Raw genomic sequence first — 230,686 nt, 5'->3', positions numbered from 1 at the left:
AGAACTGGCACCTCTGGATCAGCTGGACGAGTATGTACAGGACGCCCTCGACCTTATTGAATTTGCTAATGGTTCTGTAGAAACCAAATGGGGTAAACTACGCGCGACTATGGGGCATCCTGAACCGTTCCACCTGAAAATGATCGGTGTAGGAAACGAAAACTGGGGGCCGCAGTACATAGAACGGCTCGAAGTATTCAAAAAAGCCTTGAATGCAAAGTATCCGGAGATCGAGATTATTGCCAGTTCAGGTACCGATCCGGAAGGGGATCGTTTTGATTTTCTCAACGATAAGCTGAGAGCAATGCAGATCGATATCATTGACGAGCATTATTATCGACCACCATCGTGGTTTCTGTCCAGCGCGAGCCGCTACGATAATTATGACCGTAAAGGCCCAAAAATCTTTGCTGGCGAGTATGCTTCCCATACGACACGGCCCAATGGTCCTGGAAGAAGCACCTGGGAAGCTGCTTTGTCTGAGGCTGCGTTTATGACAGGGCTCGAACGGAATGCTGATGTGGTACAGATGGCCTCTTATGCACCACTATTTGGCCATGTGGACGGGTGGCAGTGGTCTCCTGATCTGATTTGGGTAGATAATTTACAGTCATATGGGACTCCAAGTTATCAGGTACAGAAATTATATTCTACCAATAAGGGATCAGATATTATTCCCGTCAGGCGGGATGGGCAGCCAGTGGCTGGGAAAGACAGCCTATATGCCTCGGCGGTATATGATAAAAACGCTGGCGAGCTGATCGTTAAAGTGGTCAATTATAATAGCAAGCCTATGCAGGTTAGTCTGTCCATCACTTCAAACAAGAAGATCGCAGATCGTGGCCAGAAAGTTACGTTAGTGAGCCACGATCTAAATAACAGCAACAGCATCGAAGATCCTTTGCGTATACAGCCTAAGCAGGAATCGATCATCCGGAAAGGCAAAAAGCTTACGGAAAGTTTCGCTCCCTATTCGTTGACGGTAATTAAACTTCCGGCGAAATAGTACTCGTTTAAGAGTTGTCTATGAATTTTAACAAAGTTGTAAGCGTAAAACGGCGTAGTTTTATGAATTTATAAAGCGGTTTTTGGTTATGAAGAAACGAATGGTTATCGCCGGGTTGCTACTGATTTTATTTTTCGGTTTGCGAGCTCAGGAACTTAAAGTCGCCGGTCCCGACGGGAGACTGGAGGTATATCTTTGGCTGGATAATGGTAAGCTTTATTACCGTGTTAATCAGGAAGGACAGGAAATGCTGGAGAAGTCACCCTTAGGACTGCGGGGGGAGGATGTGCATCTGAGCGATCATCTTCAAATGGTCGATTCGCACAGGCAAGCGCTAGATAAAAAGTATGAAGAACCAAAAATCAAGCGCCGTCAAGTGCACTATCAAGCCAATGAATTGCAGTGTACGTTTGAAAATGACATAAAACAACGACTTGTTGTAACATTTCGTGTTAGCAATAATGATATCGCTTTTCGCTATGGCATTCCACAGGTAGGCGAACCTGCGAATCTGAAGATCAAAGAGGAGCTGAGCGGTTTTAAGTTTCCCGGGCTGACGACGACCTTCTTGACACCGCAGGCTTCGCCCATGATCGGCTGGAAGAAGACAAAGCCGAGTTATGAGGAAGAGTATGTTCCTGATCAGACCATGGATGTACGCTCGAAATATGGACTGGGTTATACGTTTCCAGCGCTCTTTCGCATAGGCAACAGGGGCTGGGTTTTACTCTCGGAAACCGGAGCCAACAGCAGCTACTGCGCTTCAAAACTTGGGGAGTGTAGAGCGGGGCTGTATCAGATTGCTTTTCCTGAAAAAGGTGAAAACAATGGCATCGGCGACAGCGAGCCGACGGTGGCATTGCCCGCTCACACTCCGTGGCGAACCCTGACTGTGGGCAAGAGTTTAAAACCTATTGTAGAAACTACCGTGCCTTTTGACGTGGTAGAGCCACAATACGAGGCAAGTAAGGCCTATACTTTTGGACGGGCTACATGGAGCTGGCTGGAATGGCAGGATGAAAGCATCAATTTTGAGGATCAGAAAACTTTTATCGATCTTTCTGCAGCGATGGGGTATGAGTATGTTTTGATAGATAATTGGTGGGATACACGGATCGGTCATGCCAAAATCGAAGAGCTGGCTACCTATGGTCGCGGTAAAGGGGTTGGGCTTTGTCTCTGGTACAATTCGAATGGGTACTGGAATGATGCTCCACAGACGCCAAAAAATAAGATGAACAATAGTATTGCCCGCAAGAAAGAAATGGCTTGGATGCAATCGATTGGTATAAAAGGTATCAAGGTGGATTTTTTTGGCGGCGACAAGCAGGAAACATTGAAATTGTATGAGGATATCTTATCGGATGCCAATGACCACGGTATTACCGTCATCTTTCATGGCTGTACGCTTCCAAGAGGATGGGAACGTATGTACCCTAACTTTGTGGGTAGTGAGGCGGTATTGGCTTCTGAAAATCTGATCTTTACGCAGCATGCCAATGATACTGAGGCTTTCAATGCCTGTTTGCATCCTTTTATCCGCAATGCTGTAGCAGCAATGGACTTTGGTCCTGTACTGCTTAATAGAAGACATAGCCGTGGAAACAACGAAGGTACGACCCGCAAGACAACGGAATCATTTCAGCTCGCAACATCGGTCTTGTTCCAAACCCCTGTGCAGAACTTTGGTTTGACACCGAATAACCTGAAGGATATGCCTAAATACGTTATTGATTTTCTAAAACAGGTGCCGACAACATGGGATGAAACGGTATTTTTGGATGGTTATCCTGGTAAATATGTTGTTTTAGCCAGACGGAAACAAGATACCTGGTATATTGCGGGAATAAATGCAGAAACAAAACCAAAAGAAATTGAATTGCAGCTATCCATGCTCTCGGGGCAGTCGGTACAACTTATCAATGACGACGGAGCACGTAACCCCATACAAAGCTCCATAAAATTAAGAAAGGAAAATAAACTCAAATTAATATTACAACCCCATGGTGGCGTTGTATTGTATGGAAATTAGTCGCTTGTTATTTGTCGGAGATGAAAAGGTTGTGGGTGATCGTTGGACTTTTATGGCCGTGGATACTGGCAGTCTGTCAGACGAACCCGGCGCATTTTTTTTCAATACAGGACGGATTGACGAATCAACAGGTATTGGATATTGTACATGATGACGAGGGGTTTACGTGGATAGCGACGGAGTTGGGTCTAAATAGGTTTGCCGGCAAATCTTTTAAACCTTATTACGCCTCCGAACAGCAAAACGGCCTGTCCTTGAATAGCAATGAAATCAATACATTGCTCTACGATAATCGAAAATTATATATTGGTACGCGGTCTAATGGATTGAATGTATTTGATTTAGATAGTCATAAATTTTCTTACTACCTGCATGATCCCCATAATCCAAAGTCGATAGCGACCAATGATATTACAGCTATGATCAAAAGCCATGACGGAACGTTATGGTTAGCTACCTATCATCAGGGACTCCAGCACTTTGACCCTGTAAAAAAAGAATTTAGTTATTTCAATAAAAGCAGACTTCCGGAACTTCCTGAAAATAGTATTTGGTGTCTAGTTGAAGACAGGAGGAAGATGCTCTACATTGGACATGTCAATGAAGGGGTCTCAATTTTTGATCCGACGCGTCGTGCGGTATGCCGGTTGACGCAGGAAAACACGAAAGGTGTATTGCCTGACAATGAAGTAAAAGTACTCTATTGTGACCAGTGGAATAATATCTGGATTGGTACACGCAAAGGGCTGGCCGTCTTCCATCCGTCAACGGGTAAGCTTGTGCGCATTTCCCTGGGCGGAACAGCCAAGAACGGAGTGGAGCCTTTTGTGTATGCGATCAAAGAGTTTAACAACCGCATTTGGATTGGAGCAGAATCTTCACAACTTTTTATACTGGAGGCTGACTATTCATACAGCAAGCAGGTGGAAGGACTTAAACAGCAGCAGATGGTCGATCTCGGGAAGGGCAACAATGCGATGGTGCAGCATATTGCTCCGGACCGTTTTGGCAATATTTGGCTTGCTATGTATGGTGGAGGTGTTGGAGTGCTTAGTCATCTATCCACATTTTTTAGGTTTTTTCCCGCCGAAGCCTTGCGCTCCGGGCGTATGGCAACGGTAAGCGGTGTTTTTGAAACAGAAACGCAAACTGTCTATCTTACGACTGAGGGATCGGGTATTATTGAGATGGATAGGTATGGACAGCTACGTCGACAATTGACGAGTAGCAGCGGTATTCCCGATGACTTTATCTTAACGAGTTATAAGGACCGTAAACAACGTGTTTGGCTCGGTATGCGAAAAGGCGGTGTGGCTGTTGGTCATGCCGCAGTGGGGCGCTGGAGTGAGATCGCGCTTGGCGAGCAGGTGACCGAAGTCCGCGCTATATTTGAAGATCATCAAGGACTGATTTGGATTGCGGCTAATCAGGGAATATTTATCTATGATCCGGATGGTCGTAAGGTACAAAAGCTCCTGATCAATATACCGATGCTGGGGGACTATGCTCCCAGGGCAATTGTTGAAGATGCACATGGCAACATGTGGGTAGGAACGTACGGTCAAGGACTATATGTTTTTGATCGAAACAGAAAACTGATCCATAAGATGGACCGGAACAACGGGCTATCTAATAACACCATCAACCATCTGCTGCGGGACAGCAACAATAATATTTGGATAGCAACAAACCAAGGCATAGCGATGCAAAGTGCAGGTCGGAAAATAGGTGATTTGTCGTTGATGACATCAGCAGGACGTGATGCTTGGCTTTTTATCAATGCTCTGGCGGAAGACCTGCATGGCAACATCTGGTGTGCGACAAAATCCGGTATGTTACGTTATGTCCCTCAGGAGGAGCGTTTTTTACAATATGACGATTCCTTTGGATTACCATTAGGTGGTTTTATTAATGGGAGTGTGGGAAAGGACAGCCAAGGGCGTTTATTCTTTGGTATGCAGGAAGGTATTTGTTACTTTGATCCACAAAAAATTCCATTGGATCTTCCAAAATCGCCAATACGTATCAGTCGGCTAACTGTATTTCGGGCGGGTGAAGGGAATTCCCAATTGGACAAATACGTCTCCGGAGCGCAAGAGATCGCGCTTAATCATGATGAGAATAGTTTCCGCATTGAATTGGCGGTAATGGACTATGCCCTGAATGGTCTGGTGGAATTCGGTTATCAACTGCAGGGACTCAACAGTGATTGGATCTTTCTTGGAAATGAGACGACTTTAGATTTTCGTAATATTCCCTACGGTGAGCATGAATTGCTCATACGTACACGCATGAAAAATGGAGAATGGTCGCCCTCACCGCAGCGCTTACTTATTAAAATCGCAGCACCTGTATACTTAAGCTGGCCGGCTAAGGTTGCTTATGTGCTGGCAGCATTGCTGTTGTTGTACACGCTTGTTTTCTTTTATATGAAGAGAATGCATGCTGAGTCTGAACTTAGGCTTAAGGAGCGCCAGCATCGTCAGGATGAGCAGTTATACACCGAACGTATGAATTTCTATACTCATATCACACATGAACTGCGTACACCGCTCACATTGATCTTGGGGCCGCTTGAAGATCTTGCTCACGAACAAGAACTATCGGCCAATCATCGGAATCTGATTGGGACTGTACAAAAAAGTGCTAATAGACTCTTTAGCTTGGTCAGCCAGCTGCTGGAATTTAGAAAAATAGAATCCCAATATAAACCTTTGGTGCTTGAGGCTGGATCCTTGGCAGAGATGCTTAGCGATCTCGTGCATAAGTATCAAACATTAAATAACAAGTCAGCCTTATCCATATCAGCTGATCTCCCCAAGGTAGATACGCGCACGATGTTTGATGCCGAAATTGTGCAGCTTATCGTGGATAATTTGCTTTCAAATGCGTATAAGTATACGACCACGGGGCAGATCAAGCTGCGTCTACACTACGAGACATCAAATTTGACCAACTGGGCAGTATTGTCGGTAGAGGATACGGGCTGTGGAATTCCTGCGGGGGAATTTAACCGCATTTTCGATAAGTTCTATCAGATACCAAAGACTGGTGTCTATGGCACTGGGGTGGGCCTGGCGTTGGTGAAAGAGCTCGCGAGCATACACCATGGACAGGTCGAGGTTAAAAGCAAGGAAGGTGTGGGAACGCTGTTTGTGGTCCGCTTGATGGCAAATAAAATTGTGCCAAAGGAAACGGAACCAACACTGACGTCGCAACGTCCCTTAGTTCTATTGGTTGAAGACGACGTTGATTTGCGTGAATATTTAGGCAGCACTTTAGGTGGAAGCTATGAAGTCATACTGGCCGAAAACGGTACTGCTGGCTTCGCTATCGCGCAGACTAAGGTGCCAGACATCATCATAAGCGATGTGCTGATGCCCGATATGGATGGTTTTCTATTAGCAGAAAAATTGAAAAAAGACCGGGCAACAAGTCATATACCGCTTATTTTATTGACAGCCAAAGATACTGATTTTGACCGGCAGCGGGGGTATGATCTTGGGATAGATTCATACTTGGTAAAGCCTATCAGTCCGCAGCTGCTTGCTAAGCGTATTCGGAATTTGTTGCGGAGACAAAGAGAAAGCAATGATCTTATCCTAAAAAATATCGCCGTAGCTTCCAAGAAATCAGGAACGCAAGAAGATAAGAAGGATCGAGATGAATGGTGGCAAGAAAATGAATTTGTGCAGGAGTTTACAAAAATTGTAGAAATGCATATGCAGGACGAGGTACTCGATGCGGGGACACTGGCTGAAAAAATGAACATGAGTCAATCGACCCTTTACCGTAAATTGAAAGGAATCACAGGAAAGAATATCAATCAGCTGGTTCGCAAGATACGCATACGTAAAGCAGCTGAACTATTGAAGACGGGGAAATATAATGTGACAGAAGTATCCTTTATGGTCGGCATCAATAGTGCGATCTATTTTCGGCAATGTTTTAAAGAAGAATTTGGACAGCTGCCATCCGCTTATCAGCGGTCCGATTCGAAGTTGCGTATTTAGGTGCCCCAAAACCTTTAAAATAGCGTTTTTTGACCGAAAATTGTATGCTATTTGACGGATTTGTATACGTTACAATGTGATTAAATCGGCTAAGTTTGACTTATTAATCCAATTATAAATCTAGGTGGAGGTGGCGATGATGCGACCGAAATAAGCGATTGCACGTTATCCATCCTGTTGCCATTCTGGCTAGATTATAATATTTACTGTTTTAAATAAGTATTAAATTTATGAACAACCTAAAGATTGTTTCCCTTTACACTATGTTGAGTGCGATGCCAACGCTGTTGTATGCGCAGGAAAAGGTGACGGGGCAAGTGGTTAACAAAGCAAACGAGCCGATTATTGGCGCTAGTGTATTGATCGAAGGCGGTGGAAAGGGAACCTCAACAGACAAATCGGGGAAATTTGAGCTGAATGCGAATAAGGGGCTGCTTGTGGTCTCCTTTGTAGGATACAAAACCTACAAGGTGCCATTGAATGGAACAACTAATTTAAGAATCGAATTGGAAAGCGATGATCATATCCTGGAGGATGTTGTGGTCGTTGGCTATGGCACCCAGTCAAAACGGAATATCACGGGGGCTGTTAGCAACATAAAGTCTGACGACATCGTTCGGACATCCTCGACGACTACTGCTGGCGCGCTGGCGGGGAAAGTTCAGGGAGTATCTGTGAGAGCAAAGGATGCTCGCCCGGGGCGAGGAGCTGCTATTGAAATCCGGAACATGGGGAATCCCCTTTACGTCATTGATGGAGTTGCCTATGGCGGGCAGACAGGTACAGACTGGGTCGGTACGCAAAATGGCTCAGGAGCGGATATTTTTAACTCGTTGAATCTAGAAGATATTGAAAGCATTTCCATATTAAAGGACGCTGCTGCAGCCGTCTACGGTTTTAGGGCTTCCCGAGGGGTCGTACTGATTACAACTAAAAAGGGAGCTAAAGGAGAAAAAGCAAAAATTAATATCAATGGTTATCAAGGATGGCAAAACCTGACACGATTTCCAAAGATGGCAAACGCGGCACAGTATACCCGCGGATTAGTGGAGGCGGCGCAAAATAGTAATAATCCCGATCAAACACCACAGTCCGTCTATACACCGGAAGAACTTGCGAAATGGCAAGCCGGAACCGAGCCGGGGTATCAAAGCTATGATTATTATAGCATGGTGGTCCGCAAGAATATTCCTCAACGGTATATCAACGCAAATATTACAGGCGGAGGGCAGAAGTCAAACTATTTCCTCTCCGCTGGTCACTTGCAACAAGAGGCTATGATTAAAGATTTTAATTATAAACGAACCAACTTACAGGCTAATATGGAAGCGGAGGTATTGCCGGGACTGACAGTTGGATCTCAGATTTCCGGACGTCATGAAGGAACTCAGGATGTGGGTTTACCTGGAGGCGATGGTTATTTTTCTTCGATTTTAGCGATTATGAAGAATAGACCGACAGTAGGACCCTATGCGAATGACAATCCCAATTACCCAGCTCATACACACGACTTTGCGTATAACCCAGCCTTATTTGACCGGGATATTGCCGGTTATAAAGACAATTCGTACTTGGCGGGGAATGTTAACCTATTTGCTTCCTACAAAACGAAAATTGGTCTGTCGGCAAAAGGTACGGTCTCGTATAACTATACAAGCAATAAATTTGATGGTTTTCAATATACTTACGATGTATATCGTTATGAAAACGATATGTATAAGGCGACAGACGGCAGTGCGGCGGGATGGCGATACAATACCGCCAGAGATATTGTATCGCGATTTGCGCAGTTCCAGCTCGATTACAATAAGAAGATCGGTGATCATTCGTTGTCGGCAATGCTAGGGTATGAACGGTCAGATTGGGACCGTACGCTCAGGGTATTAAGTGCAAATCCCTCAAATAACTATATCCCGATAATAAAAATGGACGAACTGAACGGACTAACCGATGAATGGTCTTATGAGGCTCGTGCGGGCTATATTGGCCGTATAAACTATAACTACAAAGGAAAGTACTTACTGGAGTTATTGGGAAGATATGACGGCTCATATTTATATTATAAAGGTAAACAGTGGGGGCTATTTCCGGGGGCCAGTCTTGGCTGGAGAATATCGGATGAGTCTTTTTTTGCTTCATTAAAGAATGTGGTTAACGATTTGAAAATCAGGGCTTCAATAGGTCAGACGGGTCTGGAAGAAGGAGTAGACATGCATGGCTATTTGGCCGGCTATGATTGGGGTGCAGGCAACGCTATATTGGACGGAAAATTTGTAAACGGTTTGCGACCTCGTGGCATTCCGATACGAAACCTGTCGTGGGTAAAAAATACAAATTATAATATCGGTATTGATGTAACCATGTTTAACAGCAAGTTGACGATGACGGCAGACGCATTCAAAATCATACGGACCGGCGCACCAGCACCACGGTATGATGTGTTAATACCGGAAGAGGTGGGCTATTCCCTGCCGAATGAAAATTTAAATAAGAACGGGTATTTTGGCGCAGAAGGAATCATTACTTACACGGACAAAGTTGGGGAGCTGGACTATGTCGTCAGCGGCAACATCACCTTTTCCCGTTACAAAAGTCTGGAGACTTACAAACCGAGATTTGGGAATTCGTGGAACGAATATAGAAATTCTGCCGAAGACCGGTGGGGTGGCGTATGGTGGGGGTACCAGGTGGTCGGACGATTTGAGTCCATGGAACAGATACAAAACCATCCAATCAACAACGATGGAAATGGCAACCGTGACCAATTGCCGGGCGATTTGATCTATAAAGATGTCAACGGGGATGGGGTCATTAACGACATGGATCAACGGCCAATCGGATATCCTACGGGTTGGGCTCCCATGTTAACCTTCGGCGGGAAAATAGGGCTCAACTGGAAAGGTGCTGACCTGAACATTGATTTTGCGGGCGGGGCTATACAGTCGTGGTTTCAAGACTATGAATTGCGTAATGCTTTCCATGGAGGCGGCAACTCGCCGGCTTATCTCCTGGAGGACAGATGGCACCGAAAGGATCCTTACGATCCAAACAGTGAATGGATTCCCGGCTACTATCCGGCCATTCGAGAAGGCAATTCGGGCCCGAATGCGAAGAATAGCGATTTTTGGCTGACAAATGTCCGCTATCTGCGCGTCCGAAATTTGGAGTTGGGCTATAATCTTCCAAGACAGATCGTTCAAAAAATTAGTGCCGACAAAGTACGGATTTATGTGAATGCTTCCAATCTGTTTTCATTTGACAATGTACGGAAATTCCAGATTGATCCGGAGATTGAAGCTCCTGCGGCGGTAGTATATCCGCAACAGAAAGTAGTTATGGTCGGATTTAATATCACTTTTTAATGCAATGAACATGAAGAAAATATATATGGGAATGGCGTTGTTTGCGACGCTATTATTCAACAGCTGCAACCATGATGATTGGTTTGACCGCGATTCCAAAGCGCTGATTACGGATGATCAGTTGTGGAACGATCCGACTATGCTCACCTCTTTATTAGCTAATTATTATGACCGTCTGCCAACAATGCATGGTGTCTTTAATACGGGGGGAATGACTGAACTGGATGATGCGATGTGGTCGGGTCACAGGGATCAGAATTGGCGAAATGATTTTCAGTTTGGCGATGATTACGGGCGTTACTGGGATTACGGGTTTATCCGAGACATCAATCTTTCTTTGGAAAATATCGAAAAGTTAAGTGTACAGTTATCGGATTCCCAAAAGAAACAATATATTGCCGAACTGCGTTTTATTCGTGCGTTTGTTTATTTCGAACTGGTTAAGCGCATGGGGGGAGTACCCATTGTCACAACGCAGCTGATCTATGATTTCAGTGGCGACCCTACACCTTTGCAGGTTGCGCGTGCCAAAGAACACCAGGTGTACGATTTCATTTATAATGAACTTCAGGAGATCAAAAATGATCTGCAGGATAATCAAGCTAGTAAAACACGGGCAAATAAATATACCGTTTTGGCGCTGCAAAGCAGAGCAATGCTGTACGCGGCTTCTCTGGCAAAGTATAACAATTTGATGGCTACGCCGATCAGCACGCCTGGTGGGGAAGTTGGTATTCCTGCGGCCATGGCCATGGATTATTATACCAAATCTCTGGTGGCGTCTAAAGAAATCATTGCGGGGCCGTATTCGCTGTACAGTGAAAATCCGGACAAGGGCGCTAACTTTTACGATATGCTAAATAAGAAGACGGGGAATGAGGTGATCTTTGCTAAGGATTTTGCAGTTGGACTGAAGGTGCACCGCTTTGCCTATGATAACATTCTGAAGAGTATGACTGAAGACAATGAATCATCTTCAACGATTTCTCCTTCGCTTTCGTTAGTGGAGAGCTTCGATTATCTAGACGGCGCGAAAGGTGTTTTGCATGACCGCGATGCCAACGGTAACTATATTGCCTACCAAAATATCCAAGATATCTTTGCGAATAAAGATGCTCGTTTATATGGTACGGTTATTTATCCAGGAACATTGTTCCGTGGCAGGTCGGCAAGCATACAAGCTGGAGTTGCCATCTGGAACAATAATCGCTATCAACTGTATGTCGCTCCTCGTTTGGGGCAGCAGCTCGATGAAGAGCTGGGGAAACCATATGCCGGCGGTCTGTGGACAGGTTTCGATGGGCCGCAGATAGATGCGCAGGACGTGAGTAATACTGGCTTTTATATTCGAAAGTTTATAAGCGATGCTCCCGCAGCGAGCACACGAGGTACTTCTGCCGCAAATTGGTGGCCTTGGTTTCGGCTAGGAGAGGTCTATTTAAATGCTGCGGAAGCGGCCTTTGAGCTGGGTCAGTCGGATGCTGTCCAGTATATCAATGCCCTGCGAGTTAGAGCTGGATTCCCCGAAAATAGCATAACTTTATTAACCATGGATATCATCCGAAACGAACGTCGTGTAGAATTGGCCTATGAAGACCATCGTTTTTTTGACTTAAAAAGATGGCGTCTCGCTCATCTGGTCTGGAATGGCTCAGAAAATGATGATAATGCCGTTGTGAGAGGCTTATATGCCTATCGGATCGCCAGACCAGGCCATCCAGACAATGGAAAGTTCATTTTCGAACGGGTACGTCCTAACCGGTTTAGAAAGGCACGCTTTTTCCGCTTAGCAAATTATTATGCTTCGATCAAACAGTCGGCCATCGATGCCAATCCAAAGATTGTTAGAAATCCTTATCACTAATTTAAATGCGATGAAAATAAAAATTTTAAAAATATACGCTATCGTGTTCAGTCTAACGCTAACAGCTTGTGAATATGATAATTTTGAGACGCCCAAGTCTGTTTTGTCCGGCCAGATAACCCATGGGGGAGCGGCTGTTCAGATACGTAATAATGGACCTGAGCTGGAACTTTGGCAGGATGGATTTGCTCTTCGATCAAAAATTAGTGTGTATGCTGACCAGAACGGACATTTTTCAGCGGAACTTTTTGATGGCCGATATAAATTGACCCGGCTAAGTAATGCACCTTGGTTACAGCAGCCTACAGATACCATTCTTGTGGAGGTCAAAGGGAATACAACAATAAATGTACCCGTCACTCCATATTTTAGTGTGCCGAATGTGAGCGCGAGCTTTTCGGGCAATGCGGTAACTTGTGGTTTTGAGGTATCCAAAGTTTTGGAGTCGGCACAAGTGGACGACGTGAGACTATTTATCTCAACGACCACTATTGTGGACAACGTGAACAATGAGCAAAATGAGGGATTTAATCTTGCTAACTTAGCTTTTGGACAAAGCATGTCAATGACTGCTTCACTAAATGATCTACTGCTAAGAAAGGCTGCTAAATTAAATATTGACCAGCTTTTTGTGCGTATTGGCGTGCGTTCTAAATCTGCTGGAGAATACAACTTCAGTTCCGTTGAAAAAATTAAGATAAAATAGCAACTTACATAACAGGCCACGTTAGTGGCCCAATATAGATCTGAATGAAAAAAAATAAAATTATATCCTTTGTTACTTTATTGTTGCTGCATGTTTCGCACTATATATGTGCTCAGGTCTATCACAATGGACCGGTCGAAAAGGACTTTGCTGGCTATTTATTCGCTTACTTTAAGGGTAATGCTGTTCAAGATGAAGCTGTATGCTTTGCCATCAGTACTGATGGATACACGTATCGGGCGCTAAACGGCAATCGTCCGGTGCTGGATTCGAAGCTAATCAGCAAAACTGGTGGCGTGCGCGATCCACATGTATTGCGAGGTGTGGACGGCAGGACTTTTTATATGGTGCTGACTGACATGACTTCGTCTAAAGGATGGGACTCCAACCGTGGTATGGTCTTGTTGAAATCCCAAGATTTACTCCATTGGTCATATAGTAAAATCGATATCCAGCAACGATTTGCAGGGCAGGAATCGTTGAAGCGCGTATGGGCGCCCCAGACCATATTTGATGCTGAAGCTAAAAAATATCTGGTGTATTGGTCGATGAAACATGGAGATGGCCCAGATATTATTTACTATGCCTATGCCAATCCGGATTTTACAGATTTTGAGACCGAGCCACGGGTACTGTTTACCCCAAGAAATGGTCTGTCTTGCATTGATGGAGACATTATAGAAAAGAATGGTCTTTTTTATCTGTTCTACAAAACAGAAGGACATGGCAATGGGATTAAAGTGGCTATTACTGATGGCTTGACTTCGGGAAAGTGGGTAGAACAACCAGGATATAAACAACAGACCAAGGATGCTGTGGAAGGCTCTAGCGTATTCAAACGTAATCAATCTAGTCAATATGTCCTGATGTATGATGTTTACGGTAAGGGAAAATATCAGTTTTGTGTATCGGATGATCTGGATAGATTCAAGGTAATCGACCATGAGATCGATATGGATTTCCATCCACGTCATGGGACAATTATACCGATTACTAGACAGGAATTGGCGGTATTGACTGCGAACTGGGGTGTACCGCAGGATATTACTATTGGTTTAAAGAAGAATCCTGTTCTTAACGGGTTCTATGCGGATCCGGACGTGCTTTACTCCCACAAAACTAAAAAATACTATATCTATCCAACAAGTGATGGATTTGATGGCTGGGGAGGTTTCTATTTTAAAACCTTTTCATCCACGGATCTGGAAAACTGGAAGGATGAGGGCGTAATCCTTGATCTGAAAAAAGATGTTCCCTGGGGGCCCCGTAATGCATGGGCGCCTAGTATCGTTGAGAAAAAGAAAGGAAATGATTACAAATATTACTATTATTTCACGGCGGCGCAAAAAATAGGTGTTGCGGTAGCTGATCTGCCGACGGGGCCTTTCAAGGATTCGGGCAAACCATTAATTGATTTTAAGCCTGCTGGTGTGAAGGGAGGCCAAGAAATCGATCCGGCTGTCTTTCATGATCCGAAGTCTGGCAAAAGTTATTTATATTGGGGAAATGGCTATCTCGCTGTTGCGGAACTTGATCGAGATATGGTCTCCATCAAAAAGAATACGGTCAAAGTGTTGACGCCAGACAAGACATTTCGCGAAGGTGCATACGTTATCTATCGTAATGGGCTTTATTACTTCTTCTGGTCGGAGAATGACACCCGTAATGAAGACTATCGCGTGCGTTATGGAACCTCTACTTCACCTTATGGGCCAATAACAGTCCCCGAAAACAATCTGATCTTGCAAAAGGATATATCTAAAGGGATTTATGGTACGGGTCACAACTCGGTGTTGCAGGTTCCAGGCAAAGATGAGTGGTATATCGTATATCATCGGTTTAGTTATCCTGATGGAATAGGTATGGGAGATGCGGCGGGTTTTCATCGAGAAGTGTGTATAGACCGACTTTATTTTGATAAGCAGGGTAATATCTTGCCCGTTGAGCCGAGCAATTAATTTATTCTGGCCATTTTCTGTTGGAAGGGAAACCATTGAAATTGTCAGCTACACGGTCGTGGCAAGATAGCTGGACAAAATGGGGGCAGGCTTCGTCAGTCAGGTTAGATGGTTAGCTCCGGGAGTTATTCAGACCGGAGCATTCGTATTTCCAATATTTTGTGAGTAGGGGACTGCAAAGTCCCCTTAATTTTTACTTCGACTTGCGGCTGACCTGCAGCTTCTTTCGGAAGCTGGAGCCGAAAAACCTCAGGCTGTACATGGTCTGCCACGTTGCGGAGTGTTCCAACAAGTGTCCCATTGACAAGGATTTCAGTTGTGCGGGAGGTGTCGCCCAAGAATTTGACATACAGTACGGCATTATTTGTTTGTTTCATCCGATAACTGAACCAGCTTTTGGTTTCCCGCCAGCGGATATCGTCTATTAGACCGGCTTGACTATCTTCTTCACGGAAAAAATGGTCGGATTCAGGCTGCTGTTCGCCTACAGCGATTTTGTCTACGGTAATAGCCGTTAGCGCCAGACTTTCTCGTTCATCTGCTTCGATCTGTCTTTGCAATTCGTGTAATGTTGATTGGTTTGCCTGAGGCCAATACATTATGTAGCGGCAATCATGGATACCATAGAATGGTTCGAGTTCCATGGACAGTGAATCTTTTGAGCGGAATAGGCCGTTCAAGCGAAAGTGAAGTGGTTTAGAGGCTATAGGATCAACGAGCGTACTAATGGAGTCAGGACTGGCAACCAGAATAGGAATATCTCCTAATGGGATTTGTTTGCCGGACGCGATATGTCCCATTCGACTGTCGTCGGCTAGCAAACCTTTAAGGTCATCTGTACCCGAGCGGGCAGCCAGGACAATAGGTCCATATAATAGGCTATAGTAATTGCTACGGTCTGGCAGTTGTTCGGCATGGATGTTCATAGGAAGCTCCATGCGTACGTGGTCCCCGGGCTTCCAGGTGCGTTTTATCTTGAAATGGGAGGTGCCTGAGTCATCTAGCTGAATGGGTTTACCGTTAATAAAGATTTGCGGTAGGCCCGCTAGCCAGCTCGGTTTGCGTAGATTTAGTGTAAATGTACGTTTCTTTTTGGTATTTATCCTTATGGAGGTATATGCCGTGCTTGGAAAACTATTTTCCTGAATGATCTCCACGCCTTTATCCTTCCAATTTAATCGAGAGGGGATAAAAAGATTGACATAAAGTTCATCATGATGATGAGCATAAATCATTTCCCCGTATTTAGCATGGTTTTCCATACCAGACCCTACGCAACACCACATACTGGTATGAGGCTGTGAATAGACACGATAATGACCGGGACGGATTTGTGTAAAATAAACAAAACCGCCGTGCTGAGGATGCTGGGTAGACAAGATATGGTTATATAAGGCCCGCTCATAGAAGTCAAGGTATTTTGCCTGCTGATCAGTTCGGTAAAGCATTTTTGTTAAGCGCAGCATATTGTAGGTGTTGCAGGTTTCGGGGCCTTCGATGCTATAGACCATTTTGGAGAAATCATCCGTTGGATTAAAATGTTCACTTACGCTGTTTCCGCCAATGGAGATCGATCGATGTTCAGCAACATTATCCCAAAAATAACTTACGGCGTCAGACCATTGTTGGTCATGCGTAAGCTCCGCTATCCGGCTAAAGCCAAGTACTTTAGGTATCTGCGTATTGGCGTGAAGTCCGGTTAGTTTGTCCTGGTGGGATATCAGTGGCATTAGAATAGAATGATGACTGAATTTTCGGGCGAGCTCGAGATAATTCGGGTTCTGTGTGATTGCAGCGACGTCGGCAAATGTTTCATTGAGCCCGCCATGTTCGCTCCTTAGCATCTCCTGGATCTGTGTTTCAGATAGCTGCGAAACCAACCTAAGAGCCCAATCGGTCATGTCAATAAGCATATTTTTTGCCTTTTGATCACCAGTTAATAAATAAGCGTCGCGGAGACCAGCATAGGTCTTATGAATATTGTATAAAGGTACCCACTTTCCATTCAGATTAAAGCTTCCCGAGTGGATATTGCCCCGTTGGATCTCTTCCCAAATGAGTTTTCCGCCCGGTACTCCACCGATATACCCGTTACCATTGGCTTGTTGGCAGCGTTCCAGATTGGAGATCATATAATCGAGCCGGTCTTTCACGCGGGGATCACCAGTCGATGCATACATATAGGAAAGTGCAGAGAGATAATGGCCACCGATATGGCCGTCTAAGCCTGTGCTTTCCCAATTTGTATAGCTTTCTTTCCTATGTGGCAGGCCCGCCTCACGTAAAAAAGGTGTGAGAAGCCGATCGGCATCCATCGCTAGTAGATATTGAAGATCCAGTTGCTGAGCATGTTGAAAAGGACTAGGCAGTAATCTGACATCGTTTAAATCAAAATATTGTATCGGGCTGGAGATTTGGGCTGATAAATGCTGGCCGAGCGTTACTGTCAGAATGAGAGAGGAAAAGATGCTTTTTAACTTCATGGTGTACTGGAGCTTATAAGTTTCTTAGCAGGACCTGCCGATTGGTTGACGGCAGCTTTTATCACGTAAAGACTGCTAAATCAAAGATAAGATTTGCTTTAGTATTTTTAAATGTTTTTTTTACATTTATTATAAAAGCCTGTGGACTAGTTCCCAGAAAGGTTTTCATCTGTTAGATAAGTAGAAACCGTGCTTCTACGTGATCTTTCGCTGCGACTATTTTCTCCTTATCTGTAGCTTGACACCTATCGTTAAGCCGATATAATCATCAAAGTTCAGGTAGCTATTGGGAATCCCGCTAGCGAGGTAGAGGTCGCTACTATGAAAATCATAATATAATCTGATGCTCTCGAAATAAGAGGTTTGGCATTTGAGCCGGTAGATAAAGTCTTGCCCTACAAACAAATTAATCCGTAGTCTGGTGGAGAAACTATAATAACTGCTAGGATATTTATCAGGCTCTTTGTACCAGAATTGTTTACCCAGCGTAGTATTAAAATATACCCCTGTGCGTAGTGGATGGTATGCTGTCTGCTTGTTGACGGGTACCGACCATGGGGTGTAAGTCTGGCGCAGTGTCAGTGTCAGTTTGGCTCGGTCAGTGTCATATTTCGGAACATAGCCAATGAGAAAATCTGTAGACCACTGGTGTTTTTTTCCGTAATCCCAGCCCCATCCCAGAGAAAATAGACCTATAGATCCAGCGTATTGAATGATATAACTGGAGGGGATGAGACGGAAAGCGGTTCTTTTGAGTTCTCTGTTTCCCGTGGTATCGACCAACTTGTCGGACATTGTTTGCATGTCCTGGGCGAAACCTGTACTCGTTAATAATATAAATAAAGATACTAATTGAAGCGTTTTGCATTTAAAAGGAAACAAGCTCATGGGTGTAACTGTCTTTAGTGATCGTAAAAATTAAATACTGCCGCTTACCTATGTTGGGTGTCCCGTAGTAGGTAACCCCATCGTCAAAAATGTCTTCCTGTTGATAGCTGTGGTCATGACCATTGTTGCAATACAGCAAATTAGGGTATTGTTTTATGCTATGTTGGAACATGGGAGCAACATTGTTGTTAAACTGATCAGAGGTGGGACGGGCATGCATCAAAACGATTGTTTTGTCAAATCTTTCACTGTCCGTTAAACGTTCGCGTTCGATAAATGAAAAATCAGGGACGGGTGTGGAATAATCTGATTCAAGCGCATTGGTATTCAGACAAACGAATTTGATTCTGCCAGCGATAAAAGTGTAATTGGGAACGCCGAAAACCTTTTCAAATATTTCTTCACCATTGGCCAGACAATCGTGATTGCCCAGTAATACGACATAAGGCTGGTTGAGCTTTTCTAGGATATTGCGTTGCCAGAGAAATTCTTTGGTGAGTCCAAAGTCGGAGATATCACCGCCATGAATAATAAAGTCAATATCAGTTCGAGAGTTGACTATTTTTACAAAATCGTCAAGTTCGTTATACCATCGTTGCGAATCGCTAATAAAGGCATATCGTATAGTATCGCGCTGCGAATAATCGCGCTCGATTCTGATAATGTTCTGAATGTTGATGTTGGTTTTGCCATCAATTTTTCCCGAGTAAGGATGTATGTCAAACATGTTGCATCCGTGTAGCAGTAATGTGGTGCAAAATAGAGTCAGATAAATGGGTAGCGTTTTCATCGTTTATGATTTTATTGACTTTTTGAATATAAAAGTAAGTTTTAACAATAGAACCTCAAGTGCTACAGAATTTTTATTACGCTGGCGTGATATTGTCAAGTATAATATCTGTACGATCTGAATAACCTTTTTATGAATGATGGTAACGATTGCGTAAATTTTGTTTTATAGTACATATAAAAAATACTAAGTTTAACAATGCAACCGGTTGCTGTGTTCTGATACAGACAATTATCTGGGGTAGAGAATTAAGGGATATATAATTAACTCGCATAACCAAATTAATGACGAGACCTAAAAAGCATAATGTACACGATGGAGAACGTTCATTCAGCACTCATTTTGGTCAATTGGCCGTGGTCTCTCTTGTGGGGGACTGTTCATAAGCGATGATACTGGTGGCGGTTCTTCGACTGGGTTACTCAACGAGAAGGCGTTTGCGTAGAGCGATTTTATCACTATTAGATTGCAATAATAAACTATAATAAAGATATGATGCATATTTGGAAAGTTTCCGTTCTATTTAGTTATCTAGTGTTGGGGCATTTTACCTTAACATTTGGTCAGCATTATCAGTCTCAGGTCTGGCGGCCTGACCTTGGAAATGGAAAATTCAAGAATCCGGTAATCAATGCGGATTATTCCGACCCAGATGCCATACGGGTTGGGGAGGATTATTATATGATTGCATCAAGCTTCAATCACAGTCCGGGGCTTCCCATTTTACATTCCAAAGATATGGTGAACTGGACAATTATTGGGCATGCCCTGCAACGGCAGGTGCCGGAGGCTGTATTTAACAAAGTACAGCACGGCGGTGGGGTGTGGGCTCCGTCAATACGGTACCATGAGAACGAATTTTACATTTATTATCCGGATCCAGATTTCGGTATCTATCAAATAAAAACAAGGGATATCCGAGGTCCTTGGTCTGAACCAGTGCTGGTCTTTGAAGGAAAAGGGTTGATCGATCCTTGCCCATTTTGGGATGAAGATGGTAGAGCGTATCTGGCCTATGCTTATGCTGGGAGTCGTGCCGGACTAAAAAGCGTTATCGGCATTGCGCCAATGAATGCTGAAGGCACTAAAGTACTGAACCGAGGCACTATTGTCTACGACGGCCATGAATTGGATCCGACCATAGAGGGACCGAAAGTTTATAAACGTAATGGTTATTATTATTTATTTGCGCCGGCCGGCGGAGTCGCAACTGGTTGGCAACTCGTACTGCGGTCCAAAGATATATACGGCCCTTACGAGCGAAAGGTGGTCATGGAGCAAAATAATTCGACAGTCAATGGGCCCCATCAAGGGGCATGGGTAAACACACCGACAGGAGAAGATTGGTTTTTCCATTTTCAGGACAAGGAAGCTATGGGACGAGTGGTGCATCTGCAGCCGATGGTTTGGAAGGAAGACTGGCCCATAATCGGCGAGGACGAGGACGGCGATGGTGTAGGAACCCCAGTAATGATTTATAAGAAACCTCATGTCGGAAAGCAGCAGTTGCCTGTCGTCAATCCACAGGAATCTGACGAGTTTGATAGCCCTCAGCTTGGACTCCAGTGGCAATGGCAGGCTAATCCCGACGGAACATGGCTGATGCCTTCGCATAAAGGCAATCTTCGTCTCTACACACAGTTGCTGCCTAAAGATGGCAAGAATCTGATGGCGCTTCCCAATATCCTCACGCAAAAATTTCCGGCTGAGGACTTTACTGCAACAACGCGAGTAAGACTCCGGCCCAATGAAAAGGAGCTGGGAGAACGGGCGGGACTCGTGGTTGTTGGAGAAGACTACAGTCAGCTGTTTATACAAAAGAATAATGGTGTTTTTCGCCTTTATTATGGTAGTTGTTCCAAAGCCTACAACGGAAATTCAGAAAATGTGCGCGTTGTCACTACGGTACCGGATGACTTTGTATTTCTGCGTGTCCAGGTTAGAAAAGGTGAAATCTGCAATTGGTCCTATAGTATTGATGGTAAAAAATATATAGATATTGAAAAGGATTTTCGGGCTAGACCGGGAAAATGGATTGGTGCGACACTTGGACTATACGCTAGCCGTGACAAACAGATTAACGACAGTGGATATGCGGACTTCGACTGGTTTCGTATAGGTAAATGATGCCATTGTCACAAAAGGAAGAAGCGTAAATACGCTTAACGATTTATTATAGTAAAGGATGGATAAATGTTTTATATTAAACAAGCTGCTTAAGCTGTACTGGGTCTTTATACTAATATTGGCCGGAGGCCGGCTACATGCTACTGCGGCGACCGAAATTATTGTTGTCGATCAACAGGGGGGAGGGAATTTTACGACGATACAGGCTGCGATTAACTCGGTTCGTGCTTTTCGAGGCGAACATGCTGTACGGATATGGGTTAAAAATGGTATTTATCATGAAAAAGTCGTTATACCATCTTATTTAGAGAATATACAATTGATTGGAGAGGATGTTACCGGGACAAAGATTGTATACGACGACCATGCCGGGAAGATGGCAGACTGTCCTGATGAAACAGGCGAGATAAAGCGGGGAACGTTTAACAGTTACACACTTTTGGTGCGCGCTAATTCGGTATTGATTAAGAATATTACGATCGAAAATGCAGCTGGACCGGTCGGACAGGCTGTTGCGCTTCATCTGGAAGGCGATCGTATCGCAGTCGTAAATTGTCGTTTACTGGGCTATCAGGATACCTTGTATCTCGGAAAAAGTGGCGGAAAGAACTATTTTGCTAACTGTAGTATCTATGGTACTACCGATTTTATTTTCGGTCCCGGAACATCTTTTTTTTGTGATTGTAAGCTGTTTTCGTTGAGCAATTCCTATGTGACAGCGGCTTCCACGCCTGCTGGTGAACGCTACGGCTATGTATTTTATAAAAGCCAGTTTTTACCTGTAGACCAGTCGGTAATGAAGGTGTTCCTTGGCAGACCCTGGCGTCCTTATGCTAATACCGTTTTAGTCGACTGCTATTTGGGACCACATATTGTACCGGAGGGCTGGAATGAATGGCACGGTGACGAGTTATTCCCTCAAAAAGAAAAAACAGTTTTTTATGCTGAACTGGGGTCTAAAGGCGAGGGAGCAAAAGATCTTTCCAAACGGAAACGCTGGTCGCATCAACTAGGAGATGACAAACGTGAGTTTTATCGGCTTGAACAGGTTATGGGAGACTGGAACGTAAATAAAATGCTCCATGAAATGGGAGAATAAAACTTCTCATTTATAATAATCGTCAATTTGTATTTGCGCCAACAGTTGATATCGCATGTATGTTACCCTCAATAAGATGCGAAGAAAAAATAATTTAAACTTTTTATCTAGTAGCATTGTGTTATGTGTGGATGCTGAGGGATTAAGATAGGTTTAAATAATCGAGCGCATGAGTTTAACGAAATACCGTGAGAAACGGACAGCCGAAAAGACACCCGAGCCCTTTGGAGGAAAGGCAAGCGGAAAAGAACTCCGATTTGTAGTGCAGAAACATGATGCATCACACCTTCACTATGATTTTCGCCTTGAAATGGGTGGGGTACTCAAAAGCTGGGCTGTGCCCAAAGGTCCTTCTATGGATCCGGAAGTAAAGCGTCTGGCCATGATGGTAGAAGACCATCCTTATGACTACCGCAATTTTGAAGGAGTGATACCGAAAGGGCAATACGGGGGCGGTACCGTAATCGTTTGGGATGAGGGGACTTATGAAGCCGTCGGGATAGATACGGATGATGTTATCAAGATGGACAAAAACCTAAGACATCAGCTTTATTCGGGGAAGCTTAAAATTAGGCTTCATGGGCATAAGCTAAAGGGGGAATTTGCCCTAGTTAAGGCATACGGTCGGGGAGAGAATGGCTGGTTGCTGATGAAGCTGGAAGATGAATATGCGAGTAAACAAGACATTGTTAAAAAGGATAGATCGGTGATTTCAGGAAAAACGATCGCCCAGATGGAAAAGTCGCCTGACAAAGTCTATGGAAAAAATGCAGGTAAAAAAGGCACAACAGGCGCAAAGAAAAAAGAGGCTGGGAAAAAGGCCGCTACAGTGATTAGTGAACAGCTCGAAACAAAGCCGGCAACCAAAAAGAAGGAGCAAATAAATTTTGATAAACCTCTAAAAAATATGCCTACCCAAGGCTTTTATACTACCATTGAACCCATGTTGGCCACTTTGGTCGACAAACCTTTTGATGACGCGGATTGGGTGTATGAAGTTAAATGGGATGGTTATAGAGCTGTAGCCTTTATGAATAAGGGCGAGGTGGAACTGAAATCGCGAAATGATAAAAGCTTCAATGAGAAATTCTATCCGATCCCAGCGGAATTAAAGCAGATGAATTTAAATGCTGTCATCGATGGAGAAATCGTTGTGCTGAGCAAAAATGGGACTGCCAATTTTGCTGCGTTACAAAATTGGCGCAGTGAGGCAGACGGCGACCTGGTTTACTATGTATTTGATATCCTTTGGTATGAAGGTAAGGATTTAAAAGGTCTGCCCCTTGTCGAACGAAAGGCTATTCTGAAAGAAGTTCTGCCCGTAAGTGAGCAGATTATGTACAGTGAACATTTTGATACCTCGGGTATCGCGTTTCTCGAAGAAGCAAAAAAACTCGGATTGGAAGGAATTATGGCGAAGCGTAAAGACAGCTTATATCACGCCCACAATCGTTCGCATGATTGGCTGAAGATCAAAGCTAGCAAGCGGCAGGAGGTTGTTATCGGCGGCTATACATTAAATGACGGTAGCAGTAAATTGTTTAGCAGTCTATTGGTCGGTGTGTATAACGGAAAAGAACTTGTGTATACTGGAAAAGTCGGAACAGGATTCAACACGGCGGTACAAAAGCATATGATGGCGCTGTTTGAACCCTTGACCACTAATAAGTCGCCTTTTACGACAGAACCCGACGTTAATAAACCATCTCGCTTCCGTCCGGACCCGCCGCACGCAAGCGTGACCTGGCTACGTCCCGAACTGGTCTGTGAAGTGAGTTTTGCTGAAATTACCAACGATGGAGTTATGCGGCACCCGTCGTTTGATGGATTACGGGAAGATAAGAATGCGAAGAAAGTAGTTTTGGAGCATGAACAGCCTGTCCAACAGCTGGTGGAAGAAAGGAGCAATCAGTTCGTCAAATCACGTATGGACGGAAAACGTAAAACATTGCTGAACCCCACGGAAAAAACGCAGGTGAAAATAATAAATAAACAGGAGCTTAAGTTTACTAATCTGGATAAAATCTATTGGCCAACAGAAAAAATTAGAAAGCGGGATCTGATCAATTATTACTATCAGGCTGCACCATTTATCTTACCATACTTAAAAGGTAGGCCACAAAGTATGAATCGATTCCCTAATGGTATCGATGGCGAAGGTTTTTACTTTAAGGATGTGACGGATACTGCGCCGGACTGGGCAGAACTTTATTTATACCAGAGTGAATCCGACAATCGTGATAGGCATTATTTGGTCGGAAAAGATGAAGCTACCTTATTGTATATGGCTAACCTGGGCTGTATCGAGATGAATCCATGGAACAGTACGGTTAAAAAGCCAGATAATCCCACTTATTGTATTATAGATTTGGATCCCGACAAAAATTCCTTTGATCAGGTCATCGAAGCGGCTCAGGTCACTAAACAAATTTTAGACGACATGGGCATTCCAAGTTATTGCAAAACAAGTGGCTCTACTGGTCTTCACATCTATATCCCACTAGGGAATAAGTATTCTTACGAACAGTCTAAAGAGTTCGCTCGAATTGTTGTGACCCTTGTACACGCCGAACTGCCAGATTATACAAGTCTTGAGCGTACCGTGCGTGATCGCAAAGGCAAGATGTACTTGGACTTTCTGCAAAATAGGCCGCATGCAACTATTGCTTCCGTCTATTCCGTGCGCCCAAAGCCCGGAGCTACGGTGTCCATGCCTCTGCACTGGGACGAAGTGAAGAAAGGATTGAAAATTAGTGATTTCAATATTTTTAATGCAATAGAACGGATGAACAGCGAGGGGGATATTTTCAAACCGGTACTTGGAAAAGGAATTGATTTGAAAAAAATAGTCAGCAATTATGCGATAAAATAGCAAAACAGGATACTAATGTATACATTCTTATAACAAAATTAGATGCGGATGAAAAATCGAATTATTTATGTGAGCATGGGCTTGATCGTGATGCATCTCTGGATATCTTGTGGCGGCAAAAATACAACATCCAATGTGAAGGTGCCTGGCAATGAAAAGGGAGCGAAGGACAAAGCGCTGGAGGCGGGAGCAAATCTTCTACAGGATAAGAGCCCTTTAAAGTCATTTAATGTATATCTTGACGGATTTCATTTTTACAATGGTAATATGAACGCGCAAATGGAAGCGCATCATTACGTGCAGCAATTGAATAATGATATTTATCAGGCCATCATTTTTGACGGCAACGGCGAAGATGCCAAGCTGATGGGGGTAGAATATATAATCACCGACAAAATTTTTAGAACATTGCCCGAAGAGGAAAAGAAACTTTGGCATTCGCATCATTATGAGGTGAGTTCGGGTAGTCTTGTTGCCCCGGGCATACCGGATGACGTCGAGCACGAGTTAATGGAAAAGCTTATTCATACTTATGGTAAGACGATTCATACCTGGCATACAGACCAGGAGAATAGTTTGCCTGTAGGAGTTCCAATGATCATGATGGGCTTTACAAAAGATGGGCAAATTCATCAACAGCTGATTGCTGAAAGGGACAGGCGCTTTCAAATATCGACGATCAAAAAAAAGCAGCATAGGTCGGATATTCCTATGCCAGTAATAGACCCTTCTGCAAATGCCTGGGAAAAAGGTGATATTAGACAGTTTGTGCTAACCGATCGTCCAGATAGTGCATCGCACAAGCAGCAGCACAATATTCGATAAAAATGTGCACGCATGAAGTAAATAAACAGCGTTAAAATCGGGATATGACATTACAAATGTCTTTTAACGCTGTTTACCCAAATTACTTCATTAATAATGACAGAAGCTCACGTGCAGTATCTTCTGAGGATTGTGGGTTCTGCCCTGTAATCAGGCTCCCGTCTATGACCACATGGTTACTCCAGTCTGCACCCTTGCTATATCGGCCACCGAGTTTTTTCAACTCATCTTCGACTAGAAAAGGAACGACCTGGGTCAGTTGTACAGCTTCTTCTTCGGTATTCGAAAATCCGGTCACATTTTTATCTTTTACAAGAGGAACACCATGTGCATCTTTAACAAATCGAAATATTCCCGGTGCGTGACATACTGCTGCTACCGGCTTGCCATGCCGCCAAAATGCCTCAATAAGTGCAATAGAATCGCTGTCGTTTGCCAGATCCCATAGGGGACCGTGGCCACCGGGATAGAAAATAGCGTCATATTCATCTTCCTTAATCTGATTTAGAACAAGGGTGTGCTCCAATTTGAATTGAAGCTCTTTGTCTTCATCGAACCGCTTGGTGGCTTCGGTCTGAAATTCAGGTAACGCACTTTTTGGGTCGACTGGAGGTTTTCCTCCTTTCGGAGAGGCGAGCGTCAAATCGACTCCGGCCTCTGCCATAACATAATATGGGGCGGCGAATTCCTCTATCCAGAAGCCTGTCTTAGCCCCAGTATCTCCCAGTTGGTCATGCGAGGTCAGTACAATCAGTACTTTTAAATTTTGTTTTTTTCCCATCTTTAAATATTATATGTTCAAAATGACGATACAAAGTAGGGCATAATACCGAAGACCTTTGTGTGATATACATCACAATTTAATGACGGGCTTATTTTTGTGATGTAGATCACATCATTTAATGTTGTGAAGGCGGCTCAGGGTTTCTCTGGAGACACCCAAATAGGCTGCGATTAAATGCTTCGGAACAAGATTGTAAAGTAAGGGGTATTGATTCATGAGTTCCTCATAACGACTACGTGCGTCATTATTTAGTAGGGATAAAATTCTTTTTTGAAGACCGATATAACCTTTGTTGGAACGCCATCTAAAAAAGCTTTCTATTTCGTGGATTTCTTTGCAGGCTCTTTCTCTGTCTTCGCCCAAGAGACACAATGTATCGGAGTCACTGACGCAGTCCAGTGATAAGGTGGCCGCTGTACCGTTGTGAAGCGCATTGTAATCGGAAGCCCACCAAGTTGAAGTCGCAAATTGTAAGATGTGCATTTTAAGTTCGTTATTGACTATAAAGGTTTTAAGACAGCCGTTCAATACAAAATACTCGTTTTCCACAACATCACCGGGACTGATAATCAGTTGTTTTCTTTTAAAAGAAACAGGTTTAAATAACGAAAAGAAATAATCATATTGTTCGTCGCTCAGTTCAACGGTTTTGCTGACATGTTGTCGTAGGATTTCTTTAGACGTCATATATATACCCTTTCATTATCTGATTAAGTCAAAAATAGCGATTATTTTTCATGTCAAGCTATCATACATAATGTAGGAGGGAAAACTAGATGAACCGATTTAGCGATAAAAAAAATCATTTTTATTTTGTTTAGACAAATCTTTTTTCTAATTTAGTGTTGCCCATTCTAGGGCACTTTTCATAAAATAGGTTAATAATATGGCTAAAACACCCGGAGTACCCCATGCTTTCGGGTGTTTTTTTATGCCTGCTTCGATATCGATATTAAAAAAGATGGCAACATACCTGCGGATTGTAAATCGCATAAAACGCTTTGTAACAGGATAACGAACTTTATAAAATAGCTTCATACCTTTGATAGGTTTTATTACCGCTAGGTACTCATTCTTTGAATTTATGCAGATTATTAAAACATTAGTTATCTATTTACTTGCTTATACGATCACTTATTATGGTATTAAGTATTCCATGTCCGATCATGTGCTAATCACTAGATTAAATATGGCGATTTCGGGATTGACCGCATTATCTTTTACCGTGTTATTTGCCCTTGTTAGACTGAGGAATGCTAGTCAGGAATGAGAACATAGTACACCTGTATTAGGTTAGGCCTGTTAGGTTATTGGCCATGTATTTTATTGTTATTCTGATTTTTGTGAGGTCCTTTTGAAATTTTATATATATATTTGATTGAAACTGATACCATTTGTCCATAAGTCAATGAGATCATTTAATAAACGTTCGAAATGATGCATATTGTTAAATTATGAAATATATCGTTGTGCTGTTGCTCGGTTTATGCTTTTTGTCTAGTTGCGACAAGGAAGAAGCTGACTCCAAATTGGAAATTGAGAGCAGTACAACAGCTGCAAAGTATCATTTTATTGGCCGATCGGTAGGCTTTTCAGTCAGTCAGATGTATGTGGATAGTACTATGGGCGAGGATTTCTATTTAGGATCCGTATGGGGATTAAAAGATACGCTACCTAACTTGTCCTTGATCTCTCCAGAAAAATATCGTAAGGCTTTCAAAATAGCTGTTAAATCATCCAATTCTGTTCATAAGGCCGGTAAATTTGTTCCTAGCTTCACGAGGATGCGCGATTATGCACGTAAAAATCAGGATAGAGATGGGGTTTCGGTAACTTCATCAACAGGTTATTCTGTCGCAGATTTTTTTGATTATAGGGCCATTCGTTATTATCTAAACAATAGCGCTGATGTAAATACGGTTTTAAGACTTGTTAAGCATAATGACTCAACCACGATTAGAAGGAAGTATGGTTATTTAATGCATAATGAAAGCATTGCTTTTACATTAATGACTCAGTTTAATGAGTTTTCTGCTGCTTTTAGTAGAAAAGATGTCGGCCAGCGTGAAAGTTCGGATTTAAAACCGTATTATGTCAACTGTGTTAATTATGGTACCCATACCATCCTGATGGCTGAAAGCGACTATCCCCGTGCCGATTTTGAAGGGGCCTTGGATAAGCTGCAGACCGGTCAGCCATTAACACCAATAGATGTCGCTATATTAGAAGAGTCGGACTTGTTGATTTATTTGCGGGGCGGTGCAAAGGATAGCTATATTAAGCAAGCAAGTGGTCTGTTGGGTATAAAAACACTTATAACTGAATTTCACAAAGAACGTAAAGTTCAACAAAATAAATTTGACTTTCCAATAAGCTATTCGCTCAGGAGCTTAGCGGATTTTTCCCTTCTGAAGTTTTGGTATTCCTACGATTTTCTTGAACGTGTAGAAAAGGAATGATGGTCTCCCTTAGGATGTAGTATACGACTGCCGATTTGAAGGATCCTGCGTACAGCGGAGACAAATTGAAGAGAATTAATTTTTGGCATTAAATTAAACAATCGGTTGCGTTTCGGCGGAATTTGGTAGTCCCAATTATTCTGATTATTATCGTTTAACGGCTGATAAATTTTGGAGCCGATTAATCGCATTATTGTGAAAAAATATATAATACTATTTGTAACGTGCCTCTTTACGACATCATTTCTGTCAGCACAAACCACAACGTCTAAAGTACAGCTAAGTTTGTTAGGCACCAGAAGCTGGATACGGGTTGATATTGATGCGGATATGCGCGGGCTTTTGGGAAGCAAGATTTATTGCTCCGCCACCAATAAAAGGCCGACGGTGCCCAGCAGCCTGATAGAACAGGGGAGCAGACGATACTATATCGAGCAGGTCTTACCAGAGACCACCTATTATATATGGCTTGAGTCTGCTTCTGGTGAAACATTGGCTAGCGCGAAGACTTATACCACAAAAAATTGGGTATTAGACGATGCTGAACTCGCCGAGTTGCAACGAAATCCAAGTTCGGGAGCGGTGCCACCCTGAATGGAGATTTTTTGGCAGGATGAATTTAATGATCAGCTATTAAATCGCAATAAGTGGACAACCAATTATTTTTCATCCCTCAATTACCTAAATAAAGCATCAAAACAGGAAATGTTGGACGGTCAATTGCCGCAGCCTGCGTACACGATGGATGGCAGCGCTATTAACCTCTACATTAATGATACACTGCCCAAGCGGATTTTCGCCGAAGGAGGAAATCAAAAGATATCCTCTATTCAAACTTATGATTGGAGAACCAATGAAAACCTGTTAGATAATAGTAGGGGTGGTTACTTCGAAGTGAAGGTCAGGCGCAATCGTAGCGGTAACCCAAAAGGTACCAACACGGCTTTTTGGTTTGATTCTCCCGGACCTGATATCCGCTATTATCTTCAAAAGGGATCTGAAGTAGACGGTATTAAAGGGATAAGACCAAAAGGACAGCTTTTCGAAATTGACGTTTTTGAATATATCACCGCACAATTTGTTATACATGGTGATGTAGATGAGAAAGGTGTATTTCAACATAATCTGGCAACGCATATAGCCGAGGGATACGAACATGTTGGAAAATGGGTAACGCACGGAGTACTTTGGACCCCCACAAGCATAAAACACTACATCAATGGCGATCTGATTAAGGAATATGCCAATAAAAACAACATCTATTCGCCCAATCATTTTATGAATGTATTTTTAGGCGCTTATGGTTCGGAAGGGGGCGTGAATATGGAGGTCGATTATATCCGGGCTTACAGCTGGCCCCTAAAAAATGAAAATGAACTTCCTAACCCAGACTTCGAGGCGAAGGGCGGACTGCCACCTTGGGAAGGGGAGGCGCGGTTAGAAGTTGGTAGTGGAGAAGGAGGCAGCCATGCTGCGGCTCTTCCTGTAGGTAAACAAATAGAGCAGTATGTTTATTTGGATCCTCAGCAAGCTTATCTTCTGGAATATTGGGGTAAGAGCTCTTCTATTGAGTTAGAAATCGACGATGTAACACCAGTGAGCGGAGCACTTACTACTATCCGGCGTCAGCCACAACTTTTAAGTGGGAATGGCAGCCAACATCGTATAGCTTTTAATACGGGGACAGAAGTCGCAGCTAATAAGAAAATCGTGCGGATTTTGTTTAAAAATGTGGGGCAAGAAACGGCATACTTAGACAATATTACTATAGAGAAGAAGTAGAGCGATATGATTTCGCCATATTGCTAGCCGAAGTGAATTTGATTGCAGGAAAATTGTATTTAAATATTTTGATTCTTTTTTATTGTACCCGGCGAGATTCCAGCCATTCTCTTGATAAAATGATTAAAAACTGTTTGGTCCGTAAAACCTAACTCAAGCATAACATCTTTGACCGTTACGGAGGGTTGGCTTAGCAGCCTGATCGCTTCCTCCAGTATTCTGCTTTTTATAATATTGGTTGGTGTTATATGCTTATGTTTCCGTGTAAGCGAGGCAAGATGGCTTTGGGTAATGTTTAGTTTGTTTATATAGAATGCGATACTGTGCTCGGTTTTGTAATGGAGCTCCACAAGATCAATGAATTCGGCCAGCTTATCGGGATAAGCCAGCAGTTTCCTGTCACTCACTTTTTTTTCCAGAACACGACTAATTTCCTGCAGTGTGAGCCGTGCGCGGGAGCTGATGACGTCGAACATCGGACGGTCTTGATACAGTTCATTTCCTATATGTTTTAATTCATGATGAAGAATATCAAATTTGGGTTTTGTAAGTTCCTGTACAGGAAAGGTCCGGTACACTTGCATATTAAACCGCAATGCAAAACGAAGCATATCAAAGCTTCTCTTAGCAATTACAAGTTGACATACAATCGTATGATCCAAAATGCTGAAATGACTCAACTGACCAGGGAAAACAACGTGGATCTGATAGCCGCGCATGGGATATCGATGATGGTCTATATGGTGAGCGCCTCTTTTTGAATGTGACAGGGTAATCGTGAATTCGTCTCTCCGTGTGGTTTTTGTTCTATGGCGCCGCCCGCACCATTCGATGTAATGTACATTAATTTCTTCTGATAGCTTGTCACTTCTTCTTTTAGTGCCGGTTTCAAACATCTTTTTCGGGGTTTATTTGGTTGTTATGGGTTTCAAAAAAATCGAGAGTTTGTTTTGCCGCTGATCGTCTTCGTGATAAGCACCTTCCCCTGCAAGGATAGAGCTTTGAGCGAAGAGCCGCTTACCTGTTGTGCGGAAATTCCTGTATCCAACGAAAGGGATGGGTTAACAATTCAAATTGTTGCGGATCCTGTTTGATAAGCTTTATTTCTTCAACGCGGTCATCAAAAACTTTCCTTAACAGAATGTCACCATTCTGGTTGATTTTATAATCATATTGAAATTGATTTAATGTGATCTTTTTCTTCGGATGATCTATTATGACTGTCTGGTAAATCGGGGAATAATAGCTGTCGCGCACAAGAACATGATCGTTGTTAAATTCAAAGATGATCAGCCGCCAATCTTCTGGAATGGTACGGACAGCTTTTTGTAGGGGGGCAAAGCGGTAAATCCCATATAGCGGCGATCTACTAAAATATGTTGACATTGCTTGTCGCGTTTTATAAATACCTATTACCTGTAGTATCGTAAAAAGTGAAATAATGAATATCTTACAAATTTTTATTCCCTTTTTTCTCCAGTCCTCCTTAAGCGGTTGCCCAAGCTGAGTTAATTGCACAGGTTTACCCAAAATAAATAGTGTATATAGACTTTGCAAATAAGGTATTAATAAATATACCGAAAGTAAGAATAACGCAGTCGAGATCATCTTTACCGGAACGTCATAAAAATAATTGATTGCCATTATATTGATCGTACTCACTGTTGTTATAAGACAGCCTAGCACCATTGTTTTTCTGAAGAGAAGAAAAACTGACAAGATCTCGGCTACGCCAATAAGTATATTGTAACCTTTGGAGTAACCAATGAAGGTCCAGGCCAGGCCCATTGGAGAGAATTCACCCAAAGGCTGAATGAGTCTGGTTAAAGTCGGCGGAGGCATTTGCGCGTGCATCACCTTGATAACGCCGTAATTGATCAGCATAAAAGCAATATAATAACGTATCAGGACGGTTAACCAGTAATATAGTGTATTATAATGAGGGCGTTTCGAATCAGTGAGAGACCAGATAAGTGAAGCCGCCAAGGCAAAAGTAATCAATAGCAAAAGCGAAACCCAGGCATAGGATGTGTCACCACTTCCGTTCACAAATATGCTATAATCATATGTATACCCTAAGATCGTTTTTGCAAACCACGGTGTGACCAAATGCATTAAATCATTGAGCGGGGTATTGATATATCCGTAAAGCGGAAATGTTCCATTGTTAAATACGAAAATGAAAGAAGTAATAAAAATAAAGAGGAAACGGAAAACAGCTTTCCTAAATAAAGACCATGCTTCACTTTTATTTTCAGAAATACGAATCATAAGTTAAGTTTATTGGGGTAATATAATATTTATTTGTGTAATTATTTAGTTTTTGACACAAAATAATACTTAGCTAACGTAAAAATCTTGATGCTTTTTGTGCCGAAGTTTTTATCTTGCCCTAAATATGGATGCCATGGAAAAAATCAAAAACTACTTTAATTCACTTGTTAAAATGGAAGATAGCGACTGGGTGATCTTTTCTTCCAAACTGGAGAAAGTAGAATTTCCAAAAAAGTCATTGCTTTTGAAGATGGGTCATACGGAGAGGTATCTGTCTTTTATTGAGTATGGTATTGTACGATTCAATATTCCAAAGCTGGACCATGATTTTACGTTCGGTTTTGCATTTGAGAATTCCTTTGTGAGTGCCTATGATTCTTTTCTTACACAATCACCTTCGTTTTATAATGTCGAAGCCATTACGGATTGTGTACTATGGCGTATTTCCTTCGACGACCTCAATAGTGTTTACAAGTGCACACAAGTGGGAAACATCATTGGGCGAAAAGCAGCGGAAGACATCTTTCTGAAGAAAATGAAGCGCGAAGTGTCCTTACTTGAAGATACCGCGAAGACACGCTATCTTAATCTGCTGCGGGAACAGCCCCAGATGATCAAGCATATCCCCTTAAAATATCTAGCTTCTTATATAGGTGTGAGACCACAGTCGCTAAGCAGGATCAGAAAGGAAATTTATTAACAATTGTTCATTGACCTGCACTATCCGCATCTTTATTTTTGAAAAAAAAAGATGAAACCGTTCTATATTTTGATTATTGTTTTTATTTTCTCGAATTTGACAATATGGTTTTCCAAAGGGCATGGAGATCATGTGCTGGCTGGCAAAATTGCACTTAGTGTTATGCTATTGTTTACCGCCCTTGGACATTTCATATACACAACCGGTATGGAGTTGATGCTGCCTGACTTTGTTCCATTTAAACGTACGGTGGTCTATGTGACAGGAGTTTTCGAAGCATTGGCTGCTGTTGGTATATTTGTGTCAACATGTAGCCGTGAGACCGGTATAATGTTGATCCTATTTTTTATTGCCGTATTACCAGCTAATATTCGGGCGTGCTTTAGCCATCTGAATTATGAAACAGCGTCTTTCGATGGTGCTGGGCCCGCGTATCTGTGGTTTAGAATTCCTTTCCAGCTTCTCCTTATTTGCTGGACCTATTATGTAGCAATCCAGTAACAGGGAATTAACCATAAAATAGCAAAAAGTTATTAAATCAATGTTAAGTATTATTTAACAGTTTTTTATTTTTGCTAAACAAATGAAAAAAGCGATCAAAATGTTAGTGCTCGATATGGCGGGCACGACCGTCAACGAAAATAATATAGTTTATAAGACACTCCAAACAGCGATTAACATCGTTGGCCACTATCAGCTAAGTCTGGGCGATGTTCTGAAGCACGGCGCTGGAAAAGAGAAGTTACAGGCAATTCGGACGGTGCTCAAAAATTGTTTAGATGTTGATGATGATAAATTAGCTTTACAAATATTTGAAGTCTTTCGGAAAGAACTTAAAGTAGCTTATAAAGAACAAGAAATCTATCCGAATGCACATGCTGAACAACTTTTTGCAGCGCTAAAAGAAAGGGAACTAATCGGTGTACTCAATACCGGATATGATCGGCAGACAGCTGAGTTTCTTATGAAAAAATTGAACTGGAAAGTCGGAAGAGATGTCGACGCTTTGATTACGGCGACAGATGTCACCAAAGGCCGGCCTGAACCTGATATGATTGATCTTGCGCGAACGAAGTTTGGAATTAGTGATGCTGCTCAGGTAATTAAAATCGGCGACTCCATTATTGACATTGAGGAGGGTAGATGTGCAGGCTGTGCCCTAAGCATAGGAATTACCACAGGTGCTCATACTGCTGTTCAGTTGAAACAGGCACATGCGGATTACATCTTGGATGACCTGCTGGAAATTATATCGATTGTCGACACTGGCATTTTGCAACCTCTCGACATCCATAGCAAAACTTTTGATGGTAAAACCCAAGAAAATTGGATCCACAGCGAGAAGGCATAAGGACAGAAAAATACGGCACCAAATTATAATCAAATCCGATAGTAACAGGGGGATTACAGCGAGATAACAGGGGGTTAACAGGGGTATAACAGGGGTGTATCCCTGTTAACCCCCTGTTGGCCGGGTGTAAAAGTAGTTCGATATTGCGTTTAATTTAGAATTTAGTCCGAACTTGGTAATAAGTTGGATTCTACAATTATTGCATCTGTATTCCTTCCATCGCGTTCTGGCTTTTATTTTTCTTGAACATGTTCATGTCCATTTTGCCAAAGCGATAGGATAAGTTAAGCTTTATAAGCTGTGGGTTGGAAAGTCGGTAGTAAGTTTGCGAAAAACCTTCCCCCGAGGATACAATCGTATTGCCGCGCGTTCTAAATATATCGTTGACAGCCAGAGTCACTGAAGCGGCTTGATTCTTTAAGAAACTTTTTTTGATCGCAAAGTCAACTCCGTAAAAAGGTTTGATATATCCTTGCGAAGAACTTTGTGCTTGGTTCATGGGTGGACCGAAGGTCTGATTCTGTGTGACTGGCATGTTTGTTTTGCCCTGATATTCAAAAGCGAGCTGCAGGTTCCAATTTTTTTTGAGGTTAAAGGTGTTGTTTAGCTTTCCGAATACGGTCCACATACCATCAGCGGGAGTGGTGTCGTCAATGTCAATTTTGGAATTGTAAAAGTTTAAGTCAGCAGTCAGATCCCACCATTTTAGCATGTTATTGGTGTAGGTAAATTCCGCACCATAATTTTTGCTGGAGTTTGCATTGATATACGTATTGATAAAGTCCATTTTTCCGGTGATGGGATTGAGCTCCTGTGTTAGATAACGGGTGATGAGGTCGTTGGTATGCTTGTAGTAAAACGAAGTCAGGAAAGTGCCTTTACCCAGCGTGCGGCTATAAGACAATTCGGCGGAAGTAGTGAACTCGGGCACCAGATTAGCATTACCACGGGTAATATTGAGACTGTCTGTATAGTCGATGAAAGGAATAATCTGAAAGAAATTGGGACGGTTGACACGACGGGTTACACTCATCTGAATCTGATCCTTTTCAGAAACCTTCTTGCTCAGAAATAACGATGGAAAAAGACTCAGCGGATAGCGGTTGTGAAACTTCTCATTGGTGTTCAGCAGCTCACCATCGTATGTGGAACTTTCTGCTCGTAGTCCAATCTTATACGATACCCAATCTTTTAAATTTCCACCAAGCGAAGCATAAACTGCATACACGCTGTTTTTGCTGTCGTAATTGGCCGATGCGGCAGTAATGTTCTCGAATTCCTCTTTGCCGACAGCTTTGAGCGAGTTGTCATTGAGATTCTCAATGTCGTTAACCTGTGCACGGATTCCAGCTTCTAGTTTCATTCCGTTAGTAAAAGGTTTGACATAATCCGCCTGCACGGTCATAAATTTATTGTTGCCTGAACCGGTATTTTTTTGAATCTGCGTTCCTGTACTTTCGTGGCCGCTGTTTAAGTAGTCCGTTGTATAGGTACCATAAGATCTGTTGCTACCTCCAAAGTAATTAAAGTCCACGGTAAGTTCTTCACCCTCCGTTTTGAACTTTTGAATCAGCCCGGCTTGCAAGCCTCTGGGTTTAAAGCTACGTTCAGATTCTGAAATTCGATTACTCAATGAGCGTATATTTTGCGATTCAGTCTCTATGAATGTATTTTCATATGGACGGAATTTACCCTCTACCAGGATACCGGCAAGAGATACTGTGGTCTTGGGGCTAAAATCATAATCCACACCGAGTCTTCCAAAAGTAATGGTCCCTTTTGTCTTGCCTTTAATTTCCTGATCGACAGATGACGTAACATCATTAATGCTGCTTGAGCGATAGCTATCTCCTTCGGTATTGGTGCGCATCCGCATGTTCATCGCTGTAAGGGAGATGTTGAGTTTGTTTTGGCGGGCATTGAGACTTCCCATAAAGTTGGTTCCGCCAAAGCGATCTGCGCCAAGTGTCACCATTCCGTTATACCCCGTCTTTTTATTTTTCTTTAGTATAATGTTCAGGATCCCGGCCATACTGCCCGAAGCATCATATTTTGCCGATGGATTGGTAATGATTTCTATTTTGTCAATAATATCGGCGGGAATCTGGTCGGGTGTGAGCGTGGTGGGTTTCCCGTCGACGAAAATGGTGGGGGCCGCATTTCTGAGTTTAACGTTGCCGTCGATATCTACCTGCACGGATGGCATATTGCGTAGCACATCAATTGCTGTACCACCTGCGGCAACTATATTTTTTTCGACATTATATACCTTTTTATCAATATCCATCTCAAGTAATGCTTTGCGCCCGGTGACGGTCACCTCTTCTAGCTTACGATTGTCGTTTTCTAACACAATACTTCCAAGATCTTTTTCCGTTATGTTCTTTTCGGTACCAAATTCTACAGGAAGATCTACAGATGTATAACCAACAGAACTGATTTTTAATTTTAATTTATCGTTCACCGTTACATTTGTGAAACTAAATTTTCCATTTTCCGACGAACTTGTACTTTTTATCAATATCTCTCTTTCTTTGCCCGTTGACGGGTCTTGAGTTATTCGTAAAAGATTAATGGAGGCTTGGGCTATAGGTTTTCCAACGCTGTCTGTAACCTGGCCCGAAAGTTTCGCATCGGAAACTGAAAATCCCGTAGGTCGCGCCATCGGTGCTGTCTGCGCATAGGAGGATATCGCTGCTGTTGCTATTAAGAATGTTACTATGATTTTTTTCATGTTTTCGTTACTACGGCCATATACAGTATGGCACTTAACCGAAAGCAAATTTGAAAAGGATTTTTAAGCTATGCAATTATCTGTAGACTGAAACATAGAATGTGTAGACCAATGAAATCTGGTGGATCATCGGAGATAAGCAGTACTGTTCTGTAAAAGTTCGTCTATTGCTTTTATGTATTTTTTTCCGAGAGGCAGCACCGTCTCCGGTAAAAAAAGCTTGGAATGTGTACTGCGTTGTATTCTGTCTTTATTGACAATAAAAGAATTATGTACCCGGAGAAAGCTAGTCGCCGGAAGTATTTTTTCCATTCCCCGCAAGTTACTTCGTGTGAGAAGCGGTATGTTGCGATCTACCAGGTGGATTTTAACGTAATCTTTTAGCCCCTCGATATAGCTAATCTCACGGAGCAAAATTTTAGTTTTTTTGTATGCTACATTGACGATGATATGGTCGTTTTCATCGATACGCCTTGGACGCAGCGACAGGATATCTTCTACTTTCTGGATGGCAGTCGCAAGCCGTTCTTTTGAGATCGGCTTAAGGAGATAGTCGACAGCATTTAATTCAAACCCCTCTACGGCATACTGGTGATGAGCTGTAGTGAAGATGACGAGGGGCGGATTTGTAAGCTCGCGAACAAACTGTGTGCCCAGCTGTTCTGGCATCTGTATGTCCAAAAAAATGAGGTCGACGTGATGATCTTTGAGATATGGTAGGATCTCGGCTGCTGAATTGGCTTTATGAAGCACTTCGATTTGCGCAAAAGAAAGGAGATCATCTTCTAAAATATTGAGCGCAAATGGTTCATCGTCCAGTAGTATGCATTTAATTTTCATCCATTACTAATTTAAGTATTACTTCAAAATAGCCGTCTTCGGTCGTTATAAGTGAGAGGTCGTGCCGGTGTGGATAGAGCAAATGGAGCCGGCGTCTGACATTTGTTAAACCGATCCCCTCGTTGGTACGGGACTCTGTATGCCGCAGTATTTTATTACGTGATTTGAAACTGATCCCGTTCGCTGTTTCAAGGAACTGAAATTGTATCTGTGGGCTGTTTTTGCTGTCTACTCCATATTTGAACGCATTTTCGACAAAGTGTATAAACAAGAGGGGGGGAATCATCCTGTTCTTGACGGCATCATCGATCGTTAACTCTACATTCCCTTCGATCGGAAGCCGCAGCGTTTGAAGAGCGATAAAGTTGCGCATGTGTTCGATTTCTTTAAAAAGTTCAACCTTGGGGCCATCGACTTCATAAAGTATATAACGCAGTATTTCTGATAGTTTGATGATTGTGTTTTCGGAATCCGGCGATTTTTTGCGAATGAGCCAACGGATGTTATTGAGCGTGTTGAAGAGAAAATGCGGGCTGATCTGAAGTTTTAATATGGTGAGCTCGGCTGTAGTTTTTTCGAGTGCAATTTGCTTGTTCAACTCTTTTTGCCTCGCTTGTTCATCATACAAAAAAATCATGGAAGAGGTAATCATACATAACGAATAAATGATACCCGGACCTATAATAAGCCGTACAAATAGTATATTTTCCCTGACCAGATGGGCGAGTTCACCGTCGGGATTAAAATAAACGATTATGTAATTGAGCCCTACGTAAATAAAAAAACCTATTCCAATGGCGGCGGCAAAGGTTTTGCGGTGCCCGAAAAAAAACTTCGGAGCCACAAAGTAACAGAGCAGATAGAAATTTGTAGCCAAAAATAGGATATTCACGAGATGTGTTGCTGCTGCATAGATTTTGAAATCAGCGATCTTATCCGGCTGATAAAGATAAGTTATAAAGGGAAGCAATAGCAGGATGGTCCATATAACGACGTGTAGATAGAATTTTTTGAAGAACCTACTGATCATACTGCGCTTCTTTAAATTTACTTTCCGTGATTGATTCAATCAAAAATAGAAAAATATTTGTGATCATATCTATTTATAGCGTCTGAAGAATTGATTGTACGTTGAATATCAACTCTTCAAATTAGTTTTGTAATTTGCAAAGGTAAACTGACAGCAGGATAGGCAAGCTGTGTTGTTGCGATACAATGTCAAATAGGCAATGGATTGAAAGGTATGCTTATTTTGAATAGGTGGCATTCATCATCTCTGGTGAGTTTATTTGGATAAAATAGAAGAATGAGCATGTACTTTTTTAAAGCCAGATTAGATATTATAGGAATCAATCCGTTTGTATCGGTTCCGAATGATATATTGCATGCGCTATTTAACGATGCGGGAAGGAGCAAAGGAAGTATTCCGATAAAAGGGCAAGTGAATGGAAAAGACTATAAGCAGACTTTATTGCGATATCGGGGTGAATGGCGAATGTATATCAATATGGGCATGCTGCCAAGCTCTCCAAAGCGTATAGGTGAAATGCTCGAATTATCTGTCGCATTTGATCCGCAGGACCGAACTTTAGGCCCTCATCCTGCACTTGTGGAGGCTTTGTCAGAAAATGTACAGGCGAAAAATAATTTTGACAATTTATCACCTTCCGTAAGGAAAGAAATCATTCGCTATATAGGGCAATTAAAAACTGAGGAAAGCAGACGGAAAAATATAGAAAAAGCGATTGGATTTCTGTTAGGCAAAAACACTTTTGTTGGGCGCAAAAGACTAAATTAAAATGGCTACTGTAATATAAAATGAAAGATAACAATACGATAGTATGGGGAATCATTGGGTGCGGCGATGTGACTGAGAAAAAAAGTGGCCCGGCGTTTAGTAAGGTAGAGGGTAGCCATTTACTGGCAGTCATGCGTAGGAATGCTTCGTTGGCTGAGGATTATGCCCGGAGACATCAGATTGCCAACTGGTATGCAAACGTAGACGAGATGCTCGGTAATTCAGCATTGAATGCCATCTATATCGCTACTCCGCCATCGTCACATCTTGATTATGCATTATTGGCATTAAACTTAGGAAAGCATGTATACGTGGAAAAGCCTGTAACCTTAAATGCTCAAGAAGCGGTTTTATTATTGCAGGCGACGAAAAAATCAAAAGGTAAGCTGGTTGTGGCTCACTATCGAAGACAACTGCCCATGTTCCTTAAAATAAAAGAATGGCTGGATTCTGGAAAGATCGGAGCTGTGCAGACGGTACAGCTACGACTATGGCAGAGCCGCAACCACGAATTAGTATCCAAGGGGGCGGACAATTGGCGGACAGACCCCAAAATATCAGGAGGCGGATATTTTTTTGACCTTGCTCCACATCAATTGGATCTGATGCTTTATTTCTTTGGTCCTGCAATTTTCTATGAAGGCTTTAGTCTCGTTCACGATGCTCGGAATACCGTTGCTGATTATACATCAGGAACAATATTATTCGGGAACCAAGTGGTCTTTCAGGGCAGCTGGTGGTTCAATGCACCAGCAAATGATCATATGGACAGTTGCGAAATCTTAGGTACTTTGGGGAAAATCAGGTTTTCATTGTTTGGCGATTCCGTTTATGTCAGGTCCAATGGTCAGGAGGAAGAAATTGTATTTGATCATCCGGAACACATTCAATATCCTATGATTGCCAGTACGGTAGAATTTTTTAGGGGAAACAGGCCCAATCCCGCTTCTATCGAAGAGGCTGTTGAATTAATGAAAATTATGGACTGCTTTTCGAAAATAAGATAGTACGGAAGTAAGACGACGATAGACATAGTCAAGCTGTCCTAAACGCCTACAGGAGCACACACGAGCTTTTTTGTAGGCATTTAGGATGGCTTATCAGTGACGGGGCTCCTAGAGCTGCGACAACGCAAGGTTAATATGGGACAATTCGTCTGCTGTGAGATTTATCTCTATTGATTGTGCATTGGAAATAGCCTGTTCAGCGTTTCTGGCGCCTGCCAATACAGTTGTTATTGCAGGCTGTAAAGTGGTCCATTTTAACACTAACTGCGAAAGAGTTGCACCCTTATCTGCCGCGATTGGACTGATCGTGTCCAAAAAAGTTTTTACCTTGGCAAGATTAAACTGTTGGAAGTATGCGTTGCGGTGATCATTTGCTTTTAATTTACCATCTCCAAAATATTTGCCGGTCAATAATCCTCTTTCCATGGGGCTATAAACGATAATCCCTAAATTGTGCTGAAGTGCATAGGGGACAATATCTTTCTCCATATTTCGATTTAGCATGCTGTATGCCAGTTGATTGCTGGCTATGTTTAACGAATGCTGTGCCTCGGCGACCTGCTCTAAGCTATAATTACTTACTCCAGCTGCACGGATTTTCCCTTGTTGCAAAAGCAATTCTAACGCTTCCATTGTTTCGGAAATAGGCGTAGTAGTATCCGGCCAATGGATTTGTAAAAGGTCAATATAGTCTGTTTGTAATCTTTTCAGACTATTTTCCACTTCTTTCATGATGCTGGCTCTAGATGCATATTTGTAAACTGGAATGGTTTTCCCATCCTTTTCTGCATCGAAGAAAAACTCACCTTTTCCTTCATTAGTTCCATCCCAAACCAGACCAAATTTGGTTAGCAATTGAATCTGTGACCGATCATATCCTTTGATCGCCTGTCCGATCATCTCTTCACTCAGGCCGAAACCGTAAAAAGGGGCAGTATCTAAAGTAGTCACGCCGTGATCGATAGAGGCCCTGACTGAGGCGACTGAATCTTTCGCTTCATTGCCGCCCCACATAGTTCCCCCTATTGCAAATGCACCATAGGTTATGGTGGATAATTCTAAGTCTGTGTTTCCTAACTTTCTATATTCCATTTGTTTATTTAAATTGTTGTGTTTCTAAGATTGTTTAGTGCACGGAAGTCTGCCCCTACATTTCGTCCAAATCCCGGCAGACAAAGTTAAATCGATCTCAATTATAATTAAAATAAGTTAAATTGTATATATGTATAATATTAATTATATATTGAAGGAGGGAAGTCCCTCAAATTACCCGATCGGTCGAAGATTGTATTTGTGTATGAGGGGATAAACTATTAAATTTAAAAAGATATAGCGTTACGAGAAGAGGTGACTGATAGATGATTACGTAGCGTATCGACGAGTATGTAGCTATGCAGACAGTAGATCAATTTAAACCCGATGCAATCATTATAGGAACTGGTTTAGCAGGACTGACAGCGGCAATGGAAATAACTAATGCAGGCAAGAAAGTGCTCCTTTTGGATCAGGAGACCGAAAAAAATATTGGTGGCCAGGCGTATTGGTCCTTCGGTGGCCTTTTTTTAATCAATTCGTCTCAGCAGCGCCTAACGGGTATTAAAGACTCTTTTGATCTGGCGCATCAGGACTGGATGAGCACAGCATCGTTTGACCGGCCGGAAGATTATTGGCCGAGGCAGTGGGCTGAAGCTTATTTAAATTTCGCTGCTGCAGAGAAATATGATTACCTGGCTAAGCTTGGGATCAAACTAATGTTTATGGTTGGCTGGGCGGAACGTGGCGATGGAAGCGCGTCTGGCCATGGAAATTCAGTGCCGAGATTTCATGTAAGCTGGGGAACCGGTGTAGGGGTGGTGAAACCCTTCGTTGAAAAAGCCTATCAGGCTGAGCGCAAAGGCCTGCTGCTATTTAAATTCAGGCATCGGGTGACAAACCTGATCAGTCGCAATGGAGCTGTCAAAGGTGTATCTGGAGATATTTTGGCTGATGATGATCAAGAAAGAGGAGTCGCCACAAACAGAAATGTGATCTCATCGTTTTCGTTCTATGCTCCGCATATAGTGATCGCCTCAGGTGGAATTGGCGGAAATCATGAATTAGTAAGAGAAAACTGGCCCGCACGGCTCGGGATAGCGCCTTTGAAGATGATTTCCGGCGTACCCGCTTATGTCGATGGAAAAATGATCGGCGTCGCTGAGAAAATGGGTGCACATATGATTAACAGAGACCGGATGTGGCATTATACTGAAGGTGTGCAGAATTGGAACTCCATTTGGCCTGACCACGGTATACGCATTTTACCAGGCCCGTCTTCCATGTGGTTTGATGCTAAGGGAGACCGCCTCCCTGCTCCTTATCTACCGGGCTTCGATACTTTGGGGACGCTAAAATACCTGCAGCAAAATGGATCCAGCTATTCTTGGTTTATTCTAACTCAGAATATCCTAAAAAAGGAGTTTGCGTTATCCGGTTCGGAACAAAATCCCGATATTACCAATAAGGACTATTGGCTCTTTCTACAACGTCTGTTTGGCAGGAAAGCTACTGGCCCTGTGGAGAGTTTTAAAGAAAAAGGGGAGGATTTTGTTGTGGCCGATAGCCTAGAGGCTTTAGTAAAACAGATGAACCAGCTTACTGGTGATGGCATGCTGGATTATGAGCATATAAAATCCCAGATTGTGGCCCGGGACCGTGAATTGGATAATCCATTCTCCAAAGATTTTCAGGTTAATTATATTCGAAGTACACGGAAATATCTAGGAGATAGGTTGGCACGGGTTGCACAGCCTCATAAAATACTAGACCCAAGAAATGGACCGCTGATTGCTGTACGACTGCATATTTTAACACGGAAAACCTTGGGCGGGCTTAAAACGGATCTCGATAGCCGCGTATTGACGGCGCAGGATGAGGTCATTGAAGGCTTGTATGCAGCTGGTGAAGTTGCAGGTTTTGGCGGTGGTGGAATGCATGGATATCGTGCACTGGAAGGGACATTTCTCGGGGGCTGTATATTTTCCGGAATGAAAGCCGGCAGATATATTGGCGATCATTAAAACAACCTGCATATTCGCTATGGAGACTGCGGATTGGCAAAATACAAGGCGAATCTGTTTGGTATCCTCCGGTCGAGGATGTATAACATATAAATAATTTAATCAGCATAAACCAAATAAAACAATGAAAAGAAAAGATTTTATTCGAAGTGCCGGAATGTTGACTGCTTCAGTTCTTTTGTCTCCTGTTAACGGCATGGGATTACAGACCACAAACATTCGTGTGGGGCTGATTGGCGTCAATGGAATGGGCTGGGCCAATCTCAACGCCATCTTAAAGGTGCCGGGAGTGCAGTGTACTGCACTCTGTGATGTAGACGAAAATGTACTCAATAACAGGGTCGCTGAATTAAAAAAGCAAAATATTACCGTTAAAGCGTACATTGATTACAAAGAACTGTTACGGGCGTCCGATGTTGATGTCGTGATTATAGCGACTCCCGATCATTGGCATTGCTTGCAGATGGTCGACGCGGTAGCAGCTGGTAAAGATGTGTATGTGGAGAAGCCTATTGGAAATTCCATCCGCGAATGTGACATCATGGTGGCTGCAGCAAACAAATATAAGCGCGTCGTTCAGGTGGGGCAGTGGCAACGTAGCCAGCAGCATTTTAGAGATGCGATGGCCTTTGTACACAGTGGAAAATTAGGCAAGATTCGTCTGGTCAAAGCTTGGGCTTATCAAGGTTGGATGAAAAGCATTCCTGTGCAAGCGGATGCATCGGTACCAGCGGGTGTGCATTATGATAAATGGTTGGGCCCAGCACCAAAAAGACCTTTCAATCCAAATCGGTTTCATTTTAATTTTAGGTGGTATTGGGACTATGCCGGCGGCCTGATGACTGATTGGGGCGTCCATATGCTGGATTATGCTCTGATCGGTATGAAAGTATCGGATCCTATCTCCGTTATGGCTGCGGGCGGTAAGTTTGCCTATCCCGATGATGCTGCCGAAACCCCCGATAGCTTAACGACGGTGTATGAGTTTGATGGTTTTAATGTTCAGTGGGAACAAGCCACTGGAATAGATCTTGGCCCATACCAGAAAACACATGGCGTTGCATTTATTGGAAACAATGGCACTTTGGTTGTAAACCGGGAAGGTTGGGAGGTTATCCCAGAAAAAGGGAGAATGGATGCCGTTTCTTTCCAGGCTTCAATAGATAATGGATTAGAAAAACATATGGTCAACTTCGTAGAGGCTGTTCGGCAGAAATCCAGTGCGGGCTTACATGCGCCAATAGAAGCAGGCGCACATATAGCTGTATTTTCCCAAATGGGAAATATTGCCTACCGAAGCAAGAAGAAATTGTTCTGGGATAAAACTAACCGCAGATTCAATGATAGAGATGCCGACAGCTTTTTAACTAAGGCATATCAAAATGGATATCGTCTACCTACCATATGATGCAGTTTTTGTAGAAAAACATAAGTCTATGAGAGAGGTGCCGGATATGTTAGTAGCAGCTTAGCTGCTACTAACATATCCGGCTCGGTATTCTTTATAGGTGTGAGCTGCCGGTAGCAGCAGAAGGTTAAATCATCCAGTGGATCATTGCAAAATGAACTGGATTCGCTCAATACGATCTTTGTTGTCCAGAAAGCTGGTATAGGGGATCAGTGATTCGATTTCATCTTTGTCCATAGTTTCCAAATCATCAAATAAAGCTTCCGCAAAGTCATTACAAAAAGATGTACCAAAACTGTAATATTGTATCCTTGTCAAATCCTCGTAATTGATCTCCGTTGCGTTGAGATTGAATACTTCTTCTGGAATTTCATAATCGCCATCCGCAGCGTAACCTAAGTACTTGAACATCCGTTCTTTCCATACACGAAAGAGGATTTGATGTGAAACATGTTTGCCAAAATAGTCAAATATCTGCGTTAATAACGATGCCGCAAATTCCTTCTCAAAAACCCCTGTGATACTTTTTTCCAGCAATTCGGCATAAGCGATGAAAATACTACTGTTAAAGTGGTAACCGAAATAGGAGGTTAGCATTTGGGGAATTTGATCTTTAGGTTGGCTCCTTAATAGTTGTCTTGCAGTTAGCGAGGTTAGGTTGTGCTTGTGTTGATGTCCATGGTTATCAGGAATAAGGACAGTCTGTTCTTTTTCAAGAAGGGAGATAACAAATCTCCAGTCTTCTGGCTTATGGAGGATCCTGCAGTTCTGAGCCAGGTAACCGCCTCTTCTGGGATCAGGCTTTCTTTCGCCTATGATGGCTTCCCCCGGTTGAATGATATGTTCTGGAGGTTCTTTAAACCTTCGTATATGCACAAAGAGTTCCTCTCCGGAAGGTAGCGCTAGGGTACCAAACCCCTTGTTGTTGTCGAACCATTTGACAGCGCCGATAAACATGGCTGATGTTGAGTTTTGTTTCAATAGTGTAAAGATAGGGAATTAATCGGTTTTATTAAACACTGGTAGAGAATTATTTATGAGGAGGAGAAGAAAAGAGTTTCCTCCGGCATGAAATACAACGGTAATAGGATATACATCGCGGTGAATAACGATCTAAATGTACTGGCGATTGAGCCGGAAAAAAGTAGCATCGAGCTAGTAGTATGGGTAAAGGTCAGCTATAACTGTGATTTACCACGGAGGCAATAACTTGTTTTGTTGCTAGATTTGTGTCTATACTATCAAAACAGTATTTTTATGGTTTATATTGCTGGTTAATAAATGGGATCGCACATTATGCTGAATATGGAGGAGCTAAAGATTATTCTGGTAGAGGATGAACAGGACGTCGCTGATTTGATTATGCAGGGATTGGGCGAAGAGGGCTATAAAGTGATTCACTTAGAGCGCTCTGAAGGACTTGAGCAGCTTTTGGCGAAACAGGATGTAGCGCTTGTTCTTTTGGATATCCTTCTGCCGGGTACTAACGGTCTGGACATTTGCAAGCAGATCAGACAATGGGGATATACAGATTTACCTGTCATGATGCTTACCGCCCTCGGCACACCTGAAAATGTGGTCTTAGGTCTTGATAACGGGGCCGATGACTACCTTTCCAAACCTTTTAAACTCATTGAACTCAAAGCGCGTATACGTTCATTGATCCGCCGCCAGCAATCAATTGTACAAGCTTCACAGCGAGAACCGCAATTTTCAAAGGATATCTATCGCTATGGTTTTCTGACTATTGATGATTATAAAAAGGTGGCGTACTGCGAGGGAGAGGAGTTGAACCTAACGAGTACAGAGTATCGACTGCTCCTGCTTTTCATTCAGAACCCGAAAAAGGTGTTTGAAAGAAGTGAGCTACTGGACAAGATATGGGGAATTAATTTTGATATTGGCTCAAACGTAGTTGATGTGTATGTTAATTATCTGCGAAAAAAAATAGAGCGAGTGACAAGCAAAAAAGCCATACATACGGTTATCGGGATGGGATATGTCTTGAAAATTGAGGACTGAAAAGAGTTAAAATGCATAATTACAACAGAAAACTTATCTATCTGATTTCGATTCTGGTCGTGTATGTCAGCTGCTTTGTAGGGTTTATCTTCTATTCGATAACAAATTTTGCTTTTACGGATTTTTATAAGCGTCTTGACCTACGAAGGAATATTGCTGCCGAAAAGTTTCTCAATAGCCGTACAGCATCGCAAACGGATCAATGGAGCTTGGATTTTATCGAAAACTTAAATAACCAGCATGAATTTCTGGTTGAATTTGACGATCATGGAAATATCCTGAGGAGTCAGGGGTTCAATGCAGAACTATGGGATAAAATTAATAAAGCGGGGACATCAAATTTTAAAGCAGGCAAACAGTTTTATTCGACAAAGTACTTTTCTAAAGGCAACAAAAACTATATTGTAGGAGCTTCGGCAGAAAACTATTTCTATACGCACCATCTGGTGTACCTGCGTAATTTGCTTATTATCAGTTTGGTACTTGGTATACTTTTTATATTGGTTGTTTCAGTATTTATGAAGCGGTCCTTCTTAAAGCCTATACTCACCATGATGAAAGAAGTGCAGCAGATCGGTTCGGAGAATCTGTACAAACGTTTGGATGAAGAAAAGTATAAAGGGGAACTTCAGGATCTGGCCCTGACTTTCAACAGTATGCTGACACGCTTGGAGACGTCATTCGAAACCCAGAAAAACTTTATCAGTAATGCTTCACATGAACTGAATACTCCCCTGACATCTATTATTGGACAAGCGGATCTGGCACTTTCCAAAGAAAGGACAAAGGAAGAATACCAGCGGACCTTGTATAAGATTATCGAATCAGCGGAACATCTGGAGAAAAAAACTAAAGCACTGTTATTACTTGCCCGTACAGGATTTGTTAATAACGCCACGGCTTTTAAGCCTGTACGGATTGATCAGATCGTAATGGATGCTGAGCTGACGGTAAAAGCCATTAACGATAAATTCAGGATTGTGACAGATTTTAGTCTGCTTCCCGATGATAGTATGCGTTTGAAAGTGAACGGTAATGCGGTCTTACTCCAATTAGCCTTATCCAACATTATAAGTAATGCCTGCAAATATTCGTCTGACCGCACTGCTTATATCGCTTTGGGCGCTTTGGATAATAGCGTCTTTATTCTGATCAAGGACAAAGGAATCGGAATTCCTTCTGCGGAATTAGAGCATATCTATGACCCATACTTTAGAGCATCTAATACCAGTGGAATCGATGGTTATGGTATTGGACTCCCCTTGGCCCGGAATATTATTAAGCTCCACGGGGGCACACTGAAAGTTAATTCTACAGTGGGAGAAGGTACGGTAGTGGAAATAGAACTGCCAACTTATCTCCGATTTTAACGCCATTTTAATCTTTTATTGCTTTTTTAATCTCCATTTAATAAGTATCCTAGAATTCTAATCAAAAGCTAATTTTAGATTCATTCCGTTGCCATGCGGGTCCCTTAACTTTGTTCAAAAAGTAATTGGATATGGCAAAAGCAACAAGAGTCTTGATTCCCAGTGATTTTACGATTGATTCACTTTTTTTTGTGATTGAGAGCATTGAGCAGTCAAAAGCTGAGCAGCTTGATGTGATCTTAGTCTATGGCAACAGAAGCAGTACTTCCATTAGTGAATTATTAGGTATCACGTTGGAGGATCAGCTCCATGATCTACAGTCCGAAGATTTTTTAAAAGCCTGTCAGATGATCTGTCACCGGTATGAAAGCCGCAAGCTCACTATCTATGCGGATATTCTGGGGGCAGACAATCCCAATTACTTACAACATTATCTGAAAGGTGCCCGGATCGATGAAGTCAAAATTCCTGCGGATTATCAATTTGAAAAAAGAACGAGACATTTTTTTGATGTTGCACAGGCATTGTTGCACTTAAAAAGCAGAGCAAAGCATATTCCAATCGTTGAAAGAGCGGGCATCAGTAAAACGGGAAGCAATGTTTTAGCAGATTTATTTTTTAACAAGAAGTGGTATGTTAACTATTAAAAGAAGAATACTGGCGAGATTTAATTTTGTACTGTTAACGTTTTTGCTCTTGGGAGCAACGTCTATGGTCATGTTTTACGAAAATCCTGAACGCCTTTTAGAAGGTGAATGGGAAGAACAGGGATGGTACTTCGAGAAGGTCGAAAAGTCACCACTATTTCAAAAACAGGCGGTTATCCATGAGCGTATCAAAGATGCTGCAATCGCACATTTGCCACCATTGAAGGACGGCTTGTGGCATTTTGAAAAAATGGGCGAGAAAAATTTTATTGCGTATCACGAAGATAAGCAGTATAACTGGTTTCTAAAAGGGCGGGGCCATATTCTGGAACTTCGGAAAAACAACCAATTGGTGGAAAGCTTTGTCATCCAAAAACTTGATAAAGATCAACTGGTCTTACATCTGAATCTGGACATACAGACCAAAGGAATAGCACGGATCGTATTGAAGAAAGGAGGAAAGGAAAATTATGCTAAGAAAATATAGTAACCACAGAACGATTCAGGATAATATTAAGTTAGGTGCATTGACGGCATTTTCGGCCGGAATGGTCAACGTAGCTTCTGTCATTGTATTTTTTTCGTTTACTTCCAACGTAACAGGATATTATGCTGTTTTCGCGCAGGAAATGGCCAAGGGAAACTGGTATCAGGGAGCAGTGGTCTTGTTTTGGATTCTGCTATTTTTGATCGGAAGCATGCTTTCTAATTTGATTATCATCCATGGCAAGGGAAAGTTTTCTTCCTACTTGACCCATTCAATTCCCTTAATACTGGAAATCTTGAGTATATTATTTGTAGGAATATACCTTGATTTTTTTTACGAAGATTCCTTAAAAGAAACGGAGATTCTGGTAGGCTCCTTATTATTTGCTATGGGCTTGCAAAACGGACTAACCGCCAGTATATCCAATTCAGTCGTCAAGACAACACATCTCACAGGGCTAACTACCGATTTGGCTGTATTGATCTCCATGTTCACCAAAGAATCAAATCGAAGTAACAAGGCTCTGGTGGATAAATTCCACTTATTGCTCAGCATCGTAAGCGCATATCTGCTGGGCGGTCTGATAAGCGGTATTTCGTTTGCCTATCTGTCCAATAAGACATTTTATGTGGTGTGTGTCGTGCTTTTGATCATCGGTCTATACGATTATTATAAACTGTATTCGCTAAAAAAACAGTTCGTCAGACGCCATGAGCGTTTGCTTGCCACTTCATATAAATAAACCATTGTGGGACGAACTGTTCAATAAAGATGGGCCTTTCAATCCGAAAAGCGGAGCCGGGCTTTAGCTTTCGGAGAGCTTTTTATGTTATATCGTCAAAATTATAAGGAAAATCTTCATTCATAGTTTGTCTATAAGTGAGACAAAACTCCCTGAATTTGATTTGTGCCTGACTCTTTTGATTAGCATTGATAAGTGCTTTAATTTCAGCAAATAAAGCTTGTTCGTTTAAGGGGTCCAATAAAAATATCGTGTGTGCAATAGCCACGCTTCTTTTGTACTGGTGTTCGGCGGCAGTCTGTTGCAGCTCCGCTAATAAAATCGGTAATAAGCGCTGTTCCATTGCCGATTTTAGCATGTCGAATATGGGGTGATCCAGTCCCTGTAAGAACTTGCCCCGCTGTATAATCTGTATTAATTCGTTTGCATAGGTGCGGGTGAAGTCGGATGTTAGTCGAATGCAGTCCAAATAATCGCAATAGAATGGATCTGTATGCTCTATCCTGAACTTTCCCTGCTTGTACAGTAGTTCGATTCCCTCAAATTCTCCCAGGGCCTTCCTTAAATGATTTATTGTTACACCCCTTGAATTTTTTACTTTGTCCTCTGATTTATCAGGCCACATGTTTTGGCTAAAGGCCCGGGAGCTTATACCAGAAGGCTGTGATAGTATCAGGCAAAACGCCTGCTTTAGTTTTGTACTGAACAAATGAGAGACGTCTCTATTATTACGGTCAATAGCGCGGAATTCGCCAAATAGAAAGATTGCGTTTGCTAATTTGGGTTCATGGTCTATAGTCCCCGCAAAAGAGTCTATAGGATGTGTTGAAGGGATCATGGCTGCGCGCTGAAATTCTTCTGTTGAATCCACGATTAACGCCCGCTTCCGTTTTCGTAGAAAGTACATTGTAACACCAAAAGCACCACACAATATTAGAATGGCCAAAAGCGTGTTTAGACTTCGCGTTTTCGCAGGAAAACTGTTTAATTCGCTTAAGCTTATGGCAGGCATATTGAGCGAATATACCTTTAAGGTAGATTGTATATCGTCTTTTGACTCTTGTACCAATACTAAAAGCCTTCCCAGCTGCTGGTCATAATAAAGCTGCGCATGCGTACTTATTTTATCCGAGTAAATTGGAATCGAATCGCCTAGAACGTCAAAACGGCCATCTTTCATGTCAAAACAGTATAGTTGAATATTTGATTTGGTCAGATATTCCGGATAACATAATGCAAAGAAATGGTTGCTGTCCGGAAATACCAGGCCGCGTGCTGGCACAATGTGCTTGTCGTTCCACGGGAGATCCCATTTTTTTATGATTTTCTTGTTGTCTAGATCGATTTGGTAGAAATCATAGAGGTATTTTCGACCGACTATATGTTCACCCGATTCGTTTCCCATACCACCGAAAATATAAGCTGTCCGCTTATTTGAAGTTTGTCCAGCAGACAAGAAGTACCGCGGTAGAATTTTATCTCCCGACCAGTCATTGATAGTCTCCCATCTGCCCGAACCTAAATCGTATCGGTAGAACTGGCTACTGTAGGTCATATTGCCGTAGCCACCAAAGATATAGAACAGTTTGTTCTCTATGTCGTAAAATGTACCATGATGATTCAGCTCTGTTTTCAATAAATCATAGCTTTCTACCTTCCACTCAAAATGCGTTAAGTCCAAACTGGCTACGGTAGGCCCCTGATAACGTGCTGGATAAAAAAGTTCGTAGACATATAATTTATTCGTCGATGGATCTATAAAATGGTTTGCCAATACCAGCTTTACGGGACAAGGGTTGCCAAATGCAATTTTTCTCCTTTCGTTAGTTCTGACATTATAGATTTCAATAGAATCCTGATTGAAATAATAAATCTCTTTGGTACGTTGGTTATAGCTGGATCCGGCCTGAGAGAGCGATTTGCTGATAAATAGATTTTTCCATTTATACGAATCCACAATCAGCCAAGTTGGATTGACAACATAACCATAATTAGAACCATCCGCTGTATGGACAATATTGCCTTTGTTTTCCTTCAATGGAAATAGGTACGTATTACTTGAGGTGCCAATCGAAACATTCTTGATGGACATCTTAGGTACGTCGATCAGATAGTCGCTCTTCCCGAATATAACATGTGGACGGTAACTTTTCGGCAGACTGACCTTAGGAGACTGAAAAGTCTGGTTCTGAATTTTTAATTTGAATACTTGCTGCTGCAGATCAAATGTCAGTTGAATAGTAATCCATTCTTCACGAAACAAGAGCTGCTGATCGATTTTAGCAGTGATTAAACTGCTCTTACCTTCTTCATTCAGTCGAAAAATGCAATTTCCGGCTTCTTCGTCGTAGAACAAATTATAGATTGTATGACTGTCAGTATTCTTAACCCTGAAGATATTGCCTAAGGAATTGGAACCATAAATCGATAATTGAAACGAGAGTGTAAATTGTTGTTCGAAAGAGACGTCCTTTTTATCAAACATGTCATAGGAAGTACGCTTGTCTATCGGTTCATGGCCTCCCGTAAATTTAAGTCCCTGTGATAAGGAGCATATCGGGATGAAAAGCAAAACAACAAAATATAGTACACAGCAACGCATAACACAATGAAAAACTTATATCAATAATCGCTGACAAAGAAAATATGCCACAATGTAATCCTTGTCGATCAAGTCAAGTAACGGTTAGTATAATCCCTTATCAATCTTTCCAGGATTTAAAAGTATGCAAAAAAATGCGGTACGTAAAATAAAAGCTATGTTACAATTTTTGAATGTTGACGTCCCAACAGTTCTGTTTCAGTTTGTCCGACTTACGGGTTATCGTTTTATTTCTGTCTTTTAACCCTGTTTTAACCCTAAAATTAATCAGAAGATGCTACCTTGCGAAGGAATAGAGAGGCTCTTTGTTCTCCCTCTTCGACTAATTATAAATCGAAATCTTAAAATGAAAGTGTTTAAAAAGCTACAATTTTCGCTTGTTGCTTCCTTATCAATGATATTGGTGCAGCATAGTCATGCAGCGCCAGTCTGTCCTTTTCCACTTGTCAATACGAATACGGCACATCCGCTGGCGCAAGATCAGAACCTGATGCGTGCCATGGAGCTGGTGAATCGATCAGTAGATGTCTATTTTACGGCAGACGGGCACATTATGCATCGTTTTTATAATCCCGATACAAAGATGCGCACGGAGGAAAAAGCAAGTGTCTGGATGTATTCTGCCTCGATTGAAGCTGTAAATGCAATCCTCCGTGCTCTTCAATTACAAAAAGATCAGGGAAACGAGGTGCTATTCGACCAATATTATGATCAGTATGTCCAATTATTAGATAAACTACATGATCATGCAGCTTATTATTTAGGCACGTTCCGTCTAATTTCGTTCACACAGACACGAGATTGGACAGTATACGCGGTAGACCGCGCTGCACAAAAAGGAGCTGCAAATGTAACTGGAGTGTTAAACGTTTATGACGATCAGATGTGGCTCATCCGCGAGCTGATTGAAGCGTATCACTTGACAGGAAAAGAGGCGTATCTCAACGAAGCGGAATACCTTACTGCATATGTACTGGATGGTTGGGATTGTACACTAAATGATCAAGGTGCGGAAAATGGAGGCATTCCTTGGGGCCCCGGGTATGTGACCAAGCATGCCTGCAGCAATGGCCCAATGATTAGTCCACTGGTATGGCTGCACGAGATCTATAAAAACAAAACAGACCTTGTCGAGCACAATTACGTTGATGCGCATGATAGAAAGACACGCCATTCTAAAATGGTACCGAAAAGCTCTTTTTATTTGGATTTTGCTAAAAGGATTTATGCGTGGCAAAAAGAACATTTACTAAACGAAAATGGCGTGTACGACGATATGATGGGAGATTGCTATCCGGACTGTACAATTGCCTATGAAGTGGTCAACGGAAAGAAATATCGTAAAAATACGCAGCTGCGTAGAGCGGTCGGTACAGCATTCTCCTATAACAGCGGAACAATGATATCAGGAGCTGCGGATCTGTATCGTGCGACCAAATCCGAGGTTTACCTTGAAGACGGCAAAAGACTGGCTAATGCGAGTTTCCAGTACTTTGCTAAGCTGGGAAGCCAAATTCCGGGTCATTATACCTATGCGTCAGACGGATTTAACAATTGGTTTAACGTGGTGTTGCTGAAGGGATTTTTCCAGATCTATCCGTTGTATGGGCAAACCGGGAAGTTTATGGATTCTTTCCAGCAAAATCTGGACTACGGTTATCGCCATTTCTTACGTTCTGGATTTTTACCAGCTGATTTGCTTGGAGGCTGGTATGCGGATCAAAACAAGAATAATATCGAGGGCATGTTTATGTTCGCTTATGCGACACAGTATGCGCTATTGTCGCAATATCATACGGTAAATAGAAAATAACTCAAACAATTATAAATATGAAAAAGGATATAGGGAAAACAAGGCGGCGGCTTGGCTCCTTGCTGATGCTTGTGGCACTAGGTATGCCGTCTGTCGGATGGGCCCAACAGAAAAACATAAGCGGTAAAGTTCTCGACAGCAATAATAAACCGATCGCTGGTGTAACTGTTTCAGTCCAGAATGCTGGTACCCGTATTGAGACCACGACAGATGCGGATGGCAATTACCATATTGTGGTCCCGGAGGGTAAAACGATTCTATTTAAATCGATTGGCTTTAACGCAAAAGAAGAGCTTACGGCGGGCAAGACCACAATAAATGTGGTGTTACAAAGCGACGATACACAGTTAGAAACAGTTGTCGTTGTCGGTTACGGAACGCAGAGAAAGCAATCGTTGACCGGAGCAGTCGCATCGGTAAAGGGAACGGAAATGCGGCAGACAAAAAACGAGAATCCCCAGAATATGCTGGCCGGACGGGTGGCGGGAGTTCGCGTGTGGCAAAAAAGTGCAGAACCAGGTGCGTATAGTGCCAATTTCGACGTACGTGGATTAGGTGCACCTTTAGTAGTGATTGACGGGGTGCCACGTACTGCAGAGGATTTTCAGCGACTTAACCCTGCTGATATTGAGGATGTTTCGGTGCTTAAAGATGCATCGGCAGCGATTTATGGTGTCCGGTCGGCGAATGGTGTCGTTTTGGTAACGACAAAGAAGGGGAAAGAGGGGCGGACCAGCATTAGCTATAATGGGTCCTATACCTTTCAAAAGCCGTCCGGTATGCCGGTATTGGCGGATGCGATAAGCGCAATGACTATTTACAATGAAAGATCAATGAACAATATCAATGGTGGTAGCCTGATCTATACCGAAAAAGATTTTGAAGATTTCCGAAACGGTACACGGCGCTCTTCGGATTGGACTTCGTTGTTATTTTCCAAATACTCGCCCCAGACACAACATGACATTAGCATTTCTGGCGGAAGTAATAAAATTCAATATTATATCGGTGGTGGCTATTCTTACCAGCAGGGCTTTTTTAAATCGGGCGACCTGAACTATAATAAATACAACTTACGCTCGAATATTAATGCTGAATTGGCTAAAGGACTAAAATTAGAATTGAATCTCAGCGGTATGGCCGATCAGCAAAACAACCCATATACAAGTTCAGTGGATATCATACGCAATTATTGGAAGCAGGGAATGTTGTTTCCCGCGTATGCAGATCCGGAAAATACCTTGCTGAATTACGAAGGCCTCGATCTGGAACAAAATACACTTGCAATGTTCGACTCGGATATCTCGGGCTACCGGAAGTTTAAAAAGAAAACGTTGCAATCATCTGCTGCCCTGAATTATGACTTGAGCAACATATCGCCGGCTCTCGGGGGATTTTCTGCTAAGGCATTGATCAGTTATGATTATCGTACAGATAATAATGCGATGTTTAGGAAAGAATATTATCAGTACGCCTTTAACAAGAATACGGGCGGCTACGATCGTAAACTGTATAACCTAAGCAGTCCCAATCAGATGAAACGGGAGTTTTTCGATAAGCAGCAGATATTGGGGCAATTTATCTTAAACTATGACCGTACTTTCTCGGGGCAGCATAAGGTGTCGGGAGTCATTGGCTGGGAGACACAGAAGAATGACGGAGACAATTTCTATGGTTTAAAAAATCTCGCATTCGCCACCGACCTACTATCTGCAGGTGTAGAAAATGGACAGATGACCTCCATGTACAATGGAGTAACAGATTATTATGACGAGGCTAAATCTGCTTTGTTCGGAAGGGCAAATTATGATTTTGGTGGTCGTTACATAGCGGAATTTCAATTTCGGTATGACGGATCATCACGTTTTGCAAAAGGTCATCAATGGGGGTTCTTCCCATCGGCCTCAGTAGGTTGGCGGTTGTCCGAAGAACCGTTTTTCAAGTCCATTGAAGAGCTTTCTTTTGTCAATCAGCTAAAGTTCAGAGCAAGTTATGGTGTCCTCGGAGACGATCAGTTCCCTGATTGGGATTTTGGCTGGTTGCCTGGATACGTCTACCCAGCAACCGGCGACAACGCCGAGAACGGGTATAACAATCATTATGCACCGGGCTATATCTTTGGCGGAAAGTATATTACAGGCGTCAGCCGTAAACCCATTGCGAATACGGCTATCACATGGTATAAAGCAAAAACCTTTAATGTGGGAATGGATTTTGAAGGATGGAATGGCCTCTTTGGGTTTACCTTAGATTATTTTGAACGAACCCGGTCGGGCTTATTTCAACGGCGGACAAGCGAGCTGCCCACTGTGATCGGGGCAACCGCTCCTCTGGAAAATGCGAATAGCGACCGGCATATGGGTTTGGAACTAGAACTGAAACACCGCAATCGGATCAATGATTTCGCTTATAATATTCGTGCGATTGCTACAGTAACTAGAAATAAGTACCTGACAGCCGTACAGAATGGACCCTATAAAAACTCCTACGATCGCTGGCGTAATGACAATTTCAACAATAGATATCAAGGCATACAGTTTGGTTATGAATCTGCTGGAAGATTCGAAAGTTGGGAAGATATCTGGACTTATCCGATTTACAAAGAACGTGATGTTTTACCTGGAGATTACAAATATTTGGACTGGAATGGTGATGGAGAGATCAATGGACAGGATGAACATCCTTTCGCTTTTGATCAGACGCCTTGGCTCAACTATAGCATGAACATCGAGACTTCCTATAAGAATTTTGATATGAGTTTACTATTCCAAGGCTCCGCCCTTGGCTCTATGGAATACAAAGAACCGTTATATGCTATTTGGGGGTCAAACGGTGGAGGTACATTAGAGCAATATCTGGATCGCTGGCATCCTGTTGATCCTACTGCAGACCCTTATGATCCCGCAACGGAATGGGTGGAGGGGTATTATGCTTTTACAGGTCGGTATCCTAAATCAAACTCCGAGTTCAATCGCGTCAGTACAGCGTATTTACGGTTGAAGAGCGCCGAATTGGGATATACGTTTCCTAATCTAAGTGCCTCGTCTACTATGCGTTTACGCGTATACGCTAATGCATACAATTTATTCACGATAACAGGAGTGCGTTTTGTGGATCCGGAACATCCCGATGACGACTTAGGCCGTATGTATCCCTTGAATAAAACCTACTCACTTGGCGTATCGCTTACTTTTTAGGTGCAACAGGCAACACTGAAAAAAATTTTACGAGCATGAATCTGATGAACAGGGTGGATACGGATCGTTAGCGATTTCATGTCACAGCAGGTTCTCATCAGTCTAAAAAAATAACTAGATGAAAAAGATACTTATCATATTAGCATTAATGAGTGCAGCCGGCTTTACCGGATGTGCTGATCTGGATATTACACCAAAAAATGTGGTTACAGATCCAGATCTGTTTAATACAACCGATGGTATGGACATATATATGGCCCGAATGTACAGCTTAATGCCTTTTGAGGATTTCAAATATATGGCCCAATGGGGGATCGAATTTAATGGTTGGCTAGGTGCCTTGGGTATTGAAGGAACAGGAGAGGCGGTGACCCGTGATGGTATCAGCACCTCTTTTACAGGTGAACGGACAGCCTATTGGGGACGAGCATTTGAATTGCTCCGGGAGGCGAATTACCTAATCGAAAACATCCCCAACTATAAGGACAAGTTTTCTGAAGAACTGTACAACCACTATTTAGGCGAGGGATACTATGTTCGTGCTACCGTGTTTTATGCGATGGCGAGACGGTTTGGTGGTATACCGCTGGTCACTAAGGTTTTACAGTATCCAAATGCCGCGGACAATCTGGAGGTACCGCGTGCTTCGGAGGAAGAGACTTGGGATCAGATAGGGAAAGATTACGACGAGGCTATTAAGTTAATGATGCCCAAAAGCCCCAAAATGGGATATTCCAATAAATTCGTAGCGTTATCTTTCAAGTCCGAAGCCATGCTTTATGCGGGAAGTGTAGCCAAATACAATGAAACTGTCTCCGGCCGTTTGACTGGCCTTGGACGAAAGACTGGGGTGCGGGTTATCGGCTTTGATGCAAGTACTGCAAAAGGGGCTGCCCAAAGATATTTTTCAGAGGCTTATACGGCTGCCAGGCGGGTTATGACGGAGGGTAGTTACTCCTTATATAAAAAGAAATGGGTAGCGAACGATAGGGAAGCCCAGTACCAAAATATGGTGGAAATGTTCAGCGACTTGAGCAGTCCTGAAAACATCTACGTGAAAGAATATGTATATCCGACGCTAACACATAGTTTTGACGCATTCAGTTCGCCTTTCACATTTAGATCTCCACTTTCAGCGGGCACATGTCCTACTCTTGATTTTGTAGAGCTTTTTGATGGATTTGACAAGTATGCTGATGGAACAGTGAAAGTAACGACCGGGCAGAGCAATAGTGAGGGAGAATACATCCTCTATGACAAACCCATGGATTTCTTTAAAAATGCAGAGCCTCGGCTACGGGCTTATGTGATCTTTCCTGATGACATCTTTAAAGAGCGCAGGATGGATATACGAGCGGGTGTTTATACTGGTGCAGCTCCCGTTAAACCATTTTTTACAGACTATTCCTACGCCACAGCGGACACGCGGTATCAGCAATTGAATCTCTACTCGGGTTCACCTAAGACGTTGTATTTAAGTCCTAGAGACGGAAGCGGTCAGCAAAAAGTGGATTACAACGGACAACAAATGAATGCTGCTGGAAACGAAGGACCGTTTTTTGATAATGGCGAGGCGACTTTGACAGGTTTCTATGTTCGTAAATGGCTCAATACCAATCCTGCAAAAGAAGTGGGTGAGGGGAAGTCAGACCAACCTTTTATATTGATGCGTTATGCGGAGATATTGCTAAATGCTGCGGAAGCGGCGGTAGAACTGAAAATGCTAGGGGTTAGTCCCGCGGATGGCAGCGATTTGTTGCAGACCGCTACCGATGCTATCAATGAAATCCGTTCGCGTGCGGGGGCCGAGCTACTTACCGGGATAATTTCGGGCGATAACACAGGGCGAGATATTGTTAGGAAAGAACGTCGCAAGGAGCTTGCATTTGAGCACAAATCCAAATGGGACTTGAGGCGTTGGCGGGTATTGCATTTCGAAGGACGAGATGGATTCTGGGGCAAACAAAAGGATAAAAACCTGTATAGTAATACTGAAAATTTCAGATTCAGAGGACTTTATCCTTTCTTCTCTACCGCGACAGGAAAATATTTTTTTGATGCACGTTTCCAATGGGTAAGTACAAAGACATTTCGCTATACGCCTGTTGATTATTATTTTGAAATACCTGGCGGAGAAGTAGCGAAAAGTGCGGTTATTGATCAACAGCCTAACCGCTAGACAGCAATAACCACAAAATGTGGAGCATCGCAATATATGCAGCTCCTTATGAATGGATAAAGTGTGAACCTTTTAAGTATACAACTAATGAAAAAATATATTTTAGGCACGTTGGGCATAATAGGTATGTTAAGTTCGTGCAGTCTTTTTGAGGCGGATAATTATGAAGCTCCCTCCGTGACGTTAAAAGGAACGGTAGTGGATGCACAGACTGGCCAGCCCGTGTTGACAGACCAGGGAAGTGAAGGGATCAGGGTTCGTCTGACTGAACTGAGCTGGGGAAATAATGTCGAACACAACCCAGATTTTTACTGTATGCCTGACGGTACGTTCCAAAATACCAAGTTATTCAAGGGTAACTATAATATCACGGTAGATGGCCCTTTTATTCCATTGGTACGGACCGATATGGACGGAAAGGTGCTGTCAGATGATAGTAAGAACATGGAGCTGAATGGTTCCCATGAGATAAAAATGGAAGTTCATCCCTTCCTTAAAGTGGAATGGGTGGGTGAGCCTACTGTACAAGATGGAAAAGTAAAAGCGAAGGTTCGGGTTACCCGTGCAGTATCTGAGGCATTTTTCCGTGAAAAGATCGAACCCATGGGAAGTTATAATGACGATTTTTTAAATGTTACGGATATTCAGCTGTTCGTTAGTTATTCCTCCTCCGTGGGATATAGAGCACGTGACGAACGTTGGTCCAGCAAAATAGAATATAGTGGTGATAGTTTTGACGCCAAGCTGGGGCAGGTGATCGAGATAGAATCTACAGGTAAGATCCCTGCTGGCCGAACGGTCTTTGTTCGCGCGGCATCCCGTATTAACTACGATACACCCCGAGGGACGGGAACACGCCGATGGAATTATAACGAAGCAAAACGTGTAGATATACCTTAAACGCAAACGGGAGTATTGAAGGATGATAAAACAAATCAATATACTGACACTCTTGGTGCTGATCGCTGCAACTGCTTCAGCGCAGGAAAAGGATTCTGTAAAGACAACCTTTCAAAGTTCGCGTGAATGGAGGCCAACAATCGATAACCGCGCGGACGCGGTCATGATTTATGGAACAGGAGGCAATCCCTCAGATAAGTCCCGAAAGGTTCCTTTTGAGCAAAGGGTGAAATCTTGGCGCGACCGGGGATACATTACCCATTTTATGACCGGCATTGCCTGGGGCGAATATCAGGATTACTTTACCGGAAAATGGGATGGAAAAATGCACCTGGACGAGGGGCAGGTCGATGTAAAAGGCGATACTATCTGGCATGGTCACATGGTACCCTATATCGTACCTACCGATAATTACCTGAAATATATCAAAGAGATGCATATTAAAAGGGTCATCGATGCTGGGATTAACGCTATCTTTATGGAAGAACCCGAATTTTGGGCCCGGGCAGGCTACAGCGAGGCCTTCAAAAAAGAATGGAGGAAATTTTATGGGTTCGATTGGCGTCCACAGCATGAATCGCCTGAAAATACATACCTGTCTAATAAACTAAAGTATGCTTTATATTTAAATGCGCTCAAGGAGGTCTTTACTTATGCAAAAGCCTATGGAAAGACCAAAGGAATGGATGTAAAATGTTATGTGCCGACACATTCCTTGATCAATTATTCGCAATGGATGATTGTCAGTCCAGAGGCAAGCTTGGCTACCTTACCTTGTGTGGATGGTTATATCGCGCAGGTGTGGACAGGTACTTCGCGGGAGCCAAATTACTTTAATGGAATAGCCAGGGAACGAGTTTTTGAAACTGCATTTTTGGAGTATGGTGCGATGGAATCAATGACTGCGCCCACTGGCCGTAAAATGTTTTTCCTTACGGATCCAATTGAAGACTGGCCAAGGGATTGGGCAGATTATAAAAAAAACTATCAGGCGACCTTCACTGCGCAGCTGCTCTATCCGAATATTGCCAATTATGAAGTGATGCCCTGGCCCGAGCGGATCTATGAAGGTCTCTATAAAACCAGTCCCCATAGTGACCAAAAAGAGAAAATACCTAGACATTATTCAACGCAAATGCAGGTCATGATCAATAGCTTAACTAACATGCCAAAATCTGCCAATAAAGTGTCTGGCTCTACAGGAATAAGTGTATTGTTGGCCAACTCGCTGATGTTCCAGCGCTTTCCCTCCCATGCTGATTATGACGATCCGCAGTTAGCTAACTTTTATGGCCTTGCTCTTCCTCTGCTGAAGAATGGGGTTCCTGTGAATACCGTGCACCTGGAAAATATAGGGGTAAAGAATGCACTGGCTGAAACGAAAATTCTGCTAATGTCCTATTCAAATATGAAACCGCTGGCAGCAGAAGCACATCAGCATATTGCAGACTGGGTTAAAAATGGGGGCATCCTCTTATATTGCGGTACTGACAATGATCCATTTCAGTCGGTACAGGAATGGTGGAATACGAAGGGCAATCACTATCAACGCCCTTCTGATCACTTATTTGAAAAAATGGGGGTGTCTGCTATGCCAAAAGAGGGAACTTACCGTTATGGAAAAGGCACACTTCATATTTTACGTGCTGATCCCAAAGAATTTGTTGTCAAACCTAACAACAGTGGGCAATTACTCGATCTGGTAAAACAGCTTTATGACGTTCAGGGAAAATCCGAAAAATTGCAATTCAAAAACTATTTTACATTAACCCGTGGCGTGTATGATCTGATCGCTGTGTTGGATGAAAGCGTTAGCAGTAAGCCGTACGAGGTCAGAGGAAATTTAATAGACCTGTTTGACCCCAACCTGCCCATCATTACTTCAAAAAAGGTTCAACCCAACGAACAGTGCCTGTTTGTCAACATAGATCGGGTTGTAGATAAACAGAAACCACAGGTGCTAGCCTCGGCTAGTCGTATTTATAATGAAGTATGGAACAGCGGGCATTATGCTTTCTTAGCCAAAAGCCCAGCTAACACAACCAATATTTCACGTATATTGTTGCCGAGAAAACCAAAAAGCTTACTTGTCGACCACAAAGATGTTTTCGTTGAATCAGATTGGGATGCGAGGACAAATACTTATCTGCTGAGATTTGAGAACAATCCGGACGGGGTGCAGGTGGATATAAAATGGTGAATAACTTAGCGAATTACTTTATGTGAAGAGCCCATATCGTTTGTTGATATGGGCTCTCGCATCTGGGCTTACTTGGACTGTGCTTCCTGGAACTCAGTTGGGCTGAGGCCAAACTGTTTCTGGAAGTTCCGGGAGAAATGCGTTGCGGAACTATATCCCAGTAGATTGGATATCTCATAAACCTTATATTGCCGTAGGCTGAGTAGTTCGGCAGCCTTTCGTAAACGGGTCAGATTGATCAGTTCATTCGGCGACAAACTTGATACAATATTAATTTTCCGGTAAAGCGTGGGACGGCTCATACAAAGTATATCTGCCATTTTATCTACGTTAAATTGGGGATCATCCAAATGTTCCGTGATGATTTGGTCAATTTTTCGTAGAAAATCCTGATCTGGCTGATTTTGACCAATATGCTGTATCTGCGACATTGGATTTTTGATGAAAAACTCCTTCACTTTGATCCGGTTTTTTAATAAGCTCGCGATCTGAGCTCTCAAAAATGCAGGCGAAAAGGGTTTTTCGATATACGCATCGGCGCCAAACTCCAATCCCTGAATTTTTGACTCAATGCTATTTTTCGCAGTCAATAAAATGACTGGAATATGGGCATAAGCAATATCTTCCTTTATTTTTTTGCAGAGCTCGTAACCATCCATCTCGGGCATCATCACATCGCTAATGATCAGATCGAAATATTCAGACGACAATATGTTTAATGCTTCTTTTCCATTCGTGCTTGTCGTAATCTGGTAGTCTTCATTAAGATCATCGGCGATAAAATCAAGCAGTTCGGTATGGTCATCGACCAGTAATATATGGGATTTCGCATTCATAATCATGAGTTTGTATGGTGATTCAAAGGTAATGTCAAATTAAACACGTTCCATCCTAACTCGTCAGCATGATAAGATAGGGCGCCTTGGTGTTTCAATGTCAAAGACTTTGTCAGTGCCAGACCTAAGCCACTTCCATGAACGTTCCTATTTTGCTTTGAGCGGTTGAATGGTTCGAAAATTCTTTCCCTATCTTTCGGCGGAATTAGTGTACCGTCGTTTTTCACGGTTAATATAAGCATATTTTTCTGTTTATCAACCTTTAGATCGACTTCTATACATTTTGAGGAGTATTTTAGCGCATTATTGAAGAGGTTGTAGCAGATTTTGTCGAAAGCTTCAGCATCAATGTAGCCCATTATGGAGGGGGTAATGGAGGATTGTATGCTCTTTTCCTGGGCTTGGGCTGTGATGCTGAAGTTACTCAGAATATCCTGTACAATCTCACTGATGTTCTCGAGTTCAAAACGCAGTTTAAAGCCTTCGGCCTCAACCTTTCTGAAATCCAGCAGCTGATTGCTGAGGCTAATCAATTTATCGGTATTGTTTTGCATCGTGAGTAACAGTTTGTCGGTGACGGGATTATGTTCTACTTTGTCCATCAGCTTTTCCAATGGCGCTTTAATTAAGGTGAGCGGCGTACGTATCTCATGGGCTACGTCGGTATAAAAATTGATTTTTGATCGATATAGTTCTTGCTCCCGGTGATTTTGGACGGTTAGAAGATGCTGTCTATTACGCTGTTTAACCTTTTCGTTAAAATGATAGAAAACAAAGGCCACTAGTCCGAAGAAAATTAAGGCATAACAGATATATGCCGGCATACTGGCCCAGATCGGCGGCAGAATCACAATTTCAAGTCTGGCGAAAGTGGGTATTGTATTTCCATTGGGATCTTTGGCCTTAATGGTAAATATATACTTGCCGGGTGACAGTTTAGTGAAATACGCGCGCTGACCACTGTTGATGTCTACCCAATTTTCGTCAAGGCCTTCCATTTGATAACTATAATGTATAGAATGCGGAGCTTGATAATGCAGTGCGGCAAAATCTAGGCTGAATGACGACTCATCGTGTTTTAACTGGATTTTGTCTGTAAAGAGGATAGACTTTGACAAAATGTTACTATCTGTATCGAGACGTATCATTCTGTTGTTAACCTGTAGATTCGTGATATAGATGGGGATATCAGTGTTATAGTTAATGGCATTGAGCTTGTAGGGATCAAATCGAATCAGCCCGTTGATCGTTCCAAAATAAAAGTTTCCGGCATCATCGTTAAAAGATGAGTTATAGTTGAACTGAACTGTGGGAAGACCGGATTCGAGGTTAAAAATCCGCTTTTTGCCATGTAATATATTGTATCTTACTAACCCTTTTGATGTACTTACCCAAAGATTATTCTGACGATCTTCGAGAAACGCCAAGATGACGTTGCTGGGCATTCCCTCATTTATGCCAATTTTCTCGAAACCTTCGCCTTGGGGCAGCTTTTTTGCCATACCACCTTCTGTTGCCACCCAAATCTGATTTTTGGAATCTTCAAAGATACTATTGATACGGTTGTTGGGTAATGAGTGCTGATCTGCCGCATGGTGTCTGTAGTGTTTAAAATATCCGCTTCTTGGATGATAACAAATCAGCCCATCACGCCAGGTACCTAGCCAGATATTGCCTCGTTTGTCTTCCCAAATGGTCGTATAAAACATATATGCTGGTACATTCGATATCAGGTGAAATGTTTTCGTGTTAAGATCAAATCGATAAAATCCGCGTGTAGATGCCGCTAATATGTCTCCATTTCGGGTCTGTTGTATGAAGAAAAGAAAATTGCTTTGCAGATCCGATTTAACAGAGCTATTTCTATCAATATGATAGGTGACGCGCTTCGCCGTCGCATCGAAGATATCCAGACCATTGACAAAGGAGCCCACAAGCAGCTTATCCTGGATCGGAAGGATACCATGTATATTATTGTTGGCTAGGTTGCCTTTTTTTTCCGAATAGTTTTCGATATTGCCAGAAAGTGGGTCTAATTTAGACAATCCGCCATTTTCGGTACCGATCCATATATGACCCGAAGCGTCTTTTCTGATAATACGGACAACGGATCCCTTTAGGCGGCCCGGCTGCTCCCCCGGTAAAAATTTCTCGATGATGCTGTTATTTTTATGATAGTAGTTGATTCCACCAAAGTAGGTGCCTATCCAAATGCCCTGATCTTTATCTTGCAAAATATTATATACCGCATTATCAGAAATACCCCATGGATTTTCCCGTTCTTTTTGAATATTGATAAAGGTTTGGCTGTCAATTCGGTAAATAAAGAGGCCAGATTCAGTGGCAAACCAATATTCGTTCTCATTTGGTTGCAGGATATCCCGTACATATAGGAACTGGTGCACGTGATCAGGTCCCAAAATAGATTTCAGAATTCTGGATTTCAGATTGTATGTATAGACACCTGATTTAGAAGTGCCTATTAATAATTCTCCTTGCCGGTTTTCCGCAATTTTCTCAATACTAAACCAATCTTTCGCACCGTATTTTAGTTGGAAATCGAGCATCAAAAATGGCCGGCCGGACTTGTCTACTTGGAACATCTTGCCTTCAGGTGTACCAAAATATATGTTTCCATTTTTTGTGCAGCTGACCGATGTGATATAGAGATCTGATTGGGTAATCTGTTTGGTGATCTGTTTGATCAGATCGTGACAATAAAGCATACCATTGGAGATAAACCAGATTCTTTGTTTTTGATCAGTGATGATCACCGGTACGTCAGCGTTTTCAAACTCTTTGCTGAGCAATCTAAATTGTTCGTCTACCGGATTATAGCAATAAATACCCTGATCGGTGCCGACCCAGATATGTTTATTAAAGTCTTCTCTTAGCGAAATAATGTTGTTGCCGCCAAGGCTGTTTTTTTCGGTGGTCGAAGAATTAAAATGTCGGAAATTATGTCCGTCAAATCGGTTTAAGCCATCCTTTGTTCCAAACCACAAAAATCCATAGCTGTCCTGCATGCTACAGATCACTGCATTGTTGGATAGACCTTCGTTGATCTGATAATGGTTAAAATAATAGGGCTGGGCACAGACCAATTCCCCCACCAACAACAGAAAAAGAATAAACAGAGATTTTAGGTTTGCCATGATCATTCACATATTGATACAAAATAGCGTTAAAATGAAACAAATTAATCATATTAAAATTAAAATATTTAGCACTTTAGGCGATAGATTGTAATTGCTAAAATTATAAAAAATATAGATAAGAATATCGTTCTTATCTTAAACTAGGATTATAAACCCTATAAATCAAAACGAATGAACGGAATATCGGCATTGACTGCGGCAATGGCTCTAATAGTACTGGGGAGCTCCTGTCAGCAGTCTCGCAAATCAGAGAAAAATAAACCTGATTCTCAGATAAGTTATATGGACACCACTTCCTTTAAAGCGGTAGTCGATCAAAAAGTGTCCTATTTATACGAATTAAGTAACTCAACGGGTGCAAAAGCATACTTGACAAACTTTGGTGCTCGTTTGGTGGGTTTATGGGTTCCCGACCGGGAGGGCAACTTTGTTGACGTGGTTTTAGGCTTTTCTAAAGCCAGTAGTTACAATAACCCGAAAGAACCATTTTTCGGTACAATAGTTGGACCGTTCGGTAACCGCATAGCAAAAGGACAATTCATATTAGATGACCAAAGGTATAGACTGGCGGTCAATAATGGTCCGAATACGCTTCATGGTGGTTTTAAAGGAGTTCATTTTGCCAACTGGACTTTGAAGTCATCTAATAAATCGTCACTTACTTTTAGTTATACGTTGCCTGATCGGCACGAGGGATTTCCTGGCAATATCAATATGGAGGTTACCTATACCTTACATGATAATAATGAGTTAGAAATCACCTATCGGGCACAATCTGATCAAAAGACAGTCATCAATTTAACAAACCATGCGTATTTTAACCTGAATGGAGAAGGGAGCGGCACAATCTTAAATCATGAGCTTCAGCTATTTGCAGAGCAATATACTCCGGTGGATAGCACACTGATACCAACAGGTCAGCTGGCTACCGTAAAAGGGACACCATTTGATTTTACTGTAATGAAACGAATTGGAAAGGATATCGATGCTCGAGATCTGCAATTAGAATATGGCAAGGGATATGACCATAATTTTGTTTTGGCGCAGGAAAAAGAGGGTGATTGGTATAAAGCGGCGCGTGTGGTCGGTGATAAATCCGGTATTGTTATGGATATTCTCACTACTGAGCCGGGCATACAGTTTTACAGCGGTAATTTTATGAACGAACAGGTGCAGCTTAAAAACGGTGCAAAAGATTCCTTTAGAACAGCATTCTGTTTAGAACCTCAGCATTTCCCCGACTCGCCTAATCAGCCTAATTTTCCGACGACAGTCTTGTCGCCCGGAGCTATTTATCATACCAAATCCCTCTACCGTTTTTCGGTAAAATAATTCATATTTATAATGATTGGTTGAAAGCATCTCGCTGTGAAGTGATGTGCTTTCTCTTTTGTTTCCTTCTTAGCATAACAGACCTTGGTATCATTAATCACATTTGATACAAATAGGCAGTGTTTTGAGAAAAATAAATCCTTTTAAGTGTTAATTAAAACATAAATTTGACTAATCAGTTATAATACTAATCCATTGATAATGATAAAAAAAGTTGCCCTATTATCTTATTTGACCGGTCTTTGCCTATTCGCTTCGGCTCAGACGAGTATAGTGACTGAGGTCAGGCAGCTGCCGCTGGCAGGTACAAACTTAAATTATATAAACAACCGCTTTCCGCTAAAACAGAACGCTTTGCTGAAATTACCTGTCGGGAACATCGTTCCTCAGGGATGGCTGGGCAAGTACCTGGAATTGCAGAAAGATGGTCTGACTGGACATTTAGGTGAAATCAGTGCTTGGCTATCCAAAAAGAATAACGCTTGGTTGAGCACGGATGGCAAAGGTGACTACGGTTGGGAGGAGGTTCCGTATTGGTTGAAAGGTTATGCAAATTTAGGCTATATATTAAAGGATCCCGGTATTATTGCCGAGTCTAAAATATGGCTTGAAGCCGCAATCAGAAGCCAGCGACCCGATGGCTACTTTGGTCCATTGATTCTGCGAAACAATAAGCCTGATCTGTGGGGCAACATGATTATGCTTTGGTGCCTGCAGTCGTATTATGAATATAGCGGAGATCAACGCGTGCTTACTCTGATGACCAATTACTTTAAATGGCAGGCAAATTTACCAGACAGTTTTTTCTTGAAAGACTATTGGGAAAATAGTCGGGGCGGAGATAACCTGTTGTCCGTTTATTGGCTGTACAATCGGACTTCAGATAATGGTTGGTTACTGGAGCTTGCTGACAAAATTCATCGAAATACCGCGAATTGGCGACAGAAAAATGATTTACCCAATTGGCATAACGTCAATATCGCACAGTGTTTTAGAGAACCTGCTACTTATTATCTCAAGAGCCAGGCTGAGGAGGATTTAAAGGCAACTTATGATAATTTTCAATTTGTGCGACAAGTCTTTGGACAAGTACCGGGCGGGATGTTTGGTGCTGATGAAAACGCTCGTCCCGGTTATACCGATCCACGTCAAGGAGTTGAAACCTGCGGTATGGTGGAGCAGATGGCATCCAACGAAATTCTGTTGGGGATAACAGGAGATCCATTCTGGGCAGATCATGCTGAGGAAGTTGCTTTTAATACTTATCCCGCAGCAGTCACCGCTGACTTTAAAGCATTACGTTATATCACAAGTCCCAACATGAGTATCAGTGACAGCCATAACCACGCTCCTGGAATTGACAACAATGGGCCGTTCCTGATGATGAATCCGTTTAGTTCTCGGTGTTGCCAGCATAACCATAGCCAGGGCTGGCCCTATTACGCCGAGCATCTTTATATGGCCACCAATGATAATGGGCTTGCTGCTGTCTTATATGCGGCTTCTACTGCTGAAGCTAAAGTAGCCAATAACCAGAGAATAAAGGTGAAGCAGGTTACAGATTATCCCTTTGAGGAGGCACTCCATTTCGAAATGGATACCTATGGAAAGACAGTCAGTTTTCCATTCTATTTGCGGATACCAGCTTGGGCGACACAAGCACAGGTCAAGATCAATGGTAAATCCCAACGTATAAGTGCAGGTACAAAGTACATACGCATTGATCGGGCATGGCAGGACGGCGATCGAGTAGAGCTTTCGCTGCCTATGCACGTGGCTTTAAAAACCTGGACCGAAAACAAGAATGCGGTTAGTATCCAACGCGGACCGCTTACTTATGCGCTGAAAATTAAAGAAAACTATGTAAAAAAGGACAGTAAAGTTTCCGCAATTGGCGATTCGAAATGGCAGGAAACAGCTGATCCGGCAAAATGGCCCTCCTACGAAATTCTGCCTGCCAGCGACTGGAATTATGGTTTGCTTTCACAGCAGTTGAAAACTGTCGACCGGTTAAAAATCGTCAGACGTCCTTGGCCGAAGGACAACTTTCCCTTTAGCGCAGATGCGGTACCAATTTCAATTATGGTGAAGGCAAAACAAGTCGATGGCTGGAAGATTGATGAAAACGGATTGACGGGAGTATTGCCTGTGAGTCCTGTTGAAAGTACGGCTGCAGTGCAGGAAGTAGAACTTATCCCGATGGGGGCTGCTCGATTGCGTATCTCGGCTTTTCCAACTATTAAACAATAAATATATAAATAAAACAGCTTTTATGATGAAAAAAACCTTATTTTTTGCGAGCTTGATGGTAGCTGCTCAATTGAATTTTGCGCAAGATTGGAAACCAGTCAATACGCATATATTGACCCCTTGGGCAGAAAAAATAACACCCCGGCAGCCACATCCGGAATACCCAAGACCACAATTAATAAGATCCAACAACTGGCAAAACTTGAATGGATTATGGAAATACGCGGTGACCGGGGTGGATACAAAAGAGATCCCTGCTCAATGGGATGGTCAAATTTTAGTTCCTTTTGCCATAGAATCCGCGCTTTCAGGAGTCGGCAAGCAGGTTGGAAAAGATAAAGCACTATGGTACTACAATGTCATAACACTAGATAAATCTGTGAGCAAGAATAAGGTGTTGTTGCATTTCGGTGCCGTTGACTGGCAATGTGATGTATATGTCAATGGCCAACTGGTCGGGCGCCATGAAGGTGGTTTTGATCCATTTTCCATGGATATAACTCGTTTGCTTAAGAAAGGGGCGAAACAGGAAGTCGCCTTGCGCGTTTGGGACCCGACAGATGATGGCCCCCAGCCCAGAGGCAAGCAGGTAAATCATCCCAATGGAATTTGGTATACCCCAGTAACAGGTATATGGCAAACAGTATGGCTTGAAAGTGTACCACAGACCTATATTGTTAATACCAAACAGACGCCTAATTTGGATCAGGGAGTCTTAGCTTTCCAAGCAATAGTAGAAGGAAGCCAGGCCGGCGACGAAATCAAAGTGCGGGCGTTGGACGGAAGCCGGGTGATTAAAGAACAAACTGGCCAGCCCAATACGTTGTTTGACCTTGCTGTACCGAATTTGGAACCTTGGTCACCCAGCAATCCCAAGCTTTACGACTTAGAAATTCAGCTTCTTCGTAAAGGCAAAGTGATCGACCATGCGAAGAGCTATTTTGCAATGCGTAAAATAAGTATGGAAAAAGACCAGAACGGCATACAGCGACTGATGTTAAATAATCAGTTCAATTTCCAATACGGTCCCCTTGATCAGGGTTGGTGGCCCGATGGCTTGCATACTGCTCCGACCGACGAAGCGTTGAAGTTTGATATTATTAAGACAAAAGAAATGGGCTTTAATATGATCCGCAAACACATTAAAGTGGAGCCGGCACGCTGGTACCGATACTGCGATAGTATTGGTGTTCTGGTATGGCAGGACATGCCGAGCGGTGATTTAGGAGGTAATCATTGGGATATGCAACCCGGCAAAATATCGGGCGGTAATCGTGATAAAATACGCACTCAACAATCGGAAGGCTACTATCGAAAGGAATGGAAGAACATTATGGATGTGCTTCACAATTTTCCAAGTATTGTCATTTGGGTGCCTTTTAATGAAGCTTGGGGACAGTTTAAAACGAAAGAGATTACCGAATGGACGATCGCCAATGATCCTTCCCGTTTAGTAAACAGCGCCAGTGGAGGTAACTTTATGGAAACAGGCCATATCTTGGATATTCATAATTATCCAGATGCCGCCATGCCAGATCCTCGTTTGTTCGGATCCAAACAAGTATTAGCACTCGGTGAGTTTGGAGGTCTTGGGCTTCCAGTGGATGGACATACCTGGCAGCAAAAAGATAATTGGGGCTATCAGACTTTCAAGAATAAAACTGAGCTCTTGGAACGGTACAAGCATTTGATTCGCGACTTAACAAGACTTATTCCAATGGGGCTTTCGGCGGCAGTTTATACACAGACGACGGATGTTGAAGTCGAAACCAATGGACTAATGACTTATGACCGTAAAGTCGTCAAAATGCCTGAGGCTGAACTGAACGCTGTGCACCGGGCATTGTATACGGCTCCAATCAAATAGGCTACAGCATATCAACAGTATAATGAGTAATGATTTTGTATTTAATTAAAAACTAATGTTACGTTTGATAACAAAATATTGCATCGGCGCAGTTGTGTTACCGAGCCTGCTGAACTCCTGTGGGAGTTCAGCAGGCTCGGTTGCTCAGACGGTCCGTACCGGCAATTTATCGGTACAAAAAAAGATGTATTCCAATCCTGTCTTTGAACCAATACTTGCTGACCCCTCTGTCGTGCGAAGCCCCGAAGATAAACTCTTTTACGCTTATGGAACAGCGGATAACTGGGGGGACGGTAGAGGGCAGCGCCTCGTGTCCATTCTGCAGTCCAATGATCTTGTGCATTGGAACTGGATCGGTACAGCTTTTTCTGCTAAACCCAGTTGGAAAGCTGCAGGAGGAATCTGGGCGCCGGACGTGGTTGTGCTGAATGGAAAATACATCATGTATTATGCGTATTCGACCTGGGGCGATCCTAATCCCGGCATCGGGGTTGCGATAGCTGAAAATCCCCAAGGACCGTTTGTTGATCAGGGGAAACTATTCGATAGCAAAGAAATCGATGTACCCAACTCAATCGACCCGTATTTTTTCCGGGAAAATGGTCGTAATTATCTCTTCTGGGGAAGTTTTAGTGATGCCCCGACCCAAGGTACCTATGGCATCGAACTGGATGATAACGGTACCGCCATACCTGACTTAAGTAAGAAGTTTAAGGTTGCTGCGGGGGATTTCGAAGCAGTCGTGATTCATAAGCGGAACGGCTATTATTATTTTATAGGCTCAAAAGGCTCGTGCTGTGAGGGGGAGAAAAGCACTTATCATATCCTCGTTGGCAGATCTAAACATCTGCGGGGCCCCTACTTGGATCGCGAAGGCCGGGACCTGACTAAACGGGGGAGTGGCACGCTCTTGTTAAGGGGAAACGATCGCTTTGTGGGAACTGGACATAGCTCCCGGATTATTCGTGATGATCGCGGAAAGGACTGGATACTTTACCATGCTATGGATCCAAAACGGCCGCGGGTTCCTACGGGAGGTAACCGGCGTATGCTTCTACTGGATCAGGTTAATTGGCAACAGGGCTGGCCTGTTATCGAGGGAGCAACAAGTAGTGTAACGGAACAGCAAGCTCCTATATTTATCCCAGCACCAAAGTCATCATAAATGCTGCGTTATCCACTGACGAATCGTTTCAAAAATTTCTTGCTTGCAATCTTCATTCAGTATTTCATGGCGCATGCCTTTGTAGAGATTTACCGTAAGATCGGTTAGCCCCTGTGAACGTAATTGATTGGCCGTCTGTTCAACACCGGCACCGAAGTCACCAATAGGATCGTCCTGCCCGCTGATGAATAAGATAGGTAAGTTGCCGGGGACCTTCGCTGTGTTGTCAGGATCTGTTGCCCGTAGTGTCAGACTAAGCACCGTAAAAAAACCGTTGTTCGTAAATAGCCCGCCGCATAAGGGGTCTTTGAGAAAACGCAGCCTGTTTTCCGTATTGGCACTTAACCAATTGCTGCCATTTTGAGGGGGCTCATAGGTAAAGCGAGCATTATTCCGCATGCTAAAAAGCCGATTGATGATTCTGCTTCTTTTTTGCGGAGCAAGAATGTTTAACAGTGCCAATAATCCACGTAATAGGACAGCACCTTTGGGACGTTGTCCTGTACCTACGATTATTGCGCCCTGAAAATGGTCTCCTGCTTCCTGAAGAACACAACGGGCAACAAAGGAGCCCATCGAATGTCCGAGTATGAAATGTGGCCGGTTAACATAGCGGCTTTTTAAGAGCTTACTCATTGTCGCTGCATCACTGATAAGCTGTTGAACCGGTCGGCGGGCTTGAAAATAGCCCAGAGCATTCCTATCACCCGCTGTTTTTCCATGCCCCAGCTGATCGTAGGTCAACACTGCGACCCCACGTCCTGCGAGATATTGAGCTAACTCCTCATAACGCCCACTGTGTTCCTGCATACCATGAATAATCAACATGCTGCCTAGTATCCTTCCGTCAGCTGGCTCATAAATACGATTAAAAAGTGTATACGCTTTCTCGCCGCTAAGGGGAGCGATCTTTATCGGACTGGATACAACTGTAGTCATGATGATATTCTTTTTAGATATTAAGCAAACTACTGCAAATTTGTTTGATTTGCAAATCTGAGAAAATTTGCCATTTTCGCTGTTCGCTAATCCTTAATAGTCAGTTGAGAGTTGATCATTTTAAGTAAAACCTAGCCTGATGTGAGCCTGTAATAAAGTCAATGACGTACAGTTTGACCTGAATAATTTTTTTAGTGTGGAATTATTTTTTAGATTTGCAGTAATTTAGAATTAATTTAAATAAAGTAATAACTCAACGTTCATACGAATTATTCTCACGCTATGCATGTATGCTAAATGATAAGAAGCTTGAGGATAATCCATTGCGATAAAATATATTCTGATGAAAAAAACATTACTAGCAGCTTTACTTTTTGTGGCTTCATATGCCAATGCACAGACAAATTCATTGATGAATGGTGATTTTTGGAAAGGTAAGCCAACGTTGACCGATGTGCAGGATGAGATCAAAAAAGGAAATAGTCCTTCGCAGCCAAACGCAGCGTCTTTTGATCCGGTAACTATGGCCATACTAAATGGTGCAGCGACCGATGTTGTGAAATTTATGATTGAGCAAGACGGAAATAGTGTTTCAAAAAAGACACACCACAGCCGTAGCTATTTGCATTGGGCTGCTTCAAGTGGCAATGCCGAACTCGTTGACTATCTAATTGCAAAAGGATCGGACGTAAAGTATCAGGACAGTCATGGATATCCGATCGTCGCCTATGCAGCCTCTAGCGGTAATACCAACACGGCTATTTATGAATCGCTGTTCAAAGCAGGTATAGATCCGAAACAAAAATACGAGGGCGGGGCAACATTGATGATGCTTGCCGTTTCGGCCGACAAAGATCTTGCACTGACAGATTATTTTATACAGAAAGGGCTTTCTATCCACGATACGGACGAATATGGCCGCACTGTCGCGGATTATGCCGCAAAATTGGGTAACACGACGATCATAGAAAAACTTATCGCCCGGGGAGTAAAGCCGACCAGTCAGGCATTATTCTTTGCAACACAAGGCTCAAGACAAGTTTCGAATGGACTTGAAACCTACACCTATCTGGTCGAAGAGCTTAAACTTGATCCGAAGGTTATCAATAAAGACGGTGCGACGCTGTTGCACGCGTTGATGCGTAGACCTGATATGAAGGTAATCAACTACTTTGTGGACAGAGGTGTTGATGTGGCGAAGATTGATAATGAAGGTAATACCGCACTCATGTTGGCGGCAGGTGGCAAAGATCCGCAATTGGTAGAGCTGCTCCTTTCCAAAGCAAAAAATGTGAATGCAGTAAATGAAAAGGGAGAGTCGGCGTTGACCAAGGCTATTGAAAATGGTTCTGCCGCAATTGTCGCCCTACTGATAAACAATGGAGCGGACGTCAGACAGCTGGATAAAGATGGTAATAATCTGGCTTATCATTGGTTTAATTCCTATAAAGAAGCAGTCCAGAAGGGCCAGCAACAGGCATCCCGCCCAGCACAGGCGGACGACTTTACGAAAAAACTAACGCTGCTTCAATCCGCAGGCTTAGATGTTGCAGCGCCGCAAAAAAATGGCAGTACCCTGTACCATTTGGCGGTGGGTAAAGAAAATGCCCGAATGATACAGCTTGCTAAGGAACTTGGTGCCGATATCAATGCGCAGGATCAAGAGGGCGTTACTGCGCTGCATAAAGCAGCGTTGATCGCAAAAGATGATACTTTGTTGAAAACCTTGATATCTCTAGGGGCTAAAAAGGACCTAAAGACAGAATTTGATGAGACAGCTTATGACCTCGCAAAAGAAAATGAATTTTTGTCAAAAGGAAATGTACAACTCGACTTTTTAAAATAATAATATGAATTTTCCGTATGTTTCGCAGCTCCAGCCATGGACTGGAATTTCATACGGTTTTAAAAATATATATATATGAATACTACAATTAAAATCGCGCTGACCACATTCCTGTTTTCCATTGTCTCCGTAATCGCTTTTGCTCAGACAGGTAAATACAAATGTATGATACAGATGAACGCTTACCAAGGTGAGAAAGCTTACGTTATCATATCGTTGATTAATCCGAAAGGCGCATACGAAAAGACGCTCGCCGTGTTAGGCCCGGACAAACAGTGGTATAATACACTGAAAGAATGGTATAAATTTCAGAGCAAAACGAAAGAGAAATTGAATGCCGTCACCGGTGCTTCTGTGGGCGGGGGGGATCGTGCTATACGCACATTAGAAATCGATGAATCTAAATTTAACAAAGGCTATAAGCTCCGTTTTGAATCAGCTGTTGAAGAGCAAAATTATCATACGGCGGAGGTTGAAATCCCATTGACGAAATCGGCTATCACCGAAAAAGCAAGCGGTAAAGGCTATATTAGACTCGTCAAATTAAGCAAGATACAATAGGAGAAAATGCTGGTATCTGTATGGCGGTATGCCCATTTGGCTCTGGCAATTGTTTCTTCCGTATTTTTGCTACTTTTGGCCGTAACGGGAGTTATTCTGGCTGTTGATGCCGTAAATGAACAAAGATCGTCCTATAGGGCGGAAAATATCGACTCTCTTGATCTTTCGCAGACACTACCTAATTTGAGAAAGATCTACCCAGAGATTGTTGAACTTACAATAGATTACGGTCAATTTGTGAGTATTGACGCAGTTGATACGAAAGGCAGTTCTGTAAAGGGATATATAGACCCGAAAACCGGTAAATTTCTGGGCGAAAAAGACAATAAAAGTCAGTTTGTTCAGTGGGTTACCGCTTTACACCGTTCGCTATTTCTTAAAGTGACAGGGCGGGTCATCATCGGTGTGGTCTCTTTTCTTTTATTCCTGATTACTGTTTCTGGGCTTGTACTGATCGTGAAGCGCCAGCAAGGCGTTCGAAACTTTTTTGCAAAGATCAACCGTGATTTTTTTTCTCAATATTTTCATGTTGTTTCAGGCCGTTTATTTTTAATTCCGGTTTTTATCCTGGCCTTGACAGGAACATATTTATTCATGGTCCGTATCGGTCTTTTAGATAAAACAAATCAGACCGTCGAATACCAGGTCAAAACCGAACAGGCGGAAAGAGATATAGCGAACTTTTCGATCTTTAAGCGAACTAAGCTAAGTGACGTCGTTAAAGTCGAATTCCCTTTTATGGAAGATGATCCAGAGGAATACTATGTGCTCAAACTGAAGGACCGCGAGCTTACCATAAATCAGCTGAACGGATCTATCCATAAAGAGGTGACATACCCGTTTACTGCGTTGGCCGAACAAGTTTCCCTTGATCTGCATACTGGCCAGACAAATCGGATTTGGGCCATTATTCTGGGACTGGCATCGCTAAATATCCTGTTTTTTATCTATACCGGGTTTGTCATTACATTCAAGCGCACCCGTATTAAAATTAAAAATTGTTATTCTACCGGTGAGGCCGAAATCATTATTCTTGTCGGTACAGAAAATGGTAGTACATCATTTTTTGCCAATCAGATTCATAAACAGCTCCTTGCCGACGGACAGAAATCACTTTTGTTAGGTATGAATCAATACCAAACTTTTCCGAGAGCAAAGCATATTATTGTCTTTACCTCTACGTACGGTTTGGGGACCGCGCCTTCCAATGCATCTCAGTTTGGAAAAAAAATATGGACCTATTCCCAGCAGGCCGTCAATTTTTCGGTGCTTGGCTTTGGGTCAAAAGCTTATCCCGACTTCTGCGCTTATGCGCATGAAATAGATATATTGTTGGCGCAGCAGTCCTGGGCGAACCGTCTGATTCCTCTTCATACCGTTAATGATAAAAATGTGGACGAATTGATTTCATGGATACATCACTGGAGCGAAAAGACTGGTATCGCTATAGTCTCCACACCTGCGATTTATACCCCGAAAGTTGCCGGACTTAAGCGGTTTAGGGTTATCGAAAAATCCGTACTGTCAGCGAACAACAGCACATTTACCGTTTTATTAAAGCCGCAGGATAGGGTGCAGATCCAATCGGGAGATTTGCTGGCTATTTATCCCGCAAAGGATCAGCGTGAGCGCTTTTATTCCATTGGATATAAAAACGGGATGGTGCAGCTGGTTGTTAAGTTGTTCCCGGATGGGTTTGGTTCTAGCTTTCTTTATCAGCTCCAGCAGCATCAGCTGCTGGAAGCCCGTGTTCTCGTCAATCCCCGATTCCACTTTCCAAAGTCTGCTCCTGCTGTTGCCCTAATCGCGAATGGTACAGGTATTGCACCGTTTTTAGGTATGATCGCCGAAAACCAGGCTAAAACGCCGGTCCGGCTGTATGCCGGATTCCGTTATGACAACGCGACGACGGCCCACTACCGCCAATTTGCTGAGGAACAAAAACACCTAGGGCAATTGCAACAACTGCGGCTGGCGTTTTCACGTGAGCAACCGGCACAATATGTAATGGATCTGATCCGCGAAGAGGGTGTGTATTTTGTAAATCTGCTGGAACATAACGGTTGTGTCATGCTCTGCGGTGCGTTGCAAATGCAACATGACGTAGAAGCTGTATTAAACGAAATTCTACTGAAGAGTTCAGGTAAAACACTCGAATATTATAAACGCATCGGTCAGGTATTGACTGATTGTTACTAAAATTGCTTGGTTTGGCAATCCGTTAGGATATGCATTTTAACTTTTGAACAATGTTGGGTTATGGTACAAGTTAGACAATTTTTGCTGCTGCCCTTATTTCTTTGGATGAACGTTTCGGCGGTATTTTCACAGGTACTGCTTAAGAAACAGGTAACCCTGATGGGGTCGATATTCGAGATTACGCTGATAGACAGGGATACCTTATCCGCCGCACAACATATTGCTGAAGTGATCGCTGAAATCGACCGGATCGAAAATTTAATTTCCGAATGGCGCCCGCATACACAGATTTCTGAAGTGAATCGCAATGCAGGAATAAGGCCCGTCAAAGTAGATCGTGAGGTATTTGAACTGACCCAGCGGGCTATCCAGTATAGCGAAAATTCACAGGGCGCTTTTGATATCAGTATTGCTGCGATGGATAAAGTCTGGAAGTTTGACGGCAGCATGATAACGATGCCTTCCGAAACGTCAATTCGCCGGTCGGTTGCTAAGGTAGGATATAAGCATATTCGGTTGGATAGCGCGGCATCGACAATTTTTCTGGAACTGCCGGGTATGAAGATTGGTTTTGGTTCCATAGGGAAAGGGTATGCAGCAGACCGTGGCCGGGAGATGATGGTAGCCCGAGGAATAAAAGCTGGTATTGTCAATGCTTCTGGAGATCTATCCGCCTGGGGCAGGCGACCCGACGGCGACTTTTGGAAAATCGGCGTAAATAACCCCTTCAAATCTCATCAGATGGTCCAAATACTCCAGCTCACTGATGGTTCGGTAGCGACGTCCGGCAGCTACGAAAAGTTTGCAGAAATTGAGGGAAAACGTTATGCTCACATTGTAGATCCCCGCACAGGATATCCGGCATCGGGATTGACTTCCGTAACCATTTATGGCCCATCCGCAGAAATCGCCAACGCACTGAGCACCTCCGTCATGGTACTGGGGGAACTAGAGGGCGTAAAATTAATCCTAAAATTTCCAGAATATCGTTTTATCTTTATTACGGACAAAGGGAAGGTGCTGCAGGATAAGCGGAGGTCAAATACACGCAGACATATGTAGCCAGCAGCTGATTCCGGATGATGTGCACCAGTACTACCAATACGTAAATGATAAAATAGTTTAAAGTAAAAGACGTTTTGAATCGTCTGCGCTACTATGGACATTGCATACCAAAATCAAATGGCAGAGAAAAATTCCAGATCATTTACGGATATTGTCAAGACTTATGGAAGCCAGCTGCTACGTTTTGTAAAAGGTAAAGTAAAAAAGGCAGAGGACGCTGAAGATATCTTACAAGAAGTATGGTATCAATTGAGCCGGCTGACCAATATGGACGAACTGGAAAATGCCAGCGCATGGTTGTATGCGGTGACGCGTAATAAGATTACTGATAGTTATCGAAAAAAGAAAAGTGAATCGCTCGATGAACTCCTGGAAGGGGACGAAGAAGGTGAATCCGCTTTTCCGGTGCGTCAGTTTCTCCTTGTAGATGACTCTAATAATGCAGAACTTAAACTGTTCAAAGATATTTTTTGGGACGAATTGATGAAAGCATTGGAAGAATTGCCGGAAAAACAACGTCGGGTGTTTATTCTCAACGAGATGGAAGAAAAAACGCTCCAGGAGATCGCCGACATGGAAAATGAAAATCTAAAGACGATCATTAGCCGAAAGGGCTACGCAGTTAAGCATTTGCGCCTCCGTTTGCGGAGTCTGTACGAGGAATTAAAATTTTAAGAATAAAGCTATGGATAGAAGAATGAGAAAACGAGGAAGAGGCAAGTTTGCGTTTGTATTTGCTGCGGTTGTCATTGGCGTTTTCTTGCTGGTTGCCTTACTCCAGTTTCTGTGGAACACAGTGGTGTGCGATATTTTCAATCTAAAGGCAATTACTTATTGGCAGGCCTTTGGACTTTTTGTGTTATCGCGAATCCTGTTTGGACGGGGTTTTGGGAAACCGGGACGTGGCGGGTTCCGCAAGAACTTTTCGCGTCCTATGGATCGACAAGAAGATCTTTCCGATGAAGAACGAGAGCGGTTGCGCGAAGAGTGGAAACGCCGTTTTGGCGACCGATGTGGATTTTAAAAAAGTGTAATTTTTTTAAAGTAAAAAGTATAAACAGGCGTCTTCTTAAATAAAGGCGCCTTTTTTTATACCAGGCTCTGAAAGATGCAGCAATCGAAAACGGCACTATAGCAATGATCGTCGGCAAACTGGCCCACAACGCCCCGACGGCTAGCGAATGTATGGAGGTTGCAGTGGATAAAAGATCTGGAAATTTGATGAACAATTAATAGAAAAAAATGAAACATAAAATTCGATTTATATTGCCCCGTCTGCTAGCGCTTACGGCAATAGTTGGCTTTGCCACATTGATTATTGGAACGATTTTTAAATTACTGCTTTTTGCAACCATTTTGATCGGAATAGGAAGTTTTGCGATGTCGCGACTGCGACGCAGGGAAATGCAGCTATCGGAAAAAGAAAAGGCCCCAGTCTATCCCCATTTATACAGCAATGCTGAAAGGGTAATGGCAATAGTGCCGTTGCACAAGCAACAGCGTCCGAAAGATGCCACGATAGTACCAGTATATTAATCCAAATTGTACGGAATACATAATAAACAACAGTTTACAAAATATTAAAACGGAAAGACATGTTTAAAAGAAATCAACAGACTAGAGCATATTCAAATTATAATAGATTTTGCGGTCAGCATTTTAAAGACCGTTTCGAAAAATTTCAGCAGCATTTTTTCGAAGATGGCGGCAGAGCACATGATGCGGCGGCTGTTCCCGTAAATATTGCTGAGAATGCCGAATTCTATGAAGTACAGGTATTTGCCGCCGGCCGAAAAAAAGAACAATTTCAGGTAAGCATCAACGATGGGATTTTAAAGATTTCCTGTACGGAAAATGAAAATGACAATGCAGCATATATTTATAAAGAACAACCAGGTGCAGCATTCGAGCGCGAATTCCAGTTAAATGAGCAGGTGCTGACCGACAATGTGCACGCTAGTTTTGAAGAGGGTGTCTTGACAGTAATTCTACCCAAGGACTTGGAGAACATCAAGACGCCGAAGGAGGTGGTCATCGATTAAAAAGCTGTTTCCACAGCGATATGATAAGGGCAATGTCTAGGCATTAGCCCTTTTTAGTTTTTCGCCACTTCCTTCGAAATTGTTTCTTCCCGAATTTCCAGAAAAAATAGAATAAACCGATCACGACAAGGATAGCCATAAACGGGACAAATAGCGCCAATATGGTCAAAATAGTTGAGCCGATAGTTTCCAGAGTCGCAACGACGAAATTTCCAAGACCGGCGGTACCCAAGGAGGTGGCGGCACGTGTGCCCGCCATCGCCGTACTGATCGTTGCCGCAGTCCCGCCGCCGGCCAGGATTGCCATGCTCCAGCGGAAGAGTGGGTCTATCTCTGTAAATTGTAGGGCAAACAAAGCCGTTCCTGAAATAGCCGCTAATGGAATCGACAGCCCGTCCAACATATTATCAACGACGGGGATGTAAAAGGCCAGGACCTCGATCAACATGGCAACACTTGTCGTCATCAAAACTAAGTTTGAACCTGTCCAGGCCCATTCGCTGTCTACTTGGAATAGTTCCAGCCTACTGCCTAGACTCAGCAAAAATAAGGGCATAAACACGCGGAATCCTGTAGCGGCAGCCAGGCCGATGCCGATAAAAGCGCTGACGAAATAAGTAGATAGCTCTCCCATAGTTTCTTCGTTTTTGGTTTACGCTATAATAGAATAACAAAAACAGTGCTTTTGTTTTGGTGATGCTTCTTTATAGTGACCCGCAATAGATGAGTGTATTGTTGTTTATTATGGTATTATATGTTTATTATAGATTTTGTTTATATGTCATCAAATGGTTCAATGAGCAGGGAGGCGAGTATTTGCTTACTTTTATGCAAGTAATCGTCAAACAATTTGACAAAATCAAGGTATTAATAATAAACTTTCTTTTAATATGGACAACAACGAAAAAGACATCAGCAAATGCCCCTTTCACAATGGAACGATGCGTAATCCAGTGGCGGGGGGTGGAACCCAGAATCAGGATTGGTGGCCGGACCGGCTCAGGGTGGATCTTTTGAGACAGCATGACGCAAAATCAAATCCTATGGGGTCTGATTTCGATTATGCAGAGGCTTTCAGACAGTTGGACCTGGAGGCGGTGAAGCGGGATCTACATGCGTTAATGACAGACTCTCAGGACTGGTGGCCTGCAGATTTTGGTCATTATGGTCCCTTGTTTATCCGTATGGCCTGGCACAGTGCAGGCACTTATCGTGTGGGAGATGGTAGAGGTGGTGCTAATACCGGCCAGCAGCGTTTTGCCCCTTTGAATAGTTGGCCTGATAACGTGAGCCTGGATAAGGCGCGCCGCCTATTGTGGCCGATAAAACAAAAATATGGCAAAAATATCTCCTGGGCCGATTTATTGATATTGACCGGTAATGTGGCTTTGGAATCAATGGGATTCAAAACTTTTGGCTATGCCGGTGGAAGGGTGGATGCCTTTGAACCTGAACTTGATGTCTATTGGGGCTCCGAAAAGACCTGGCTAGGTGGTGACGTACGCTACTCACATGGTTCGGAAGGTGTGGCTGACGCACATGGTGTATTGTCCGCTGATGATGATGCCGATGGCAAAATACACTCCCGCGACTTGGAAAAACCCTTAGCGGCAGTCCAGATGGGGCTGATTTACGTGAATCCCGAAGGACCAGACGGGAATCCAGACCCTATAGCTGCTGCCAAAGATATCCGTGACACGTTTGGCCGCATGGCAATGAACGATGAAGAAACAGTAGCGCTGATTGCCGGTGGTCATACCTTTGGCAAGACCCATGGTGCAGGGCCCGCGGATAATGTAGGCAAGGAACCTGAAGCTGCAGCAATAGAACAGCAGGGGCTGGGGTGGAAAAGTAGTTTTAATACCGGAGTAGGCGCAGATGCGATTACCAGCGGGTTAGAAGTAATCTGGACCCAGAAGCCTACGGAGTGGTCCAACCTCTTTTTCAAAAATCTTTTTGAAAACGACTGGGAGTTAACCAAAAGTCCGGCCGGTGCACATCAGTGGGTGGCAAAAGGAACGGATGCCAGTATTCCCGATCCTTTTGATCCCAACAAAAAGCGCCGGCCTACGATGTTGACAACAGATTTATCCTTACGCTTTGACCCGATCTATGAAAAGATTTCCCGTAGATTTTACGAAGATCCTGACGCTTTTGCAGATGCTTTCGCACGCGCATGGTTTAAATTGACACATAGGGATTTAGGACCTCGTGAGCGTTATCTAGGGCCCGATGTGCCGGCCGAAGTATTGTTGTGGCAGGATCCTGTGCCGGCTGTAGATCATGCTTTGGTGGACGAAAGCGATGTAGAGGAGCTGAAATCGGCAATACTTGCTTCTGGGTTGCGTATTGCCGAACTTGTGTCGGTCGCCTGGGCTTCGGCTTCCACTTTCCGTGGATCAGATATGCGCGGGGGAGCAAACGGTGCCCGGATAAGATTGGCGCCGCAGCGGTACTGGAAGGTCAATAATCCGACCCAATTGCAAAAAGTACTCGCCGTGCTCGAGCATATACAACAGGAATTCAACGGCAAACAGCTTACCGGAAAGAAGATATCTATCGCAGATCTGATTGTCCTTGGCGGAGTGGCTGCCATCGAAAAGGCGATTCAAGCTGCTGGATATACGATAAAAGTTCCTTTCCAGCCCGGGCGTATGGATGCAAGCAAGGAACAGACAGACGTCGAATCGATGGGCTATCTCGAGCCTATTGCTGATGGCTTCCGAAATTATCGAAAAGGTGCCTATACAGTTTCTACCGAAGCACTGTTGATAGATAAAGCCCAGCTGCTGACCTTGTCTGTGCCAGAATTAACCGTGCTCATTGGTGGTATGCGTGTACTCGAAACAAATTATGATGGATCGCAGACGGGTGTTTTAACCGAGCGTCCCGGACAGCTGACTAATGATTTCTTTGTGAACTTGCTGGATATGCGGACGGCTTGGAAGGCGATATCTCCCGACCGCGAATTGTTCGAAGGAACAGAGCGTAAGGACGGTTCAAGAAAATGGCTCGCGTCACGCGCCGATCTGGTATTCGGTTCGAATGCCGAGTTACGAGCAGTAGCCGAAATCTATGGTAGCGCTGATGGCGGTGAAAAATTCGTCAAGGATTTTGTCGCTGCGTGGAATAAAGTCATGGAATTAGACCGTTTTGATCTACATCGTTAATCACCGATCACATCAGTAAAGAAAGCCAATCCCAGATCAGGATTGGCTTTCTTTTATATTTATAGCGGCTGATCACACCACTAACCGCTCAGTTTTCCAGTAGACCAATACAAGGAATTTTCAGTCCAATAAATGGCGGGAATCCAAGGCTGATGAATACAGTCTAAGATCGTGTTATGAGTTGCAGTTTATCGGTATTTATGGCTCTAATACCGTTTTAATGTTGCTTTAACCAAATTTTAATTTAATATATAAAGAATTATGGAATTTTCTTTGGGGTTTTCCTATTTTGTGAAATAAAATTCAAGATTTGTGCTACTTTTTGTTCTTTGATCGGTAGTAACTTTGTATTGTTGTCAAGGATTAACTTGAAATTTTGTTAGGTTTTAGCTTATGTGGAAGCATTTTATTTTTTTTGTTTCAATTCTACTGCTGTCATTTAAGACGCTAAATGCAGGTGGTCTTGTACTGAAAAGTGATAGTTTTCACCCCGTCGCTTACCTTTCTTCAGCAGGGTTACATGAAATGCACCATGCTGATCTAGATCCCATTTATCCATCTTTACAAGCGGTAGCAGAAATGGATGTGGAGCTGAATCAGGATTGGCTAACAGATCGGTGGATTGTTATGATTGACCTGATGTGGCATGACCTGTTGGCCTCTGGATTGTCCAACGATTATCGTTATGAACACGTCGTGGACTTAGAACCTATTCCCATACCCCGTTTTCTGCTGTTTGAGCAACTGAAAATCCCGTTTTAGTCATTGTCCTTACCTTCTTTCCTATTAGGGATCGAAGCTAAAATCACATTGCTTTTTCTACATTATTTTATTGATTTTCTTAACATATACCAATGCACGAGCTAAGTATAGTAAAGGATATCTTTGACACGTTGGGCTCACATTATGGGAGCAGAGTGGATGATATCCAAAAGATTCAGGTTACTGCAGGACTGCTGTCCAATGTACAGCCTGTACTGATTCAAAACGCGTTTGACGCTTTTATCATCGAAAACGCGCACTATCGCGATATGGAAATGGAAGTCGTGGTCAACGATATTATCGCCTTCTGTGAAAGCTGTCAGAAGAATTTTCCTGTCCATTTTCACCGATTTGTTTGCGACTGTGGGCAGCCATCTAATACGATTGTTCAGGGAAATGAACTTTATATTTCGAAAGTAATTTTTAAATAAGATTAAACATTTATTATCATGTCAGACAATATGTCAAATCCAAAGAGTTTAGGTAACCGGGTAGGCTCGGTTCAATGTGAAAATACAACACTACACCTGTTAAAAGCCAATGATTTCGTCGCTAAAAGTATCCGCGAACGTTTAAAAGATGTGTGTGTGGTCAATGTATGTTCTTCTCCGGGCTCAGGCAAAACCACTTTGATGCAGGAAACAGGAAAACGTCTCTCCAAAGAGCTGAATATCGCTGTCCTGGTTGGGGACCCCGAAACTGAGCGTGATGCTGTCAGAATGCGGGAAGTCGGCATCAATGCCTTGCAGATCGTCACTGGCGGAATGTGCCACATTGAAGCACAAATGATCTTACAGGCTTTAGATCATATTAATATTGAAGACATCGACCTTTTGTTTATTGAAAATGTTGGAAACTTACTTTGCCCATCAGCATTCGACCTAGGAGAAGATTACCGTGTTACACTCCTCGCCACTACTGAAGGAGATGACAAACCGAAAAAATATCCGCGCATGTTTTTGACAAGTGAATTGATGCTTGTATCGAAAGCAGATTTGTTGCCTTATGTCCCTTTCTCTGTGGATGCTGTAACGAAGGACGCACAGGAGGTGAATCCGAATTTGGAGGTCATCACGATCAGTACGTTAAATGGCGACGGTTTGGATATCTGGTGTGACTGGCTGAAAGCGAAGGTTCAACGGAAAAAACAACAATACAGCGAGCTGGAAACCAAGTAGCATCGCTGCATAGCGGGTGCTTCCCTGCTTGAGTCTTCCGATAAAGGAAGTTTGCTGACAACAAAAATACATGTAATAATGAATACAGAGCCTGTAGTTATAGATACGATTATCCCCGGCCGTCTTGAAGATCATGCCGGAGACCACTTGTTGTTGGAGTGGTTTGAAGTGAACAAACACCGCCTTACCCGAAGCACGCTGGCAGGGAACGATCTGTTGTTGGAATTACAACGAGGGACAATATGGCATCAGGGGGATGCACTCTATGCACAGGGAAAACTGCAAGCAGTTATTGCCATCAAGCCGACACTTACCATCAGGTTTGATCCCTTGGACTTTACCCAGCTGGCAGACTTTACTTATTTCATAGGCAACAGGCATCTACCCATATTTAAAGCTGAGCATACGCTAGCTCTCCGGTTACCATACGATGGCCGGTTGTACGAGCAGCTTTTGAGCAAGTACAGTACAGCTATCCAGTTAGAGGAGGCTGTATTGTTAACCGAAAATTCGATCCGCCAACAACTAAAGGATAGCAGAAAGAATGAAAATAATTAAACAATATATTGGGCTGGCATTGCTGTTTATTCTACTGCAAGCATGCCAGAATAGACAGCATAGTTCAGCTACTGATACTGTGAAAGCCATTGACAGTCGCGGGCAGGAAATTGCCTTGGTGAAGCCTGCACAACGAGTGGTAGTGCTGTTCTCGTCTTTGGTTGACGAAGTCTATATGCTACAGGCTGAGAACAGTCTCGTGGGTATCCCCGAACAGGTGTATCATATGGAAGATACCTACGCATTTTTGTCCAGATTAGACCCTCGCATCGCCCGAAAAAGTATTCCTACACCTACACTTGGTGGACAAGCCAACAATGTGGAAAGTATCGTAGCGCTCAATCCGGATCTGGTACTAACTTTTAATACCGATCAGGATAACATTGCGCAACTGGAAAATCTCGGTATCCCTGTTTTCACTTTTTCTTCTAAAGACGAAAGAAGCATCTTCAGCGAATTAATCGGAGCTGGAACTTTATTGGGAAAAAAAGAACGTGCAGAGGAAATTGTGCAATTTGTGGATGCCGAAGTCAAAAAAATGGTGCTACCGGCGGACCAGACGAAAAAGAAAGTATATTATGCATGGTCAAAGGGTAGGGTGCTCTCCACTTCAGGAAAAGGTAGCCTTATTGACATGGCAATTCGTCTTTCGGGGGCGACCAATGCTTGTCCGCTGACAATGGAAGCTCCAAATGTAGGAGCAGAGACTATCTATAAGTGGAATCCCGATCTGATTATCCTTTGGAATTCGAAACTTTCTGATGTATATCATCTGAAAGAGCTTGCAGCATTACCAGCGGTCAAAAATAAACAGGTTTTTGTGATGACCCCGTCGTTTCCTTTTGATCCACATACGGTGAAGTTTATGCTCTTCGCCAAGCAGGTGCGCCATTGGTGTCTTGAAAGTTATACGGAAGGACAGCTGAAGAACGACTTGGCAATAGCCTTCGAAAAGTTATATGGTAAACCGGGACTTCTCCAATAATGGAACGATTCAAGAAACTTTCTTTACTGCTGTTGTTGCCGCTACTGCTGCTGTTCTTATCGCTGCTGGTCGGCTCAAGTCAATATGTTGGTTTGATGGAGTTATGTCAGCGCATAGGACTGCAGCTCGGCATATACAGAGGTCATGGTTCCGCCGTATTAACGGACAATATGGATACGATCTTATGGCAGGTACGCCTTCCAAGGATTCTTTTAACTTTTATGGTCGGTGCAGCACTAGCGTCCTCTGGAGGCATATTGCAATCCATTTTCAGAAATCCGATCGTGGATCCCTTTACGCTGGGAATATCGTCTGGATCTGCGTTCGGGGCCGCCTTGGCAATGTTATTCCCAATTCTACCGGTAAATATTTCAGCATTCTTGTTTGGAGTGTGTGCGGTATTATTGACGTATTTTGTGTCGAATGCCGGATTGAAAAGCTCTATCATTGGCATGGTTCTCGCCGGCATGGTCATTTCTGGTGTCTTTACCGCAATGTTGACCCTATTGCAGTATATCAGTGATCCGTACAAGCTGCAAGCTATTGTGCAATGGACAATGGGGAATCTTCATACCGCTTCTTGGTCAAAAGTATATTCGGCCTGTTTCCCAATAATAATCGGACTGGCCATATTGATCCTTCTGCGATGGAAGTTAAATTTATTGGCTTTGGGTGATCAAGAAGCCATCGCTGTTGGTGTAAATCCAAAGATACTGAAAATCGTCTGCATCGCTGTGGCAACTATGGTTACGGCATCGGCAGTGGCAGCGGTGGGCGTCATAAGCTTGTTCGGGCTCATTGTGCCGCATATAAGCCGGATGATTTTTGGACCCAACAACAATATTGTGGTATGGGCTAATATCAGTATCGGCGGAACATTCCTCTTGCTTATAGATGATTTTTCACGGGCTGTAATGCCCTTCGAAATACCTATCGGCGTATTTACAATGATCATTGGTGCTCCGCTTTTTATTTATCTGATGCGCCGTAATGAAATTAACTGGAACTCATGAGCAAATCGATTCATATCAAGGGCCTTTCCTTTGCTTACGGTAAACATACCATTTTACGTGATGTCAATGTAACCTTTACAAAAGGCAAGCTTTCCATCATTTTAGGGCGGAATGGCAGCGGGAAATCGACATTATTCAACATCATTGCTGGCCTTGAACGACAGTATCATGGTTCGGTGCGGATTGGCGAAACGGAGCGGCGCGATTGGAAAGTAGGCAAACCCGGTGCCTCGAAGATAGGTTTCCTGAATCAGTTTCATCAGACGACTTTCCCATTTAAAGTAGGGGACGTGGTCTTAACGGGCAGGGCTTCATTTTCCCGCTTTGTACCAGCTAAGGAAGATTTTGCGGCAGTAGATGCTATTTTGAATAAATTTAGTCTGGCACATTTAAAGAGCAAAGCCTATACCGCATTGTCCGGAGGCGAACGGCAGCTGATATTACTCTGTCGTATACTTGTACAGCAGCCCGACTTACTGTTGTTGGATGAGCCCACCAACCACTTAGATCTCAATTATCAGATAGCCGTTTTGCAGGCGGCAAAGGACTTGGCGAATGAAGGGCGGACTGTCGTATGTGTCATGCATGATCCCAATATGGCTTATCTTTTTGGAGACCATTTCTATTTGATGCAGGATAATACCTTGATAGATCTGCAGCATAGGAGTAGAGAGCAGGTTCGTGAACAGCTCGAACAGACCTACCAACTACCGCTAAATTCCATGGTAAATCAGGGCAAGTGGATGTTCGTGCCCGCATTGAAGGGAAGTATCCCATCCTCTGCCAGTTTAAAGGTCTCTGAAGAAGAGGTAAAGCAGGTCATCGGAGTCTAGCTGAATAGGTGTGCTTATGTAGAGGTATATAAGCATAAGGTTGGTCAATGTGGAGACAGGACAATAAAAGAGCAATTATCATGGAAAATCATAGTTATAACATATCAATTACAACAATCACTGAGGATGATATCGATACTGTATTGCCCTACGTGATTGAATTTCGAAAACAGCTCTTCCCAATGCTGGATGCCAACAAACTTCCGAAAGATCTAGTTGATTTTAAACGGGTATATCTCGATAACCAAATGGGAACATTTTTACAGGCGCGGGATTGTATGGGCCAGTTAGTTGGCGTAATCGGGATGCTCGGCTACGATTATCGGTTTCCGCACCTCGGCCTTGACGAACGTAAGACCGTGGAGGTTGCTCGCCTTTTTGTGGATCCCGCCTATCGCCGGACTGGTCTTGGGACAGTATTGTTTGAATACTTGCTGCGAATAGCAAAGCGTGAAGAGATCGAGCGCCTTTATTTACATACACATCCTTTTTTGGAAGGGGCCTGTGAGTTTTGGTTAAAACAAGGTTTCCGAATCAGCGATGTACGTGAGGAATGTGGCTTTCCTACAATTCATATGGAACTATTGGTAGGCGAGCTGTCGGGCACTCGACGCGAGAAGAAACTAGAACTGATGAAATAGCTCTTAACGGATTTTTATGAATAATTCAATGAAGGCGCTTGCTTTCGCATTAATGACAACTGTTGCTCCTATCGGGGTGTATGCGCAGCAAGGCACTGCAATATTTGGTAAAATACAGGATAAAAATGGCGTGCCCATTCCAGGGGTTACCATAACACTGGCCAATCATGGACAGCAAACGACTACAGATGCCGATGGCGAATTTCGTTTGATCGCTGCCGTAGGATTTCCCCTGCAGTTACAGGTTGCCGCACTGGGCTATAAATCACAGCTCGTTAGTCTGGAGCAAATCAGCTGGAATGTTAAAAAAGGTCTGCGGCTGACGCTCGAAGAAGATGACAGGACGCTTGACGAAGTGCTGGTAACTGGTCGCCGCAATAATTCTTATTTGACGAACAATATGGAATTGGGGGGGAAGTTCGCCGGAAAATTGAAAGACCTTCCACAATCTGTCGCTGTACTGAGCAAGGAATTTATTGAGGATAAACAGGCCTTTACAACAGGCGCATTGATTCAGGATCTGGCCGGAGTAACGGAAGCTTCGTCATATGACGATGTGATCATCCGCGGTTTTAAAAGTGGTTATGAAACGGGCATACGTTTAGTGAACGGCCTTCGCTCGGGCTATAGTTATGGCAATAGTTATTATAATGCGCCATTGACTCTTAATCTCGAAAATATCGAAGTCCTTAAAGGACCAGGAGCCTCATTATTTGGTGATGTGGTGCCGGGCGGGACAATCAATATGACGACCAAGAAACCCTTGGAGCAGTTTAAAGGTGCTGTAACCTTTGCCGGTGGAAGTTTCGAAACCATGCGTACCACCGTGGATCTGGGTGGTCCGCTGGATAGTGCACGGCGAATTCTTTACCGGTTCAATTGGGGCTATGAAGATACAAGGACTTTTCGCGATGTCAATCGCCAAAAACGCATCATGATCGCGCCCTCATTTACCTTTAAGCCCAGGGTGGGAACTACTGTGGATGTGGATGTCGTCTACAATCAATTCAATGGTTATCTGGACCGCGGCATGGGAATCAAAGAAAATAATTTCTATGCGCTTCCACGTTCATTTACATTGAGTCAGCCTTCTGATTTCTACAATTCGAAAACCTTTTCACTAAGTGGGCGTCTTACTCAAAAGCTAACAGAAGACCTTAGCCTGAACCTCAGTTATATGAAGTCCATTTATCAGGAAGACGTCAATGAGCACCGGACCTTAAATACTTTCGCGGATGCTCCGCACAATACCATAATGAATATGCGGTTTTTTGACCGTCATGGACGGGATTATACGGATAATGTGGTTGGTTATGTGAAGTGGGATCTGTCTGGAAACAAAATGGACCATCATATCGTTGCCGGGATAGATTTCGCACAATACCGCGGTGATAAAGAAAATCAGCTGCGCGAGGCACGACAGCAGAACATAGATGGGAAGGTGGTCCCGTTGACGTTTGATCTCAACCATCCCATGTATACCACGCATGATTTGACCAATTACGTGTGGCGTACGCAGGTGGCATATCCGTTTTTGAGTCCATATAAGACGACAGGTAAATATATACAAGATCAGATTAGTTTTTCAGATCAGCTGAAATTGGTCCTTGGCATACGGCATGAACACTATTCTTCCGAAACCATTGATGGGCAAAATCGGTTCCATGCGACCCAGAATGCTTTATTGCCACGTCTTGGAGTCACCTACGGAATAAATAGACAGGTTAATTATTTTGCGAGTTACTCGCAAGGTTTTGTACCGGTGGGAGCCAACTTTATTCAGAATTATAAGGACTATGGTGCGGATAAACCATTTGAGGCCGAACGTAGTTTCCAGATCGAAACTGGGTTGAAAACAGGCTTTTTTAAAGAGCAGTTACAAATGGACCTTTCCTTTTTTCATATTGAACGTCGAAATATGCTTATTGCTACGGGTACAATCAACGATTCTGGTCTGCCTGAATATCGGCAGTCAGGCAATGCCCTTTCGCGAGGTGTTGAGCTGGATATTCGTGGGCAGCTGACGCCTGAGTTTCAGGTAATGGCCAATTATACATATAACGATACGGAAGTGAAATCTTCATCTGTCGCATCTGAAGTGGGGCAGACCTTGCCTGGAGCTCCCAAAAATATGTCGAGTGCCTGGCTGAAGTATGTCTTTTCGCAAAAAACTTTAAAAGGGCTTGGCTTTGGTGTGGGAGTCTATTATGTGGACCAAAGGCGCATGGATAATAGCATTGGGAAAGACAATGCAGGAAATGCGCTATGGGGGCAGTGGCCTTCTTATACAACGGTCAATACCGCCGCCTACTATCATTTAGGTGCAATGAAGATCGCAATAAACCTTAATAACCTGTTTGATAAGTATTACTTTCTTGGGGGATTTGATTACACGCGGGCTTTTGCTGGGGCACCTAGGAATATCATGGTTTCCCTCGGTTATTCCTTTTAACATGAAAATGGAGAGAATAGGTGTAAAGCAGGTTTTTGAACAAATTTAGACTATTTAATTCAAGATTTGTACTACTGAGGTGGTCTGCTTTGGTTGTAAATTTGGACAACAAAAAATAGGATTAGTGAACACATTTATTAGACATAGTTGGATTTTTATCGTATTTCTCCTGGGCTTTGTACTCCTGGGAGGGATGGCTGTGCCTAAGCATGCTGCTGTACTTTCGCCTTCTCACATCCGCTTGTATGGAATAGCTGCGCAACCGCAAGTTGGTGATACAAACCATCCATCTGACCGGGAGTATTTAGTTGCTGCTGTTCATGAACATGATCTTTATGACATCACCGAACAGATGGATTTAAAAGATGAATGGAGTAAATTGCTTGATTGGGCAATACTCTCTGTTTGTCTATTTTTATTCTGTTATCCGGCATTTCTCCAACTGCCGAATAACAGAACACCGTATATGGACCGGTTGGTGTTACCACCGAAATATATTCTCTTCCAGAGTTTAAAGATCCCATTTCAGGGATAACTTTCCCCTTTCTTAATAGACAGAGGCTCCTTACATGATACCCTTGAGTTTCTGTATCAAGCTTTTGTCTGTCCCCAATTTCGGAACGATTATTTGAATCGTATGGGCTCGCTATGACCGATCTTGACTGAAATAACAACAATTTAAATAATTTTTTATATGCATTTATTACCTAGAGAGACAGAGAAGCTATTGCTTCATCTTGCAGGCGAACTAGCGAAAAAACGTAAAGCTAGAGGACTTAAATTAAATTATCCGGAGTCTATTGCTTTGATCAGCAGTGAGCTGCTGGAAGCTGCCCGCGATGGACGTACCGTGGCCGAATTGATGCAATTTGGCGCCACACTGTTGACGCGTGAGGACGTCATGGAGGGTGTACCTGAAATGATTCACGATGTGCAGATCGAGGCAACCTTCCCCGACGGCACAAAACTGGTGACTGTTCATAACCCGATTCGATAACCGTTAAAATAGATATGATGATTCCAGGAGAATTTTTTATAGCAGATGGTCATGTTATCTGCAACGAAGGCAGAGAAGTGACAACGATCACTGTGACGAATACAGGCGATAGACCTATCCAGGTAGGATCGCATTTTCACTTCTTTGAAGTGAACAGAATGATGGAGTTTGACCGGGCGAAAGCTTTCGGAAAACGTCTCAATATTATTGCCAGTACAGCTGTGCGTTTTGAACCGGGAGAATCCAAAGAGGTAGAGCTGGTGCCTTATGCGGGAGCGAAACGGATATATGGTCATAATGACTTGGTTAACGGCGATACCGAGACTGAAGTAGCGAAAGAGAATGCATTAAAAAAAGTGAAGGAAAAAGGCTTTAAAAATAAAGTGTCATGAGTTTAAAAGTTAGTAAAGTAAATTATAGCGCCATATTTGGTCCCACCAGTGGCGATAAGATCCGTTTAGGTGATACAGATATCATTGTTGAGGTGGAAAAGGATTATGCTTATTATGGCGATGAAGCTAAATTCGGTGGTGGAAAGACCGTGCGGGATGGAATGTGCCAGTCTTCGGTACACACACGTGATGAGGGGACCTTGGATATGGTAATTACCGATGCGATCGTTATTGACCATTGGGGAATTGTCAAGGGTGATATTGGTATTAAGGATGGAAAAATTGTTGGTGTCGGTCGCGCGGGAAACCCAGACACAATGGACAACATCACGCCGAATATGATAATTGGAGCCTCAACAGAAGTGCACGGTGGGGCAGGTTATATCCTGACGCCCGGAGGTATAGATACACATATCCACTACATTAGCCCTACACAAGTAGAGACTGCCCTATACAGTGGGATCACCACGATGATCGGCGGTGGTACAGGACCTGCAGACGGTACCAATGCAACAACTGTCACCCCGGGTAAATGGAATATCCGTCGTATGATGCAGGCTGTCGAAGACTTACCCATGAATTTCGGCTTTTTCGGTAAAGGAAATGTCGGTACCGAACAGCCTATTGTCGAGCAGATCGAAGCCGGCGCTTTAGGTGTTAAAATTCATGAAGACTGGGGAGCGACACCCGCCACAATTGACAGGGCCCTGTCTGTCGCAGATAAGTATGATGTACAAGTTGCGATCCATACGGACACATTAAATGAAGCCGGTTTTCTGGAGGATACGATTCAGGCGATCAATGGCCGGGTCATCCATACGTTTCACACTGAGGGTGCTGGTGGCGGACACGCTCCGGATATTATTAAATCAGCGATGTATCCAAATGTACTGCCCGCATCGACGAATCCGACCCGCCCTTTTACAAAAAATACAATAGATGAACACTTGGATATGCTGATGGTCTGCCACCACCTGAGTAAAGAGATTCCCGAAGATGTGGCATTTGCAGACTCACGCATTCGTCCGGAAACCATTGCTGCGGAAGATGTTTTGCAGGACCGTGGTGTCTTCAGTATCATGAGCTCAGACTCTCAGGCAATGGGTCGTGTGGGGGAAGTGATCACCCGCACATGGCAGACAGCAGATAAAATGAAGAAGCAGGTTGGTCCGCTGCCTGAAGACGAAGGCAAACAAAATGATAACTTCCGGGCACGCCGCTATGTTGCCAAATACACGATCAACCCAGCAATTGCACACGGTATTTCAAAATATGTAGGATCAATTGAACCCGGAAAAATTGCAGATATGGTCATCTGGAAACCAGCTCTTTTTGGCGCAAAGCCAGAAATGATTATCAAAGGTGGAATGATCATCGCATCCAAAATGGGGGATGCAAATGCGTCCATCCCTACACCTCAGCCGATTATGCTGCGGACCATGTTCGGTGGTCTGGGCAAAGCTGTGCACCACACCTGTTTCAACTTCGTGTCCAAAATAGCATGCGATAACAACATCAAAGAAGAATATGGTTTGACCAAAGGACTGCTTCCGGTAGAAAACTGCCGGAACATCTCCAAAAAGGACATGATCCATAATGACGCAACACCCGAAATTGTAGTGAATCCAGAAAACTATGAAGTGAGCTTAGACGGAGAAATACTGCGGTCAAGACCGGTTGATACCGTCTCTTTGGGACAATTATACTTCTTGTTTTAACCCGATGACTACAACTATGGCGTGATAGCTGATCGCGCCATAGTATATATGAAAAACAGATATATGAAATACATAAAAATCTTTTTGAGTACCTGTCTGGCCACAGCTTGCTTTTCAATACATACAGCCTTTGCCCAAAAAGGTGGCATCATGCTTTATGGCTCGGTCAATTATCACGAGACCACTGCAGGTCACCAATTTGGTGCAGCACCGGTCGGGATCGGTTACTTTTTCAACGACAACATGAATGTCGGGGTCAACTACGGCTTTAATACAGCATACAACAAAGCGCTGGACTTTACAGATCATACCCACGAGCTGGGACCATTCTATAGCAACACCTGGCCATTAGGTGAGCATTTTATGTTGATCGGACAGGTGGACGCACATTATTTATGGGGCGATCAGCATGTAGTGGGCCAAGAAGGACCTGTTGATGGAAAATACAATGGTTTCCTGTTCAGAGTATACCCATTAGTTGGCATTAACCTCGGAAAGGGCTGGGCACTCAAGGCAAAAGTAGCGGAGCTGTCTTACAAAAAGATCCATGGCAAAGATGCAGTGCTGGCTGATGATCATGAAGTCATTACAGGTATCAACGGTTCTACCGTAGGTTTGGGACTATCAAAAAACCTCTTCTTTTAATCTTATGATCGTTACTGAGATAACAAGAAATAGCCGATATGAGCAGATCCATAAACGTCATGATCTACTTGCGATAGAATGGTATGAAGCCACCAAACGAATACAGCGACTCCGCACAGCTGAAGGTATGGATATCGCGATAAGACTTCTAGGCAATACTGCCTGTCTAAAGGAGGGCGATATTCTATACGAAGACGATGAAAAAGTAGTGATCGTTACGATCCGGCCTTGCTCAGTGATCAAAGTGATTGCGGCTGATTTCCTGGATATAGCTTATCTGTGCAGTGAAATTGGTAACAAACATTTGCCTCTTTTTGTGGAGGCAAATGAATTGCTCATGCCTTACGAACGGTCTATGTTTGAATGGTTGTCCAAACATGGATTCGGCCCCGAACTTTGCGAACGTCAGCTTCTATATCAGCTGAATGCAAACGTGGGTTCCAGACATCATGAGCAGCTGAAATTTTCGACAAAAAATATCTCAATAATGATCGATAGTAAGTAGTAAGCCCGAACACAGCGCACTAACACTTCGCAAGCAAATAATGAACAAATAATTTATGTCAATGAAAAATACCTTTCTGGGCAAATTGCTCCATCTCGCAGATCCTACGCTGCCTATTGGTGGATTCACGCACTCCAATGGATTGGAGACCTACGTGCAGCAAGGACTGGTCCATGACAAAGCGACGGCTGAGAAATATGTACGCCGTAACCTGTGGTACAACCTGAAGTACAACGATGCTGCGCTGATGAGGTTGGCTTATGAAGCGACGATAACACAGGACCTGCAAGCCCTTATCGCATTGGACCAAGAATGTACTGCGCTGAAAAGCGCCAAAGAAATTCGTGAAGCCAGCAAAAAATTAGGCGTACGTATTTATAAAATATTCAGTCGCTACCAGCCAGAGGATCTGGTGCTCACCTGGGGTGCACTTATACAAAAAAAAGAAGTCGACAGCCACTATTGTCTGATGTATGGGATGCTGGCCGCTCTGCTGGAGATTCCTCTTGAAGAATCGCTGCACGCCTTCTACTATAATGCGGCGATCACCATGGTAACCAATGCCGTAAAACTCGTGCCACTAGGGCAGTTGGACGGCCAGGATATACTATTTAGCCTGCACGAGGACATCCTTGGCCTCTGTCAGGAGACGTTGTCAGTTGAACGAAACTTAGTGGGCCTCTGCAATATTGGATTTGATATCCGCTGCATGCAGCACGAACGATTATACTCTAGGGTTTATATCTCTTAAAAATATACAAAATGGAAAATAGAAAATATGTTAAAATTGGTGTCGGTGGCCCTGTGGGCTCTGGTAAAACTGCTTTGTTGGAAAGATTGAGCCGCCGTTTAGTAAATGAACTTGACCTTGCGGTGATTACCAACGATATCTACACCAAAGAAGATGCAGAATTTATGGCAAAAAATAGTTTATTGCCACGCGAACGTATTATCGGGGTGGAGACCGGTGGCTGCCCGCATACAGCCATACGCGAAGATGCCAGTATGAATTTAGAAGCTGTTGACGAATTGGCGAGCCGTTTTCCCGACCTCGAGCTGATCCTGATTGAAAGTGGAGGCGACAACCTGACATCGACCTACAGTCCCGACCTTGCGGATATTACCATCTTTGTCATCGATGTGGCTGAAGGCGAGAAAATGCCGCGTAAGGGTGGTCCTGCAATTACTCGTTCCGATCTTCTGCTGATCAACAAAAAAGATCTGGCACCATATGTCGGCGCAAGTCTCGAAGTGATGGAAAACGATGCCCGTAAAATTCGTAGAGGAGCTCCCTTTTTATTTTCCAATTTAAAAACTGGCGAAGGATTGGAGGAAATTGTGGGCTGGATCAAAAAATATGCATTGCTACAGGATATTGAAGAACCTAAGTTGTTACGTTAATTATGGTGTGTTCTTTAGCTGTTAAAATAGCCCATCGTGAAGGAAAATCCTTTATGAAGGATGCGTACGTCACCCAGCCCTTTCGTATTGTTCCAGTCGGGCAATACCAAAATGACAATGCAGCCTATCTGATGATTATGAGTTCCTCTCCGGGGCTGCTGGATGGCGATGATCATCAGATCCAGATAGATATTGATGCCGGTGCGAAGTTGCAGTTGCAAACGCAGGCCTATCAACGGTTGTTCCATATGAAGGGACACTCTTCTCAGACCATGCAGGTCCGTCTTGGCGAAGGGGCTGTGTTCTCTTATGTGCCTCACCCTGTTGTTCCACAGCAATCTTCACATTTTTTGAGCCATAATCTTGTTCACCTTGCGGCAAATTGCCATTTATTGCTGAGTGAAATCGTGACCTGTGGGCGTAAGATGTCCGGAGAAGAGTTTCAATATAACCATTTTCAAAATTTGACGGAATGCTTCGTTAATGGAAAGCTGGTTCTCAAGGACAACGTACTTCTGCAGCCTGATCGTATGCCTATTCAGGGGCTCGGTATTTTGGAAGGTTATACACATCAGGGTACTCTAATCTATCTGAATAGTGCAGGACTGGACCCGACTGATTGGGTTGAAACGTTCTATGAAAAATATGGCGAAACAAAAGACGTCGCTTTTGGCATCAGTCAATTACAGCAGGATGGTTTTATGATACGTGTATTGGGTTATGGCGCAGAGCAGCTGTACATGCTTTTTAAAGAAATTGAAAGTACACTGTGGACGTCGCTGTTTCTGAATTAAGCCATCCTCACAATTGAACAAATAACAAAATTATCTACGTATGAAAAATAACATCCTCGCCTTTGTAAAAGCTTTCTTTAAAGGATTTGGGCAGATTATGCTCCAAGGCAATAGCTGGACCGGCCTATTGTTTATCGGAGCAATTATTTATGATTCAGTACTGATGGGATTTGCCGGAATTCTGGCGAATATAGTTGGCATCCTAACTGCCAGACTGATGAAGTTTGATGAGGAGCACATCCATGATGGACTGTTTGGTTTTAATGCTGCATTGTATGGAATCGCAGTGGTTTTTTATTTTCAGGCAAACATCTGGGTATGGGGAGCCTTGATCCTTGGATCAGCTTTGACCACCATGCTAATGGGGTTCGCTTTGAAAAAAAATGTTCCTGTCTTTACTTTCCCTTTTATCGTCATCACCTGGATCGCACTATATGTGTTGAGTATTCCTGAATTGGCACTACGGACAGTGCCTGATCATTTTGTCGATATCGAGGAGATGGATGATTTCCTAATTGAAGGGCATGCGTTCGGACAGGTGATCTTTCAGGGCAGTCTAATTGCAGGACTGATTTTCTTTATCGGAGTTTTTATCAGCAAGCCTATTGCAGCTCTTTATGCGTCGGCCGCTGTAATCGTAAGTATCTATATATCCCACCACGGGCACGAATCTACAGATATGACCAATAATGGTATTTTTAGCTTCAATGCGGTTTTGGTGGGAATTGCACTCAGCGGCCAGCGTGTTCGCGACGGTGTATACGTGCTTATCGCTGTTGTGATAGCCACTTACTTTGATCATTTTATGATCCATCATGGCTGGACTACCCTGACTTTTCCCTTTGTCTTTGCCATGTGGGTGATGGAACCCATCAAACGAATAGACAAATGGCTAGTTAACAGGTTCTCGACCGAAGTGGAGACTTCCTGATATCATTCGAATTAAAATTTAGGATATGTTGAAATATCATTTAATAAAAGTACTCCCAATTATCCTGTTTTTGGGAGCACAAATCCAACCGGCTTACGCGCAGGTAAGCCCTCCCGGGCTAGGGAAAGCGAAAACAGCTTCCTGGTGGGTATTGGGGCTAAAGCGCAAGCTGGATAGTGCGGGTACGAAGGAAGCCCTTACCTATATCGGACTAGGCACCAAGAGCACTCCGGATGATGCCGACCCATTTCATAAGCAGGCAATCTGGGTGTTGAATCACGAGGTATACCACAAATTTGCGCCGAATCAACAGTATAGTTATGCATTGAGCTACCGGCGTCAAAGTGTATATGACGATCTCGCCCCGTATTCCAATCAAGGAGTTGAACAAGAATTCCGTTTATACGGCCGATATGCATATACCTTTGAACTGGCGCAGCGCTGGAAATGGAAAAATACCCTACGGCAGGAGTTCCGGAAATTTTTCACAGCTAATTTCCATAAAGCGGAAGAAAATTTTCAGCTCCGAACACGCCTCAAATCGCAGGTTAATTTCAGAATTTCGGATAGAAATAAACAAGAGCTGGCGCTCAGCGCGGAAGGGCTTCTGGCTATTAGCAGAATGAATGAACCCGAAGTGTGGACAAGCTTTGGCTATAAAGAAACACGATTAGCCTTCTATTATATGACCGATATTCCAAAGACGCCTCTACGGTTGGATATTGGTTATATGAATGATTTGATCAGAGGCTATGATAAGGGGGGCTTTGGTGTTCATTACCTGGCGGTGGACCTGATCTGGAATCTGCCTTATCATAAAGATAAACGCTAAGTCCCGATAAATTTGTGTTTACGATAATCACTGGGTGAATACCCGGTGATTTTTTTGAATAGGCGGGTAAAATAGGATGGGGATTGGAATTTTAATTCAAATGCAATGCCTGCAATATCCCTGGTGGCGTCCTGTAACAAGATTTGGCTATGTAAAATACTGGTTTCCATAATCCATTGTTTAGGTGGTTTATTGGTAGCCTCTTTGACACATTTATTTAGATAATTTTCCGAAATGTGCAGCAGGTTGGCGTAAAACAGTACATTTTTATGGTCAATATGAAATTTCTGTACATACTCACGAAAACGGAACGCAATATCAAGTTGTCTGCTCATTGGCGCTTTCGTTTCGATATCCGACCTGATCACTTTTAGTAAAACACACTGCATCATCGAAATGCATACCTCCATGATACGGCTCTCCGTAAAAAGTTCCTCCTCCAGTAATATCAGCATCTGTTGGATCCAATTGGCCACATGAGGCTTCAACGTCGTAAAAGGATGTGAGTTAAAAAACTTAATATCATTTATCCCAAGTTCGATATCGGTCACGATTTCGTTCTCGTAAACAACAAAAAAACCTTCGACATCTTCAGAAATAGCCAATGTTGCTGTTATATTGCCCTGCTTAATATTGATGACGTGGTTTTCGGTAAGCGTATAAGATGCCGATTCCAGATGCTGTGTCAGTGACCCTTTAGTCACGAAAATAAGAAAGTTGAATGTCGTGCGATATGGTATAACTGGCATTAATATGCTTCGAAGATAATTTTCGATTCGATATACCTGAATCTTATTCTCATTAAACAATGTATGTTCGGAAACGTCAGGTAGGAATAACTTTTTATACTCGTAATTGTTGATGATCTTAATCGAATTCTTCATCGGTAGATAATTATTGAAGCTGAGCCAGAACAATAGCTTCTGGGCTTCAGATCTACAATGTCCCTTTTTCGCTTATCTATAAATCAAGCGAAAAAGGCGACAAGGAGTACAACAAATATAATCAAATCTTTGTTAGAATAGAAGCTATAAAACCCGATACATAACAATTCGCCTAGATCAGACAGCGACGGCCACATGTCATTCCGATCACCTCTTCTTCTGCGCAAATTTCTCTTGATTATAGTTTTCAGACCTACCCTTCGGTATAGACAAAGAAGCCCATTGTTCATCCAGACACATTTTCCCGATGTAAACAATTTGTCCCACATGATAGGGATAATGTGCAAGCTGGCGGTGGACAGCTTCCAGAACGGTATGTTCCTCTCCCCGAATAAGGATTGTTTTTGACAGATCCTGTGTGCTCAAAGCTTCGAGGGCTTCAAATAAGCATTCCCATCCCCGCTCCCATAAGCCGAGGAGCTCCTGCCGGCTCATGTCCGTATTTTCGAATTCCATGTCACGGTTTCTCCCTGCTTTTTCACCGTCAGAATGCAAAAAATCAGTCCAGCGCGAAAGCATATTTCCATGGAGATGCTTTACGATATGGGCAATACTGTTACTGGAAGCGTTAAACTGCCAGAATAATTGCTCATCGTTCAATTGAGAAAAAGTTCTGTCTCCCAAGGATTTGAAGTCCCTGAATTGCTTGAGACTACTCGCTAAAAAATTGTCCATTATACCGCATTAAGTGTGTTTTTACATGGAAGACAAGATACGAAAATTCTGGGCCACATCGAATGAAAATACCGCAGTTGACAGAGCGATGACTGCAGTTAAAGCGGAAAAAAACCAAGGCGGTCCCGGGGAAGGATCCGCCTTTAGCTAACTAAACATTAAACATAAATAAACAGTCTTTTACGACTTAAACTAAATATTAGAGCACTACACTGCCGCTGGTTGATTTATCAACCTGGACATTTCTTGGCTTATTTTTTAAGGCAATCTTTGCCGACGTAGACACTTTACCTTGCAAGTTGTCTTTTACACTGAGGGTAACAGCAGCGGATGTACTTGCATTAATATGGGCATTTTTCGTCGTAAAGGCTGCCATATTGACGGAAGCAGAAGAGCTGACGTTCAGATCCAGGTTAGTCGCATCTCCTGTGATTTCCTGCTTCGACGAACTGTTTGAACTTACAGTAAGGTTTCGGGCTCTCAGGTCTGTCGTTAATCTGCTTGAGGAACTTGTGGATAAATTGATATCATCTGCGATCAATTTTTTGAGCACCACCTTTGCCGAGGACGAAACGCTAACGGAAATTTTGTCCGCAGTAATGGTTTCATCGGTGTAGATCGAACCGTTGGATGAAGCTGTAAAGCTTCTCGGTATCTTGTTTGAATACACTGTTACCCGATTATTGCGTGCATTCCTGACCTGAGAATTCCGCCTGTACTGAACGTGTAGTACGCCGTTTTTTACCGTTGTTTCAATTAGTGAAAGATGTTTAGCGTTGTCGGCCTCTACCACGACCTCATTCCGGTTAGAACGGACATAATCGACACGCAGAGATGTAGCAGCCGATATGCCATCGGGTGCAGAAATTTTTCGGGTTTCGCGTTCTTGGCCGTGTGCGACACACAAGAATGAAATAAAGGCGATGGTTAAGATTCTTTTCATTGTTTTTTGTATTAGTATTGTTTTATGCTCTGATTATGATTAGCAATTCATCGCTTCCCTAGAACTGCACGATTTTTCCATTAACTCTATAATAGTGATGCCAAAATACAATGTATTTGTAACTAGTTGTGTTATAGGTTGTTTTTTATTTGACCGTTTTTTGCGATTGCCCATTTATGAACAATCGCTGTTCGCTATCGGACATTTTTTATGTATTTGTATGCATCCACATCCTCTTTTCGTATGCTGCCTGCCAGAAGGAATACTCCAGGCTCGAAGCTGTTATAAATACTTGTCGCATCCGCTTCCGGTTTGTTGCAGTAGTTTGCTCCGCTATTTTATCCACATAGTCCTTCGCTTTTAAAACACCCTCGGCAAATTCCTCGCTGCTGTAGGTCCCTATCCACTTGGTATATGGGTTTTTGCTCATCTCGGCAATTGATAAAATATAATCACCCACCTTTTTGTAAATCCAGAAGCAGGGTAGGGTTGCCGCCATCGCGACTTCCACAGGTTCAAAGGCAGCTATACTCTTAAGAAAATGAATGTAGTGATGACAAACGGGGCCCACACTGTTACTATTTTCAGTATCGAAACCAAATTCCCTGAAATAATCTCCATGAAGCGCTTTTTCAACAATAAGGGCATTCCTTCCAAATTCAAAATAATCGAGAGCCTGCTGATTATTCACGCTTTTAGCGCCGATATAGGCTAGGACACGTCCAAAGTCTTCAAGATATAATGCATCTTGCTGCATATAAAATTGGAACTTGTCCAAAGGCAAGCTGCCCCTACTCAGTTCGGTGATAAAAGGCATCGCAAGAATGTCGTTATAAATGGGAGTGATAGCTTCCCAGGCATTGTCAGTCCATTTCATGGCAAATTAATTGTTGTGGATGATGGAAATGATTGAGCGGCCCATTTCCTTTGCCGATCATCAGATCTTTGCTGGATCTGATCGCTTCATGAACATAATCCAATGCGGCTGTGACAGCCCGGTCTAGTGGCAGATGAAGAGCAAGTTGACTTGCTATGGCGGAGGATAACGTACAGCCCGATCCATGGGTGTTTTTGGTTTCTATTTTCTCTGATCTAAACACGAGGGCCGTTTTGTCCTGCTGAAACAGGAGGGAAGTAAGTTGAGCCGTCTGCAAATGGCCGCCTTTAATGAGTACCGCCCGACAGCCCTTCTTCAAAAGTTGATCGCCGGCCTTTTCCATTTCGGGTACACTATCAACTTGCTTACCGATGAGCACGCTGACTTCGTCCAAGTTGGGGGTGATGATCCTTGTCAGTGGAAATAGCAGGTCTACGCAGGCCTGTATAGTATCGTCCTGTATCAGTTTATGGCCACTTGTGGAGACCATGACAGGGTCAAATACAATGTCGCCGGTGTAATCTCTTAAGTAAGAACTGATCAGTTCAACGAGTTCGGTGCTGTGAACCATGCCAATTTTGATGGCATCCGGATATATGTCCTCAAATATCGCATCAAGCTGTTCACGTACCGCTTGAGTTGGTATTTCATAAATATTTCGTACGCCCTGCGTATTTTGAACAGGTAACGCGGTCAGAACATTCATCGCGTAACAGCCTAGTGCTGATATGGCTTTCGTGTCTGCCTGTATGCCTGCACCTCCGCTGCCGTCAAATCCGGCAATACTCAGTACAGTAGGCACGCTATATGTTGTTATTGTTGTCATCGAAGTAAGTGTTTTAATTGTGCACTGCTTTCTCTTGGATCTTGGCTCCGGCAGATCGCGGAAACGACTGCTATGGCATTGGCACCTGCGTCCCAGGCGGCACCGGCCGTTGTGAGATTCATGTTGCCGATGGCTATCAGGGGCTTTTCCGTACGCATGCGTAACTGCCGCAAGCCTGAGATGCCCCATTCGTCAATAGTGTCTGTTTTCGTCGGAGTGGAAAATATCGGACTTACCCCCAGATGGTCAGCGGCATTTAACTGTTCACTTTCCAGCTGAGCAAGGGTTTCCATCGACCAGCCTATGTGTATGCTGTTGCCGAATTTTTCCCGTATAGCCAGGGGCGGCAGGTCTTTTTGTCCAACATGGACGCCCCATGCACCAACGTCGGCAGCAATATCTATGGCATCATTGATAATTAACGGAATTCCATAATGGTCGGTGAGACGTATAAGCTTATGGGCTTTTTCCAGAAAATCGGAATAGACTGCTTTTTTTTCACGTAGCTGCACAATATCTACGCCGCCAATTATTGCTTCTTCCGCAACCTGTAGCCAGGGCTGTGGGTAACAATCCTCCTCCGAGATAACCAGATACAGAGGGTAAGGAAACTGTGGGCTAAACGCCATGGCAGGTAATCTGAAGATGTGTCTTTAGGGTGTCCTCATCCAGGCAGTATAGTTCGTCGTAAAGGTTTACCTGCAGGGAGCCCGGACCTGCGGATCTTCCGGCTGCCAGTTCTCCGGCAAGGCTCAAAATGGAAACTCCCGCTACTGCTGCGTCAAATACTTGCCCCGTGACGCCGATAAATGCACCAATGAGGGCGGTGGCGCTACAGCCCAAGCCTGTTACCTGGGTCATCATGGCGTGGCCATTACGTACTTCGGCCAAACGCTGATCCGAAAGGATATAGTCAACCTTTCCCGAGATACAGATAACGGAACCGGTTTGCTGTTGCAGCCCTTTGCCTGAATCAACCGCAGCAGCGCTGTCAGCAGTGCTGTCCACGCCTTTTGTGGTCGCCTGCTGGACGTTATATAAACTCATGATCTCTGATGCATTTCCCCGGATTATAGTTGGCCGAAGTTCCAGTAGGTTAGCCAGTAGGTCGTTTCGGAAAGCGGAAATACCGGCACCTACCGGGTCCAGCACCCAGGGCTTCCCATTATTGTTTGCATGTTCGGCGGCAATAAGCATAGCCTCGGCAGTCTGCTCACTTATTGTACCGATGTTTAAAACGAGCGCCTGAGCCAGATCCACAACTTCCTGCACTTCAGATGGGCTATGAACCATGACCGGTGATGCGCCAAGTGCAAGTAAGGCATTGGCCGTATTGTTCATAACCACCATGTTGGTAATATTGTGCACTAGGGGCCTTTGCTGCTTGACTCTTTTTAATAGTTGAATAATAGTTTCTTCCATGCCTTCAGTTCTTTTATGTCTTGTTGTGGCTTTGTCAGGAAGAATCGGGACAGTCGGACTTGTCCATCCTATCGTATATGTCAAGCGGATGCTTTTCCCTACGTCGGTGTAAACCGTATCAGGTTCAAAGGGACTATCTCAATTCTGTACAGAATACCCCCAAAGCCACATCAAACTTAATCAAAAAAAAGGAGAAACAGAAAGGCTGTCTATTCAGTAGTGCCTTTTTCGTTTTTGGGATCAGGCACAATATAGTAAGGGGGAGTATAAGCAACCCGTGCAAAATTCTTCATTATGCACGCTGTCTCGATTATCTTACCGCCCTCGAATTTTAACAGCTTTTCGCGCCAGATCTCATTTTTACGGTAGAAGTCGTTGCCGATCTTCAGAAATTGGTGCGCGCGCTCAAACACATGGTAGGCAAAATCCAGTTCCTGATCAATCCTAAGCTCACCTTCCAGACATTTTTCGGTAAACCACAGGTTAATCTGGAAGGTATGGTCCGTATGGTTGGTGAATTGATAGTCGCGATAATTGTAGAATACGGTCGCGCCACTACCAAAAGGCAGAACTCGGCCATCGTCTGGAAAAGGATCGAAGGAATGGTGATAGCGTTCAGCGACGGTTAGCGGGCTGTGGATCACGAGCCAGTGGATAAGATTGGATATCTGGCATATGCCACCCCCGATGCCCGCCCTGGCCTCTCCAAAAGAGAGTTCCATCCCCGGAAGATAGCCTTTCTTTTGTGTAGGCAGTCCTACGAGTTTACAGAACGAGAACGTCTCACCTGGCCGGATTAAAATTCCACTGATCTGCTGTGCCGCAATCTTGAGGTTGGTTACTTTATTGATCTGAAGCTGCATATTGTTCTCTCCAAGCTTCTTCAATAAAACCGACTGGTGCTTCTTTACCCTGAACCGAAGCAACTCTGCTGTTTTTGCCTGTGCATATCGCTTATTGTCCAACAGCCAGATGGCTTTTCTTTGTATTCTTCTTACCCAGACAGCGATTGTATAGAGTAGAGGATGGCGCTGACTGATTAATTTTCGTTTTGCCACGAATAAAACCCGATTATAAATTGTTTCCGCACTTGTATTGTCCTAGTATTCCTGTCTTATGTGTTTGGTTTTTCTTTTACTGTTATATTGTCTCGGAGGGATCTGACTGTCCGCAGTCATCTTATCTCCATTGGTATTGCTGTGGCCGCATACCCTAATAGTACCAGCGGTGATAAGATGATGTAACAATTGGACGATGAGCCATTGAGATGCAGGATGCTGTTGTCTGACGGTTTCTATTTGTCCAATACTTCTTTTAAAAATAACAGCATATGGTCCCAGGCACGTTTGGCCATTATCGGGTTATATTCAGGAGATTCAGGATTGGTAAACGTATGCCCAGAGTTAGCATACGTAATAATCTGCCAATCTGCATGGCCGTCGTTTAGTTCCTTGACTAACCCCTCATAATCTTCTTTCGATACGCTCTTGTCTGCCGCGGGGTGTTGGATAAGTACTTTAGGGGCAATTGGCGTATTGGTACGGTCAGCTGCTTTGGATAAGCTGCCATGGATACTGACAACTGCGGCCACCGGAAGTCCCCCCCGTGCTGTTTCCAGTGCACCTGTTCCGCCAAAACAATAGCCGATGACAGCAATCTTGGTGGGTGCAGCGCCAGCTTTTTTAAGCTGTTCCAATGCTGCGGCAATGCGACGTTGATAGGCTTTATAGTCGGCCTTATATTGGCCAGCAATCTTCGAAGCGGCAGTATTATCGGCCGGCACATTTCCTTCACCGTAAATGTCTGCTATAAAGGCGACGTAACCTTCTTTCTCTAGCTGTAGAGCTGCTTGCTTTGCTTCATTATCAATTCCTTTCCAGGCAGGCAAAATTAACACGCCAGGTCCATTCTTAGCTGGGGTGGATGTCATCAGTCCGTTGAGCTTCTGTGCTCCGTCTTGGTAGGAAAGCGGTTTCAGCTGTTGGGCAATGCTTGTCATCGTAATCATCGTTAATATAAATAGTGTCAAAGCTGTTTTCATGTTTTCTTAAATTAACTGTTCATCTCGTACTGGCTTAGCCGGATCTTCACTGCCACCGGTCGGGTTATGAAAAGCCCTGAATTACTTCATTATCAAGTGCCGGTCCAGCCGTATTTTTGTGTCAATCAGTAAACGATTTAAATGGAAAATTGTTTTATGGATTCTATGATCCCAATGACATCCTGTTGGCCCAGGCCGTTGCCTTGTGCCTTCTGGTAGGTGTCGAGCAGGGTACCAATCAAGGGGTAGTTTGCTCCCGCTTGCTGCGCAAGACGGATGTCTTTTAGCATCAGATCCAATGCAAATGCCGGTTTATAGTCTTCTGCTATCAGTAAAGGGGTTTTTACTTTCGTTGCGCCGCTGCCACTGGCACTGTCGTTGATGATCTCCAGCATGTCACTTCGCCCGATTCCCAGCTTATCCGAAAATAGGATCGTTTCAGCAAGGCCCTGATAGATGATCGACAGGAAATAATTGATCGCAAGTTTAGCGGCAATGCCTTTGCCGTTTTCGCCGAGGTGTTTAATGGATTTGCCCATTTTTTCAAGATAGGGGCGCGCGCGCTCAAGGTCTGCCTGCTCACCGCCGACCATAATAATCAAAGTTCCGTCTGCGGCTGGTTTGGTACTTCCCGCCACAGGAGCGTCCAAAAATGAAGCGCCCCGCTCTTTTAATTTAGCAGCTAGAGCTACACTGGCACCGCGTGATATGGTGCTCATGTCCACAAATAGTTTTCCCTGTATCTCTTGTTCAAGAATAATACCATATACTTCCAGTACAGCTTTGTCATCTGTTAACATTGAAAAGATGACGTCATTGGATTGAACTAGCTCCACGATACTGCTTTGTACTGTAGTATGGTGTTCGAAATCTTTCGCCTTAGCGATATTTCTGTTATAGACAGCGAGAGGAAAGCCCGCACGTTCTAAGTTTTTGGCCATGGGATACCCCATATTGCCCAGTCCTATAAATCCAATGTGATCTGTTTTCATGTCAGAAGATTTTGTCTGGTCCGAAAAATTTATTTTGAATTAAAGATACAAATGTTTTTCGGATCGAAGTACGACGCTTTACGCCGAAATAATAAAGGAGATAATGTCTTTGCAATTAATCGCGTCATCTTTGTGCGGATATCTTCGATTCCGTTGTCAGATCAAAACCCGTATCTCATTGCGTAGCAATACGATTTTATTTTCGTTTTCGAGCTTCTTTAGAATTCTGGACACCACGACCCGTGAGGTATTCAAATCGGAGGCTATATTCTGATGTGTAAGCGTGAGAATTCTCTCCGCATTGAGTCTCATCTTCGTGGTCAAATAACTAAGGATACGCTCTTCCATATTTGAGAACGCGAGGCTATCTAGGGCTTGTAGCATTTCATCCATTCGGCTGGCGTAACTTCCCATGATAAAATTGCGCCAAGAAGCGTATTTTCCCATCCAGCGGCTGACGAACTCATTGGGGATCATAGCGAGAGTTGTTTGTCTTTCGGCGATGGCACGGATTTCGCTTTTTCTATTGCTTAAACAACAGGCAATGGACATGGTGCAGGTTTGCCCTTTTTCGAGATAGTACAACAGCAACTCGCCTTGTATATCATCTTCCCGAACGATTTTGACGGCGCCTTCAAGCAGCAGGGGCATCGACCGTATATATTGTCTCGAATCGATGATTAAGTCGCCCTCGCTGAAACTTTTGTTAATAGCCACTTCGTTGATTTCAGCAATCAAGGCCGGCTCAAGTACAGCAGCATAAACTTGTTCAATGGATAACATAACAATTAATCTTGCCTAAAGATAGTTATTTTTCAACCGTTACCGTACAGCTCCGTCTAAATCAATTCATCATCAATCATTAGGAAGCTGCTTAATAGAGCTATTGGATTAATAATGATTTATCCGACTTATTCAAAATGGACAAAATTTTATTTTGGATGCTTTTGCCAAATTTTTATAAAAAAGCTGTTGTGTATGATTTATTTCTAATAAAACGATGTCTGGCAGATGATTATATTCTAAAAAACGCTGTTCTGATGAATACGATTAAAATATAGAGTTGCCATACTTCGAGAGAAGGAAGCTTACCGAGTGTTAAAATTAGTTAAAAAGACAATCAATTCCTAATTTTGCGGCACAAAAACAAAACAATCACATCTAACATGAAAAAGTCTTTACTTTTTTTTGCACTTTTTTTTGCCAGTTATGGTGCTATTCAAGCACAAAGTGCAAAATCTAGTTCGGTTTCAGGAGTTGTAAAAGAGGCTACTGGACAAACAGTTAAAGGGGCAACTATTAAAATTACCCACATTCCAAGTGGTCAAGTGTTCAGCGGCTCAGCTGATGCCGACGGCAAATTTCAGATTTTAGATCTCCAAGCAGGTGGGCCTTATAGATTGGAAGTGACTTATATTGGTCAGCAACCTGTTGTTATCGAAGGTGTTATGCTAAAATCAGGGGATGTGCTCAACTTGAATCCTACCTTTGCAGCCAATTCTTCTACAAATCTAGATGAGGTTGTGATTGTTGGTCATGGTGTGATCGATATTGCTGCAGGCAGAAAGACTCCCATTGCTGTTTCGACAATTCATAAAAGAGATTTAGAGGAAAAGGTAGGTGCTCAGGATATTACTTCGGCGCTTGCAAATACGCCATCTGTTTACATTACGGGGCAGGCCAAAGGCTTTGGCGAGTCATCGATGACCACACGTGGTTTTGATCAGTCCAACACGGCGTTTTTATTGAATGGTCAGCCGATCAATGGAATGGATAATGGTAGTGTCTATTGGTCGAATTGGTCCGGTCTTACAGACATCGCATCTTTAGTACAGATTCAACGTGGTTTGGGTTCCTCCAAATTGGCGATATCATCAGTGGGCGGTACTGTTAACTATGTTACTCAGTCCACTGCCATGAAAGAGGGCGGTTTTATCAGAACGACCGTGGGTAATGATATGTTCATGAAAGCGACGGTAGGGTATAATACTGGTCTGATGAAAAATGGCTTTGCAGTATCCGCCATGTTCACACAGTGGTCCGGCAATGGATATACAGATCATACCGAAGGTGCAGGACAAAGTTATTTCTTGTCGGTTGGTTATAAAGCGAGTGAAAAGCACAACTTGAACTTTATGGTTACTGGCGCACCACAATGGCATAATCAAGGCTATACATCGAAACTGTCAAACTATTTGCAACACGGCAAACGCTTCAATGACAACTATAAAGATGTTAACGGCGTTATGATGAACCCACAGAAAAATTTTTATCATAAACCGGTGGCGAACTTAAATTGGGACTGGACAATTAATGATAAGTCGTCATTGTCCACTGTGGTGTATGCTTCTTTGGCAGCTGGGGGAGGACAGGGGCTTAAATCGGATAAGTATAATAAAGGCGGATACCTAGCAGCGGACGTGAACAATCACCAGTGGTTTGGTATTGTTTCAAATTATAACAACAAACTGACCGAAAATCTAAATGTGAATGTAGGATTTGATGTTAGAGATTATAAAGGGACACATTACCGTAAGCTGATTGACCCTTTGAGCAATACAGAGGGGGTCGTATTGGGAGGCAATGTGAACTTGCCCCAGCTGCCTCGGGTTACCGAAACCTATTCAACCAATCCATGGAAAGCATTCGCTAGCAAACCTGATGCGAGAGAAAATAGACTGGCATGGGATTATAACCAATATATTCGTTACGCAGGTCTCTTTGGACAGATCGAATATGCAAAAGATGGATTTACTGCATTTTTTCAGGGTTCATTGTCCGAGCAGCAGAATATCCGTAAAGACTATTTTCAGTACACTCCTGGCAATGAAAAGTCCAAAGATGTCAATAATTTTGGCTACAATACCAAGGGGGGACTTAGTTATACATTGGGGCAGCACACCATATTCGGTAACGCCGGGTATTATGCTCGTCAGCCCTACCAAAACAATATTTTCATGAATTATGCAAATGATATCAATGAAAATGCGGTGAACGAAAAAATCCTTGGATTAGAAGCAGGATACAAATTTGCTTCAGACTATTTAGATGTGGATGTAAACGTTTACAGAACCACTTGGGACAATCGGGTTACGGGTAGTTCCAGATTAGCAACAGACAAAGACGTAGCTAAGTACAATCCCGACAACGATCCGGGTATCCTTGTGGCTGGTCAATTTATTTATACAACAAACTATGGTGTTAAACAGGACCATAGGGGGGTAGAACTGGATGTGGCTGCTCGGCCGTTCAGCGGATTGACCTTGACTGGGTTTGCGTCAGTTGGTGATTGGAAATATGATGGGAAAGTGACCGCTGTAGACCGTAATGATAATCGTGTCGAATTGGGTCGTGAAGAAGTAGACCTGACGGGAGAACATGTTGGAAATGCAGCGCAGACAACCTATGGTTTCGGTGCGAAATACATCCTGTTCAAAGGGTTCTCCATTGACGGGAACTATAGACAGTACAATAGACTCTATTCTTCAAAACACCGAACCGTCGAAGAAGATGGTCGAAAAATGGGGCGTGTACTGGAGCTTCCTTCCTTCAATCTACTCGACGCCGGATTATCTTATGAAGTGAAAGTCAATGACAAAAACACCATGAGCTTCCGTGTGAATATGAATAATGTATTGAATAAATTCTACATTTCGGAAGCTACCTCAAGTAATGTGACGACTGATGTGGATAAGACATGGAACGGTATCGATACCTCCAACTTTGTCTTAATCGGTCAGGGCCGCACATGGAACGCTTCGGTGAAATTTACGTTCTAAAAATCGGCAACGAATCAGTAAAAGGACCCGCAAATAATATTGTGGGTCTTTTTTTGTTTTTTAATAAAAACTTAATACTTTTAGGTGATCTAACTGTCGACCTGATGTTGCATAAATTAATTTGTCTGGATAATTTGCAGATAGGCACTGTCTATTTTTCTGCGTTTGTTGTTAATCTGGATGGTGGTAATACTGGTTTTGCTTTATATATTAACCAAGAAAGTGATCCCATCTTTATTTTTAGAAAAGAAAAGAAAAATGAAGTTTCTTTTCACGTCAATGAAGAACAGTTTTTTTGGATTGTTAAAAATAGTCAGTTCAGTCCAGGTGAACGACAGGATTTTTTTGCTGAGTTTGTGGAATTTCTGCGTCTAATGGAAGATAAAGTTTCAAATTATGTTTTCAAACGTGAAAAATTAATCCGATTTACCAATTCCAGAGATATAGTTCGGTATAAATATCTGTATTTGACAGGTGAGTCGCAGTAACAGGCATAAAAGGGGAAATGCACAGCGGTTAAATTTCTTTTGTAAAGAAATTTAACTTAGTTTTGGATATGAAGCAAATGATTTCAAATCTATCTGTTATCCTCCAGGGCAACGTGCTTACAGAAACTGATTTTCAATTTCCCCCAACGGTATTGCTTGCCAAATATTCTTTTTTGCCAATTACTTCTTTTTTTCCGGATGAAAGCATTGCTATCGCTCAAGATTGGCTCCAGGCCATCCCTCAGGGAGTGATAAGTGAACTGTTTACAGGTTTTTTGGATGGAATACTGGCCACAGGTAATCCCGTCGCCCGTTTTGAAGAGATCATCTCATCCACGGGGCATGTACTTGCCTACAGTTACCTCGGACTCTATTATTATAAGACCAATGCATATCAGAATGCTGCCGAAGTGTATTCGCGGGCAATTGAAAAATACCCGGAAGAAGCCTATTTCTATGCTAGCCGATGTCTGATCTATCGGCTCATGGGCGAGGAAGAAGGTGCGTTTTACGACTATCAAATTGCGAAAAGATTGGATTTTAATTACCACAGTGTGCTCGAATGGCAAGAAAACCAAGGCGACATCACATATTTTGAAGCTGAAAATCTGGTTATCCAGGAACTTGAACCTAAACAGCAGCAACTGAGTGCAGATGAACTGAATTCATTGGGGCTGGAGTATGTTCATTGTTATGATTATGTGAAAGCTATAGAGCTTTATTCCATGGCGATCGAACGGAATGAAAGCCCCGATAGCAATCTTCTTATTTTTAGAGGCAGCCTTTATTTAAAGTTAACCTGTTTTGAACTGGCGTTGCGAGATTTTAATCAGGCGATCGCACTCGATGCACAACAGACAGCCGCCTATATATTTCGGGCCAAAGTATTCGAATCATATCGCTACACACAAAAAGCGTTGGCAGACTATGCAAAAGCCGAAGAGCTCGATGCCCAGTCGTCTATTGTCTTTGAAGAAAGGGCTTCACTATTTGAACGCCTAGGGTCTCTCCATGAAGCATTATCAGATTTCGACCGTCTTGTCGAACTGAATCCCACAGACTTTTACGTCTATTCCCTGCGGGCTGATCTGAAGGAAAAACTGGCGGACATGCAAGGAGCACTACTTGATTATTCGCGGGCGATAGAACTAAATCCATATTATTCTGATCTATATGCCTATCGGGCGGCAATTAAAGAAAAATTGGGTGATAGTGAAGGGGCTAAACAAGATTTGGAAAAGTTTGAAGAACTGGAAGATGAATAGCCTGTAATCCGCAAAATCAATACGCCCGAGGTTCCGTCAGGTTGATTGATTTTGCAGATGTAGTTCGGTAAGATAAGTGGCCTTCGCCTGCCTTTATTTGATTATGCGTTTGATCTTGTTTGAACGTTTAATCAGCTTGTGTAATCTATCGTAATCTTCATTGGCAATAGCGTCGTGCAGTGATTGCAGCTGCTTGATATGCTCTTCCAGTACTTCGAGCACGTTTTCGCGGTTCTGTTTGAAAATAGGCGTCCACATGTCGGGGGAGCTCTTGGCGAGTCGTACCGTTGATTCAAATCCCGAGCCCGCTAATTCAAATATGCGTCCTTGTGACTTCTCTTTCTCCAAAACCGTTAACGCCAAGGCGAACGAAGTCAGGTGGGAAATATGCGAAACATAGGCCGTATGTACATCGTGCTCATCTGCATTCATAAAGCAGGTGCGCATCTCCAATTGGTCCGTTATGGCATCGGCAATCTCGAAAGCGTCCTCATCTGTTCGGAAGGCTTCTACATAAACCATCATTTTCCCTTTGAATAAGCCTGCAATAGCAGCTTCCGGACCTGAATATTCCGTACCGGCCATAGGGTGCGCAGCGATGTAGCGCCCCCTGTTCGGATGGTTGGTAATTTTGTTCAATATGTTGGTTTTGGTTGACCCCATATCAATGATGACCTGATCAGTGACCTGATCCAGGATAGATGGTACGACCTGTAGAATAGCATCTACCGGAATGGTCAATATCAATACCTTACAGGTTTTTATGGCATCCTCCAGACTAGCGGCTTCGTCAATAAAGCCGATCTGCTTGGCTTTATCAAGATTTTTCTCGCTCTTATCCACACCAACGATTTTGCTGCAGAATTTTGTTTCTTTTAAACGTATGGCAACTGAGCCGCCAATTAAGCCTACACCTACGATGGCTATATTCATTTTATGGAATGATTAATGTTGAAAAAATAAGCTTAAAAGCTATTCTTGATACGCTGGATTGATTCCTCCAATGTGTCAACCGTTGCGCAAAGGCTGATCCGGATATAGCTGTTTCCTTTGTCTCCAAATATACCTCCGGGCGTAATGAATACGCGAGCGCGGCTTAATACAATATCGCTGAGGGCATAACCATCGGTATATGTTTCCGGCACCCTAGCCCAGACAAATAAGCCAACTTGGTTTTTTTCATAGCTGCAATGCAATAGATCCATGATTTCATAAACCTTATGACGCCGTTCACCGTAAACTTTATTTAGATCCCGGTACCAGGACTCCTCAAGCTGTAAGGCTTTTGCAGCTGCTAGCTGTACAGGTAAAAACATGCCGGAATCCATGTTGCTCTTAAAACGCAGAATTTCGTTGATACGTTCCTCGGCGCCCACCAATAAGCCTATACGCCAACCGGCCATATTGGAAGACTTGCTTAATGAATTTAATTCAATTGCTACTTCTTTCGCCCCCGGAACGCTCATAATGCTACGCGGTGTGTCCGTCAGTATAAAACTGTAAGGGTTGTCGTGGCAGATAAGGATATGGTGCTCCTTGGCAAATGCGATCAGTTCGTTGTAAAACTCATCAGAGGCAGATGCACCCGTCGGCATATGCGGATAATTGATCCACATGAGCTTTACCCGTGACAGGTCTTTCTTGCGGAGCTCTTCCAAGTCGATAAGCCAGTTCTTTTCGGGAGTAAGATCGTAGGTAACTGCTTCTGCACCGCTCAGCCGAACAGCAGCGGCATAAGCCGGATAGCCCGGATTTGGGATCAAAGCTTGATCACCCTCCTGAAGATAGGTCATGCAAATATGGACAATGCCCTCCTTTGACCCGATAAGCGGTAGTATTTCGGTATTCGGATGAAAAGAAGCGCCATAGTAACGTTGATACCAAGCTGCGGCAGCTTCCCGCAGGGCAGGAGCCCCTTTATAATTTTGATAGCCATGTACATGCGGGTGTTCAGCATTCGTGTTCAACGTCTTGATCACTTCCGGATGAGGAGGCAAATCAGGACTGCCGATCCCAAGGTTGATTACGCGTAACCCCTGCTTATTCAGTTCATCTATTTCCCGTAGTTTTTTTGAAAAATAGTATTCCTCGGTATGCTGTAATCTTTTAGCAACGTCTATTTGCATTTTGTATTTTAATAAATTTGATGTTTGTTGGGACTAAATTAGGGAATTATCTATAAAAAGGAGAGTTTTTTATCGATTTTTCAAGACGCGTGCCACTTTAACCTGTATCACCGCGGTGCAACAATTTTATTGTATCCAAATGCATGGGGGCTTTTCTTGATTAATTTGTTATTTTTGTTCAATTCAAAATAAATGAAAACATATTTTAGGCTCTTATCATTTGCTAAACCCATAGAAAAATTTGCAATCCCTTACGTGATCTGCACGTTGATCGCAGTTGTGTTTAGCACTTTAAATTTAGCGTTACTTGCTCCATTGCTCCAGACACTGTTTCATACCGGTGAAACTACTGAAACGGTTACAAAACCACAAAATTTCATGGATATATTGGACTGGTTTAATTATTACGCCAGCGTGGCCAACGAGCAATTCGGTGCGTATGGAGCACTAAAATACGTTTGTATTGTAATTGTAATTTCGGTTTTTATCAGCAACATGTTCCGCTATTTCTGCCAGCGGATCATGGAAAATTTTCGCATCCATACCTTGCTAAAGTTACGTAGAGCCGTCTTTGACAATGTGATGGACCTTCACGTCGGCTACTTTACGGGGCAGCGTAAGGGAGATATTGTCTCCAAAGTTGCATCTGATGTTCAGGTGGTACAGTACTCGGTAACGGGTACTTTACAGGTGGTTTTTAAAGAACCTCTACAGCTAGTCGCCTATATTGTGATGCTCTTTGTTATTTCTGCCAAATTGACTTTTTTCTCCTTGTTGGTGATCCCAGTGTCCGCGTTTTTTATCGCGCGCATCGTAAAAAATCTAAAAAGTCAGGCCCGCTCAGCGCAGGAGTCCTACGGCAACATGATCTCCTATTTGGATGAGGCGCTCTCCGGAATTAAAATTATCAAGGCATTTAACGCGGTTTCCTTTATCAAAAATAGGTTCCACAACGAAAATGAACGTTACGCAAATATCGGCCGCGCAATGGCGAAACGACAGCAATTGAGTTCTCCTGTTTCCGAACTATTGGGGGTTATTATGGTTGCAGTCATTCTGCTGTACGGCGGACATTTAGTACTATCCGGTGATCAAAATCTGAACGCGTCCGATTTTATAGCCTATATTGCGATTTTCTCCCAGGTTATGCGTCCCGCTAAAGCACTGACAGATGCATTTAGTGGTATACATAACGGTCTGGCTGCCGGTGAACGTGTGCTTGAGCTGATAGATGAGAGAAGTGCAGTTACGGACAAACCAAATGCGAGGTCTGTCGAAACTTTTGCGCGGGAGATTGCCTTTAAACAGGTGGATTTTGGGTATACCAAGGATAAAAAAGTGCTTCAGGGGATTGATCTCACCATAGAAAAAGGAAAAATTGTGGCGTTGGTGGGCCCGTCAGGAGGCGGAAAATCTACGCTGGTGGATTTAATTCCCAGGTTTATGGATGTTACTGGTGGGCAGATTCTTTTTGATGGTATAGATCTGCGGGATCTTGATCAGGACTCGCTGCGGAATATGATCGGGGTGGTCAATCAGGAGTCCATCCTGTTTAACGATACGATCTACAACAATATTGCGTTCGCAAACCAGCAGGCGAGCCAGGATGAAGTGGAAGCGGCGGCAAAAATTGCGAATGCCCATGAGTTTATTCTAAAGACCGAAAAAGGGTATCAGACAAATATTGGTGACCGGGGCGGTAAATTGTCCGGTGGCCAGCGGCAACGGATCTGTATTGCCCGTGCTGTTTTGAAAAACCCGCCAATTATGTTGCTCGATGAAGCCACCTCTGCACTGGATACAGAATCCGAAAAGCTGGTACAGGATTCACTGTATAAGCTCATGGACAATAGGACGACGGTCGTCATTGCACATCGGCTGAGCACTATTCAGAATGCGGATAAAATTGTTGTAATTGAAGCCGGTAAGATTGTAGAGACTGGAAGTCATAGTGAACTGCTGCAACGCGACGGTCTCTATCGAAAGCTGATTGACATGCAGCAGTTTACCGATTAACTCCCCGTTGTATTATAAGACATAGAACTGGGATAACGGCTCGTAAAATGAGTGTTATGACATTTTTTATTATAACATTTGTCGCCTTTTCGGTACATTTGTTTAAGATAGGAGATACATGTAATGAACGCAACAGATAAATTGAATTTCTTGATCAGCGATAAAAATTTAGCGGCTGAATTAAGAAATATAGCAGAAAAAGTTTTGCGAGAAGAGCGTATCACTTTTGAAGAAGGAGTTCTTTTATACGAAAAAGGAGAATTGGGCTATCTTGGTGTCCTTGCCAACTATATCCGTGAAAAACGTCATGGAGACCGTACGTTTTTTAATCGCAATTTTCATATTGAGCCCACCAACGTATGTGTTTATGACTGTAAATTCTGTTCGTATTCCAGGCTGATCAAACAGCGGGCTGAAGGCTGGGAGATGGACGTTGACGGGATGATGGATATCGTCAAGAAATACGATCACGAACCTGTGACGGAAGTGCATATTACGGGCGGTGTCGTGCCTAAGCAAAACCTCGAGTTCTACGCCGATTTTTTTAGAAGATGCAAGGCACATCGCCCCGAGTTACATATCAAGGGGCTGACGCCGGTAGAATACTATTATATCTTCAAAAAAGCAAAATTAAGTCATTACGAAGGGTTGAAATACCTGCAGTCCTGTGGGCTCGATTCCATGCCCGGCGGTGGCGCGGAAATCTTCCATCCCGAAATTAGGGAGCAGATCGCGCACGACAAATGTACTGCCGAACAATGGCTTGACATTCACGAACAGGCGCACCGTCTTGGAATGCATACCAATGCGACCATGTTATATGGCCATATTGAGCAATTCTGGCATCGAGTAGACCATATGGAACGTCTGAGACAGCTACAGGACAAGACAGGCGGATTTCAGACATTTATTCCGTTGAAATTTAGGAATAAAGAAAATCAAATGTCTCATATTCCGGAAGTATCGGTTGTTGAGGATCTCAGAAATTATGCTATTGCCCGAATCTATATGGATAACTTTGACCATATTAAGGCTTATTGGGCAATGATCTCAAGAGATACAGCACAGTTGTCTCTGGCTTTTGGTGTGGACGATATTGACGGGACACTGGACGATACGACCAAGATCTATAGCATGGCTGGGGCAGAGGAGCAGAAGCCGGGTATGACGACACAGGAGGTGGTGGAACTCATAAAAAATGTGGGACGCCATCCGATCGAACGGGATACTTTATATAATGTGGTGACTGATTATCAAGATTACATCTTCGATAACAGCCCACAAAAGAAAAGCTATTATGCACTTCCTGTGGTGAATCCTTAAATTAGATACCTTATTTTGAAAAAGACATTTTATTTTATACGGCACGGACAGACGGATTTAAATCTGAGAGGGATTGTACAGGGAAGAGGGGTTAACTCGCCATTAAATGAAACGGGTTTGGCTCAGGCGCAGGCATTCTTCGAACGTTATCGTTCGGTGCCTTTTGATAAAATATATACATCAACCTTATTGCGTACGCATCAGACGGTGCAAGGCTTTATTGATATGAATCTACCCTGGGAGCAATTGGTGGGCCTGGACGAAATCAGTTGGGGAATCTATGAAGGCAAAGAGCAGACTCCCGAACTATTGGCTGGTTTTGAGCAATTGGTTGCCGCATGGCGCAACGGAGAATTGGACGTCAGTATTGAAAATGGAGAGTCTCCGAACGAGTTGATGGCACGTCAGCAGATTGCATTGGACCATATGCTGGCTCGAAAAGATGAAAAAAATATCCTTGTCTGCATGCATGGACGCGCCTTGCGTATTATGCTCTGTCTGATGACCGGTATTGATGCCCGTTATATGGATGATTTTCCACATACCAATACTGCTTTGTATAAACTGCTGTATGAGAATGGCCGTTTTGAAATTATCGACCATTACAATATAGCGCACTTAGAAGCATTAATGAATGAATAAAATTAGAGTTTCAGCCGTATCTTACACAAATACTTATCCATTTTTAAATGGAATACGTAAATCAGAGGTCATGGATCAGATTGATCTGAGCGTTGATTATCCAAGTGTATGTGCACAAAAAGTCATAGACGATGAAGCGGATATCGGTATTATTCCTACCGCTGCATTGTTGAGTCTACCAGAATATTATATCAATACGGATTTTTGTATAGGTACCGAAGGAGCGGTGGATTCCGTATTTATCTTTTCTACCAAACCGATTGAGGAGGTGAATACCTTGAAGCTTGATAAGCAGTCCCGTACGTCAAATGGTTTGGCGCGTGTATTACTCAAAAATTATTGGAAAAAGGATGTTAGGTTGATTACGGATGATGCCGAAACAGCAGACGCCTATGTGCTGATAGGTGACCGTACCTTTGGAAAGAAAAATTCTGTTCCTTTTGTTTATGATTTAGGTCAGGAATGGTTCAATTTTACAGGCTTGCCGTTTGCTTTCGCGCTTTGGGTGAGCAATAAGAGGTTACCGGATCGCTTCGTGCGGGATTTTAACGCCGCTCTGGCTTATGGTGTGGCACACGCGGCCGATGTAATTGTTGGGCTGCCCAAATTTGAAGGTTTTGATTATAAGAAGTATCTTACTCAGCATCTCGACTTCCATTTGACAGATCGAAAGCGGGAAGCTGTGAGACGGTATCTGGATTACTTAAAAGATCTACAACAGTAAAATAAGTGGCATTTTGTGGCAGAATGTTCAGCCTTATTGTCCAGAAGTCCGAATATTTTTCATGACGGGATAGGTTATCGTGTGCCCGGTATGTTTCCGGGCTCATTGTTTTTCTAGGCGCGACCAATTTTTACTTTTCGGCCTTTGATTTTTTGGCCATTTGCTATTTTAATGATTGTTGTTGCCAGATCTCGTTTTACAGCCACATAGGCTGCCTTGTCTTTGATCTCGATAATGCCGATGTCCTCTTTTTCTACGCCTTCTAAATGGAGCAAAAAGCCGACGATGTCGATCTTATTGATCTTATCTTTTCGGCCTGCACTGATGTAAAGGGTGGCGAAAGGTGAATTTTCCGGAAGATCGTCATATTCGGGAAATTCTTCTTTGCCTGTTTCCGCCGGAATAAAGGGATATACTTCGTCCGGTTTGAGCATCACATACACTTCACCCTCTGCCTGCATGCGTGCCGTACGACCGTTACGGTGTATAAATGCATCTTCCTGCAAGGGCAGCTGGTAATGGATGATGACGTCAACTTGTGGAATGTCCAGTCCTCTAGCAGCGAGATCAGTCGTAATCAGTAAGTGATTGGAATGATTTCTGAATTTTAAAAGTGCTAACTCACGGTCCTGCTGTTCAAGCCCGCCATGGAAACTGTCATGGATAATATTTCTATTCGAAAGCAGTTGGCTGACGTGGTCTACCGCCTCACGATGATTGCAAAAAACGATCGTTTTTTTATTCCCGGTTTTGCAGATAAGTTTGAGCAGTGCTTCGAGCTTCTTTTGTACGGGGGCCACAACCTTTTTTATCGTTATCTGGGGCATCTTTGCTCGATCACCTAGAAAATTCACAAGCACCGGAGACTGAATTTTTGTGAAGGCAGGAATGCTCTCCATGAAAGTTGCAGAGGTCATTATGCGCGATCGGACCGCTGGGAGCTGTCGAATAATAAAATCCATCTGCTGATGGAAGCCCAATTCCAGTGATTTATCGTACTCGTCCAAAACCAAGGTGTGAATATGCCCGGCATCAAAATTTCTTTCTTCGAGATGCTGTTTTATTCGGCCGGGTGTTCCGATAATTATTGCCGGAGCGTCCTTCAGTCTGTTTTTCTCAATACTGGTACTATGTCCTCCATATACACAGGTCACCTTATGACCGATCGCAATTTTTTTTAATACTTGTTCAATCTGCATGGCCAGCTCACGGCTGGGGACCATGACGAGCACTTCCACCTTACCCGCACGTCCAGCGAGCCGTCCAACCAGCAACAATGAAAAGGCCAATGTCTTTCCTGATCCCGTAGGTGAAAGTAATATCAGATCCCTATCACTTTCATAAGATCCCAGAACGTGCGTTTGCATTTCATTCAAAGATGAAATGTCTAACCTGTTTAAGATCGCTTGTAGCTGCATGTACAAAAGTACAAATTAAAAACAAAAGGTAATCCTTGATGACAAAGATTACCTTTTGTTTATGAGGTATGACTATGGATGTTAATGATTCCTCAAAAGTATTATTCTAGAGGATATCTATACCTTCCTGTCTAAGGGACTGCTTTTTGTCCTCCTCCCATATACTGACCTGTACCTCTCCGATATGTTTCTTTTTGAGCATAAACATACAGACCCTGGATTGTCCGATTCCACCGCCGATGGATTGGGGTAGCTCGTCGTTGAGCAGCATGGTATGGAACGTTAATTTTGATTTTTCAGTACAGTTTCTGATTTCCATCTGATGCGACAATGCCTTTTTATCAACCCGGATTCCCATCGAAGACAGTTCGAAGGCAGCATTTAAAACAGGATTCCAGACAAGAATGTCGCCATTTAGTCCATGGTAACCAGCCTCGTTTACCGTGCTCCAATCATCGTAATCAGCCGCGCGTCCATCGTGTGCCACACCATTGCTGAGTGCACCGCCGATACCATACAGGAAGACTGCCCCATACGCTTTGGTGATGGCGTTCTCACGTTCTTTGGCGCTCAGTTCCGGATATTTCTGCAGTAATTCTTCGGACGAAATAAAGGTAATATTCTCCGGTAGGATCGCTTGTAAATGTGGGTATCTCTTTTCCACTTCGGTTTCTGCAAATCGAAGCGATTGATATATTTCAAGTACCGTCTCTCTGAGAAAGGAGAGGTTGCGTTGTTCTTTTGCGATGACTTTTTCCCAGTCCCACTGATCTACATAGATGGAGTGTATCGGTGTGTAATCCTCGTCAGGACGAAGGGCTTTCATGTCAGTTATTATACCTTCTCCCGGTAGCATTTCAAGTTCTTTCAAACGTACACGTTTCCATTTTGCCAAGGAGTGGACCACTACCGCTTTTTTCTCATTTAGTGATTTGATCGGAAAGGAAACGGGCCGCTCAATGCCGTTTAAGTCATCGTTCAGTCCTGTGCCATCTAATACAACCAGTGGTGACGAAATGGGAATAAGATTTAGTCGTTTTTTTAATTCTTGGACAAATGTATCTTTAACGAAGCTGATAGCAACCTCGGTATTCAAAAGTTTTCTTCCCTCCATACGAGTCAATTGAATAGCTATATACGGAACAGGTATATAGCGTCATTCCTATTTTTAGTTATTTGATACAAAAATATGAAAATATCATTGGCTAGGGTATTTTGTTGTTATTTTTAATATTTATATATTAAAGTGTTGAAAAAATACAAATATTATAACAAGAAGTAGCTGGGCTGGCGGTTAATTATAAAACTATCAATTTCGAAAGAGAAAATCTCAAGAAATAAAAAAAGAGCTCTGAAATGAAGTCCATAGCTCTTTTTTTTCATTAGTATGAATTAAACAGAAAAGCTTTCCCCGCAGGCACAGGTACGGCTGGCATTGGGGTTGTGGAACTCAAAACCTTTGCCGGTCAATCCATCGGAATAATCAAGTTCTGTCCCCGCTAAATAGAGAAAGGACTTGATATCCAAACATATCTTGACTCCTTTATCTTCGAAAAACTGGTCGCCTTTTTTTTCTTCGTTGTCGAAATTTAGCTTATAGCTCAAGCCTGAACAACCACCACTTTCCACAGCAACACGTACAAAATAACTGCTGTCATATTGCTCATTTTTCATGATTTCCTCGATGCGGTCTTTCGCTTTGTCTGTAACTGTAATCATAGCTCTGTCTTTGTCTAAAGCAAAGATACATACAATATGAATATGTTTTGCCTGTTGTAAGTTTTTAGAATGTCATAAATCAGCTTAGGAGTCCCGCCTGATGAAGCTGCCAGATAGGGGATTGTGCTCTTATCTTTTTTACAGCGGCTTTGATCAGCTCGGTACATTGGATAATTTCTTCCCGTGTTGTCAGTATACTGAGACTAAACCGGATAGCCGAAAGCGCATCCTCTTTGGACAGACCCATTGCCGTCAGTACATGTGACGGCTCCCTGGAGCCCGTTACGCAGGCTGCACCTGACGATAAAGCTAAATCTGGACAAGCGGTCATAATCTCGCTGGCGAGGATGTGCCTGAAACTGATATAACTAGTGGTGGGCAGGCGTGCTGCACAGCTGCCATGGATAATTATTTCCGGTATTTCGCCCAACGATGTTTCCAACAGATCCCGAAGATCACGGACACCGCTATAGATGTTGGGTGTAACGCTTGCCATCGCCTTGCCTAGTCCGACGATAGCGGGTACATTGTAGGTTCCCCCGCGGAAACTCTGCTCTTGACCGCCGCCCACGATCAATGGGGAGAGCTGTATGGGTTTGGATTTCCTGCGGATAAAAAGCGCGCCGATTCCTTTCGGGCCATGAATTTTATGTGCGCTTAGGCACAACATATCAATGGGAGTCGACTGCAGGTCCAGAATGACCTTGCCGACGGCCTGAGTAGCGTCACAAAAAAATAGAATATCTTCTCGCTTGCAAATGGTAGCGATTTCATCGATAGGAGATAGGACGCCTGTTTCGTTGTTGGCAGCCATTAAACAGACCAATATGGTTTCTGGGGTAATGGCGGCTTGTAAGTCAGCTGTTGAGATCTGTCCTTGTGCATCCACCGGAAGATAAGTAATCAGCGCTCCCTGCTGGGAGAGCTGATCACAGCAGCTCAACACAGCTTTGTGCTCGGTAACTGCGGTAATAATATGTTTTCCCTTAGATCGATATTTTTCAAAAACACCCCGTAGTACCGTATTGATACTTTCCGTGGAGCCGGAATTGAAAAAGACCTCTTTTGTCGAACAGTGTAGCGCTGTGGCAACCTGAGTACGGGCTACTTCTACGGCAGCGTTAGCTTCCCTGCCCATCGGATGATAGATGCTGGAGGCATTTGCATAATTCTGGATGAAATAGGGATACATCTCGTTCCATACTTGATCCAGAATCCGGGTAGTGGCGTTGTTATCCAAATAGATGATATCCTTCATTAGCCTAAAGATAAGGATATTGATCTTTATGCAGAAGCCCTGACATCAACTTCTTTCTTTTTAACATTGGGATCGTAGCGTAGCCCGGGGGTAAGCCAATACATCAATATGATCCGTGAATACCGATAGTTGAAAGGAGACATCAGCACTACACTTAATATGGCCACCGTCGCGTATAGTACAAAAGATGAGTCATTAGCAGTTATGATATAGGTTGCCATACAAGCTGCTACCATCTCTGCGATGGCGAAAGCATAGGTAACGTACATAGCACCGTAAAAATAGCCGGGTTCACGTTCGTATCGTAGACCGCAGTATTCGCAGTGTTTGTTCATTTTCTGTACTTTCAAACCATAGGCCGGACCTTTGTAAACATGACCGATACGGCATCTTGGGCATTTTGCCTGCCATGCAGCTTTGAATTCGGATAATTCCTGTTTTGCTTCTTTCATAGTTATAGTCGTTTTCTGAACTCTTCCGGTGTGAGTCCAGTGGATTTTTTAAAAAATTTTGTGAAATAGGAGTTGTCTTTAAACTGTAGTTCATCGGCAATCTCAGTAATATTTAAATTCTTATTGATCAGTAGCCGCTTGGCTTCAAGGATGATACGGCTTCGGATGATCTCGCCCGCGGACTGTCCTATATAAGACTTACAGATGGCGTTGAGATGATTGGGCGTGATAAACAACTGATCCGCATATACACTAGGTAACTTCGTGGACTTAAACTGCTGTTCGACCAGCTGCTGGAAACTATTGAAAATTTTATGGTTGTACGGATTACTGCCCTCTTTCTCTTCTTTTTCCGAACGCATGGCAATGTATAGCAAGAATTGTAATAACAAAGTCCGGATGTAGTCTTCGTTGAGATGATTTGATTTGGCAGTTAAAATTTGCTTAAGAATGTGTATTGCCTGCTCCCGGAATGACTCCTCCAACTCGAAAATCAGGTGCTCCATTTTGCCCTGTAAGAAGCTGAAGCGCTCCAGGTAATCTGTCCTTAGAAGAAAAGACTGAAAATAATCTGAAGCAAAATTGACAACAAAACCTTCTTCATCGCCTTGGAAGTTCCAGGTATGAACTTGGCCCGGAGCCATAAAATAAAGCTGATAAGGCCGGATGGTATACTGGTTGAAATCAATGATGTGTTGTCCCGAGCCGGCCGTAAATAATACAAAGTGGTAGAAATTGTGTTTATGTGGAAACACCATATTGTCATGCTTGATGACATATTCTCCTAAATCATCAATATGTATAGTCGTCTTATTATTCAAGTCAAGACTACAGCTATCAATGATTGGAATGGTGCTTTTTTTATTCATATCACAAAGATACCTGGTTTTCCTTTTATTAAAGTGGTGGTAATAGCATGTTTTGTGGTGTTTTTCAATGATTTGAAAATTTTGGAGGCGAAATTGTCAGCTTGGAACAATACTTGTTTCGAAAAACGATAAATAATTTGAATATTATGGAAAGTAATTTGGACAATCTGGAAACGAAAGTGGGCCGTCTAACGGATGTTGTGATCGATGCGATACCTGGTATCATCGGGGGTATTATACTTTTGGTTATTGGTAAATACGTGATTAATTTGGTCAACCGTCTGTTACATAAGCGTTTTGAAAAACGAAATGTTGATCCCTCAATCCGGGCCTTTATATCCAGTATTGTAAAAATCGTGATGTGGGTAATGCTTTTGCTGACTGTGGCGAGCCAGATCGGAATACAAACGACTTCTTTTATCGCGGCACTGTCTGCCTTTGGTCTGGCCGTGGGCATGGCACTTCAGGGAAGCCTTAGTAATTTTGCAGGCGGAGTCCTGATCCTGATGTTCAGACCATTTGGGGTGGGGGACTATATATCCAGTGCCAATGGTACTTCCGGAACTGTCGAACGGATTGATATTTTGTACTCGACTTTGATCGGTGATGATGGTGTGCGGATCTTTAGCCCCAACGGACCACTGGCTAATTCGGTGATTAAAAATTATACGAAGATAGTGCAGCGGATGTTTGAATATACAGTTAGCATTTCTTACGATAAGAATGTTAAAGACGCAAAAGACATTATACTTAGGGTACTCCGGGCCAATGAAAATGTGCTGACAAGTCCCGAGCCCACGGTATTTGTGAAAGAGTTGGGGAACAGCTCGATTGTGCTGACCGTACGTGCCTGGACAAAGCGGGAACACTATTGGCCTGTGCGTAACTCCATGCAGGAAAAAATCATGCTGGAATTGGAACGGAACGACATCAGTGTGGCGCCTAATCCGACGCAGATCAGTATCGTTTCGAACGCAAGCGATCAAGGTCGGCCTGTAAAAACAGATAGTTAGCTGTCTCCTAAAGCACGGATAAGAACAAAGTACCGGTAGGCGATAATCGCCTGCTGGTACTTTTTTAATTTTATTGGATCTGTCTTCCCATATTTGGGAAGCAGGAATTTATTGACCCGGTTCAGGAATCGAAAAAAACGCTGTTTCATATATACACTTCTGGATTGATGATCTGAGGCATTTGTTGACCTTTAATCGCTGCCAGCAAGTTACTTGCTGCCATGAGGGCCATGTTATCTCTCGTTTCCACTGTTGCTGAACCGATATGAGGTAAAATGCATACATTTTCTAGCTGCAGTAGCGGGTTATCGGATTTCATAGGTTCGGGGTTAGTCACATCCAGCCCTGCGCCCCACAATAGTCCGCTATATAATGCATCCGCCAGATCCTTTTCATGAACTAATCCCCCGCGTGCCGTATTGATCAGGATCGCAGTGTTTTTCATCCGCCGGAAGGCATCCTGATTAAATCTGTTGGCCGTTTCGGCGGTGAGGGCCGCATGGATGGACAGTACATCACTCTGGGTAAGAAGGTCGTCAAAGTTAACGTAACGGGCGCCAAGCACCCGCTCCGCTTCATGGTTCCGTCCTCTATTATGATAAATTATCTCCATATTATAAGCCGCTCTTGCCTTTCGGGCCAATTCAAGGCCGATCCGGCCAAGACCATATATGCCCAATGTCTTGTTATTGAGCTCGACGCCAAGATGTGCTGTAGGGTCGAAACCTTTCCAGTCGCCTTGAAGAATCCGCTTGTGATGGAAAAAGGCTTTTCTGGAAACGGCTAATATCAGTAGAAAGGCAAGGTCTGCAGTAGCTCCCGATAATACACCCGGCGTGTTACTGACAGGAACTTTATACTGTGTGGCAGCAGAAAGATCAACATTGTCATAGCCTACGCTCATGAGGGAAAGAGCTCTGAGATTGGGACAGCTGGCGAAAAAATGGCTGTCGAATTTTTGCATTCCTCCGTTCAGCACAAAGTCCGCTCGCTGGCATGCCTGTATCAGTGCCGTTTCCGATAGCGGTTCGGGCGAACTGTGTACCTCGACCTCATGTCCGGCAGCGGTTAATAAATCTATACCTTTTTGGGGAATTCGTTTTGTTATAAATATTTTCATTTGCATATACGTTACGTGGTCTGCTGTTCGTCGAGCGCCAATATTCGAAGCTTGAGCAAAATTGAACAGTTGGCGGTTTTTATGACAACAATAAAAGCCATATCATTGTTTGGATACGGCTTTCTACTCGAATGTATTTATGTTCTATTTGTGATGAAGCAAGTAGTCAAGTATGGCCTTTCCTGTGGTATCAACTGCATGTGCAGAGTTGGACAATACAACGACACCGCATTTTTTATCTGGCGATAATGCCAGGTAGGAACTGCTGCCCGCTGTACCGCCGTTGTGCCAGTAAAACGTAAGATCGTCCAATAAATTCATATGCCATGCCAGTCCGAGGTCCGTGTCCGGAGGAAGGAAAAATGTAAATAGTCTTGTGTTCGCCATGGCATTTTCCAATGTGGTTTGCGGCATCTTAAACTGCGCCTGGACAAATTTGAGCAGATCCTCAACTGTTGATTTTAGCCCACCGGCCGGAGCGAACGCGTCAAACGACCAGATCGGTACTTCCTGACCATCTTTGTTGTATACTTTAAAGGTATCTTTGTTTGCTGCATTTATTACTTGAAAGGTATTATTCATGCCCAATGGCGTGCATATTAGGTCCTTTACGAGCTGCTCATAAGATTTTTTATAGATTGTACTAACGATGTCTCCCAGAACGGCATATCCCAAGTTGCTGTATTCATATTCCTCACCTGCGACTTTCGTGTTTTTGAAGCTAGATAAGTAGGTATAAAGCGCCTTTCGGTCGTAGCTTTTATAGGGGTCGCTGGCATTGAAATTTTTTACTTTTTCCAAGTTTTCAGGAAGTCGCGGCAACCCGGAGGTATGATTGGCGAGCATTTTAAACGTTATTTTCGCCAGGTCCTCATTTTTCTTTAGCGAATCGGGTAGAAATAGAGAGATAGGCTGATCCAAGGTAACGATACCTTCTTCCACCAAATTGGAGAGGAGGATCGCGGTAAACACTTTGCTTAACGAACCGATTTCGTAGACGGTATTGGCAGTCGGCAAGCTGGAGCTGCCTTTGATGGTTTCTCCATAAAAATAGGTTTTCAATTGTCCCCCTGTCACGACACCAACGGCTAATGACTGTGTGTTTTGTTGCTGTAAATAAGCATGTGCCACCGAGTCCACGAAAAAATTCTCCATTTGGCCCACTTTGGGAGTCACTACTGGTTCTTTTGGTTTTTCGACCGCAATCTCTTCTTGATCGACTTCCACCGGACTCCAGGTTAACCAGTTAAACTGAAGTGTTGAATCTGTAGCGAGCTTCAGGTCAAACGATCTGTCGTCAAAATCTACACGGTAAGTTGCGGTATCATTTTTAAAATCGGTAATAACCGAATTTTGTATCCGCCCCAAAGGATAGAGCTCCTGCAGCATCTGCGAAAATCTTGACTGACTGTATTGTTTTCTAAAAGAATCGCTGGCCAGATGGTAGGCAGAATCTGTTAGCTGTGAATTAATGAAAAATTCTAACCTGTTATAAATACCCTTGTTGATCTGTTCCGCAGGGTCTGTCTGTGCGAATGAACAAGATGTAATGCCTAGCAATATCGTTGTAAAAAAATGTTTCATAACTATCGATAGGCACAAATCTACGTAATGTTTAAATGCCAATCAATTGTTTTAACCGGGCATATCCCGATTTACTGATGTTAAGCTTCTCTCCGGATATCAACGCAGCGATATAGGAGTCTTTTTCATACGGTTCCAATTTGGCCAGCTGGTCTACCTTGATAATGTATGAACGATGAATGCGGACGAATTGATTGGGGTCCAGTGATTTTTCAAAAAATGACATCGTCTTGTTCTTTAGATACATCCCATCTTTTGTGTGGATCTTCACATAATCGTCGTATGATTCAAGGTATTTGACGGTATCAATAGGGATAATTTTTATCTGGGTGCCCGTTTTGACCACAATACGATCTATTTTTGTTTCATCCTGTGCTGACAGGACCTCATAATTAGGCTGTACTTTTTTTTCGGGTGCGGCGTAGCTAGATCTGAACTTTTCCAGCGCTTTTTTGAAACGGGCGGGGGAAACAGGTTTAAGGAGATAATCCAAGGCACTCTTTTCAAACGCTTTTAGAGCATATTCATCAAAAGCAGTGGTGAAGATAATTGCTGGTGGGTCGTCCACAAGCTCAAGCATTTCGAAGCCTGTCAGTTTGGGCATCTGGACATCCAGGAAAACTAGATCCGGCTCATGGGTCTGAATCGCTTTGACACCTTCAAAGCCGTCTCCGCATTCTGCTACAATGCTGATATCAGCTTCGCTTTTAAGGTAGCCCGCAATAATTGAGCGTGCCAATGGTTCATCATCGATAATAACGACTTTAATCATATTGAGGTATTTTTAGGGTACTGGTAAATATATTGTCCTGGACCTGCGTATCAAGCAGATCATTTCTTCCGTATAGCAGATATAAACGGCGCTGGATGCTAGAAAGGCCAAATCCGGTGCCTTTTTTTGGTTTTGATTGTTCTTCCACATCAAAAGGATTGCTGATCTGAATGAGGAGTTGTCCCTCGTTTGCCATGCACTTGATCTGGATGTCGACTTGATCGGTGACGTTATAAAGCCCATGTTTTATGGCGTTTTCTACCAGGGGCTGAATGATCATCGCGGGTAGTCTGTAGCTGAATATATCCTCCGCGGAGGATATGCTCGTGTTGAGACGGTGGCCAAAACGTACCTTTTCTATATCTAGGTAAAGTTGCAAATGATCGAGCTCTTCTTCCAGGGAAATGATCTGGTTATTTTCTTTCCTCAGCGTGCCGCGAAGGAAGTCCGAAAGCTGGAATGTCATGTTACGCGCCTCGTCCGGGTTGGACCCGATTAGCGCAATGATGGAGTTTAGGCTGTTGAACAAAAAGTGGGGTTGCAGCTGTTGGCGTAAATTGTATAACTCAGCTTCACGCAGCAGATTTTCGGACTCTTGCTTCCGCTTCATGTTATTAATATTATCCTCCTGGATATTCCAAACAATATTGATAATGGCAACAGAGGTTAAAATCAGGAAATTGACCAGCGCCCGATAAGGTAATGTCAAGTCCAGCAATGCGATGAAATTGGACTGGATCAGGTAACTCATCAAAAAACGGCTTAATAGGGTACTGATTGCTGCCATGACCAGACCAATAATCAGAACTTTCCATATTTCGCGGGGTTGCGGGGTATAGAAGTTTAGCGCTGACGACATACCATAGCAGCAGAACATCATCACCCCGCTATTGATCAGCGCGTCTTTAAATGCCAGTTGTGCGTCAAAGCCTGAGCGTAGCATGAGCAAATACTGCAACGCCAGATATCCGATAAATACGGATATGCAAATAATACCTATTAATCGACCTTTAATACTGAAAGAGAGTTTGTTTTTCATGTATTAAGCATTTTTGATCGTTAGGCTACCCAATATACAGGTACCCGTGATATAAATCTTTTTGTCCGCGTCGGGATTATATATCGTCTGAAATCGGCGATCATCGACCGAACCCAATATAGAAGCAACATTGCTGACGACTGTCCAGTGTGGAGGAATAATAATTCGCGCACTACCGAATAATTGAAAGGTATCAATGACAATAGGCTGCTGAATGTCGGCTTTGGTGAGGTCCAGCTCAATGCTGCCAAATACATTGGTCAGATTGCCGCCTCTGAATTGCTTCGAATAGATCACTTTCTTCTGTCCGGCAAAGATGCTGTTCAGGTTGAGGTTGTCCTCAAAAGATTGATGAAAGGAGCTATTGCTATTGCCGCCAAAAGCCTGCGCGTCGGGCGAGGCTTGTGGGCTGGATCCATATCGTTCATTAAAAGGCTTTGATTCAGATGTGTCAGTTCTTGGCTCTGTAGCACCTTCATCCGGAATACGGACGCGCTTGTCCCAATCGTAATTGTCTTGAGGCGGATTCGGATAACTCGGCGGAATTACAGGTGGCTTCCGTTTGCTCATAATAAAATAAATCCCCAGAGAAATAATAATGATCGGGACCGTGACCGAACCAAAATCCGTCCGCATCATCCTCGAAATAAGGCTGGCTCCGCCAATGATGAGCAGGATGATAGCCGATTTTTTCTGAAATTGAGAGTTGATGCCAATGACCAGGCCAATAATGATCAGGATCATCTGCCAGCCAAACAGCCAGCTCGGAAACCAGTCTCCTAAGTGAAGGTTATTCAATAATAAGAATATACCTATGATGATCACAATCGCTCCCACGATGTTGCGGCTGTTGTTGCTGTTCGGTATGATAGGTTCTTTTTCCATAATGTTTTACTATTTATGACTCAAAGATAGAGACACAAATAAACGGTACATATTCGCTTTAGGTAATACAACTTATATTTTCGGTAAATGTACTGATTTCGTCGGTAAAAAACTTTGTTGTTTAATTTTTATCCGGACAGGGCTGATCAAATCTATCAATTTTACGAGTTATTCTCTTTTTTTTTAATATTATTTGGTGGATTAAAATGAATTATTATATATTTATCAAAGATTAAGATTACTTTAAACTTAAATAACAACCAATGGGAGATTTTGAAAACAAAGAGCGTGAAGAGGTTTTTTCAAAAAAGGTGAGAGCAGGCAAGCGTACTTATTTTTTTGATGTAAAAGCAACTCGATCGAACGATTACTACATTACTATCACAGAAAGCAAGAAACGCTTTGAGGATGGCCAGTTTATTAAGCATAAGATTTTCTTATATAAAGAAGATTTTGAAAAGTTTGCTGAAGGTTTGACGGACGTAGTGAATTATATAAAGTCTAATCAGGAAGTAATCGAAAAACGTTATGAGCCTAATTTTGACGATGCGTTCGCTGAGGAAGCTGATGTTCGCTCAAAAGATGATTTTTCGTTCTAATCGGAAATGGAATGAAATATCGATGAAAAAAAGAAATTAAGCCACTGCCGTGGCTTTTTTTGAATGTATCGGTGCATCGCCTCCTTATATTTAGACTGCCGTTGGGGAGCTTAAGGTAAGCTGCGGAGAAATTCATTCAATACAGCACTGAACTTTTCAGGTTCTTCGAGATTTGGTAGATGACCTGATTCTTCAAATTCCATGAAACGTACGTCAGGAATGTTCTCAATGAGGACATTCGTCTGTTCTTCGCTCATTAGTTTGTCGTACTTCCCTTTGATAACCAATGTGGGGATAATAATCGTTCTGAGCGAATGCGTCGTGTCTGTCCGTGAGGCCAGCGCCAGTTGTGTAGAACAGATGCTGGCAAGTTCGTTTCTGCGGATACAGCTTTTGATCAATTCCACGGCCTCCGGGTTTTCCCGAATCGTTTTCTCATAAAATACGTTCTCCGTAAAACCGATTGCAAATGGTCTTCGTCCATATTTGAGTAATGCCTGAATGGAGTCAAAACGCTTTTGTTTGGCTTTGTTGTCATCAGCCAATGAGTTAGTGTCGCATAGAATAAGCCCTGAAAGCTGCTGTCCGATCAATTCGTATGCCCGCAGGGCAATATATCCCCCCATTGAAATGCCGCACAAGACCACATGATTCAGGTCGAGTTTTCGAATAAACTCCACTAGGTCTTTGGCAAACACGTCAACGGAAAAGAAACCATGACCGTTTGTGCTAAGTCCATGGCCTCTGACATCGATCGCAATCCCGGTATACTCTTCGTCGAGATCCAATAATTGTTGCTTCCAGGTATTTTTATTAAATGGGAAACCGTGGATAAAGAGAACGGTTCTCGGCGCGGGATAAGATTTGCTGGGGCGGATATAATAAGAGATACTGATGTCTCCGATGCGGATTTTACTAAGTTTTAATTCTCTTTTGCTCATGAATAATAACATTTGTCAGTGTCTGAAAAAAAAAGTTGATATTTTAAATATAATATTATCAGTGAGATAAACGAAATGTAGTTTCATAAAGTTTAAAAAAGAGAAAAAATGTTTGTTAAATCGATAAATATATCGATATTTGCATCACCAAAATCGGAACACATACAGGTTCATTTTTGGTTGCCCAGCGCTCATAGCTTAATTGGATAGAGCACCTGACTACGGATCAGGAGGTTAGGGGTTCGACTCCCTTTGAGCGCACAGTAACAGCTTTTTCTAGCTGTTTAATGAAGGCACTCCTAGCTCAATTGGATAGAGCATCTGACTACGGATCAGAAGGTTAGGGGTTCGACTCCCTTGGAGTGCACGACTGGAAGCCAATCAATAGGATTGGCTTTTTTAATAACAGAGGCGATAGGTGAATGGCCTGCCTCTTTTTGAAAAAAAATTTGTAAAAAAACGAATTCTGACTATATTTGCGTCACCAAAACAAATGGGACAGAGTTCTAAACGTAATGGTTTACTGCGCTCCTAGCTCAATTGGATAGAGCATCTGACTACGGATCAGAAGGTTAGGGGTTCGACTCCCTTGGAGCGCACAACTGAAAAGCCTAGTCATCATCTGTGATTAGGCTTTTATTTTTTAACTCGTTTTAATTTCTAAAATAAAACTATGCTAAACCTTGTAATATTTGGCCCTCCGGGTGCAGGTAAGGGAACCCAATCTGCAAAGCTTATTGAAAAATATCAATTGGTTCATATTTCAACAGGTGATATTTTTAGAGCACATATTAAAGGTCAGACGCCACTTGGTCAACAAGTGAGCCAGATTATTGCTGAGGGAAATTTAGTGCCAGATTCAATTACGATAGCAATGCTGGAAGAGGAAGTAAAAAAGAATCCCGATGCAAAAGGATTTATTTTTGACGGTTTTCCTCGTACTGTTGCTCAAGCTGAGGCATTGGATGCTTTTTTGGAAGGTATCAATACGTCAATTTCAGTCGTAATTGCGCTGGATGTAAATGAAGACGAATTGAAAGCACGTATCGCCAAACGCAGAGAGATCTCCGGCCGTTCGGATGACGACGCGGATAAATTGGTGAAACGCATCGATGAGTATTTTACAAAGACGATCCATGTGTTACCCTATTACGAAGCACAGGGTAAATTATCCAAAGTCAATGGTATTGGAGATATCGATACGATCTTCAAAAACCTGACCGATATCATCGATAATTATTAATTGGAAATCATATTTTTTAGACTGTAGATAGTGTAATGGCGCAAGGATCGAATTTCGTTGATTATGTGAAAGTGTGTTGTCGTTCGGGACATGGTGGGGCAGGTTCGGCTCATTTGCATCGTGACAAGCACACAGCTAAAGGTGGTCCAGATGGCGGTGACGGCGGTCGTGGCGGACATATTATCCTAAAAGGGACCAGTAATCTTTGGACCTTGCTTCACCTCAAATATCGTAAGCACATCATTGCATCCAATGGTGAGTCGGGAGGAAGTGCACTACGCACTGGCGCCACAGGGCAGGATGAGATTCTGGAAGTTCCTTTGGGTACCATTGCCAAAGATGCGGAAACAGGCGAGGTGTTATTTGATATCACCGAGGATGGCGAGACCAAAATTCTGGTGCCGGGTGGAAAAGGAGGACTGGGCAACTGGCATTTTAAATCGGCCACACAGCAAACTCCACGTTTTGCACAGCCCGGACTTCCGGGAAAAGAACAGTGGATTATCCTGGAGCTTAAGGTGCTCGCAGATGTCGGACTGGTGGGCTTCCCCAATGCAGGCAAATCTACCTTATTGTCTGTTGTATCGGCAGCCAAACCCGAAATTGCAAATTATCCTTTCACTACTTTAGTTCCCAATCTTGGTATGGTGAGTTATCGTGATAACCGTTCTTTTGTAATGGCGGATATCCCCGGAATCATCGAAGGGGCTTCGGAAGGCAGGGGACTGGGTTACCGATTTTTACGGCATATCGAACGGAACTCTGTATTGCTGTTTATGGTTCCGGCAGACACCGATCGTACCATAGCCGAAGAATATGATATTTTGCTCAACGAGCTGACAGCCTATAATTCTCAGCTGGCAGATAAACCCAAGTTATTGGCTATCACCAAGTCCGATATGCTCGACGATGAGCTGGAAAAAGAGATGGAGCAACAGTTGCCCAATGGCATACCGCACATCTTTATCTCTTCTGTGGCAGGCAAAAATATCCTACCGCTGAAAGATATGATCTGGAAGGCCATCAACTCCTGAAGTAAATCTAGACTGACTCCAAAACAGAACGTTGTGATTTGAGAAATAGCGCTGATAGCGATGAAAATATCGACGCTTCTTCTAGGGTACAAAGCAGACAGTTTCAGAAAAAAGGGATTTAACTATACGATCTAAGACGCTCTAAGTAGAGCGTCTTTTTGTTTGTTGCCAACTTTGTAGTGCTCACAGTGATGTGCCGGTTGTGACAACGTCACAGGGAAAGCCGTACGATCTTAAAATACCGTCTATGATATCGGAATATTGATTTCTTTTTTGTAATTTCATTCGCAAACTAAGAACTAATCAAATCTAAAAAATGAAAGCAGCAGACGAAAAATACTGTGTCGAATGTGGTCAGGCTATCAATGTCAGGGCCGAGGTGTGCCCCTTATGTGGTGTTAGACAGCCTGTTTTTTATGCCAATCAGCCTTTCCAGCAAAGGAGCAACGATCTCCAGGATGACCGCTGGTTGCCATCATTACTGTTTTGTTTTTTTCTGGGTGCATTTGGTGCGCATCGTTTCTATTTGGGGCAGATAGGCACAGCGATCCTACAACTGGTGACATTGGGTGGTTGTGGAATCTGGTACATTGTCGATTTGATTATGATCATTGTTGGTAAATACAGAGATCGCGATGGGCAGTATATCAAAAGTCCGCTAAATAACAATTAAATGATTGGTCAACTCCTAAAATATTTACGTCAGCATTGGATTTATGGCGGTTTGGCGGCATATTTTGTGGTTTCGGTTGTGCTTCATATGTCCTTTGACATCCATATCCTTATTCCTTGTATCTGGAAGATGCTGAGTGGCTACAGCTGCCCAGGATGTGGTCTGACAACAGCTTTTATTGCAATGATTCAGCTAAAGTGGGCACAGGCATGGGCAGCGAATCCCCTGATATTTCTGTTGGTGCCAGCAACAATCTTGTTGGTCGTGAGAGATTTTAAGCGATATACATAAGGAGAGGGAGATCTGTTTTAAAATTTTTAAAAAATGTTTTCACTTTTAAGGGATATGTCGTAACTTTGTCTCCCGTGAAAATTAAAGTAGAGTCTTTATTGGTAGGTGCCTTAGGAAACGGTTTGTCAATCGTGATAAGGTATTGTTAATTGATATGTTAGCCCATTTGAGGGCTTTTTTTATATCCCATGAGGACGCTTTAAGATTCAGGACAGAAGAGATACACATTTTATAATATTACATCGATAATGACCAACTACAGCAAATTGCCTGCAATTTTAGTTTTAGAAGATGGTACAGTTTATCACGGTAAAGCCGCTGGTAAAATAGGTACGACTACCGGAGAAATCTGTTTTAATACAGGGACCACCGGTTATCAGGAGATATTTACGGATCCATCTTACTTTGGACAGATCATGGTAACGACCAATGCGCATATTGGTAACTATGGTATTGATGAGGAGGATACCGAATCGACTCAAATCCAGATTGCCGGATTAGTCTGCAAAAACTACAATATCAATTATAGCCGAAAAATGGCCGATGAGTCTATTCAGAGCTACTTTGAAGAGGAAAATTTAGTCGGTATTTCTGATGTGGATACACGTTCACTTGTGCGGCACATCCGCGATAAGGGAGCGATGAATGCGATCATCTCCTCTGAAACACTTGATGTCGAAGAGTTAAAAAATCAACTGGCAAAAGTTCCGTCAATGGACGGCTTGGAACTGTCGTCAAAAGTCACTACTCCGGAGCCTTATTTTTTCGGAAACGAGAATGCTTCTTTGCGGGTAGCTGTATTGGACCTTGGGATTAAGAAAAATATTTTACGCAATTTTGAAGCGCGCGATGTGTATACGAAGGTATTTCCTGCGAAAACCACATTCGAAGAAATGGAAAAGTGGAATCCTGATGGTTATTTTATCTCCAACGGCCCTGGTGACCCTGCGCCGATGGACTATGCTGTCGAAACTGTAAAATCGATTCTGAAAGCGAATAAACCTATGTTCGGGATCTGTCTTGGGCATCAGATTTTAGCTTTGGCCAATGGCATCCGTACCAGCAAGTTGTACAATGGACACCGTGGTATCAATCATCCGGTTAAGAATATAATCGCCAACCGTTGCGAGATCACTTCGCAAAATCATGGTTTCGGTGTGGTGGCAGAAGATATTCAGAAGTCGGAAAATGTGGAGGTCACTCATATCAACCTGAACGATCAGTCGATCGAAGGGATTCGGATCAAAGGACAAAAAGCATTTTCGGTGCAGTACCACCCCGAGTCCTCTCCGGGTCCACATGATTCACGCTATCTGTTTGATGATTTCGTTGCAATGATCAAAAATTAATACAACATACGATATCCAAACCCTCCTTTTAACGGAGGGTTTTTTTGTGTTTTCCGGGTAAACAAATTATTCAAATTTGTCATATTTTATTCATATTAAATAGCGGAATAAATACATTTTTTGTTATATTTGGTTGTGAAATATGACTGTAGATAAGAGTGTGTCTTATTTACACTAAGTAAAGCAAATAAATTATAGTCTAATAAAAAGATGAGTTTAATTATCGATGTTCATGCGCGCCAGATTTTGGATTCGCGCGGTAACCCTACAATCGAAGTAGACGTTACTACACAAAATGGTTTTGTTGGTCGTGCAGCTGTTCCTTCAGGTGCTTCAACAGGTGTTCACGAAGCAGTTGAATTGCGCGATGGCGACAAATCAAAATACTTAGGTAAAGGTGTTTTGAAAGCTGTTGAAAATGTAAATACCAAAATAGCGAAAGCTTTGGAAGGCGTGGATGTTTTCGAGCAAAACGCCATCGATAAAATCATGATTGATTTAGACGGCAGTGAAAATAAAGGAAATTTGGGTGCAAATGCTATTCTAGGTGTATCATTGGCTGTTGCTAAGGCAGCTGCACAAGAATCCCGTCAGCCTTTATACCGTTATATCGGCGGAGTTAACGCCAATACCTTGCCTATCCCAATGATGAATATCATTAATGGCGGTTCGCATTCGGATGCGCCGATTGCATTTCAGGAGTTTATGATCATGCCTGTTGGAGCTCCTTCTTTCTCTGAAGCGTTGCGCTGGGGAACTGAAGTATTTCACAACTTGAAAAAGATCCTGCACGATAGAGGTCTTTCGACTGCTGTGGGTGACGAAGGTGGTTTTGCCCCAACTTTTGAAGGTACTGAAGATGCGATTGAAACGGTATTGAAAGCGATCGAGATTGCAGGTTACAGACCAGGTCAAGATGTTTGTTTAGCATTAGACTGCGCTTCTTCTGAATTTTACAAAGACGGAAAATACGATTACACGAAATTTGAAGGCGATAAAGGCGCTGTACGTTCCAGTGAAGAGCAAGCAAGCTATCTGGCTGAACTAACAGCTAAATATCCTATTATCTCCATCGAAGATGGTATGGCAGAAGATGACTGGGCTGGCTGGAAAACGTTGACCGACAAAATCGGTGACCGTGTACAGTTGGTAGGTGATGATCTTTTCGTTACAAATACCAAACGTCTGCAGCAAGGTATTGATACGGACACTGCTAATTCCATCTTGGTTAAAGTAAATCAGATTGGTTCATTGACAGAAACCATCAATGCTGTGACTTTAGCGCAAAACTCAGGTTATACATCAGTTATGTCCCACCGTTCAGGTGAGACCGAAGATTCTACCATTGCTGACCTTGCGGTAGCACTTAATTGTGGCCAGATCAAAACGGGTTCAGCATCTCGTTCGGACCGTATGGCGAAATACAATCAGTTACTGCGTATCGAAGAAGAATTGGGTGGTAATGCCCGTTTCATCGGCAAGGACTTTAAATACGCCAAAAAATAGGCTCGGGTCTATATAAAATATAAAAAGGGCGAATCAACTGATTCGCCTTTTTTATGGACGATTTCGCTCCTTAAACCCGTGCTCGCGCCTGCAGCGCGGCATGGACGTTAAGCGATATCGGTTAAAACAAGGTGTCCGCCGCCTTATTGGGGTATTTCAGGTCGAGTCCGAAACTGTCGTTAAGCTTCTTGATGAAGTGCACGGCAAGTAGTGGCGATTCAATTTCTATGTTCTGATGAATGAAGAAATACAATTTTTGTAGGCCGTTTTCACGCCATAGTTTAACTACCTCTATCCATTGGTCAAGACGCTCGTAATCGGAAGAGTGATTGGCCCCGACATAGCGAACAAATGCGATGGGAGTCGTCAGACGCATGTGGAGCATATCCCTTCGTCCGGCCGTATCCACCAGGACATTGGTCACACCGGTCTCCTCTAATAAGGTATATAGCTCCTTGGCCACTTCGGGCTTGGAAAACCATTCTTTATTGCGGACTTCCAGCGCCAAGGGTACGTTTTTGGGCCAATCGTGTAGAAATAACTGAAGACGTGCCATATCTTTTGGCCCATAGTTGTCGTGCATCTGTAAAAACACCATGCCAAGCTTCTCCTCAAATCGCACGACCGAATCTGTAAATACTTTTACTTTGTCAGCCGTATTCAGCAACCTACTAAAATGGCTGATGGACTGGGGGACTTTTGGAAAGAACTTAAAGTCTGCTGGTGTCTTCTTTTTCCAGATTTCGACTTGTTCCAGCGTCGGAGAATTGTAGAACGTAGCATTCAGTTCGATGCTGTTAAATTGGTTTGCATAATAGACCAGTTCGTCCTTTGTACCCCTTGGATAGAAGCCCTTTAAATCCTGTTTGTTCCATTTTGCACAGCCTACATAAACTTCAAAAGCCGTGTCGTTCTTAAAATGCTGAAGCAATTTTAAGGTGTCTGCTGAAGTGGGTGGTAAGGTGAAATCCACTTCTTCGGGATGATCTACTTGGCCAAATTTCATATCAGTTTTTTCTTAATTTATGATCAAATATTACATGTGCAAGTAATGCCAGTAAGGTATAGCTGCTGCCAACGGCAACCACTCCCGGCCATTGAAAGTGCTGCCATGCCTGAGCAGCGAAAAAGGTGCCCGTTGAGCCCCCGATAAAGTAGCTCACCATATAGACCGTATTCAGACGGTTGTTTGCACCTAGATTGAGAGCGTAAAAATCACTTTGATTCAGTATGTGCATGGACTGTAAGCCTAGGTCAATCAGGATAACACCCATAATCAGTCCTGCGTAATAATGGCCAAACAATCCAAACAGCAACCAGCTCAGCAGCATCATTAATATCGCGTAAAAGATGATTTTGGCTTTGCTGATATAACCCGTTATTCGATTGACAAAAGCCGCTGCCAACGCCCCGCAGGCACCGACAAGACCAAATGCACCGGCAGTGGCTGGCCCATCATAGAACGGAGGCCCCTCAATATGGAAGACCAGCGTGGTAAAGAAGGCCGAAAATGCACCGAAGCCCATTGCGCCCCGAAAAGCGGCCAGCTGGAGGACGGGCTGGGTGCGGGCAAACCTCCAAACGGAAAGCATCAGTTGCTTGTAAGTACCGCTGAAGTTTGGCAATACCTCCGGAAGCCTTGCCGCGATTGCTACGGCCGTGAGTATCATTAGAAGCGTGGCAATCCAGTACATTTCACGCCAGCCGAAATACGAACCGATAAATCCGCTGATGACCCTCGACAGCAAAATCCCGAGCAATAAGCCGGACATCACCATACCAATGGCAGACGCCTGTTTGTCCTTACGCGCAAGTTCTGCGGCCATAGGAACAAATACTTGCGGTATAACCGAGGTGAAGCCGATCAGAAAGCTAAAAAGCAGTACGGAGACAATCGAGGTAGACAACGCCATGCCGGCGAGAGAGAGAATGATGAACATGAAATCGATCAGAATCATTTTCTTTCTTTTGAACATATCGCCTAGTGGCACAATGAGCAGTAAACCGCAGGCGTATCCAATCTGGGTCAGCATGGCCGAATTGCTCACCGTGGCTTCATCTATAGACAGATCTTTGGCGATGAGTGCCAGTAGAGGCTGATTGTAATAATTATTAGCGACAACCAGGCCGGTGGCGATGGTCATTAACCATAAGGTTGATCTCGATAGTCCTGCCTTGGAAGTTTGGTTAGCAATCATGTATTAATGTAATTCATCCCATAATTCCTGAAACTTTTGTTTTAGCTCCGCTACTTCCTGCTCCAGTTGCCCAATACGTTCCAGCAAAGCTTGATCAGCAACAGTCGGCGGTAATGGGCCAGCGTTTTCGAAAGCTTCAATATTAACTTCACCCAATAGGTGAATATAACGGACTTCCTTGTGTCCTGCTTGTTTCGGAAGGGCTTTCAGATAACCTTCCGAAGCAAGTTTCTCAAGCTGTTCATTGACTTCGTTTAATGAGTCAAATTCATATAACCTTCCTGAATTTGAGTTGATTTCGCCAGCTGTCATCGGCCCGCGAAGAAGTAATAAACAGATAATTGTTACTTCGGAGGGCACCAGTGGAAACTGGATGGCAAAATTGTGTTTGTATTTCGTCACTCTGGATCCGCCACCGACGACTGTGGAGATTAACCCTCTTTTCTTGAGAATATCCAAGGTGGTGACAATATCTTCTTCGGTAAATTGGACGACAGGTTTACGTGAAGTTTTCTGATTACAAGCCGCCAGTAAGCTATTGACAGTCATTGGATAATACTCAGGGGTTACCTTTGCTTTTTCAATTAACGAGCCAAGTACACGTTGCTCCATTGCAGATAATTGGGGTAAATTCGTCGATTCCATGTATTCTCTTAACAAAAATGTATGATCATGTATAAGTCTATGCAAGATTTTAAGTCGTATCCATACCAGGACGAGCTCTTACCCAAAGATGGCCTTTTTCCAATACAACTCCAAAAGATTGGCGGGATATTATTTGATAATTTGCGCGTAAATCCCTGCCGATGCAGGTCTGACGGATCCCGTCAGCCGGCGTAAGCATTCCTATAGTTTTCTTATCTTCGCATGAAATAAAAATAGTTAACGTGCTCAAGATTGCTTTTCGTTCAGAATTTGTTCACCCAGTTAGGGAGGGGCACCGATTTCCGATGCTGAAATACGAGCTGATCCCCTTGCAGTTGAAATATCAGGGACTGGCCGTTGAAGAGAATTTTTTCAGTCCGGCACTGGCCAGTTTCGAAACCTGCTGCTTGGTACATGATCCTGATTATGTCAGGAGCCTTTTTGATCTGACGCTGGACGCCAAGATGGTGCGCCGCATCGGGTTCCCTTTAAGTCAGAGCCTAATAGATAGAGAGCGTTATATTCTGGACGGAACTATTCAAGCTGCCCGATATGCAATCGAATATGGGGTCGCTTTTTCGGTCGCTGGCGGAACGCACCACGCCGGATATGATTTCGGTGAGGGGTTCTGTTTAATGAACGACCAGGCTACAGCTGCAGGATATCTGCTGCAGCACAAGCTGGCTACGCGTATCCTGATTATCGATCTGGATGTGCATCAGGGGAATGGCACCGCGGATATCTTTGCCGGCCGACAGGAGGTTTACACTTTTTCCATGCATGGGGAGAAAAATTATCCCTTTATTAAGCAAAAGTCACATCTGGATATCGGACTTGCCGAAACTGTTACCGACGTGGAGTATCTCCGGATCCTGGACGACAATCTTACCGCTTTATTCTTGGATTTTGCGCCGGATTTTGTATTTTATCAAGCCGGAGTCGATATCCTCGCCACCGATAAGCTGGGTAGACTGAATTTGAAACCAGAGACCTGTAGCCGTCGGGACGAATTGGTGTTGGGTACGTGCCAACGGTTTGGTATTCCTGTTCAGGTCAGCATGGGAGGAGGGTATTCCCCGCAGATCAAAGACATCGTGGACGCCCACTGTCAGACATTTAACATCGCAATAAACTTGTACAATTTATAAAATAGAAATATGTTTTTTCACCAGGACGCAACGTTTGAAGCTTTATCCATACACAGGGTAGGTAACAAAGCACACGATGAATTTTACATTCTGTCGGATGCTCCCGTATCGCTTGAGGGCGATGAAATATTGCCCGGTCTGCTCATACAGTACTTTATGAGCCCTTTTGCAAAGGTCAATGAGGTATACCGCTTATATCACCCCAATGGCGAGCTGGAACTGAATGAGGTCTTTTATTTTGTTCGTCAGTACTTTAATCAACTGCTTCCGTTTCATGATTTGTCCCAGCAGATTTCCAAACATCTCTATGAAGTCTCCAATCATCCTAAAATTAAAGCCGGAGAGGTATATGTGGTTGCCTTGAAGAATATACAGATAGAAGGTGAAGAACATGATGCAATCGGGATATTTAAGTCCGAAAACAAAGAAACTTACCTGAAGGTATATCCGGAGCAGGGCGCTTTTATGCTTGAGTACGAACAGGAGGCTATCAATATCAATAAGCTGGACAAAGGCTGTATTATCATCAATGCAGAGGAGGAGGAGGGGTACAAGGTTCTTGTGCTTGACCAGACCAACAGACAGCAGGAAGCGGTGTATTGGAAGGACGAGTTCCTGCAGCTACGTGTACGCAACGATAATTTTAACCAGACCGGCAATTACCTGAAAGTCTATAAAAATTTCGTTGAGGAGAAGCTGGACGAAACCTTCGAACTTGAAAAAGCTGACAAAATTGATCTGATGAATAAATCGATGAATTATTTCAAGGAAAAGGAAACCTTTGTTCAGGAGGAATTTGAGGAAGAAGTATTGGGTAATCCACAGGCAATCGCCTTGTTTCAGGATTTTAGGTCTGGTTTTGAAGATGAATTTGAATCGCCTTTTCAGGCTAGCTTCGAAATTGCTGACAAAGCGGTCAAAAAGATGGAAGCCTCCTATAAATCCGTGCTGAAACTGGATAAAAATTTCCATATTTATGTGCACGGAAAACGCGAATATCTCGAAAAAGGATTTGATGAAGAGAAAGGGATGAACTACTACAAGTTATATTTCGAAAATGAAGCTTGATGAGCTATGGCAAAGTGCAATAAAATAGCAGGGATCGTATGTGTATTATTACTAATGCTGATAGGCCTGTTGTCACTGATCCAGCGCGATAGCTCCTGGATCGAGCTCAATTTCGCCCGCTATTTTTACCGGTACTACGGGCATATTCCCAAGTATTTCCTTGGGTATATTCCATTTAGTATGGGGGATCTCCTCTATGCTGCTGTGTTTGTCGTGCTGAGTTACTTCACAGTCCGAATGCTCCGAAATTTATGGTTGAGACAATGGCCGGATGCCGTGCTCGCGTTTTTTTCTGTCGTTAATTTATTGCTGGGCCTATATGCATTCTTTTATCTGTCTTGGGGACTTAACTACTACCGAAGGCCTATCAGCGTAAATGCATCCTTGCAGGTAGACAGTTTAAAGCTGGCAGATTATCTCGTCGTGCTCGATGAATATCTGGATAGCACAAACATGCTTAGACAGCAGGTCAGTCCTGCGAAATGGGAAAATCAGAGGACCAGAATACAAAAGGACCTGACCGAATGGGTCAAAAATGATACAACCTTTGCATCTTTTTTATCGGTCAGCCAAGTGCATGCCAAATCGCCTTTGAATAGTACCCTGGTTTCGTATTTTGGTGTCTCTGGATATTTTAATCCGTTTACGCATGAAGCACAGGTCAATTATGCCATGCCGGTACTATCTTTCCCCTTTACTTTTGTGCATGAACTTGCGCACCAGCAGGGGGTCGGGTTCGAAGATGAAGCAAACTTTATCGCGTTTGTACGGCTGCAGCATCATCCGCAGGCTTTTTACCGTTATTCCGCTTACCTGCAAACAACTTTATATATGCTCCGGGAATTGGGAGCGATGTACCCCGTACTTGCGAAAGAGTATCAGCGGCGATTAAGTGAGCCAGTCCGGGGAGACATCGAAGCGGAACGCCTTTTTTGGATTCATTATACAGGGTGGTTCAACAACCTTATGGGAATCTTTTACAACCAATACCTAACCCATAATAATCAAAAAGAGGGCTTGGCGAGATACGATCGCATGACCAGGCTGGTACTCGCATATGCGCTCAAGGAAAGAGGATGCCGTTGACCGTATAAAAAGAACGCTGCACCAACTTTCCAGTCCTGTGCAGCGTTTTATTAATTATCTGTGTGTGTCGAAATCAGCTCAAAAGAACCCTCATTACCCGCACTGCCAGAGTAGATCTGACCCTGTGGCAATCCTCTCAGTCCTGTCGGAGCTGTTTTGATGCGATCGTAAATATTTCTTAAATCGGTGTTCGCATTGACGGCTCTTCCTCCAGCGACAACATCAGCGTAAATATAATTTGTAGCTTTTTTATCTGTCGTTTGCGGCTTCAGGCTGCCTTCCATTAATGTTATCTTGACTTTTCCGCCATTCCCGTTTGGGAAAGTCTTGGTACCATTGAAAGCATCATCCCCTTTAGCAATAATATATAAAGAGCCCAGTTTCTGGAAATTAGCTTTTATGTCAAAATTACTGCCGTTGTTTTTACCGTCAGAGCCATATAGTGTGGCTTTGTCACCAATTTCTGCATAATCGACGATGAGCTTTACATCTTTCTTTCCGTAAAATGACAACGTCGCCTTATCCTTCATAATCAGTGTGTCGATATGGATGATTGCAGTGGAATCCCTGCTGTCAATATTTTTTTTGGCTTTTTTTCCGATTTCGAGCTTGGAAAAATGCTGTGTTTCCTGTGCTTTACATACAAAAGTAAAGGAGACAAGAAAAAGAAAACCTAAAACAAAGTTCAGTTTCATAACTATGTTCTTATTTGTAACTATTTAATACTTTGACAATTGAGGTGCCAAAGGGTTTAATTATTGACTAAATATTTTACAATTAATTTCGCAGCCCGTTCTGAAGCTCCCGGTGAACCTAGTTTCTCAGCGAGGATATCGTAGTTTTCCATGACACTTGCGCGGTGCGCTTTATTGTTGATCAGTTCTCCTAGCTCATGTGCAATGTCAAAAGCCGTGCAGTCCTCCTGTATAAGTTCTCGGACGGACAAAAAGTTATTGATCAGATTGACCAGAGAGATGAATTTGACTTTAATAACGAGTTTAGCTATACGTACTGAAAGTGCATTTGCTTTATATACCACTACTTGGGGCACTTTCAATATCCCGGTTTCTAGCGTGGCCGTACCACTGGTTACTACTGCGGCCTCAGCGTTGTTGAGAATATCATACGTTTGGTTGAAAACCACAGGAATATCGATTCCTCTTAAAAATTGCTTATAATAAGCTTCCTCGAAATTTGGTGCACCAGCGATTACAAACTGGTGGACGGGAAAGAAGTAAGGCAGCTCGGCCATAATGGGTAGCAGCCTGGAAATCTCCATTTCACGGCTGCCGGGCAATAGGGCAATGATTGGCTTGTCTCCAAAGCCATTCAGTTGCCTAAAAGCAGGATTGAAGCGATAGCTGGCTACGGCATCAAAGAGCGGATTACCAATATAATCCACGTGCATACGCCACTTATTATAGAAATCCACTTCGAAGGGTAATATGCAGAACATGTGATCGACCACCCTCTTGATTTTTTTTACACGGCTTTGGTTCCACGCCCAAACTTTCGGAGAAATATAATAACAGGTCTTGATACCATGTTTTTTCGCAAAGTCCGCAATCTTCAGATTGAAGCCCGGAAAGTCGATCAATATAACCGTGTCAGGCTTTTCCTGCAGCAGATCGTTTTTGACCCTTTTGAGGTTTTTCGCGATTTTGCCAAGATTTTTCAATACTTCAACAAAACCCATAAAAGCCATTTCGGCGGTGTGTATCAATGCTTTTTCGCCGCTTGCTTCCTGCATCAAGTCGCCGCCAACAATGCGAAATGTGGCGTGCGGATCTTCAGCCTTCAACGCTTTGATTAAGTTGGCACCATGAAGGTCACCTGAAGTTTCGCCAGCAATAAGATAGTATTTCATATGTAAGTGGGTTTTTTGTTCAACATCTTCAGGCCCTAACAGTTTATCTGTGTCCCAGCGCACGGACGTTCAGCGGAATGATGTTTTGAACAGTTAAAGATAATATTATCTAATGATATGATGAAATTGATGTCGTTATTCCATATCTTTATTAAAGATGTTTAACTTTGGAAGAAAATATCGTGAGTATAAAAGCTAAATAGTATTTTTGTCCTATGCAACGATTATGGTCTTTAATAAGAAATAAGTATTTGATAGCCACGTTGGCCTTTTTGGTCTGGATGTTGTTCTTTGACCGGAATGATTTTGCCACGCAATACAGCTATCAAAAGCAAAAATCGAATCTAGAAAGTGAGCGATCCTTTTATTTAAAGGAAAACGCAGCTATTATTAAAACCATTAATGATATCCGGTCAAATCCTCAGGAAGTGCAACGTATTGCCCGTGAGAAATACAAAATGAAAAAAGACAATGAGGATATTTACGTGGTTTCGAAAGTGCCAGCTAAGGAAACGCCATGATACTCCTTGTAATCGATTAGCAAAAAATGTACGACGTATAAATAGAAAGACCATCCTCATATCGGGATGGTCTTTTAGTATATAGAAAATGGGATCTTTAATTCGCTCCTGGGGACACCACACCAATGTATAGCGGTGTTTTCTGATCGTTCGCCTTACCAATCAGAATTAATGTATAGTAGTGATTTTCCATCAATTTCACATCTTTTCGAGTAGCAATGCTTTTACCTGTTTTATCTTTGACCGTCAGCGTATAGGTACCGCTTTTTTGTGCGATGAATCCTTGATGGGCAGTTGCAGAAGTCTGCGTTTCTTTGGATCTATTGGACCATTCCGCTGGTGATGCTTGGTCACCTATTTGCAGGGTTACCTGATCAGTGCCTTCCGCAAGGTTGAAGAATCGTACGCCTGACTCGGTATTTTTTATATCTTTATTGACACGGTCTGTCGTGATTACCTGAGCTGGTTTTTCTTTGTTTCCGTACACAAATGACGTGTACAGCGTGCTGTCCTTGATCGTTATTGTCGTATCCAGCAAAACGTTGTTATATTCCGATGAAATGGAGATTCTTCGTGTTCCGGTAAATAGGAATACTTGGTTGTAACTTTTGAAATTTAAGGGATAGTAAGGTTGTTGAATATACCCCCCATCTGCATAATAGATTACCGCGTTGGCATCACTATAGCCATTCACCATGGTGAATACGCCAGTTGGAATGTACTGATCATTATCATCATCTTTCAGACAGCTGGATAGCAGGAATGTTGCGACTGCGATTGCAATAAAATTAAATAATCTATAGTTTTTCATAATCGTGTAATATTAAACTTTTGTTAATCGATGAACACATTGCGTTTGTGTTGTCTATTATACGGAGGTAAGTAACACTTTGCTACAACAAAATGCAAAAATAATAAAATTGTGCCAACCAGATTCGGCTTCGTATATATCGGAGCGTGTCGCTATCCACTCGTAGCCTATCGAACTGCGTTACAGACTGTTCGTAGCCAAAAGCTTAAACTCTGTCTGGCCTGACTTCGGTGTTGCTTCGGGAAACCTTCGGGCGGCCTTCGAGATTGCTTTGGGACTGCTGCGGTACAGGTTTGGCATAACTCCGACTATCCTTTGACGTGGATTCGTCATTGTACCGAAGCGCTGCCAGCGAACGGTACAGGAAGTGCCGGAGGAGGGCCGATGATACTGCAGAGATGATACGGCGCTGTTCCGAATCGTTCCCCAACCGTTCTCGGATACTGTACGGGCTTTAAGGGACTTGGGGGGAGTTGAGGGGAGTTTAATGGGACCATGTTGATTGAAACGGTATTGTCGTGATTAGGGCACGGGCTTTGCTATTTAAAAAAATATGATAATTTTGAGTTATGAACAGCAGAATGAAAAAGATGGCCAAAGGACTGTTTGAGCAGTTTAGACATCGGAAGATAACCGAAACAGAATTGCTACAGGCCGAATCAAAGGCAAAAAATCTGGGAAGTTACGTGGGAGATTTTAAATTGCTGATTGCCATGTGCAAAGATGTACTCAGCGGTAAATATAAAATGAATAGCTGGAATTTGACCATTATTATTGGGACGATTCTATATGTGATCTCCCCTGTGGACGCTATTCCAGATTTTATTGCGGTTGGCGGCTGGCTTGATGATGTTGCGATTGTGGCTTATGCCATGCGAAAGCTTTCGGAAGAAATAGAGCGGTATAAGCTGCAAAAATTGGTTGCAAAACAGCAAAACTAAACCCTTAGCTTTGCATCAGCAGCAACTGCCACCGGGATCGCCTATTGCTGCTTCAAAGCCATGCAGAATAATATATTCAGAAACGAAAAGAGCTACTTAATAGTCCAATCAGTAGCTCTTTTTTAGTGTGATTTAATGTTTAAAATGTCTAACTCCTGTGGTAACCATCGCAATTCCCTTTTCGTTGGCCATATCGATGGACAATTGATCTTTGATGGAACCTCCGGGCTGCAATACCGCAGCGATACCTGCCTCAGAAGCGATTTCAACACAATCTGGGAAAGGGAAAAAAGCATCTGATGCCATAGAACAGCCTTTAAGGTCAAATCCAAAAGAAACAGCCTTTTCAATAGCTTGTTTAAGAGCATCAACACGGGATGTCTGTCCTACTCCCGAGGCTAGCAAAGTACCGTTTTTGGCAAAAACGATCGTATTGGATTTGGTGTGTTTGACAATTTTATTGGCAAAATATAGGTCCTCAAGTTGTTCAGCTGTAGGTTTGATTGTCGTTACGGCTACCATTTGTTCTGGGCCTTCTACTGTATGGTCTTTATCCTGCAAAATGACACCATTCAATAACGTTTTGAACTGCTGTGCCGGTAACTTGACATCTTTACGGACGAGGATTATTCTGTTTTTCTTTGCAGTCAGTATAGCAATCGCTTCGTCTGTGTAAGATGGTGCGATCAATACTTCAAAAAATAATTTATTGATTTCTTCTGCTGTCTCTTTGTCCACCTGTCCGTTGGTAATAAGGACGCCACCAAATGCGGACACCGGATCACAAGCCAAAGCGTCTATCCAGGCCTGTTTAATTGTCGGCCGTGAGGCAACACCACAAGCATTAGTATGTTTCAAAATAGCGAAGGTAGGCGCTTCGAACTCATCGATCAAAGCTACTGCGGCATCTACGTCAACAAGATTATTGTAAGAGAGTTCTTTGCCATTTAATTTGTCAAACATTTTGTCCAGATCGCCAAAGAAGACCCCTTTCTGATGCGGGTTTTCGCCATATCTTAAGACCTGTGCCTTTTGCTCTGACTGTTTGAATACGTCTAGTGGATTGTCCTGATTAAAATAACTGAAAATTGCTGTGTCATAATGAGAGGAGGTGTTGAACGCCCGTTTTGCAAATTCTTTACGCTGTTCCAAAGAAGTAGTTCCATCTTGGCTTGCCAAAATATCTTCCAGTTCCTTATAATCATTTTTGGAAGAGATAATAACGACATCGTTGAAATTCTTTGCTGCAGCACGGATCAACGAAATACCTCCGATATCGATTTTTTCAATAATATCTTGTTCTGGTGCGCCTGAAGCTACGGTTTCTTCGAATGGATACAAATCCACAATAACCAGGTCGATTTCGGGTATCTCATATTGAGCTAGCTGCTGCTGATCTGACTCCAGCGGGCGACGTGCCAAGATTCCGCCGAATACTTTGGGATGCAGGGTCTTAACACGACCTCCTAAAATCGAAGGATAGCTTGTCAAGTCTTCGACAGGGACAACATTTATACCTAAATCTTTGATAAAGGTTTCTGTCCCACCAGTAGAATAGAATGTGACACCGTATTTGTTTAATAATTCAACTAAAGGAGCGAGGCCGTCTTTATAATAGACTGAAACCAAAGCATTTTTAATCTTTACAGGATGGTTCATTATGATGGATTTGTTTCGTGGCGCAAAGATAAGAATTTAAAACCTTGATGTCAATAAATCAGCGCTTTTAAATCCACAGGGCTTATCCTTAAAACAAGCCCTAGGGATTGCTGTTATGCCATATGGAGTTTCGATTTCAGTTCTTCCGATATCTGGTTCGTGATCTCCCAGATAGGCTCAGGCTCATCTGTGTTATTAAAGATGACTTGATCGCAGGAATCCTGATACGGCAATAAATATTCGTTATAGGAGGGAAGCACATGATTCACCCACTTATACATCACATCCTCTTCAAAATAACCGCGTTCAACCAGATCCCGGTGCAGGCGTCTTCGAAGGGCGATATCCTGATCGGCGCTTAAAAATATTTTGTGGTCAATCAGATCGTTGATCTCTGTATAATAAAAAATAAACAGTCCCTCAATAATCAGGATGGGGGCTGGCTTTATTTCCAGTATCTTAGGAGTGAGTGCGGGATTATTAAACGTATATTCCTCTTTATATATTGTCTCACCGTCAAAGAGCGCTTTGATGTCTCTATAAAAGGCATCGCGGTCTATTGACGTTGGAATATCAAAATTGTAGAGTTTGTTCTCTTCTTGGGTCTTTGTATTTGCAGGAATATAATAATCGTCCTGGGAAATCAACGTCACCTGGTCTTTTTTGAAGTGCTTCAGAAAACTATTTAAGAAAAATGTTTTTCCCGAGCCACTGCTTCCGGCAATCCCGATGACATACGGTTTGTTATCCATTCTTATTTTGCTGTATGCGCTAGTTTAAGTATTTGAGTTAATTTTCTAAGGGTAGCCCATAAGCAATTTCTACCTGAAAACGTTTGTCCAGGGCCCCAATGCTTGCGGCTGCCGATTTGGATAACACGACGATGGCATTTTGGTTTTCGGCGTTATCGTTAAATTTTCCGACTACTTTAGCATACGTAACACTTTTGGTCATCGGATTGGTAATTTTCAGGATGGTACCCACGGGAGCGCTTTTGTGTAAAGCCAAGTTGCTTGTGCCCTGAGATGACAAACCTTCAATCCATACACCGATTCCGCGCTCTGACTTTTCGCGTATGCCATATCGGTTGGTGGTAATCTGATTTTCTTCTTTATCATCTTCACCGGTAGAATCTGGTGTGACCACCTCTATTCCTTTGGGTTCCACGAGTTTGGGTCTTTCGGGTGGCAACGGTTCGTTTGGAATCATCAATTTCATTCCGCCGCTGATAATATTATTCTTGAGATTGTTGGCTTTTTTGATGTCCTCCACGCTGATGCTAAATCTCTTGGAAATAGCATAAAGCGTTTCCTTCTCACCGACAATATATTCTGTAAAACCCTGCTGCGGATTACGCGGATTAAGGGGGATATTGTCCATTGGAGATTTGCTACGGGCGGGAGCTGGCTTTCGTCCTGTCGGTACTTTGACAATCTGGCCAATGCTCAATGTACCGTTACCGTTGATCTTTGTGAGCTGGCTGACGGTAGTCCTGTACCTTTTGCTCAACTGGTAATAATTGTCGCCTTTTTCTATTTTAAACAGGACGTACTCTTCACCATTGATGACGTCAGTTCCAATGGAATCGGGTGCCGCTGTCAAAGATGGAAACCTGAAATTTTTCGCTTCAAGATGTTGAAAAGCGAGCATAGTCATCGATAGCATAGCTATCTTTTTATATGTATTTAATTCGAATAAAACTTTCATATATTTTGCAATTATACTAAATACGAAACAAACTCCCGTTTATTGTCTGTCAAAAGGAATATTTGTTTGCCTACCATAAAATAGATACTGAAAAATTTTAAAGATAGCTGTGATACGACAACTGCGGACTCAAGCAGCTCATCTTTTGTGGACCGTACTATCCGGATCTGAAAGTGATTGTTATTAGTTTTTTCATAGAAAGCCCAAATAAAATAATCATTCAATACATTTATCCAGACTTCATCATCCATGGTGAAATCTGCTAAAAATTGAGGTATTTTACCGTTGTAGATTACAGGATAGACTATAGATGAGTCAAATGGTTTAACGCTGCGGTCGTTTTTTGCTTCCATGGTCATCGTATTCAGGTTCAAAAACTGTTGCAGACCATCTTCAATCATTTTGGGCCGGAGAATAATCCTTTGGTCGGCCATGCCAAGAAAAATATAGTTAAACCAGGTTTCCTGCTGCGTCGGATCGTAACAATCGACGACCTGTATTCCGGCATCGGAAGGTGAATGGCTAGAGATCTTTTTTAATACTAGTTTTTGGCATTGGATTCCAGCGAGTACCCATTCTTTGCTGATACCTCGGAAGTCCCGAAGTACCTGATCCCCCTCAAAGGTAATGACGTTAAAATATGGAAACGTATCATCGGGGTTTCGCGTCTCTATAGCGATCAATCTATGGGTAGCATCGACTTCAATCCGCCAGATGGGATAGGTAAACAGCGCATTGAATGCTTTTGAAATTATCTGATTCGCCATGTGAAATTCAACCAAGGCGACAAATTTACTAAAAGCTTTTAGAATAATGCCGCTAAAAAAACAGATTTAAAGAAAAACGCCCAGACATGCTGGACGTTTTTCTTTAAATCTGTTTTAAAATTTCGAACCAATTGTCAGGACAATATTGGTACGTTGATTTTTGATATCTGCAGCAGGGCTGGCCGTATTCCAATAATCTTCGGCGATAAGATAAGGTTTTTCTTTGTAATTGACTGCATTATAAGCGCCCGTCAGATCAATATACATCCCGCGGCCCAGTTTTGCGCCGATTCCCAGCGAAGCGGTATAGTTGGTGTAATCCGCATTTTTGTAAGGATTGCCGCTATAATTAAAACCAGCCCGTCCACTGAACACATTGTCAAACAGAATTTCGCCACCGATGCGCGCATTAAAAGCGCCTTGGTAGTTCTCTTTGATATTCTGATTCATAGCTGTTTCCAGCGCTTTATTGCTCGTTCCGGCGTCTCGGAAGCGCATAGCACCATAGTCAACCCATTCGACATCGGCGGTGAGCAATCCTCTGGAGAACAGCTGACTTGCACCCAAAGAAAGTCGGTAAGGCGTATTCATGTTATACTCAAGATAGCTATATCCAGCGTCATCACTGGTCCGATACTCCTTGAACGATGTATTTTCATTTTTATTAAAGTAACGGAATTCGGAGTTGCTGTAAGATTCATCGCGGATACTCATGAAGGTTGGTGTTTTGGCCGTGAATCCCATGCTAAACGTCGGTGTAAACTTGTAGATCATACCCAATTTGAAGTCTATTCCGGTACCGTCACTGGCTTGAACGTAATCGTCAAATAGCTCATAGTCCACGCCGAGCATTTTATATTTGTTGGTATTTTTAGGGTCTAAGAAGTCAGAGCTGGGGTTGACCTTTTTCAGCTGTTCAGCAGTCATCGTCTGTCCGTATTCGGTGTACCAGCTTGAATTGTCATAGGTAAAAGCCGTAAAACCAAGAGCGGCTCCCAGGTATAATTTATTGCTATAGTTTGCGCCAAAGGATAATACGGACTCGGACTTACTTCCTTTTTCCAGTATGGAGTTTACTTGGTCAAAACCCTGTTTACCATCATAAAGACCTCCGACAGAAATGGGTCTATACTGCCCTGCATTATTTGGATCCACGTCGAAAAGCAAGGAATTATTATATAATTCCTGCCCCCAGCCACGCATACCATCCGGACTGGATAAGCGATCGGAGTATGCGTTCGTGATTGAGCTCGTATTATTGACACCCCGATATTCGAGCAGGTTGTTGTATACATAATTCCGGTTATAAGCGATACCGACATTAAAATTCAGCCAGCCTTTGTCCAGGTTGCCCCCATTGCGGTAGGTGGGCAAGTGGAAAACGATCCCGGCATTGTCTAAGTTAAAATTATTTTTGCTGCTGTTCGAATTTTGACCGAAATATTCTGTTTTGTTTTTGTTATTTAGGTAGCGGCCAGTGACGGAAATGTCCGACTGGTTAAAGTATCCTAGGCCAGCGGGGTTACTGGTGATTGAACTAATATCGCCTCCCAATGCGGTCGATGCGTTTCCCATCGCCTTAAAACGAGCGGTACCGCCATTATCCCCTTGGGAAAATAAGAGTACATCTTTCGTATATTGTGCTTGAGCTGTTCCTGCTGCGCCCATTAAAAATGCAGTTCCAAAAAGTAATTTTCTGATTGTCATAAGCTAAAATATCGTCTTTAATAAGCAGTAGCACACATTGTCATGTATGCTACTGTAAGTCATTTTTGTTCTTAGCGTGTACGTCCGCCGCTTGACCTTGTACTGCCCCCACCGGAGAAACCGCCACTCGATCTGCTGCTGCCGCCACCGGAAAATCCGCCTGAGGAACGAGTTGGTCCAGCATCATAGCTTCTGGTTGGCGGCGTATAGGATGGCCGCGAAGTGGAGTTTGGATAACTCGAACGTGTCCTTGTCTCCATGGACCGGCTTGTTGGACGATAAGCATCGGAACCAGTACGGGTCCTTGAAGTTCCGATGGAGCTTCTTGTGCTTGGGTAAGCGCCATTGGATCTGTCATAGGTCCTGCTGCGGCTACCTTCGTTGTAACCTCTACTTATTGTACCATCTGATGTTCTTGTACGTGTGCTGCTTCTGTCATAAGAACCGCCACGTGTCACCGAACCGTTGGAGGTGCGGGTCCGTGCACCTGTTACTGAAGTAATACGTCCTCTGGAATCACGCGCTACACCAGTGCGGTCATAACTTCCTGAGGTACGGGTTCTTGCCGAGGTGGTGCGGACATTATAACTGTCTCTATAAGACGACCGGACAGATGCATATCTTGGTCTGGATACGCCCCAGTAGCTGCCGCCCCAATAGCCGTTGCCATACCAGCCAGAACCCCAGTAACCACCGTACCAGCCTCCCCAAGGTCTATAGCCGTACCAAGGTGATCCCCAACCAGCCCCCCAGCCCCAGCCAAAGCCAATGGACCAGGACGAGCCCCAGCCGGAATTCCATCCCCAGCCTAAACCAAAGGATGGCCCATAACCATACCAGCCTCCAAGACCATAGCCATACCAAGGGTCGAAGAATGGATCAAAGTATGTCATGCCCGGTGTCGCATAGTAGAAGCGGTTGATACGATTGGCATATTCAAGATCTTCGTACGAATCATCGTTATACTCCTGATCTGAATATTCATCATCATAATATCCGCTGCCAGCCTGGCCTCCCTGTTGATCCGCATCGGTATAATAGTAGTCTGGACTTTGGTAGACTTTCTGTCTAGCCTGTCCACTACTGCCATAGACATCGTCGCCATAGATTTGCCTACTTGTACCGCAGGAACCTAACATAAATGCTCCTGTCATGGCAAGTGCTCCGATAAATAATCTATTTTTTTTCATAATATCCTAAATCGTTATTTTCGATTATACAGCCTTATTTACTATCTTAGACGCAAATTTCTCAACGGGGTTTAATCGAAGTAATCAAAAATACAAATATTTTTTATTGAACGCTTTCCGTGATAGGAATACAGACGAGATTTAACGTAATAATGTTACAATATTTTATCAATTTTATATGAGTAAAGGAATTACAAGTCGTGCAGAAGACTATTCACAATGGTACAATGACCTTGTGATCAAAGCTGATCTGGCGGAATATTCAGCTGTACGGGGATGCATGGTGATCAAGCCATACGGGTACGCGATCTGGGAAAGAATGCAGGCAATCCTGGACAAGAGGTTTAAAGAGACAGGTCATAGCAACGCTTACTTCCCTTTATTCATTCCGAAATCCTTTTTTTCGAAGGAGGCTGCGCACGTGGAAGGTTTTGCTACCGAATGTGCTGTCGTAACACACTATCGGCTGAAAAACGATGGAAATGGAAAAATTGTCGTGGACGAAGAAGCGAAACTTGAAGAGGAGCTTATCGTACGTCCTACTTCTGAGACCATCATATGGAATACTTACCGTGGCTGGATCGAGTCGTACCGTGATCTGCCAATCTTGGTCAACCAATGGGCAAATGTGGTTCGTTGGGAAATGCGTACGCGTCTTTTCCTGCGCACGGCGGAGTTTTTATGGCAGGAAGGACACACTGCACACGCCACTAAGGAGGAAGCGATTGAGGAAACCGAACGCATGCTCGAGGTCTACGCCACATTTGCCGAGAACATTCTGGCTGTGCCTGTAGTCCGTGGGCGCAAAACCGAAAACGAGCGTTTTGCTGGTGCGCTGGATACCTATTGTATCGAAGCGCTGATGCAGGATGGTAAAGCCTTACAGGCCGGAACATCTCATTTTCTAGGCCAGAATTTTGCCAAGGCTTTTGATGTCAAATTTACATCCAGAGAAGGTAAACTCGAACATGTATGGGCGACTTCCTGGGGGGTCTCGACGCGTCTTATGGGAGCACTCATTATGGCCCATTCAGACGACCAGGGGCTGGTGCTGCCTCCAAAATTAGCACCAGTTCAGGTGGTCATCGTTCCGATCTTCAAAACAGAGGAGGAAAAAGCCCAGATCGATGTATTTGTACATCAGCTGACCGCCGAGCTAAAAGGAAAGGATGTTTCGGTGAAATACGATGACCGAGACACCCAGCGTCCGGGCTTTAAATTTGCGGAATGGGAACTCAAAGGAGTGCCGTTGCGGGTTGCCGTCGGAACCCGGGATATGCAGAATGGAACTGTTGAACTGGCGCGCCGTGATACACAGACCAAGGAAACTGTGGCTCAAGCGGGACTGGCTGCGACTATCGAACAGCTGTTGGAAACTATTCAGGAAAATATCTATCAAAAAGCACTGGATTACAGGGATGCCCACATTACGGAGGTGAATTCTTACGAAGAATTCAAGGAAGTACTGGAAAGCAAAGGCGGCTTTATTTCTTGCCATTGGGACGGTACTGTCGAAACTGAGAAGCGGGTGAAAGAAGAGACCAAGGCAACCATCCGCTGTATTCCTTTGGATGCGAAGGAAGAAGAAGGTATCTGTATTTTCACCGGAAAGCCTTCAAACAAACGGGTGTTGTTTGCGAAAGCATATTAATTATTTGTCTGGTATGCGGATACTCATTTTAGGTTGCGGGTGGCTGGCCTCAGCTTTTGCTATGGAGCAGCGGCTCCGTGGGCACGAAGTGTGGGCGAGCACGACGAACAAGGAAAAATACCATCGGCTCAAAAACGATGGTATTTTTTCGTTTATCGCCGACTTTGACCATTCTGACTTTAGGGATAGCGTAGCGATCCCACGAGAGTTTGATTTTGTGCTGAACAGTGTCCCTGCCAGTCAGAAAAATGATCTTGCCACTCTCCAGAACCGTTTTTTGAATATCCAGTCTTTTCTCAGCAACCTGCGGTGGAATAAACACGTGTTTTTAAGTTCAGTTGGGATTTATCCCGACCAGGACGGGTGGTTTGACGAAAAGTATAATGAAAGGAGCAAGCTCTCAGAGAAGCTGTTGGTGGCGGAAGAATTGATGCTGAATCTGTCACATACCTGTGTTTATCGCCTAGGAGGTTTATTTGGTCGGAACCGGATATTCGCCAGGTATTTTTCGGACCGAGTCTGTACAACAGCTGAGCAGGTGGCCAATTTCGTGCATCTGGAGGATGTGATCCGTCTGATCGATCTGGCTATGGTAAACGATCTCCAACATCCTGTCTATAATGTGGTCGCTCCCATGCACCCGGCCAAGAAGGAAGTAATCTTAGCTTCCGCTGGAAAGTACGGCTTCGAGCTGCCCGTGAAGTTTGAAACGGTGGCGGATTTCCAAAAAATGGTGAGTGGCGAATTGCTTAGCGGTGAACTCAATTACCGTTACATCTGGCCCGATCCTGTTGACTTTTAGTCCGAGCCGTTTTATCGGTTATTGTATGTCAAAATTAATTTTACGTTTTCGGGTTATAAATACTTAAATAATTTCATTATTTTAACGCCGGTTCTATGGTGGTAAACCGAAGTGACAGAACCTCGTACCTGACGGGATTGCAGCGGATGTGTGGATGATATTTCCTGATCTGGCATCATCGCGCCCATTTAGGCGTATCAAAATGGATACTTTAGCATATTATTATACACCATGACAAATGTAGAGCGACATCAATATATTTTAAAACAGTTAAAAGAAGTAGGTATTGTACAGGTGGTGGATCTCTGTGAAGAGCTGGGGGTATCCTCGGTGACCATCCGCAAAGACCTTACCCTGCTGGAGGAAAGCGGTTTGCTATTCCGTACCCACGGTGGGGCGACTCAGTACAATCCGTACACCACCGACAGGACGGTATTCGAGAAAGAAAAACTCCGTTCTGACGACAAAAATAGGATAGGGAAGAAGGCCGCCGAAATGATCGAGGAAAATGATTCTATCATTATTGCATCCGGAACGACGATGCAATCGCTAGCCAGGCAAATCATGCCCAAGGGTAATATTACTGTCGTCACTTCTGCCCTAAATGTTGCCATGGAGCTTATTAAGTATCCCTCCGTTGAGATCATGCAGATGGGCGGGACGCTTCGCAAAACATCGACTTCGGTAACAGGTAAGTATGCTGAAAACCTATTGCAGGATTTTTACTGTAGTAAATTGTTTCTAGGAGTGGACGGTATTGATCTGGACTATGGTGTATCCACTTCGAGTGCACAGGAAGCACAATTGAACCGTATTATGATCGATACTGCGCAAAAAGTGGTGGTGCTGGCTGATTCTTCTAAGTTCGGACGTCGCAGTTTTGGCCGGATATGCGGTTTTGATAAGATCGACGTGCTAATAACCGATGATAAAGTAAGTGCAGGCTTTGTGGAATCACTGGAAAAAGCAGGTGTGAGTGTTATTGTCGTTTAATGGGTAAATAGGTGTCCTGATACTGACAAAAACAAGGGCGTCCAATCTTTTTTGGACGCCCTTGATATTTATTTAACGTATGGCCGGTTCCTGCTGACTCAGGCAATGAAAGCTGCCGAGGCCCCAGATGATATCGACAGAGTTAATGCCGACGACTTTTCGTGTAGGGAAGCACTTCTGGATGATATCCAAAGCGCGCTGATCATTGCGGTCATTGAAGGTCGGTACCACAACGACTTCGTTGGCAATATAAAAGTTGGCATAAGAAGCGGGAAGCCGGGTGTCTTCATAGATCACAGGCGACGGCATGGGCAGTTCAACAATGTTGAGCGGATTCCCATTCAACAATGTGAAAGAACGGAGGGTCTGCAGGTTTTCCTGAAGTATGGCATAGTTCTCGTCTTCAGGATTTTCTTCGACCACGGTCAAAACGGTATGCTCATCCACAAAACGGGTAATATCGTCGATATGGCCGTCAGTATCGTCGCCTACAATACCGTCGCCAAGCCAAAGAACCTGCTCCTGTCCATAAAACTCTTTTAAGTAAGTTTCGATCTGTTCTTTGTTTAGCTGAGGATTGCGATTTTTGTTGAGCAGACAGGCAGTTGTTGTCATGATTGTCCCTGCACCGTTGAATTCGACGGAGCCGCCCTCCATGACAATATCGGGTGTAAACAGCGGGTAATTAAATGTTTGAGCAATACGCGTAGGGACCACGTCGTCCAGATCAAATGGGGGGTACTTTCCGCCCCAGGCATTATACCCCCAGTCGACAACCGCCTTCTGTTGGGTGCTGTCATTGACGAGGAAAGCAGGTCCATGATCGCGGCACCAGGCATCGTTGGTCGGATTAAAATAGAACTCGATATTGGAGAAGTCTGACGTGACTTGCTGCAATGCGGCCAAAGCAAAGCTTTTCATTTCCTCATCGGCCACGTTAATTCGAACTTTCTGTCCTGCGGCCACTACCTTGATGAATTCGCAATAAGGATGATATATGGTTTCGATTTTTCCGGGCCACGATTCCTCTTTATGTGGCCAGCTCAACCACAGGGCTTCCTGTTTTGCCCATTCGGGAGGAAAGGAAAAACCCTGTTTCTTGGGCGAGTTGTCAAAGTATGCTTGTGTGAATGTATTTTCTTGTTCCATGCTAAAAAAGTAAAAGCCATTTTAATCCGTTCCTCCGGTTTAGAAGTACGCAAAAAAATGGCCTATATGATTTTATATTAATCCTCGTCGATAAAACGTTTGGTTATTGGCGAATAAGTCTCTATTCTGCGGTCTCGCAGGAAAGGCCAGTGCTTTCTGAAATAATCCGATTCGCTAAGGTCCAGTTCGACCACTTCCACTTCTTCTTTATCGTGTGAAGCAAGGTAAAGAATTCTGCCCTGTGCATTGGTGACAAAGCTTCCGCCCCAGAATTTCATGGCGCCGTTCTGCTCAAAGCCTACACGGTTGACAGATACTACGGGTACACCATTCGCCACTGCATGCGAACGTTGTATCGTCTGCCATGCATTGTATTGATCTTGGTTTGTATCCTCGTCCTGGTCTGTTGCCCAGCCGATCGCAGTAGGGTAAAAGAGGATTTCTGCACCCATCAGCGCTGTTATTCTGGAGGCTTCGGGGTACCATTGGTCCCAGCAGATCAACACACCGATCCGGCCAAATTTTGTTTTGAAAACTTTATATCCCAGATCGCCGGGGGTGAAATAGAATTTTTCGTAAAATGCGGGATCATCAGGGATGTGCATTTTACGGTATTTTCCTAAGTAGGAGCCATCGGCATCCAATACAGCTGTGGTGTTATGGTAGAGGCCTTCAGCTCTTTTTTCAAATAATGAAGCGATGATAACGACTCCTGTTTCTTTTGCCACAGCGGAAAGCGCATCTGTCGATGGTCCGGGGATAGATTCAGCTAGTGCGAAATTGTCATAATCTTCGACATCGCAGAAATATAAAGAGGTAAAGAGTTCTTGCAGGCATACAATTTGTGCGCCCTTTGCAGCGGCTTCTTTTACTTTGGTGATCGCTTTTTCGAGATTATCCTGTTTGTTTGCGGTACAGCTCATCTGTACGACTCCAACGTTTACTTTGCTCATTCCTTCATGCTTATTTAATTCAAGCACAAAGATACTATTCTTAATTCAGATTTGGCAGATCGCAAAAGCAAAAAGAGCTCTTAGAGCTCTTTTCGTAATCTTGCCACAGGAATGTTGAGTGCTTCGCGGTATTTGGCCACGGTACGTCGGGCAATGTTATAGCCTTTTTCCTTGAGGATCTCAGTTAATTTTTCGTCTGCCAAAGGTTTGCGTTTATTTTCCTTGGCAATACATTCTTCCAATATTTTCTTGACCTCTTTGTTGGATACTTCCTCTCCAGAATCTGTTTGTATGGCCTCTGAGAAAAAGGACTTCAACAGGAATGTGCCGAATTCGGTCTGCACATATTTTGAATTTGCCACACGGGAGACGGTGGATATATCCATGTCAATTTTGTCGGCGATATCTTTTAATATCATCGGCTTTAATTTGCGGTCATCACCTGTCAGAAAATACTCATACTGATATTCCATGATTGCATTCATCGTTTTGAGCAGGGTCTGCTGCCGCTGCTTAATGGCATCTATGAACCATTTGGCCGAATCGAGTTTCTGTTTGACGAACTGCACAGCTTCTTTCATTTTTTTGTCCTTTTGATCAGACTTTTCATAATGTTCAAACATGTGCTGGTAATCACGGCTGATTCGAAGCTCGGGTGCATTACGTCCGTTGAGTGTCAAATGCAGTGTGCCGTCGTTGTTGCTGATATGGAAATCGGGGATGATGTGGAGCTGTTTGCCCGCTACCGCGCCAGAATCTCCGGGTTTGGGGTTTAGTTTTAGTATTTCATTGACGACGTTTTTTAAATCTTCGGATGAAACACCCAGTGATTTTTCCAGCTTGTCGTAATGTTTTTTGGTAAATTCTTCCAGATAATCTGCGACAACCCTGATGGCCAGCTTGATGGTTGGGCTGTTAGGGTCCTTTTTCTGTAGCTGGATCAAAAGACATTCCTGCAGATCTCTGGCACCTATGCCGGCAGGTTCAAAGTCCTGTATGACCTTAAGCATCTCAAGTACCTCCTGTTCGTCGGTCATGACGTTTTGCCCGAAAGCCAGGTCGTCCACGAGGTTGATGATGGGGCGCCGGAGGTAGCCATCGTCATCGAGGCTGCCTATGATCTGCTGACCAATCAAAAAGTGTTTGTCATCGAGAGCCAGCAGATCCAGCTGTTCTTGAAGCTGTTCGTAAAAGGAATGCTGAATGGCAACGGGCATTTCCTTGCGGTCCTCGTCATCGTCGCCATAGTCATAGCCATTTCCGTAGTCTTTATAGTCATCTTCCTGGATGTAATCTTCCAGGCTGAGGTCATCCGAATCAAATCCTTCTTCGTTATCAAAGTTGTCATCAGGATCTTTGTCAGGATACTCTTCTATAGGGTCGGTCATATTAGTCAAGCTACCATCTTCCAAAGCGGGGTTTTCTTCTAATTCTTCTTTTATTCTGGCATCTAAAGAAACTGTGGGTACCTGCAGCAACTTGATAAACTGAATTTGCTGAGGTGACAGTTTTTGTAATAGCTTTTGTTGTAATGTCTGTTTTAACATGCTAATAGTTGACTAGTTTACATCTAAAATTAAGCAAATATCATTATTATTTTAGAATAAAATAGATAATAAATTAAAAGTAGGTATAATATTTGTGGAACCTGTCGACTTGCTTCCTTATGAAGAAAAAGCTGTTCCTCCTTTTTTTTACGCTTTCTGGCTGTCTTATATTGTTTCCGGATTTAATTATGTTCTGCCGTTTTTACGTTTGCAAAATCACAAAGAAATGCGTATTTTTTATTGTTAAAAAATGTAAATACGTGATTGGAGAGATTTATTTAGTTGTATATTTAGCCCCTGAAACATGTGAAGCAGCATATCGAGCGGCAGTAAAACCTTTTGTCGATCCGGTGTGTTGAATATAAGATAAATTTCCATTTATGTTCAGACGTATTAAGAATAGGGTCGTTCGTTACCTCGTTATTGCAATATATTTCGTAATCATCCTGATTTGTGCCATACAGCTTAACTTTCTGTGGCTTTTTGGCTACTCGCCAACGAAAAAGGATATCATTATGCCCAGCGTTAATATCTCGACTGAGCTCTATACGGCTGACAGTGTTCTGATAGGCCGCTATTTTGATGAGGACAGAAATCCAATCCCTTTTGACAGTATTCCAAAAACAGTGATCAATGCACTGATTGCTACGGAAGACGTACGTTTCTATAGCCACAATGGGGTCGATTTTCTAGGTTTGGGTTCAGGAATAGTCTCGACATTGAAAGGGGATAAACGAGGGGCGAGCACGATTACACAACAACTGGCGAAGAATCTGTACCGCACCCGATACAATAAATCCGGTGGGCTGCTGACGCGGTTGCCCGGCGCAGGACTGGTGATTACGAAATTCAAGGAATGGATGACAGCCTATAAACTGGAGCAGCGATACACAAAAAATCAGATATTGGAAATGTATCTGAATACAGTGTCTTTTAGTAACAATGCTTACGGTATAGAGACGGCCGCAAAACGTTACTTTTCGAAAAGGGCTATTCAGCTGGACCAGAATGAAGCTGCGGTATTGATCGGCATGCTGAAGGGAACCACACTCTATAACCCGATCCGTAATCCTGAAAAAGCGTTTGATCGCAAAAATACAGTTTTGGGTCAGCTTTATAAGGCCAATTTCCTGAAAAAGGCAGAATACGAAAATTTGATCAAAGAGAAAATTGTACTGCATACCAATAATCAAGAAATTAATGCCGGGGGCGATTCTTACTTGCGGACCGCTGTCGCCAAATGGCTGGAGAAATGGTCGGAGGAGAATAACTACGATATCTATACTGATGGTTTGAAGATCTATACTACCATTAATTCAAAACTTCAAAGACATGCGGAAGCGGCTGTTGCAAAACAAATGGCGGAGTTACAGCAGCGTTTGAACAACACCTGGTCGGGGCAGGAGCCTTGGCGTGACCTTTCGGGCAAGGTAATTCCAAACTTTTTGGACAATCTGGCCAAAAAGACACCTTATTATGCGTATTTAACCAGAAAATATCCAAATAATCCGGACAGCATCAATTTCTTCTTGAACAAAAAGAAAAAAATGGAGGTCTATAACTGGAAAGACGGTGGAAAGATCGAAAAAGAAATGTCTACAATGGACTCTTTGAAATATTATGCGATGATGCTCAATGCAGGCATGATGTCAATGGATCCCTATTCCGGCGAAATTAAAGCCTGGGTGGGGGGGATCAACCATGAATATTTCAAATATGACCACGTTATGCAGGCTAAGCGGCAGGCAGGCTCGACATTCAAGCCTTTTGTATATCTGGCAGCATTGGAATCGGGAATGTCACCATGTGATAAAATTACGGACAAGCCGGTCACCATCAAGATTGATAAGGGAGATTCCATAGAAGTATGGGAGCCTAAAAATGCAGACTGGAGTTTTTCCTACCGGGAAATGACTCTGCGGCATGCCATGGCACGTTCTATTAACTCAGTGACCGTGCAGTTAACGGAAAAGGTGACGCCGGCTAAAGTTGTCGACGCGGCGCAGCGCTGCGGTATTACGAGCAAACTGAACCCCGTGGCGTCGGTTGGTCTGGGGCCAAACGATGTTTCGGTATTTGAAATGGTGAATGGTTATGCAACAATGATGAATCATGGGGAGCGTTTGACACCGGTTCTCGTTTCAAAAATCGAGGATCATGACGGTAATGTAATCGCCACATTTCAGGCAGAGCGCAAACAGGTTGTTAATAAGCAGGATGCCTGGCTGATGACTTATATGCTCAGAGGCGGAATGGAAGAACCGCGGGGCACGTCCCAAGGGTTGTGGGAGTGGGATCTCTTTGATAAGGAAAATGAAATCGGTGGTAAAACGGGTACGTCGTCAGAATATGTGGATGGCTGGTATATGGGGGTGACCAAAGATCTGGTCACTGGTATATGGGTTGGCTGTGACGAGCGCAGCATTCACTTTAAGAATTCGCATACTGGGGAGGGTTCACGTACCGCTCTGCCTATTTTCGGTGTGTTTTTGGAGTCGGTTTATAAAGATAAGCAACTCGGTTATGTACAAGGGAAATTTCCGGCCCCAACTGTGGATATCACCAAACCTTATAAGTGTGAGACACCGCGTTATAGTGATCCTGAGCCGGAGCAGAGCGACTCGACCAATACGGATGAACAGGTTGATGAAGGTTTTATAGGACCAGAAGAAGAAGGTGCAGAAGAGCAGGCAGCTGGACAGCATAACAGCGGCGGAGATAACGGAGCTTCGGAAAGTACGGATCAGCAGGGTGGTCATTCCGCAGATACCGGAACACATCTGCCATCTAGGGAAAATATGGGTCCACAGGGGGTGTAAAACGGGATACACGAATATATAAGGCTGCCTGCCGAACGCAGGCGGCTTTTTTCGTTTTCAGGCAGGTTTATCAACTAAGCTAGGTGGTATTAAGCTGCGTAATGTGAGGTGCTTTTCGGGTATCCTTGCTGCGGCTGCTGAAACAGATTGTTCCAGTTCGGATTGTGTTTACGGATGATTCTTTCGATCTGCATTCTGGTAAATCGCTGCAGTTCCTGTATTTTTTTTCGGGCTGCTCCCAAGCTGGGAAATGTTTCACAGTAAATGATACGGGTTAAATCTGGGCCCTGCTGAAAAATAAAATTACTGGATTGCTGCAGCTCAATGGCTGTACGTATAATGTTGGATGTGAAGTCGATTTTGAAGTGATTTCTATTGTTATCAGTCAATATATATACAATAAAATTACCCATAATGCTAAATTATTTGGATGTTTAAAATTTATTTACTAATTTTATTGGCACAATATTACTAATAAAATTAGTTTTTGCAAAATATTTTTTGAAAAAATAATATGTCAAATATTTCGTCCAACCTGAAATTCCTTAGAAAAGGAAAGAAACTTACTCAGCAGCAATTTGCTGATATAATGGAAATTAAAAGAGCTTCTGTCGGCGCTTATGAAGAGGATAGAGCTGAGCCAAAATATGAATTACTAAAAAAAATAGCTGAATTTTATGGTTTGACCATGGATGAGCTGGCGAACGATGTAATTGATGAGAAGTGGAAACCGGTGCCCAAAAGTAACGCTTCCAATTTAAGGGTGCTCAGTGTGACTGTAGACGCGGACAACCGTGAGAATATCGAACTGGTGCCTGTTAAAGCGAGTGCGGGCTATTTAAACGGTTATGGTGATCCGGAATACGTGGCAGAGCTGCCTAAGTTTTCGTTGCCTATGTTTGGGCAAGGCACTTTCCGGGCCTTTGAAATAAAAGGGGATTCCATGCTTCCGCTTCCATCCGGCTCGATTATCGTTGCTGAATACGTGGAGAACTGGCATGACATCAAGCCCGGGCAGACCTATGTTGTTGTGTCGAAAGAAGAAGGTGTGGTGTACAAGCGTATTGCTTACAAATTCAAAGAGGATAAGGGGCTGAAACTCGTGTCGGACAACAAAACTTACGAGCCCTATTGGGTGGAGACTTCCGATATTCTGGAGGTCTGGAAAGCTAAGGCATTTATCAGTACGCAGCTGCCGGAGCCGACGCCGGAGCCGACAATGGAGACGCTCACCAGTATGATGGCCCAGATGCAAAAAACAATTAATGCGGTGGTCGACAATTCGAAGTAATTGTCAAATTACGTTGTGGAATTTGCTAGGTATTTGTTTTTTATTTTATAAAGTACTATATTTGCATAATCTGAAAGGAAGGGGGCTTATATTGCCCCCTTTTTTTAATACAATTAATTTTAGCGTTTCTAGCAAGCAGAACAATGCAAGATGTAGAAAAACGAGTTGTCGAACTCATACAAGAAAAGATAGCAGATCGCGAGGATTTGTTTATTGTCAGTGTGAAAATGCATCCAAATAAGATTTTGGAAATTCTTTTGGATGGGGATAATGGGGTGAATATTGATGACTGTGCACAGGTAAGCCGCCACGTAGGGTACCATTTGGAAGAGGAAAATGTCGTTGATAATGCCTATCGTCTGGAGGTTTCATCACCGGGAATAGATGCAAATTTTGTGAATTTGCGACAGTACCAGAAAAATATAGGCCGTACGGTTCAGGTCAAGCTAAATGACAATACAAAAGTTGAGGGTAAATTGACTGCCGTGGATGATACTAAAATTAACGTTCTTCAAAAAATTAAAGAAAAAGGCAAAAAAGTACAAGAGGTGGAGAAAGAGCTTCCTTTTGACCAGATAAAAGCAACAAAAGTGGTAATTTCATTTTAAAAGAATAATGAGCAACAGCAACATCAATCTGATAGACTCTTTTCAGGAGTTTAAAGAGTTTAAAAATATCGATAGACCTACAGTCATCACCGTATTGGAGGAGGTTTTTCGCAGTATGATCCGTCGTCGTTTCGGTACGGATGAAAATGTGGACGTCATCGTGAATCCGGACAACGGAGATTTGGAAATCTGGAGAACGCGTGTCGTTGTGGAGGATGAATTTTCGGAAGATGATGATCTCGAGATTGAGCTGGCGGAAGCAAGAAAGCATGATGAGGATCTGGAAGTAGGCGATGATTTTATTGAACAGATTACATTAGAGAGTTTTGGACGCCGGGCTATTCTGGCAGCGCGCCAAACCTTGGTTTCCAAGATCCTTGAACTGGAGAAAGACGAGGTCTTTAAGAAATACAAAGACAGGGAGGGCGAATTAGTTATCGGTGAAGTCTATCAGATCTGGAAGAAAGAGATTCTTGTACTGGATGAGGATGGTAATGAGTTGATTTTACCGAAGTCGGAGCAGATTCCAGCTGATTATTTCAAAAAAGGGGATGGTATCCGTGCTGTCGTTCATAAAGTGGATATGATGAACAATAATCCGAAGATTATCATTTCACGTACAGCACCGGCGTTTTTGCAGCGCTTATTTGAGCTTGAAGTACCAGAGATTTTCGATGGATTGATTACGATTAAAAAAATTGTTCGTGAACCGGGGGAACGCGCAAAAGTTGCTGTGGAATCTTACGACGACCGTATTGATCCTGTGGGAGCATGTGTGGGTATGAAAGGCTCACGTATACATGGTATCGTTCGTGAACTGCGAAACGAGAATATTGATGTGATTAACTTCACCACAAATCATTCTTTGTATATTGCACGTGCCCTAAGTCCCGCGCGCATCAGTTCCATTAAGATAGATGAAGAGAATAAAACTGCGGCGGTCTATCTAAAATCGGATCAGGTTTCATTGGCTATTGGCCGTGGGGGACACAATATCAAGCTTGCGGGTAAGCTGACTGGTTACGAAATTGATGTTTACCGTGAAAATGATGAGTTCGATGAGGATGTGGACATTGAAGAGTTCAGCGACGAAATTGAAGGCTGGGTTATTGACGAATTGAAACGGGTAGGATTGGATTCTGCGAAGTCGGTTTTATCGTTGAGCGAGGAAGAGCTCGTGAGACGTACCGATCTGGAAGAGGATACCATTCGCGAGATCGTACGTATATTGCAAGCTGAATTTGAGTAAAATTCAGCTTGTCGATTTTTTTCAATCTAACAGACGGAATAAATTGTTTATGGATAGAAAAAATCATATTTTTGTAATTACATTAAAATAGTTTATATTATAGATGACTGAAGGAAAAGGAACAAACTTGCTTAAAGCAGCAAAGGAACTCAACATCGGGATACATACCGCCGTCGAATGTTTAGTGAAAAAAGGATATGATGTAGAAGCAAAACCTAACACTAAACTAAGCGGAGAGATGTATGGTGTGCTGTTAAAAGAGTTTCAGGGAGACAAATCACTGAAAGATGAAGCTAAACAGATCGTTATTGGCAAAATTCGTCGTGAGGAGTCGCCGTCCGCTTCTCCTAAAGAATCATCTAGAAATGACGATTTTGAAGAACATGAGGAGCCAAAGGAAATTTTGGTTAAGAATACTGTAGAGATTCCGTCTGCCAAGGACACTGCTCCAGCTAAACCAGTAGAGGAGCCTGTTCATCAAGGAGGAATGAAAGTGGTTGGCAAAATCGATCTTGACGCCCTAAACAGAGGTGGGAGCAGACATAAAAAAGAGGGGGCTTCAAATCAGGAACCTAACGTTGCCAAAGATACAGCAGCGGAGGCTAAGGCTGATGTAAAAGCAGAAGGAAGAGGTGCTGCCGCGGAAGCAAATAAAGAAGAACCACAGGTTGTCGAAAAGAAACCGGAAGCCGTTGTGCCAGAGGTTGAAACTTCAAAACCTGAAGTAGATAAAACTGAAGTAAAAGCAACTCCGGTTGTAGAGACTAAAACTGAACCTGTGAAGGTAGAAGACAAGAAAAAAGACGAAACAGCAGTTAAAGCTGTAGCAGCAGCTCCGACAGCGGAGCCTGAAAAAAAAGACGAAGATGATATCATTTCTGCCCGTGCAGAGAGATTAACTGGTCCCAAGGTAATCGGTAAAATCGAATTGCCCTCTGCAAGACCTTCTCATAAGCCAGTGGCTTCCTCTTCCAATGCTGGTAACAATAATGAAAAACGTAAGCGTAAGCGTACAAATCCAAATGGTCCAGTGAATCCGAATGCTGGACAAGGTGGTCACCAGAACCGCGGACCTCGTGATGGAAACGCTGGCCGTGATCAACAAAATAGAGGTGGCCATGCTGGAAATACAGGTAATGCTAATAACCGTCAGGGGCAAAATGCACCACATTCTGGAAGACCGGGCCAAGGAGGCAATAGTCAGCATCAAGGTAGGCCTGGACAGGGGGGAAGACCACAGCAGGGACGTTTTGACAACCGAGGAAAAGGAAGACCTGTTGAGAATAAGGAAGAACCTTCTGAAAAGGAAATCCAAGACCAGATCAAGGCAACACTTGCCCGTTTGAGCGGTGCCGGTAAATCTGGTAAGTTTGCGCAGCGTGCTAAGCTGAGACGTCAAAAACGTGATGACGTGGCGCAACATGCTGAAGAAGCTGCAATGGAACAGGAACTGATGGCAAAAGTTCTGCGGGTTACAGAATTTGTAACGGCCAACGAACTAGCTAACTTAATGGATGTGCCTGTTACGCAAATTATTGCAACTTGTATGAGTTTGGGTATGTTTGTGTCCATTAACCAACGTTTGGATGCGGAGACATTAGCCATCGTAGCAGATGAATTTGGTTATCAGGTAGAGTTTATTAAACCTGAGGACGAGGAAACTGCCGAACTGGAAGAACCAGATACAGAGGCGAATCTGATCCCTCGGGCACCTATCGTAACGGTGATGGGTCACGTGGACCACGGTAAGACATCTTTACTGGATTATATCCGTAAAGCAAACGTTACGTCGGGGGAAGCAGGAGGTATCACCCAGCACATTGGTGCATATGCTGTAAAATTAGATGATAATCGCAAGATTACATTTTTAGATACACCGGGCCACGAGGCCTTTACGGCGATGCGTGCACGTGGAGCTAAAGTGACGGATATCGTTATTATCGTCATTGCGGCTGACGATGCCGTCATGCCTCAGACCAAAGAGGCCATTAATCATGCTCAGGCAGCAGGTGTGCCTATTGTGTTTGCCTTTACCAAGGTGGACAAACCGGGCGCAAATGCTGATCGGATTCGCGAGCAACTTTCGGCCATGAACATTCTTGTTGAGGACTGGGGCGGTAAATTCCAGGCACAGGAGATTTCGGCTAAAACAGGTGAAAACGTAGATCTTCTACTCGAGAAAGTTCTTTTGGAGGCTGAAATGTTGGATCTGAAAGCTGACCCTAAGAAACGTGCTGTGGGTTCGGTCATCGAAGCTGCTTTGGACAAAGGACGGGGTATTGTGACGACGGTGCTCATTCAGGGCGGTACCTTACGTGTTGGTGATCCGATTTTGGCAGGTTCCCATTCGGGTAAAGTGAAAGCTTTGACCAATGAAAGAGGCGAACGTGTGAAAGAGGCTGGTCCATCAGTTCCGGTACAAATTTTAGGGATGTCCGGAGCGCCTACTGCTGGTGATAAACTCTATGTATTGGAGAGCGAGTCCGAAGCCCGTACAGTGGCCAACAAACGCCTTCAGCTACAGCGTGAGCAGGGAATGCGTGCTACGAAGCATATCACATTAGATGAGATCGGCCGTCGTTTGGCTATTGGTAACTTTAAGGAGCTTAATATCATCGTCAAAGGGGATGTGGATGGTTCCATTGAGGCCCTGTCAGATTCATTACTGAAATTGTCGACTGATGAAATCCAGGTTAACATTATCCATAAGTCTGTAGGTGCGATCTCTGAATCGGATGTATTATTGGCCTCCGCTTCTGATGCGATCATCATTGGTTTCCAGGTGCGACCAACGCAAAATGCACGTAAACTGGCAGAAAATGAGCAAATTGATGTGCGTTTATATTCTATCATTTACGATGCGATCGAAGAGATCAAATCTGCGATGGAGGGTATGTTGGCTCCGAAATACGAAGAAAAAATTGTGGCTGAGGTTGAAATCAGGGAGACCTTTAAAATTTCGAAAGTGGGTACCATTGCTGGATGTATGGTTCGCGAAGGTAAGATCAGTAGAAATAACGATATCCGTGTCATCAGAGACGGTGTGGTGATCCATACTGGTAAGCTGGCTTCCTTAAAACGTTTCAAAGATGATGTCAAAGAAGTTAGCCAAGGTTATGAATGTGGTCTAAATATTGATCGCTTCAATGATATTCAGGTCGGAGACATTGTGGAAGCTTACGAGCAAGTCGAAGTAAAACGTAAACTGTAATGTGCTTTCCGAATTCGGAAAGACAAGTGGATAGTTTATCTACGGACAGATTTACGACAAGAATAAAAAAGGCATTGATGAAAGTCAATGCCTTTTCTGTTTAGCGTTCATACAATTCGATCGGCAGCTCGTCCGGATCGGAAAAGAAGGTAAACTTTTTGTTGGTCAGTGGATCAACGCGGATTCCTTCATGGAGAATACCGGCAGCTTCCAGTTTAGCCATTTCGTCGGCCAGGTTGTCCACTTCAAAAGCTAAATGTCGGAGCCCGGCTGCTTCAGGAAAGCTGGATCTCTTCGGTGGCGAAGGGAAGGAGAACAACTCAATAATATAGGAGCCGTTCAATTTGAGATCCAGCTTAAAGGAATCGCGGTCAGCCCGATAATGCTCCCGCTCGATTTCAAGGCCTAGAATCTCGGTATAGAAGTGTTTTGAACGCGGATAATCACTACAGATTATGGCGATGTGATGTATTCTATTTAAGTGAAGTGTCATCTTATTTAGCTCTTTCGTACTGTTTGGGCCATGATACCTCGGTCTGGAGTTGTTTCGCAAAACGTAAAGGAAGATGAGGATCATCCAGAAAAGCTCTTGCGATCAAAATCAGGTCGGCCTGATTTTGTGCAATGATATCGGCTGCCTGGTCCGCCGTCTTTATCATTCCAACGGTGGCTATTTTAAGAGCTGTCTTTTCCTTGAGGGCTATAGCAAAGGGAAGCTGATACGCAGGCCCGACATCGATTTTTTGGTGCGACACCAATCCGCCGCTTGAAACATCAATGAGCTCGACACCCAGAGTTGCCAGTTGCTGAGATAGCCTGATGGATTGTTCCAGGTCCCAGCCATTGGGCGCCCAGTCGGTTGCGGAAATACGTACCCAAAGGTTCTGTGTTGTCATTTCTTGTTTCACCCGCTGTACGATCCTAAGGAGAAAGCGTATTCTATTTTCGAATGTACCGCCGAAGATGTCTGTCCGGACATTGCTCAGCGGAGACAAAAACTGATGGATGAGGTAGCCATGGGCAGCATGCAGTTCTATAATCTCGTAGCCGGCAGACACCGCCCTTTTTGCTGCTGCACCGAATTGCTCGACCAGTTCCTCTATTTGATGAATTTTAAGTTCCTGGGGAAGATAATCGCCAGTATGGAAGGTCAGTGCCGATGGGGCTACTGTCTGCCATCCGAAGGGTTCTGTAGGCGCAAATTGACCACGTCCCGCCCAAGGCTTATTGCTGCTTGCTTTGCGGCCTGCGTGCGCGAGCTGTATACCGGGGATAGCGCCATTGGCCTTTATGAAATCTGTTATTTCTTTTAATTTTGGGATCTGACTATCTTCCCATAGTCCCAGGTCACCATAACTGATGCGGCCTTCAGGTGTGACCGCTGTCGCTTCCTGAATGATAGCTGCCGCGCCGCCAAGGGCAAATTGTCCGAGATGCACAAGGTGCCAGTTGTTGGCAAAGCCATCTTCTGCAGAATATTGACACATGGGAGACACCACTAAGCGGTTTTTGAACTGAAGCTGTCCAATGGTGATCGGTGAAAATAATTGACTCATAGTTTCTTTATTTATAACAGCCGGAGGCAGTTGCTCCGGCGGTGCCAACGTTTTTACGATGTTGTTTTAGGGATTTGTGGACCACAAAGAAGCCGATTTTAACATCGCTCTCCGCGGTAGCTTCAGATTTGCCACGACGAGTTCGGCAAAATCTTCAGGTTGAAGGACTTTGTCCGGATCTCCATCTGTCAGGCCCAGCTGTTTGGACATATCTGAAGCAATAGTGCTCGGCATCAAGGTACATACACGAATATTGTTTTTGCGCACCTCACGCATCAGTGAATCGGCAAATCCGATAACACCGAATTTTGATGCACTATAGGCTGAAGTGGTCGCCGCGCCATTCAATCCGGCAGTTGAGGATACCATTACAATATCGCCATAATTCTGTGCGAGAAATTGTGGCAGCATGGCCTTTGTAACAAAATATGTGCCCAGCAGATTGACCTGTATGATGTCCGTCCAGTCCGCAACATCCATGTCAGCGACCGAAGCAAAAGAAGATATCCCAGCATTGTTGATAAGAATGTCAAAGTTGCCAAAGCTGTGGTTCAATTGCTGAATTTCACGTTCCACTGCTGCGTGGTCAGCCACATCAAACACGGCATAGGTAACCGCTGTACCCGACACGCTGAGTTCGGCAACAGCCTGTTTCAATGCCATTTCATTCCGGCCTGTTATAGCCACTTGCACCCCTTCTTTGACGAGCGCTGCAGCAATGGCTCTGCCGAGGCCTCTTGCTCCACCCGTCACTAAAGCTCTTTTTCCAGTTAAATTTTCCATTGCATAAAAATAAGCATGATCCGACGTACTAGTGTCAGCTGAACCTCAAAAGGTTATTTATTTCGCCTTTTTGATGATATTTTCAATAATCGGGTAGGTATTGGTCAGCAGGTCTTCAAACTGGTCCGTACTGCGCCACTCTGCCTTTGTAATATCTTCTGCAGTCTGTGGGATCAACTTTGGAACTTTATTCACACCCATTTCATACCAATTGGTCGCTTTGAGCACAAACTCGCCATTGCGTAGATAATAAGTATGATACGATGTGGTGATTTTTTTTCCTAAATAATGGATTTTTATGCCACATTCTTCTTCCACTTCACGGACTGCCGCCTCTTTCATTTTCTCGTTGTCTTCGACTTTACCTTTCGGCAGGTCCCATTTGCCCAGACGGTAGATAAAAAGATACTCCCCGTCGCCGTTTTTGACCAGCCCGCCAGCTGCCTTTATGATTTTGTGCTTGCTTTTTAAGTTTTGGAATACAGTCTCAAAATCCTTATTGATGTAGAGATAGGTCTTTGGAACTTTGTCAATCTCAGATTGTTTGAAAAGTTTTTGGAGTTCAATGTCTTGAATACTAATTGTTTGCGGGTTTTTGATTTTTGAAGGAACGAAATCTGCCAAAATTAGCACGGTTTCGTTCATATAAATTTTATAAATTTGCGCCATGAATAATTTAAATGAGGTTGAACAAAAAGTTGCTGAATCCTTATTGCAAATTAAAGCAATAAAATTGCAACCTAAAAGTCCTTTTACATGGGCGTCGGGTTGGAAGTCTCCAATTTACTGTGATAACCGTATCACTTTATCTCATCCAGCGATACGTACGTATATTCGTCAGAAGCTTTCAAAGCTTATTCAAGAGGAGTTTGGATCAGTGGATATGATTTCAGGAGTCGCTACGGCAGGTATTCCGCAAGGTGTTTTGGTGGCACAGGATTTAGGACTGCCGTTTTCCTATGTAAGAAGTTCTGCGAAGGATCATGGCCGTCAAAATATGATCGAGGGAGAAGTGGTCAGCGGTCAGCGCGTTGTTGTCGTTGAAGACTTGATCTCAACAGGAAAAAGTAGTTTAGTGGCTGTCAAGGCGCTTCGGGAAGCGGGATGTAACGTTGTTGGCCTGGTTTCGATTTTTACCTATGGACTGCAGGAAGCAACGGACAATTTTGCAGAAGCGAAATGTCCTTACTTTAGTCTGTGCAATTATGATGCGTTGATTCAGGTTGCAGCAGAAAACAGCTACGTCCTGGAGGAAGACGTTGAGATCTTGAAAAAATGGAGATTAAATCCAGCAGGATGGGGCGTAAGCTTTCAATAGAAACCAATATATACCGTTATGACGACTATTCAAAATACTACAGCGATCAATAGGAATATCAGTGAGGTATATGCCTTTTTGTCGGACTTGAATAACCATGAACAGTTGATGCCCGATAATATTTACAACTGGTCATCAACTGCTGACGAAGCGCGTTTCACCATTCAGAACATGGCAAAATTAGCATTGACGGTAGCCGAAAGGGTAAAGAACCAGCTCATCCGATTGGTCCCTTCGGAGAAGGCACCTTTTGAGGTGACATTACGCTGGGAGTTAGAGGAAGCCGCTGCAACTGTTACGAAAGCTACATTTGTCATTGACGCTGACCTCAATATGATGATGAAAATGATTGCCTCCGGACCGCTTCAGAAGCTAACAGATTTCCAGATTAATAAGCTAAAAGAAATACTCGGTTAGATTGTCTAACGGACAGATAATAAAAAAGCCTGATTATATCAGGCTTTTTTATTATGCTATTCTTTCGTCGACTTTTTTCCAGTTCACGACATTCCACCAGTTTTTGATGTAGTCCGCTCTTTTGTTTTGATAATGCAGATAGTAAGCATGTTCCCATACATCCAAGCCCAAAACGGGAATACCTTTCACTTCCGCTACATCCATTAGCGGATTGTCCTGATTTGGCGTGGAGCTGATCTTCAGATTGCCGGAATCGTCGAGAATCAACCATGCCCAGCCCGAACCAAAACGGGAAGCCGCAGCGGCGCCAAACTGTTCTTTGAATTTATCAAATGAACCGAAGGCTTTATTGATCATCGCAGAGAGCTTCTCACCGGGCTGTCCGGGCTTGTCCGATAAGCTCTCCCAGAAAAAATTATGGTTCCAGGCCCCGCCTGCGTTATTGCGAGCCTTAGCAGAATACTTGGATATATTCGCCAAAAGCTGTTCCTCAGAAGTTTCCTTGATGTTTTCAGTAATAATTGCGTCATTAACAGCGTTTATATATGCCATATGATGCTTTGTATAATGGATTTCCATCGTCAAGGCATCAATATTTGGCTCCAATGCAGCATAACTGAAAGGTAACTTTACTTGAGAGAACGTTAACGTAGCGGCATTTAATTCAGTTGCTTTCGCGGAAGCAATATCTTGTAATATCGATCCAGATACAGCGATGCCCAATGTGGCTTTTGCTGCATTTTGAAGGAAGTTTCTGCGTGTTTGCATATAATCTTGTTATGATTAAGTTTTGATATAAATATAACGTGAAAATTCACAATTATTGTGCGAGAATTGTCTGCCTATTGTAATACAACAAAATTGTTATCATTTTACTGTTGCTATACACGGCGTTGTATGATTGCATTTCATAGCAAATTTATCTATGTTTGAATTATGTATGCACTCAGGATAACAAAAATAATTCCCCAGCCTAATCATAATCTTACTTTTCAGCTGGAGCCATTGACTGCGGACTATCCAAAGTATAAGGCGGGGCAGTTTATCACTCTTTCATTTATGTTTGGCGATCGGGAGGTCCGGCGGTCCTATTCATTTAATAGTTCTCCTGACAACGATGAGCCAATGAGCATTACGGTGAAACGTGTGGAGAACGGCGAGATATCCCGCTTATTGCATCATAGGGTTGCCGAAGGTGATATTGTTCAGGCGCTGGAACCCCAGGGATTGTTTTTCTATGAGCCGGAAAGGGACAAAGTGCGGACATTGTTTTTGTTTGCAGCGGGGATAGGCATTACCCCGTTGTATTCGATTCTGAAGACGGCGTTGCTTGCCGAAAATAAATCCAGGGTTGTCCTTGTCTATAGTAATAGCTCGTCGGCACAAACTCCTTTTAAGGCAGAACTGGAACATTGGGCAAGGCAGTTTCCCGACCGGTTAACCATTATATGGATCTATTCCGATAGCAAATTTTTATTGAAAGCCCGGCTAAATAGAGACTATATCCTTTCTATTGTTAACGAGCATCTGGTTGGCGCCAGGTCCGAGGCGCTCTTTTACACCTGCGGCCCGGTCATCTATATGGATCTTTGCCGGTTCACCTTACTGGGAATAGGCTTCGATGCACAACAGATCAAACGGGAGACCTTTTTGTTGCCTGAAAATGAAGAAGATGATGATGACGAAACCGAGAAGCAGGTCGATATGACAACATATGCAATCAAATTACATTTTCGGGGGCATACCTATCCGCTGAAGGTTCCTTACGATAAGTCGATTCTTGATGTCGGTCTCGAGCATAACATAAAACTGCCCTATTCCTGTAAGTCGGGGATGTGCAGCACCTGCATTTCGCAATGTACAAAAGGAAATGTACGCATGGATTATAATGAAGTGCTGACGGACCGTGAAGTGGAAAACGGACGCATTTTACTATGTACAGGGCATCCGACGGCAGACGGAACGGAGATTGAGGTGCTTTAGTGTATAAATTGTTTTATGCTACAACCTTTTCCCCAAATAATCTTTTGTTTATTATATATTTATAATTTTTTTGTTCTGTTTTTCTCTGAAATAAAGTTGTAAATGCGGTCAAATTTAGCTAAGTTTGAGTATAACCGTTTTATATCCAACTATTATGGGAAAATTACTCTGGAGTCCGACAGAAGACCAAAAATCTGAATCTGGGATTGGGCAGTTTAAACAGTACGTCGAACAGCGGCATCAACTGACTTTCGCGTCGTATCATGCGCTCTGGGAATGGTCCACAGACAACCTCGCTGTTTTCTGGGCTGATGTCGCCAGATTTTTTCAGGTAAATTTTCATGCCGAGCCGGTAACTATCCTGGAACCGCCAACGGACACCGCAAGTTTTATTGGAACCAAATGGTTTAGTGGCGCCACATTAAGCTATGCCGAGCATGTATTTCGGTGTGCCACCGATCTGCGGCCGGCTTTGATCTTTCAGTCCGAACGGACGGCGTTGCGTGAGGTCTCCTGGGTTGAATTGCACGATATGGTCCTGCGGCTGCAACTATTTCTGAAAGAGAGAGGTGTATCCAAGGGCGACCGTGTCGCAGGCGTGCTGATCAACGGCGTAGAAGCTGTTGCCCTGTTTCTGGCCACCAATTCGATTGGCGCAATCTGGTCCTGTTGTTCTCCTGATTTTGGGGAAGCAAGCATTCAGGATCGCTTTGGGCAAATTGAGCCCAAAGTACTCTTTGCAAACGCAAACTATGCTTACAATGGACGTCTATTCGACAAGGAGCAAAGCATCCGAATGCTTGCAGAGCAGCTTCCTTCACTGTCGGCCTGTGTTTTTGTGGATGATCCTGCATGGACGCAGATCATGACGAGGGATATTGCCCATACAGTCCTCCAGTATACTCCTGTCAGTTTTGATGATCCGATATGGATTCTGTATTCCTCCGGTACTACGGGAAAGCCGAAGGCAATCACCCATGGCACAGGGGGCATGCTGCTGGAGCATATGAAGGCGCTGGCACTGCACCAGAATGTACAGGAAGGGGAGCGATTCATGTGGTATTCGACGACGGGCTGGATGATGTGGAACTATGCGCTTTCGGCACTATTGATGAGCAATACGCTTTGTATCTATGATGGCGCAACACATTATCCCGATAAAATGAAGTTGTGGCAATTTGCTAAAGAAGCAGAGGTAGACCATTTCGGTGCCGGTGCTGCCTATTTGATTTCCTGCCGGGATCAGCACCTGCGAGCGTTAAACTATTGTCCCAAGACCCTCGGATCGACGGGATCACCACTTCCGCCGGACGTATTTGAATGGCTTCATGATCAATTTCCAAAAAGTCAGATTATATCACTAAGTGGCGGTACGGATGTGTGCAGCGCATTTTTATCCGGATGTACACTGCTAGATGTGTACGCCGGCGAGATTCAATGTCGTACTTTAGGAGCCAAGATTGCTGCCTTTAACGAAAATGGCGCTGCTGTGCAGCAGGAGGTCGGCGAGCTGGTTATCCTGGCGCCCATGCCCTGTATGCCGATCTATTTTTGGAACGATGCAAATAACGAAAAGTACTTTGACAGTTATTTTGATAAATTTCCGGGGATCTGGAGTCATGGTGATTGGATCAAAATTACTGAAAATGATGGCATTATCATGTACGGACGTTCGGACGCAACCCTAAACCGTGGTGGGGTCCGGATCGGAACAGCCGAAGTGTACAACGTCCTCAACACGATCGAGGAAGTAGGAGATAGCCTTGTTATCTGCGTCGATCATCAGAACGGAGGATCTGACATGCTTCTGTTTGTGCAGCTTCGCGATGGTATGCTGGAAGACGCTTTAAAAGATCGGATTAAAAGGTCGCTGCGGCAGCAATACAGCCCGCGTCATGTCCCGGACCGGATTTTTCAGGTGGATGCGATTCCGTATACCTTGAGTGGTAAAAAGCTGGAACTGCCCATTAAAAAGCTTTTTTCGGGCATACCGGCGGATAAAGCCGTGTCACGGGATATTATGCGAAATCCGGAGTCTATAACTGCTTTTGAGCACCTTAGCCGTGTATGGAGCACCTAGCACTTATACGTTTTTATTTTTCCGAAAGTCCTCACCAAACAGATTGCGGTGAGGACTTTTTTGTTATTTTAATCGTCTAGATTGGGTCTAGATTGGGTTATACCTGGATCACACCTACATTATAGCGTTCGACAATAGGTTTTTCGTTGGCTGCTTCGATGCCCATGCTAATGACTTTGCGCGTCTCTTGCGGAGCTATAATGCCGTCGACCCAAAGCCTTGCAGCGGCATAATAGGGACTGAGCTGCTTATTATAACGGTCTTCAATGGATTTCATCAGTGTGTTCTTTTCCGAATCACTGATCTCTTTACCCCGGGCTCTAAGTGCAGACTCCTGTATCTGGAATAACGTTTTGCCGGCGGCGGCACCGCTCATAACCGCCATCTGTGCAGTGGGCCAGGCATATATAAGCCGTGGATCATACGCTTTTCCACACATCGCGTAATTGCCTGCACCATAACTGTTGCCGATGATAAAAGTAAATTTAGGTACAACCGAATTGGCCATCGCGTTTACCATTTTGGCACCATCTTTAATAATTCCGCCTTGTTCGGAGCGACTACCGACCATAAATCCCGTCACATCCTGGAAGAAAACAAGCGGGATATGCTGTTGGTTGCAGTTCATGATAAAGCGTGCTGCCTTGTCTGCCGAATCACTGTAGATAACGCCGCCCATCTGCATTTCCATGGCATTTCCCGGTTTCCTCGCTTTGATGATTTCCCGTTGGTTGGCGACTATGCCTACTGCCCATCCATCCACCCGGGCCAGCGCGCAAACAATGGTTTTGCCATAATCAGGCTTGTATTCTTCCAGCGTGTCTGCATCTACAATGGCTTCCAGGATATCCTGCATGCGGTAGGGTTTTGTCCGGTCGTCGGGCAATATGTCCGAAATCTTCCCGGGGTCAACCTTGGGGGCAATGCTTTCCTTCCGGCTAAAATTTGCTTTGGTATGTCCTCCTATTTTATCGATGACATTTTTTATGGCTGTCAGGCAGCTTTGATCGTCAGGAAATTTATTGTCTGTGACGCCCGATATTTCGGAATGTGTAGAGGCACCGCCCAAGGTTTCGGCATCTACTGTTTCACCAATCGCCGATTTGACCAGATAGGGACCTGCGAGAAATACCGATCCTGTGCCTTCCACGATAAAGGCATAGTCCGACATGATCGGAAGGTAGGCGCCACCAGCGACGCAGCTGCCCATAATAGCGGCAATCTGGGGAATACCCATCGATGACATACGGGCATTATTACGGAATATCCTGCCAAAATGTTCCTTATCAGGGAAAATTTCATCTTGCATGGGTAGAAAAACACCTGCAGAGTCCACCAGGTAAATGATCGGTAGGTTGTTTTCCATGGCGATCTCCTGGGCCCGAAGGTTTTTTTTTGCTGAGATCGGAAACCAAGCACCAGCTTTGACCGTGGCATCGTTGGATACGATCACACAGAGCCTTGACTGAACATAGCCCAGCACTGCAACGCAGCCGGCGTTGACGCAGCCGCCGTGCTCCTCATACATGTCTTCGCCGGCAAACATGCCGATTTCAAGGTACTCACGGCCGGTGTCCAGTAGAAACTCAATCCTTTCCCACGCAGACATTTTTCCCTTCTCTTTCAATTTTTGGATTTTATCGATGCCGCCGCCCAGTTTTAGATTTTCTCTTTTTTGACGAAGTAATGCAAGTAGCTCCTCCATAGTTTATAATCTTGGTTTAAAAAGCTGTTTTATTAAGAATTTCTTATTTTTAGATAAATTTAAAATAAAATTTTAGAATTTTTGCAATTTTATTCCTAATAATTTTGATATATTTGAATTGTATTACCGATTGTAAATTTAATATTCATGCTTATGTTTATTGAAAATAAACAACAAATGGATATGATCAGAGCGAGTGCGCGTGATTTTGCACAGTATCATATCAAACCTTATGTGATGGAATGGGATGAAGCCCAGATATTTCCGGTCGAAGTTTTTAAAAAATTGGGTGAACATGGCTTTATGGGTATCCTGGTCCCAGAAGCCTATGGCGGGTCAGGGCTGGGCTATCAGGAATATATCACTGTGCTGGATGAGATTTCTAAAGTATGCGGTTCTATCGGTCTGTCGGTTGCCGCGCACAATTCGCTGTGCAGCAATCATATTTTAAGTTTTGCCAGTGAAGAGCAGAAAAGACGATATCTTCCTAAGCTCGCTACAGCGGAGTGGATCGGCGCCTGGGGGCTGACGGAAACGGGGTCTGGCTCAGATGCTGGAGGAATGGCTACATTTGCTGAAAAAGACGGCGATCATTACGTTCTCAACGGTTCCAAAAATTTCATCACCCATGCCATCAGTTCAAATGTTGCGGTTGTCATTGCACGTACTGGAGCAAAAGGCGACAAGAAGGGGATGTCTGCCTTTATTGTCGAGAAGGGAACGCCGGGATTTAGTGCTGGAAAGAAAGAAAATAAACTTGGTATGCGCGCTTCGGAGACAGCCTGTCTTTTCTTTGACAATTGCCGGGTTCATCGCGATCAGCTGATTGGGGAAGAGGGACAGGGCTTTGTGCAAGCACTAAAATTGCTTGATGGAGGGCGCATTTCTATTGCGGCCTTGTCGTTGGGTATCGCACGTGGCGCGTATGAGTGTGCATTACGTTATGCGCAGGAGCGTGAGCAGTTCGGAAAGAAGATTTACGATTTTCAGGCGGTTTCCTTTGCTTTGGCAGATATGGCTACCCAGGTGGAAGCGAGCGAATTGCTGACCCGTCAGGCGGGCTACCTTAAGGATCACGGCGAACGCGTATCCAAAATCGGCGCGATGGCCAAGCTATACGCTTCAGAAACTGCAGTTCATGTTTCGAATGAAGCTGTGCAGATTTTTGGGGGCTACGGCTTTACCAAAGACTACCCTGCGGAGAAATTTTTCAGGGATGCCAAGTTATGTACGATAGGAGAGGGGACGTCGAGTATCCAAAAAATGGTAATTGCCAGAGAAATTCAGAAAGATATTCTATAAATGATATTCTATTATAGCGATGAAAGACCAGGTCATATTAGTAGACTGTCCGCGGGACGCCATTCAAGGCATGCCAGCTTTGATTCCGACAGGGAAGAAAGTTGAGCATATCAATACCCTTATCAGGAGCGGATTATTTGATATTATTGATTTTGGATCTTTTGTTTCGCCGAAGGCTGTTCCGCAGCTGGCCGATACAAAAGCCGTACTCCAGGGCATTGTAAAAAACGACCGTGTGAAATTATTGGCAATAGTGGCCAACCTACGGGGTGCTGAGGAGGCGATCAAGGAAGAGAAAGTCGATATTATTGGCTATCCATTTTCAATATCGGAGACCTTTCAGTTGCGCAATACAAATAAAGGCCTTGCTGATTCCTATCAGCAGTTGAAGGAAATGAAAGCTTTAGCTGATGCGCATAAAAAGACGCTGGCTGTATATATTAGTATGGCTTTCGGAAATCCGTATCATGATCCCTGGTCCACCGAACTGGTCGACCAATGGCTAGACAAGCTGTTGGCAATTGGCATAAGCGATTTTTCTCTGGCCGATACCACTTCTGAAGCGAATGTCCCGCAGATAACCGCCCTTTTTGATCATGTGAACAGCCGTTATCCTGCTCTTTCTATCGGTGCGCATTTTCATGCGAAACGGGACGACAGTCTGGCGAAGGTTGAAGCCGCTTACACTGCCGGATGCCGTAAATTTGAAGGCGCACTGCTTGGTTACGGCGGCTGTCCATTCGCCAAGGATGATCTGGTTGGCAATATTCCTTCCGAAATATTGCTCAATTTTTTTGAAAGAGGACGCCCATTGGACGTCGTACGTCTGGAGGAAAGTTTCAGGAACCTTATCATGTGAACCACAATGGAAAAATTAAATTTCGTAAAAATACAGCGCGAACAACACGTATTTGTGCTTACCCTTGCCCGATCGGAAAAAAGAAATGCCTTTACTCCGACCATGGTAAGTGAGATTGCTTACGCACTTCGGCTGGCGAATGAAGATCCGACGGTGCGGCTGATCCAGATAGAAGCCGAAGGTTCGGTATTTTGTGCAGGGATGGATCTTAAAGCTTTTGAGGATCCCAGTGTTGATAACATAAACCCACGGATTCCGAAAGTGGACAAATCCTTGGCCGAAGTCTTCGCAGAGCTGAATAAACCCTCCGTCTGTGTGGTAAGAGGGGATGTCATTGCAGGCGGATTTCTGATCGCCCTGTCCTGCACGTATTTATTCGCGTTGCCCCATGTACGGTTTTCGCTTCCAGAAGTGAAGATCGGGCTCTTTCCTTTTCAGGTACTCGCATTGTTGCTGGAATACCTGCCTGAGCGAAAGGCGATGGACCTCTGCATCCGTGGCAGCTCATTTTCTGCAGAGGAAGCGTTAACGAAAGGTCTGTTACACGCGATTTTAGACGATCAGGAGGGGGAATTAAAGGCATTGAAAGCGACGATCGTTGACAATGCCCCATTGGCCATCTCAAAGGGCTTTATTGCTTTGCGTAAGCTTCGGCAGAAGGCCGAAGGGGAAAAGTATTCATTCCTTCTCAGTGAGCTTGCCCTGTTGCGAGAAACGGACGATTTTAAAGAAGGAATGACTGCCTTCCGGGAAAAACGGAAAGGAAACTGGCAAAACAGTTAATCAGAAGGCACGAAAGCTCGGTCTGCTGGTTAAGGGAGAGAATTCCCAGGGGATTGAACTCAGCATAACCAGCAATGCTGCAGCATACCAGGTGAGCAGAATACGGAAACGTCGTTCATCAGTATCGGCGTTTTTGCATTTTAGGTTCCCAACAAGAAGTAAGAGAGCGGCGACGCACATCATGCTGCTATGCTCCATGCCAAAAAATCGGATTTGTCTCATATGAACAGCGTTGTTAAAATGCGCCAAAAAATAGTGCGTGATCGGGCTTAATCCATAGAGAATGATACCTAATAAAACCTGAGTAAAAAAAATGGCTACGACGGCAGTTCTGGTGAGTGCGTCACCAGAACTGAAAGATAGTTTTCTCCTCTTTCTGTGAGCAAAACGGAGCAAACTAAACAAAAGGATTATCAGGACAACCCAGCGCCACGAAGAATGTAAAGCGAGAATAAAAGGGTAAACAGCGTTCGTCATGACACAAAGATCAGTATAAATGTAATCAAATAGAGCGTATCGATAAATTTTAGCTGATGAGCGAAGATTTGGGCTGGATGTGGGGCTGGATAAGCCTCCTCAGTATATTCGATTTATATCTTAACAATCTGTTTAGATTGGTTTTGTATATTTTTGATTTTTAATGATTTAATAATATTGAAAAAATAATTTATAACTTATGGTTAATCTAATTGATAGTGATTTATTCCCTTTTCGTATCCCATTGGACTGTCGCTATCAGCGGTCACGCGACGTAATGGCTCGTAACCGAGGAGGGTATTATATATGGCGCTTTCAGCGCACTTTTTAAGCCTTCTAAAAGATTTTTTATCCATTGTCGTGTAGAGGGCAAGTATTGTAGTTGAATGCCGCTGGCAGCTTCTATACCTGATGTTTTCGTCTGAGCATTGAAACTATGTGCAGTTCTGCTTGGACGGACGAATTATCAATTTTGTAATTTACTACTTTAATTGCTTTTTAATCATATATTTACTATTTTTTATATAAACTTATTGTTTAATAATGATATTGCGTGTTTGACCTGGCAAGTACACTTCAGCGATCCATTTCAACCAAAAAGACGGGCAATACCGTGCGGATATTCTGGATATCAAAACCACAGGACTGTTCACTGTCCGGATGGACGGTATGCAATGGAATACTTTGCGGGGCAGTTTATTCAATGACACCAAAATTGATCACTGTTCATGCCTTGCGTCGTATGATTAGATAGCCTATTGGGTTACTGTTCGTGGATGAAGGAAAGCGGTAAAGAAAGTCCAGATCCCCAACGCCCGAATTTGGACTTTCTTTATTTTGCTAAGGTAGAATAGGTGCCGCTACCTGCCGGTCGATAATGGCGCCCGGTTCGAGTACAATGAGCTTGAAGTTTCGGAAGTGGATTTCTGAGCCCTCAGATTCGAGACAGAGATAGCCTTTTTTAATTGTTGAGTTCCGTACGCCGTTGACAAATTTGCCGTTCACGGCAAGCTTGATGGTTCCATCTATACATATGATTGTATATCTGTTCCACTCTCCCTTACCTTTGGCCCGGTTTTCAACGGATTTGCTCCGGGTTCCACGCGGATTGTCCGGAACCGTTTGAACGCCACCTACGCCGAAAAGTTCGCCGTGTACATAGGCTATTGGGGCCTGTTTGCCGTCAATGCGGTTTTGATTTACCCAATCCAGTTCGAGCATCTGTACCTCTACACCACCCGGTAGCCGGCCGATACTATTGGGCTTCGCATCCGACCAGACAAAGATACCCGAATTGCCGCCTGCATGCTGATGATTCCATTCGACATGAATAATAAAATTTTCGTACTGCTTCGCCGAGCGGACCACACCGATGGGCTTACCTGTACAAACCAGTTTATTTTTTTCGACACGCCAGGTATCAGGATCGGTATTTACGTTTATCCATTGTATCTTATCTGCGGTCTGTGTGCCTGACAATAGTTCGTCCCATTGCATTTCATTGCCAAAATAGAAGAAATTTTCTGCTTGTCCTATCGTGGTCCCGGGGATAAGCAGCATGATGGCGAGAACAGCATAAATCAATCTTTTCATCTTGTGTTGTCTATGTTAGCTGAACCTTGTTTTGCCGGGTATGGCGACTGCAGGTCCGTCGAAATTCATTTCCCAGTCATACGACGATAAGTCAGGTCCAAGGCTTTCCTTTGAGTTGATCACCTGGTCAAAGGTTAGAATCTGACCCGTATACCCTACCATTCGTGCCCAGATAGCCAGCAGTGTGCTGTTTGCCATCCATTCTCCATCATTGATGGGCTTATTGTTTCTGATGGCGGCAAATAGTTCGTCGTGCTGCGTTTGATACATGTTATTTTTCGGACCGTCGTAATGCCACTGTACTTTGCCGGAGATTATCTGTTTTGCTCCGATGACTACCTCTGCCTGTCCCTCTGTGCCCAGCATGCTCACGGTATTTCTGGGTGTTGTACCTGCCTGTTGACGGCAGAAATGGGTCCCTATGGCTCCGTTCTGGTACCTGAACTCAACAGTAAAGTGGTCATAGATATTTCCGTACTTCGGATCGATGCGAACCTGTCGCCCACCGGTGCCCATAGCAGAGATGGGCATGATATCGCCCATGGCCCAGGACATCATATCCAGGCTATGCACAGCTTGTTCGACGATGAAATCTCCTGATAGCCAATTGTAGTACATCCAATTTCGCATTTGTTGCATCATTTTATTCCATTCGGGACGGAGATCGACGTAGGTTGCCTCGCCACCATAACGAAAAGTGCTGATGGACTTCACCTGGCCAATAGCGCCGTCCAGAACTTTCGAAAAAATAGCGCGATTTGGCAGGTCATACCGAAAACAAAAGCCTGAAACGACAGATAGGTTTGACTCTTTCGCTTTTTTGACCGATTCCATTACACTCCGCAGCCCAGGAATATCTACCGCCATTGGCTTTTCACAAAAAATATGTTTTTTAGCCTGCACAGCGGCTTTCAGGTGCAACGGCCGGAATGCTGGAGGTGAAGTCAGCAAAACGACATCGACGTCGCTATTGATCAGCTTTTCAAAAGCATCAAAACCTAAGTATTGATGTTTTTTGTCAACCTTCACTTGTTGGGGACGTACTTCCATTAATGCGGCATACGATTCGTCCATGCGATCCTGAAAAATATCCGCCATGGCGGTAAGCCGACAGTTCTGATCCGCTTGTAAAGCCTGAATGGCGGCGCCGGTTCCCCGGCCCCCGCAGCCTATCAGTCCTACTTTTATTATCTGATCCTTGGAGACTGTGTCAAAAGACAGAAAAGCTGGGCTTGGCAACGTACTTCCAAGCGCAATGATACTTGTTTTTTTTAAGAATGACCTTCTTGAGGCAAATCTGTGGTTGCTGAATTGAAGTGGCATGGATATGGTTATTTTATATTGAAAATAGGATTATATCGTTCTTTTAGATGTTTCGTTCTTAGCAGAAACAGAAGACGTTGATTTCCGATGCTCGATCCGGCAGTCCAGAAAATAAGTTTCAAACTCGAAATAATTCTTTTTGTTTCTCTTTTTTAACATGTGCAGCAGCAGTTCCACTGATTTTTCTGCCATCAGACGGGTTGGCTGGGCTATTGTCGTCAGAGAAGGGTTTAGACTATTTGCAAAAGGTGTATTGCTGAAGCCTATCAGATTCATATCCTCAGGAATACGGATCTCTAGTTTATGGAGGATATGCAATACTTTGAGTGACAGCGTATCAGTTGACGACAGTAGTGCATTGGGTGGTGTGGCGCTGTTAAGCAGTGCGCCTATCTTACTTTCTAGCTCCGCGTCGATATCGTCTTTAGGGCTCGAATAAGAGATCTCCACCACATTCTCTTGCTTAAACGGAATGGAAAAATTGAAAAGTGCGTCTTTATAACCTTTTATTCGGCTTGTGTTGCCTCCGATATCTTTGCACAGTAATAGGATAATGTTCTCGCGGCCGCCTTTGATCATTTCAGCCGTGGCCTGATAGATTATGCGGTTGTTCTGAATGCCGATTTTAAAAGTTTCAAGCTGGTGGCTTATGCGGTCGAAAATAATGACCGGACAGATCTGATCCATAATATATTTTAAGAGCGGAAGGCTGGAATCATTTTTTACAGGTGAAATGATAATTCCCTCAATGTTGCTCTGTACGCAGAGTTCAAGCGCTTCTTTCTCTTTTTTTTCATCATTGAAGGTTTGTAATAGGATGAGCTTGTAATTTGTCTCGGCGAGGATCAGTGAAATATCTTCATAAAAATCGAAGAAGAAAGAGCTGGAAATAAACGGTACAATGATAGCGAGCGTGTTTGAGCGCCCAGTTTTAAGGCTTTTTGCAGAAAAATTGGGTATATAGTTAATCTGCTGGGTATACGCTAAAATCATTTTCTTTGTTTCCTCACCGATTTCATGGCTATCGTTCAGTGCTTTGGAAATAGTGCCCGGCGAAAGGTTCAGTTGTTTTCCGATTTCTTTTAAGGTAACTCGCTTCATGTTCTCTTTCCTTCTATATTGATTATCACGCTCTACTCCTGTTCGGTATCGAAAGGGGATTGGTTATTGTATACATGTGCTGTCGCTGCTCCGGCTGTATCAGGCGAAGAACTAACAAATGATAAAGATAAGATAAAAAAGAGGTTTTCAAATGAGAATGGTAAAAACCTGATTTTAGGCAAAGGGCGGGTAGGACTGATCCGTCACAGCTGATCAATCTCACATGACTACAAGAAGACAGGCTCCGCTGAGCAGGATCGTGCGCATAAGCTGCGTTCAGGGATATCAGTCTGTTAAGTGGAGATTATCTGGAACCGCCAAAAAGCTTGCTAATCAGCCAGATGATCAAGGCGACAATGATGACTACAATTAAGATTCCGGTCCAGACGCCGGCTTTAAAAATACCCTCAATAACTGAACAGCTTGTCATCAGCAACAATGTGGCCGACATCAGGGATAGAGGTACAATCTTTTTCATAATGGATTTATTGTTATCTGTTACCTAAGATGATGACAATTTACACGGTAAATAGTTTTGTTGCTGGAGAATTATTTTAGCAACTTCTTTGACTTCCGTTTGGCGATTCCAATGGAGTTTATATTTAGTAGTGTTTCACACGTCGCTAGCGAGGAGCGATACCGGATTTGGACACCGTTAGCACTTCGGCTCGGCTGGTTTTCCTGCTACGTCACAAGCTGAAATAGCAAAAGCCACTCTTTTGGAGTGGCTTGTGATCCCGCTGGGACTCGAACCCAGGACCCATACATTAAAAGTGTATTGCTCTACCAGCTGAGCTACGGAATCCTTTCTGTTTTTGAAAGTGATGCAAAGGTAGAATTTCTTTTTATACGCTCCAAATTATTGTCTTTAAAATTTGGAGAGACAGGCTTAACTGTCTAGTAAATAAAAAGATTATTTTTTGACTACGTACTTTTTTTTGCGTGGATCATGCGGTCGGCTCCGTTTATATCTTTTAGAAGCTTCACCGGGCGAAATCCTTTTTTTTCTATGAGCTCTTTTGTCTGCGGGCCGAGATACTGGTTGATCTCGAAGTAGAGATCGCCTTGAGGAGCCAGATGTTTGAGCGCAAAAGAGGATATCACGTCGTAGAAGATCAGTGGTGCACTGTCTTCGATAAATAGAGCGAGTTCGGGTTCGAACGCCAGCACATTCTGCTGCATACTCGCTTTTTCCTGTGGAGTAATATAAGGTGGATTAGAAACGATGATATCATATTGCTGTTCCGAAAAGATGTAGTCCCATTCAAAAATATCGGCATTGATAAACTGTACCGGAGCATTTAATTGCCCAGCATTTTTTCTTGCTGTGGCAATTGCCTCTTTGGATATGTCCATGGAGGTAACCTGTGCTCCGGGGAGGTATTTGGATAATATAATAGGTATACAGCCGGAGCCTGTTCCGATGTCCATGATATGCAGGCCGGCCTGTGCTGAATGCTGTTTAAGAATCAGATCAACGAGTTCCTCGGTCTCAGGCCGGGGGATCAGCACGGATTCATTCACTTCAAAGGACTCTCCATAAAACGTAGCTTTATTAAAAATATATTGAATCGGCTTGTTCTTTTTGAGCTCACGGAGGATTTCATCAAAACGCTCCGCATCTTTTTCTGTTACTATATCTTCTTTTTTTAGGGGATAGGTTCCCCTCTTCAGTCCAAACATTTCCTCTACCGTAAAAAGGAATAAAGCTTTGACTTCATCCTTGTCATAGATAGATGTCAATTCCTGTTGAAATAATAATTCGAAATCCTTGAGTATTCGCATACGTCAAAGGTACGATTTTCATAGATTTGTAACATGGATATACATCGGCAATATATGCAGCGCTGCTTGGATCTGGCGCAACAAGGAGCGGGTTCGGTGAGCCCCAACCCCATGGTGGGCGCCGTGATTGTTCACAATCATTGTATTATTGGCGAAGGGTATACCTCGCCGTACGGCGGGCCACACGCTGAAGTGAATGCCGTTCGTGCCGTATTGCAAAAATATGGAGATCAGGCAGGCGAACTGTGGGGGGAAAGTACTTTTTATGTGAGCCTCGAGCCTTGTGCGCATTTTGGGAAAACTCCGCCCTGTGCAGATATGATCGCCAGTCTAAAGCCGAAAAAAGTATTTGTGGCCTGTTTAGATCCCTTTGCGCAGGTCAATGGAAAGGGGATCGGTATCTTGAAAGATGCAGGTATCGATGTGGAAGTCGGTCTGCTGGAAAAAGAAGCCATGTGGGTCAACCGTCGTTTTTTTACGCGGATAGGACAGCATCGACCCTATGTTATTCTCAAATGGGCACAATCCGCCGATGGCTTTATCGGGCAGGCAGATCGACAGGTGGGAATAAGCAATGCCGCAAGCTTGCAGCTGGTGCATCGATGGCGGGCGGAAGAAGATGCTATTCTCGTCGGCACCAAAACCGCCTTAATAGACAATCCCAGGCTGACTGTCAGGTATTGGAAAGGGGCTAATCCACGCCGCGTGCTGATCGATAGAGACTTGGTTGTGCCTCCTGATGCGAAGATCTTCGACGATCAGGCCGAAACGATTGTCTTCAACGCAAAAAAAACGGACTGGCAGGGCCATATCAAACACATCGAGCTGGAGAATTATGGTTTATATTTACCTCAGACGGTTCTTTACCAATTATATTTGATGGATGTTCAGTCCATCATTATTGAAGGTGGTGCAGCGACCCTGCAGATGTTTATCGATGCCGGACTCTGGGATGAGGCGCGTGTTTTTCAAGCAGAGAAAACACTGCATATGGGAATAGCAGCTCCCCGTCTGAACGGGCATGTTTTAGAAAAAAGGTTAATTTCCAGTGATTTACTAACCATTTTTGTGAAATGATCGTATAAAGTTGTATCTTTAGAGCGTTATAAACCTTTGATCAACAAGATCTATTAAGATACAAATATGGTAGTGTCAGAAAACTTAATGCAGTTTATCTGGAAACTACGGCTATTCAATAGAGTGGGATTGCGAACGAGTGCGGGGACGCCTTTGGCTGTAGTTCGTGTTGGCCAGCATAATACCGATGCCGGGCCGGATTTCGTGCTGTCACATATTATACTCGCTGATGAAGAATGGGTTGGGAATATTGAAATCCATTTTCGTTCTTCCGATTGGAACAGACACCTGCACCAATATGATGAAGCCTATAATAATGTTATTTTACATGTGGTATGGATAGAGGATCAGATTATCTATCGGAGCGACGGAAGTGTTATACCCACGCTTGTGTTGTCAGAATACGTAAGGCAGGATCTCCTGGATAAGTATGCCAACATGATGCGTGCTACAAACTGGCTTCCCTGCCAGTCCCGGATCGGCGAAGTGGAGGAGCTTAAAAAAGACATGTGGCTGGATGCCTTATCTGTCGAGCGGCTGGAGGTGAAAGCCGAGGACATATTTGGTCTGCTGGCGCAATTTAATAGTGATTGGGAGAAGGTCTTTTGGGTTTGGATATGCCGATGTATGGGGCTCAAGGTTAATGCGGATACATTTCAGGAGCTGGGGGAGAAACTTCCGTTGGCGACGATGCAAAAATACCGCTCCGATGGGCTGAAAATAGAAGCTTTGTTGTTTGGGATTGCCGGCTTTTTAACCCCGGAGTGCGCTGATCAGTACATGCAGCGGCTTTATCATGAATTTGCCTATCAGCAGGCAGTGCACGGTATCCGTTTGGTTAATGGTGTCTGGAAAAAGCTGCGTATGAGACCCTATAATTTCCCCGAGTTGCGTATTGCACAGCTTGTCGCTTTATTCACTGAAAAATCACTGAGTTTATCCAAGGTTTTAACAATTCAGAACCTGGCTGAGGCGAGGTTACTGTTCGATATTTCGTCTATTAATTCTTATTGGAAATCCCGGTTTTCAATAGGGGCTAGCCCAGGTATCGAACGGAGCGGAAAAATTGGAAAGGCGACCGTTGATATCTTGGTTATCAACACTGTGGTTCTGATGCTATTTGCTTATGGAAAATACTATGGTATTCATCCATATATGGACCGGGCGGTCGCGCTGCTGGAAGCGATGCCGGCAGAAAAAAATGCTATTATCAAGCAGTTCGCAGATCTGGGCTGGCGTGCGACGAATGCATCTCAGGGGCAGGGTATGCTACAGCTCAAGAAACACTACTGTGAGCGGAAGCAGTGTCTGAAGTGTAGGATCGGAACCGAAATTTTACGTAATTAATTTGCAAGTATCTCCGCAATTTCTTTAAAACCTTTTTCGGCGGCAAGATCTGCGGGTGTTAGTCCCTTTATGTTGACTATCCGGGTATCGGCACCGAATTCCAGCAGAGCAACGATCAGGTCGATATTTCCATGCTGGGCCGCAAAATGCAAAGCTGTTTCACCAGTCGACTGCACGGCATTGACGTCAGCGTCAGCTTCGAGCAGCATTTTTCCAATTTCTTCATGATTATTTGCTGCCGCAATATGAAGTGGATAGGCCTGCTGTTCATTTCTGCTGGCAATATTCGGATTTACTTTTTTTGATAACAAAAGTCGTACAATGTCGGTTTTGTTGAAATACGTGGCCATAGCCAGCGGTGAAAAGCCATGGGCGGACCACTCATTAACTACTGATGGAGCCTGCTGGATGATTGCTTCCACATAAGAGGTTAGTCCGGCAGCGCAAGCCTCATGTATTGTCATTGTCTTGGTATGCTGTAACAATATGCGGATGATCTGCGGTTTATTGTAATAACAGGCCAGCAGAAGTGGTGATATGCCATGGCTTGTCGTTTCTTGCAGTAGCTCGGGATTGCCAATCAATAATAAATCAATGTCGTGGCTTTTGCCTTCTTCGATATATTGTTCTAAAATAGAAAGATTCATGTCTAGTCTAATTGCATAACTTACTCGCTAAAATAAGTTTTATTCGCGAAAATTGTGTTTGATCCGGGAATTTATTTGCAGGAAAAAGAACCAGTTCGGTCGGATCCTGCGCGTTTCGATCCGGCTGAAGCGGATAGTGAAGCATGAAAAAATACTTTTTTGCGATTTTTTAATACACAAATGTGTAGTATTTCATATAATATTTTTGAAAATTCAAAAGTAGATGTACTTTTGTTAAGCCCCTCCCAAGGGCATGTTTTTCATAGGTAGATGTAGGGTCGGGTGTTTCTCACTTCGGCCCTTTTTTTATAGCTTTGTTTATTATTTAAGAGAAATGTCCAAAAGAAAGATTGTTGTTGCCATTACTGGAGCAAGCGGCTCTATATATGCGAAAGTGTTGCTGGAAAAGCTGAATTCATTAAAAACTCAGCTCGCTGAGGTCGGCATTGTGATGTCAAACAATGCTAAAGATGTGTGGCGTGCTGAACTGGGTGATGAAAGCTATCAGGATGTCCCTTTTAAATTTTATGACAAAAATGATTTTTTTGCGCCATTTGCTTCGGGATCGGCTCGTTTTGATACGATGATTGTATGTCCCTGTTCGATGGGGACACTTTCAAGAATTGCCTACGGTATTTCCTCTGATCTCACGACCCGTGCGGCTGACGTTATGCTAAAAGAACGGCGGAAATTGATTTTAGTCACGCGGGAAACGCCACTGAGCCTTATCCATATCCAAAATATGAAACTCGTGACCGAAGCGGGGGGAATTATCTGCCCTGCGTCCCCTTCATTTTATAGCTTGCCGAAGACATTGGAAGAGCTGGCAGAAACAGTTGTCGACCGGATTCTGAGTCTTGCGGGCTTCGAATTTAAGCATTACCAATGGGGAGAAAATTCTTAAGGAGTACGAACTGAAATCCATTTTTAGTGTTCTATAATAAAATTGTATTTTGTAACTTTGTTTCTCGAAATGAAGCAATCAGAGGCATCACGCAAAATATCGGTTTATAACGATACTAATTATCGTAATCGATCCGTTTTTTGTCTGATGACATGGAACACGCCACAAGCTTCAGCAAATGATTTGTATCCTATTAATTTCAATTCCATTCACATATGAAGAGCTTATTGATTACTGCTGTTAAAGTAATTTTGCCAGGTAACGAATTTCATCAGCAGGTTGTTGATGTATTGATCGAAAAGGGCAAGATTATGCAAATTGCAAACAGCATCAAGGTAGCTGATAAAAACGTAGAGACTATTGACGGTACTGGTAAAATTTTGTCGCCCGGATTTTTTGATTTACATGCCAATTTCGGGGAGCCGGGATTGGAAACAAAGGAGGATCTCGTAACGGGTACCGCGGCTGCTGCTGCAGGCGGCTTTACCGGCGTAGCGGTGATGCCGAACACACAGCCGGCCATACAGAGCCGCGCCGAAGTGGCGCTTGTGGTCAATACCGCCAAAGGTAATATTGTGGATGTGCACCCCATTGGAGCGATCAGTAAAAATAGAGAAGGAAAGGAGTTGGCTGAGCTCTATGATATGAGGCAAAATGGTGCTGTAGCCTTCAGTGATGGGAATAAAAGTGTACAGCAGGCCGGCTTAATGAGCAGAGCGCTGCTTTATGCGAAAGGTTTTGGGGGGCTGATATTCTCTCATGCAGAAGATGAGTCGATGGCAGGGGGTAATAAGATGAACGAAGGGGCTATGAGTACCTATCTGGGGATGAAAGGTATACCTAATCTCGCGGAGTCTTTAATGGTCTCGCGCGACCTTTATCTGGCCGAGTATACAGATGCGCCCATACATTTCGCTTCCATCAGCACGCCAGAAGCTGTGGATCTGATCAAAAAGGCCAAAGCTAAGGGGCTGCGTGTCACCTGCGATGTCGCGGCACATCAGCTGGTATTTACGGATGAGGATGTTGCCGGCTTCGACAGCAACTATAAAGTGAGCCCTCCGCTGCGGACAAAGACTGATGCCAAAGCTTTAATCAAAGCTCTGAAAGATGGGATTATAGACGCTGTTGTGTCACAGCACACCCCACAGGAGGTGGAATTTAAAAATGTGGAGTTCCATATCGCTAAAAATGGTATCATCGGCCTGCAGACCGTATTGCCGCTATTGGTTCGTGCGGGATTAAATGAAGAACAAATCGTTAACTGCCTTGCCGTTAGGCCAAGACAGATTTTAGGTGTTGAAGTGCCCCAGATACAGGTCGGTGCGCTGGCAAATCTTGTGCTGTTTGATCTGACAAAATCCTGGACTTTTGATGAAAAATCAAATAAGTCGAAATCAAAAAATTCTCCATTATTCGGACAGACATTACAGGGGGCTGTCGAAATGATCATCAATAATAATCAATTGACTAAAAACGATTAAACCATGGAAGCAAATGTAAAGGCTGCTATAGAGGCAGGAATCTTAAATTATGGCCAAGTTGACGGCATTGGAAATGCCGAAGAGTTTTTAACGAAACTCCTGCAAGTATTTGACACCGAGGCTCCCTATCTCGACAAGCTGGCCCTGTTGGATGAGACCTTTGATGATTATCCTCTTTTCGACGAATTGCGGGAGGTTTATGTTGATTTGTTGTTAATGAATTTCTTTTCGAGTGATGTGCTGAAACTGGAAGACGATTATCTGGATTCCGAGGAATGGGAAGCCATCGAAGATGAGACAATAGATCGTGGAACCGAGCTGCTCAACATTTTTCTTTATCTTGGTGAATGCAAGGACGATGAAATCGAACCTGAACTGGATGATTTTTTAAAGGAGTTTTTGCTTGTGGATGAAGATGAATTTCAGGATGAGCACGAAATTTACGAAGACATCATCGCCAATCAGATTGTGGTAGATAGCCCTTACAGCGAGATAGCAAAAGTTGCCCAGGGCATCAATCCGAGAAGCGAGATCTATGAGTTGTTTTATCCAGTAATGAGTTTCTTTAGCGAGCTAAATCCCAATGAAAGTCAATTTGACGAATATGTCGCGGCATCAGACAATAAAGCCTTTGATCTAGCTCTATATAAAATTATCAGTACTTACTATAATAAATAATGCCATGGTAGATTCAATCAACCCAAATCATGCTGGCTTCGATGCGGTCATCGATAAGAAGAGGAGTATAGTCTATGGTATAATACTAGGAGTTATTTCTTTTATTCTTGGTCTCGCGGTTCTCTTTGTCGTCAAAGACCAAGAGTCTTTTTGGGCAGTAATGTCCATGTCGTTTATCGTCAATACAGGGATTTTTATTATTATTGCAGCATTATTTTCTTTTGCACTTCGGAAAGCCTACGGCGGTTATTGGAGTTTTTCCATAGCATTGAAGTCCATCTTCATGATGCTGGCCATTTCAACCATTATCTCTACTATTGGAACCCAGATTTACGTAAATTTTATCAATCCAGAACTGCAGGAAAAAGTTGTGACACATACTATTAATGTGACCATTGACTATATGGAAAAAAACAATATACCCGATGAAGTAATCGACTCGAAAATCGCAGAATTGGAGAAACAGGTGGATTCAATCGGTAAAATTACGTTTGGACAGATTTTTAAAGGCTTGGCCATTACTTTGTTGTTTCAATTTGTCTTTGCCTTGATTTTGGCTGCATTGTCAAAAAGGGAAAGACTCGTGTATGCGCAAGATAACAAGTAGGAACAGGTAAATTAATATATATCATTAAGGTATTGCTGGAAAAGTAATACCTTTGTTCGTATTACAATAGTACATTTTTAGCATGATTAACATACACATGGATATTTCAGTTGTAGTTCCATTATTTAACGAGGAAGAGTCCCTGCCGGAGTTGACCGCCTGGATTGATCGTGTCATGACTGCCAATCACTTCTCGTATGAAGTCATTCTGGTAGATGATGGCAGCAAGGATAATTCATGGAAAATCATTGAACAGCTGAAGCTGCAGAACGGCAATATTTCGGCGATTAAATTCCGACGTAATTATGGAAAATCCGCTGCTTTAAATGTAGGATTTGCGGCTGCTCAGGGGGATGTCGTCATTACTATGGACGCAGATCTTCAGGATAGTCCTGACGAGATTCCGGAATTGTATGACCGCATTATGAATAAAGGCGCTGACCTGGTTTCGGGCTGGAAACAAAAACGTTATGATCCGTTGACCAAAACAATTCCGACGAAACTGTTCAACGGTGTGACCCGATCGATGTCGGGAATTCACAATTTACATGATTTCAATTGCGGTCTCAAAGCATACAAAAAGGAGGTCGTCAAAAATATAGAAGTATATGGTGAAATGCACCGGTATATTCCTGTCATAGCCAAGTGGGCAGGCTTTACCAATATTCAGGAGCAGATTGTGCAACATTATCCGCGCAAGTACGGCTCCACGAAATTTGGCCCCGGTCGTTTTATCAAGGGTTTTTTAGACCTACTTTCGATATTTTTCGTCGGAAAATTCTCTAAACGGCCTATGCACTTTTTTGGCGTCATGGGCGTGATTAGTTTTCTTGCGGGCCTTTTCATTTCGATTTATCTGATCTGTCATAAGTTGATGAGCATCGCTAATGGCACACCGTTTAGAGATATCACAGATCAGCCTTTGTTTTTCTTTGCGCTGACAGCGATTATCTTGGGAACACAATTGTTCCTGACCGGTTTTTTGGCGGAATTGGTCTCCAGGAGCAGCTCTGATCGAAATGAGTATCAGATCGAAAAAGTCATTTAATCGGCATATGCGTATTGTCATTTTAGGCTCTGCTTATCCGCTAAGAGGGGGGGGGATCGCTTCTTTCAACGAGCGGCTGGCATCCCATTTCCAAGCACAGGGCCATGAAGTCGATATCTATTCTTTTTCCTTGCAATATCCGAATTTTCTTTTTCCGGGCAAATCTCAGTACTCGGATGAGCCCCCGCCTGCGGGTTTGCACATCAGGACCAAAGTGAATTCCGTTAACCCGCTGAATTGGGTTAGGGTCGGAAGAGAACTAAAAAATGCTCGGTATGACCTGTTGATTGTCCGGTTTTGGATGCCTTTCTTTGGGCCCTGCTTGGGTACAATCCAACGTCAGGTAAAGAAAAACAAGCATACCCGGATAGTTTGTATCGCCGACAATATCATTCCGCACGAACAACGCTTTGGTGATACCTTGCTGATCCGTTATTTTTTGAAATCCGTCGATGCCTGTGTGACCATGAGCAAAAGTGTACTGGCTGATTTAAGGCGGCTAAGTCCGCATATGCCTGCAGTATACAGCCCACATCCGTTGTACGATAATTATGGAGCTCACCTGTCTAAAGCAGAGGCGCGCAAGCAGCTCCATATTCCCGAAAATGAAAAAGTCATTTTATTCTTTGGTTTTATCCGGCATTATAAAGGCTTGGATCTGCTGTTGGAAGCTTTGGCAGACGCCCGGGTTCGGCAGCTTCAGGTGAAACTGCTGCTGGCTGGAGAATTTTATGGCGATCCTGCACCTTACCGGGCAATTATCAGCAAGCATAATCTGGATGACGCCATTTTTATGCATACCGATTTTATTCCGAACCAAGAAGTGGGACGTTATTTTTCCGCAGCAGATTGTGTTGTGCTACCTTACCGAACAGCCACGCAGAGCGGAATTACCCAAGTTGCTTATCACTTCGATCTCCCCATGATCGTCAGCAATGTCGGGGGACTGCCCGAGCTCGTGGAAAGTGGCTACGTGGGATATGTGGTGGAGCCCAACGCAGAGGCTATTGCCAATGGAATTATGGACTTCTATACCCGTAACAAAGAGCAGCAATTCCGGACAAATATTATCGATGAAAAGAAAAAATATAGCTGGCAGACTTTCGGTAATGTAATTCTTAAGCTTGCTGAGTAATGACAAATCGTCCTCAGTTCATCGTTTGCTATTGAGTGATTCAGCGCATTTGCGTAATGAGTATGATGCAGGAGGGTTGCATTGGCAGGTTGATTAAATTTGTATTTGAAAGCAAATTTAGCTAAGTTTGGTTTACTGAGCTTGATATTTTAAAAGGAGGAAGATTTGTTGCCGTTTACACAAAGCAGTTTAGCAAAAATAGAAGAGTTTTTTAAGGAACAGGGATATAAAGTGAGGTATGAGAAGGGATCATTCCGTACCGGAGCCTGTATGTTGCAAGCGACCAAGGTCGTGGTTGTAAATAAGTTTTCTAACCTCGAGGTAAAGATCCAATCCTTGTGGAATATTCTGTTGGAAGTGGAAATTAATTCGGAAGCCATTTCCGAAGGACTCGTGCCAATATACGAAGAAGTACTGAAATCAAAGACAGCAGTTTGAGAGTAACATTTTTAGGAACCGGAACATCACAGGGTGTGCCTGTTATAGCATGCCAATGTCAAGTCTGCCAATCCATGGACAAGCGGGACAAGCGTTTACGTTCATCCATACTCCTGGAATATAACGATCACACCCTTGTCGTGGATACGGGGCCTGATTTCCGGTACCAGATGCTTCGGGAAAAGGTGACCCATCTGGATGCCGTGCTGATGACTCATTCCCACAAAGATCATATCGCGGGGTTGGACGATGTCAGAGCATTTAACTACCAGCAGCACTCGTCTATAGCCATCTACGGGACGTCTGATCTCCATCAGGCTTTAAAACGTGAGTTTTACTACGCATTTACAGACGTAAAATATCCAGGAGCACCGCGACTGGATTTGGAAGAGATCACGGCTGGAGAGTCTTTTCAGCTTTTCGGAAAAGATATCATGCCGATTGAGGTCATGCATTATAAAATGCCGGTAATCGGTTATAGAATTGATGACTTTGCCTATATCACCGATGCCAAGTTTGTTGGTGCGGCATCGAGGCGGCTTCTTGAGGGAGTGAAGGTGCTGGTCGTCAACGCTCTGCAGAAAGAGTCCCATATTTCACATTTTACACTTGAGGAGGCAATTGAGTTTGCACGTGATGTTCATGCTGAAAAGACCTACTTTACGCATATTGGACATCGGATGGGACTGCACGAAGTAGTCTCCCAAGAACTGCCTGCCTCCATGTTTTTGGCCTACGACAGACTGCAGCTCGAATTATAAGATTCTACTTATTGCAAAACTTTACTGTATTTCTCATTGTTATACCTAGTGTAAAACAGAATAAGGTATTAAATAATAAAAAAATGGGAAATTTATTGTACATCATTGCCGTCATCCTGGTCATTATCTGGGCAATCAGCTTTTTTGGAGGTTATGCAGGAGGTAATATCATCCACATCCTACTCGTCATCGCCATTATTGTCGTTTTGTTGCGTGTTATACGTGGTAATGCTTAATCTGGCAGGCTGAGATAAAACTGGGCAATTTGCAAGTCCTGGGGATAGGTGATTTTAATATTTTTGGGATCACCCTCAACGATGGCGACCGAATTGCCCATTTTTTCAACGACTGAAGCATCATCAGTAAATAAGGGGTCTTCTGGCTGGCAGTAGGCGTTGATCAGTAATTCCGCTTGAAAGACCTGCGGTGTCTGAACGAGCCAAACCTGATTTCTATCTAGTGCTTTACTGCTTCTAGGATTGCCTATGCGCACTGACTCCACGCTGGATTGAGCCAGTACAACTGCATGGTGCTGGTAGGCGCCATGAAAAGCACGGGCTATCAGTTCCGAAGAGATGATAGGCCGGGCGCCGTCGTGTACGGCAATGTAGTCATTATTCCCGATTTGAAAATGCTCCTGTATATATAGGATGCCGTTTCTGACACTTTCGAAGCGGCTTTTCCCGCCGTACACCAAGTGATACACTTCGTCAAACTGATTTTCCATACACAATGCTTTCCAAAACTCTTCCATCTCGCGGCTAATTACGAGAATAATCTCTGATACATCTTGGGATTGGGAAAACCGCTCTATGCTATGCATAAGCACAGGTCTTCCATTCAATTCAAGAAACTGCTTGGGAAGGCTGCTGTTCATGCGGCTTCCAGTGCCTGCAGCAACGATAACGACAAAGTTCATCGGATAGAAATTATAGTGTCTATGTAAAAAAACGTGGATAGTTTGTAGCTACCCACGTTCTGTTTTATTCCTTTGGAAAGTCTAATTATATAATCAGCATGGCATCACCATAGCTGTAAAATCTATATTTTTCCTTCACGGCAACTTCATAAGCGTTCATGACGTTTTCATAACCTGCAAAGGCCGCAATCATCACCAACAGGGTAGATTCGGGTGTGTGAAAGTTGGTGATCATCGAATTTGCAATACTGAAATCGTAGGGTGGATAGATAAATTTGCTCGTCCAGTCAGACGCCGGCTTTAAATGGTGGTCGGCAGAAACCGAAGATTCGATCGCACGCATGGAAGTGGTTCCTACGGCACAGACACGACGTTTGTTGTCGATAGCCTTATTCACGATTCTGGCAGCCTCTTCCGTAATAATAAACTGCTCGGAGTCCATCTTGTGTTTTGTCAGATCTTCTACCTCTACCGTACGGAAAGTACCGAGACCAACGTGAAGGGTGACTTCAGCAAAATCAACGCCTTTAAGTTCGAGACGTTTCATCAGTTCGCGTGAGAAGTGAAGGCCGGCAGTTGGTGCAGCCACAGCTCCTTCATTTTTGGCATAGATGGTTTGATAACGGAACTTATCTTCAGGCGTAGCCTTGCGCTTAATATACTTCGGCAGTGGAGTTTCGCCTAAAATTTCGATATTACGGCGGAATTCTTCGTCTGTACCATCAAATAAAAATCTGATCGTCCGGCCGCGGGAAGTAGTATTGTCAACAACTTCAGCTACCAGCAAATCATCATCACCGAAATATAACTTGTTGCCAACACGAATTTTACGTGCCGGATCCACTAGTACATCCCATAGACGAAGCTCGTTGTTCAATTCGCGTAACAAAAAAACCTCAATAGTCGCTCCAGTTTTTTCTTTATTGCCGTATAGACGTGCTGGAAAAACTTTCGTATTGTTCAATATCATGACGTCTTTGTCGTCAAAATAATCCAATACATCTTTGAAAATTTTGTGTTCTATTTTACCAGTATCCTTATGTAAGACCATCAGACGCGATTCGTCACGATTTTCAGAAGGTTCAGAAGCAAGTAGTGATTCTGGTAAGTTGAATTTAAATTGAGATAACTTCATCTTTAATGATATAATTTTAATGTCTACCTTTCAGTGCATTACAGTGCACCAAATACCAGGTTGCAAAAAGCATACAAAGTTATAACTTTTTTGGGTATGGAAAGGCGTTATTTCCAATTTGTAGATATATTTTTATTGATTTTGACATTAAATCAAAACTATCTCGTATTTTAGAATATAATTATGTTATTCCTTCGATTGATATTGGAAAGTTGTCAGTTTGCATTGTCAGCATTAAAGGACAACCGGACACGTACCATGCTCTCCTTGCTGGGCGTGACGATTGGTATTTTTACGATTATAGGTGTATTTTCAGCAGTGGATACCCTACGAAACAATATAGAGGAATCCGTGAAGAAAATAGGCAGCAAGACACTCTATATCGAAAAATGGCCATGGGACGGAGGTCCAAATTATCCTTGGTGGAAATACCTCAATCGGCCTGAGCCTACCTACAACAACTATCTTGATCTGAAAAACCGGATGACTACAGCCGAGTACATGGCCTATATGATCAATATCGGGAACACGACGATTAAATACAAAAACAATTCAGCGCAGGGATCTTCCGTGAATGCAGCGACCTATGAAAACCTGTATATACAGAATCTCAATATTGTCAATGGACGTTATTTTGCAGAAAGCGAATCCAGAGGTGGTGCGCTGGTGACGATTTTGGGAGCAAATATTGCTGAAGGCCTTTTTCCGAATGAGCAGCCGATCGGCAAGTATATCAGTATGCTTGGGAGAAAGGTACAGGTTATTGGGGTGCTAAAGAAAGAGGGGAATGGTGTGCTGATCAATACTTCTCCGGATGATACGGCTTTTATTCCGTTTGAACTTGCCCGCAATTTAGTGAATTACGACAACTTTTCTCCAAGTATCGCGATGTTAATCAAATCGAATTATACATTGGCGGAAGCCGAAAGTGAAGCGAAGACGCTGATGCGTTCGATCCGGCGTATTTCGCCACAACGTGAAGATAATTTTTCGATCAATCAAACAACGATGATCACCGGGGCGCTCGACCAGTTGTTTGGCATCATCAATCTCGCTGGTTTTTCAATCGGTATCTTTTCCATCCTCGTTGGCGGGTTTGGTATTGCCAATATCATGTTTGTGAGTGTTAAAGAACGTACGCATATCATCGGTATTCAAAAGGCATTGGGAGCCAAAAACTTCTTTATTTTATCCCAGTTTCTGATAGAATCCATTGTATTATGTCTGTTGGGCGGCGGCATTGGTCTTTTTGTTGTGTATTTTTTGGCCTTTATCGTGCAGGTGGCGACAGGGGTTGGCATTGTTGTCAGTCTCAAGATGGTGATCCTGACAGTTTCATTATCCACATTTATTGGTCTGATATCGGGTATTGTTCCTGCCTTGATGGCCTCGCGGCTGGACCCTGTCGAGGCGATCCGTAGTAAATAAACAGGGGGATGTTAAAGAAAGTTCGGTTTTCGGTTGTACAGGGCTTTTGGCTTTTGATCTTTGCCTACAGTGCGGCGTTGATGGCAGAGATTACATGGCGATACCGAAGCTTTGCACTGGATGCCAATTTTCTGATGATAAAGCAAAGCGAAATTGAGGCGCTCTGGTGGTATAAGTATGCATTTTATGTGCATGTATGTTCGGCCATATTAGCCCTTCCTGCCGGTTTTACCCAATTTAACCGTTATCTGCTCAAACGTTATCCCCGCTTGCACCGTGTTATTGGTTACAGTTATGTCCTGAGCATTTTAATGCTTGCGGCGCCTTCTGGACTATTGATTGGCGTGGTGGCCAATGGTGGTATACTGGCCATTATTTCTTTTGAACTGCTGGCGGTGGGCTGGTTTTATTTTACCTGGCAGGCAACTCGTTCGGCCTTTCGGAAAAACTTCAATGCGCATCGTGATTTTATGTTGCGCAGTTTCGCACTGACCTGCTCAGCCCTTACTTTGCGCTTCTGGAAAGTGATATTGATCTATTTCTTTCAGCCCAATCCTATGGATGTGTATCAGATTATTGCCTGGTTGGGCTGGGTACCAAATTTACTGCTTGTTGAACTAATTATTTATTTTAGAAATCGTGGCCGGCAGAGCGATCGCCCATTGGAAACGGTAACTCCTCCGCCTAGCGCCACTCGCTTTAGACAATTTATATAGCCATGAAAAAGAATTTCTATTTATTACTGCTGCTTGCGGCCGCAATGGGCTGTAAGGACCGGGCAAAACAACAAAGCATGGAGTCCGCTCCGAAAGCGCAGGATACCGTTGTTGTGGAACAGGAGGCTCATCAGGACCTCTACGGAAATTGGGTAGGCGATTTTTTGGTTGATGAAGAAAGCTTCGGAGACGAGGAATACCTCCCGTCGACAGATTATTCACCAAAGATCAACTTGACGATCAAGAAAATTACAGATAAAGGAAATGTATTTGGACAAAATGTGGTCAAAGGCAACCTGCGGCCGCTGACCGGTAAAGTTGAAGGTGAAGACAATTCGATACAGCTCTTGCTCGACGAGCCGGGGGATAAAAAATCAGATGGCCGGTTTGAGATCAAACGGAAAGGCGATACGTTGATCGGCAATTGGGTAGCTTACGATCAACAGGTCAAAATCAAAAAGAGACATTTTAAACTGCTTAAAAAGCAGTTTGCCTATAATCCTAACCTCATGCTCAATAAGCAGGACGATGAATACGGTACGCTGGTCGATTGGATCAATGCGAAACGGGAAGAAGCAACCGATCAGGATGGCGATTCAACATATACTTACGTCATGGAATACTATCGGTCGGCTTCTCCTGCGGTATTCAGTATTAACGCATCCAAACAGAAACTGACGGAGAAGGATGTGAAAAATCTCAAAAAACTGGATTTAGAAATTATCCGCAATACGATTTTCGCCAGGCACGGTTATGCTTTTACGAAACCCAGTATCCGCCAGTTTTTTGACCCTGTGGATTGGTACGTGCCGGTTTCTAAGGATGTGAGTGGGGCATTAAGCCAGCTTGAAAAAGATAATATCGCACTATTGACCAGATTTGAGAAATATGCTACTGACAATTATGATACCTTTGGAAGATAGGCTGTGATGGCTCTCACTTAGGCAATGTAAAAAAGTCGGTTTATAACGAAACCGACTTTTTTACATTAGCGAAGTATCCATCAGTTAGTCTCGCTTTTCCGGATACTGATCGCATTTTTATGTGCCTGTAAGCCTTCTAGCTCGGCGAGAATTTCCACCGTGGAGCCGATCTGCTGGAGACCCGTTTCATTGATATGCTGAAAGGTAATTTTCTTCACAAAGGAATCCACGGACACCCCTGAGTACGAGCGGGCATAGCCCGATGTCGGTAGGGTATGATTGGTTCCGGAAGCATAGTCCCCAGCGCTTTCCGGCGTCAGGTGCCCTAAGAATACAGAGCCGGCATTGCTGATGTACCGGGTCAGAGACTCCCATTGATCCGTTTCCAGGATAAGATGTTCAGGAGCGTATTCATTGGAAAACTGCATGGCTTCTTCAAGGTTGGCTACGACCACCGCATAGGAGTTTTCCATTGCTTTCGCTGCGAGCGCTTTCCGCGGCAGGACCTCCAGTTGGCTGGCGAGTTCTGCATTGACCCGATCCACGATTTCAGAGGAGGTAGCGACTAATACTGCTTGACTGTCAACACCATGCTCAGCCTGCGCCAGTAGATCCGCAGCCACAAAAGCAGCTGTGGCGGATCCGTCGGCGATAACAAGTACTTCTGAGGGGCCAGCAGGCATATCTATGCTGCAGTTGGTCAATCCTTGTATAAGGGACTTGGCTTTGGTGACAAATTGGTTGCCCGGACCGAATATTTTGTCAACTTTTGGAATCGTCTGCGTGCCGAAAGCCATGGCTGCCACAGCTTGTGCTCCGCCGACCAAATAAATCCGGTTGATTTTGAGCAGCTTTAAGCAGTAGGCTACAAATCCGTTGATTTTTCCGTTAGCCTGAGGCGGTGAGCAGACTACAATCTCTTTGCAGCCAGCGATTTTGGCTGGTATGCCTAGCATCAGTAGGGTAGAGGGCAATACTGCCGAGCCGCCAGGAATATAAAGTCCTACTTTTTCTATGGGGCGTATTTCGCGCCAGCATTTTACGCCGGGCATGGTTTCTACCGCGCGCTCGCGCTTTAATTGTATACTGTGGAAACGGTGAATGTTCTGGAAAGCGATTTCCAGGGCACGCTGTTGGTCCCGGTGGATGGTCGATGCCAGTTCGTCAATATCCTGCTCGTCCAGATAGAGCTTGTCAAGTTGAACTTTGTCAAATTTAGCCGCGTAGTCACGTAAAATAGAGTCTCCTTGTTTCTGCACCTGCTGGATGATATCGTGGACCACTTCTTGGATGGTATTGTTCGGATCTGTGTTTCGCGCAGTCAAGCGCTGTAGATCTTCTCGTCCTAGGGATCCGTAGTCGTATGTTGTTAACATGATAGTTTGCGCATCAAGTATTATAAAATAATTTTTTCGATCGGCATCACAACGATACCCTGAGCCCCCTCAGCCTTTAGTTTATTGATCTTATCCCAGAAATCGTCTTCTGTAATCACGGTATGTACGGCTACCCAGCCTTCTTCTGCAAGCGGCACCACCGTCGGACTTTTGACACCGTGCAATAGGGAAGTAATGGCCGGTAAGTTTTTCTTTTCGACATTCAGCACCACGTATTTTGTTTCTTTTGCTAAGAGGACGGATTCAATACGCTGGACCAGTTCGGTCAGAATCTCATTGCCTTCCAGTCCTTTTCGGCCCACTAGGATAGCTTCAGAAGTTTTTACATCAGCAAAAGGCTTAAGACCGTTGCTTTTCAATGTTCCGCCGGTCGAAACGATATCACATATGGCATCACTGAGGCCCAGACCGGGAGATATTTCAACGGAGCCCGATATCAGCCGGATGTCCGCCTCAATATTATACGCAGTCAGGAAGTTTCTGAGAATATTTGGGTAGGAAGTCGCGATGGCTTTGCCGTTTAGATCCCGGAGATCTTCGATGCTGCTGTCTTTGGGAATAGCGAGTTTCAGCGTACATTTGCCAAATCCCAGCCGTTTGAGGTACTCCACTTTGGATTCTGTTTCGTCAATAATATTTTCACCGACGATGCCGAGGTCTGCGATTCCCTGTTCGACATATCCGGGGATATCGTCATCTCTCAGAAATAAAATTTCGAGCGGAAAATTTCCCACAGTGGTAATGAGGGAGCTTTTGTAGTTCTCGAAATCCAAACCACAGTTTTTCAGTAATTGAACAGATTTTTCGTTTAACCTACCCGATTTTTGGATAGCAATTTTAAGATTTTTCAACGCTTTATAAATGTTAGCAGTAAATTATTAATAATAAGAAATCAAACAGAAGGGAAGGTATTCTACGTAAGAACACATTAAATTAACATATCGCCGCAATGGCGATGATGCAAATGAAAATGATGTACGTAGGTATAGACCATGTTTGTATTAATAACTGGAAGCAAATGTATACTAAATTAATGGGAAATGCAACAATAGTATGTTAAAATATGCAAGTTCCTTCATTTACGTGGACACAGTGAAACGATCGTGGATGCATGGGATTGTCAAGGGATGAAGGCAAGAAAGTTGAAATAAGGAATGACAAAGCTAGAAAATTGTTTATTTTTAAGAATTGTTAATTCAAATCTGAAATACGACGTGCGCATGTTTCGACGTGCGCATGTTTCAAGGCCTCAGTCGTGGCGGCATTACGTTTGAAAGCAAGGAAACGCAGATAGCCTGCTGAGCGGCTGACAGCAGGCCGTTAATTCAATTTAGCAAGGCATGAACCAAATTGTTTAATGGGTATGAAAAAAATAGTGTTTTTTGTAATCTGCTGGATGAGCAGTCTGAATATGGTCTTCTGGGCGCAAGCACAGACGGCATCCACACTGGACATCCGGATTCTGGAATCCATTGCCGAAACGCGGACGCCACCGCAAACCCAGACATTCAAGGTGCTGTCGGATATCAATAACTATGTACAGGTGGCGGTGCCCGTGGGCCTGCTGGTCGCTGGTGCAGTCAATAATGACAAAGTGATGCGACAGAATGCGCTTTATGTGGCAAGCAGTACAGCTGTAACGGCTCTGGTTAATGTCGGGATAAAACATTTGATCAAACGGAGCCGGCCGTTCAGAAAGTACCCAAATTTTATCTCCGTCCGTACGGCCAGCGGCTATTCGTTTCCGTCCGGTCATACCTCGTCCGCGTTTGCCACGGCCTCAGCCTTATCCCGTGCCTATCCAAAATGGTATGTCGTTGGGCCATCACTCCTCTGGGCGGGCAGTGTGGGTTATTCCAGAATGTATCTTGGTGTGCACTATCCGACAGATGTACTGGCTGGTGCTGTTTTAGGCAGCGGATCGGCATTTGCGCTCGACGGGTTAAGGAAAAAATAAGATGTAAATAAATTTAAAACTAAACAATGAAACTGATCAGAATATTAGTGGTCGGCTGCGGCAATATGGGTGCTTCTCATGCCAGAGCGTATCACGAACTGGAAGGCTTTGAGATCGTAGGTCTTGTGGCAAGAGGAGCGAGTAAAAAGAAGCTCAATCAGGATTTGGGAGCAGACTATGCACTTTTTGATGCGTATGAGGAAGCGCTGGCACAAACAAGCCCGGATGCGGTCTGTATTGCCACCTATCCGGACACTCATAAAGACTACGCGATCAAGGCTTTTGAAGCCGGAGCCCATGTGTTTATCGAGAAGCCGCTGGCGGAAGATGTTGCCGGAGCCCGTGAAGTGGTTGACGCTGCAGTGAAGCATAATAAAAAACTTGTGGTAGGCTATATCCTTCGATATCACCCTTCATGGATCAAGTTTATCCAGCTTTCGCGGTCGCTCGGAAAGCCACTGGTTATGCGGATGAATTTAAACCAGCAAAGCCATGGCTATATGTGGGATGTGCATCGTAATCTGATGTCCAGCCTAAGTCCTATTGTCGATTGCGGGGTTCATTATATTGACGTGATGTGCCAGATGGTGGGTGCCAAACCCGTGCGGGTTTCGGCTATCGGCGCCCGTCTGACGGAAGATATTCCATCGTGGAACTACAATTATGGTCAGCTTCAACTGCATTTTGAGGATGGTTCGGTCGGCTGGTATGAGGCCGGATGGGGCCCCATGGTCAGTCAGAACGCTTTCTTTGTAAAAGATGTTTTCGGACCAAAAGGTGCTGTGTCCATTGTGGCAGACAAGGCAAGTGATGAAGGTAAATCCGATTCGGTAGCGGCACATACACAGACTGAGAGTTTGCGCGTACATTATGCTGAGGTAGATGGAAACAATGAATTCGTGCGGGAAGACGAATGGATCAACTTATCCGACGAGCCGGATCACCAGGAGCTATGCAATCGCGAACAGCGTTTTTTCCGGCAGGCGATCTTGGAGAATGTGGATCTGTCCTCTTCGATGGAAGATGCCATTAACAGTCTACACATTGCTTTAGCCTGCGATGAGGCCGTAAAAACAAAACAGACTGTTGTGCTGTAAACATTACAGCTGATGCCGGGTAAAGCTGATGCCCCAGATTCGGTAAAAATTTAGAAAACAAAAATCAATTAAATAAAAAATATAGATGAAAGATAGGCTTTTTGGTCTATCTTTTGTTATTTAGCTTCATATTTAGCATGCATATGAACAATTTAGTCAGCGTAATTTTGGTGTTTGGGTTATCAACTTCCCTTGTGTATGGACAGGACAAACAATGGCAGATGGAACTGGTGTTTAAAGGTGAAATTTCGCCGGAGAAGTTTGAATCTGAGATTCCCGAATTCGCAAAGGAATTTTATGAGCCCTTTTTAAAAGGCAAGACAGCTTATAAGAATGTGGAGGTATTAGCGGATGCGGCACATTCGTCGGCTGTCATTAATCAAAAAGAACATGCTATTTTAAACAGAAAACTCGGTAAGACCTATTCGTTTTCCGTTGGTGACGATATCGTGACGGCAGAGTCTTATCATCCTTCCTATCAAGTGGTCAGCAGCAAGTTAAAAGAACCGGCAGGACCATATGTGCTGTTGCAGGATATGGGCGAGATTGAAGATGTTGCTGGAGTGACCTGTAAAAAAGCCAAGTTGCTGATCAAAAACCAGGCGGATTCGGCTGAAGCAACAGTGTGGTACTCTGAAGCTGTACCGACCTATTACCTGACCGCTTTTTCTTTCGTAAATGACCTCCCCGGTGCTGTGCTCAAGCTGTCGCTTGGACAACAAAAAGACCTGGGGTTCGAAACAACAAAGATCGCCAGTGTATCTGGGGCAAAAGGTTTTCAATTACCCCAGAATGCCAAGGTAGTGGATATTTCAGGTGGCCTCCCAGCCGAAGGAACCGAGGATGTGAGCCTGTTCGAAGATACGTTTCCGCTGGATAAGTCGCTACAATGGATGGTTGTAAAAGATAAAGAAACCAATGACGAGTATTACGGGATAAAGGATCTGTCCGGGAAAGAAGTGCTGCCCTGCGCGCTTTTTTCGCTCGCGTATTTCAATGAGCAGGTAGCTATTGTATCGGATAAGGATAATTATTTTTGGTTACTGGATAAGCAAGGAAATAAAATTAATAAGGCCGGCTTTGACTGGCTTACCCCCGCGAATGAACGGTTGGTGATCTTCCAGAAAGATGGTGCTTTTGGACTGGTGAATAGTGAGGGCAAGGTTCTGCTGGATAAAAAGGAGAATATCAGCAAATTTTTAAACGATTATTTGATCTTTGCTGAAGATGGTAAGGTCGGCTTGTTAGATGATAGTGGAAAGATAATTATTCCCGCAAGCTTGGCATTTCTGGATGTAGATGGACAAGGTAAGGTGTTGGTGAAGGACAAGGAAGAAGACGAAACACAGACGTTGGAGCTGGAAGATTTTATCAAGGCCTATGTCAAGTAAGTACACTGATAAAAAAAGAAAAAGAGAGCATTTTATAAAACTGCTCTCTTTTTCTTTTTTTATCATGGCTGGTGATTATGGAATATTTAAGTACTTGTGCGTCTGTAAAGAGATATCCCACTTGGGGTTTTCTTTGACATAATCTATGATGAGCGGCGTCATCTCTTTCGACTTGGACCATTCCGGTTGCAGGTATAGTCTACAGTCGGGACCGACCAGCTGGGCATATTGTTCACCCCAGGCAAAATCACTTTTGTTGAAAACAATGACTTTTAATTCTCCGGCAGCGTCGAGTACATCCTTTCTTGGAGCCTTGAATTTTTTCGGTGACAGACATATCCAGTCCCACTCCCCACTTAATGGATAAGCGCCGGATGTTTCGATAAACGTTTTGATACCGGCGACGTGCAGTCCTTTGGTCAGATAATCCAGATTATAGATAAGTGGCTCACCACCGGTAATGACCACTGTTTTCGCCGGATATTTTTTAGCATTTTCAATGATAGCATCTGCTGCTGTCAGGGGATGAATAGAAGCATCCCAACTTTCCTTTACGTCGCACCAATGGCAACCCACGTCACAGCCGCCCAGCCGTATGAAATAAGCGGCCGTCCCGGTGTGATATCCTTCTCCTTGGATGGTGTAGAACTCTTCCATCAAAGGCAATCGTGTTCCGTCTTCAGGTACTTGATTCGACATAGTTCAAATTTGAGTCTGCAAAGGTAGCAATTATTACTGATAAGCTCAATTCCAGCTGTTCATTTGACTGTATTTCCTGTCATCTTAATGTTATTATCATGCTTGCGCCCGCCAATCTTACTCATCCTTATTTCTTCAGCCCGCTGCTCGTTATAGTAGGCATTGCCCACTATAACGAGTAGAGCGAAAGATCATAAATGGGCTGCTTATTGTCAGAATTTTTGCTAAATTTGTGTTACAATTTATTTATTGAAAACATAAGTGTAATAACATAATTGTACATGTTGTTTTGTGTTTTCTTTTTTTAACAATATAAGATCATAGTTGTAAATGATTAAAATTACACTACCTGATGGTTCCGTAAGAACGTATCAAAAGGGAATCACTGCAGCGGAGATCGCGTTGTCGATCTCTGAGGGGCTAGCAAGGAATGTGCTGGCTGCCGAAGTAAATGGTGAAGTATGGGATTCATCCCGTGCGATTGAAGAAGATGCGACGGTCAAGTTGCTGACCTGGAACGACGCGAAAGGAAAATCGACCTTCTGGCATTCTTCTGCGCACTTGTTGGCCGAGGCCCTGGAAGCATTATATCCGGGAATTAAATTCGGTATTGGTCCGTCGATTGAGACAGGCTTTTACTACGATGTGGATTTTGGTGACCGCGAGTTTTCCTCAGATGACTTCAAAGCGATTGAGGACAAAATGCTGGAGCTGGCCAAGCGCAAAGAAACATTTGAACGCAAAGCTGTGTCCAAGGCAGAGGCTTTGGCTTATTTTACCGAAAAGGGAGATGAGTATAAGCTGGATCTGATCAAAGATCTGGAAGATGGCAAGATCACTTTCTATACACAGGGAGACTTTACGGACTTATGCCGTGGCCCTCATATTCCCAACACGGGATTTATCAAAGCCATAAAGCTCACCAATGTAGCTGGGGCATATTGGAGAGGGGATGAAACCCGTAAGCAATTGACCCGAATTTATGGAGTTACTTTCCCCAAGGCATCGGAACTGACAGAATACCTAAAGTTTATTGAGGAAGCGAAAAAACGCGATCACCGTAAACTGGGCAAAGAGCTGGAGCTTTTTGCTTTTTCGGAGAAAGTGGGGGCAGGTTTGCCGTTATGGTTGCCAAAGGGAGCGGCGCTGCGTCAAAAGCTTATTGATTTTTTGCAAAGAGCGCAGTTAAAGTCGGGTTATGAGCCAGTGGTAACACCACATATAGGTCACAAACAGCTATACGTTACTTCAGGCCACTACGAAAAATATGGTGCAGACTCTTTTCAGCCGATCAAAACGCCCATCGAAGGCGAAGAATTTTTGCTGAAGCCGATGAATTGTCCGCATCACTGTGAGATATATAAAGTGAAACCGCGTTCGTACAAAGATTTGCCGGTACGTTTTGCTGAATTCGGTACAGTGTATCGTTACGAGCAGTCGGGAGAACTTCATGGTTTGACTCGGGTAAGAGGATTTACGCAGGATGATGCTCACTTGTTCTGCCGTCCGGATCAGGTGAAAGATGAGTTTAAGAAAGTCATTGATCTTGTGCTTTATGTATTTGGCGCACTGGGATTCAACGATTATACGGCACAGGTCTCGCTGCGTGATCCGGAGAACCGCACGAAATATATCGGTACTGATGAAAACTGGGCCTTGGCCGAAGCTGCTATCATTGAAGCCGCAGAAGAAAAAGGATTACCAACAGTCGTCGAGTACGGTGAGGCGGCTTTTTATGGACCAAAACTGGATTTCATGGTCAAAGATGCCCTTGGACGCAAATGGCAGCTGGGTACTATCCAAGTGGATTACAACCTACCTGAACGATTCGAGTTAGAATATACAGGAAGTGACAACATGAAACATCGCCCCGTGATGATCCACCGTGCACCGTTCGGGTCTTTGGAACGTTTTGTGGCTGTATTGATTGAGCATTGTGCAGGGCAATTTCCGTTATGGCTTGCGCCTGAGCAGTTTATCGTCTTGCCAGTGTCAGAAAAGTATGAAGAATATGCGCAAAATGTTTTGAATTCGCTAAATAATTCCGATATTCGCGGACTGATAGACTTACGTGACGAGAAGGTGGGCAGAAAAATCAGAGACGCCGAAGTGAAAAAGCTTCCTTATATGTTGATTGTAGGGGAAAAAGAGGTGGAAAATGGCACAGTTTCTGTACGTAAACATGGTTCAGTAGAATTAGGAACTATGACTGCTGACGAATTTAGAGATATATTAATTAAGGAAATAACCGTTTAATTTTTAAACATTTGGCATTAAAAAGACCCGGTGGTCCAAGACCACCAATGAGAAAGAAAGAACCAGATCACCGCATTAATGAATTGATCAAGGTGCCGGAAGTGCGCTTGGTGGGAGATAATGTGGAGCAAGGAGTTTACCCTACGCGTAAAGCGCTAGAGTTGGCTGATGAATTGGAACTTGATTTAGTGGAGATTTCGCCAAATGCTGTACCGCCGGTTTGTAAGATTATCGACTACAGTAAGTTTGTTTACGAACAGAAGAAGAAACAAAAGGAAATCAAAGCTAATGCAAAACAGACTGTTATCAAAGAAATTCGTTTCGGACCTAACTCTGGTGACCATGATTTTGATTTTAAACTGAAACATGCGATCAAGTTTCTGGAAAATGGCGAAAAAGTTCGCGCTTACGTACACTTTAAAGGTCGTGCTATTGTGCACAAAGATCAAGGTGAGATCCTGTTGCTGCGTTTTGCACAGGCCCTGGAAGATTACGGTAAGGTGGAGCTGTTACCCAAATTGGAAGGAAAGCGTATGTTTTTGACGGTAGCGCCAAAGGCACCAAAAAAATAATAAAGATTCTAACAGATTGATATAAAATTTATAAGTATTATGCCAAAAGTAAAAACCAATTCCAGCGCAAAGAAACGTTTCAAATTGACTGGAACAGGTAAAATTGCAAGAAAAAACGCTTTCAAAAGCCACATCTTGACAAAAAAGAGCACAAAACGTAAACGTAACTTGACACAAACAAGTTATGTAGCTGATGGTGATATGGGTAACGTTAAACGTATGCTTGCTATCGGTAAATAAGTTTTATTCGATTTTATTAATAATAATTTTTTAACCGGGTACAGGGTAGTAAGTTCATTGAGATACATGACGCCTTTTACCAAACTAATTTTAAAAATATGCCACGTTCGGTTAACGCAGTAGCTTCTAGAAGAAGACGCAAAAAAATCCTGAACCTTGCGAAAGGTTATTATGGATCACGTAGCAAAGTTTATACTATTGCTAAAAATACAGTAGAAAAAGGTTTACAATACGCTTACCGCGATCGTAAAACCAAAAAACGCGAATTTAGAGCTTTATGGATTCAACGTATCAACGCTGGAGCTCGTCAACATGGAATTTCTTATTCTCAGTTGATTGGTAAATTAAACGCTAAAAACATTGGTTTGAACCGTAAGGTTTTAGCTGACTTAGCTTTAAATCACCCAGAAGCTTTCAAAGCAGTTGTAGACGCAGTAAAATAGAGTTTTTAATCCGCTGTCAATTTGTTAGAGATATTAAAGGAGCCTTGTAGGCTCCTTTTTTTATGTGAGAAAGTACGCTGTAAATGTTTTCGCTATCTTTCGAACGAACAGACAATCCGGTTCGGGAGACGGAATAAAGAGTAGCCTCCCGTTAATCTTCATGGCTGTTCGGACAAGCGGAGATCAATGGGAGGGATGCTGAAAAATCAACAATTACTGTTCTTTAGGCTGCCCATTAGCCGGATCCTCTTCGGCCTTTATTGTCTCGTCCTGATGCACCGGTAGTGGATAGGGCCCTAAGTAATTGCTATCAAATGGATGGTTCGAGATGGTCGCAGTATGCAGCTTATGCTCCGTTGTGTAAGGGTGGAGACAGGTGCCTTTTACCCGTTGAGAGCTGTATACATAGGTACCCCAGATGCAAAAGAAGAGAATCGCCCGGATATTCGATTCATAGATACCAATTGTACTGTCTACACGGTCAAGATGTGGTTTGAACATCACATAGGCGATAATACCGTCAATGGTAAAAAATACTGCCATAAACAGCGCTATTGCAAAAAAGGTCTGTGCAAAAAGATCCCGTTTCTTGACCAGGAGAACAAAGCTGTAGGTCAGGCCGGCCATAATTAACACGTTGGCAACCATCTCCGCCATGATTAATATTTTGTACAGGAAAGGAGAAACGCCATCTGCCTGATCCATAGCATGCCAGATGACGGAGTTGAAAAAGGACTGCTTAAAAAAGAAGGAGACCGTCAGGGACAGTACATTGACGACAATTACAATAGCCAGCACGATCAGCCAGCCACCCACTTGTTCATGGTAGATCTCTTCATAAGGTTTGAGGATAACCGGTCTGCTCCGGTTGTATCTTTTTGCTATAAACCATATTGTTGCAGGTAGCAGACCGAGAAATACGACGAGTGTAAACCAGTTGATCTCGTCGGCTGCCCTGGGCGTGCCTACATTGGGTATACCATCGGTCGCGTACCCATTTTCGTCCAGATAAAAACCGTTGTAAAAGATATTATCACGGTCGGCAAAGTCCGTATAATACTGCTTTAGGTCTTTTTGGTCGACAAATGGTTCGTGTAAACCTAAAGTGTAATATATGCGTATACTGTCGGGAGCAACTTCAAGGGTTTTACCGAAAACGTAAGCCTGACGGTCAAAATAAACATTATTCCGATATTGGCCAAAGGATGCCTTGCCTTTATTGATAATCAGGATTTCATATTCGACATCACTGGGGAAGGGCAAGCTCAGCGGTGCCACGCGATCTTCCAGCGTTTCTGGAAGTTTATCATTAATATGGGATCCGATCAGGGAAATATATTTCTTTGTCGTTCCGCTTTCCGCTTTACCAATATTCTTGATTTTATACTTTTCGGTGATTTCAACGCTATTATTTTCGATATCATCTTTGTACTGAACATTTTCCGCTTTATTGATCTTTGGATAAGTTTTGGCGTAAAATTCGAGATACTGTTTCTGAATATCATTTTTAGCGTTGCTCTGAAAATAGCTACGTATATTGTCCGCTTCATTTCCGCTATAAGTCGTTGTGACTTCAAGCGTTGCATTGAATTTTCCTTCGAGGGTTAAGACTTCACGGATCTTGATGTTGCCGGCGACGTTTTGTGGTATGTCGGTTAAACCATTTTTATCTAGGCCGGAAAGTACCTTTCCGTAAGCAGGGAAATACCTGCTTTTGATGTCGCCTCCTTGATTGGTTATTGTTGGATCAATGTATTGTCGCCGCCCCTGGATACTGAGTTCAACAACCATATGGTTGAAGGCATGAGGTGAGGGCAGAGCTGCTTCCAGTCCACGATTTTTATAGGTGTTGGCGAGGACCAGGCCTGCATCGATATTTTTGCTTTTCAATAGAGTGGCCAGCAACATGGATTTATCCTTGCAGTCGCCATAACGCTGCTGGAAAACTTTCTCCGGCAGGTTGGCACGATGGGAGTATTCTCCCATTTCGATCCCCATGTACCGGATTTCGTTCTGAACAAAATCAGTGGCTTTTTTCACAAACAGGTAGGGTTGTCCTTCAGACTCGTACCACATCTTATTTACGAAATCCCGGAGCGGCCCCGATGTGGCGATCTGTGGAATGGGATTGATTCTATTGTTCCATTGAGTAACTTCTGCCCAGTTGTTGAACTCCGAACATTCAACATATTTGAGTGCAGTATACCATGAAGGGCTGTAGCTTTCATAGACAACCGGCTTGTCGTCGTTGATTTCCCAAAAGTAGCTGGTCATACCGCCTTTGGATTCCTGACGCACCTGCGGTGCGCCATTGAAACTTTTGAAATGCAGCTTGCGGTTGTTCGGAATGATATAGTGGAGATGGACCAGGCCCGTAGGTTCATAACCCTGTAAATAATAACTGTCGAAGAACTTACCTTCAAATACCGGATTTGCGCCAACGATCGAATAGGCAAAGACAATCCGGTCATCTTTGCGTAGATCCTCCAGTACATAATAGGCCATTTGGCTTCCATTATATATCGATCTTGCCAGTTCGGTTTCCGAAGCCAGCAGTTGAAATTTTGCCTGTGGTAGTAGATCCATACTCTTGCCGTCTCGGATGATCTTCAGTTCGTGCAGCTGCAGTTTTTGGAAATGAGGATCAAATGTGACCTGGATCTGCCCAAGATTTTCGATGCCGCTTTGATCAAAAAGGAATTTTATATCCTTATAATATTTGGTCTGCTGATCAACATTGACCTGATGATCAATTAGTTCGTAATAATATCCATCGCTGATGTCATCAAGATTTGGTTTGATAGGTTTCAGCGAAATGGGCCTTAGCCAGGAAGGACTGGCAGCTTTTTGGATCTGACTAAATGACAAAGAAAAAGTTGCTAATATCAGGATAAAAGCAAGTAATAACTGGCTGAATCTTTTCATTGATTAATAATTTGACCTAAGATAAGTAAAATTTGCATCTGATGATAGGAAAATAACAGGTGATTAGCATAAATAATTTGCAGTTAGTGGATGACCTGTTTTCAAAAATTAAAGGGCTGGTAAGAATAACCTACCAACCCTTTATCGCGATTGCATTTTTTGTTATAATTTGCTTTCTCGTTTTTTCTTTTTCTTGACGACTTTTGGCATCTGCGCACGTTTTAATTCGTATTGCCTTTCGATATACTGAATAATTTCTGATGCGATATCCTTTTTTGTTGCTTTCTCAATACCTTCCAGTCCCGGCGAGGAATTCACTTCCAGCACCAATGGCCCGCGGTCGGAGGGAATCATATCTACACCGCATACCGTAAGTCCCAATTGTGCGGCAGCAGCAATGGCGGTTTCGCGCTCGGCTTTGTTCAGCCGGATGACCTGTGCGGTACCTCCGCGATGAATGTTGGAACGAAACTCTCCCTCTTTGGCTGTACGTTTCATCGCTCCCACGACCTTGCCATCCACAACAAAAGCACGGATATCTGAGCCTTTGGATTCTTTGATATACTCTTGGATCAAGATGTTGTTGCCCAGTCCATAAAATGCTTCGATAACCGAAGATGCAGCTTTCTTGGTTTCGGCGAGAACGACACCAATACCTTGGGTCCCTTCCAGCAGTTTAATGACCAGCGGAGCACCGCCGACCATACTGATCAGATCGTCCACATCGGACGCTGTACGCGCAAATCCGGTGATCGGGAGCCCGATACCGGCGCCCGAAAGAATCTGCAGACAGCGCAGTTTGTCTCTTGATCTGGTGATCGCTTGGCTAGGGTTGGCTGAAATGACATCCATAACTTCAAATTGCCGGACAATGGCGGATCCATAAAATGTCACCGAAGCTCCTATCCGTGGGATAATGGCGTCAATATCGCTAAGATCCTGTCCTTTGTAATGAATACTAGGTTTACCTTGTTGAATGCCTACATAACACTTGCTGTGGTCGATGACAACACATTCGTGTCCTCTTTGTTGGGCGGCTTCTACGAGACGACGAGTAGAGTATAAGCTCTTTACTGTCGATAATACGGCAATTTTCACGATTTGTATATTGAATATATTTTGTGCTAAGATAACAAAATAGCGTCGCTATTTGTTTTTATTTGAAAGGCTCTTGAGTGAAAGGTTTTCTTTGGACACATCAACCAAAAATTTTTTATACAGGAAGTTTTTCCCTAGAAGCATGGGATAGGTCATTTCCGAGCGGTTTCTCAATGAAATTTTGATATCAAAGACCTGGTCAAAGAGCTTGGCTGTAGTCCGGATATAATACCGTTTTTCCTCTTGGCCAAAGGAGCTCTTCACAAGTTTGGTCCTGTAAAGCCTGAGTTTGAGCGTGGCTGTCTGATGCGTCGCAAAATCGGTGATAAGTTCGCAGATGATCCAGTCATGGCCCTGTTCCTGGACTATCTTATAAGCGTTGCAGTGCAATACCGATGAAGCGGCGCCAGTGTCAATTTTTGCTTCAATACCAAATATCCCCAGTTCAGGCAGGTCTAGAGTTTCTTTCCAGCCCACAAGATGTTTTTCTTTCATTATATCAAGTGGAATAAAAGCACTGATCCGCAAAGGGGACAGTGCTTATCGCTTTATTCGTAGATAAATTCTCCATACGGAGATGTTATAGTCACTTTTTTGGATGCAGCGGCTTCGACACGGCCAATGATCTGCGCAGGAATACCGAATGATTCCGAGATGGCGATGATGTCCGAGGCAATAGCCTCAGGCACATATAATTCCATCCGATGCCCCATATTGAAGACCTTATACATCTCTTTCCAGTCGGTATTTGATTCTTTTTGTATCAACTCAAAAAGAGGCGGGACCGGGAAGAGCTTATCTTTGATGACGTGTACATCTTCCACAAAGTGAAGCACCTTGGTCTGCGCTCCGCCCGAACAATGCACCATACCGTCTATTTGTGAACGATATTTATCCAAGATGTTTTTGATTACAGGAGCGTAGGTCCGAGTGGGCGAAAGAACCAGTTTGCCCGCAGTCACCTGTTGGCCTGTTTCAACCTGAACGGTACTGGTCAGATCCTGGCTTCCGGCAAAGACCAGCTCATAAGGAACGGCTGGATCGTAAGCTTCGGGATATTTTTCTGCTACCTGTTTATTGAATACGTCATGCCGTGCCGAAGTCAGGCCATTGGATCCCATGCCGCCATTATACTCTTTCTCATAGCTGGCCTGCCCGTTGGATGCTAATCCAACAATGACATTGCCCGCCTGAATCCGATGGTTGGATATCACGTCCTCACGCTTCATTCTACAGGTAACCGTACTGTCAACGATGATCGTCCGGACCAGATCGCCAACGTCTGCCGTCTCACCGCCTGTCGAGTAGATGCCAATACCAAGCTCGCGAAGTTCTGCGAGAATTTCCTCTGTACCGTTAATAATCTCAGCAATGACTTCACCCGGAATCAGGTTTTTATTTCGTCCAATGGTCGAGGACAAGAGGATATTGTCTGTGGCACCCACACAAAGCAGATCGTCTATATTCATAATGATCGCGTCCTGAGCGATACCTTTCCAGACCGAAATATCACCAGTTTCCTTCCAGTATACATAGGCTAGGGAAGATTTGGTGCCGGCACCGTCGGCGTGCATAATATTGCACCATGCCTCATCTCCGCCTAGTATATCGGGAATAATTTTACAGAATGCTTTGGGAAATAAGCCTTTGTCGATATTTTTTATCGCATTGTGCACATCCTCTTTTCCTGCGGATACGCCTCGTTGATTGTATTTTAAGTCTGACATCTTAGCGCAAAAATAAGCAATAGCACTGAATTAACGAACCTTATTTAAGGATTTTAATCACTTGCGATAATACGCCAGTGGACAACGAGATTTTCAAGATTTATTTTCGCGTTGGCAGGACTCGTGCTGGGCAGACAGACATAGGAAATGTCCGCTCTCTTTTCGAAATGTCTACGGTATAAATGATAAGCTTTTTGTCCATTGAAAACGATCCTGCGGATAGCTGGGTATTGATCCAGCAAGGTCGTGATTGCATTGGGACGCTCGCCTTTAATAGCAAGATCCATGCTCCCGGGCCGGGATGCCTGCGCGCATACATCCCAAAGACCGATACCATTGTCCAGCAGCAATTGTATTTTGTCGGTGTAATCGACCGCGTCGGGACGGTCAAATAAATGGCGCATAACTTTCCAGAAGCGGTTTTGCGGATGGGCATAATACTCATTTTCCGCAAGGGACGTATCTCCGGGCAAGGAGCCGAGCACAAGAACTTTGGTGGAGCTGTTGACGATAGGGGAAAATGATTTTTTAAGCATATTCAAATTTAATAATATTCTATTCCGCTTTGAAATATCAAATGCTTTTTGCTATATTTATGATATTAAAATGATATCATAAATATATTAATAAATTATGGAAAAACTAATAAAACCCATGTCTGGCTATTTAGCCTTGTTAATCGCAGTTGTTTGCTTTTTTGCGGCCATATTTTCATTTATGAACCTGGAGGAAAGTTCTCTTTATGCTGTCCTGGGCGTTGTATTGATGATCGCCACCTTTTTTATTCTGAAGGGATTAATGATTATTAATCCGAACCATTCCCGTGTGCTGAACTTTTTCGGTAAGTACGTGGGTACTGTTAAGGAAAACGGGCTGTTTTTTGTAAATCCACTGTATTCGACCATCAAGATCAGTCTGCGTTCGGACAACCTGCAGGGGCAGACCTTGAAGGTGAACGATAAGATGGGTAATCCGATTGAGATCGGCGCTGTCATCGTATGGCAGGTGGGGGACACCTACAAAGCGGCGTACGACGTCAGCAATTACACATCGTATGTACGTACACAGAGTGAGGCAGCGGTAAGACATCTGGCAGGTAGTTTTCCCTATGACAACTTGGAAGATGAAGGCGCTGAGATCACATTGCGAGAAGGCGGAGACACGGTAAACCATATCCTTGAAAAAGAACTGTCCGAACGGCTTGCTCCAGCAGGGGTAATTATCAAAGAAGCAAGGATCAGTCATCTGGCCTATGCGTCGGAAATCGCCGGAGCCATGCTGCAGCGGCAACAGGCGGCGGCTATTGTTGCTGCACGTGCAAAGATCGTGGACGGTGCGGTAGGGATGGTTGAAATGGCACTCAATAAATTATCCGAAAAAGATATTGTGGAATTGGATAATGAGAAAAAAGCTGCAATGGTCAGCAACCTTATGGTGGTCCTTTGTGGAGAAAAAGCTGCTACACCGATTGTTAATACAGGTACCTTGTATCAATAAACTCACTAAGATGGCGGATAAGAAAAACTTTATGTTGCGGCTTGATGATCAGATGTACAAGGCATTGGAAAAATGGGCCGCAGATGAGTTTAGGAGTGTGAACGGGCAGATTGAATATCTTTTGCATAGAGCGCTTCAGGAAAATAAAAGACTGAATGCGGAGAGAAAGTCTGCCGACAAAAAATAAAGAATCAGCAGCGAAAAATGTACCTTTGACTTTGCGTTAACAAAGCAAAGGATACATTTCTTATTGTTTATTAATTTCAGATCAACATATGAATATTAACCCCGCATACAATTTGTTGGTTGTCAGTACTAGTACGATTCATGGTAGTGCGTTTCTCAGCTATATTAAAGAGGATTTTGTGCAGTTTATCCAGACCGATGAACTGCTTTTTGTACCCTTCGCCCGGCCCTCGGGTATTTCTTATAAGGAGTACACAGCCAAGGTACAGCATGCTCTGGCGGATAAGCATATCAAGGTTAAGGGATTGCATGACTATCCGAATAAGAAAACAGCGATTGAGGAGGCAAAATCCATATTTGTGGGCGGTGGCAATACGTTTTTATTGCTGAAGACTTTATACGATCTGGATTTGATGCAGCAGCTACGTACGCAGATTGCCAAGGGAGTGCCCTATGTCGGCACTTCAGCAGGTTCGAATCTGACCGGAATGTCCATCGGGACGACCAACGACATGCCCATTGTGTATCCCGCAAGTTTTGAGGCTTTGGGCTTGCTGCCATTTAATATTAATCCCCATTACCTGGATCCCGATCCTCATTCCACACATAAGGGCGAAACGCGGGAGATACGCATTCAGGAATTCCATCAGTTTAATAAACAGCCTGTTATCGGTCTGCGTGAAGGCAGTTGGCTGGAAGTGCGCCATGGGCAAATCAAGCTGGAAGGACCATGGACTGCCCGATTGTTCAGACGGGGGGCAGCAGCCGTAGAACTTAGTCCGGGGTTAATTCATTTTTAAGTTATCGTAAAATCTAGACTTTTTTTGGCGACTTATCGCGTTTAAGAGTCCGCGGAGCGTATTTTTGAACCGAATTGAAAGTACAGTATCTAAAAAATACGGGGTAGCATATTGGAAATCCTACAAAATAAGCTACTTTTGCGCTAAATCCATTAAAATACTCTTCCAATGGAACAAAATTCAGCACTTCACCCAGCGGATATTGCGGA

At 43.5% G+C, this 230,686-nt stretch carries 208 protein-coding genes, 4 tRNA genes and 1 riboswitch (2 of these 213 cut by a window edge); of the genes, 128 read left to right on the top strand and 84 right to left on the bottom strand.

Annotated elements, in window-relative coordinates; translation table 11 throughout:
* The 7 genes from FGL37_RS25010 to FGL37_RS24980 all read left to right on the top strand — a co-directional run.
* Positions 1-1,006, top strand: partial view of an alpha-L-arabinofuranosidase family protein gene (locus FGL37_RS25010; RefSeq protein WP_028068657.1) — the 3' portion only. The gene continues 956 nt to the left of window position 1, outside the view; 1,006 of the gene's 1,962 nt are visible here — the last part of the coding sequence; the start codon falls outside the window, past its left edge; it ends in the stop codon at positions 1,004-1,006.
* Positions 1,007-1,094: 88 nt separating this feature from the next.
* Positions 1,095-3,038 carry a glycoside hydrolase family 97 protein gene (locus tag FGL37_RS25005; protein WP_028068656.1) on the top strand — a complete coding sequence of 648 codons (1,944 nt, stop codon included), beginning with the start codon at positions 1,095-1,097 and terminating at the stop codon, positions 3,036-3,038.
* 20 nt (positions 3,039-3,058) lie between these two features.
* Positions 3,059-7,051 carry a hybrid sensor histidine kinase/response regulator transcription factor gene (locus FGL37_RS25000; RefSeq protein ID WP_028068655.1) on the top strand — a complete coding sequence of 1,331 codons (3,993 nt, stop codon included), beginning with the start codon at positions 3,059-3,061 and terminating at the stop codon, positions 7,049-7,051.
* A gap of 230 nt (positions 7,052-7,281) precedes the next feature.
* A complete protein-coding gene (locus tag FGL37_RS24995) occupies positions 7,282-10,413 on the top strand; it encodes a SusC/RagA family TonB-linked outer membrane protein (RefSeq protein ID WP_028068654.1) in 3,132 nt (1,043 codons plus the stop codon).
* 10 nt (positions 10,414-10,423) lie between these two features.
* Positions 10,424-12,277: a RagB/SusD family nutrient uptake outer membrane protein gene (locus tag FGL37_RS24990; protein WP_028068653.1), complete on the top strand. Its 1,854-nt coding sequence runs from the start codon at positions 10,424-10,426 to the stop codon at positions 12,275-12,277.
* 10 nt (positions 12,278-12,287) lie between these two features.
* Complete coding sequence (locus tag FGL37_RS24985) at positions 12,288-12,983, top strand: DUF3823 domain-containing protein (protein ID WP_028068652.1); 696 nt, start codon at positions 12,288-12,290, stop codon at positions 12,981-12,983.
* 44 nt (positions 12,984-13,027) lie between these two features.
* Positions 13,028-14,941, top strand: a complete 1,914-nt coding sequence (locus FGL37_RS24980; protein ID WP_028068651.1) for a glycoside hydrolase family 43 protein — start codon at positions 13,028-13,030, stop codon at positions 14,939-14,941.
* Positions 14,942-15,066: 125 nt separating this feature from the next.
* Here the strand turns inward: FGL37_RS24980 and FGL37_RS24975 are convergent, their stop codons facing one another.
* The 3 genes from FGL37_RS24975 to FGL37_RS24965 all read right to left on the bottom strand — a co-directional run bounded on the left by FGL37_RS24975 (position 15,067) and on the right by FGL37_RS24965 (position 19,102).
* A complete protein-coding gene (locus tag FGL37_RS24975; RefSeq protein WP_037532207.1) occupies positions 15,067-17,424 on the bottom strand; it encodes a glycoside hydrolase family 127 protein in 2,358 nt (785 codons plus the stop codon).
* A gap of 216 nt (positions 17,425-17,640) precedes the next feature.
* Complete coding sequence (locus FGL37_RS24970) at positions 17,641-18,219, bottom strand: hypothetical protein (RefSeq protein WP_138097078.1); 579 nt, start codon at positions 18,217-18,219, stop codon at positions 17,641-17,643.
* A gap of 73 nt (positions 18,220-18,292) precedes the next feature.
* Positions 18,293-19,102 carry a metallophosphoesterase family protein gene (locus FGL37_RS24965; RefSeq protein WP_028068648.1) on the bottom strand — a complete coding sequence of 270 codons (810 nt, stop codon included), beginning with the start codon at positions 19,100-19,102 and terminating at the stop codon, positions 18,293-18,295.
* A gap of 492 nt (positions 19,103-19,594) precedes the next feature.
* On the opposite strand from FGL37_RS24965, the gene FGL37_RS24960 reads away from it, so the two are divergent.
* From FGL37_RS24960 to FGL37_RS24945, 4 genes are all read left to right on the top strand, one after another.
* Positions 19,595-21,229 carry a glycoside hydrolase family 43 protein gene (locus FGL37_RS24960; RefSeq protein ID WP_232048774.1) on the top strand — a complete coding sequence of 545 codons (1,635 nt, stop codon included), beginning with the start codon at positions 19,595-19,597 and terminating at the stop codon, positions 21,227-21,229.
* Positions 21,230-21,287: 58 nt separating this feature from the next.
* Positions 21,288-22,328: a pectinesterase family protein gene (locus FGL37_RS24955; protein WP_037532205.1), complete on the top strand. Its 1,041-nt coding sequence runs from the start codon at positions 21,288-21,290 to the stop codon at positions 22,326-22,328.
* A 169-nt stretch (positions 22,329-22,497) separates the two neighbouring features.
* A complete protein-coding gene (gene ligD / locus FGL37_RS24950; protein WP_028068645.1) occupies positions 22,498-25,200 on the top strand; it encodes a DNA ligase D in 2,703 nt (900 codons plus the stop codon).
* Between the two features lie 48 nt (positions 25,201-25,248).
* On the top strand, positions 25,249-26,025 hold the full coding sequence (locus tag FGL37_RS24945) for an OBAP family protein (RefSeq protein WP_037532203.1): 777 nt from the start codon (positions 25,249-25,251) through the stop codon (positions 26,023-26,025).
* Positions 26,026-26,107: 82 nt separating this feature from the next.
* Here FGL37_RS24945 and FGL37_RS24940 read toward each other — a convergent pair whose 3' ends face one another.
* The 3 genes from FGL37_RS24940 to FGL37_RS24930 form a co-directional block, all read right to left on the bottom strand.
* Entirely contained in the window at positions 26,108-26,806 is a 699-nt protein-coding gene (locus tag FGL37_RS24940) for a type 1 glutamine amidotransferase domain-containing protein (protein WP_028068643.1), read from the bottom strand.
* 114 nt (positions 26,807-26,920) lie between these two features.
* A complete protein-coding gene (locus tag FGL37_RS24935) occupies positions 26,921-27,496 on the bottom strand; it encodes a Crp/Fnr family transcriptional regulator (protein WP_028068642.1) in 576 nt (191 codons plus the stop codon).
* 147 nt (positions 27,497-27,643) lie between these two features.
* Complete coding sequence (locus FGL37_RS24930) at positions 27,644-27,847, bottom strand: hypothetical protein (RefSeq protein WP_138097076.1); 204 nt, start codon at positions 27,845-27,847, stop codon at positions 27,644-27,646.
* 416 nt (positions 27,848-28,263) lie between these two features.
* Here FGL37_RS24930 and FGL37_RS24925 point away from each other — a divergent pair, with 416 nt between their 5' ends.
* From FGL37_RS24925 to FGL37_RS24920, 3 genes are all read left to right on the top strand, one after another.
* The gene (locus FGL37_RS24925) at positions 28,264-29,268 is read left to right on the top strand and encodes a hypothetical protein (protein WP_028068640.1); all 1,005 of its coding nucleotides are present in this window, start codon (positions 28,264-28,266) and stop codon (positions 29,266-29,268) included.
* Between the two features lie 195 nt (positions 29,269-29,463).
* Positions 29,464-29,862 carry a hypothetical protein gene (locus FGL37_RS25645; RefSeq protein ID WP_197734510.1) on the top strand — a complete coding sequence of 133 codons (399 nt, stop codon included), beginning with the start codon at positions 29,464-29,466 and terminating at the stop codon, positions 29,860-29,862.
* Complete coding sequence (locus FGL37_RS24920) at positions 29,863-31,050, top strand: glycoside hydrolase family 16 protein (RefSeq protein ID WP_197734509.1); 1,188 nt, start codon at positions 29,863-29,865, stop codon at positions 31,048-31,050.
* 59 nt (positions 31,051-31,109) lie between these two features.
* On the opposite strand, the gene FGL37_RS24915 is transcribed toward FGL37_RS24920, so the two are convergent.
* A complete protein-coding gene (locus FGL37_RS24915) occupies positions 31,110-31,946 on the bottom strand; it encodes a helix-turn-helix domain-containing protein (protein WP_081817776.1) in 837 nt (278 codons plus the stop codon).
* A gap of 121 nt (positions 31,947-32,067) precedes the next feature.
* Positions 32,068-33,321: a hypothetical protein gene (locus FGL37_RS24910; protein WP_028068637.1), complete on the bottom strand. Its 1,254-nt coding sequence runs from the start codon at positions 33,319-33,321 to the stop codon at positions 32,068-32,070.
* Positions 33,322-33,457: 136 nt separating this feature from the next.
* Here FGL37_RS24910 and FGL37_RS24905 point away from each other — a divergent pair, with 136 nt between their 5' ends.
* The 3 genes from FGL37_RS24905 to FGL37_RS24895 all read left to right on the top strand — a co-directional run bounded on the left by FGL37_RS24905 (position 33,458) and on the right by FGL37_RS24895 (position 35,375).
* Positions 33,458-34,024, top strand: a complete 567-nt coding sequence (locus tag FGL37_RS24905; RefSeq protein WP_028068636.1) for a Crp/Fnr family transcriptional regulator — start codon at positions 33,458-33,460, stop codon at positions 34,022-34,024.
* A gap of 51 nt (positions 34,025-34,075) precedes the next feature.
* Positions 34,076-34,525, top strand: a complete 450-nt coding sequence (locus FGL37_RS24900) for a DoxX family protein (protein ID WP_028068635.1) — start codon at positions 34,076-34,078, stop codon at positions 34,523-34,525.
* Positions 34,526-34,607: 82 nt separating this feature from the next.
* Positions 34,608-35,375 carry an HAD family hydrolase gene (locus FGL37_RS24895; RefSeq protein WP_081817775.1) on the top strand — a complete coding sequence of 256 codons (768 nt, stop codon included), beginning with the start codon at positions 34,608-34,610 and terminating at the stop codon, positions 35,373-35,375.
* A gap of 196 nt (positions 35,376-35,571) precedes the next feature.
* Here the strand turns inward: FGL37_RS24895 and FGL37_RS24890 are convergent, their stop codons facing one another.
* The 3 genes from FGL37_RS24890 to FGL37_RS24880 form a co-directional block, all read right to left on the bottom strand.
* Positions 35,572-38,109 carry a TonB-dependent receptor gene (locus tag FGL37_RS24890; RefSeq protein WP_028068634.1) on the bottom strand — a complete coding sequence of 846 codons (2,538 nt, stop codon included), beginning with the start codon at positions 38,107-38,109 and terminating at the stop codon, positions 35,572-35,574.
* A 126-nt stretch (positions 38,110-38,235) separates the two neighbouring features.
* Positions 38,236-38,949, bottom strand: a complete 714-nt coding sequence (locus FGL37_RS24885; protein WP_028068633.1) for a LytR/AlgR family response regulator transcription factor — start codon at positions 38,947-38,949, stop codon at positions 38,236-38,238.
* Entirely contained in the window at positions 38,939-39,979 is a 1,041-nt protein-coding gene (locus tag FGL37_RS24880; RefSeq protein WP_051606495.1) for a sensor histidine kinase, read from the bottom strand. The genes FGL37_RS24885 and FGL37_RS24880 overlap by 11 nt, the downstream gene beginning before the upstream one ends.
* A gap of 276 nt (positions 39,980-40,255) precedes the next feature.
* Here FGL37_RS24880 and FGL37_RS24875 point away from each other — a divergent pair, with 276 nt between their 5' ends.
* Together FGL37_RS24875 and FGL37_RS24870 are read left to right on the top strand one after the other, a co-directional pair.
* Positions 40,256-40,747: a YdeI/OmpD-associated family protein gene (locus FGL37_RS24875; RefSeq protein ID WP_028068632.1), complete on the top strand. Its 492-nt coding sequence runs from the start codon at positions 40,256-40,258 to the stop codon at positions 40,745-40,747.
* 20 nt (positions 40,748-40,767) lie between these two features.
* The gene (locus FGL37_RS24870) at positions 40,768-41,754 is read left to right on the top strand and encodes a Gfo/Idh/MocA family protein (RefSeq protein ID WP_028068631.1); all 987 of its coding nucleotides are present in this window, start codon (positions 40,768-40,770) and stop codon (positions 41,752-41,754) included.
* A 108-nt stretch (positions 41,755-41,862) separates the two neighbouring features.
* On the opposite strand, the gene FGL37_RS24865 is transcribed toward FGL37_RS24870, so the two are convergent.
* Positions 41,863-42,846 carry an aldo/keto reductase gene (locus FGL37_RS24865; RefSeq protein WP_028068630.1) on the bottom strand — a complete coding sequence of 328 codons (984 nt, stop codon included), beginning with the start codon at positions 42,844-42,846 and terminating at the stop codon, positions 41,863-41,865.
* A 299-nt stretch (positions 42,847-43,145) separates the two neighbouring features.
* Here FGL37_RS24865 and FGL37_RS24860 point away from each other — a divergent pair, with 299 nt between their 5' ends.
* Positions 43,146-44,810 carry an FAD-binding dehydrogenase gene (locus FGL37_RS24860; RefSeq protein ID WP_028068629.1) on the top strand — a complete coding sequence of 555 codons (1,665 nt, stop codon included), beginning with the start codon at positions 43,146-43,148 and terminating at the stop codon, positions 44,808-44,810.
* Positions 44,811-44,934: 124 nt separating this feature from the next.
* Positions 44,935-46,218 carry a Gfo/Idh/MocA family protein gene (locus FGL37_RS24855; RefSeq protein WP_028068628.1) on the top strand — a complete coding sequence of 428 codons (1,284 nt, stop codon included), beginning with the start codon at positions 44,935-44,937 and terminating at the stop codon, positions 46,216-46,218.
* A 144-nt stretch (positions 46,219-46,362) separates the two neighbouring features.
* Here the strand turns inward: FGL37_RS24855 and FGL37_RS24850 are convergent, their stop codons facing one another.
* The gene (locus tag FGL37_RS24850) at positions 46,363-47,199 is read right to left on the bottom strand and encodes a cold-shock protein (protein WP_138097074.1); all 837 of its coding nucleotides are present in this window, start codon (positions 47,197-47,199) and stop codon (positions 46,363-46,365) included.
* Between the two features lie 300 nt (positions 47,200-47,499).
* Between FGL37_RS24850 and FGL37_RS24845 the strand changes: the two genes are divergently transcribed.
* The 5 genes from FGL37_RS24845 (at position 47,500) to FGL37_RS24825 (ending at position 51,486) form a co-directional block, all read left to right on the top strand.
* Positions 47,500-48,240: a response regulator transcription factor gene (locus tag FGL37_RS24845; RefSeq protein ID WP_232048773.1), complete on the top strand. Its 741-nt coding sequence runs from the start codon at positions 47,500-47,502 to the stop codon at positions 48,238-48,240.
* An 11-nt stretch (positions 48,241-48,251) separates the two neighbouring features.
* Positions 48,252-49,610: a HAMP domain-containing sensor histidine kinase gene (locus FGL37_RS24840; protein WP_028068626.1), complete on the top strand. Its 1,359-nt coding sequence runs from the start codon at positions 48,252-48,254 to the stop codon at positions 49,608-49,610.
* A gap of 131 nt (positions 49,611-49,741) precedes the next feature.
* Complete coding sequence (locus FGL37_RS24835; protein WP_028068625.1) at positions 49,742-50,257, top strand: hypothetical protein; 516 nt, start codon at positions 49,742-49,744, stop codon at positions 50,255-50,257.
* Entirely contained in the window at positions 50,244-50,744 is a 501-nt protein-coding gene (locus FGL37_RS24830) for a hypothetical protein (RefSeq protein ID WP_037532198.1), read from the top strand. The genes FGL37_RS24835 and FGL37_RS24830 overlap by 14 nt, the downstream gene beginning before the upstream one ends.
* Positions 50,728-51,486: a YoaK family protein gene (locus FGL37_RS24825; RefSeq protein ID WP_028068623.1), complete on the top strand. Its 759-nt coding sequence runs from the start codon at positions 50,728-50,730 to the stop codon at positions 51,484-51,486. Before FGL37_RS24830 ends, FGL37_RS24825 begins: the two co-directional genes overlap by 17 nt.
* A gap of 82 nt (positions 51,487-51,568) precedes the next feature.
* Here FGL37_RS24825 and FGL37_RS24820 read toward each other — a convergent pair whose 3' ends face one another.
* Positions 51,569-53,971, bottom strand: a complete 2,403-nt coding sequence (locus tag FGL37_RS24820) for a Kelch repeat-containing protein (protein WP_160169457.1) — start codon at positions 53,969-53,971, stop codon at positions 51,569-51,571.
* Between the two features lie 463 nt (positions 53,972-54,434).
* Here FGL37_RS24820 and FGL37_RS24815 point away from each other — a divergent pair, with 463 nt between their 5' ends.
* The 5 genes from FGL37_RS24815 to FGL37_RS24795 all read left to right on the top strand — a co-directional run bounded on the left by FGL37_RS24815 (position 54,435) and on the right by FGL37_RS24795 (position 64,377).
* Entirely contained in the window at positions 54,435-55,901 is a 1,467-nt protein-coding gene (locus FGL37_RS24815) for a glycoside hydrolase family 76 protein (protein ID WP_037532196.1), read from the top strand.
* A 17-nt stretch (positions 55,902-55,918) separates the two neighbouring features.
* Positions 55,919-59,098, top strand: coding sequence for a SusC/RagA family TonB-linked outer membrane protein (locus FGL37_RS24810; RefSeq protein WP_037532192.1), 3,180 nt, complete (start codon positions 55,919-55,921; stop codon positions 59,096-59,098).
* Positions 59,099-59,216: 118 nt separating this feature from the next.
* Positions 59,217-61,277 (top strand): RagB/SusD family nutrient uptake outer membrane protein, encoded by a 2,061-nt coding sequence (locus FGL37_RS24805; RefSeq protein ID WP_028068619.1) that lies wholly within the window; start codon positions 59,217-59,219, stop codon positions 61,275-61,277.
* An 87-nt stretch (positions 61,278-61,364) separates the two neighbouring features.
* Complete coding sequence (locus FGL37_RS24800) at positions 61,365-62,177, top strand: DUF3823 domain-containing protein (RefSeq protein ID WP_028068618.1); 813 nt, start codon at positions 61,365-61,367, stop codon at positions 62,175-62,177.
* Positions 62,178-62,199: 22 nt separating this feature from the next.
* Positions 62,200-64,377 carry a hypothetical protein gene (locus FGL37_RS24795; protein WP_028068617.1) on the top strand — a complete coding sequence of 726 codons (2,178 nt, stop codon included), beginning with the start codon at positions 62,200-62,202 and terminating at the stop codon, positions 64,375-64,377.
* A gap of 68 nt (positions 64,378-64,445) precedes the next feature.
* Here FGL37_RS24795 and FGL37_RS24790 read toward each other — a convergent pair whose 3' ends face one another.
* A complete protein-coding gene (locus tag FGL37_RS24790) occupies positions 64,446-65,213 on the bottom strand; it encodes a response regulator transcription factor (protein ID WP_232048772.1) in 768 nt (255 codons plus the stop codon).
* A 2-nt stretch (positions 65,214-65,215) separates the two neighbouring features.
* Positions 65,216-68,368 carry a ligand-binding sensor domain-containing protein gene (locus FGL37_RS24785; protein WP_160169456.1) on the bottom strand — a complete coding sequence of 1,051 codons (3,153 nt, stop codon included), beginning with the start codon at positions 68,366-68,368 and terminating at the stop codon, positions 65,216-65,218.
* 174 nt (positions 68,369-68,542) lie between these two features.
* Here FGL37_RS24785 and FGL37_RS24780 point away from each other — a divergent pair, with 174 nt between their 5' ends.
* The 4 genes from FGL37_RS24780 to FGL37_RS24765 all read left to right on the top strand — a co-directional run bounded on the left by FGL37_RS24780 (position 68,543) and on the right by FGL37_RS24765 (position 74,985).
* Entirely contained in the window at positions 68,543-69,703 is a 1,161-nt protein-coding gene (locus FGL37_RS24780; protein WP_028068614.1) for an aldose epimerase family protein, read from the top strand.
* Between the two features lie 201 nt (positions 69,704-69,904).
* Positions 69,905-71,953 (top strand): beta-L-arabinofuranosidase domain-containing protein, encoded by a 2,049-nt coding sequence (locus FGL37_RS24775; protein ID WP_028068613.1) that lies wholly within the window; start codon positions 69,905-69,907, stop codon positions 71,951-71,953.
* Between the two features lie 22 nt (positions 71,954-71,975).
* Positions 71,976-73,820, top strand: a complete 1,845-nt coding sequence (locus FGL37_RS24770; protein ID WP_028068612.1) for a glycoside hydrolase family 2 protein — start codon at positions 71,976-71,978, stop codon at positions 73,818-73,820.
* Positions 73,821-73,875: 55 nt separating this feature from the next.
* Positions 73,876-74,985: a family 43 glycosylhydrolase gene (locus FGL37_RS24765; RefSeq protein ID WP_028068611.1), complete on the top strand. Its 1,110-nt coding sequence runs from the start codon at positions 73,876-73,878 to the stop codon at positions 74,983-74,985.
* Here FGL37_RS24765 and FGL37_RS24760 read toward each other — a convergent pair.
* Positions 74,980-75,924 (bottom strand): alpha/beta fold hydrolase, encoded by a 945-nt coding sequence (locus tag FGL37_RS24760; RefSeq protein ID WP_081817774.1) that lies wholly within the window; start codon positions 75,922-75,924, stop codon positions 74,980-74,982. The genes FGL37_RS24765 and FGL37_RS24760 overlap by 6 nt on opposite strands.
* Before the next feature lie 343 nt (positions 75,925-76,267).
* On the opposite strand from FGL37_RS24760, the gene FGL37_RS24755 reads away from it, so the two are divergent.
* From FGL37_RS24755 to FGL37_RS24720, 8 genes are all read left to right on the top strand, one after another.
* Entirely contained in the window at positions 76,268-77,770 is a 1,503-nt protein-coding gene (locus FGL37_RS24755; protein ID WP_028068609.1) for an ankyrin repeat domain-containing protein, read from the top strand.
* A 75-nt stretch (positions 77,771-77,845) separates the two neighbouring features.
* Positions 77,846-78,331, top strand: coding sequence for a DUF2271 domain-containing protein (locus FGL37_RS24750; RefSeq protein WP_028068608.1), 486 nt, complete (start codon positions 77,846-77,848; stop codon positions 78,329-78,331).
* A gap of 6 nt (positions 78,332-78,337) precedes the next feature.
* The gene (locus tag FGL37_RS24745; RefSeq protein WP_028068607.1) at positions 78,338-80,530 is read left to right on the top strand and encodes a PepSY domain-containing protein; all 2,193 of its coding nucleotides are present in this window, start codon (positions 78,338-78,340) and stop codon (positions 80,528-80,530) included.
* Positions 80,531-80,590: 60 nt separating this feature from the next.
* Positions 80,591-81,592, top strand: coding sequence for an FAD:protein FMN transferase (locus tag FGL37_RS24740; RefSeq protein ID WP_028068606.1), 1,002 nt, complete (start codon positions 80,591-80,593; stop codon positions 81,590-81,592).
* Positions 81,593-81,712: 120 nt separating this feature from the next.
* On the top strand, positions 81,713-82,270 hold the full coding sequence (locus tag FGL37_RS24735; protein ID WP_197734507.1) for an RNA polymerase sigma factor: 558 nt from the start codon (positions 81,713-81,715) through the stop codon (positions 82,268-82,270).
* A 10-nt stretch (positions 82,271-82,280) separates the two neighbouring features.
* Positions 82,281-82,619: a hypothetical protein gene (locus FGL37_RS24730; protein ID WP_028068604.1), complete on the top strand. Its 339-nt coding sequence runs from the start codon at positions 82,281-82,283 to the stop codon at positions 82,617-82,619.
* A gap of 218 nt (positions 82,620-82,837) precedes the next feature.
* Complete coding sequence (locus FGL37_RS24725; protein WP_051606493.1) at positions 82,838-83,131, top strand: hypothetical protein; 294 nt, start codon at positions 82,838-82,840, stop codon at positions 83,129-83,131.
* A 59-nt stretch (positions 83,132-83,190) separates the two neighbouring features.
* Positions 83,191-83,637, top strand: a complete 447-nt coding sequence (locus tag FGL37_RS24720) for an Hsp20/alpha crystallin family protein (protein WP_028068603.1) — start codon at positions 83,191-83,193, stop codon at positions 83,635-83,637.
* A gap of 43 nt (positions 83,638-83,680) precedes the next feature.
* Here FGL37_RS24720 and FGL37_RS24715 read toward each other — a convergent pair whose 3' ends face one another.
* Positions 83,681-84,271 carry a DUF4126 domain-containing protein gene (locus tag FGL37_RS24715; RefSeq protein ID WP_028068602.1) on the bottom strand — a complete coding sequence of 197 codons (591 nt, stop codon included), beginning with the start codon at positions 84,269-84,271 and terminating at the stop codon, positions 83,681-83,683.
* Positions 84,272-84,527: 256 nt separating this feature from the next.
* On the opposite strand from FGL37_RS24715, the gene katG reads away from it, so the two are divergent.
* From katG to FGL37_RS24610, 21 genes are all read left to right on the top strand, one after another.
* Positions 84,528-86,807, top strand: coding sequence for a catalase/peroxidase HPI (katG, locus tag FGL37_RS24710; protein ID WP_028068601.1), 2,280 nt, complete (start codon positions 84,528-84,530; stop codon positions 86,805-86,807).
* Positions 86,808-87,200: 393 nt separating this feature from the next.
* Positions 87,201-87,569, top strand: a complete 369-nt coding sequence (locus FGL37_RS24705; protein WP_028068600.1) for a hypothetical protein — start codon at positions 87,201-87,203, stop codon at positions 87,567-87,569.
* 92 nt (positions 87,570-87,661) lie between these two features.
* Complete coding sequence (locus tag FGL37_RS24700; protein ID WP_028068599.1) at positions 87,662-88,000, top strand: hydrogenase maturation nickel metallochaperone HypA/HybF; 339 nt, start codon at positions 87,662-87,664, stop codon at positions 87,998-88,000.
* Between the two features lie 18 nt (positions 88,001-88,018).
* A complete protein-coding gene (gene hypB / locus FGL37_RS24695) occupies positions 88,019-88,747 on the top strand; it encodes a hydrogenase nickel incorporation protein HypB (protein WP_051606491.1) in 729 nt (242 codons plus the stop codon).
* Positions 88,748-88,825: 78 nt separating this feature from the next.
* Positions 88,826-89,305, top strand: coding sequence for an urease accessory protein UreE (locus tag FGL37_RS24690; protein WP_051606488.1), 480 nt, complete (start codon positions 88,826-88,828; stop codon positions 89,303-89,305).
* Positions 89,292-90,290: an ABC transporter substrate-binding protein gene (locus tag FGL37_RS24685; protein ID WP_051606486.1), complete on the top strand. Its 999-nt coding sequence runs from the start codon at positions 89,292-89,294 to the stop codon at positions 90,288-90,290. Before FGL37_RS24690 ends, FGL37_RS24685 begins: the two co-directional genes overlap by 14 nt.
* Positions 90,290-91,303, top strand: coding sequence for a FecCD family ABC transporter permease (locus FGL37_RS24680; protein ID WP_037532185.1), 1,014 nt, complete (start codon positions 90,290-90,292; stop codon positions 91,301-91,303). The genes FGL37_RS24685 and FGL37_RS24680 overlap by 1 nt, the downstream gene beginning before the upstream one ends.
* A complete protein-coding gene (locus FGL37_RS24675) occupies positions 91,300-92,136 on the top strand; it encodes an ABC transporter ATP-binding protein (protein ID WP_081817773.1) in 837 nt (278 codons plus the stop codon). Before FGL37_RS24680 ends, FGL37_RS24675 begins: the two co-directional genes overlap by 4 nt.
* Positions 92,137-92,216: 80 nt before the next feature.
* Positions 92,217-92,777, top strand: coding sequence for a GNAT family N-acetyltransferase (locus FGL37_RS24670; RefSeq protein ID WP_051606484.1), 561 nt, complete (start codon positions 92,217-92,219; stop codon positions 92,775-92,777).
* Between the two features lie 16 nt (positions 92,778-92,793).
* Positions 92,794-95,229, top strand: a complete 2,436-nt coding sequence (locus FGL37_RS24665) for a TonB-dependent receptor (protein ID WP_028068597.1) — start codon at positions 92,794-92,796, stop codon at positions 95,227-95,229.
* 124 nt (positions 95,230-95,353) lie between these two features.
* Positions 95,354-95,764 (top strand): hypothetical protein, encoded by a 411-nt coding sequence (locus tag FGL37_RS24660; protein WP_138097072.1) that lies wholly within the window; start codon positions 95,354-95,356, stop codon positions 95,762-95,764.
* 159 nt (positions 95,765-95,923) lie between these two features.
* Complete coding sequence (gene ureA, locus FGL37_RS24655; RefSeq protein ID WP_028068595.1) at positions 95,924-96,226, top strand: urease subunit gamma; 303 nt, start codon at positions 95,924-95,926, stop codon at positions 96,224-96,226.
* Positions 96,227-96,240: 14 nt separating this feature from the next.
* Positions 96,241-96,618 carry an urease subunit beta gene (ureB, locus tag FGL37_RS24650; protein ID WP_425570396.1) on the top strand — a complete coding sequence of 126 codons (378 nt, stop codon included), beginning with the start codon at positions 96,241-96,243 and terminating at the stop codon, positions 96,616-96,618.
* Complete coding sequence (gene ureC, locus FGL37_RS24645) at positions 96,615-98,336, top strand: urease subunit alpha (RefSeq protein WP_028068593.1); 1,722 nt, start codon at positions 96,615-96,617, stop codon at positions 98,334-98,336. The genes ureB and ureC overlap by 4 nt, the downstream gene beginning before the upstream one ends.
* A 63-nt stretch (positions 98,337-98,399) precedes the next feature.
* Positions 98,400-98,981 (top strand): hypothetical protein, encoded by a 582-nt coding sequence (locus FGL37_RS24640; protein WP_138097070.1) that lies wholly within the window; start codon positions 98,400-98,402, stop codon positions 98,979-98,981.
* Between the two features lie 4 nt (positions 98,982-98,985).
* On the top strand, positions 98,986-99,486 hold the full coding sequence (locus FGL37_RS24635) for an urease accessory protein UreE (RefSeq protein ID WP_051606480.1): 501 nt from the start codon (positions 98,986-98,988) through the stop codon (positions 99,484-99,486).
* Positions 99,487-99,547: 61 nt separating this feature from the next.
* A complete protein-coding gene (locus FGL37_RS24630) occupies positions 99,548-100,237 on the top strand; it encodes an urease accessory protein UreF (RefSeq protein WP_028068592.1) in 690 nt (229 codons plus the stop codon).
* 11 nt (positions 100,238-100,248) lie between these two features.
* A complete protein-coding gene (gene ureG, locus FGL37_RS24625; protein WP_028068591.1) occupies positions 100,249-100,887 on the top strand; it encodes an urease accessory protein UreG in 639 nt (212 codons plus the stop codon).
* 2 nt (positions 100,888-100,889) lie between these two features.
* Positions 100,890-101,681 carry an urease accessory protein UreD gene (locus FGL37_RS24620; protein ID WP_028068590.1) on the top strand — a complete coding sequence of 264 codons (792 nt, stop codon included), beginning with the start codon at positions 100,890-100,892 and terminating at the stop codon, positions 101,679-101,681.
* 40 nt (positions 101,682-101,721) lie between these two features.
* Positions 101,722-102,612: an urea transporter gene (locus FGL37_RS24615; RefSeq protein ID WP_028068589.1), complete on the top strand. Its 891-nt coding sequence runs from the start codon at positions 101,722-101,724 to the stop codon at positions 102,610-102,612.
* Positions 102,613-102,637: 25 nt separating this feature from the next.
* The gene (locus FGL37_RS24610) at positions 102,638-103,444 is read left to right on the top strand and encodes a DUF2490 domain-containing protein (RefSeq protein ID WP_028068588.1); all 807 of its coding nucleotides are present in this window, start codon (positions 102,638-102,640) and stop codon (positions 103,442-103,444) included.
* On the opposite strand, the gene FGL37_RS24605 is transcribed toward FGL37_RS24610, so the two are convergent.
* Both FGL37_RS24605 and FGL37_RS24600 read right to left on the bottom strand, forming a co-directional pair.
* Complete coding sequence (locus tag FGL37_RS24605) at positions 103,441-104,328, bottom strand: helix-turn-helix domain-containing protein (RefSeq protein ID WP_028068587.1); 888 nt, start codon at positions 104,326-104,328, stop codon at positions 103,441-103,443. The two genes, FGL37_RS24610 and FGL37_RS24605, sit on opposite strands and share 4 nt — an antisense overlap.
* Positions 104,329-104,535: 207 nt before the next feature.
* Positions 104,536-105,063 carry a DUF1572 family protein gene (locus tag FGL37_RS24600; protein ID WP_037532181.1) on the bottom strand — a complete coding sequence of 176 codons (528 nt, stop codon included), beginning with the start codon at positions 105,061-105,063 and terminating at the stop codon, positions 104,536-104,538.
* A 25-nt stretch (positions 105,064-105,088) separates the two neighbouring features.
* On the opposite strand from FGL37_RS24600, the gene FGL37_RS26005 reads away from it, so the two are divergent.
* Positions 105,089-105,214, top strand: coding sequence for a hypothetical protein (locus FGL37_RS26005; protein WP_262709482.1), 126 nt, complete (start codon positions 105,089-105,091; stop codon positions 105,212-105,214).
* Between the two features lie 48 nt (positions 105,215-105,262).
* On the opposite strand, the gene FGL37_RS24595 is transcribed toward FGL37_RS26005, so the two are convergent.
* The 9 genes from FGL37_RS24595 to FGL37_RS24555 form a co-directional block, all read right to left on the bottom strand.
* Positions 105,263-106,006, bottom strand: coding sequence for a GIN domain-containing protein (locus FGL37_RS24595; RefSeq protein ID WP_028068585.1), 744 nt, complete (start codon positions 106,004-106,006; stop codon positions 105,263-105,265).
* 208 nt (positions 106,007-106,214) lie between these two features.
* Entirely contained in the window at positions 106,215-106,883 is a 669-nt protein-coding gene (gene tenA, locus FGL37_RS24590; RefSeq protein WP_028068584.1) for a thiaminase II, read from the bottom strand.
* A complete protein-coding gene (gene thiD / locus FGL37_RS24585; protein WP_037532178.1) occupies positions 106,870-107,709 on the bottom strand; it encodes a bifunctional hydroxymethylpyrimidine kinase/phosphomethylpyrimidine kinase in 840 nt (279 codons plus the stop codon). Before thiD ends, tenA begins: the two co-directional genes overlap by 14 nt.
* Positions 107,706-108,338, bottom strand: a complete 633-nt coding sequence (gene thiE / locus FGL37_RS24580) for a thiamine phosphate synthase (protein ID WP_028068582.1) — start codon at positions 108,336-108,338, stop codon at positions 107,706-107,708. Before thiE ends, thiD begins: the two co-directional genes overlap by 4 nt.
* Positions 108,328-109,131, bottom strand: a complete 804-nt coding sequence (gene thiM / locus FGL37_RS24575) for a hydroxyethylthiazole kinase (protein WP_028068581.1) — start codon at positions 109,129-109,131, stop codon at positions 108,328-108,330. The genes thiE and thiM overlap by 11 nt, the downstream gene beginning before the upstream one ends.
* A 78-nt stretch (positions 109,132-109,209) precedes the next feature.
* A riboswitch (TPP riboswitch) is annotated at positions 109,210-109,302 on the bottom strand.
* Between the two features lie 38 nt (positions 109,303-109,340).
* Entirely contained in the window at positions 109,341-110,189 is an 849-nt protein-coding gene (locus FGL37_RS24570; RefSeq protein ID WP_081817772.1) for a VanW family protein, read from the bottom strand.
* A 236-nt stretch (positions 110,190-110,425) separates the two neighbouring features.
* Complete coding sequence (locus FGL37_RS24565; protein ID WP_028068580.1) at positions 110,426-111,172, bottom strand: dienelactone hydrolase family protein; 747 nt, start codon at positions 111,170-111,172, stop codon at positions 110,426-110,428.
* Between the two features lie 137 nt (positions 111,173-111,309).
* Positions 111,310-112,197 carry an NAD(P)-dependent oxidoreductase gene (locus FGL37_RS24560; RefSeq protein ID WP_262709490.1) on the bottom strand — a complete coding sequence of 296 codons (888 nt, stop codon included), beginning with the start codon at positions 112,195-112,197 and terminating at the stop codon, positions 111,310-111,312.
* A gap of 123 nt (positions 112,198-112,320) precedes the next feature.
* Positions 112,321-112,947: a Crp/Fnr family transcriptional regulator gene (locus tag FGL37_RS24555; protein WP_037532175.1), complete on the bottom strand. Its 627-nt coding sequence runs from the start codon at positions 112,945-112,947 to the stop codon at positions 112,321-112,323.
* Between the two features lie 383 nt (positions 112,948-113,330).
* Between FGL37_RS24555 and FGL37_RS24550 the strand changes: the two genes are divergently transcribed.
* From FGL37_RS24550 to FGL37_RS24540, 3 genes are all read left to right on the top strand, one after another.
* Positions 113,331-115,943: a TonB-dependent receptor gene (locus tag FGL37_RS24550; RefSeq protein WP_028068577.1), complete on the top strand. Its 2,613-nt coding sequence runs from the start codon at positions 113,331-113,333 to the stop codon at positions 115,941-115,943.
* Positions 115,913-116,431, top strand: a complete 519-nt coding sequence (locus FGL37_RS24545; protein WP_028068576.1) for a hypothetical protein — start codon at positions 115,913-115,915, stop codon at positions 116,429-116,431. Before FGL37_RS24550 ends, FGL37_RS24545 begins: the two co-directional genes overlap by 31 nt.
* 68 nt (positions 116,432-116,499) lie before the next feature.
* Positions 116,500-117,696, top strand: a complete 1,197-nt coding sequence (locus FGL37_RS24540; RefSeq protein WP_051606477.1) for a tetratricopeptide repeat protein — start codon at positions 116,500-116,502, stop codon at positions 117,694-117,696.
* 93 nt (positions 117,697-117,789) lie between these two features.
* Here the strand turns inward: FGL37_RS24540 and FGL37_RS24535 are convergent, their stop codons facing one another.
* Positions 117,790-118,629: a prephenate dehydrogenase gene (locus FGL37_RS24535; RefSeq protein WP_028068575.1), complete on the bottom strand. Its 840-nt coding sequence runs from the start codon at positions 118,627-118,629 to the stop codon at positions 117,790-117,792.
* A 32-nt stretch (positions 118,630-118,661) separates the two neighbouring features.
* Positions 118,662-119,822 carry a pyridoxal phosphate-dependent aminotransferase gene (locus tag FGL37_RS24530; protein ID WP_028068574.1) on the bottom strand — a complete coding sequence of 387 codons (1,161 nt, stop codon included), beginning with the start codon at positions 119,820-119,822 and terminating at the stop codon, positions 118,662-118,664.
* Positions 119,823-120,014: 192 nt separating this feature from the next.
* Here FGL37_RS24530 and FGL37_RS24525 point away from each other — a divergent pair, with 192 nt between their 5' ends.
* From FGL37_RS24525 to FGL37_RS24510, 4 genes are all read left to right on the top strand, one after another.
* On the top strand, positions 120,015-121,838 hold the full coding sequence (locus tag FGL37_RS24525; RefSeq protein WP_028068573.1) for an ABC transporter ATP-binding protein: 1,824 nt from the start codon (positions 120,015-120,017) through the stop codon (positions 121,836-121,838).
* Between the two features lie 123 nt (positions 121,839-121,961).
* Positions 121,962-123,161, top strand: a complete 1,200-nt coding sequence (gene mqnE / locus FGL37_RS24520; RefSeq protein WP_028068572.1) for an aminofutalosine synthase MqnE — start codon at positions 121,962-121,964, stop codon at positions 123,159-123,161.
* Between the two features lie 15 nt (positions 123,162-123,176).
* The gene (locus tag FGL37_RS24515) at positions 123,177-123,803 is read left to right on the top strand and encodes a histidine phosphatase family protein (protein ID WP_028068571.1); all 627 of its coding nucleotides are present in this window, start codon (positions 123,177-123,179) and stop codon (positions 123,801-123,803) included.
* A complete protein-coding gene (locus FGL37_RS24510) occupies positions 123,796-124,527 on the top strand; it encodes a menaquinone biosynthetic enzyme MqnA/MqnD family protein (RefSeq protein ID WP_028068570.1) in 732 nt (243 codons plus the stop codon). The genes FGL37_RS24515 and FGL37_RS24510 overlap by 8 nt, the downstream gene beginning before the upstream one ends.
* 113 nt (positions 124,528-124,640) lie before the next feature.
* On the opposite strand, the gene FGL37_RS24505 is transcribed toward FGL37_RS24510, so the two are convergent.
* The 6 genes from FGL37_RS24505 to FGL37_RS24480 all read right to left on the bottom strand — a co-directional run bounded on the left by FGL37_RS24505 (position 124,641) and on the right by FGL37_RS24480 (position 130,243).
* Entirely contained in the window at positions 124,641-125,945 is a 1,305-nt protein-coding gene (locus FGL37_RS24505) for a DEAD/DEAH box helicase (protein ID WP_028068569.1), read from the bottom strand.
* Positions 125,946-126,051: 106 nt separating this feature from the next.
* Positions 126,052-127,059, bottom strand: a complete 1,008-nt coding sequence (gene asnA / locus FGL37_RS24500; RefSeq protein WP_028068568.1) for an aspartate--ammonia ligase — start codon at positions 127,057-127,059, stop codon at positions 126,052-126,054.
* A 278-nt stretch (positions 127,060-127,337) separates the two neighbouring features.
* On the bottom strand, positions 127,338-127,664 hold the full coding sequence (locus FGL37_RS24495) for a HesB/IscA family protein (RefSeq protein WP_028068567.1): 327 nt from the start codon (positions 127,662-127,664) through the stop codon (positions 127,338-127,340).
* A 79-nt stretch (positions 127,665-127,743) separates the two neighbouring features.
* Complete coding sequence (locus FGL37_RS24490) at positions 127,744-128,922, bottom strand: cysteine desulfurase family protein (protein ID WP_232048770.1); 1,179 nt, start codon at positions 128,920-128,922, stop codon at positions 127,744-127,746.
* 26 nt (positions 128,923-128,948) lie between these two features.
* Complete coding sequence (locus FGL37_RS24485; protein WP_037532172.1) at positions 128,949-129,374, bottom strand: DUF983 domain-containing protein; 426 nt, start codon at positions 129,372-129,374, stop codon at positions 128,949-128,951.
* Between the two features lie 2 nt (positions 129,375-129,376).
* Entirely contained in the window at positions 129,377-130,243 is an 867-nt protein-coding gene (locus tag FGL37_RS24480; RefSeq protein ID WP_028068564.1) for an AraC family transcriptional regulator, read from the bottom strand.
* Positions 130,244-130,389: 146 nt separating this feature from the next.
* On the opposite strand from FGL37_RS24480, the gene FGL37_RS24475 reads away from it, so the two are divergent.
* A complete protein-coding gene (locus FGL37_RS24475; protein ID WP_028068563.1) occupies positions 130,390-131,256 on the top strand; it encodes a mechanosensitive ion channel family protein in 867 nt (288 codons plus the stop codon).
* On the opposite strand, the gene FGL37_RS25465 is transcribed toward FGL37_RS24475, so the two are convergent.
* The 6 genes from FGL37_RS25465 to FGL37_RS24450 form a co-directional block, all read right to left on the bottom strand.
* Positions 131,253-131,405, bottom strand: a complete 153-nt coding sequence (locus tag FGL37_RS25465) for a hypothetical protein (protein ID WP_162835066.1) — start codon at positions 131,403-131,405, stop codon at positions 131,253-131,255. The two genes, FGL37_RS24475 and FGL37_RS25465, sit on opposite strands and share 4 nt — an antisense overlap.
* Positions 131,402-132,376 (bottom strand): 2-hydroxyacid dehydrogenase, encoded by a 975-nt coding sequence (locus FGL37_RS24470; protein WP_028068562.1) that lies wholly within the window; start codon positions 132,374-132,376, stop codon positions 131,402-131,404. Before FGL37_RS24470 ends, FGL37_RS25465 begins: the two co-directional genes overlap by 4 nt.
* A gap of 144 nt (positions 132,377-132,520) precedes the next feature.
* Positions 132,521-133,960 carry a serine hydrolase domain-containing protein gene (locus FGL37_RS24465; RefSeq protein WP_051606475.1) on the bottom strand — a complete coding sequence of 480 codons (1,440 nt, stop codon included), beginning with the start codon at positions 133,958-133,960 and terminating at the stop codon, positions 132,521-132,523.
* A gap of 31 nt (positions 133,961-133,991) precedes the next feature.
* Positions 133,992-134,732: a LytR/AlgR family response regulator transcription factor gene (locus FGL37_RS24460; protein ID WP_028068561.1), complete on the bottom strand. Its 741-nt coding sequence runs from the start codon at positions 134,730-134,732 to the stop codon at positions 133,992-133,994.
* The gene (locus FGL37_RS24455) at positions 134,725-135,771 is read right to left on the bottom strand and encodes a sensor histidine kinase (RefSeq protein ID WP_051606473.1); all 1,047 of its coding nucleotides are present in this window, start codon (positions 135,769-135,771) and stop codon (positions 134,725-134,727) included. The genes FGL37_RS24460 and FGL37_RS24455 overlap by 8 nt, the downstream gene beginning before the upstream one ends.
* Positions 135,772-135,774: 3 nt before the next feature.
* The gene (locus FGL37_RS24450; protein WP_051606472.1) at positions 135,775-136,656 is read right to left on the bottom strand and encodes a LiaF transmembrane domain-containing protein; all 882 of its coding nucleotides are present in this window, start codon (positions 136,654-136,656) and stop codon (positions 135,775-135,777) included.
* A 263-nt stretch (positions 136,657-136,919) separates the two neighbouring features.
* On the opposite strand from FGL37_RS24450, the gene FGL37_RS24445 reads away from it, so the two are divergent.
* Positions 136,920-137,255: a DUF3276 family protein gene (locus tag FGL37_RS24445; RefSeq protein WP_028068558.1), complete on the top strand. Its 336-nt coding sequence runs from the start codon at positions 136,920-136,922 to the stop codon at positions 137,253-137,255.
* A 110-nt stretch (positions 137,256-137,365) separates the two neighbouring features.
* Here FGL37_RS24445 and FGL37_RS24440 read toward each other — a convergent pair whose 3' ends face one another.
* A complete protein-coding gene (locus tag FGL37_RS24440) occupies positions 137,366-138,196 on the bottom strand; it encodes an alpha/beta fold hydrolase (RefSeq protein WP_028068557.1) in 831 nt (276 codons plus the stop codon).
* A 187-nt stretch (positions 138,197-138,383) separates the two neighbouring features.
* On the opposite strand from FGL37_RS24440, the gene FGL37_RS24435 reads away from it, so the two are divergent.
* The 9 genes from FGL37_RS24435 to eno all read left to right on the top strand — a co-directional run bounded on the left by FGL37_RS24435 (position 138,384) and on the right by eno (position 144,292).
* Positions 138,384-138,457: transfer RNA gene (locus tag FGL37_RS24435), tRNA-Arg, on the top strand.
* 32 nt (positions 138,458-138,489) lie between these two features.
* A tRNA-Arg gene (locus FGL37_RS24430) sits at positions 138,490-138,563 on the top strand.
* 158 nt (positions 138,564-138,721) lie between these two features.
* Positions 138,722-138,795: transfer RNA gene (locus tag FGL37_RS24425), tRNA-Arg, on the top strand.
* A gap of 74 nt (positions 138,796-138,869) precedes the next feature.
* Positions 138,870-139,439: an adenylate kinase gene (locus tag FGL37_RS24420; RefSeq protein ID WP_028068556.1), complete on the top strand. Its 570-nt coding sequence runs from the start codon at positions 138,870-138,872 to the stop codon at positions 139,437-139,439.
* A gap of 35 nt (positions 139,440-139,474) precedes the next feature.
* The gene (gene obgE, locus FGL37_RS24415) at positions 139,475-140,473 is read left to right on the top strand and encodes a GTPase ObgE (protein ID WP_028068555.1); all 999 of its coding nucleotides are present in this window, start codon (positions 139,475-139,477) and stop codon (positions 140,471-140,473) included.
* 316 nt (positions 140,474-140,789) lie between these two features.
* Complete coding sequence (locus FGL37_RS24410; protein ID WP_028068554.1) at positions 140,790-141,146, top strand: TM2 domain-containing protein; 357 nt, start codon at positions 140,790-140,792, stop codon at positions 141,144-141,146.
* The gene (locus FGL37_RS24405; RefSeq protein WP_037532168.1) at positions 141,147-141,437 is read left to right on the top strand and encodes a DUF2752 domain-containing protein; all 291 of its coding nucleotides are present in this window, start codon (positions 141,147-141,149) and stop codon (positions 141,435-141,437) included.
* Positions 141,438-141,685: 248 nt separating this feature from the next.
* Positions 141,686-142,786, top strand: coding sequence for a glutamine-hydrolyzing carbamoyl-phosphate synthase small subunit (gene carA, locus FGL37_RS24400; protein ID WP_028068553.1), 1,101 nt, complete (start codon positions 141,686-141,688; stop codon positions 142,784-142,786).
* A 210-nt stretch (positions 142,787-142,996) separates the two neighbouring features.
* Positions 142,997-144,292 (top strand): phosphopyruvate hydratase, encoded by a 1,296-nt coding sequence (gene eno / locus FGL37_RS24395; RefSeq protein ID WP_028068552.1) that lies wholly within the window; start codon positions 142,997-142,999, stop codon positions 144,290-144,292.
* A 121-nt stretch (positions 144,293-144,413) separates the two neighbouring features.
* On the opposite strand, the gene FGL37_RS24390 is transcribed toward eno, so the two are convergent.
* Genes FGL37_RS24390 through FGL37_RS24380 form a run of 3 tightly spaced genes read right to left on the bottom strand, consistent with a single transcriptional unit; the run spans position 144,414 to position 147,135 of the window.
* Positions 144,414-145,298 (bottom strand): DUF72 domain-containing protein, encoded by an 885-nt coding sequence (locus FGL37_RS24390; protein ID WP_028068551.1) that lies wholly within the window; start codon positions 145,296-145,298, stop codon positions 144,414-144,416.
* Position 145,299: 1 nt separating this feature from the next.
* Complete coding sequence (locus FGL37_RS24385; protein ID WP_037532165.1) at positions 145,300-146,490, bottom strand: MFS transporter; 1,191 nt, start codon at positions 146,488-146,490, stop codon at positions 145,300-145,302.
* A 3-nt stretch (positions 146,491-146,493) separates the two neighbouring features.
* Positions 146,494-147,135, bottom strand: a complete 642-nt coding sequence (locus FGL37_RS24380; RefSeq protein ID WP_028068549.1) for a YceH family protein — start codon at positions 147,133-147,135, stop codon at positions 146,494-146,496.
* 242 nt (positions 147,136-147,377) lie between these two features.
* On the opposite strand from FGL37_RS24380, the gene FGL37_RS24375 reads away from it, so the two are divergent.
* From FGL37_RS24375 to FGL37_RS24365, 3 genes are read left to right on the top strand one after another with little or no spacing between them, the layout of a single operon-like run.
* Positions 147,378-148,283 (top strand): histone deacetylase family protein, encoded by a 906-nt coding sequence (locus tag FGL37_RS24375; RefSeq protein WP_028068548.1) that lies wholly within the window; start codon positions 147,378-147,380, stop codon positions 148,281-148,283.
* Positions 148,284-148,292: 9 nt separating this feature from the next.
* Positions 148,293-149,351, top strand: a complete 1,059-nt coding sequence (locus FGL37_RS24370) for a nucleoid-associated protein (RefSeq protein ID WP_028068547.1) — start codon at positions 148,293-148,295, stop codon at positions 149,349-149,351.
* 6 nt (positions 149,352-149,357) lie between these two features.
* Entirely contained in the window at positions 149,358-150,437 is a 1,080-nt protein-coding gene (locus FGL37_RS24365; protein ID WP_028068546.1) for a DUF3810 domain-containing protein, read from the top strand.
* A 50-nt stretch (positions 150,438-150,487) separates the two neighbouring features.
* Here FGL37_RS24365 and FGL37_RS24360 read toward each other — a convergent pair whose 3' ends face one another.
* Together FGL37_RS24360 and lpxB are read right to left on the bottom strand one after the other, a co-directional pair.
* Positions 150,488-151,132: a hypothetical protein gene (locus tag FGL37_RS24360; RefSeq protein WP_028068545.1), complete on the bottom strand. Its 645-nt coding sequence runs from the start codon at positions 151,130-151,132 to the stop codon at positions 150,488-150,490.
* A gap of 56 nt (positions 151,133-151,188) precedes the next feature.
* Positions 151,189-152,304, bottom strand: coding sequence for a lipid-A-disaccharide synthase (lpxB, locus tag FGL37_RS24355; RefSeq protein ID WP_028068544.1), 1,116 nt, complete (start codon positions 152,302-152,304; stop codon positions 151,189-151,191).
* Positions 152,305-152,519: 215 nt separating this feature from the next.
* Here lpxB and FGL37_RS24350 point away from each other — a divergent pair, with 215 nt between their 5' ends.
* A complete protein-coding gene (locus FGL37_RS24350) occupies positions 152,520-152,825 on the top strand; it encodes an FtsB family cell division protein (protein WP_028068543.1) in 306 nt (101 codons plus the stop codon).
* A gap of 97 nt (positions 152,826-152,922) precedes the next feature.
* On the opposite strand, the gene FGL37_RS24345 is transcribed toward FGL37_RS24350, so the two are convergent.
* The gene (locus FGL37_RS24345) at positions 152,923-153,636 is read right to left on the bottom strand and encodes a DUF4397 domain-containing protein (RefSeq protein WP_028068542.1); all 714 of its coding nucleotides are present in this window, start codon (positions 153,634-153,636) and stop codon (positions 152,923-152,925) included.
* Between the two features lie 205 nt (positions 153,637-153,841).
* Positions 153,842-154,066 carry a hypothetical protein gene (locus FGL37_RS24340; protein ID WP_138097068.1) on the bottom strand — a complete coding sequence of 75 codons (225 nt, stop codon included), beginning with the start codon at positions 154,064-154,066 and terminating at the stop codon, positions 153,842-153,844.
* 139 nt (positions 154,067-154,205) lie between these two features.
* On the opposite strand from FGL37_RS24340, the gene FGL37_RS24335 reads away from it, so the two are divergent.
* Entirely contained in the window at positions 154,206-154,577 is a 372-nt protein-coding gene (locus FGL37_RS24335; RefSeq protein WP_028068541.1) for a YkvA family protein, read from the top strand.
* Positions 154,578-154,709: 132 nt separating this feature from the next.
* Here the strand turns inward: FGL37_RS24335 and purH are convergent, their stop codons facing one another.
* From purH to FGL37_RS24305, 6 genes are all read right to left on the bottom strand, one after another.
* Positions 154,710-156,236: a bifunctional phosphoribosylaminoimidazolecarboxamide formyltransferase/IMP cyclohydrolase gene (gene purH / locus FGL37_RS24330; protein ID WP_028068540.1), complete on the bottom strand. Its 1,527-nt coding sequence runs from the start codon at positions 156,234-156,236 to the stop codon at positions 154,710-154,712.
* Between the two features lie 113 nt (positions 156,237-156,349).
* The gene (locus FGL37_RS24325) at positions 156,350-156,988 is read right to left on the bottom strand and encodes a uridine kinase family protein (RefSeq protein ID WP_028068539.1); all 639 of its coding nucleotides are present in this window, start codon (positions 156,986-156,988) and stop codon (positions 156,350-156,352) included.
* Between the two features lie 37 nt (positions 156,989-157,025).
* Positions 157,026-157,943 carry a LysM peptidoglycan-binding domain-containing protein gene (locus FGL37_RS24320; protein WP_028068538.1) on the bottom strand — a complete coding sequence of 306 codons (918 nt, stop codon included), beginning with the start codon at positions 157,941-157,943 and terminating at the stop codon, positions 157,026-157,028.
* Between the two features lie 11 nt (positions 157,944-157,954).
* Complete coding sequence (locus FGL37_RS24315; RefSeq protein WP_028068537.1) at positions 157,955-158,710, bottom strand: hypothetical protein; 756 nt, start codon at positions 158,708-158,710, stop codon at positions 157,955-157,957.
* Between the two features lie 114 nt (positions 158,711-158,824).
* On the bottom strand, positions 158,825-160,417 hold the full coding sequence (locus tag FGL37_RS24310) for an OmpP1/FadL family transporter (RefSeq protein ID WP_028068536.1): 1,593 nt from the start codon (positions 160,415-160,417) through the stop codon (positions 158,825-158,827).
* Between the two features lie 71 nt (positions 160,418-160,488).
* Positions 160,489-161,607: a hypothetical protein gene (locus FGL37_RS24305; protein ID WP_037532157.1), complete on the bottom strand. Its 1,119-nt coding sequence runs from the start codon at positions 161,605-161,607 to the stop codon at positions 160,489-160,491.
* Between the two features lie 178 nt (positions 161,608-161,785).
* Here FGL37_RS24305 and proS point away from each other — a divergent pair, with 178 nt between their 5' ends.
* From proS to agaR, 3 genes are all read left to right on the top strand, one after another.
* The gene (proS, locus tag FGL37_RS24300; protein ID WP_028068534.1) at positions 161,786-163,258 is read left to right on the top strand and encodes a proline--tRNA ligase; all 1,473 of its coding nucleotides are present in this window, start codon (positions 161,786-161,788) and stop codon (positions 163,256-163,258) included.
* A gap of 13 nt (positions 163,259-163,271) precedes the next feature.
* Positions 163,272-164,060, top strand: coding sequence for an NAD-dependent epimerase/dehydratase family protein (locus tag FGL37_RS24295; protein WP_028068533.1), 789 nt, complete (start codon positions 163,272-163,274; stop codon positions 164,058-164,060).
* A gap of 231 nt (positions 164,061-164,291) precedes the next feature.
* Positions 164,292-165,053 carry a transcriptional repressor AgaR gene (gene agaR, locus FGL37_RS24290; protein ID WP_028068532.1) on the top strand — a complete coding sequence of 254 codons (762 nt, stop codon included), beginning with the start codon at positions 164,292-164,294 and terminating at the stop codon, positions 165,051-165,053.
* 72 nt (positions 165,054-165,125) lie between these two features.
* On the opposite strand, the gene FGL37_RS24285 is transcribed toward agaR, so the two are convergent.
* From FGL37_RS24285 to rpoN, 3 genes are all read right to left on the bottom strand, one after another.
* Entirely contained in the window at positions 165,126-166,202 is a 1,077-nt protein-coding gene (locus tag FGL37_RS24285; RefSeq protein WP_028068531.1) for an agmatine deiminase family protein, read from the bottom strand.
* A gap of 77 nt (positions 166,203-166,279) precedes the next feature.
* Positions 166,280-167,155 (bottom strand): carbon-nitrogen hydrolase, encoded by an 876-nt coding sequence (locus FGL37_RS24280; protein ID WP_028068530.1) that lies wholly within the window; start codon positions 167,153-167,155, stop codon positions 166,280-166,282.
* 80 nt (positions 167,156-167,235) lie between these two features.
* A complete protein-coding gene (gene rpoN / locus FGL37_RS24275) occupies positions 167,236-168,702 on the bottom strand; it encodes an RNA polymerase factor sigma-54 (RefSeq protein ID WP_028068529.1) in 1,467 nt (488 codons plus the stop codon).
* A gap of 380 nt (positions 168,703-169,082) precedes the next feature.
* On the opposite strand from rpoN, the gene FGL37_RS24270 reads away from it, so the two are divergent.
* On the top strand, positions 169,083-171,521 hold the full coding sequence (locus FGL37_RS24270; RefSeq protein ID WP_081817771.1) for a penicillin-binding protein 1A: 2,439 nt from the start codon (positions 169,083-169,085) through the stop codon (positions 171,519-171,521).
* An 89-nt stretch (positions 171,522-171,610) separates the two neighbouring features.
* On the opposite strand, the gene FGL37_RS24265 is transcribed toward FGL37_RS24270, so the two are convergent.
* Entirely contained in the window at positions 171,611-171,934 is a 324-nt protein-coding gene (locus tag FGL37_RS24265) for a GIY-YIG nuclease family protein (protein ID WP_028068528.1), read from the bottom strand.
* A 101-nt stretch (positions 171,935-172,035) separates the two neighbouring features.
* On the opposite strand from FGL37_RS24265, the gene FGL37_RS24260 reads away from it, so the two are divergent.
* The 4 genes from FGL37_RS24260 (at position 172,036) to infB (ending at position 177,880) form a co-directional block, all read left to right on the top strand.
* On the top strand, positions 172,036-172,812 hold the full coding sequence (locus FGL37_RS24260; RefSeq protein ID WP_028068527.1) for an XRE family transcriptional regulator: 777 nt from the start codon (positions 172,036-172,038) through the stop codon (positions 172,810-172,812).
* 143 nt (positions 172,813-172,955) lie between these two features.
* A complete protein-coding gene (rimP, locus tag FGL37_RS24255) occupies positions 172,956-173,420 on the top strand; it encodes a ribosome assembly cofactor RimP (protein ID WP_028068526.1) in 465 nt (154 codons plus the stop codon).
* Positions 173,421-173,427: 7 nt separating this feature from the next.
* Positions 173,428-174,669 carry a transcription termination factor NusA gene (gene nusA, locus FGL37_RS24250; protein WP_028068525.1) on the top strand — a complete coding sequence of 414 codons (1,242 nt, stop codon included), beginning with the start codon at positions 173,428-173,430 and terminating at the stop codon, positions 174,667-174,669.
* 103 nt (positions 174,670-174,772) lie between these two features.
* Positions 174,773-177,880, top strand: coding sequence for a translation initiation factor IF-2 (gene infB / locus FGL37_RS24245; RefSeq protein WP_028068524.1), 3,108 nt, complete (start codon positions 174,773-174,775; stop codon positions 177,878-177,880).
* Positions 177,881-177,980: 100 nt separating this feature from the next.
* On the opposite strand, the gene gloA2 is transcribed toward infB, so the two are convergent.
* The 4 genes from gloA2 to FGL37_RS24225 form a co-directional block, all read right to left on the bottom strand.
* Positions 177,981-178,373, bottom strand: a complete 393-nt coding sequence (gene gloA2 / locus FGL37_RS24240; RefSeq protein ID WP_028068523.1) for an SMU1112c/YaeR family gloxylase I-like metalloprotein — start codon at positions 178,371-178,373, stop codon at positions 177,981-177,983.
* A 1-nt stretch (position 178,374) separates the two neighbouring features.
* Positions 178,375-179,436 (bottom strand): NADH:flavin oxidoreductase/NADH oxidase, encoded by a 1,062-nt coding sequence (locus FGL37_RS24235; RefSeq protein WP_028068522.1) that lies wholly within the window; start codon positions 179,434-179,436, stop codon positions 178,375-178,377.
* Positions 179,437-179,502: 66 nt separating this feature from the next.
* Positions 179,503-180,219 (bottom strand): 3-ketoacyl-ACP reductase, encoded by a 717-nt coding sequence (locus FGL37_RS24230; RefSeq protein ID WP_028068521.1) that lies wholly within the window; start codon positions 180,217-180,219, stop codon positions 179,503-179,505.
* 57 nt (positions 180,220-180,276) lie between these two features.
* Complete coding sequence (locus tag FGL37_RS24225) at positions 180,277-180,864, bottom strand: NUDIX domain-containing protein (RefSeq protein ID WP_232048769.1); 588 nt, start codon at positions 180,862-180,864, stop codon at positions 180,277-180,279.
* 22 nt (positions 180,865-180,886) lie between these two features.
* Between FGL37_RS24225 and pyrE the strand changes: the two genes are divergently transcribed.
* Positions 180,887-181,537, top strand: a complete 651-nt coding sequence (gene pyrE, locus FGL37_RS24220) for an orotate phosphoribosyltransferase (RefSeq protein ID WP_028068519.1) — start codon at positions 180,887-180,889, stop codon at positions 181,535-181,537.
* An 18-nt stretch (positions 181,538-181,555) separates the two neighbouring features.
* On the top strand, positions 181,556-181,954 hold the full coding sequence (locus tag FGL37_RS24215) for an SRPBCC family protein (RefSeq protein WP_028068518.1): 399 nt from the start codon (positions 181,556-181,558) through the stop codon (positions 181,952-181,954).
* A 51-nt stretch (positions 181,955-182,005) separates the two neighbouring features.
* Here FGL37_RS24215 and FGL37_RS24210 read toward each other — a convergent pair whose 3' ends face one another.
* On the bottom strand, positions 182,006-182,722 hold the full coding sequence (locus FGL37_RS24210) for a superoxide dismutase (protein ID WP_028068517.1): 717 nt from the start codon (positions 182,720-182,722) through the stop codon (positions 182,006-182,008).
* A 168-nt stretch (positions 182,723-182,890) separates the two neighbouring features.
* Between FGL37_RS24210 and FGL37_RS24205 the strand changes: the two genes are divergently transcribed.
* The gene (locus FGL37_RS24205) at positions 182,891-183,937 is read left to right on the top strand and encodes a 2Fe-2S iron-sulfur cluster-binding protein (protein WP_028068516.1); all 1,047 of its coding nucleotides are present in this window, start codon (positions 182,891-182,893) and stop codon (positions 183,935-183,937) included.
* Positions 183,938-184,091: 154 nt separating this feature from the next.
* Positions 184,092-186,017: an acetoacetate--CoA ligase gene (locus tag FGL37_RS24200; protein WP_037532151.1), complete on the top strand. Its 1,926-nt coding sequence runs from the start codon at positions 184,092-184,094 to the stop codon at positions 186,015-186,017.
* Between the two features lie 97 nt (positions 186,018-186,114).
* On the opposite strand, the gene FGL37_RS24195 is transcribed toward FGL37_RS24200, so the two are convergent.
* A complete protein-coding gene (locus FGL37_RS24195) occupies positions 186,115-187,722 on the bottom strand; it encodes an acyl-CoA carboxylase subunit beta (protein WP_028068515.1) in 1,608 nt (535 codons plus the stop codon).
* 153 nt (positions 187,723-187,875) lie between these two features.
* Between FGL37_RS24195 and FGL37_RS24190 the strand changes: the two genes are divergently transcribed.
* From FGL37_RS24190 to FGL37_RS24180, 3 genes are read left to right on the top strand one after another with little or no spacing between them, the layout of a single operon-like run.
* Positions 187,876-189,024: an acyl-CoA dehydrogenase family protein gene (locus tag FGL37_RS24190; RefSeq protein ID WP_028068514.1), complete on the top strand. Its 1,149-nt coding sequence runs from the start codon at positions 187,876-187,878 to the stop codon at positions 189,022-189,024.
* A 19-nt stretch (positions 189,025-189,043) separates the two neighbouring features.
* A complete protein-coding gene (locus FGL37_RS24185) occupies positions 189,044-189,883 on the top strand; it encodes a hydroxymethylglutaryl-CoA lyase-like TIM-barrel protein (RefSeq protein ID WP_028068513.1) in 840 nt (279 codons plus the stop codon).
* 6 nt (positions 189,884-189,889) lie between these two features.
* Positions 189,890-190,666, top strand: a complete 777-nt coding sequence (locus FGL37_RS24180; RefSeq protein WP_028068512.1) for an enoyl-CoA hydratase/isomerase family protein — start codon at positions 189,890-189,892, stop codon at positions 190,664-190,666.
* 1,317 nt (positions 190,667-191,983) lie between these two features.
* Here the strand turns inward: FGL37_RS24180 and FGL37_RS24175 are convergent.
* The 6 genes from FGL37_RS24175 to prmC form a co-directional block, all read right to left on the bottom strand.
* A complete protein-coding gene (locus tag FGL37_RS24175; RefSeq protein WP_028068510.1) occupies positions 191,984-192,736 on the bottom strand; it encodes a 3-keto-disaccharide hydrolase in 753 nt (250 codons plus the stop codon).
* A 15-nt stretch (positions 192,737-192,751) separates the two neighbouring features.
* Positions 192,752-194,059, bottom strand: coding sequence for a Gfo/Idh/MocA family protein (locus FGL37_RS24170; protein ID WP_028068509.1), 1,308 nt, complete (start codon positions 194,057-194,059; stop codon positions 192,752-192,754).
* A 30-nt stretch (positions 194,060-194,089) separates the two neighbouring features.
* Positions 194,090-195,160, bottom strand: a complete 1,071-nt coding sequence (locus tag FGL37_RS24165) for a LacI family DNA-binding transcriptional regulator (protein WP_028068508.1) — start codon at positions 195,158-195,160, stop codon at positions 194,090-194,092.
* Between the two features lie 304 nt (positions 195,161-195,464).
* Positions 195,465-195,638: a hypothetical protein gene (locus FGL37_RS25460; RefSeq protein ID WP_162835065.1), complete on the bottom strand. Its 174-nt coding sequence runs from the start codon at positions 195,636-195,638 to the stop codon at positions 195,465-195,467.
* A gap of 254 nt (positions 195,639-195,892) precedes the next feature.
* A tRNA-Lys gene (locus FGL37_RS24160) sits at positions 195,893-195,965 on the bottom strand.
* A gap of 119 nt (positions 195,966-196,084) precedes the next feature.
* Positions 196,085-196,945 carry a peptide chain release factor N(5)-glutamine methyltransferase gene (gene prmC, locus FGL37_RS24155; RefSeq protein WP_028068506.1) on the bottom strand — a complete coding sequence of 287 codons (861 nt, stop codon included), beginning with the start codon at positions 196,943-196,945 and terminating at the stop codon, positions 196,085-196,087.
* A 33-nt stretch (positions 196,946-196,978) separates the two neighbouring features.
* On the opposite strand from prmC, the gene ribD reads away from it, so the two are divergent.
* Positions 196,979-198,022 carry a bifunctional diaminohydroxyphosphoribosylaminopyrimidine deaminase/5-amino-6-(5-phosphoribosylamino)uracil reductase RibD gene (gene ribD, locus FGL37_RS24150; RefSeq protein WP_028068505.1) on the top strand — a complete coding sequence of 348 codons (1,044 nt, stop codon included), beginning with the start codon at positions 196,979-196,981 and terminating at the stop codon, positions 198,020-198,022.
* Between the two features lie 66 nt (positions 198,023-198,088).
* Positions 198,089-199,369 carry a DUF2851 family protein gene (locus FGL37_RS24145; RefSeq protein WP_028068504.1) on the top strand — a complete coding sequence of 427 codons (1,281 nt, stop codon included), beginning with the start codon at positions 198,089-198,091 and terminating at the stop codon, positions 199,367-199,369.
* Here FGL37_RS24145 and FGL37_RS24140 read toward each other — a convergent pair.
* Positions 199,366-200,016 (bottom strand): ankyrin repeat domain-containing protein, encoded by a 651-nt coding sequence (locus tag FGL37_RS24140; protein ID WP_028068503.1) that lies wholly within the window; start codon positions 200,014-200,016, stop codon positions 199,366-199,368. The genes FGL37_RS24145 and FGL37_RS24140 overlap by 4 nt on opposite strands.
* Before the next feature lie 334 nt (positions 200,017-200,350).
* Between FGL37_RS24140 and FGL37_RS24135 the strand changes: the two genes are divergently transcribed.
* The 9 genes from FGL37_RS24135 to FGL37_RS24095 all read left to right on the top strand — a co-directional run bounded on the left by FGL37_RS24135 (position 200,351) and on the right by FGL37_RS24095 (position 207,307).
* The gene (locus FGL37_RS24135; RefSeq protein WP_028068502.1) at positions 200,351-200,920 is read left to right on the top strand and encodes a UbiX family flavin prenyltransferase; all 570 of its coding nucleotides are present in this window, start codon (positions 200,351-200,353) and stop codon (positions 200,918-200,920) included.
* 215 nt (positions 200,921-201,135) lie between these two features.
* A complete protein-coding gene (locus FGL37_RS24130) occupies positions 201,136-202,404 on the top strand; it encodes a dihydroorotase (RefSeq protein ID WP_028068501.1) in 1,269 nt (422 codons plus the stop codon).
* 3 nt (positions 202,405-202,407) lie between these two features.
* Positions 202,408-203,082: a hypothetical protein gene (locus tag FGL37_RS24125; RefSeq protein WP_028068500.1), complete on the top strand. Its 675-nt coding sequence runs from the start codon at positions 202,408-202,410 to the stop codon at positions 203,080-203,082.
* Between the two features lie 4 nt (positions 203,083-203,086).
* Positions 203,087-203,689 carry a DUF4199 domain-containing protein gene (locus FGL37_RS24120; protein ID WP_051606469.1) on the top strand — a complete coding sequence of 201 codons (603 nt, stop codon included), beginning with the start codon at positions 203,087-203,089 and terminating at the stop codon, positions 203,687-203,689.
* Between the two features lie 97 nt (positions 203,690-203,786).
* On the top strand, positions 203,787-204,737 hold the full coding sequence (locus tag FGL37_RS24115; RefSeq protein WP_028068499.1) for a glycosyltransferase family 2 protein: 951 nt from the start codon (positions 203,787-203,789) through the stop codon (positions 204,735-204,737).
* Positions 204,709-205,872 (top strand): glycosyltransferase, encoded by a 1,164-nt coding sequence (locus FGL37_RS24110; RefSeq protein ID WP_197734506.1) that lies wholly within the window; start codon positions 204,709-204,711, stop codon positions 205,870-205,872. The genes FGL37_RS24115 and FGL37_RS24110 overlap by 29 nt, the downstream gene beginning before the upstream one ends.
* Positions 205,873-206,040: 168 nt before the next feature.
* Positions 206,041-206,310, top strand: a complete 270-nt coding sequence (locus FGL37_RS24105) for a hypothetical protein (protein ID WP_138097066.1) — start codon at positions 206,041-206,043, stop codon at positions 206,308-206,310.
* The gene (locus FGL37_RS24100) at positions 206,307-207,071 is read left to right on the top strand and encodes an MBL fold metallo-hydrolase (protein ID WP_028068496.1); all 765 of its coding nucleotides are present in this window, start codon (positions 206,307-206,309) and stop codon (positions 207,069-207,071) included. The genes FGL37_RS24105 and FGL37_RS24100 overlap by 4 nt, the downstream gene beginning before the upstream one ends.
* A gap of 83 nt (positions 207,072-207,154) precedes the next feature.
* Complete coding sequence (locus tag FGL37_RS24095; RefSeq protein WP_138097065.1) at positions 207,155-207,307, top strand: lmo0937 family membrane protein; 153 nt, start codon at positions 207,155-207,157, stop codon at positions 207,305-207,307.
* On the opposite strand, the gene FGL37_RS24090 is transcribed toward FGL37_RS24095, so the two are convergent.
* Positions 207,304-207,990 carry a 2-C-methyl-D-erythritol 4-phosphate cytidylyltransferase gene (locus FGL37_RS24090; RefSeq protein WP_028068495.1) on the bottom strand — a complete coding sequence of 229 codons (687 nt, stop codon included), beginning with the start codon at positions 207,988-207,990 and terminating at the stop codon, positions 207,304-207,306. The two genes, FGL37_RS24095 and FGL37_RS24090, sit on opposite strands and share 4 nt — an antisense overlap.
* Positions 207,991-208,075: 85 nt before the next feature.
* Entirely contained in the window at positions 208,076-209,125 is a 1,050-nt protein-coding gene (gene queA, locus FGL37_RS24085) for a tRNA preQ1(34) S-adenosylmethionine ribosyltransferase-isomerase QueA (protein WP_028068494.1), read from the bottom strand.
* Positions 209,126-209,308: 183 nt separating this feature from the next.
* Here queA and FGL37_RS24080 point away from each other — a divergent pair, with 183 nt between their 5' ends.
* Genes FGL37_RS24080 through FGL37_RS24070 form a run of 3 tightly spaced genes read left to right on the top strand, consistent with a single transcriptional unit; the run spans position 209,309 to position 212,192 of the window.
* Positions 209,309-210,553 (top strand): ABC transporter permease, encoded by a 1,245-nt coding sequence (locus FGL37_RS24080; protein WP_028068493.1) that lies wholly within the window; start codon positions 209,309-209,311, stop codon positions 210,551-210,553.
* Positions 210,554-210,561: 8 nt separating this feature from the next.
* A complete protein-coding gene (locus tag FGL37_RS24075) occupies positions 210,562-211,269 on the top strand; it encodes a DUF2306 domain-containing protein (RefSeq protein WP_081817770.1) in 708 nt (235 codons plus the stop codon).
* A 2-nt stretch (positions 211,270-211,271) separates the two neighbouring features.
* Entirely contained in the window at positions 211,272-212,192 is a 921-nt protein-coding gene (locus FGL37_RS24070) for a YARHG domain-containing protein (protein ID WP_028068492.1), read from the top strand.
* A gap of 80 nt (positions 212,193-212,272) precedes the next feature.
* Here FGL37_RS24070 and hisD read toward each other — a convergent pair whose 3' ends face one another.
* Both hisD and hisG read right to left on the bottom strand, forming a co-directional pair.
* Positions 212,273-213,568, bottom strand: coding sequence for a histidinol dehydrogenase (gene hisD / locus FGL37_RS24065; protein WP_028068491.1), 1,296 nt, complete (start codon positions 213,566-213,568; stop codon positions 212,273-212,275).
* Positions 213,569-213,588: 20 nt separating this feature from the next.
* Positions 213,589-214,440, bottom strand: a complete 852-nt coding sequence (gene hisG, locus FGL37_RS24060; protein WP_028068490.1) for an ATP phosphoribosyltransferase — start codon at positions 214,438-214,440, stop codon at positions 213,589-213,591.
* Between the two features lie 512 nt (positions 214,441-214,952).
* Between hisG and FGL37_RS24055 the strand changes: the two genes are divergently transcribed.
* From FGL37_RS24055 to FGL37_RS24045, 3 genes are all read left to right on the top strand, one after another.
* Positions 214,953-215,546, top strand: coding sequence for a phosphatase PAP2 family protein (locus FGL37_RS24055; RefSeq protein WP_028068489.1), 594 nt, complete (start codon positions 214,953-214,955; stop codon positions 215,544-215,546).
* 26 nt (positions 215,547-215,572) lie between these two features.
* A complete protein-coding gene (locus tag FGL37_RS24050; protein ID WP_028068488.1) occupies positions 215,573-216,643 on the top strand; it encodes a Gfo/Idh/MocA family protein in 1,071 nt (356 codons plus the stop codon).
* Between the two features lie 143 nt (positions 216,644-216,786).
* Entirely contained in the window at positions 216,787-218,034 is a 1,248-nt protein-coding gene (locus tag FGL37_RS24045) for a WG repeat-containing protein (protein WP_037532141.1), read from the top strand.
* Between the two features lie 75 nt (positions 218,035-218,109).
* Here the strand turns inward: FGL37_RS24045 and FGL37_RS24040 are convergent, their stop codons facing one another.
* Complete coding sequence (locus FGL37_RS24040) at positions 218,110-218,733, bottom strand: 7-carboxy-7-deazaguanine synthase QueE (protein ID WP_028068486.1); 624 nt, start codon at positions 218,731-218,733, stop codon at positions 218,110-218,112.
* A 330-nt stretch (positions 218,734-219,063) separates the two neighbouring features.
* Between FGL37_RS24040 and thrS the strand changes: the two genes are divergently transcribed.
* From thrS to rplT, 4 genes are all read left to right on the top strand, one after another.
* Positions 219,064-220,989, top strand: a complete 1,926-nt coding sequence (gene thrS / locus FGL37_RS24035; RefSeq protein WP_028068485.1) for a threonine--tRNA ligase — start codon at positions 219,064-219,066, stop codon at positions 220,987-220,989.
* Between the two features lie 11 nt (positions 220,990-221,000).
* Positions 221,001-221,561, top strand: coding sequence for a translation initiation factor IF-3 (gene infC, locus FGL37_RS24030; RefSeq protein ID WP_081817769.1), 561 nt, complete (start codon positions 221,001-221,003; stop codon positions 221,559-221,561).
* Between the two features lie 39 nt (positions 221,562-221,600).
* Positions 221,601-221,801: a 50S ribosomal protein L35 gene (gene rpmI / locus FGL37_RS24025; RefSeq protein WP_028068483.1), complete on the top strand. Its 201-nt coding sequence runs from the start codon at positions 221,601-221,603 to the stop codon at positions 221,799-221,801.
* Positions 221,802-221,899: 98 nt separating this feature from the next.
* A complete protein-coding gene (rplT, locus tag FGL37_RS24020) occupies positions 221,900-222,244 on the top strand; it encodes a 50S ribosomal protein L20 (RefSeq protein WP_028068482.1) in 345 nt (114 codons plus the stop codon).
* A 213-nt stretch (positions 222,245-222,457) separates the two neighbouring features.
* On the opposite strand, the gene FGL37_RS24015 is transcribed toward rplT, so the two are convergent.
* The 5 genes from FGL37_RS24015 to FGL37_RS23995 all read right to left on the bottom strand — a co-directional run bounded on the left by FGL37_RS24015 (position 222,458) and on the right by FGL37_RS23995 (position 228,530).
* Positions 222,458-225,169 (bottom strand): DUF3857 domain-containing protein, encoded by a 2,712-nt coding sequence (locus tag FGL37_RS24015; protein WP_028068481.1) that lies wholly within the window; start codon positions 225,167-225,169, stop codon positions 222,458-222,460.
* Positions 225,170-225,331: 162 nt separating this feature from the next.
* Positions 225,332-226,267 carry a 30S ribosomal protein S6--L-glutamate ligase gene (gene rimK / locus FGL37_RS24010; RefSeq protein WP_037532138.1) on the bottom strand — a complete coding sequence of 312 codons (936 nt, stop codon included), beginning with the start codon at positions 226,265-226,267 and terminating at the stop codon, positions 225,332-225,334.
* 48 nt (positions 226,268-226,315) lie between these two features.
* Complete coding sequence (locus tag FGL37_RS24005) at positions 226,316-226,762, bottom strand: ATP-dependent zinc protease family protein (protein WP_028068479.1); 447 nt, start codon at positions 226,760-226,762, stop codon at positions 226,316-226,318.
* 53 nt (positions 226,763-226,815) lie between these two features.
* Complete coding sequence (locus FGL37_RS24000; RefSeq protein WP_028068478.1) at positions 226,816-227,994, bottom strand: AIR synthase related protein; 1,179 nt, start codon at positions 227,992-227,994, stop codon at positions 226,816-226,818.
* 53 nt (positions 227,995-228,047) lie between these two features.
* Positions 228,048-228,530: a DNA-deoxyinosine glycosylase gene (locus FGL37_RS23995; RefSeq protein WP_028068477.1), complete on the bottom strand. Its 483-nt coding sequence runs from the start codon at positions 228,528-228,530 to the stop codon at positions 228,048-228,050.
* A gap of 97 nt (positions 228,531-228,627) precedes the next feature.
* Here FGL37_RS23995 and FGL37_RS23990 point away from each other — a divergent pair, with 97 nt between their 5' ends.
* From FGL37_RS23990 to mgtE, 4 genes are all read left to right on the top strand, one after another.
* The gene (locus tag FGL37_RS23990; RefSeq protein WP_028068476.1) at positions 228,628-229,491 is read left to right on the top strand and encodes an SPFH domain-containing protein; all 864 of its coding nucleotides are present in this window, start codon (positions 228,628-228,630) and stop codon (positions 229,489-229,491) included.
* Between the two features lie 10 nt (positions 229,492-229,501).
* Positions 229,502-229,678: a type II toxin-antitoxin system antitoxin gene (locus FGL37_RS23985; RefSeq protein WP_081817790.1), complete on the top strand. Its 177-nt coding sequence runs from the start codon at positions 229,502-229,504 to the stop codon at positions 229,676-229,678.
* Positions 229,679-229,766: 88 nt separating this feature from the next.
* A complete protein-coding gene (pepE, locus tag FGL37_RS23980) occupies positions 229,767-230,477 on the top strand; it encodes a dipeptidase PepE (protein ID WP_028068475.1) in 711 nt (236 codons plus the stop codon).
* A 168-nt stretch (positions 230,478-230,645) separates the two neighbouring features.
* Positions 230,646-230,686 carry the beginning of a magnesium transporter gene (gene mgtE, locus FGL37_RS23975; RefSeq protein WP_028068474.1) on the top strand. 1,276 nt of this gene lie beyond the right edge of the window, so 41 of the gene's 1,317 nt are visible here — the first part of the coding sequence; the start codon lies at positions 230,646-230,648; its stop codon lies beyond the right edge, outside the window.

It is taken from the genome of Sphingobacterium thalpophilum (assembly GCF_901482695.1).
GTDB classification, from domain to species: Bacteria; Bacteroidota; Bacteroidia; order Sphingobacteriales; family Sphingobacteriaceae; genus Sphingobacterium; species Sphingobacterium thalpophilum.
Note: the sequence above shows the minus strand (reverse complement) of the source record. Positions and strands in the feature narration are given on the sequence as shown.

What these genes read in the sequence shown, in the direction of transcription:
- FGL37_RS25005 (WP_028068656.1), top strand. Translation starts at nt 1,095, where the DNA reads ATGAAGAAACGAATGGTTATCGCCGGGTTGCTACTGATTTTATTTTTC.
- FGL37_RS25000 (WP_028068655.1), top strand. Translation starts at nt 3,059, where the DNA reads ATGAAAAGGTTGTGGGTGATCGTTGGACTTTTATGGCCGTGGATACTG.
- FGL37_RS24995 (WP_028068654.1), top strand. Translation starts at nt 7,282, where the DNA reads ATGAACAACCTAAAGATTGTTTCCCTTTACACTATGTTGAGTGCGATG.
- FGL37_RS24990 (WP_028068653.1), top strand. Translation starts at nt 10,424, where the DNA reads ATGAAGAAAATATATATGGGAATGGCGTTGTTTGCGACGCTATTATTC.
- FGL37_RS24985 (WP_028068652.1), top strand. Translation starts at nt 12,288, where the DNA reads ATGAAAATAAAAATTTTAAAAATATACGCTATCGTGTTCAGTCTAACG.
- FGL37_RS24980 (WP_028068651.1), top strand. Translation starts at nt 13,028, where the DNA reads ATGAAAAAAAATAAAATTATATCCTTTGTTACTTTATTGTTGCTGCAT.
- FGL37_RS24975 (WP_037532207.1), bottom strand. Translation starts at nt 17,424, where the DNA reads ATGAAGTTAAAAAGCATCTTTTCCTCTCTCATTCTGACAGTAACGCTC.
- FGL37_RS24970 (WP_138097078.1), bottom strand. Translation starts at nt 18,219, where the DNA reads ATGTCCGACAAGTTGGTCGATACCACGGGAAACAGAGAACTCAAAAGA.
- FGL37_RS24965 (WP_028068648.1), bottom strand. Translation starts at nt 19,102, where the DNA reads ATGAAAACGCTACCCATTTATCTGACTCTATTTTGCACCACATTACTG.
- FGL37_RS24960 (WP_232048774.1), top strand. Translation starts at nt 19,595, where the DNA reads ATGATGCATATTTGGAAAGTTTCCGTTCTATTTAGTTATCTAGTGTTG.
- FGL37_RS24955 (WP_037532205.1), top strand. Translation starts at nt 21,288, where the DNA reads ATGGATAAATGTTTTATATTAAACAAGCTGCTTAAGCTGTACTGGGTC.
- ligD (WP_028068645.1), top strand. Translation starts at nt 22,498, where the DNA reads ATGAGTTTAACGAAATACCGTGAGAAACGGACAGCCGAAAAGACACCC.
- FGL37_RS24945 (WP_037532203.1), top strand. Translation starts at nt 25,249, where the DNA reads ATGAAAAATCGAATTATTTATGTGAGCATGGGCTTGATCGTGATGCAT.
- FGL37_RS24940 (WP_028068643.1), bottom strand. Translation starts at nt 26,806, where the DNA reads ATGGGAAAAAAACAAAATTTAAAAGTACTGATTGTACTGACCTCGCAT.
- FGL37_RS24935 (WP_028068642.1), bottom strand. Translation starts at nt 27,496, where the DNA reads ATGACGTCTAAAGAAATCCTACGACAACATGTCAGCAAAACCGTTGAA.
- FGL37_RS24930 (WP_138097076.1), bottom strand. Translation starts at nt 27,847, where the DNA reads ATGAAGCTATTTTATAAAGTTCGTTATCCTGTTACAAAGCGTTTTATG.
- FGL37_RS24925 (WP_028068640.1), top strand. Translation starts at nt 28,264, where the DNA reads ATGAAATATATCGTTGTGCTGTTGCTCGGTTTATGCTTTTTGTCTAGT.
- FGL37_RS24920 (WP_197734509.1), top strand. Translation starts at nt 29,863, where the DNA reads ATGGAGATTTTTTGGCAGGATGAATTTAATGATCAGCTATTAAATCGC.
- FGL37_RS24915 (WP_081817776.1), bottom strand. Translation starts at nt 31,946, where the DNA reads ATGTTTGAAACCGGCACTAAAAGAAGAAGTGACAAGCTATCAGAAGAA.
- FGL37_RS24910 (WP_028068637.1), bottom strand. Translation starts at nt 33,321, where the DNA reads ATGATTCGTATTTCTGAAAATAAAAGTGAAGCATGGTCTTTATTTAGG.
- FGL37_RS24905 (WP_028068636.1), top strand. Translation starts at nt 33,458, where the DNA reads ATGGAAAAAATCAAAAACTACTTTAATTCACTTGTTAAAATGGAAGAT.
- FGL37_RS24900 (WP_028068635.1), top strand. Translation starts at nt 34,076, where the DNA reads ATGAAACCGTTCTATATTTTGATTATTGTTTTTATTTTCTCGAATTTG.
- FGL37_RS24895 (WP_081817775.1), top strand. Translation starts at nt 34,608, where the DNA reads ATGAAAAAAGCGATCAAAATGTTAGTGCTCGATATGGCGGGCACGACC.
- FGL37_RS24890 (WP_028068634.1), bottom strand. Translation starts at nt 38,109, where the DNA reads ATGAAAAAAATCATAGTAACATTCTTAATAGCAACAGCAGCGATATCC.
- FGL37_RS24885 (WP_028068633.1), bottom strand. Translation starts at nt 38,949, where the DNA reads ATGAAAATTAAATGCATACTACTGGACGATGAACCATTTGCGCTCAAT.
- FGL37_RS24880 (WP_051606495.1), bottom strand. Translation starts at nt 39,979, where the DNA reads ATGATCAGTAGGTTCTTCAAAAAATTCTATCTACACGTCGTTATATGG.
- FGL37_RS24875 (WP_028068632.1), top strand. Translation starts at nt 40,256, where the DNA reads ATGAGCATGTACTTTTTTAAAGCCAGATTAGATATTATAGGAATCAAT.
- FGL37_RS24870 (WP_028068631.1), top strand. Translation starts at nt 40,768, where the DNA reads ATGAAAGATAACAATACGATAGTATGGGGAATCATTGGGTGCGGCGAT.
- FGL37_RS24865 (WP_028068630.1), bottom strand. Translation starts at nt 42,846, where the DNA reads ATGGAATATAGAAAGTTAGGAAACACAGACTTAGAATTATCCACCATA.
- FGL37_RS24860 (WP_028068629.1), top strand. Translation starts at nt 43,146, where the DNA reads ATGCAGACAGTAGATCAATTTAAACCCGATGCAATCATTATAGGAACT.
- FGL37_RS24855 (WP_028068628.1), top strand. Translation starts at nt 44,935, where the DNA reads ATGAAAAGAAAAGATTTTATTCGAAGTGCCGGAATGTTGACTGCTTCA.
- FGL37_RS24845 (WP_232048773.1), top strand. Translation starts at nt 47,500, where the DNA reads ATGGGATCGCACATTATGCTGAATATGGAGGAGCTAAAGATTATTCTG.
- FGL37_RS24840 (WP_028068626.1), top strand. Translation starts at nt 48,252, where the DNA reads ATGCATAATTACAACAGAAAACTTATCTATCTGATTTCGATTCTGGTC.
- FGL37_RS24835 (WP_028068625.1), top strand. Translation starts at nt 49,742, where the DNA reads ATGGCAAAAGCAACAAGAGTCTTGATTCCCAGTGATTTTACGATTGAT.
- FGL37_RS24830 (WP_037532198.1), top strand. Translation starts at nt 50,244, where the DNA reads ATGTTAACTATTAAAAGAAGAATACTGGCGAGATTTAATTTTGTACTG.
- FGL37_RS24825 (WP_028068623.1), top strand. Translation starts at nt 50,728, where the DNA reads ATGCTAAGAAAATATAGTAACCACAGAACGATTCAGGATAATATTAAG.
- FGL37_RS24820 (WP_160169457.1), bottom strand. Translation starts at nt 53,971, where the DNA reads ATGTTTGATAAAAAGGACGTCTCTTTCGAACAACAATTTACACTCTCG.
- FGL37_RS24815 (WP_037532196.1), top strand. Translation starts at nt 54,435, where the DNA reads ATGAAAGTGTTTAAAAAGCTACAATTTTCGCTTGTTGCTTCCTTATCA.
- FGL37_RS24810 (WP_037532192.1), top strand. Translation starts at nt 55,919, where the DNA reads ATGAAAAAGGATATAGGGAAAACAAGGCGGCGGCTTGGCTCCTTGCTG.
- FGL37_RS24805 (WP_028068619.1), top strand. Translation starts at nt 59,217, where the DNA reads ATGAAAAAGATACTTATCATATTAGCATTAATGAGTGCAGCCGGCTTT.
- FGL37_RS24800 (WP_028068618.1), top strand. Translation starts at nt 61,365, where the DNA reads ATGAAAAAATATATTTTAGGCACGTTGGGCATAATAGGTATGTTAAGT.
- FGL37_RS24795 (WP_028068617.1), top strand. Translation starts at nt 62,200, where the DNA reads ATGATAAAACAAATCAATATACTGACACTCTTGGTGCTGATCGCTGCA.
- FGL37_RS24790 (WP_232048772.1), bottom strand. Translation starts at nt 65,213, where the DNA reads ATGAATGCGAAATCCCATATATTACTGGTCGATGACCATACCGAACTG.
- FGL37_RS24785 (WP_160169456.1), bottom strand. Translation starts at nt 68,368, where the DNA reads ATGGCAAACCTAAAATCTCTGTTTATTCTTTTTCTGTTGTTGGTGGGG.
- FGL37_RS24780 (WP_028068614.1), top strand. Translation starts at nt 68,543, where the DNA reads ATGAACGGAATATCGGCATTGACTGCGGCAATGGCTCTAATAGTACTG.
- FGL37_RS24775 (WP_028068613.1), top strand. Translation starts at nt 69,905, where the DNA reads ATGATAAAAAAAGTTGCCCTATTATCTTATTTGACCGGTCTTTGCCTA.
- FGL37_RS24770 (WP_028068612.1), top strand. Translation starts at nt 71,976, where the DNA reads ATGATGAAAAAAACCTTATTTTTTGCGAGCTTGATGGTAGCTGCTCAA.
- FGL37_RS24765 (WP_028068611.1), top strand. Translation starts at nt 73,876, where the DNA reads ATGTTACGTTTGATAACAAAATATTGCATCGGCGCAGTTGTGTTACCG.
- FGL37_RS24760 (WP_081817774.1), bottom strand. Translation starts at nt 75,924, where the DNA reads ATGACTACAGTTGTATCCAGTCCGATAAAGATCGCTCCCCTTAGCGGC.
- FGL37_RS24755 (WP_028068609.1), top strand. Translation starts at nt 76,268, where the DNA reads ATGAAAAAAACATTACTAGCAGCTTTACTTTTTGTGGCTTCATATGCC.
- FGL37_RS24750 (WP_028068608.1), top strand. Translation starts at nt 77,846, where the DNA reads ATGAATACTACAATTAAAATCGCGCTGACCACATTCCTGTTTTCCATT.
- FGL37_RS24745 (WP_028068607.1), top strand. Translation starts at nt 78,338, where the DNA reads ATGCTGGTATCTGTATGGCGGTATGCCCATTTGGCTCTGGCAATTGTT.
- FGL37_RS24740 (WP_028068606.1), top strand. Translation starts at nt 80,591, where the DNA reads ATGGTACAAGTTAGACAATTTTTGCTGCTGCCCTTATTTCTTTGGATG.
- FGL37_RS24735 (WP_197734507.1), top strand. Translation starts at nt 81,713, where the DNA reads ATGGCAGAGAAAAATTCCAGATCATTTACGGATATTGTCAAGACTTAT.
- FGL37_RS24730 (WP_028068604.1), top strand. Translation starts at nt 82,281, where the DNA reads ATGGATAGAAGAATGAGAAAACGAGGAAGAGGCAAGTTTGCGTTTGTA.
- FGL37_RS24725 (WP_051606493.1), top strand. Translation starts at nt 82,838, where the DNA reads ATGAAACATAAAATTCGATTTATATTGCCCCGTCTGCTAGCGCTTACG.
- FGL37_RS24720 (WP_028068603.1), top strand. Translation starts at nt 83,191, where the DNA reads ATGTTTAAAAGAAATCAACAGACTAGAGCATATTCAAATTATAATAGA.
- FGL37_RS24715 (WP_028068602.1), bottom strand. Translation starts at nt 84,271, where the DNA reads ATGGGAGAGCTATCTACTTATTTCGTCAGCGCTTTTATCGGCATCGGC.
- katG (WP_028068601.1), top strand. Translation starts at nt 84,528, where the DNA reads ATGGACAACAACGAAAAAGACATCAGCAAATGCCCCTTTCACAATGGA.
- FGL37_RS24705 (WP_028068600.1), top strand. Translation starts at nt 87,201, where the DNA reads ATGTGGAAGCATTTTATTTTTTTTGTTTCAATTCTACTGCTGTCATTT.
- FGL37_RS24700 (WP_028068599.1), top strand. Translation starts at nt 87,662, where the DNA reads ATGCACGAGCTAAGTATAGTAAAGGATATCTTTGACACGTTGGGCTCA.
- hypB (WP_051606491.1), top strand. Translation starts at nt 88,019, where the DNA reads ATGTCAGACAATATGTCAAATCCAAAGAGTTTAGGTAACCGGGTAGGC.
- FGL37_RS24690 (WP_051606488.1), top strand. Translation starts at nt 88,826, where the DNA reads ATGAATACAGAGCCTGTAGTTATAGATACGATTATCCCCGGCCGTCTT.
- FGL37_RS24685 (WP_051606486.1), top strand. Translation starts at nt 89,292, where the DNA reads ATGAAAATAATTAAACAATATATTGGGCTGGCATTGCTGTTTATTCTA.
- FGL37_RS24680 (WP_037532185.1), top strand. Translation starts at nt 90,290, where the DNA reads ATGGAACGATTCAAGAAACTTTCTTTACTGCTGTTGTTGCCGCTACTG.
- FGL37_RS24675 (WP_081817773.1), top strand. Translation starts at nt 91,300, where the DNA reads ATGAGCAAATCGATTCATATCAAGGGCCTTTCCTTTGCTTACGGTAAA.
- FGL37_RS24670 (WP_051606484.1), top strand. Translation starts at nt 92,217, where the DNA reads ATGGAAAATCATAGTTATAACATATCAATTACAACAATCACTGAGGAT.
- FGL37_RS24665 (WP_028068597.1), top strand. Translation starts at nt 92,794, where the DNA reads ATGAATAATTCAATGAAGGCGCTTGCTTTCGCATTAATGACAACTGTT.
- ureA (WP_028068595.1), top strand. Translation starts at nt 95,924, where the DNA reads ATGCATTTATTACCTAGAGAGACAGAGAAGCTATTGCTTCATCTTGCA.
- ureB (WP_425570396.1), top strand. Translation starts at nt 96,241, where the DNA reads ATGATGATTCCAGGAGAATTTTTTATAGCAGATGGTCATGTTATCTGC.
- ureC (WP_028068593.1), top strand. Translation starts at nt 96,615, where the DNA reads ATGAGTTTAAAAGTTAGTAAAGTAAATTATAGCGCCATATTTGGTCCC.
- FGL37_RS24640 (WP_138097070.1), top strand. Translation starts at nt 98,400, where the DNA reads ATGAAATACATAAAAATCTTTTTGAGTACCTGTCTGGCCACAGCTTGC.
- FGL37_RS24635 (WP_051606480.1), top strand. Translation starts at nt 98,986, where the DNA reads ATGATCGTTACTGAGATAACAAGAAATAGCCGATATGAGCAGATCCAT.
- FGL37_RS24630 (WP_028068592.1), top strand. Translation starts at nt 99,548, where the DNA reads ATGAAAAATACCTTTCTGGGCAAATTGCTCCATCTCGCAGATCCTACG.
- ureG (WP_028068591.1), top strand. Translation starts at nt 100,249, where the DNA reads ATGGAAAATAGAAAATATGTTAAAATTGGTGTCGGTGGCCCTGTGGGC.
- FGL37_RS24620 (WP_028068590.1), top strand. Translation starts at nt 100,890, where the DNA reads ATGGTGTGTTCTTTAGCTGTTAAAATAGCCCATCGTGAAGGAAAATCC.
- FGL37_RS24615 (WP_028068589.1), top strand. Translation starts at nt 101,722, where the DNA reads ATGAAAAATAACATCCTCGCCTTTGTAAAAGCTTTCTTTAAAGGATTT.
- FGL37_RS24610 (WP_028068588.1), top strand. Translation starts at nt 102,638, where the DNA reads ATGTTGAAATATCATTTAATAAAAGTACTCCCAATTATCCTGTTTTTG.
- FGL37_RS24605 (WP_028068587.1), bottom strand. Translation starts at nt 104,328, where the DNA reads ATGAAGAATTCGATTAAGATCATCAACAATTACGAGTATAAAAAGTTA.
- FGL37_RS24600 (WP_037532181.1), bottom strand. Translation starts at nt 105,063, where the DNA reads ATGGACAATTTTTTAGCGAGTAGTCTCAAGCAATTCAGGGACTTCAAA.
- FGL37_RS26005 (WP_262709482.1), top strand. Translation starts at nt 105,089, where the DNA reads ATGGAAGACAAGATACGAAAATTCTGGGCCACATCGAATGAAAATACC.
- FGL37_RS24595 (WP_028068585.1), bottom strand. Translation starts at nt 106,006, where the DNA reads ATGAAAAGAATCTTAACCATCGCCTTTATTTCATTCTTGTGTGTCGCA.
- tenA (WP_028068584.1), bottom strand. Translation starts at nt 106,883, where the DNA reads ATGAAATGGACTGACAATGCCTGGGAAGCTATCACTCCCATTTATAAC.
- thiD (WP_037532178.1), bottom strand. Translation starts at nt 107,709, where the DNA reads ATGACAACAATAACAACATATAGCGTGCCTACTGTACTGAGTATTGCC.
- thiE (WP_028068582.1), bottom strand. Translation starts at nt 108,338, where the DNA reads ATGGCGTTTAGCCCACAGTTTCCTTACCCTCTGTATCTGGTTATCTCG.
- thiM (WP_028068581.1), bottom strand. Translation starts at nt 109,131, where the DNA reads ATGGAAGAAACTATTATTCAACTATTAAAAAGAGTCAAGCAGCAAAGG.
- FGL37_RS24565 (WP_028068580.1), bottom strand. Translation starts at nt 111,172, where the DNA reads ATGAAAACAGCTTTGACACTATTTATATTAACGATGATTACGATGACA.
- FGL37_RS24555 (WP_037532175.1), bottom strand. Translation starts at nt 112,947, where the DNA reads ATGTTATCCATTGAACAAGTTTATGCTGCTGTACTTGAGCCGGCCTTG.
- FGL37_RS24550 (WP_028068577.1), top strand. Translation starts at nt 113,331, where the DNA reads ATGAAAAAGTCTTTACTTTTTTTTGCACTTTTTTTTGCCAGTTATGGT.
- FGL37_RS24545 (WP_028068576.1), top strand. Translation starts at nt 115,913, where the DNA reads ATGGAACGCTTCGGTGAAATTTACGTTCTAAAAATCGGCAACGAATCA.
- FGL37_RS24540 (WP_051606477.1), top strand. Translation starts at nt 116,500, where the DNA reads ATGAAGCAAATGATTTCAAATCTATCTGTTATCCTCCAGGGCAACGTG.
- FGL37_RS24535 (WP_028068575.1), bottom strand. Translation starts at nt 118,629, where the DNA reads ATGAATATAGCCATCGTAGGTGTAGGCTTAATTGGCGGCTCAGTTGCC.
- FGL37_RS24530 (WP_028068574.1), bottom strand. Translation starts at nt 119,822, where the DNA reads ATGCAAATAGACGTTGCTAAAAGATTACAGCATACCGAGGAATACTAT.
- FGL37_RS24525 (WP_028068573.1), top strand. Translation starts at nt 120,015, where the DNA reads ATGAAAACATATTTTAGGCTCTTATCATTTGCTAAACCCATAGAAAAA.
- mqnE (WP_028068572.1), top strand. Translation starts at nt 121,962, where the DNA reads ATGAACGCAACAGATAAATTGAATTTCTTGATCAGCGATAAAAATTTA.
- FGL37_RS24510 (WP_028068570.1), top strand. Translation starts at nt 123,796, where the DNA reads ATGAATAAAATTAGAGTTTCAGCCGTATCTTACACAAATACTTATCCA.
- FGL37_RS24505 (WP_028068569.1), bottom strand. Translation starts at nt 125,945, where the DNA reads ATGCAGCTACAAGCGATCTTAAACAGGTTAGACATTTCATCTTTGAAT.
- asnA (WP_028068568.1), bottom strand. Translation starts at nt 127,059, where the DNA reads ATGGAGGGAAGAAAACTTTTGAATACCGAGGTTGCTATCAGCTTCGTT.
- FGL37_RS24495 (WP_028068567.1), bottom strand. Translation starts at nt 127,664, where the DNA reads ATGATTACAGTTACAGACAAAGCGAAAGACCGCATCGAGGAAATCATG.
- FGL37_RS24490 (WP_232048770.1), bottom strand. Translation starts at nt 128,922, where the DNA reads ATGAAGGATATCATCTATTTGGATAACAACGCCACTACCCGGATTCTG.
- FGL37_RS24485 (WP_037532172.1), bottom strand. Translation starts at nt 129,374, where the DNA reads ATGAAAGAAGCAAAACAGGAATTATCCGAATTCAAAGCTGCATGGCAG.
- FGL37_RS24480 (WP_028068564.1), bottom strand. Translation starts at nt 130,243, where the DNA reads ATGAATAAAAAAAGCACCATTCCAATCATTGATAGCTGTAGTCTTGAC.
- FGL37_RS24475 (WP_028068563.1), top strand. Translation starts at nt 130,390, where the DNA reads ATGGAAAGTAATTTGGACAATCTGGAAACGAAAGTGGGCCGTCTAACG.
- FGL37_RS25465 (WP_162835066.1), bottom strand. Translation starts at nt 131,405, where the DNA reads ATGAAACAGCGTTTTTTTCGATTCCTGAACCGGGTCAATAAATTCCTG.
- FGL37_RS24470 (WP_028068562.1), bottom strand. Translation starts at nt 132,376, where the DNA reads ATGAAAATATTTATAACAAAACGAATTCCCCAAAAAGGTATAGATTTA.
- FGL37_RS24465 (WP_051606475.1), bottom strand. Translation starts at nt 133,960, where the DNA reads ATGAAACATTTTTTTACAACGATATTGCTAGGCATTACATCTTGTTCA.
- FGL37_RS24460 (WP_028068561.1), bottom strand. Translation starts at nt 134,732, where the DNA reads ATGATTAAAGTCGTTATTATCGATGATGAACCATTGGCACGCTCAATT.
- FGL37_RS24455 (WP_051606473.1), bottom strand. Translation starts at nt 135,771, where the DNA reads ATGAAAAACAAACTCTCTTTCAGTATTAAAGGTCGATTAATAGGTATT.
- FGL37_RS24450 (WP_051606472.1), bottom strand. Translation starts at nt 136,656, where the DNA reads ATGGAAAAAGAACCTATCATACCGAACAGCAACAACAGCCGCAACATC.
- FGL37_RS24445 (WP_028068558.1), top strand. Translation starts at nt 136,920, where the DNA reads ATGGGAGATTTTGAAAACAAAGAGCGTGAAGAGGTTTTTTCAAAAAAG.
- FGL37_RS24440 (WP_028068557.1), bottom strand. Translation starts at nt 138,196, where the DNA reads ATGAGCAAAAGAGAATTAAAACTTAGTAAAATCCGCATCGGAGACATC.
- FGL37_RS24420 (WP_028068556.1), top strand. Translation starts at nt 138,870, where the DNA reads ATGCTAAACCTTGTAATATTTGGCCCTCCGGGTGCAGGTAAGGGAACC.
- obgE (WP_028068555.1), top strand. Translation starts at nt 139,475, where the DNA reads ATGGCGCAAGGATCGAATTTCGTTGATTATGTGAAAGTGTGTTGTCGT.
- FGL37_RS24410 (WP_028068554.1), top strand. Translation starts at nt 140,790, where the DNA reads ATGAAAGCAGCAGACGAAAAATACTGTGTCGAATGTGGTCAGGCTATC.
- FGL37_RS24405 (WP_037532168.1), top strand. Translation starts at nt 141,147, where the DNA reads ATGATTGGTCAACTCCTAAAATATTTACGTCAGCATTGGATTTATGGC.
- carA (WP_028068553.1), top strand. Translation starts at nt 141,686, where the DNA reads ATGACCAACTACAGCAAATTGCCTGCAATTTTAGTTTTAGAAGATGGT.
- eno (WP_028068552.1), top strand. Translation starts at nt 142,997, where the DNA reads ATGAGTTTAATTATCGATGTTCATGCGCGCCAGATTTTGGATTCGCGC.
- FGL37_RS24390 (WP_028068551.1), bottom strand. Translation starts at nt 145,298, where the DNA reads ATGAAATTTGGCCAAGTAGATCATCCCGAAGAAGTGGATTTCACCTTA.
- FGL37_RS24385 (WP_037532165.1), bottom strand. Translation starts at nt 146,490, where the DNA reads ATGATTGCTAACCAAACTTCCAAGGCAGGACTATCGAGATCAACCTTA.
- FGL37_RS24380 (WP_028068549.1), bottom strand. Translation starts at nt 147,135, where the DNA reads ATGGAATCGACGAATTTACCCCAATTATCTGCAATGGAGCAACGTGTA.
- FGL37_RS24370 (WP_028068547.1), top strand. Translation starts at nt 148,293, where the DNA reads ATGTTTTTTCACCAGGACGCAACGTTTGAAGCTTTATCCATACACAGG.
- FGL37_RS24365 (WP_028068546.1), top strand. Translation starts at nt 149,358, where the DNA reads ATGGCAAAGTGCAATAAAATAGCAGGGATCGTATGTGTATTATTACTA.
- FGL37_RS24360 (WP_028068545.1), bottom strand. Translation starts at nt 151,132, where the DNA reads ATGAAACTGAACTTTGTTTTAGGTTTTCTTTTTCTTGTCTCCTTTACT.
- lpxB (WP_028068544.1), bottom strand. Translation starts at nt 152,304, where the DNA reads ATGAAATACTATCTTATTGCTGGCGAAACTTCAGGTGACCTTCATGGT.
- FGL37_RS24350 (WP_028068543.1), top strand. Translation starts at nt 152,520, where the DNA reads ATGCAACGATTATGGTCTTTAATAAGAAATAAGTATTTGATAGCCACG.
- FGL37_RS24345 (WP_028068542.1), bottom strand. Translation starts at nt 153,636, where the DNA reads ATGAAAAACTATAGATTATTTAATTTTATTGCAATCGCAGTCGCAACA.
- FGL37_RS24335 (WP_028068541.1), top strand. Translation starts at nt 154,206, where the DNA reads ATGAACAGCAGAATGAAAAAGATGGCCAAAGGACTGTTTGAGCAGTTT.
- purH (WP_028068540.1), bottom strand. Translation starts at nt 156,236, where the DNA reads ATGAACCATCCTGTAAAGATTAAAAATGCTTTGGTTTCAGTCTATTAT.
- FGL37_RS24325 (WP_028068539.1), bottom strand. Translation starts at nt 156,988, where the DNA reads ATGGATAACAAACCGTATGTCATCGGGATTGCCGGAAGCAGTGGCTCG.
- FGL37_RS24320 (WP_028068538.1), bottom strand. Translation starts at nt 157,943, where the DNA reads ATGAAAGTTTTATTCGAATTAAATACATATAAAAAGATAGCTATGCTA.
- FGL37_RS24315 (WP_028068537.1), bottom strand. Translation starts at nt 158,710, where the DNA reads ATGGCGAATCAGATAATTTCAAAAGCATTCAATGCGCTGTTTACCTAT.
- FGL37_RS24310 (WP_028068536.1), bottom strand. Translation starts at nt 160,417, where the DNA reads ATGACAATCAGAAAATTACTTTTTGGAACTGCATTTTTAATGGGCGCA.
- FGL37_RS24305 (WP_037532157.1), bottom strand. Translation starts at nt 161,607, where the DNA reads ATGAAAAAAAATAGATTATTTATCGGAGCACTTGCCATGACAGGAGCA.
- proS (WP_028068534.1), top strand. Translation starts at nt 161,786, where the DNA reads ATGAGTAAAGGAATTACAAGTCGTGCAGAAGACTATTCACAATGGTAC.
- FGL37_RS24295 (WP_028068533.1), top strand. Translation starts at nt 163,272, where the DNA reads ATGCGGATACTCATTTTAGGTTGCGGGTGGCTGGCCTCAGCTTTTGCT.
- agaR (WP_028068532.1), top strand. Translation starts at nt 164,292, where the DNA reads ATGACAAATGTAGAGCGACATCAATATATTTTAAAACAGTTAAAAGAA.
- FGL37_RS24285 (WP_028068531.1), bottom strand. Translation starts at nt 166,202, where the DNA reads ATGGAACAAGAAAATACATTCACACAAGCATACTTTGACAACTCGCCC.
- FGL37_RS24280 (WP_028068530.1), bottom strand. Translation starts at nt 167,155, where the DNA reads ATGAGCAAAGTAAACGTTGGAGTCGTACAGATGAGCTGTACCGCAAAC.
- rpoN (WP_028068529.1), bottom strand. Translation starts at nt 168,702, where the DNA reads ATGTTAAAACAGACATTACAACAAAAGCTATTACAAAAACTGTCACCT.
- FGL37_RS24270 (WP_081817771.1), top strand. Translation starts at nt 169,083, where the DNA reads ATGTTCAGACGTATTAAGAATAGGGTCGTTCGTTACCTCGTTATTGCA.
- FGL37_RS24265 (WP_028068528.1), bottom strand. Translation starts at nt 171,934, where the DNA reads ATGGGTAATTTTATTGTATATATATTGACTGATAACAATAGAAATCAC.
- FGL37_RS24260 (WP_028068527.1), top strand. Translation starts at nt 172,036, where the DNA reads ATGTCAAATATTTCGTCCAACCTGAAATTCCTTAGAAAAGGAAAGAAA.
- rimP (WP_028068526.1), top strand. Translation starts at nt 172,956, where the DNA reads ATGCAAGATGTAGAAAAACGAGTTGTCGAACTCATACAAGAAAAGATA.
- nusA (WP_028068525.1), top strand. Translation starts at nt 173,428, where the DNA reads ATGAGCAACAGCAACATCAATCTGATAGACTCTTTTCAGGAGTTTAAA.
- infB (WP_028068524.1), top strand. Translation starts at nt 174,773, where the DNA reads ATGACTGAAGGAAAAGGAACAAACTTGCTTAAAGCAGCAAAGGAACTC.
- gloA2 (WP_028068523.1), bottom strand. Translation starts at nt 178,373, where the DNA reads ATGACACTTCACTTAAATAGAATACATCACATCGCCATAATCTGTAGT.
- FGL37_RS24235 (WP_028068522.1), bottom strand. Translation starts at nt 179,436, where the DNA reads ATGAGTCAATTATTTTCACCGATCACCATTGGACAGCTTCAGTTCAAA.
- FGL37_RS24230 (WP_028068521.1), bottom strand. Translation starts at nt 180,219, where the DNA reads ATGGAAAATTTAACTGGAAAAAGAGCTTTAGTGACGGGTGGAGCAAGA.
- FGL37_RS24225 (WP_232048769.1), bottom strand. Translation starts at nt 180,864, where the DNA reads ATGAACGAAACCGTGCTAATTTTGGCAGATTTCGTTCCTTCAAAAATC.
- pyrE (WP_028068519.1), top strand. Translation starts at nt 180,887, where the DNA reads ATGAATAATTTAAATGAGGTTGAACAAAAAGTTGCTGAATCCTTATTG.
- FGL37_RS24215 (WP_028068518.1), top strand. Translation starts at nt 181,556, where the DNA reads ATGACGACTATTCAAAATACTACAGCGATCAATAGGAATATCAGTGAG.
- FGL37_RS24210 (WP_028068517.1), bottom strand. Translation starts at nt 182,722, where the DNA reads ATGCAAACACGCAGAAACTTCCTTCAAAATGCAGCAAAAGCCACATTG.
- FGL37_RS24205 (WP_028068516.1), top strand. Translation starts at nt 182,891, where the DNA reads ATGTATGCACTCAGGATAACAAAAATAATTCCCCAGCCTAATCATAAT.
- FGL37_RS24200 (WP_037532151.1), top strand. Translation starts at nt 184,092, where the DNA reads ATGGGAAAATTACTCTGGAGTCCGACAGAAGACCAAAAATCTGAATCT.
- FGL37_RS24195 (WP_028068515.1), bottom strand. Translation starts at nt 187,722, where the DNA reads ATGGAGGAGCTACTTGCATTACTTCGTCAAAAAAGAGAAAATCTAAAA.
- FGL37_RS24190 (WP_028068514.1), top strand. Translation starts at nt 187,876, where the DNA reads ATGTTTATTGAAAATAAACAACAAATGGATATGATCAGAGCGAGTGCG.
- FGL37_RS24185 (WP_028068513.1), top strand. Translation starts at nt 189,044, where the DNA reads ATGAAAGACCAGGTCATATTAGTAGACTGTCCGCGGGACGCCATTCAA.
- FGL37_RS24180 (WP_028068512.1), top strand. Translation starts at nt 189,890, where the DNA reads ATGGAAAAATTAAATTTCGTAAAAATACAGCGCGAACAACACGTATTT.
- FGL37_RS24175 (WP_028068510.1), bottom strand. Translation starts at nt 192,736, where the DNA reads ATGAAAAGATTGATTTATGCTGTTCTCGCCATCATGCTGCTTATCCCC.
- FGL37_RS24170 (WP_028068509.1), bottom strand. Translation starts at nt 194,059, where the DNA reads ATGCCACTTCAATTCAGCAACCACAGATTTGCCTCAAGAAGGTCATTC.
- FGL37_RS24165 (WP_028068508.1), bottom strand. Translation starts at nt 195,160, where the DNA reads ATGAAGCGAGTTACCTTAAAAGAAATCGGAAAACAACTGAACCTTTCG.
- FGL37_RS25460 (WP_162835065.1), bottom strand. Translation starts at nt 195,638, where the DNA reads ATGAAAAAGATTGTACCTCTATCCCTGATGTCGGCCACATTGTTGCTG.
- prmC (WP_028068506.1), bottom strand. Translation starts at nt 196,945, where the DNA reads ATGCGAATACTCAAGGATTTCGAATTATTATTTCAACAGGAATTGACA.
- ribD (WP_028068505.1), top strand. Translation starts at nt 196,979, where the DNA reads ATGGATATACATCGGCAATATATGCAGCGCTGCTTGGATCTGGCGCAA.
- FGL37_RS24145 (WP_028068504.1), top strand. Translation starts at nt 198,089, where the DNA reads ATGGTAGTGTCAGAAAACTTAATGCAGTTTATCTGGAAACTACGGCTA.
- FGL37_RS24140 (WP_028068503.1), bottom strand. Translation starts at nt 200,016, where the DNA reads ATGAATCTTTCTATTTTAGAACAATATATCGAAGAAGGCAAAAGCCAC.
- FGL37_RS24135 (WP_028068502.1), top strand. Translation starts at nt 200,351, where the DNA reads ATGTCCAAAAGAAAGATTGTTGTTGCCATTACTGGAGCAAGCGGCTCT.
- FGL37_RS24130 (WP_028068501.1), top strand. Translation starts at nt 201,136, where the DNA reads ATGAAGAGCTTATTGATTACTGCTGTTAAAGTAATTTTGCCAGGTAAC.
- FGL37_RS24125 (WP_028068500.1), top strand. Translation starts at nt 202,408, where the DNA reads ATGGAAGCAAATGTAAAGGCTGCTATAGAGGCAGGAATCTTAAATTAT.
- FGL37_RS24120 (WP_051606469.1), top strand. Translation starts at nt 203,087, where the DNA reads ATGGTAGATTCAATCAACCCAAATCATGCTGGCTTCGATGCGGTCATC.
- FGL37_RS24115 (WP_028068499.1), top strand. Translation starts at nt 203,787, where the DNA reads ATGGATATTTCAGTTGTAGTTCCATTATTTAACGAGGAAGAGTCCCTG.
- FGL37_RS24110 (WP_197734506.1), top strand. Translation starts at nt 204,709, where the DNA reads ATGAGTATCAGATCGAAAAAGTCATTTAATCGGCATATGCGTATTGTC.
- FGL37_RS24095 (WP_138097065.1), top strand. Translation starts at nt 207,155, where the DNA reads ATGGGAAATTTATTGTACATCATTGCCGTCATCCTGGTCATTATCTGG.
- FGL37_RS24090 (WP_028068495.1), bottom strand. Translation starts at nt 207,990, where the DNA reads ATGAACTTTGTCGTTATCGTTGCTGCAGGCACTGGAAGCCGCATGAAC.
- queA (WP_028068494.1), bottom strand. Translation starts at nt 209,125, where the DNA reads ATGAAGTTATCTCAATTTAAATTCAACTTACCAGAATCACTACTTGCT.
- FGL37_RS24080 (WP_028068493.1), top strand. Translation starts at nt 209,309, where the DNA reads ATGTTATTCCTTCGATTGATATTGGAAAGTTGTCAGTTTGCATTGTCA.
- FGL37_RS24075 (WP_081817770.1), top strand. Translation starts at nt 210,562, where the DNA reads ATGTTAAAGAAAGTTCGGTTTTCGGTTGTACAGGGCTTTTGGCTTTTG.
- FGL37_RS24070 (WP_028068492.1), top strand. Translation starts at nt 211,272, where the DNA reads ATGAAAAAGAATTTCTATTTATTACTGCTGCTTGCGGCCGCAATGGGC.
- hisD (WP_028068491.1), bottom strand. Translation starts at nt 213,568, where the DNA reads ATGTTAACAACATACGACTACGGATCCCTAGGACGAGAAGATCTACAG.
- FGL37_RS24055 (WP_028068489.1), top strand. Translation starts at nt 214,953, where the DNA reads ATGAAAAAAATAGTGTTTTTTGTAATCTGCTGGATGAGCAGTCTGAAT.
- FGL37_RS24050 (WP_028068488.1), top strand. Translation starts at nt 215,573, where the DNA reads ATGAAACTGATCAGAATATTAGTGGTCGGCTGCGGCAATATGGGTGCT.
- FGL37_RS24045 (WP_037532141.1), top strand. Translation starts at nt 216,787, where the DNA reads ATGAACAATTTAGTCAGCGTAATTTTGGTGTTTGGGTTATCAACTTCC.
- FGL37_RS24040 (WP_028068486.1), bottom strand. Translation starts at nt 218,733, where the DNA reads ATGTCGAATCAAGTACCTGAAGACGGAACACGATTGCCTTTGATGGAA.
- thrS (WP_028068485.1), top strand. Translation starts at nt 219,064, where the DNA reads ATGATTAAAATTACACTACCTGATGGTTCCGTAAGAACGTATCAAAAG.
- rpmI (WP_028068483.1), top strand. Translation starts at nt 221,601, where the DNA reads ATGCCAAAAGTAAAAACCAATTCCAGCGCAAAGAAACGTTTCAAATTG.
- rplT (WP_028068482.1), top strand. Translation starts at nt 221,900, where the DNA reads ATGCCACGTTCGGTTAACGCAGTAGCTTCTAGAAGAAGACGCAAAAAA.
- FGL37_RS24015 (WP_028068481.1), bottom strand. Translation starts at nt 225,169, where the DNA reads ATGAAAAGATTCAGCCAGTTATTACTTGCTTTTATCCTGATATTAGCA.
- FGL37_RS24005 (WP_028068479.1), bottom strand. Translation starts at nt 226,762, where the DNA reads ATGAAAGAAAAACATCTTGTGGGCTGGAAAGAAACTCTAGACCTGCCT.
- FGL37_RS24000 (WP_028068478.1), bottom strand. Translation starts at nt 227,994, where the DNA reads ATGTCAGACTTAAAATACAATCAACGAGGCGTATCCGCAGGAAAAGAG.
- FGL37_RS23995 (WP_028068477.1), bottom strand. Translation starts at nt 228,530, where the DNA reads ATGCTTAAAAAATCATTTTCCCCTATCGTCAACAGCTCCACCAAAGTT.
- FGL37_RS23990 (WP_028068476.1), top strand. Translation starts at nt 228,628, where the DNA reads ATGGAAAAACTAATAAAACCCATGTCTGGCTATTTAGCCTTGTTAATC.
- FGL37_RS23985 (WP_081817790.1), top strand. Translation starts at nt 229,502, where the DNA reads ATGGCGGATAAGAAAAACTTTATGTTGCGGCTTGATGATCAGATGTAC.
- pepE (WP_028068475.1), top strand. Translation starts at nt 229,767, where the DNA reads ATGAATATTAACCCCGCATACAATTTGTTGGTTGTCAGTACTAGTACG.